The organism is Methanocella arvoryzae MRE50, from assembly GCF_000063445.1.
Classification (GTDB): Archaea; Halobacteriota; Methanocellia; order Methanocellales; family Methanocellaceae; genus Methanocella_A; species Methanocella_A arvoryzae.
In genome coordinates this window covers 2,850,038-3,079,823 of sequence record NC_009464.1, presented here as the reverse complement: position 1 = coordinate 3,079,823, position 229,786 = coordinate 2,850,038, and the positions used below count along the sequence as shown (strand labels likewise).

General features: G+C 53.5%; 235 protein-coding genes, 4 tRNA genes, 3 rRNA genes and 1 pseudogene (2 of these 243 cut by a window edge). 131 read left to right on the top strand and 112 right to left on the bottom strand.

Going from position 1 to position 229,786, the window contains the following annotated elements:
* The 3 genes in view from RCI_RS15105 to RCI_RS15095 are tightly spaced (at most 6 nt apart) and all read left to right on the top strand, a layout consistent with a single transcriptional unit that may run on beyond the window.
* On the top strand, positions 1–185 hold the end of the coding sequence (locus RCI_RS15105) for a methanogenesis marker 15 protein (RefSeq protein ID WP_012037311.1). Its footprint begins 1,072 nt before the window's first position; 185 of the gene's 1,257 nt are visible here — the last part of the coding sequence; the start codon falls outside the window, past its left edge; it ends in the stop codon at positions 183–185.
* The gene (locus tag RCI_RS15100) at positions 175–786 is read left to right on the top strand and encodes a methanogenesis marker 17 protein (RefSeq protein ID WP_231844868.1); all 612 of its coding nucleotides are present in this window, start codon (positions 175–177) and stop codon (positions 784–786) included. The genes RCI_RS15105 and RCI_RS15100 overlap by 11 nt, the downstream gene beginning before the upstream one ends.
* Positions 787–792: 6 nt before the next feature.
* A complete protein-coding gene (locus RCI_RS15095; RefSeq protein ID WP_012037309.1) occupies positions 793–1,713 on the top strand; it encodes a methanogenesis marker 7 protein in 921 nt (306 codons plus the stop codon).
* A gap of 597 nt (positions 1,714–2,310) precedes the next feature.
* Here RCI_RS15095 and RCI_RS15090 read toward each other — a convergent pair.
* Complete coding sequence (locus RCI_RS15090; RefSeq protein WP_012037308.1) at positions 2,311–2,955, bottom strand: hypothetical protein; 645 nt, start codon at positions 2,953–2,955, stop codon at positions 2,311–2,313.
* A gap of 59 nt (positions 2,956–3,014) precedes the next feature.
* Positions 3,015–3,389: a hypothetical protein gene (locus tag RCI_RS15085; RefSeq protein ID WP_012037307.1), complete on the bottom strand. Its 375-nt coding sequence runs from the start codon at positions 3,387–3,389 to the stop codon at positions 3,015–3,017.
* Between the two features lie 110 nt (positions 3,390–3,499).
* On the opposite strand from RCI_RS15085, the gene RCI_RS15080 reads away from it, so the two are divergent.
* Positions 3,500–3,991, top strand: coding sequence for a carboxymuconolactone decarboxylase family protein (locus tag RCI_RS15080; protein WP_012037306.1), 492 nt, complete (start codon positions 3,500–3,502; stop codon positions 3,989–3,991).
* On the opposite strand, the gene RCI_RS15075 is transcribed toward RCI_RS15080, so the two are convergent.
* Together RCI_RS15075 and mmp10 are read right to left on the bottom strand one after the other, a co-directional pair.
* Entirely contained in the window at positions 3,992–4,591 is a 600-nt protein-coding gene (locus RCI_RS15075) for an alpha/beta hydrolase (protein WP_012037305.1), read from the bottom strand.
* Positions 4,592–5,054: 463 nt separating this feature from the next.
* A complete protein-coding gene (gene mmp10 / locus RCI_RS15070; RefSeq protein WP_012037304.1) occupies positions 5,055–6,341 on the bottom strand; it encodes a methyl coenzyme M reductase-arginine methyltransferase Mmp10 in 1,287 nt (428 codons plus the stop codon).
* A 980-nt stretch (positions 6,342–7,321) separates the two neighbouring features.
* Between mmp10 and RCI_RS15065 the strand changes: the two genes are divergently transcribed.
* Positions 7,322–7,630 carry a hypothetical protein gene (locus tag RCI_RS15065; RefSeq protein ID WP_012037303.1) on the top strand — a complete coding sequence of 103 codons (309 nt, stop codon included), beginning with the start codon at positions 7,322–7,324 and terminating at the stop codon, positions 7,628–7,630.
* A gap of 470 nt (positions 7,631–8,100) precedes the next feature.
* Here the strand turns inward: RCI_RS15065 and RCI_RS16810 are convergent, their stop codons facing one another.
* From RCI_RS16810 to RCI_RS15050, 4 genes are all read right to left on the bottom strand, one after another.
* Positions 8,101–8,322 carry a hypothetical protein gene (locus RCI_RS16810; RefSeq protein WP_148266661.1) on the bottom strand — a complete coding sequence of 74 codons (222 nt, stop codon included), beginning with the start codon at positions 8,320–8,322 and terminating at the stop codon, positions 8,101–8,103.
* A gap of 257 nt (positions 8,323–8,579) precedes the next feature.
* Positions 8,580–8,714 (bottom strand): hypothetical protein, encoded by a 135-nt coding sequence (locus tag RCI_RS17565; protein ID WP_269446483.1) that lies wholly within the window; start codon positions 8,712–8,714, stop codon positions 8,580–8,582.
* Between the two features lie 541 nt (positions 8,715–9,255).
* Positions 9,256–9,669: a type IV pilin gene (locus RCI_RS15055; protein WP_148266660.1), complete on the bottom strand. Its 414-nt coding sequence runs from the start codon at positions 9,667–9,669 to the stop codon at positions 9,256–9,258.
* Between the two features lie 522 nt (positions 9,670–10,191).
* On the bottom strand, positions 10,192–10,683 hold the full coding sequence (locus RCI_RS15050; protein WP_012037301.1) for a type IV pilin: 492 nt from the start codon (positions 10,681–10,683) through the stop codon (positions 10,192–10,194).
* Positions 10,684–11,431: 748 nt separating this feature from the next.
* Between RCI_RS15050 and RCI_RS15045 the strand changes: the two genes are divergently transcribed.
* Complete coding sequence (locus tag RCI_RS15045; protein ID WP_012037300.1) at positions 11,432–12,463, top strand: beta-ribofuranosylaminobenzene 5'-phosphate synthase; 1,032 nt, start codon at positions 11,432–11,434, stop codon at positions 12,461–12,463.
* A gap of 1 nt (position 12,464) precedes the next feature.
* On the opposite strand, the gene RCI_RS15040 is transcribed toward RCI_RS15045, so the two are convergent.
* The gene (locus tag RCI_RS15040; RefSeq protein WP_012037299.1) at positions 12,465–14,087 is read right to left on the bottom strand and encodes a glycosyltransferase family 39 protein; all 1,623 of its coding nucleotides are present in this window, start codon (positions 14,085–14,087) and stop codon (positions 12,465–12,467) included.
* A gap of 128 nt (positions 14,088–14,215) precedes the next feature.
* Positions 14,216–14,722, bottom strand: coding sequence for a winged helix-turn-helix transcriptional regulator (locus RCI_RS15035; RefSeq protein ID WP_012037298.1), 507 nt, complete (start codon positions 14,720–14,722; stop codon positions 14,216–14,218).
* Positions 14,723–15,301: 579 nt separating this feature from the next.
* On the opposite strand from RCI_RS15035, the gene RCI_RS15030 reads away from it, so the two are divergent.
* A complete protein-coding gene (locus RCI_RS15030; protein WP_148266659.1) occupies positions 15,302–15,556 on the top strand; it encodes a hypothetical protein in 255 nt (84 codons plus the stop codon).
* A gap of 4 nt (positions 15,557–15,560) precedes the next feature.
* Entirely contained in the window at positions 15,561–15,818 is a 258-nt protein-coding gene (locus RCI_RS15025) for a hypothetical protein (protein WP_012037296.1), read from the top strand.
* A 16-nt stretch (positions 15,819–15,834) separates the two neighbouring features.
* On the opposite strand, the gene RCI_RS15020 is transcribed toward RCI_RS15025, so the two are convergent.
* The 3 genes from RCI_RS15020 to RCI_RS15010 all read right to left on the bottom strand — a co-directional run bounded on the left by RCI_RS15020 (position 15,835) and on the right by RCI_RS15010 (position 19,994).
* Entirely contained in the window at positions 15,835–17,913 is a 2,079-nt protein-coding gene (locus RCI_RS15020) for a winged helix-turn-helix transcriptional regulator (protein WP_012037295.1), read from the bottom strand.
* A 168-nt stretch (positions 17,914–18,081) separates the two neighbouring features.
* Positions 18,082–19,038 carry a methenyltetrahydromethanopterin cyclohydrolase gene (gene mch / locus RCI_RS15015; protein WP_012037294.1) on the bottom strand — a complete coding sequence of 319 codons (957 nt, stop codon included), beginning with the start codon at positions 19,036–19,038 and terminating at the stop codon, positions 18,082–18,084.
* A 158-nt stretch (positions 19,039–19,196) separates the two neighbouring features.
* Complete coding sequence (locus RCI_RS15010; protein WP_148266658.1) at positions 19,197–19,994, bottom strand: hypothetical protein; 798 nt, start codon at positions 19,992–19,994, stop codon at positions 19,197–19,199.
* A 226-nt stretch (positions 19,995–20,220) separates the two neighbouring features.
* On the opposite strand from RCI_RS15010, the gene mptA reads away from it, so the two are divergent.
* The 4 genes from mptA (at position 20,221) to RCI_RS14990 (ending at position 23,333) form a co-directional block, all read left to right on the top strand.
* On the top strand, positions 20,221–21,159 hold the full coding sequence (gene mptA / locus RCI_RS15005) for a GTP cyclohydrolase MptA (protein WP_012037292.1): 939 nt from the start codon (positions 20,221–20,223) through the stop codon (positions 21,157–21,159).
* Between the two features lie 152 nt (positions 21,160–21,311).
* A complete protein-coding gene (locus RCI_RS15000) occupies positions 21,312–21,953 on the top strand; it encodes a hypothetical protein (RefSeq protein ID WP_012037291.1) in 642 nt (213 codons plus the stop codon).
* A 32-nt stretch (positions 21,954–21,985) separates the two neighbouring features.
* The gene (locus RCI_RS17120) at positions 21,986–22,129 is read left to right on the top strand and encodes a hypothetical protein (protein WP_158308936.1); all 144 of its coding nucleotides are present in this window, start codon (positions 21,986–21,988) and stop codon (positions 22,127–22,129) included.
* Positions 22,130–22,214: 85 nt separating this feature from the next.
* Positions 22,215–23,333 (top strand): TIGR04084 family radical SAM/SPASM domain-containing protein, encoded by a 1,119-nt coding sequence (locus tag RCI_RS14990; protein WP_012037290.1) that lies wholly within the window; start codon positions 22,215–22,217, stop codon positions 23,331–23,333.
* 35 nt (positions 23,334–23,368) lie between these two features.
* On the opposite strand, the gene RCI_RS14985 is transcribed toward RCI_RS14990, so the two are convergent.
* Positions 23,369–23,767 carry a hypothetical protein gene (locus RCI_RS14985; protein ID WP_158308935.1) on the bottom strand — a complete coding sequence of 133 codons (399 nt, stop codon included), beginning with the start codon at positions 23,765–23,767 and terminating at the stop codon, positions 23,369–23,371.
* Positions 23,768–23,954: 187 nt separating this feature from the next.
* The gene (locus tag RCI_RS14980) at positions 23,955–24,788 is read right to left on the bottom strand and encodes a methanogenesis marker 8 protein (protein WP_012037288.1); all 834 of its coding nucleotides are present in this window, start codon (positions 24,786–24,788) and stop codon (positions 23,955–23,957) included.
* A gap of 174 nt (positions 24,789–24,962) precedes the next feature.
* Here RCI_RS14980 and RCI_RS14975 point away from each other — a divergent pair, with 174 nt between their 5' ends.
* On the top strand, positions 24,963–25,193 hold the full coding sequence (locus tag RCI_RS14975; protein WP_012037287.1) for a ferredoxin: 231 nt from the start codon (positions 24,963–24,965) through the stop codon (positions 25,191–25,193).
* A 372-nt stretch (positions 25,194–25,565) separates the two neighbouring features.
* On the opposite strand, the gene fhcD is transcribed toward RCI_RS14975, so the two are convergent.
* A complete protein-coding gene (gene fhcD / locus RCI_RS14970; protein ID WP_012037286.1) occupies positions 25,566–26,480 on the bottom strand; it encodes a formylmethanofuran--tetrahydromethanopterin N-formyltransferase in 915 nt (304 codons plus the stop codon).
* 223 nt (positions 26,481–26,703) lie between these two features.
* Here fhcD and RCI_RS14965 point away from each other — a divergent pair, with 223 nt between their 5' ends.
* The gene (locus tag RCI_RS14965) at positions 26,704–27,252 is read left to right on the top strand and encodes a hypothetical protein (protein WP_048198766.1); all 549 of its coding nucleotides are present in this window, start codon (positions 26,704–26,706) and stop codon (positions 27,250–27,252) included.
* 47 nt (positions 27,253–27,299) lie between these two features.
* Here the strand turns inward: RCI_RS14965 and RCI_RS17115 are convergent, their stop codons facing one another.
* Together RCI_RS17115 and RCI_RS14960 are read right to left on the bottom strand one after the other, a co-directional pair.
* The gene (locus RCI_RS17115) at positions 27,300–27,443 is read right to left on the bottom strand and encodes a hypothetical protein (RefSeq protein WP_158308934.1); all 144 of its coding nucleotides are present in this window, start codon (positions 27,441–27,443) and stop codon (positions 27,300–27,302) included.
* Between the two features lie 423 nt (positions 27,444–27,866).
* Positions 27,867–28,217 (bottom strand): hypothetical protein, encoded by a 351-nt coding sequence (locus RCI_RS14960; protein WP_048198764.1) that lies wholly within the window; start codon positions 28,215–28,217, stop codon positions 27,867–27,869.
* Between the two features lie 253 nt (positions 28,218–28,470).
* Here RCI_RS14960 and RCI_RS14955 point away from each other — a divergent pair, with 253 nt between their 5' ends.
* The 5 genes from RCI_RS14955 to RCI_RS14935 all read left to right on the top strand — a co-directional run bounded on the left by RCI_RS14955 (position 28,471) and on the right by RCI_RS14935 (position 32,845).
* The gene (locus RCI_RS14955; RefSeq protein ID WP_048199459.1) at positions 28,471–29,394 is read left to right on the top strand and encodes an ABC transporter ATP-binding protein; all 924 of its coding nucleotides are present in this window, start codon (positions 28,471–28,473) and stop codon (positions 29,392–29,394) included.
* Entirely contained in the window at positions 29,391–30,194 is an 804-nt protein-coding gene (locus RCI_RS14950) for an ABC transporter permease subunit (RefSeq protein WP_012037282.1), read from the top strand. The genes RCI_RS14955 and RCI_RS14950 overlap by 4 nt, the downstream gene beginning before the upstream one ends.
* Before the next feature lie 134 nt (positions 30,195–30,328).
* Positions 30,329–31,030 carry a class I SAM-dependent methyltransferase gene (locus tag RCI_RS16465; protein ID WP_158308933.1) on the top strand — a complete coding sequence of 234 codons (702 nt, stop codon included), beginning with the start codon at positions 30,329–30,331 and terminating at the stop codon, positions 31,028–31,030.
* A 104-nt stretch (positions 31,031–31,134) separates the two neighbouring features.
* Positions 31,135–32,067 carry an ABC transporter ATP-binding protein gene (locus tag RCI_RS14940; protein ID WP_148266656.1) on the top strand — a complete coding sequence of 311 codons (933 nt, stop codon included), beginning with the start codon at positions 31,135–31,137 and terminating at the stop codon, positions 32,065–32,067.
* Entirely contained in the window at positions 32,057–32,845 is a 789-nt protein-coding gene (locus RCI_RS14935; protein ID WP_148266655.1) for an ABC transporter permease subunit, read from the top strand. Before RCI_RS14940 ends, RCI_RS14935 begins: the two co-directional genes overlap by 11 nt.
* On the opposite strand, the gene RCI_RS14930 is transcribed toward RCI_RS14935, so the two are convergent.
* Complete coding sequence (locus tag RCI_RS14930; protein ID WP_012037279.1) at positions 32,842–33,834, bottom strand: (Fe-S)-binding protein; 993 nt, start codon at positions 33,832–33,834, stop codon at positions 32,842–32,844. The genes RCI_RS14935 and RCI_RS14930 overlap by 4 nt on opposite strands.
* Positions 33,831–34,826, bottom strand: coding sequence for an FAD-dependent oxidoreductase (locus RCI_RS14925; protein ID WP_012037278.1), 996 nt, complete (start codon positions 34,824–34,826; stop codon positions 33,831–33,833). The genes RCI_RS14930 and RCI_RS14925 overlap by 4 nt, the downstream gene beginning before the upstream one ends.
* 208 nt (positions 34,827–35,034) lie before the next feature.
* Between RCI_RS14925 and RCI_RS14920 the strand changes: the two genes are divergently transcribed.
* The 3 genes from RCI_RS14920 (at position 35,035) to RCI_RS14910 (ending at position 36,496) form a co-directional block, all read left to right on the top strand.
* Complete coding sequence (locus tag RCI_RS14920; protein ID WP_048198762.1) at positions 35,035–35,217, top strand: hypothetical protein; 183 nt, start codon at positions 35,035–35,037, stop codon at positions 35,215–35,217.
* 3 nt (positions 35,218–35,220) lie between these two features.
* Positions 35,221–36,066, top strand: a complete 846-nt coding sequence (locus tag RCI_RS14915; protein ID WP_012037277.1) for a UV damage endonuclease UvsE — start codon at positions 35,221–35,223, stop codon at positions 36,064–36,066.
* A 70-nt stretch (positions 36,067–36,136) separates the two neighbouring features.
* Positions 36,137–36,496, top strand: coding sequence for a hypothetical protein (locus tag RCI_RS14910; protein WP_048198760.1), 360 nt, complete (start codon positions 36,137–36,139; stop codon positions 36,494–36,496).
* A 55-nt stretch (positions 36,497–36,551) separates the two neighbouring features.
* Here RCI_RS14910 and RCI_RS14905 read toward each other — a convergent pair whose 3' ends face one another.
* Entirely contained in the window at positions 36,552–37,664 is a 1,113-nt protein-coding gene (locus RCI_RS14905) for a pyridoxal phosphate-dependent aminotransferase (RefSeq protein ID WP_012037275.1), read from the bottom strand.
* A 107-nt stretch (positions 37,665–37,771) separates the two neighbouring features.
* On the opposite strand from RCI_RS14905, the gene RCI_RS17415 reads away from it, so the two are divergent.
* From RCI_RS17415 to serS, 3 genes are all read left to right on the top strand, one after another.
* Positions 37,772–38,095 carry a DUF362 domain-containing protein gene (locus RCI_RS17415; protein WP_012037274.1) on the top strand — a complete coding sequence of 108 codons (324 nt, stop codon included), beginning with the start codon at positions 37,772–37,774 and terminating at the stop codon, positions 38,093–38,095.
* Positions 38,095–38,700: a DUF362 domain-containing protein gene (locus RCI_RS14895; protein ID WP_048198759.1), complete on the top strand. Its 606-nt coding sequence runs from the start codon at positions 38,095–38,097 to the stop codon at positions 38,698–38,700. Before RCI_RS17415 ends, RCI_RS14895 begins: the two co-directional genes overlap by 1 nt.
* A 75-nt stretch (positions 38,701–38,775) precedes the next feature.
* Positions 38,776–40,053, top strand: coding sequence for a serine--tRNA ligase (gene serS, locus RCI_RS14890; protein WP_012037272.1), 1,278 nt, complete (start codon positions 38,776–38,778; stop codon positions 40,051–40,053).
* A gap of 49 nt (positions 40,054–40,102) precedes the next feature.
* Here serS and RCI_RS14885 read toward each other — a convergent pair whose 3' ends face one another.
* The gene (locus RCI_RS14885; RefSeq protein WP_048198756.1) at positions 40,103–40,564 is read right to left on the bottom strand and encodes a flavodoxin domain-containing protein; all 462 of its coding nucleotides are present in this window, start codon (positions 40,562–40,564) and stop codon (positions 40,103–40,105) included.
* Between the two features lie 382 nt (positions 40,565–40,946).
* Here RCI_RS14885 and RCI_RS14880 point away from each other — a divergent pair, with 382 nt between their 5' ends.
* The 3 genes from RCI_RS14880 (at position 40,947) to RCI_RS14870 (ending at position 42,632) form a co-directional block, all read left to right on the top strand.
* Positions 40,947–41,471 (top strand): thioredoxin family protein, encoded by a 525-nt coding sequence (locus RCI_RS14880; protein ID WP_012037270.1) that lies wholly within the window; start codon positions 40,947–40,949, stop codon positions 41,469–41,471.
* Entirely contained in the window at positions 41,472–42,146 is a 675-nt protein-coding gene (locus tag RCI_RS14875) for a cytochrome c biogenesis CcdA family protein (RefSeq protein WP_012037269.1), read from the top strand. It abuts the gene before it with no gap.
* Positions 42,147–42,437: 291 nt separating this feature from the next.
* On the top strand, positions 42,438–42,632 hold the full coding sequence (locus RCI_RS14870) for a hypothetical protein (RefSeq protein ID WP_048198754.1): 195 nt from the start codon (positions 42,438–42,440) through the stop codon (positions 42,630–42,632).
* Positions 42,633–43,203: 571 nt separating this feature from the next.
* On the opposite strand, the gene RCI_RS14865 is transcribed toward RCI_RS14870, so the two are convergent.
* The 4 genes from RCI_RS14865 to RCI_RS14855 all read right to left on the bottom strand — a co-directional run bounded on the left by RCI_RS14865 (position 43,204) and on the right by RCI_RS14855 (position 45,867).
* The gene (locus tag RCI_RS14865; RefSeq protein WP_048198752.1) at positions 43,204–43,794 is read right to left on the bottom strand and encodes a hypothetical protein; all 591 of its coding nucleotides are present in this window, start codon (positions 43,792–43,794) and stop codon (positions 43,204–43,206) included.
* 128 nt (positions 43,795–43,922) lie between these two features.
* Positions 43,923–45,338 (bottom strand): amidophosphoribosyltransferase, encoded by a 1,416-nt coding sequence (gene purF, locus RCI_RS14860; protein WP_012037267.1) that lies wholly within the window; start codon positions 45,336–45,338, stop codon positions 43,923–43,925.
* Positions 45,339–45,420: 82 nt separating this feature from the next.
* Positions 45,421–45,600, bottom strand: a complete 180-nt coding sequence (locus RCI_RS16460) for a 50S ribosomal protein L37e (protein WP_081477364.1) — start codon at positions 45,598–45,600, stop codon at positions 45,421–45,423.
* Positions 45,601–45,648: 48 nt separating this feature from the next.
* On the bottom strand, positions 45,649–45,867 hold the full coding sequence (locus tag RCI_RS14855; protein ID WP_012037266.1) for an LSm family protein: 219 nt from the start codon (positions 45,865–45,867) through the stop codon (positions 45,649–45,651).
* A gap of 219 nt (positions 45,868–46,086) precedes the next feature.
* On the opposite strand from RCI_RS14855, the gene RCI_RS14850 reads away from it, so the two are divergent.
* The 3 genes from RCI_RS14850 (at position 46,087) to RCI_RS14840 (ending at position 47,647) form a co-directional block, all read left to right on the top strand.
* A complete protein-coding gene (locus RCI_RS14850; protein ID WP_012037265.1) occupies positions 46,087–46,575 on the top strand; it encodes an RNA-binding protein in 489 nt (162 codons plus the stop codon).
* An 84-nt stretch (positions 46,576–46,659) separates the two neighbouring features.
* Positions 46,660–47,034, top strand: a complete 375-nt coding sequence (locus RCI_RS14845) for a cell division protein SepF (protein ID WP_012037264.1) — start codon at positions 46,660–46,662, stop codon at positions 47,032–47,034.
* A 16-nt stretch (positions 47,035–47,050) separates the two neighbouring features.
* Entirely contained in the window at positions 47,051–47,647 is a 597-nt protein-coding gene (locus tag RCI_RS14840; RefSeq protein ID WP_012037263.1) for a ZPR1 zinc finger domain-containing protein, read from the top strand.
* Between the two features lie 66 nt (positions 47,648–47,713).
* Here RCI_RS14840 and cobT read toward each other — a convergent pair whose 3' ends face one another.
* The 4 genes from cobT to RCI_RS14820 form a co-directional block, all read right to left on the bottom strand.
* On the bottom strand, positions 47,714–48,778 hold the full coding sequence (cobT, locus tag RCI_RS14835) for a nicotinate mononucleotide-dependent phosphoribosyltransferase CobT (RefSeq protein WP_012037262.1): 1,065 nt from the start codon (positions 48,776–48,778) through the stop codon (positions 47,714–47,716).
* A 126-nt stretch (positions 48,779–48,904) separates the two neighbouring features.
* Complete coding sequence (locus tag RCI_RS14830; RefSeq protein ID WP_012037261.1) at positions 48,905–49,963, bottom strand: site-2 protease family protein; 1,059 nt, start codon at positions 49,961–49,963, stop codon at positions 48,905–48,907.
* Positions 49,960–50,358, bottom strand: coding sequence for a DUF126 domain-containing protein (locus RCI_RS14825; RefSeq protein WP_012037260.1), 399 nt, complete (start codon positions 50,356–50,358; stop codon positions 49,960–49,962). The genes RCI_RS14830 and RCI_RS14825 overlap by 4 nt, the downstream gene beginning before the upstream one ends.
* 2 nt (positions 50,359–50,360) lie before the next feature.
* Positions 50,361–51,590, bottom strand: coding sequence for an aconitase X (locus tag RCI_RS14820; protein WP_012037259.1), 1,230 nt, complete (start codon positions 51,588–51,590; stop codon positions 50,361–50,363).
* 213 nt (positions 51,591–51,803) lie between these two features.
* On the opposite strand from RCI_RS14820, the gene RCI_RS14815 reads away from it, so the two are divergent.
* The 3 genes from RCI_RS14815 (at position 51,804) to RCI_RS14805 (ending at position 54,706) form a co-directional block, all read left to right on the top strand.
* Positions 51,804–52,355 (top strand): hypothetical protein, encoded by a 552-nt coding sequence (locus tag RCI_RS14815; protein WP_048198750.1) that lies wholly within the window; start codon positions 51,804–51,806, stop codon positions 52,353–52,355.
* A 161-nt stretch (positions 52,356–52,516) separates the two neighbouring features.
* Positions 52,517–54,127 carry a thermosome subunit alpha gene (thsA, locus tag RCI_RS14810; protein WP_012037257.1) on the top strand — a complete coding sequence of 537 codons (1,611 nt, stop codon included), beginning with the start codon at positions 52,517–52,519 and terminating at the stop codon, positions 54,125–54,127.
* Positions 54,128–54,229: 102 nt separating this feature from the next.
* Positions 54,230–54,706, top strand: a complete 477-nt coding sequence (locus tag RCI_RS14805) for a hypothetical protein (protein ID WP_148266654.1) — start codon at positions 54,230–54,232, stop codon at positions 54,704–54,706.
* A 32-nt stretch (positions 54,707–54,738) separates the two neighbouring features.
* Here the strand turns inward: RCI_RS14805 and RCI_RS14800 are convergent, their stop codons facing one another.
* On the bottom strand, positions 54,739–55,239 hold the full coding sequence (locus tag RCI_RS14800; protein WP_012037255.1) for a hypothetical protein: 501 nt from the start codon (positions 55,237–55,239) through the stop codon (positions 54,739–54,741).
* 372 nt (positions 55,240–55,611) lie between these two features.
* On the opposite strand from RCI_RS14800, the gene RCI_RS14795 reads away from it, so the two are divergent.
* Together RCI_RS14795 and RCI_RS14790 are read left to right on the top strand one after the other, a co-directional pair.
* Entirely contained in the window at positions 55,612–56,766 is a 1,155-nt protein-coding gene (locus RCI_RS14795; RefSeq protein ID WP_048199451.1) for a CBS domain-containing protein, read from the top strand.
* Between the two features lie 25 nt (positions 56,767–56,791).
* The gene (locus RCI_RS14790) at positions 56,792–57,196 is read left to right on the top strand and encodes a hypothetical protein (RefSeq protein WP_012037253.1); all 405 of its coding nucleotides are present in this window, start codon (positions 56,792–56,794) and stop codon (positions 57,194–57,196) included.
* Between the two features lie 259 nt (positions 57,197–57,455).
* Here RCI_RS14790 and RCI_RS14785 read toward each other — a convergent pair whose 3' ends face one another.
* Positions 57,456–58,238 (bottom strand): hypothetical protein, encoded by a 783-nt coding sequence (locus tag RCI_RS14785; protein WP_048198748.1) that lies wholly within the window; start codon positions 58,236–58,238, stop codon positions 57,456–57,458.
* 125 nt (positions 58,239–58,363) lie between these two features.
* On the opposite strand from RCI_RS14785, the gene RCI_RS14780 reads away from it, so the two are divergent.
* The gene (locus tag RCI_RS14780) at positions 58,364–59,521 is read left to right on the top strand and encodes a sugar phosphate isomerase (RefSeq protein ID WP_012037251.1); all 1,158 of its coding nucleotides are present in this window, start codon (positions 58,364–58,366) and stop codon (positions 59,519–59,521) included.
* Between the two features lie 24 nt (positions 59,522–59,545).
* Here RCI_RS14780 and RCI_RS14775 read toward each other — a convergent pair whose 3' ends face one another.
* Positions 59,546–60,334: an NAD(P)H-dependent oxidoreductase gene (locus RCI_RS14775; protein WP_012037250.1), complete on the bottom strand. Its 789-nt coding sequence runs from the start codon at positions 60,332–60,334 to the stop codon at positions 59,546–59,548.
* 184 nt (positions 60,335–60,518) lie between these two features.
* On the opposite strand from RCI_RS14775, the gene RCI_RS17285 reads away from it, so the two are divergent.
* Together RCI_RS17285 and RCI_RS14765 are read left to right on the top strand one after the other, a co-directional pair.
* Positions 60,519–60,920, top strand: a complete 402-nt coding sequence (locus RCI_RS17285) for a hypothetical protein (RefSeq protein WP_197535229.1) — start codon at positions 60,519–60,521, stop codon at positions 60,918–60,920.
* 229 nt (positions 60,921–61,149) lie between these two features.
* On the top strand, positions 61,150–63,552 hold the full coding sequence (locus RCI_RS14765; RefSeq protein WP_052310007.1) for a beta-glucosidase: 2,403 nt from the start codon (positions 61,150–61,152) through the stop codon (positions 63,550–63,552).
* A 288-nt stretch (positions 63,553–63,840) separates the two neighbouring features.
* Here the strand turns inward: RCI_RS14765 and RCI_RS14760 are convergent, their stop codons facing one another.
* Together RCI_RS14760 and RCI_RS14755 are read right to left on the bottom strand one after the other, a co-directional pair.
* Entirely contained in the window at positions 63,841–65,646 is a 1,806-nt protein-coding gene (locus tag RCI_RS14760) for a TIM barrel protein (RefSeq protein ID WP_012037247.1), read from the bottom strand.
* A gap of 145 nt (positions 65,647–65,791) precedes the next feature.
* The gene (locus RCI_RS14755; protein ID WP_012037246.1) at positions 65,792–66,880 is read right to left on the bottom strand and encodes a carboxypeptidase regulatory-like domain-containing protein; all 1,089 of its coding nucleotides are present in this window, start codon (positions 66,878–66,880) and stop codon (positions 65,792–65,794) included.
* Between the two features lie 138 nt (positions 66,881–67,018).
* On the opposite strand from RCI_RS14755, the gene RCI_RS14750 reads away from it, so the two are divergent.
* The 4 genes from RCI_RS14750 to RCI_RS14735 all read left to right on the top strand — a co-directional run bounded on the left by RCI_RS14750 (position 67,019) and on the right by RCI_RS14735 (position 70,034).
* Positions 67,019–67,429 carry a hypothetical protein gene (locus RCI_RS14750; protein WP_048199450.1) on the top strand — a complete coding sequence of 137 codons (411 nt, stop codon included), beginning with the start codon at positions 67,019–67,021 and terminating at the stop codon, positions 67,427–67,429.
* Positions 67,430–67,547: 118 nt separating this feature from the next.
* Positions 67,548–68,546, top strand: a complete 999-nt coding sequence (locus tag RCI_RS14745; protein ID WP_048198742.1) for a single-stranded DNA-binding protein — start codon at positions 67,548–67,550, stop codon at positions 68,544–68,546.
* On the top strand, positions 68,543–69,379 hold the full coding sequence (locus RCI_RS14740) for an RPA family protein (RefSeq protein WP_012037243.1): 837 nt from the start codon (positions 68,543–68,545) through the stop codon (positions 69,377–69,379). The genes RCI_RS14745 and RCI_RS14740 overlap by 4 nt, the downstream gene beginning before the upstream one ends.
* A gap of 97 nt (positions 69,380–69,476) precedes the next feature.
* Positions 69,477–70,034: a hypothetical protein gene (locus tag RCI_RS14735; RefSeq protein WP_012037242.1), complete on the top strand. Its 558-nt coding sequence runs from the start codon at positions 69,477–69,479 to the stop codon at positions 70,032–70,034.
* 6 nt (positions 70,035–70,040) lie between these two features.
* Here the strand turns inward: RCI_RS14735 and RCI_RS14730 are convergent, their stop codons facing one another.
* On the bottom strand, positions 70,041–70,559 hold the full coding sequence (locus tag RCI_RS14730; RefSeq protein ID WP_012037241.1) for a protease inhibitor I42 family protein: 519 nt from the start codon (positions 70,557–70,559) through the stop codon (positions 70,041–70,043).
* Between the two features lie 154 nt (positions 70,560–70,713).
* Here RCI_RS14730 and RCI_RS14725 point away from each other — a divergent pair, with 154 nt between their 5' ends.
* The 7 genes and pseudogenes from RCI_RS14725 to RCI_RS14695 form a co-directional block, all read left to right on the top strand.
* Positions 70,714–71,391 (top strand): METTL5 family protein, encoded by a 678-nt coding sequence (locus RCI_RS14725; RefSeq protein WP_012037240.1) that lies wholly within the window; start codon positions 70,714–70,716, stop codon positions 71,389–71,391.
* Positions 71,384–71,947, top strand: a complete 564-nt coding sequence (locus RCI_RS14720; protein ID WP_012037239.1) for an exosome complex RNA-binding protein Csl4 — start codon at positions 71,384–71,386, stop codon at positions 71,945–71,947. Before RCI_RS14725 ends, RCI_RS14720 begins: the two co-directional genes overlap by 8 nt.
* Before the next feature lie 9 nt (positions 71,948–71,956).
* On the top strand, positions 71,957–72,238 hold the full coding sequence (locus RCI_RS14715; RefSeq protein WP_012037238.1) for a DNA-directed RNA polymerase subunit L: 282 nt from the start codon (positions 71,957–71,959) through the stop codon (positions 72,236–72,238).
* A gap of 91 nt (positions 72,239–72,329) precedes the next feature.
* A complete protein-coding gene (locus tag RCI_RS14710; RefSeq protein WP_012037237.1) occupies positions 72,330–72,866 on the top strand; it encodes a tRNA (cytidine(56)-2'-O)-methyltransferase in 537 nt (178 codons plus the stop codon).
* Positions 72,838–73,932: an ATP-grasp domain-containing protein gene (locus RCI_RS14705; protein WP_048198740.1), complete on the top strand. Its 1,095-nt coding sequence runs from the start codon at positions 72,838–72,840 to the stop codon at positions 73,930–73,932. The genes RCI_RS14710 and RCI_RS14705 overlap by 29 nt, the downstream gene beginning before the upstream one ends.
* Before the next feature lie 106 nt (positions 73,933–74,038).
* A complete protein-coding gene (locus RCI_RS14700; protein WP_012037235.1) occupies positions 74,039–74,554 on the top strand; it encodes a transcription factor in 516 nt (171 codons plus the stop codon).
* Positions 74,554–75,027, top strand: a pseudogene (locus tag RCI_RS14695) (HDIG domain-containing metalloprotein); the annotation flags it as partial. The gene RCI_RS14700 and the pseudogene RCI_RS14695, both read left to right, overlap by 1 nt.
* A gap of 228 nt (positions 75,028–75,255) precedes the next feature.
* Here the strand turns inward: RCI_RS14695 and RCI_RS14690 are convergent.
* The 4 genes from RCI_RS14690 to arcS form a co-directional block, all read right to left on the bottom strand.
* Positions 75,256–75,561: a hypothetical protein gene (locus tag RCI_RS14690; protein WP_012037233.1), complete on the bottom strand. Its 306-nt coding sequence runs from the start codon at positions 75,559–75,561 to the stop codon at positions 75,256–75,258.
* A gap of 129 nt (positions 75,562–75,690) precedes the next feature.
* Positions 75,691–76,194: an amino acid-binding protein gene (locus tag RCI_RS14685; protein WP_012037232.1), complete on the bottom strand. Its 504-nt coding sequence runs from the start codon at positions 76,192–76,194 to the stop codon at positions 75,691–75,693.
* A gap of 97 nt (positions 76,195–76,291) precedes the next feature.
* A complete protein-coding gene (locus tag RCI_RS14680; protein WP_012037231.1) occupies positions 76,292–77,308 on the bottom strand; it encodes an archaeosine biosynthesis radical SAM protein RaSEA in 1,017 nt (338 codons plus the stop codon).
* Positions 77,305–79,074, bottom strand: coding sequence for an archaeosine synthase subunit alpha (gene arcS / locus RCI_RS14675; RefSeq protein WP_012037230.1), 1,770 nt, complete (start codon positions 79,072–79,074; stop codon positions 77,305–77,307). The genes RCI_RS14680 and arcS overlap by 4 nt, the downstream gene beginning before the upstream one ends.
* A 155-nt stretch (positions 79,075–79,229) precedes the next feature.
* Here arcS and RCI_RS14670 point away from each other — a divergent pair, with 155 nt between their 5' ends.
* Both RCI_RS14670 and RCI_RS14665 read left to right on the top strand, forming a co-directional pair.
* Entirely contained in the window at positions 79,230–79,400 is a 171-nt protein-coding gene (locus RCI_RS14670; RefSeq protein WP_048198736.1) for a hypothetical protein, read from the top strand.
* 279 nt (positions 79,401–79,679) lie between these two features.
* Positions 79,680–80,657 carry a carboxypeptidase regulatory-like domain-containing protein gene (locus RCI_RS14665; RefSeq protein WP_048198734.1) on the top strand — a complete coding sequence of 326 codons (978 nt, stop codon included), beginning with the start codon at positions 79,680–79,682 and terminating at the stop codon, positions 80,655–80,657.
* A gap of 119 nt (positions 80,658–80,776) precedes the next feature.
* On the opposite strand, the gene rrf is transcribed toward RCI_RS14665, so the two are convergent.
* The 4 genes from rrf to pyk all read right to left on the bottom strand — a co-directional run bounded on the left by rrf (position 80,777) and on the right by pyk (position 88,233).
* Positions 80,777–80,898, bottom strand: a 5S ribosomal RNA gene (gene rrf, locus RCI_RS14660).
* Positions 80,899–81,056: 158 nt separating this feature from the next.
* Positions 81,057–83,985 (bottom strand): 23S ribosomal RNA (locus RCI_RS14655).
* Between the two features lie 339 nt (positions 83,986–84,324).
* Positions 84,325–85,799 (bottom strand): 16S ribosomal RNA (locus RCI_RS14650).
* The 16S, 23S and 5S rRNA genes sit together here, the layout of an rRNA operon.
* A gap of 682 nt (positions 85,800–86,481) precedes the next feature.
* Entirely contained in the window at positions 86,482–88,233 is a 1,752-nt protein-coding gene (pyk, locus tag RCI_RS14645) for a pyruvate kinase (protein ID WP_012037227.1), read from the bottom strand.
* Between the two features lie 167 nt (positions 88,234–88,400).
* Here pyk and RCI_RS14640 point away from each other — a divergent pair, with 167 nt between their 5' ends.
* The 4 genes from RCI_RS14640 (at position 88,401) to RCI_RS16805 (ending at position 91,199) form a co-directional block, all read left to right on the top strand.
* The gene (locus tag RCI_RS14640) at positions 88,401–89,339 is read left to right on the top strand and encodes an NAD-dependent epimerase/dehydratase family protein (protein WP_012037226.1); all 939 of its coding nucleotides are present in this window, start codon (positions 88,401–88,403) and stop codon (positions 89,337–89,339) included.
* Positions 89,336–90,115, top strand: coding sequence for a serine protein kinase RIO (locus RCI_RS14635; protein ID WP_012037225.1), 780 nt, complete (start codon positions 89,336–89,338; stop codon positions 90,113–90,115). The genes RCI_RS14640 and RCI_RS14635 overlap by 4 nt, the downstream gene beginning before the upstream one ends.
* Before the next feature lie 4 nt (positions 90,116–90,119).
* Complete coding sequence (locus RCI_RS14630) at positions 90,120–90,665, top strand: KH domain-containing protein (RefSeq protein WP_012037224.1); 546 nt, start codon at positions 90,120–90,122, stop codon at positions 90,663–90,665.
* Positions 90,666–91,004: 339 nt separating this feature from the next.
* The gene (locus RCI_RS16805; RefSeq protein ID WP_148266652.1) at positions 91,005–91,199 is read left to right on the top strand and encodes a hypothetical protein; all 195 of its coding nucleotides are present in this window, start codon (positions 91,005–91,007) and stop codon (positions 91,197–91,199) included.
* A gap of 64 nt (positions 91,200–91,263) precedes the next feature.
* Here the strand turns inward: RCI_RS16805 and RCI_RS14625 are convergent, their stop codons facing one another.
* Genes RCI_RS14625 through priS form a run of 7 tightly spaced genes read right to left on the bottom strand, consistent with a single transcriptional unit; the run spans position 91,264 to position 95,334 of the window.
* On the bottom strand, positions 91,264–92,028 hold the full coding sequence (locus tag RCI_RS14625) for a proteasome assembly chaperone family protein (RefSeq protein WP_012037222.1): 765 nt from the start codon (positions 92,026–92,028) through the stop codon (positions 91,264–91,266).
* 24 nt (positions 92,029–92,052) lie between these two features.
* A complete protein-coding gene (locus RCI_RS16450; protein WP_231844995.1) occupies positions 92,053–92,193 on the bottom strand; it encodes an RNA-protein complex protein Nop10 in 141 nt (46 codons plus the stop codon).
* Positions 92,194–92,201: 8 nt separating this feature from the next.
* Positions 92,202–93,005, bottom strand: a complete 804-nt coding sequence (locus RCI_RS14620; protein ID WP_012037221.1) for a translation initiation factor IF-2 subunit alpha — start codon at positions 93,003–93,005, stop codon at positions 92,202–92,204.
* Between the two features lie 12 nt (positions 93,006–93,017).
* Entirely contained in the window at positions 93,018–93,194 is a 177-nt protein-coding gene (locus RCI_RS14615) for a 30S ribosomal protein S27e (protein WP_012037220.1), read from the bottom strand.
* A gap of 4 nt (positions 93,195–93,198) precedes the next feature.
* On the bottom strand, positions 93,199–93,480 hold the full coding sequence (locus RCI_RS14610; protein WP_012037219.1) for a 50S ribosomal protein L44e: 282 nt from the start codon (positions 93,478–93,480) through the stop codon (positions 93,199–93,201).
* 32 nt (positions 93,481–93,512) lie between these two features.
* Positions 93,513–94,142 carry a hypothetical protein gene (locus tag RCI_RS14605; RefSeq protein ID WP_048198732.1) on the bottom strand — a complete coding sequence of 210 codons (630 nt, stop codon included), beginning with the start codon at positions 94,140–94,142 and terminating at the stop codon, positions 93,513–93,515.
* Positions 94,132–95,334 carry a DNA primase catalytic subunit PriS gene (gene priS, locus RCI_RS14600; protein ID WP_012037217.1) on the bottom strand — a complete coding sequence of 401 codons (1,203 nt, stop codon included), beginning with the start codon at positions 95,332–95,334 and terminating at the stop codon, positions 94,132–94,134. The genes RCI_RS14605 and priS overlap by 11 nt, the downstream gene beginning before the upstream one ends.
* A 173-nt stretch (positions 95,335–95,507) precedes the next feature.
* On the opposite strand from priS, the gene RCI_RS14595 reads away from it, so the two are divergent.
* Together RCI_RS14595 and RCI_RS14590 are read left to right on the top strand one after the other, a co-directional pair.
* Complete coding sequence (locus tag RCI_RS14595; protein ID WP_012037216.1) at positions 95,508–96,113, top strand: hypothetical protein; 606 nt, start codon at positions 95,508–95,510, stop codon at positions 96,111–96,113.
* 285 nt (positions 96,114–96,398) lie between these two features.
* On the top strand, positions 96,399–96,899 hold the full coding sequence (locus tag RCI_RS14590; RefSeq protein ID WP_012037214.1) for a DUF6789 family protein: 501 nt from the start codon (positions 96,399–96,401) through the stop codon (positions 96,897–96,899).
* Positions 96,900–96,915: 16 nt separating this feature from the next.
* Here RCI_RS14590 and RCI_RS14585 read toward each other — a convergent pair whose 3' ends face one another.
* Together RCI_RS14585 and RCI_RS14580 are read right to left on the bottom strand one after the other, a co-directional pair.
* Positions 96,916–99,360 carry a valine--tRNA ligase gene (locus tag RCI_RS14585; RefSeq protein ID WP_012037213.1) on the bottom strand — a complete coding sequence of 815 codons (2,445 nt, stop codon included), beginning with the start codon at positions 99,358–99,360 and terminating at the stop codon, positions 96,916–96,918.
* 130 nt (positions 99,361–99,490) lie between these two features.
* Positions 99,491–100,285, bottom strand: coding sequence for a TrmB family transcriptional regulator (locus tag RCI_RS14580; protein ID WP_012037212.1), 795 nt, complete (start codon positions 100,283–100,285; stop codon positions 99,491–99,493).
* Positions 100,286–100,492: 207 nt separating this feature from the next.
* On the opposite strand from RCI_RS14580, the gene RCI_RS14575 reads away from it, so the two are divergent.
* The 4 genes from RCI_RS14575 (at position 100,493) to RCI_RS14560 (ending at position 104,854) form a co-directional block, all read left to right on the top strand.
* Positions 100,493–102,013, top strand: coding sequence for an MFS transporter (locus RCI_RS14575; protein ID WP_012037211.1), 1,521 nt, complete (start codon positions 100,493–100,495; stop codon positions 102,011–102,013).
* Positions 102,014–102,270: 257 nt separating this feature from the next.
* Positions 102,271–102,507: a hypothetical protein gene (locus RCI_RS14570; protein ID WP_148266651.1), complete on the top strand. Its 237-nt coding sequence runs from the start codon at positions 102,271–102,273 to the stop codon at positions 102,505–102,507.
* 121 nt (positions 102,508–102,628) lie between these two features.
* Entirely contained in the window at positions 102,629–104,347 is a 1,719-nt protein-coding gene (locus RCI_RS14565) for a glutamate--tRNA ligase (protein ID WP_012037209.1), read from the top strand.
* A 99-nt stretch (positions 104,348–104,446) separates the two neighbouring features.
* Positions 104,447–104,854, top strand: coding sequence for a CpXC domain-containing protein (locus tag RCI_RS14560; protein WP_012037208.1), 408 nt, complete (start codon positions 104,447–104,449; stop codon positions 104,852–104,854).
* A gap of 3 nt (positions 104,855–104,857) precedes the next feature.
* Here the strand turns inward: RCI_RS14560 and RCI_RS14555 are convergent, their stop codons facing one another.
* The gene (locus tag RCI_RS14555; RefSeq protein ID WP_012037207.1) at positions 104,858–106,129 is read right to left on the bottom strand and encodes a tetratricopeptide repeat protein; all 1,272 of its coding nucleotides are present in this window, start codon (positions 106,127–106,129) and stop codon (positions 104,858–104,860) included.
* 269 nt (positions 106,130–106,398) lie between these two features.
* Here RCI_RS14555 and RCI_RS14550 point away from each other — a divergent pair, with 269 nt between their 5' ends.
* Positions 106,399–109,626, top strand: coding sequence for an ATP-dependent helicase (locus RCI_RS14550; RefSeq protein ID WP_012037206.1), 3,228 nt, complete (start codon positions 106,399–106,401; stop codon positions 109,624–109,626).
* Positions 109,627–109,821: 195 nt separating this feature from the next.
* Here RCI_RS14550 and RCI_RS14545 read toward each other — a convergent pair whose 3' ends face one another.
* The 6 genes from RCI_RS14545 to RCI_RS14520 form a co-directional block, all read right to left on the bottom strand.
* Positions 109,822–110,259, bottom strand: coding sequence for a GxxExxY protein (locus tag RCI_RS14545; RefSeq protein WP_012037205.1), 438 nt, complete (start codon positions 110,257–110,259; stop codon positions 109,822–109,824).
* A 322-nt stretch (positions 110,260–110,581) separates the two neighbouring features.
* Positions 110,582–111,166: a fasciclin domain-containing protein gene (locus tag RCI_RS14540; RefSeq protein WP_012037204.1), complete on the bottom strand. Its 585-nt coding sequence runs from the start codon at positions 111,164–111,166 to the stop codon at positions 110,582–110,584.
* 379 nt (positions 111,167–111,545) lie between these two features.
* Complete coding sequence (locus tag RCI_RS14535; RefSeq protein ID WP_012037203.1) at positions 111,546–112,106, bottom strand: fasciclin domain-containing protein; 561 nt, start codon at positions 112,104–112,106, stop codon at positions 111,546–111,548.
* Between the two features lie 576 nt (positions 112,107–112,682).
* Entirely contained in the window at positions 112,683–113,072 is a 390-nt protein-coding gene (locus RCI_RS14530; protein WP_158308932.1) for a fasciclin domain-containing protein, read from the bottom strand.
* A gap of 27 nt (positions 113,073–113,099) precedes the next feature.
* Positions 113,100–114,398 (bottom strand): type II restriction enzyme, encoded by a 1,299-nt coding sequence (locus RCI_RS14525; RefSeq protein WP_048198722.1) that lies wholly within the window; start codon positions 114,396–114,398, stop codon positions 113,100–113,102.
* Between the two features lie 70 nt (positions 114,399–114,468).
* The gene (locus RCI_RS14520) at positions 114,469–115,407 is read right to left on the bottom strand and encodes a DNA adenine methylase (protein ID WP_048198721.1); all 939 of its coding nucleotides are present in this window, start codon (positions 115,405–115,407) and stop codon (positions 114,469–114,471) included.
* A gap of 224 nt (positions 115,408–115,631) precedes the next feature.
* Between RCI_RS14520 and RCI_RS14515 the strand changes: the two genes are divergently transcribed.
* The 5 genes from RCI_RS14515 to RCI_RS14495 all read left to right on the top strand — a co-directional run bounded on the left by RCI_RS14515 (position 115,632) and on the right by RCI_RS14495 (position 120,556).
* Positions 115,632–116,021, top strand: coding sequence for a hypothetical protein (locus tag RCI_RS14515; RefSeq protein WP_158308931.1), 390 nt, complete (start codon positions 115,632–115,634; stop codon positions 116,019–116,021).
* Positions 116,022–116,264: 243 nt separating this feature from the next.
* Positions 116,265–117,740 (top strand): sensor histidine kinase, encoded by a 1,476-nt coding sequence (locus tag RCI_RS14510; RefSeq protein WP_052310004.1) that lies wholly within the window; start codon positions 116,265–116,267, stop codon positions 117,738–117,740.
* Positions 117,741–118,010: 270 nt separating this feature from the next.
* Positions 118,011–118,358 (top strand): PadR family transcriptional regulator, encoded by a 348-nt coding sequence (locus RCI_RS14505; RefSeq protein WP_012037197.1) that lies wholly within the window; start codon positions 118,011–118,013, stop codon positions 118,356–118,358.
* Positions 118,345–119,361, top strand: coding sequence for an ABC transporter ATP-binding protein (locus RCI_RS14500; RefSeq protein ID WP_012037196.1), 1,017 nt, complete (start codon positions 118,345–118,347; stop codon positions 119,359–119,361). The genes RCI_RS14505 and RCI_RS14500 overlap by 14 nt, the downstream gene beginning before the upstream one ends.
* A gap of 4 nt (positions 119,362–119,365) precedes the next feature.
* Positions 119,366–120,556: an ABC transporter permease gene (locus RCI_RS14495; protein WP_012037195.1), complete on the top strand. Its 1,191-nt coding sequence runs from the start codon at positions 119,366–119,368 to the stop codon at positions 120,554–120,556.
* A 377-nt stretch (positions 120,557–120,933) separates the two neighbouring features.
* On the opposite strand, the gene RCI_RS14490 is transcribed toward RCI_RS14495, so the two are convergent.
* Together RCI_RS14490 and RCI_RS14485 are read right to left on the bottom strand one after the other, a co-directional pair.
* Entirely contained in the window at positions 120,934–121,632 is a 699-nt protein-coding gene (locus RCI_RS14490; protein WP_012037194.1) for a metallophosphoesterase family protein, read from the bottom strand.
* A 41-nt stretch (positions 121,633–121,673) separates the two neighbouring features.
* Positions 121,674–122,447, bottom strand: coding sequence for a cytochrome c biogenesis protein (locus RCI_RS14485; protein WP_012037193.1), 774 nt, complete (start codon positions 122,445–122,447; stop codon positions 121,674–121,676).
* 91 nt (positions 122,448–122,538) lie between these two features.
* Between RCI_RS14485 and RCI_RS14480 the strand changes: the two genes are divergently transcribed.
* From RCI_RS14480 to RCI_RS14455, 6 genes are all read left to right on the top strand, one after another.
* On the top strand, positions 122,539–123,579 hold the full coding sequence (locus tag RCI_RS14480; RefSeq protein ID WP_148266649.1) for an ECF transporter S component: 1,041 nt from the start codon (positions 122,539–122,541) through the stop codon (positions 123,577–123,579).
* Between the two features lie 5 nt (positions 123,580–123,584).
* Entirely contained in the window at positions 123,585–125,105 is a 1,521-nt protein-coding gene (locus tag RCI_RS14475; protein ID WP_012037191.1) for an ABC transporter ATP-binding protein, read from the top strand.
* A complete protein-coding gene (locus RCI_RS14470; protein ID WP_012037190.1) occupies positions 125,102–125,914 on the top strand; it encodes an energy-coupling factor transporter transmembrane component T family protein in 813 nt (270 codons plus the stop codon). The genes RCI_RS14475 and RCI_RS14470 overlap by 4 nt, the downstream gene beginning before the upstream one ends.
* A gap of 120 nt (positions 125,915–126,034) precedes the next feature.
* A complete protein-coding gene (locus RCI_RS14465) occupies positions 126,035–126,931 on the top strand; it encodes a hypothetical protein (protein WP_012037189.1) in 897 nt (298 codons plus the stop codon).
* Positions 126,932–126,941: 10 nt separating this feature from the next.
* Positions 126,942–127,799 (top strand): hypothetical protein, encoded by an 858-nt coding sequence (locus RCI_RS14460; RefSeq protein WP_148266648.1) that lies wholly within the window; start codon positions 126,942–126,944, stop codon positions 127,797–127,799.
* Positions 127,800–128,915 carry an alkaline phosphatase family protein gene (locus tag RCI_RS14455; protein WP_012037187.1) on the top strand — a complete coding sequence of 372 codons (1,116 nt, stop codon included), beginning with the start codon at positions 127,800–127,802 and terminating at the stop codon, positions 128,913–128,915.
* Positions 128,916–128,929: 14 nt separating this feature from the next.
* On the opposite strand, the gene RCI_RS14450 is transcribed toward RCI_RS14455, so the two are convergent.
* Complete coding sequence (locus RCI_RS14450; protein ID WP_012037186.1) at positions 128,930–129,616, bottom strand: phosphotransferase; 687 nt, start codon at positions 129,614–129,616, stop codon at positions 128,930–128,932.
* A 4-nt stretch (positions 129,617–129,620) separates the two neighbouring features.
* Positions 129,621–131,075 carry a (Fe-S)-binding protein gene (locus RCI_RS14445; protein ID WP_012037185.1) on the bottom strand — a complete coding sequence of 485 codons (1,455 nt, stop codon included), beginning with the start codon at positions 131,073–131,075 and terminating at the stop codon, positions 129,621–129,623.
* 127 nt (positions 131,076–131,202) lie between these two features.
* Here RCI_RS14445 and RCI_RS14440 point away from each other — a divergent pair, with 127 nt between their 5' ends.
* Entirely contained in the window at positions 131,203–132,105 is a 903-nt protein-coding gene (locus RCI_RS14440; protein WP_012037184.1) for a substrate-binding domain-containing protein, read from the top strand.
* 23 nt (positions 132,106–132,128) lie between these two features.
* On the opposite strand, the gene RCI_RS14435 is transcribed toward RCI_RS14440, so the two are convergent.
* Positions 132,129–132,860 (bottom strand): PAS domain-containing protein, encoded by a 732-nt coding sequence (locus tag RCI_RS14435; protein ID WP_012037183.1) that lies wholly within the window; start codon positions 132,858–132,860, stop codon positions 132,129–132,131.
* Between the two features lie 164 nt (positions 132,861–133,024).
* Between RCI_RS14435 and RCI_RS14430 the strand changes: the two genes are divergently transcribed.
* Positions 133,025–133,783: a TatD family hydrolase gene (locus RCI_RS14430; protein ID WP_012037182.1), complete on the top strand. Its 759-nt coding sequence runs from the start codon at positions 133,025–133,027 to the stop codon at positions 133,781–133,783.
* Between the two features lie 15 nt (positions 133,784–133,798).
* On the opposite strand, the gene RCI_RS14425 is transcribed toward RCI_RS14430, so the two are convergent.
* Entirely contained in the window at positions 133,799–134,434 is a 636-nt protein-coding gene (locus RCI_RS14425) for a thymidylate synthase (RefSeq protein ID WP_048198717.1), read from the bottom strand.
* 155 nt (positions 134,435–134,589) lie between these two features.
* On the opposite strand from RCI_RS14425, the gene RCI_RS14420 reads away from it, so the two are divergent.
* On the top strand, positions 134,590–135,384 hold the full coding sequence (locus RCI_RS14420) for an alpha/beta fold hydrolase (protein WP_012037180.1): 795 nt from the start codon (positions 134,590–134,592) through the stop codon (positions 135,382–135,384).
* Between the two features lie 641 nt (positions 135,385–136,025).
* Here the strand turns inward: RCI_RS14420 and RCI_RS14415 are convergent.
* From RCI_RS14415 to RCI_RS14390, 5 genes are all read right to left on the bottom strand, one after another.
* A complete protein-coding gene (locus tag RCI_RS14415; RefSeq protein WP_012037179.1) occupies positions 136,026–137,498 on the bottom strand; it encodes a sensor histidine kinase in 1,473 nt (490 codons plus the stop codon).
* 9 nt (positions 137,499–137,507) lie between these two features.
* A complete protein-coding gene (locus tag RCI_RS17280) occupies positions 137,508–137,852 on the bottom strand; it encodes a hypothetical protein (protein WP_048198715.1) in 345 nt (114 codons plus the stop codon).
* Between the two features lie 168 nt (positions 137,853–138,020).
* Positions 138,021–138,458 carry a universal stress protein gene (locus tag RCI_RS14400; protein WP_012037178.1) on the bottom strand — a complete coding sequence of 146 codons (438 nt, stop codon included), beginning with the start codon at positions 138,456–138,458 and terminating at the stop codon, positions 138,021–138,023.
* A gap of 38 nt (positions 138,459–138,496) precedes the next feature.
* Positions 138,497–139,597 carry a sodium:calcium antiporter gene (locus RCI_RS14395; protein ID WP_012037177.1) on the bottom strand — a complete coding sequence of 367 codons (1,101 nt, stop codon included), beginning with the start codon at positions 139,595–139,597 and terminating at the stop codon, positions 138,497–138,499.
* 122 nt (positions 139,598–139,719) lie between these two features.
* Positions 139,720–140,787 (bottom strand): hypothetical protein, encoded by a 1,068-nt coding sequence (locus RCI_RS14390; protein ID WP_012037176.1) that lies wholly within the window; start codon positions 140,785–140,787, stop codon positions 139,720–139,722.
* Between the two features lie 326 nt (positions 140,788–141,113).
* On the opposite strand from RCI_RS14390, the gene RCI_RS14385 reads away from it, so the two are divergent.
* Both RCI_RS14385 and RCI_RS17560 read left to right on the top strand, forming a co-directional pair.
* Positions 141,114–142,607 carry a DEAD/DEAH box helicase gene (locus tag RCI_RS14385; protein WP_012037175.1) on the top strand — a complete coding sequence of 498 codons (1,494 nt, stop codon included), beginning with the start codon at positions 141,114–141,116 and terminating at the stop codon, positions 142,605–142,607.
* A 91-nt stretch (positions 142,608–142,698) separates the two neighbouring features.
* A complete protein-coding gene (locus tag RCI_RS17560; protein ID WP_269446482.1) occupies positions 142,699–142,833 on the top strand; it encodes a hypothetical protein in 135 nt (44 codons plus the stop codon).
* Positions 142,834–142,904: 71 nt separating this feature from the next.
* Here the strand turns inward: RCI_RS17560 and msrB are convergent, their stop codons facing one another.
* Both msrB and RCI_RS17555 read right to left on the bottom strand, forming a co-directional pair.
* On the bottom strand, positions 142,905–143,351 hold the full coding sequence (gene msrB / locus RCI_RS14380) for a peptide-methionine (R)-S-oxide reductase MsrB (protein WP_012037174.1): 447 nt from the start codon (positions 143,349–143,351) through the stop codon (positions 142,905–142,907).
* Positions 143,352–143,527: 176 nt separating this feature from the next.
* Positions 143,528–143,659, bottom strand: a complete 132-nt coding sequence (locus tag RCI_RS17555) for a hypothetical protein (protein ID WP_269446481.1) — start codon at positions 143,657–143,659, stop codon at positions 143,528–143,530.
* A 192-nt stretch (positions 143,660–143,851) separates the two neighbouring features.
* Here RCI_RS17555 and RCI_RS14375 point away from each other — a divergent pair, with 192 nt between their 5' ends.
* The 3 genes from RCI_RS14375 to RCI_RS14365 all read left to right on the top strand — a co-directional run bounded on the left by RCI_RS14375 (position 143,852) and on the right by RCI_RS14365 (position 145,902).
* Complete coding sequence (locus tag RCI_RS14375) at positions 143,852–144,331, top strand: pyridoxamine 5'-phosphate oxidase family protein (protein ID WP_012037173.1); 480 nt, start codon at positions 143,852–143,854, stop codon at positions 144,329–144,331.
* Positions 144,332–144,678: 347 nt separating this feature from the next.
* Positions 144,679–145,017 (top strand): translation initiation factor eIF-1A, encoded by a 339-nt coding sequence (gene eif1A / locus RCI_RS14370; protein ID WP_012037172.1) that lies wholly within the window; start codon positions 144,679–144,681, stop codon positions 145,015–145,017.
* Positions 145,018–145,320: 303 nt separating this feature from the next.
* Positions 145,321–145,902: a hemerythrin domain-containing protein gene (locus tag RCI_RS14365; RefSeq protein WP_012037171.1), complete on the top strand. Its 582-nt coding sequence runs from the start codon at positions 145,321–145,323 to the stop codon at positions 145,900–145,902.
* 18 nt (positions 145,903–145,920) lie between these two features.
* Here the strand turns inward: RCI_RS14365 and RCI_RS14360 are convergent, their stop codons facing one another.
* Positions 145,921–147,219 carry an MBL fold metallo-hydrolase gene (locus RCI_RS14360; protein WP_012037170.1) on the bottom strand — a complete coding sequence of 433 codons (1,299 nt, stop codon included), beginning with the start codon at positions 147,217–147,219 and terminating at the stop codon, positions 145,921–145,923.
* Positions 147,220–147,488: 269 nt separating this feature from the next.
* On the opposite strand from RCI_RS14360, the gene RCI_RS14355 reads away from it, so the two are divergent.
* The 15 genes from RCI_RS14355 (at position 147,489) to RCI_RS14280 (ending at position 163,578) form a co-directional block, all read left to right on the top strand.
* Positions 147,489–147,562: transfer RNA gene (locus RCI_RS14355), tRNA-Lys, on the top strand.
* Between the two features lie 120 nt (positions 147,563–147,682).
* Positions 147,683–147,922 (top strand): DNA-directed RNA polymerase subunit H, encoded by a 240-nt coding sequence (locus RCI_RS14350; protein ID WP_012034503.1) that lies wholly within the window; start codon positions 147,683–147,685, stop codon positions 147,920–147,922.
* 13 nt (positions 147,923–147,935) lie between these two features.
* A complete protein-coding gene (locus RCI_RS14345) occupies positions 147,936–149,486 on the top strand; it encodes a DNA-directed RNA polymerase subunit B'' (RefSeq protein ID WP_012037169.1) in 1,551 nt (516 codons plus the stop codon).
* A complete protein-coding gene (gene rpoB / locus RCI_RS14340) occupies positions 149,479–151,296 on the top strand; it encodes a DNA-directed RNA polymerase subunit B (RefSeq protein ID WP_012037168.1) in 1,818 nt (605 codons plus the stop codon). Before RCI_RS14345 ends, rpoB begins: the two co-directional genes overlap by 8 nt.
* A gap of 12 nt (positions 151,297–151,308) precedes the next feature.
* On the top strand, positions 151,309–153,942 hold the full coding sequence (locus RCI_RS14335; protein ID WP_012037167.1) for a DNA-directed RNA polymerase subunit A': 2,634 nt from the start codon (positions 151,309–151,311) through the stop codon (positions 153,940–153,942).
* Positions 153,939–155,093, top strand: coding sequence for a DNA-directed RNA polymerase subunit A'' (gene rpoA2 / locus RCI_RS14330; RefSeq protein ID WP_012037166.1), 1,155 nt, complete (start codon positions 153,939–153,941; stop codon positions 155,091–155,093). The genes RCI_RS14335 and rpoA2 overlap by 4 nt, the downstream gene beginning before the upstream one ends.
* 4 nt (positions 155,094–155,097) lie before the next feature.
* Positions 155,098–155,403 carry a 50S ribosomal protein L30e gene (locus RCI_RS14325; RefSeq protein ID WP_012037165.1) on the top strand — a complete coding sequence of 102 codons (306 nt, stop codon included), beginning with the start codon at positions 155,098–155,100 and terminating at the stop codon, positions 155,401–155,403.
* Positions 155,396–155,836 carry a NusA-like transcription termination signal-binding factor gene (locus tag RCI_RS14320; RefSeq protein WP_012037164.1) on the top strand — a complete coding sequence of 147 codons (441 nt, stop codon included), beginning with the start codon at positions 155,396–155,398 and terminating at the stop codon, positions 155,834–155,836. Before RCI_RS14325 ends, RCI_RS14320 begins: the two co-directional genes overlap by 8 nt.
* A 20-nt stretch (positions 155,837–155,856) precedes the next feature.
* Positions 155,857–156,285 (top strand): 30S ribosomal protein S12, encoded by a 429-nt coding sequence (locus RCI_RS14315; RefSeq protein WP_012037163.1) that lies wholly within the window; start codon positions 155,857–155,859, stop codon positions 156,283–156,285.
* Between the two features lie 4 nt (positions 156,286–156,289).
* On the top strand, positions 156,290–156,910 hold the full coding sequence (locus RCI_RS14310; RefSeq protein ID WP_012037162.1) for a 30S ribosomal protein S7: 621 nt from the start codon (positions 156,290–156,292) through the stop codon (positions 156,908–156,910).
* Between the two features lie 35 nt (positions 156,911–156,945).
* Positions 156,946–159,144, top strand: coding sequence for an elongation factor EF-2 (locus RCI_RS14305; protein ID WP_012037161.1), 2,199 nt, complete (start codon positions 156,946–156,948; stop codon positions 159,142–159,144).
* 115 nt (positions 159,145–159,259) lie between these two features.
* Positions 159,260–160,540, top strand: a complete 1,281-nt coding sequence (gene tuf / locus RCI_RS14300) for a translation elongation factor EF-1 subunit alpha (RefSeq protein WP_012037160.1) — start codon at positions 159,260–159,262, stop codon at positions 160,538–160,540.
* A 93-nt stretch (positions 160,541–160,633) separates the two neighbouring features.
* On the top strand, positions 160,634–160,948 hold the full coding sequence (gene rpsJ, locus RCI_RS14295; protein WP_012037159.1) for a 30S ribosomal protein S10: 315 nt from the start codon (positions 160,634–160,636) through the stop codon (positions 160,946–160,948).
* Positions 160,949–161,305: 357 nt separating this feature from the next.
* On the top strand, positions 161,306–162,412 hold the full coding sequence (locus RCI_RS14285; RefSeq protein WP_012037158.1) for a PQQ-dependent sugar dehydrogenase: 1,107 nt from the start codon (positions 161,306–161,308) through the stop codon (positions 162,410–162,412).
* A gap of 47 nt (positions 162,413–162,459) precedes the next feature.
* Positions 162,460–163,578 carry a PQQ-dependent sugar dehydrogenase gene (locus tag RCI_RS14280; protein WP_012037157.1) on the top strand — a complete coding sequence of 373 codons (1,119 nt, stop codon included), beginning with the start codon at positions 162,460–162,462 and terminating at the stop codon, positions 163,576–163,578.
* A gap of 216 nt (positions 163,579–163,794) precedes the next feature.
* Here the strand turns inward: RCI_RS14280 and RCI_RS14275 are convergent, their stop codons facing one another.
* Positions 163,795–164,667, bottom strand: coding sequence for a hypothetical protein (locus RCI_RS14275; RefSeq protein WP_012037156.1), 873 nt, complete (start codon positions 164,665–164,667; stop codon positions 163,795–163,797).
* 164 nt (positions 164,668–164,831) lie between these two features.
* On the bottom strand, positions 164,832–165,515 hold the full coding sequence (locus RCI_RS14270; protein ID WP_048198711.1) for a DUF4013 domain-containing protein: 684 nt from the start codon (positions 165,513–165,515) through the stop codon (positions 164,832–164,834).
* 119 nt (positions 165,516–165,634) lie between these two features.
* On the opposite strand from RCI_RS14270, the gene RCI_RS17550 reads away from it, so the two are divergent.
* The 3 genes from RCI_RS17550 to RCI_RS14260 all read left to right on the top strand — a co-directional run bounded on the left by RCI_RS17550 (position 165,635) and on the right by RCI_RS14260 (position 169,001).
* Entirely contained in the window at positions 165,635–165,763 is a 129-nt protein-coding gene (locus tag RCI_RS17550; RefSeq protein ID WP_269446480.1) for a hypothetical protein, read from the top strand.
* 320 nt (positions 165,764–166,083) lie between these two features.
* On the top strand, positions 166,084–166,674 hold the full coding sequence (locus tag RCI_RS14265) for a DUF2284 domain-containing protein (RefSeq protein ID WP_012037154.1): 591 nt from the start codon (positions 166,084–166,086) through the stop codon (positions 166,672–166,674).
* Positions 166,675–166,928: 254 nt separating this feature from the next.
* Positions 166,929–169,001 carry a DUF835 domain-containing protein gene (locus RCI_RS14260; RefSeq protein WP_012037153.1) on the top strand — a complete coding sequence of 691 codons (2,073 nt, stop codon included), beginning with the start codon at positions 166,929–166,931 and terminating at the stop codon, positions 168,999–169,001.
* Between the two features lie 126 nt (positions 169,002–169,127).
* On the opposite strand, the gene thrC is transcribed toward RCI_RS14260, so the two are convergent.
* Positions 169,128–170,333 (bottom strand): threonine synthase, encoded by a 1,206-nt coding sequence (gene thrC, locus RCI_RS14255; protein WP_012037152.1) that lies wholly within the window; start codon positions 170,331–170,333, stop codon positions 169,128–169,130.
* Between the two features lie 250 nt (positions 170,334–170,583).
* Between thrC and RCI_RS14250 the strand changes: the two genes are divergently transcribed.
* From RCI_RS14250 to RCI_RS14220, 7 genes are all read left to right on the top strand, one after another.
* Positions 170,584–172,239: an ABC transporter substrate-binding protein gene (locus RCI_RS14250; RefSeq protein WP_048198709.1), complete on the top strand. Its 1,656-nt coding sequence runs from the start codon at positions 170,584–170,586 to the stop codon at positions 172,237–172,239.
* A gap of 83 nt (positions 172,240–172,322) precedes the next feature.
* Entirely contained in the window at positions 172,323–173,336 is a 1,014-nt protein-coding gene (locus RCI_RS14245) for an ABC transporter permease (RefSeq protein WP_012037150.1), read from the top strand.
* A 5-nt stretch (positions 173,337–173,341) separates the two neighbouring features.
* Positions 173,342–174,268: an ABC transporter permease gene (locus tag RCI_RS14240; RefSeq protein ID WP_012037149.1), complete on the top strand. Its 927-nt coding sequence runs from the start codon at positions 173,342–173,344 to the stop codon at positions 174,266–174,268.
* 12 nt (positions 174,269–174,280) lie between these two features.
* The gene (locus tag RCI_RS14235) at positions 174,281–175,267 is read left to right on the top strand and encodes an ABC transporter ATP-binding protein (protein ID WP_012037148.1); all 987 of its coding nucleotides are present in this window, start codon (positions 174,281–174,283) and stop codon (positions 175,265–175,267) included.
* Complete coding sequence (locus RCI_RS14230; protein ID WP_012037147.1) at positions 175,267–176,241, top strand: ABC transporter ATP-binding protein; 975 nt, start codon at positions 175,267–175,269, stop codon at positions 176,239–176,241. The genes RCI_RS14235 and RCI_RS14230 overlap by 1 nt, the downstream gene beginning before the upstream one ends.
* A gap of 169 nt (positions 176,242–176,410) precedes the next feature.
* Complete coding sequence (locus RCI_RS14225) at positions 176,411–176,842, top strand: Sec-independent protein translocase subunit TatA/TatB (protein ID WP_012037146.1); 432 nt, start codon at positions 176,411–176,413, stop codon at positions 176,840–176,842.
* 25 nt (positions 176,843–176,867) lie between these two features.
* Positions 176,868–177,248, top strand: a complete 381-nt coding sequence (locus RCI_RS14220) for a PqqD family protein (protein ID WP_012037145.1) — start codon at positions 176,868–176,870, stop codon at positions 177,246–177,248.
* A 488-nt stretch (positions 177,249–177,736) separates the two neighbouring features.
* Here RCI_RS14220 and RCI_RS14215 read toward each other — a convergent pair whose 3' ends face one another.
* From RCI_RS14215 to RCI_RS14205, 3 genes are read right to left on the bottom strand one after another with little or no spacing between them, the layout of a single operon-like run.
* Positions 177,737–178,399 carry a fibrillarin-like rRNA/tRNA 2'-O-methyltransferase gene (locus tag RCI_RS14215; protein WP_012037144.1) on the bottom strand — a complete coding sequence of 221 codons (663 nt, stop codon included), beginning with the start codon at positions 178,397–178,399 and terminating at the stop codon, positions 177,737–177,739.
* Complete coding sequence (locus RCI_RS14210) at positions 178,396–179,289, bottom strand: NOP5/NOP56 family protein (protein WP_012037143.1); 894 nt, start codon at positions 179,287–179,289, stop codon at positions 178,396–178,398. Before RCI_RS14210 ends, RCI_RS14215 begins: the two co-directional genes overlap by 4 nt.
* A gap of 2 nt (positions 179,290–179,291) precedes the next feature.
* On the bottom strand, positions 179,292–180,233 hold the full coding sequence (locus RCI_RS14205; RefSeq protein WP_012037142.1) for a beta-ribofuranosylaminobenzene 5'-phosphate synthase: 942 nt from the start codon (positions 180,231–180,233) through the stop codon (positions 179,292–179,294).
* A gap of 179 nt (positions 180,234–180,412) precedes the next feature.
* Between RCI_RS14205 and RCI_RS16795 the strand changes: the two genes are divergently transcribed.
* From RCI_RS16795 to RCI_RS14165, 8 genes are all read left to right on the top strand, one after another.
* Complete coding sequence (locus tag RCI_RS16795) at positions 180,413–180,679, top strand: hypothetical protein (protein WP_148266647.1); 267 nt, start codon at positions 180,413–180,415, stop codon at positions 180,677–180,679.
* Positions 180,680–180,746: 67 nt separating this feature from the next.
* Positions 180,747–182,831 carry an Eco57I restriction-modification methylase domain-containing protein gene (locus tag RCI_RS14195; protein ID WP_158308930.1) on the top strand — a complete coding sequence of 695 codons (2,085 nt, stop codon included), beginning with the start codon at positions 180,747–180,749 and terminating at the stop codon, positions 182,829–182,831.
* A 77-nt stretch (positions 182,832–182,908) separates the two neighbouring features.
* Positions 182,909–183,814: a dihydroorotate dehydrogenase gene (locus RCI_RS14190; protein ID WP_012037140.1), complete on the top strand. Its 906-nt coding sequence runs from the start codon at positions 182,909–182,911 to the stop codon at positions 183,812–183,814.
* Complete coding sequence (locus RCI_RS14185) at positions 183,811–184,587, top strand: dihydroorotate dehydrogenase electron transfer subunit (RefSeq protein WP_012037139.1); 777 nt, start codon at positions 183,811–183,813, stop codon at positions 184,585–184,587. Before RCI_RS14190 ends, RCI_RS14185 begins: the two co-directional genes overlap by 4 nt.
* Complete coding sequence (locus tag RCI_RS14180; protein ID WP_012037138.1) at positions 184,584–185,312, top strand: fumarylacetoacetate hydrolase family protein; 729 nt, start codon at positions 184,584–184,586, stop codon at positions 185,310–185,312. The genes RCI_RS14185 and RCI_RS14180 overlap by 4 nt, the downstream gene beginning before the upstream one ends.
* A 245-nt stretch (positions 185,313–185,557) precedes the next feature.
* A complete protein-coding gene (locus RCI_RS16015) occupies positions 185,558–187,486 on the top strand; it encodes a PAS domain-containing sensor histidine kinase (RefSeq protein ID WP_012037137.1) in 1,929 nt (642 codons plus the stop codon).
* Complete coding sequence (locus tag RCI_RS14170) at positions 187,476–188,438, top strand: UbiA family prenyltransferase (protein ID WP_012037136.1); 963 nt, start codon at positions 187,476–187,478, stop codon at positions 188,436–188,438. The genes RCI_RS16015 and RCI_RS14170 overlap by 11 nt, the downstream gene beginning before the upstream one ends.
* A 19-nt stretch (positions 188,439–188,457) precedes the next feature.
* The gene (locus RCI_RS14165) at positions 188,458–189,312 is read left to right on the top strand and encodes a carotenoid biosynthesis protein (RefSeq protein ID WP_012037135.1); all 855 of its coding nucleotides are present in this window, start codon (positions 188,458–188,460) and stop codon (positions 189,310–189,312) included.
* Positions 189,313–189,385: 73 nt separating this feature from the next.
* On the opposite strand, the gene RCI_RS14160 is transcribed toward RCI_RS14165, so the two are convergent.
* From RCI_RS14160 to RCI_RS14055, 21 genes are all read right to left on the bottom strand, one after another.
* Positions 189,386–190,723 (bottom strand): RNase J family beta-CASP ribonuclease, encoded by a 1,338-nt coding sequence (locus RCI_RS14160; protein ID WP_012037134.1) that lies wholly within the window; start codon positions 190,721–190,723, stop codon positions 189,386–189,388.
* Between the two features lie 66 nt (positions 190,724–190,789).
* Positions 190,790–191,863, bottom strand: a complete 1,074-nt coding sequence (fni, locus tag RCI_RS14155) for a type 2 isopentenyl-diphosphate Delta-isomerase (protein WP_012037133.1) — start codon at positions 191,861–191,863, stop codon at positions 190,790–190,792.
* A 3-nt stretch (positions 191,864–191,866) separates the two neighbouring features.
* A complete protein-coding gene (locus RCI_RS14150) occupies positions 191,867–192,634 on the bottom strand; it encodes an isopentenyl phosphate kinase (RefSeq protein ID WP_012037132.1) in 768 nt (255 codons plus the stop codon).
* Positions 192,631–193,530, bottom strand: a complete 900-nt coding sequence (locus tag RCI_RS14145) for a mevalonate kinase (protein ID WP_012037131.1) — start codon at positions 193,528–193,530, stop codon at positions 192,631–192,633. The genes RCI_RS14150 and RCI_RS14145 overlap by 4 nt, the downstream gene beginning before the upstream one ends.
* A 7-nt stretch (positions 193,531–193,537) precedes the next feature.
* Entirely contained in the window at positions 193,538–194,332 is a 795-nt protein-coding gene (locus RCI_RS14140) for an MEMO1 family protein (protein WP_012037130.1), read from the bottom strand.
* A gap of 23 nt (positions 194,333–194,355) precedes the next feature.
* Entirely contained in the window at positions 194,356–194,979 is a 624-nt protein-coding gene (rpsB, locus tag RCI_RS14135; protein ID WP_012037129.1) for a 30S ribosomal protein S2, read from the bottom strand.
* 115 nt (positions 194,980–195,094) lie between these two features.
* Positions 195,095–196,309 (bottom strand): phosphopyruvate hydratase, encoded by a 1,215-nt coding sequence (gene eno / locus RCI_RS14130; protein ID WP_012037128.1) that lies wholly within the window; start codon positions 196,307–196,309, stop codon positions 195,095–195,097.
* 67 nt (positions 196,310–196,376) lie between these two features.
* Positions 196,377–196,586: a DNA-directed RNA polymerase subunit K gene (locus RCI_RS14125; protein ID WP_048199415.1), complete on the bottom strand. Its 210-nt coding sequence runs from the start codon at positions 196,584–196,586 to the stop codon at positions 196,377–196,379.
* 226 nt (positions 196,587–196,812) lie between these two features.
* Positions 196,813–196,890 (bottom strand) — tRNA-Pro (locus RCI_RS14120).
* Positions 196,891–196,903: 13 nt separating this feature from the next.
* Complete coding sequence (locus RCI_RS14115) at positions 196,904–197,119, bottom strand: DNA-directed RNA polymerase subunit N (RefSeq protein WP_012037126.1); 216 nt, start codon at positions 197,117–197,119, stop codon at positions 196,904–196,906.
* 93 nt (positions 197,120–197,212) lie between these two features.
* On the bottom strand, positions 197,213–197,623 hold the full coding sequence (locus RCI_RS14110) for a 30S ribosomal protein S9 (protein WP_012037125.1): 411 nt from the start codon (positions 197,621–197,623) through the stop codon (positions 197,213–197,215).
* 10 nt (positions 197,624–197,633) lie between these two features.
* On the bottom strand, positions 197,634–198,053 hold the full coding sequence (locus RCI_RS14105; protein ID WP_012037124.1) for a 50S ribosomal protein L13: 420 nt from the start codon (positions 198,051–198,053) through the stop codon (positions 197,634–197,636).
* A 12-nt stretch (positions 198,054–198,065) separates the two neighbouring features.
* Positions 198,066–198,428, bottom strand: a complete 363-nt coding sequence (locus RCI_RS14100; protein WP_012037123.1) for a 50S ribosomal protein L18e — start codon at positions 198,426–198,428, stop codon at positions 198,066–198,068.
* A gap of 288 nt (positions 198,429–198,716) precedes the next feature.
* Positions 198,717–199,523, bottom strand: a complete 807-nt coding sequence (locus RCI_RS14095) for a mechanosensitive ion channel family protein (protein ID WP_012037122.1) — start codon at positions 199,521–199,523, stop codon at positions 198,717–198,719.
* 23 nt (positions 199,524–199,546) lie between these two features.
* Positions 199,547–200,206, bottom strand: a complete 660-nt coding sequence (locus RCI_RS14090) for a hypothetical protein (RefSeq protein ID WP_197535227.1) — start codon at positions 200,204–200,206, stop codon at positions 199,547–199,549.
* Positions 200,207–200,517: 311 nt separating this feature from the next.
* The gene (locus RCI_RS14085; RefSeq protein WP_012037120.1) at positions 200,518–201,270 is read right to left on the bottom strand and encodes a hypothetical protein; all 753 of its coding nucleotides are present in this window, start codon (positions 201,268–201,270) and stop codon (positions 200,518–200,520) included.
* Between the two features lie 415 nt (positions 201,271–201,685).
* Positions 201,686–202,147 carry a hypothetical protein gene (locus RCI_RS14080; protein ID WP_048198704.1) on the bottom strand — a complete coding sequence of 154 codons (462 nt, stop codon included), beginning with the start codon at positions 202,145–202,147 and terminating at the stop codon, positions 201,686–201,688.
* 866 nt (positions 202,148–203,013) lie between these two features.
* Complete coding sequence (locus tag RCI_RS14070; protein ID WP_052309998.1) at positions 203,014–203,793, bottom strand: hypothetical protein; 780 nt, start codon at positions 203,791–203,793, stop codon at positions 203,014–203,016.
* 290 nt (positions 203,794–204,083) lie between these two features.
* On the bottom strand, positions 204,084–204,461 hold the full coding sequence (locus RCI_RS14065) for a hypothetical protein (RefSeq protein ID WP_048198702.1): 378 nt from the start codon (positions 204,459–204,461) through the stop codon (positions 204,084–204,086).
* A 236-nt stretch (positions 204,462–204,697) separates the two neighbouring features.
* Positions 204,698–205,093, bottom strand: coding sequence for a hypothetical protein (locus tag RCI_RS14060; RefSeq protein WP_012037116.1), 396 nt, complete (start codon positions 205,091–205,093; stop codon positions 204,698–204,700).
* Positions 205,094–205,417: 324 nt separating this feature from the next.
* Positions 205,418–205,813 (bottom strand): hypothetical protein, encoded by a 396-nt coding sequence (locus RCI_RS14055; protein ID WP_012037115.1) that lies wholly within the window; start codon positions 205,811–205,813, stop codon positions 205,418–205,420.
* Positions 205,814–206,161: 348 nt separating this feature from the next.
* Between RCI_RS14055 and RCI_RS14050 the strand changes: the two genes are divergently transcribed.
* A complete protein-coding gene (locus tag RCI_RS14050) occupies positions 206,162–206,467 on the top strand; it encodes a hypothetical protein (protein WP_012037114.1) in 306 nt (101 codons plus the stop codon).
* Positions 206,468–206,518: 51 nt separating this feature from the next.
* On the opposite strand, the gene RCI_RS14045 is transcribed toward RCI_RS14050, so the two are convergent.
* Positions 206,519–206,947 carry a 30S ribosomal protein S6e gene (locus tag RCI_RS14045; RefSeq protein WP_012037113.1) on the bottom strand — a complete coding sequence of 143 codons (429 nt, stop codon included), beginning with the start codon at positions 206,945–206,947 and terminating at the stop codon, positions 206,519–206,521.
* Between the two features lie 346 nt (positions 206,948–207,293).
* On the opposite strand from RCI_RS14045, the gene RCI_RS14040 reads away from it, so the two are divergent.
* Both RCI_RS14040 and RCI_RS14035 read left to right on the top strand, forming a co-directional pair.
* A complete protein-coding gene (locus RCI_RS14040) occupies positions 207,294–208,613 on the top strand; it encodes a Glu/Leu/Phe/Val family dehydrogenase (RefSeq protein WP_012037112.1) in 1,320 nt (439 codons plus the stop codon).
* Positions 208,614–208,868: 255 nt separating this feature from the next.
* Entirely contained in the window at positions 208,869–210,107 is a 1,239-nt protein-coding gene (locus RCI_RS14035; protein WP_052309997.1) for a Glu/Leu/Phe/Val family dehydrogenase, read from the top strand.
* Here RCI_RS14035 and RCI_RS14030 read toward each other — a convergent pair.
* Positions 210,096–210,401, bottom strand: a complete 306-nt coding sequence (locus RCI_RS14030) for a SemiSWEET family sugar transporter (RefSeq protein WP_012037110.1) — start codon at positions 210,399–210,401, stop codon at positions 210,096–210,098. The genes RCI_RS14035 and RCI_RS14030 overlap by 12 nt on opposite strands.
* A 57-nt stretch (positions 210,402–210,458) precedes the next feature.
* The gene (locus tag RCI_RS14025; RefSeq protein ID WP_012037109.1) at positions 210,459–211,313 is read right to left on the bottom strand and encodes a metallophosphoesterase; all 855 of its coding nucleotides are present in this window, start codon (positions 211,311–211,313) and stop codon (positions 210,459–210,461) included.
* A gap of 439 nt (positions 211,314–211,752) precedes the next feature.
* Between RCI_RS14025 and RCI_RS14020 the strand changes: the two genes are divergently transcribed.
* Entirely contained in the window at positions 211,753–212,703 is a 951-nt protein-coding gene (locus tag RCI_RS14020; RefSeq protein ID WP_012037108.1) for a methanogenesis marker 12 protein, read from the top strand.
* Between the two features lie 3 nt (positions 212,704–212,706).
* Here the strand turns inward: RCI_RS14020 and pdxT are convergent, their stop codons facing one another.
* The 3 genes from pdxT to RCI_RS14005 all read right to left on the bottom strand — a co-directional run bounded on the left by pdxT (position 212,707) and on the right by RCI_RS14005 (position 215,318).
* Complete coding sequence (gene pdxT / locus RCI_RS14015) at positions 212,707–213,303, bottom strand: pyridoxal 5'-phosphate synthase glutaminase subunit PdxT (protein ID WP_012037107.1); 597 nt, start codon at positions 213,301–213,303, stop codon at positions 212,707–212,709.
* A 498-nt stretch (positions 213,304–213,801) separates the two neighbouring features.
* The gene (locus RCI_RS14010) at positions 213,802–214,812 is read right to left on the bottom strand and encodes a homoserine dehydrogenase (RefSeq protein ID WP_012037106.1); all 1,011 of its coding nucleotides are present in this window, start codon (positions 214,810–214,812) and stop codon (positions 213,802–213,804) included.
* Between the two features lie 5 nt (positions 214,813–214,817).
* Positions 214,818–215,318 (bottom strand): amino acid-binding protein, encoded by a 501-nt coding sequence (locus tag RCI_RS14005; protein ID WP_012037105.1) that lies wholly within the window; start codon positions 215,316–215,318, stop codon positions 214,818–214,820.
* Between the two features lie 65 nt (positions 215,319–215,383).
* Between RCI_RS14005 and RCI_RS14000 the strand changes: the two genes are divergently transcribed.
* Positions 215,384–215,899: a nitroreductase family protein gene (locus tag RCI_RS14000; RefSeq protein ID WP_012037104.1), complete on the top strand. Its 516-nt coding sequence runs from the start codon at positions 215,384–215,386 to the stop codon at positions 215,897–215,899.
* A 254-nt stretch (positions 215,900–216,153) separates the two neighbouring features.
* Here the strand turns inward: RCI_RS14000 and cyaB are convergent, their stop codons facing one another.
* The gene (gene cyaB, locus RCI_RS13995; protein ID WP_012037103.1) at positions 216,154–216,684 is read right to left on the bottom strand and encodes a class IV adenylate cyclase; all 531 of its coding nucleotides are present in this window, start codon (positions 216,682–216,684) and stop codon (positions 216,154–216,156) included.
* 77 nt (positions 216,685–216,761) lie between these two features.
* On the opposite strand from cyaB, the gene RCI_RS13990 reads away from it, so the two are divergent.
* From RCI_RS13990 to RCI_RS13980, 3 genes are all read left to right on the top strand, one after another.
* Positions 216,762–217,388: a hypothetical protein gene (locus RCI_RS13990; protein ID WP_048198697.1), complete on the top strand. Its 627-nt coding sequence runs from the start codon at positions 216,762–216,764 to the stop codon at positions 217,386–217,388.
* A gap of 439 nt (positions 217,389–217,827) precedes the next feature.
* Positions 217,828–218,529, top strand: a complete 702-nt coding sequence (locus RCI_RS13985; protein WP_012037101.1) for a peptidylprolyl isomerase — start codon at positions 217,828–217,830, stop codon at positions 218,527–218,529.
* Between the two features lie 469 nt (positions 218,530–218,998).
* Entirely contained in the window at positions 218,999–219,685 is a 687-nt protein-coding gene (locus tag RCI_RS13980) for an FKBP-type peptidyl-prolyl cis-trans isomerase (RefSeq protein ID WP_012037100.1), read from the top strand.
* A 61-nt stretch (positions 219,686–219,746) separates the two neighbouring features.
* On the opposite strand, the gene RCI_RS13975 is transcribed toward RCI_RS13980, so the two are convergent.
* From RCI_RS13975 to RCI_RS13960, 4 genes are all read right to left on the bottom strand, one after another.
* Positions 219,747–220,193: a UPF0179 family protein gene (locus RCI_RS13975; protein ID WP_012037099.1), complete on the bottom strand. Its 447-nt coding sequence runs from the start codon at positions 220,191–220,193 to the stop codon at positions 219,747–219,749.
* A gap of 176 nt (positions 220,194–220,369) precedes the next feature.
* Positions 220,370–222,730 (bottom strand): hydrogenase iron-sulfur subunit, encoded by a 2,361-nt coding sequence (locus RCI_RS13970; RefSeq protein ID WP_012037098.1) that lies wholly within the window; start codon positions 222,728–222,730, stop codon positions 220,370–220,372.
* The gene (locus tag RCI_RS13965; RefSeq protein WP_012037097.1) at positions 222,727–223,632 is read right to left on the bottom strand and encodes a CoB--CoM heterodisulfide reductase iron-sulfur subunit B family protein; all 906 of its coding nucleotides are present in this window, start codon (positions 223,630–223,632) and stop codon (positions 222,727–222,729) included. Before RCI_RS13965 ends, RCI_RS13970 begins: the two co-directional genes overlap by 4 nt.
* On the bottom strand, positions 223,619–224,116 hold the full coding sequence (locus tag RCI_RS13960; RefSeq protein WP_231844994.1) for a 4Fe-4S dicluster domain-containing protein: 498 nt from the start codon (positions 224,114–224,116) through the stop codon (positions 223,619–223,621). The genes RCI_RS13965 and RCI_RS13960 overlap by 14 nt, the downstream gene beginning before the upstream one ends.
* 264 nt (positions 224,117–224,380) lie before the next feature.
* Between RCI_RS13960 and RCI_RS13955 the strand changes: the two genes are divergently transcribed.
* The 8 genes from RCI_RS13955 to RCI_RS13920 all read left to right on the top strand — a co-directional run.
* Positions 224,381–225,634 carry a cysteate synthase gene (locus RCI_RS13955; RefSeq protein WP_012037095.1) on the top strand — a complete coding sequence of 418 codons (1,254 nt, stop codon included), beginning with the start codon at positions 224,381–224,383 and terminating at the stop codon, positions 225,632–225,634.
* Positions 225,631–226,764, top strand: coding sequence for a sulfopyruvate decarboxylase subunit beta (gene comE / locus RCI_RS13950; protein ID WP_231844860.1), 1,134 nt, complete (start codon positions 225,631–225,633; stop codon positions 226,762–226,764). The genes RCI_RS13955 and comE overlap by 4 nt, the downstream gene beginning before the upstream one ends.
* Positions 226,765–227,616: 852 nt before the next feature.
* A tRNA-Tyr gene (locus RCI_RS13945) sits at positions 227,617–227,711 on the top strand.
* Positions 227,712–227,816: 105 nt separating this feature from the next.
* Positions 227,817–227,889: transfer RNA gene (locus RCI_RS13940), tRNA-Asp, on the top strand.
* A 229-nt stretch (positions 227,890–228,118) separates the two neighbouring features.
* Complete coding sequence (locus RCI_RS13935; protein ID WP_048198695.1) at positions 228,119–228,322, top strand: hypothetical protein; 204 nt, start codon at positions 228,119–228,121, stop codon at positions 228,320–228,322.
* A gap of 54 nt (positions 228,323–228,376) precedes the next feature.
* A complete protein-coding gene (locus tag RCI_RS13930) occupies positions 228,377–229,093 on the top strand; it encodes an HAD family hydrolase (protein ID WP_012037092.1) in 717 nt (238 codons plus the stop codon).
* A 61-nt stretch (positions 229,094–229,154) separates the two neighbouring features.
* On the top strand, positions 229,155–229,682 hold the full coding sequence (locus RCI_RS17545; protein ID WP_012037091.1) for a DnaJ domain-containing protein: 528 nt from the start codon (positions 229,155–229,157) through the stop codon (positions 229,680–229,682).
* Positions 229,666–229,786, top strand: the 5' end (the start) of a protein-coding gene (locus RCI_RS13920; RefSeq protein ID WP_048198692.1) for a carboxypeptidase-like regulatory domain-containing protein. It continues 518 nt past the right edge of the window; the window shows 121 of its 639 coding nt (coding positions 1–121); it begins with the start codon at positions 229,666–229,668; the stop codon falls past the right edge of the window. Before RCI_RS17545 ends, RCI_RS13920 begins: the two co-directional genes overlap by 17 nt.

The window sequence follows — 229,786 nt, the reverse complement described above, 5'->3', positions numbered from 1 at the left end:
TAAAGAAGCCGGTGATCATGGTGGGAGGATCTTCGCTTAACATCGGCCTCGTCAAGGCAATGGGCGACCTGCTGAAGATGGACGTCATCGTCCCGCCTTACTCCCAGCACATCGGCGCGGTAGGCGCCGCCCTCCTCGTCTCCGGGCTAAGGGGAGGGAGTGAGGAGGCGCAGGATGAACACTGACATAATGGAGCCTCTCGAAGTCTTCAAAGTCGAATGCCTTGACGAGGAAGGCGCTCAGAAGTACGAGGGCGTCATCAGGGACGTGCTCACAGACCTGAACTTAGTACGGGCAATCGGCCGCCTGCGAGTCTACATAGATCCTAAAGAGCCTGTCTTCATCATTGTAGGCATATTCAGGCAGGGCCTGCCGACCATCACCCTCGGAGACGTAGCCGACATCAACAGCGTCAACGAAGGCATCATGGTATCGGTCAGGGAAGAACAGTATGCTTCCACGGCTGTCGGAAAGCTCTACCTCAAGTACGGCCGCGACCGGATCATCCCCACCGACAGAACGTCGGTCATCGTCCCCGTAGACGGCGACTACGCCCGCCAGCACGACGAGATCTCCTCCATCGTGGTCTACGACCCCAAGGACGAGCTCAAGAAAGCCGTGATCGACGCGCTGATCAGGATAGCGCCGGAGGGATTCAGGGTGCGCAAACATTACATTTCAGAACATATGCTCGCCTTCATCGCCTCCGAAGACCCGATAAAGCCCGAGTGGATGAACGTCTGCCACCGCATAAGAGAAGAGATCAAACATGATAAGGAGGACTGACCGGGCATGGAACCACTGATCTTCCAGGGTGGCATATATAAGCACGAGCAGATGATCGAGCTGGTCGAAGACCTCGGCGGCTACATCCTGCAGAAAAACGTGCTCCAGCTGGACGTCATCGTAGTCATGCTGGTGCCTAACGCAGACCTGCCGCTGATCGAGGCCAAGGCAAAAGAACTGCTGGGCAAGCTCACCAAAGCACCTCTCGCCGGCGCCGAGATAGCCGTGGTCACGCCAACGCTGGCTTACCAGCACTTGCCCCACTTAGCCTGCGACATTGCGGAATATCTCCGCAGGGCGGGCTCCAAGACAAACATGATAGGCCTGGCCAGAGGCGTGGGCAAGCGCGTGGCACAGCTCAAGGCGACTGAAATCGACCTGATCAACGAGCATGACTGCGCAGTCTTCACGTACGGCAATTTCCGGGAGTGCATCAAGGAGAAGACCAAACTCTTCCGGGACATCGAAGTACCGATCGTGGTGACCGGAGGCCCGAATATGGACGTAGTCGAGGTACCGGGATGCGTCGCCTACATCGGAGGCCTCGGCAGAGTGATGCACAGGACCAGGCAGAAAGACGAGCTGGCGATCCTGGACAGGCTGGTGGATGCCACTGGCAAAGTCCTGGACGAGCGCAGGGCAGAACTGGATAAGGACCCCCTCAGCGTCAGCCCGCCAAGGGTGATGCACGAGATTGAAAAGCAGATCCCGGACATTCCGGAGTCGCTGGCCCCGACGCCGATCACGCTGCAGCTCAACGGCTGCCGCATCAAGGTACCCTACGACGAGTACGCAGAGCGCATCCTCAACGTCAAATTCGACGAGGGAATCTACATGCGCGAGGTAGCGAAACTCTACCGCTCGAGGATGAAGGATTACATCATCCTGAGAATTCTGCCAAAGTCAGAGACCGGGTTCGTTATATAAGAAGATTGAAGGCCACGAGCGCTGTGGCCTGTTCTTCTATTTATTGTCGCTCCTGGAACTTTCTGGACATGTGTCTGTGCCCAGATGTTAGCCTTTTAAAAGTCAGCGCATGCAGGCGTCCTGGAAGACGATCTAGAAGACGAATGCTTCGCTGTGCATTCTCTAATTGCTCTTATGTGGTGAGATTGCAAGACGAACGCTGCGCTGTGCCAATCCACACAGATGCCACAGATTCTGACTGATTCCACAGATTCCCTCTGCTGAATCCACAGATTACTACACGATATCACAGAAGGAATACTATAATAATAATCGATCACCGATGGCAATCGCAAGACAATCGATCAGAATATTTTTAGTTATCTGTGAAATCAATCGTAATCTGTGCTATCAATTAGAAATCTGTGGATTCTGTTTCAATCCGTGAAATCTGTGAGGTTTTGCACAGCGCAGCGTTCGTTTTGCTTTCTCGAGGAGCCTGTACTATCAAGTGAGGCACAGCACAGCGTTTGACAACGTTCATACGAGGATATGCTATAGTATACGCACGACGACTTGATCGGACAACAGTTGAAAAACCGAGTAAAGATATAATAGTTATCTTCTGCGGAATCCACCGCGGTTGATAACCATTCCTGCCGCCGCCAGGCCTCCTGCCATAGCGAAGGGAATGAAGGGCAGGCACCCGTCGAAGCCCCGGTTGCCTGCATCAGTCGTGGGAGTGCCTGCAGCAGTGGGCGTTATCTGTAAGGAGGGTGTCGGAGTTGCCGTAACCCTGGGAATCTGGTAAACAGTCTCGTAGAAGCCCTGACGGATGATGAACTGGGTGATCTCGGCATTCTTAGGCACCGGCACTTCGATAAACATGGGGTCTGTGATAGTATGAGGCAGGACAGATTCACCAGTGTACTCATCATTATCGTTCTGGTACTGATTGCCATTGCTATCCACAAAGATGACCTTGATGAAGGCCTTGACCTGCGAATCACCGGTATTCTCATAGCTGTAGAACAGGCGTACCCACTTGAGGTTCTGGGAATTCTCCGGCGGGAAGACGTTGCTGAGTGGCTTGTCAGTCGTGTTGATCACGAGCAGGTGGATGATAACCGGCCGTTGCTTGTCCTTGTATAAAAATTCCTCTGTCTGTGGCAAAGGTATGTTTTGATCTGCAGTGGCAGCCGGAGCTGTCAGAGCCAGGAAGACGAACACCGCGATGAGAATCGAGGTAGTACGGCCGAGCATAGATTAAACATCCTGATATAAGGATTTATACTTTTTGAAATAGTCCTGTAAGCACCACCCTATTTTGCGAAAAGCAGGACTAAAGTAAGTGAGTATGCGAAGAGCAGCGCTCCAAGAAAAATAAGCAGCCACCCCGGGTTGTGTAACTCAACGTTATGGGCATCAGCCTTACTCTCGCCGGCTCTTATGGGAAAGAGGACCTTAGTAGACACAACCACCCGATCGTCCCGGCCTGCGAGATGGAAGAACTCTATTGAGGCGCCGATCAGGAGTATGATGCCGCTCTCGATGAATAACAGGTTCGAAAGGGCTACGATTAGGTTTCCTCCCCCGGTCAGGATGATGTAGAGGCCTGCCAGCAGGAGGCTGGCGACGACGATGATGAGGGAGTAGATGAACATCGAGATAAAGGGCATTAGCCGCTGTAGCGTCATCGGTAGGAATGTGTCAGTCCGGACACAAAAGCATTCCGCCCGTGTGTTCCGGTTACTATAAATACTCCTGGACGGATAACTACACTATCATTTTCATAGCAGGGATAAGGGTGAAGTTCGAAAACACGCTAAAGGGAATCTTCGGAAAAGAGCCTGACGACGCAGTACAGGAACTGCTCAAGAACATCGAGGACGACTATGGTGAAGTCCCGTTCATCCTCAAGGCGATGAGCGACAGGCCGAACGTGCTGCTCCCCAAGATCATCTACGACGATGCAGTGCTCCGCAATCCAGAGCACCTCGACGAGACGACGGTAGAGCTTATAACTATTGGTGTTGCAACCGCCCTGAAGTGCGACCACTGCCTGAAGATGCACCTGAGAGTCGCCAGGCGAAAAGGCATCCCTGAAGAGAAAGTGTTCGAAACCATCCTTCTGGCCAGCGCGCTGTCAAATACCGCAGCCCTCGCCCAGGCGATGAGGGTGTTCGAGGCGGACAAGGAAGAGCACCGGGATACCGAGGCGTTCAAGGACGAATGCCCGGGCTGCATCGTCTACGAGAACAACCACAAAAATCTGAACGGGAACGATAAGACGGACTGATCATAGATTCTCCAGGAACCAGTTACGGATCAGATCATACATTTCTTTTCTATTCTGGCTGATCCCGTGATCGGCATTCTCGAACAGCACCAGCTTTTTCGGCTCGCCAGCCCTCCGGGCAATATCGACCGAGCACCGGTAGGTCAAAGTCTTATCGCCGGTGCCGTGAATGAGCAGGACAGGCCTTGGGGCAATGTCTGCCACGCCGTCAGTCCCATATGACTGGCTGGCTACGGTCACCACAGTTCTAACCCGCTGATCTAATGCTGCGGCAGAGATGACCACCGCACCCCCGAAAGACCATCCGATAAGCCCGATCTTGTCGATGTGCAGTTCCTGGTCCATGTACTCGATACAGGCCAGGAGGTCAGAGATGCACTCATCCAGCGCAGAATCATACCGGCAGTTTATCAACAACGAAGAGATGCCCGATTTTTGAAGGTCCTCAGCCAGCGGGTGATAGATGTCAGACGGGCCATGAGTGCCGCCGCCCACCCCATGCATGTAGATGACGCCTTTGTCCGAACCGCCCTCGTAGAACTCACATCGAACGTAACCGTCCCGGTTCTTAACCTCGAACTGGAGGGGAGAGATCTGCATCGATCATGGTTCGGATGAGGGATAATATATGGTATACTGATGTTTATGGTGAAAAGAAAATTCGCAATCTGTTGTTTCTGTGTCGGTGAACGTACAAGAACGCTATGATGCGCCGGACGTAATTGCACAGGCTCCACGAGACAGCAAATCGAACGCTGCGCTGTGCTAATCCTCACAGATGCCACAGATTACGTTTGATTCCACAGATTCCTCTGCTGAATCCACAGATTACCACTCGATATCACAGAAGGAATACGCTAATATTAGTCGATCAACGATAGCAATCATAAGATAATCGACAGAATAATTTTTGGTTACCTGTGAAATCCGTCGCCATCCGTGGTATCCAATAGGAATCTGTGGAATCTGTTTCAATCTGTGAAATCAGTGAGGTTTGGCACAGCGCAGCGTTCGTCTTGCTATCTCACCACACATGAGTCATCAGGAAGTTCGCATAATATTCTTAGCTTTTAACCTGCTTTCGCCGCTGGACAGGTTTTGGCTTAGCGACTTTTTTCACCGGCTCCAGCCCGTAGACGTTGATCATCTGGATCAGCTCGGTGAACGCCTCGATTTCGATCTCCAGAACCTCTTTCCTCGACATGCCAATAGTCATCTCTCCGTCAGCAGTCAGCCGGTCCGGGCCTCTGCGGACGAAGCGCTCGACGCCATCGGCGGAAAGTACTTCCTCGGCTTCCTTATCCCAGACGAAAGAGCGGCCTGGCAGGATCACGGTATCTTTGACCTTCCTCAGATCGACGCCCTTGAGGTCATCTATAGTGAGAAGGCAGGCGATATCTTTCTTCGCTGCCACTACGTTGACGGTGCCTCCCAGCTGTGCAAAGATACTGGCGAGCATAGGGGCGGCTACTGTGCCGGTGATGAGCGTCGCCTCCTTTGTGACCGGGGGGAGTTTCTTCAACAGCTTAGGATAGTGCGCGATGGCGAAGGGGGAGCCGATCAGGGGATCGCCGAGCGGCGTGCCGGTCACTCTGAATTTGTACCTTGAGGCGATGTCGTGGACGAGATCTTCGAACTCCTCGATGGTGTGGGGCTTCACGCCTTTGATCAGGGGGCCGTTCTTCAGGATCAGGCCCTGTTCCTCGGAGTTGGCGAAACGCATCAGGATGACACCCCTGACGCCCCACTTTTGCAGCAGATCACAGGTCTTGATCAAGTCCTCGCCGTCGTTCACCCCGGGAATAAGAACGGAGGCGGCATAGACGTCGCACGCTTTACAGAACCGGCGCAGCGCCTCGAGCGACTCTTTCGGCTGCTTATCGTTCATGTACTCCCTGCGCTTTTTCGGGTCGGCCGAGAAGACGGTGAACGTGACCTCTGTCACCCCGTTCTCTATGAAGAAGTCCGCATCGTCGGCTCCCTCGAAACCTTTGCCGCTGGTGTAGCCCAGGTGGATGGGAATCCCGAACTGCCCTAAGTACTTGACAAGTTCTTTCAGCTCCGGATAGCAACTCACGTCGCCGCCGCCGCTGATCGTGATCTTATCCACACATCCCCGGTTGAACATGAGCGCCTGCTGGACCTCCGCGACCACCATCATCAAAGGCTTGAATCCCGGGTACTGCTCTTTCACGCCCCGGGTACAGTAGTCGCAGCCCTTCTGGAAAGGCATACAATACTTACACCCAAAGGCAGGCACGTCCTTCACGAGCTTGAAATAGCAGTACTTACAGAAGCCCCGGCAATCCTTCCCCGGGCTCCCGCCCACGTCCGCGAGAACCTCAACCATGATGAGGAGAAATATAGTGGGGGAGGGTATTAACAGTTTTCGTTATACGGAAAGAGCGGGAGCGATTATAGTCCTGTGAAAAATTAGTAGTTGGCCCTGTATAGGTCGAAAATACCGCCAGGCACTTGCCTCATGAAAAATGGAATATTCAGGTAGAGGCTATGAAAAATTAATAGTTGGCTCCGTATAGGTCGAAAACACCGCCAAGCCCGCCAAGGAGCCAAGCCCGCCAAGAGCTAATTTTTCATGGAACGCCAAGGACATTTTCGATCGGAAATTGTAAGTTGGCACTGTATAGGTCGAAAATGCCGCCAAGCCCGCCAAGGAGCCAGGCACGCCAAGAGCTAATTTTGATGGGACCCCATTGAACTAGACACGCCAATGGCTTTTTCGATCGGAACCACGTCGATCACTAAAAATATAGCTTGGCGAGCTTGGCCTCTTGGCGAGCCTGGCGGCTTTACAAGCGGAGAAACTGAGAACTGCCAGGGTTTCATCACTTATGCCTGATCAAAGCTCCGATCATCACCTGACTCTTAGCTAATAAAAAAACGAGGCCTCCTGGTGCCGAGTTATTTCCATTATTCTTATCTTCTACTTGAAAACACAACTTTTCGCGAGTTATTCTTAACTTTTAGGACGGTCAGCTACAATTACACGAAGTACGTAAAGTAAGAAAAGTACGCAAAATATTCAAATTAATACTATATTAAGATCTCTTTCCAGCATGCCGTTTTTGCTGTACTTTGAGAACTTCGCGTACTTCGTGTAAATGGTACGGGCACTCATACAAAACGTATCAATAAGGACAATAAACGCACAAACTGTTTGTTTGTAGTACAACAGTAGAGCCGCCGCTGATCGTGCAAGGAGAATGGCCAGTCCCCCCTAAATTTATTCGATGATTGCAGCTTGCCCTCCAGTTCAACCCGTGTTTTCTTGTACTCCCGTATTAAAATTCGCCAATCATAGATGGTATCATGGAGGACGTAAAAACAGACCATATGCTGCACGCGAGCCTCTCGGGCTTTTACCAGTACCTGAAGGTCATGTACAGGTTCCCGGAAGAGCAGGTGAGAGGTATCATAGCGTGCAACGGCATGATCCTGCGGCGGATCAACAACCTGACCATGAGCTTATCAGACATCGACAGAATCCGGGTCTACATGAGAGGCTTAGGGCTTACAGGGGATACTATCAACCTGTACGTCAGATCCTTTGTCTTCTACGTCACGTATTTAGAGCAGGCGAACCGGGTGAAGGCGGAGGAGAAATCTCCGCTGACATAGTTATGGGTCAATAATTACAGGGTATGAAAAGGGTAATTATTAGATAATGGAGTTAAAAATTTTTCTGATCTCTGCTTCGCTTGAACCCTCATTAATCAGAGAGTTGTGACAGCCCCATAACTAATGGCACATCTTTTTTTCACTATTGTGGAAATGTATATAGGCTATGATAGCAATCGACTATCGACTAATAAAATGCCACTTCAGATCGTACTCTCTGCTGATGCTGAGAAAGAACTATACAAGATGGATGGGTCAATAAGGAAGATATTCATCCATCGTATTGCTCAGATAGCAGAGAAGCAGCCACCACCTACTAAGTTCTTGCACTTAAATGATCGGATATGGTGCGTTGATGAGATCGGCAGTGAGAAACGCTTACCATACTATATTGAAAATGGTAAGCTATACATACCGCATTGTTTCGACAATCATAAAGACTATGATAAATGGTGGAAGGAAAAGATGAATTAAGAAAACTTTTCTTCAAACTCAGATAATGAATAGGTATTAGTTTCAATTTTGCCACTTTTCATATCTTCTACGTCTTTATTGATAGCATTAATCACGCCAGCACGTTCATCTTCACTTTCAGGTGTGCGCTCAACCCATGCCTGATTAGCATCTTTAGGTTTAGTTACAATTGATGTAAAGGAAGAGATATAATGCCCTATTGCAGCCCATGACATCATACAGCGCACACTCTATTGTAATTTTATGTAAGATTCTGTACGTAAATAGTTTCTGCAATAAAATATCTTGTCAAGTACCATTTATGGAACAGCCCCCACCCAAACTGGGTAATCAGTGTTTGCAGTATAGAACACTATAACGATCACTTCAACCCCGGAGTCGACCTGGAATTACTGGATCGTGCGGGGCTGGTGGCCGGAATATGAGATTGGCGAAACACCGGCCAAATATGTAACAGTACAAGCCTGGACCTCGCTCACGAAGATGGTGATGCATCCGTGCCAAGCGCGCCCTGCCGAAGCGTTTCTGAGTTCATGCTGCTGCCCATGTTTTCGAGGAAGATAAAACCCGTGCCCGTGCCGGTGCCGGCAGCGATGTGATCGACGGTCATGCAAAATAATTGCCAGAATGCACCGACGCCCTGCAGGCAGGAGAGGATAGATATGGCCGATAAATGGCTGTGCGTTAAAATTATGATTTAGAGTTATGTAAACTGACGTGTCTGACGCACAGGTTGATAGATTGGAGGGCTTGCAGGGCTTGACTGAATATTTGGTCAGTGCTGTTGACAATTAATATAATAAATATTATAGTATATAAAGGTTGCTTATTAGTCGGTTGCTAAAATATTAAGTGAGTAGTTGGACGGGGTAGAAGGGTTCTAAAGTATAGTAGTTAGAATGAGATGAATAAAGCAGGTGCCTTAAGCCGACATCGACCCATGACCGGCTTAAGGCAACTACATTTGTTGTTTTCTTACCACTTCTCAGGATTGCTACTGCAAGTCCTGTTTTTAGAGTATGTGGTTGGGGGTAATGAAGGTTCTGTATTGTTGTTGTAATTGCAGAAATGAAAAGGGAGTTCGAAAGAGAATCTGGAAAATGAGGAATAGAGGATCTATAGAAAAAGATAAAAAAGTTAGAGAAGCGGGCTTATACGTCCGCTTCGCCGATTACCTGGGTCTTGCCGTCAGCAAAGGTAGCCGTGACGATAACGTGCGTTGGGGTCGGTGCGCTTGTACCATCAATTGTGTACGATCCACCAACATCCTTTAACTCAGTGGTAGCATCAGTCGGGCCGACCACAGTAGAACCGGAAGGCTGGTAGCTGACAGTAACCGACTGCATCTGACCTACATCCGGTCCACCGACGTTAGTAATCAGTACGTCACCAGAAGTAGTCTTCTTGATGGTGATGCCTACAGTGTAGGGCTTGCTGACACCGTTCGACATGCTGAACACGAAGGCAGCAATAACTGCTGCGAGGATGACCGTAATGGCGACCATCAGGATAACGCCGATAACGGCCGATACGCCTTCATCATTCTTTGCGAATTTCTTAACCATATATATCTCCACCATTGGTCTCCGGCCTGATAGCCAGAGTGACCATTTCTTATGCGAAATCGCATTTTGCGCCGGTTACAGGTTTCGTCAATACTTTGCCCGTTTTTCAACAGGCATTTACTCACCCTTTGTTTGACGATCCTGCACAAGCGCATATTGCCCATATTAATGGGTATAAATTGGATTGGTTCCAACTTATTCCATGCGACTTTGCCTACTTGCTTATTTAGCTTCTGTCTATAAATAACTTTCCTATACGGCCTCTGTTTGGAAAATAGATTTTAAATTCACAAGTTTTACAAAATTTAAGCTTGAAATAAACACAATTTTCTTATTGAATAAAATCTTTTTGAGTATTTACTGACAGGTCGAAAAATTATTCCAGATAGACCTGGTGAGTAAAATATAGAAGTTTAATTACAAAAGTAGAAGTTAAACTTGGTTTCGATAGATATTGTGAGATGATGGCTAATAACTTAAACAAGAGTTAATTAAAAAAATAGAAAAAAGTAATCAGACGGATTATACGTCTGCTTCGCCTATTACCTGCTGTTTACCGTCCTTGAAGTAGCCGGTTACAATAACGTGAGTCGGAGTTGTCGGCGGCACCTTATTAGGTGAACCTACGCCTTCAGCAGGAATAGTAAAGGATCCACCAACAGTCTTTAGTGCATCAAATTTTTCGATGTAATCAAATAAAGTGTCTGTATCAGGACCATCAGCTGGTACTTCACCATTATAAGCATTGATTGCTGCACCATTTACAGGCTGATAAGTAACATACACATGTTCAAGCTGTCCAACATCCGGGCCTCCCGAGTTGACAATCGATACAGCACCGCTTGTAGTCTTCTTGATGGTGATACCAACCGTGTAGGGCTTGCTGACACCGTTCGACATGCTGAACACGAAGGCAGCAATAACTGCTGCAAGGATGACCGTAATGGCAACCATTAAGATGACGCCAATAACGGCCGATACACCTTCATCATTCTTTGAGTATTTCCTAACCATATATATCTCCACCTGATCTCCGGCCGGATGGTCGGAGTCATATGTAATGTAACATCCTTAGAAGTGTGTACAAATTGTTGATTAGGAAAAGCAGTTTCTGCATCCCATTACCTGACTGGTAACAGTTTGCACTATTGCGATCCCCCCACTTCAACGCAATATTCCACACTTAAGGCCCGGAAATATAATTAATTACATTCCCGAGTATTACAGTAAAATGTACTATAAGAGTTTGGATATATAAAGCTTTCTTAATAAGGGTCTGTTTTAAAAATCATTGTACATTTAGGCCTATTTCATTACGAGAATGCCAAATTTTGATTTCGTTTACCATTACTGGAATAATGTTCCATTTGAAAAGCCTGAAGTGCGAAATTTTGTTCAACTTAATATAGTCAGGAAGTCGTATCATTTAGTGAAGCCTAAAAGTGTAATAGCAGTCAGCATTGAATCGTAAACTGATTTACCCTCAATCGCTTATACTATCCATAATTTGCCGTTTTACGAATGAAAAACTGATTCCATATAGATCCCACCGCGCTTATTCTCCGAAAACTCTAAGCCTAATGATAATATTATATGATATGTTTACGCGTCTGGAAAAAGATGCGCAAAACGGATAGCCGGTTACCTCGGCAGCTCCTTAATTATTTTTGGGAGAATCTTGCCGTTTCGACAAACGTCGATAACTAACTATAAATGTAATTAACGACAAATAATTGCCACTTAAATGCAGGTTGACTGACCCATGAGAATGAAGATTACGACGCCTTCACGTCTGCATTTCGGTCTGATCGATTTTAACGGCGCTCTTGGCCGTATCGATGGCGGTGCTGGTGTTGCCATTAGCAGTCCTCGGAACGTGTTAGAGGTTCGGGACTCGGACGCTTTTAAGGTTAACTCTTCTGAACCTGAACTGATCGAGGGCATTGCCAGGAAAATTTGTGATAACCTGGGGAAGCCCCTGCCGAATTTTGAAGTCACCGTTGAAGAAGAGATCCACAAGCATGCTGGCTTCGGTTCGAAAACGCAGATCAGCCTGGCGCTGGCGTATGCGATCTGCCAGGAGTATGGCATCACCTATGCCAGCATCGAAGAGCTTGCAAGGTTAGTCAACAGAGGCGGCACCTCGGGCATAGGCGTCAGGGCTTTCGATCGTGGAGGTTTCATTCTCGACTGCGGCCACAGCTATGGCCCGGGCAAGGAGAAGACATCCTGTTTACCTTCGTCTGCATCGAATGCTAAGCTCGCACCCCTCGTAATGAGGTGCGACGTGCCGGATCACTGGCGGTTCGTGCTGGTGACGCCGCTGTACGATGAGGGATCTCATGGCAAGTCAGAAGTTGACATATTCAAATCATCGTTCCCCATTAAGGCTGCTCAGGTAGACCGTATCTGCAGGATTGTTTTAATGCAGATGGTGCCCGGCATCCTCGAGAAGGACATCGAAACTTTTGGAAAGGCGATTAACGGCATCCAGTCGATCGGCTTCAAGAATATAGAGGTCAAGATCAAGTCGCCGCTGGTGCCGAATATGCTGACCATTATGGACAGCGCCGGCTCATATGGCAGCGGCATGAGCTCTTTTGGGCCGACAGTGTTCGGCCTCACGGACAACGACAGGAAAGCAGAAGAGATCCAGAAGACAGTCTGCGACTACTTAAGCGACCTGGATATCGAGTGCCAGAGCTGGATTAGTGAGCCTAATAATAATGGCGTTTTGATCAGCGGTCATGGACATAACCGCGCAGTATTGAAGAACACTGCTATGATTCAATAAATTAACTTGTGCCACCTGTTAGATTAGCAGTATTGCTTGAGACAGAATGATCATTGGTCACATCGGTCATATTCATTTCATTAGACACAGTAGTTACAGTGCTATTATTAAGCAACGACTGCTCGATACTATCTTTGAGCGGTTTCTGTGAATATTTTAGATTGTTCATATGAGGTATTACTGATACCAGGATAGAAACTATTATCAATAGCACCATCAGCAGGGTAATGAACTTTTTATTTGTCAAAGCTAAATAGAACATCCCGAAGGACATAATGGACAATAGTCCAAGAGAATATGGCAGTAAACCTATTGCTTTCAGGTTATAGTAAAAGCCGGAAGATGGGTTATTTATTATCTGATCATACGAAAACATGTTATTTGGCGTACTATTCGTAATCAGGAAAAATAGAGTGACTATTGCCGAAAACGCTACATAGACTCCCAGATATTTCTTGAAATCGCTTACTTTAACATTGCAAATGTAGATCAAGCCCAGTAAGATGACTGGGGGTACTACTGGTTCGAGGTATCGTCCGATTGTCGTGAAGTAAGCGGAGCCAGATGACCGCAGGCTGATAGCAATTATTGTGACACCTATGATGGAGAACAGGATCATCTGGAAGATGAAGATTTCACTGACTTTGAAGCCTTCACCGAGACGGAGCTTTGTATTAAGCTCTGTGAAAAAGAAGAATATCAATATTGCGAACAGCATGAACGAAGCGAGCAGGAGGTAGTCGATATGATTGAGGAATGTCTGCACTAAGCGAAGATACTCTTCTAAATTGCTCACAGCATATACAGCCCGGTTAGTAATTCCCACAGTATTATATGTAGAGCCAATACCCGGTTTCACGCTCTGGCCAGTTAATATTGCATTTATTTTGCCTGCATTAGACAGGAAGAAATGCCATGCAGCATAAGATATGATGAAACTTGCGATCAATGCCGCTTTACTTTTTAGTACATTGATAATGCCCTTTTTCCAATTAATCAGGAGATAAAGTACAATCGTCCCGATAAAAGCCATCTCGGCCATTTGCGCGATCGATTTGGTCATTTCAAGAATAACGATTGAAGCGCCTGCCGCGATTTGCCATTTCAGAAGGTTAGTTTCAAATGCTTCGATGATAGCCAGGATGGAAAAGAGAACTAAAGGCAGATACAGATTCTCCTGCATCAGCGTAAAGGAAAAATAGTTCAGAGCGAGGCAGGTGGATATAGCTACAGCCCCAAGAATTGAGTATAAAGGCTCAACATATTTCTTTAGTATTAGATAAGCTGGAAAAATGATCGTCGAAGAAAAAATGCACCCAATAATCAACATTATGTCGTAGGCTACTAAAGGATTATCAGATAGTATATACCCTATCGATTGAAATGCGATGTAAAGAGGGGGCTGCTGGCCGATACCAGGATATAATTTCCCGCTCGCCAGGATTTTTGCTTCTTTATCATATACATGTTCATCAGAGATGAAAGGCGCGTAAAAATCTAGCGAGATGAAAGATTTAACAACCACGAGAATTATGAAAATACCAATGATGATTAGCAATCCATTTTTTTGCAGATCAATACCATAAAAGGCATTATTACTTATCTTTTCAGGTACGTTTCCCATGGCTGGTCGTAGATGTTACGTAAGCTTAAGATTTATAATTAATTGTTAGCGGAGAGTAATAGAATAATGAGATAGTATATACGAGTAGTTATTCGAGTAGTTAAGAAGTAGAAAATCTGATCCATATCCTAAATATTGGACAGGATCAACTGTTTATAAGCATCAGCGATTTTATACGCCGCCTTCTCCCCCTTGGCGCTCGTCTTAACCACGATCCCTCGCACGGCCAGCATGCGCATACACCGGCTTACTACGCCCTCCTGCACCCCAAGCGAGGCAGCTATTTCGACACTCTGGATCCCGGGCTGTGCCATAACCATATTAAGTATTTCTTTTACGTGAGACCGTCGCAGCATAGAGATGATCATCATTTCCGCATAGGAATAGGTGTCTGAGTTCTTGAAGTACCGGACGTACTTGGTGCCGTCGTTAAAGGAGGATATGCAGTGGTGCAGGGAAAGGATGAACAGGTGATATCTGACGGTGCCTATGTTCATATTGAGGCTTCGCTTGATGTCGGACAGCGTCAGGCCGGGCTGGTCTTCGATCAGCTTCATGATCCTGTTCCTGTTTCCACCCCGGTCCAGGATCGTCAGAGTCCCTACCCCCAGAAGAGACAGACCCCTTCGTAACACGATTGCTCACCAATCGTAAAACATGCGACGGTTAATATATAGTTTCTGTCATAATCTGTTAATTATAGACCTATTTTAGAGTTATTCCTGAAAATTTTAGGTCGATCCGGCACCGTTTACACGGAGTATAGTCTTACGAAAAATGGGGTATATCGGACATGGTTATAGGGCCGCCAGGCACGCCAAGGACTTTTTGATCAGGATCACTACAAATAGCTAAATATGGCCTGTCGAGCCTGGCACCCTGGCGTTCCATGAAAGATAGCTCTTGGCGAGCCTGGCACCTTGGCGTGCCTGGCGGTATTTTCAACATATACAGGACCAACTTTCTTTTTTAATACCCCTACTTGAAAATACCCTTTTCATTCACGCATCGTTCTTAAAACTATTTTGACAGTTTCTGTGTATGGGAGTTCGCCTTTTGAACGCCTGCGAATGCAGGCGTTCTGTAAGGCGATCTGCAAACGAACGCTGCACTCTGTCGGAGATACAGATTGCCAGATATGGAGGCACAGGAATAGCGAGAATGATACATAAAAATTAAATAGTTATTAAGTATTAATTATGTATGGCGAAAATATGGCCCTGACAGTAAATCTAGGCACTCCCTATGAGGCTATCATAGAAAACCTCATAAGAAAGGGTTATGCAGGAACCCAGGCGGAAGCGATTAGACATGCCCTCGCGTTCTACGAGCGATACATTGAGGAAGAGGAAGTCAGGCTAGTGAATAAGGGTATCGAGGACGCTATGGCAAGGATAGAGAGCGGCCAGGCGAAAACGTCTTCCCTGGAAGAGGTAAGGAAGAGACAGGCCAGGAAACGCTGCCCGTGATACCGTGGAAATCAGGCTATTTGAAGAGGCGGAAGAAGACCTGGATCGGATGGATAATGCCATCTATGACCTGTTTAACAAGCACATCGATAAGATAGCGCAGATGCCGCCTCGCAGGCACCTTAAGTTCGGACTGCCCTTCAACGTAGAGGAAGTGGGGCAGGGCAGAATTATATTTCAATATAACAGTGATACACTATACATTATAAGGTGTTTTACGTCTCACAAAGAGTATGAGAAATGGTATAAGTCGTTTAAATGATATCAACGCTATTGCTTTAAGCCATCTCCCTATAAGCCATGTGATCCGGGGCATACTCCGCCGCTCTGAGGTATGAATTGAGCGTCGGACGGTATCGTTCGTTAATCGTATATATTGGCCTCCCATCCTTCAGGGGATTTTTCATAATCACTCCGCCGTCCTGAAGCTCTCGAAGATACTTGCTTACTGCACTCTGCGGCATGTCCAGCTCTTGCGCGATCTCGATGTTGCTGGAGCATCGCCCTTCGGCGATCAATGCCAGCAGCCTCCTCATCGGCTCCCTCCGGACCAAGGCGATAGCCCGTTTTTCATCTTCCGAATAACTGTGGGAATTTTTAAAGTAGCGGACGAACTTGGTGGCGTCGGTATGCTCCGATATCTTGTGGTTTAGCTTGAGGACCAGCAGGTGGTAGCGTACGGTTCCGAGATTCATGCCCAGTTTCCTTGCCAGGTCGTGCTGGGTCAGGCCGGGCGTTTCATAAATAAGCTTAAGCAGGGCGTTCCTGTTGCTATTACTGTCGAGCTTCGTCCGGGCCCGGGTGACTGTGCCGGCCGCTAAAAAGCGCAATATTAGATACACGGTTGCTGCGATCAAGCCTGCCGACACGTTGACTGTAGCCGCAGAGAATCCTCCGTCGCGGGTTTCATAGTAAACGGTACCGTTTTGCTCGGTCATTTTAATGACGTAGGAATCGGTCTGTTTTTTCCACAGCAGGTTACCTTCCCGGTCGTAAGCGTATAAGCCTCCTGCGTACGTACATTTCGATTCGCCATAGACCACGGGAGTCTCGTAGTTGAAAGCCCAGAAGTTCACGTAGACGATTTGATCTCCTGCCAGTATTTGCTGGTACGTCAGGTTTTTAACTCCGGGATAGTCTGGCGCCGGAGAATATGTCTCAATTTCGTCGACCGACAGGTTTGCGGTAAAATCGGGTTCGAACTGGTACCAGGGGAAGATCATACTGGCCGATTTACCGTCGAGAGTCACAGTTCTCCCGTGCCCGGGCGAGATTTCCTGGTCCCATAAGCGCCCTCCTTCGATGACATCATAGGCACTGAGTGTCAGAGTACTAAGATCGTCGAGGCCGGCATCCGGAGTGCGCCCGGGAGTCATCTCGTAGAGTGTCCCATTCGAGAGCAGGCTGTTGAAATAGTAGCTGGATGAGAGGTCTCTGACAGCCAATTCGTTACCATTGGGGGTGAGGGCTCTGATCTTGTAATAGTAATCACGATCGGATGGGTAAGCTTGTCCGAGGTAGATGCGATCGGCAGAGTCGAAACCCATCAGGAACGTGGAGACCCCGTAAGATTTTGTCCACGCCAGGTTGCCAGCGCTATCCAGGGCTGCGACGCCGTTGTTCAGGAATACGTAAACCATGCTATTACGACTGTTGATCGAGTAGATTGAAGTACTATACACAGTGCCCATGCCAAGCTCTGAAAGATTCCTGTTCCAGGCAATCCTGCCATCGGAAGTATATGCTTGAAGAATCCAGCCCCCGTCCGGATACTGATACTGGATAGCGTAAATATCGCCCGATTCTGCAACGGCCTGGGGATAAAAGATACTGCCGACTTTCCAGAGAGTGGTGCCGTCCTGGTCAATGGCAGTTATGTCGTGAGTATTATAGAGATAGATGGTATGATTTGCCGCGTATAGCTGGGCGTTGTATAGAGTATAGCAAGGCTTGCTCCAGAGCAGTTGACCTTCACTGGAGATTGCGACGATTTCACCTTCACCCTGCCAGAGCACGAGATCTTTGGGCCTTATTAAAAAGTAGGTGCAGTCGCCGATTGTTGCTGCCTGGTAGATGCTGACGTCGGAAAAGTCAGCCAGGCCACCTTCGGGCTCGGGGAGCCGGAGATTCCATTTTAACTCCCCATTCGCCCCTATGGCGTACATCAGGTTGCCGTCGATGGTGATGAACGTGTCATTGTTCCCGACGTACATGGTATCGGTTCTCTGTAAGGAGGTGTTAAGTGACCATTCGCTGGCTTTAATCTCGTTTTCCGAGAGCACCGTCATGCCCAGGGTTACGGAGAGAAAGAGCAGGAGTGCAATGATTATTACGCTGAAGACTTTGTCTCGCTTCATTTCATCGCCAGACGATTAATCTGCGGAAGCTTAGATATAGATTCTCTCAGAATCGTATAATTTTAGTGCCGATTTTACAAACTGGTGTGAGCCATGGGCTCATGCATAAAAAGCCTTTTTTGCTTAAAAAAGGAGAAGTATGCCCGTTCCGGGCACACCAGGTCGCCCTCAGAGCTTCTTAAAGCCAAAGGATTCCATGCAGACGTCGGCGTTGATCTTGCCGGCGATGTAGGTCTCGCCAGTGGAGATGTCGTTGACGACGACTTCGGCCGGGGCGAAGATGCCGGGGTCGAGCTTGTAGAAGTCGAACTTGGCTTCCTTGAACACGGTGTAGAACGGCTTGCCGTAGTCCTTCGAGGTGGAGGACGGAATCTTGGGGACGAAGTCCTTGATGTTGCCGCCGTCTACGGTCAGAGTGACGCTGCCGTGGTAGATCGAGGCATCGTTGGTGGTGCCCATGGCGACTGCCGCGTCCTTCTTGACGGGCGGAATGGGTGCGCTGCCGAAGGCGCTGACGATGTGCCTGGTGTCGAAGCCGAGCTCTGCGAGCTTGTAGATGGCCATCTCGACGACCCTGCCGGCGATCTGGACGGAGCCTACGGGGCTGTTGGTCGGTGCGACGAGCGCGACGACGTCAGAGGAGTCTACGCCGCATTCGCTGGCAATGTAGTCCATGACTTTCTCGTTGGGCAGCTTGTCAGCTTCGAGGGCGATGACTGCGAAGTCGTAGTCGTCCTCGTACTCGATGACTTCATAGGTGTGCTTGGGCTTGAGCGCAAGTGCCCTTGCGGGACCGGAGCCCATGGCGAAGTAGCCGTCCTGGGAGATCCTCCAGCCGGCCTTCTGGGCTGCCAGACAGGCGATGGCCGGGAAGTCCGTGGACACCTCGATGAACGGGTAGAAGACTTCGTGCTTGAGCTTCTTGTGAGTCAGGCTGGTCTGGGCCAGGCCTCCCATGCATACCTGGGTAAACAGCAGTCCTGCTTCATAACCAGCTTTCGCCTTCACGCCGCAGTCGATGACGACGGAATCGTTAGCGAGGGTGTGAGGCTCGATCCTGTAATCCTCCGCAAAGTCGAGCATCTCCTCTACGATAGAGTAAGAAATCTCGTTGATGCTAATCAAGAAATATCACCTAAAGGTTTATGGCTGGCCTATGATTTTAATGTTTTCCCTTAGGGGTTAAACGCTTGCTGCCAGGGTATGTCCGGCTTATATAAAAGTCAGGCAGGGATGACCGTCTGGCCTGGCTGCCCTGCCCGTGATTCTGGTTCAGTGCCTGTTCAGCCCCAGCTTGTCAGCACTTTTGTGAAAGTGCTTTCCTTATCGGCTATGACTCTTTTCAGCACTATACCATTGCTGGCCACATAAGCGGTGTTGGTGGAATCCCCCAGATCCCATGTAAACATCTTGCATCCGACGGACTGGTTGTTCGTATAGACTGCGCTGGATGAGACGTCCGCCCCGGGGAACGGGCCGGAGTCCGGGTCCGTCACTTCGATTTCGCCGAACGCTTCTGCTATGTCGAGGGTCTCGTCAAGCGGCAGCGACGCTGATCCGGTGCGGTCGCTTGCGGTACCGCTGATCATATAACCATCCTCACCAAAGTGGTAAGTAAAAATAGTGGGGTCATTCTCTCCCCCGGTAAAAGTCTGCGTGATTATCGTTTTTCCCCTGCCGTCCCCGGACTTTTCGATCCTGAGCCCGCTTGTTTTAGTGCCTTTTGAGTCCTCCACCGTCGTCACGTACTCGTAGAAGTGAAGGGTTGACTGGTCAAACAGTGGTTTAGGAGTTACCGTGACGCCCGGTTTATCAACAGGATCTTTATAGCCGGACCCCTGCGGTACCTGCGGCTGGCGGTTGCCGGTCAAACTCTGGATCAGGCCGCTGACAAAGTCCATCAGGCCCTGAAAGAAACCGGATATTGATGCCGAACGGTAATTGCTGCCGTCCACAGATTGGAGCATAGCGCCGGAGCTGTCCTGCGGTCCTATGGGGATTGCTTCAGCAGATGCGTGGCCGGACAATAGTGCGATCGCCAGTATAGTCAGTATTAGTATTACAAGTCCATGTTTCATCATAACCCCTCCACCCTTGCCCCACACCTGAAGATCATGCCCTGCAGGGTTGATGGTATAATACTTAATCGTTATTGGTGCCGGATATAAAAATCTGGCGGGCAGGGGCTGGCTCTTAGATTTTTCCGCAGAGCAGGCAACACAGTCCGATCGGTGCACAGTCGCATTTGCATGTCAGGCGGAAACTTATTAATGAGATAAAAGGATATGTTTACAGCTTCATGCAGAGATGATCATCATGATTTTACCGGATGTACAGGCCACCAAGTCTGAGGTGGCGATCAACCTGTCCCGCGTGGGCGTCACGAACGTGAAAAAGCTCGTGAAGGTAGCCCGGCCAGACAAGAGGCCCATTATTCTCATCTCCACTTTTAATATGTACGTGGATCTCCCGTCCGAGAGGCGGGGCGCGAACCTTTCCAGGAACTTCGAGGTCATCGACGAAGTGCTGGAAGACATGGTGAAGTCCCCGGTGTACGAGATCGAGGACCTGTGCGGCGAAGTGGCCAGGCGGCTGCTGAACCGCCACGAGTATGCGACTCGCTCCGAAGTCCACATGGACAGCGAGCTTATTGTCAAGCGGAAGACTCCTCAGACCGAAATGCAGTCGCAGAAGGTGGTCAAGGTCTTCGCAAAGGCGATCGCAGAGAGGGGGGAGGCCATCAAGGTTCGCAGAGTCATCGGATCAGAAGTGATCGGCATCACCGCGTGTCCATGCGCCCAGGAGATCATGAGAGTCTCGGCGGAAAACGAGCTGCAGAACCTCGGCGTCCCGCAGGAGAAGATCGACGCGTTCCTGAATAAGATACCCATGGCCACGCACAACCAGCGGGGCAGAGGGATTGTCTCGATCGAGACTGCCGGTGAGTATGAAGTGCCTCTGAACACCCTGATTAACATCATCGAACAGTCCATGAGCACTATGAGCTTCGAGTTGCTCAAGAGAGGGGATGAGTATGAGGTCGTCCGCAACGCCCACGCGAACCCTAAGTTCGTCGAGGACTGCGTGAGGGACATGGCCCGGCGGGTGGTCACCGAGTTCAAGGACCTGCCCGACGATGCGGTGGTCAAGATCAAGCAGATCAACGAGGAAAGTATCCACCAGCACAACGCGTTCGCAGAGCTCTCTACCACAATGGGCAAGCTCCGCACCGAGATCGGGCAATAAGTGCGAAGGCTGGCGCCTCATAATATGTAACTGGGAGCAACATGCTCCCGCATCTTATTTTTATGAATTCACAGAACCCGGCTCTCTTTTACATATTTTACTTTACTGATGATTAGATAAAGCTAAAATATCTGCAGTATCAAGTATCGACCATGCGAACTCTGACTGTGGCTCTAAGTAGAGCGCTGGTAGTGGCAGTGCTCCTGATTATCGTTTCGGCTCCGCTGGCAGCGGCAGATGAGGCGGTCATACCGATCAACAAGGATCAGCGTATTTCGGATAACATTAAAGCTCATCTTGTTCAGGTAGTAGTGAAAGGCGCTCCGATCAGTAATGAATACTGGGTAGAGGGCGACCCGGGAGACTATCTCTGGCCAACACTGTATTACTACTATGAAAATACTGGTACGGAAGCGGAAACCGGCCGCATAACTATCAGGTTTACTGATGACAGGGGAGATGAATACAAGGTCTCTGATGCCGGCACTTTCGATAAGATCAGCCCGGGCGGTAAAAGCGGCGAACGGACCCTGAACGTCGGCATTCCCAAAGACAGGAAAGTCGTGCGTATGACGGTGATCAAGGGCTTTGACGAGTACCCGTACGATCTGACTTATGCGACGGCCACCAGCGCACCTACTGCCGCTCCGACTGGTACTACCACCCCCACTCAGCCTGCAGGCACCAGTACACCGACCCAGTTCTGCATGGGCTCGTGGGCTCTGCCACTCCTCATCGGCGGCGTGGTAATTCTGGGAACCGGCCTGCGCTTTAACCGGCATAACCGAAAGTGATAGTTATATCACTTTCCCTTTTTGAGGCAGCGATGGCGTCCGATCCAGTATACGTGCTGCTACTGGCAGTGGTACTTTTTATCGTATTTATGACAATCGCCGTCATCCTGACTTACTTTGCCCTGAAGTTTCTGGCGGACTATAACGCGACGTTGAAAAAATTGCAGCGACGCTGAGCTTATCAGGCAGCCAGATCGGCCCCCGGCCCGATATACTTAAATACCCGCATGGCTAATTCGGTATCCTGTCACCGGTGGGACTATGAACTATTTCGTCACGCTGACCACGGGCTGCGATCTCGAATGCAGGTACTGCTACGGGGAGTGCTGCGACGATTTCGACGACTACGACGACGGGCTCGACTACGACTATTTCCTGCCCCGGACGATCTCGTACCCCACCGAGGTTCTGAAGCAGTTTATTGCGCAGGACCCGGACAGAACGGTCATCTTCTACGGCGGCGAGCCGTTGCTGGAATTGCCGAAGATGCTGGAGCTCATGGATGAGCTGCCGGCACGGCGCTTTTTGCTCCACACTAACGGCACCATGCTGGATAAGGTGCCTGCAGAGTACCTGAAGCGGCTGCATACGATCTCGATCTCTATCGACGGGGACCGGGAGACGACCGACTACTATCGAGGCAGCGGCGTCTACGATAAAATCACCGCCAACGCAAAAATTGCCCGGGATAAGGGCTTTACTGGCGAGATCATCGCACGGATGACGGTCATGGAGGACACGGACATTTACAGGCAGGTGATGCACCTGCTGAAAAACCCGGAATTTTCCTTCCCGAGCGTCCACTGGCAGCTCAATGCGCTGTTCTGGAGAAACGACCTGAAGAAGAGACACTTCGCGCAGTGGGCCAGAGACAGCTATAATCCCGGCATTACACGTTTAGTCCGGGAATGGCTCCGGGTCATGAGAGATGAAGGCCGGGTGCTGAAGATGTACCCCTTTGTGGGAATCATGGAATCTCTGCTCCTGGGCGAGCACACGCACCTCCGGTGCGGGGCTGGCTGGGCAGAGTATAACGTGCAGACTGACGGCCATCTGTCCCCGTGCCCGGTGATGTCCGGGATGAAGGATTTCTACGCCGGCCACATAGCCGAAGGCCACGACAGCATCAGGGAGATACAGATCGGCGGCAGGTGCGCCAAATGCGACATCAGAGGCATTTGCGGCGGCAGGTGCCTGTATGCTAACGTCACTATGAAGTGGGGCGACGACGGCTTCGACGAGGTCTGCGGCACGATCAGGCACCTGATCGGCGAGATGCAGCAAGCGTTGCCTGAAGTGAGGCGGCTCATCGCAGAAGGACGCGTCCAGATGAGCGACTTTGAGCACATGCGCTACAATAGCTGCGAGATCATACCTTAGCACAGGTAGCCAGTACGTTTTGTTTACGGTGCGTATCAACACAGGGATGGATCGCCCATGAAGGCGAACGGGCTGTTGAGGCACCCGTACAATGGCCCGGTCACTACCAGATTAGTCGGACCGTGGAACGGGAAGGAGTAGCCGTAGTTCAGGAACATGGCGTACTCAGGGTCTCCGTAGATGACGGCTGGTTCAGGTATGCCGTAGGGATAGTTTGCAGGATTTTCATAGATAGCCCCCGAAGGCAGGCCGTAGTTGTGTCCTACGTAGTATGGCGTTCCGGTGCCGTAGGCCATTGTATATGGGTATTCATAGCCCCAGGTCGTCGAAGCCGGGCACTCTCTGAGCTGAGCAATCTTCACTGCTTCCGGGCCTCGCTGAGCGGGGTCGCAGGGGTCGTATTCGGCTGCTACCGGGCAGATTGATATAAGCATGGCTAACACTAACAGTAAGGGTATCAGGATCCACCTCATCTTACCTCTCCCAGTTCAAGTCTGGCCTGCAGAGATATATCGGCGAGTAATCATTTCCACGAGGTTTATCCAGTAGTAGAGTGTGAAAAACGGCCTGGATAAAGACACCGGCAGCAACGTTGCTGCCGGCCTGCCTACAAAATAGTCGTTAAAGCAGCTTATCCGGCTGCGGTGCGTCGGGCTTGTGTTCTGCTTTCTTTCCGGTGGCCCTGAGGCGGGCTTCGATGATCTGCCGGCCCCTGGCGGTGATGCCGAAAATGGGTACAGAGTCACCTACATAGTAGACCTGTTTGCCGTGGCCGATGCCGCGGATATGCTTAGAAGCGCATCCTGTCGCGATGTCAGCGTAGTTGAAGACTTCGACAGCCTCATCCTCGGACATGCCAGAGGTGTGGACTACGAAGGTATACAGGTTTACGCCGGGATTGGCTTTTTCCAGTTCCTTTATCTTCTTCGCCTGGGAGCCTTTGGCGACTGATACAGCGATGTTCTTGTAGCCCATGGCGATGGCTTTCTTCGCGCCTTCGATCTGGTCGATCTTTGCCGTCTCCGGCTCCAGCACCCGGTCTTTGCCGATCCGCTGGATCAGCTCCGGGATGGGAGTGGTGCTGACCAGGCCGGAAACCCGGCCGCCGATGCCCTGCACCATGTCAGGCTCGTCTAACACGACCGTGCCGCAGCCTTCGCACACGATCACGGCAGCGTCCATCATGCCATTAGCCATGGCAGTGCTGATCATCTCCGAGACACCGAAGGACAGGTAGTCTCTCATCCGCAGCTTCCGGTCTGCTTTGCACATGCCGAAATCGTCGATCCGGAACTGCATGTTCTTCCGGATCTCCTCTTTGGTCAACTCTTTGATGCCCCGGAACTTGTCGAAAATCGGGCAGTACTTGAGCTCCGGCTCGCCCACTTCCACGACCTTTCCATCCCTGATAACGACGCGGGCCCTGCCCAGCGCCTCCATGACGTGCTCGTCCATTTGCGTACCTCGTTTTAATTACATTTACCTGTTCTTTTCCATATTATATACTTTGATGCTGATATAAGTCTGGCAGGCCTGATAGCCGCTGGCGCATGCCTGCGACACTGTGAGCATCATAAAAACAGGCCAGATTTTAAATACGCATCTCGCGAAATTTCAGGAGGGATAATCATGGTAATTCCAGTCATAGACAAGGAACTCTGCATTTCATGCGGCAACTGCGTCGATATCTGCCCGGACGTGTTCAACTGGGACGTGGACGACAAAGCTGAGGTCATCGACCCCAACGGTTGCGGAACTAAATGTCCCGACTGCCAGGAAGCGGCCGACTCCTGCCCGACCAACGCCATCACCATCAAGGAAAGCGGCGGCGCAGAGGCGAGCGAAGCAGCTGGCCAGTAACGCCACTTTTTTCCACTTGAGCTCTGCGAAATATTTCTCACCGCAGAGACGCACAGCGAACGGTCAACCACAGAGGCACAGAGAAACACAGAGACCTATTCGATAAGTGGAAGACGAGACCATATTTGTCTATTAATCTGAGGGTCGATCTATGCGTCGAGTCTATGGATCTGACATTACAGAACAATTGCGATAATTACTATGTAGATACGATAGCACTATTTATAGAAAAATCTCTGTGAACCTCTGTGCATCTCTGTGCCTCTGTGTTAAAACAGTAACCCTGTGAGCCTCTGTGGTAAATAATTGCCATTTGCGTTTTACTATCGCTTATAAAAAGAGAAGGGCCGGGGATTTCCCCGGCATTTTAGCTTACTGGAGCAGCTTGGTGAGCTCGAACTTGTAGGGCCCGAGTTTGCCGCCGTAGTTGCCTGCGGAGATCTTGACGACGCCCGGGATGGTGCAGGCCGCCTTGATGCCCACGGTCATGGCCTTGGCCACGGTTGCCTCGTCGATGCCGTCGATGACGATCTCGTAAGCAGCGTTGACGTTGGCCGGCATCTGGGTGTCCTCGACCTTGCTCTTCAGGGTCGGGGCCATCCTGTGGTTGGTGGATGCCTTCATGAACTTGCTGTACTTGAGGGAGCCGACCTTGCTGCCGGAGGCGACGATGCCGCCGGGGAACGGCAGGATGCAGCCCTCGACCTGGTTGATCGCGTCGACTGCCGCCTGGGCAGCCATCAGTGCAGAGCCCTGAGTTTCAGCCATAATGAAGAAGTTGCCGCCTGCGACACCCTTCTGGACGCCGTACTCCTCTTCGCAGATGAAGTCGCCTTCCATGATGGGGATGGCGTAGACGTTCCTGCCGCCGACGACCTGCTTGGACTCAAAGCCGTCGCCGAAGAAGTGCAGCTTGACGTCGACCTTCTTTTCGAGGGTCTTGTCTTCCATGCGCTCGAAGGGCAGCCAGTTGAAGATTGCGGTGGTCGGAGCGGTCAGGACACATTCGCCGAGCCTCTCGACGAGCTGTTCCTTGACGTGGTCCTTCTTTGGGTGGCAGATCATGATGACATAGCCTGGCCTGCCGTCCGGGGTTTTCGTGGACGGGACAAAGCAGTCGATGCCTGCCTCGGCGGGGCAGCCGATGACGGACGTGCCGAAGCCGGTTGCCTCAGTTGCGGCGATCCTCGCGTAGTACTCGGTAGCCGCGGTAATCAGTACTCTCGATACCTGGATGGGGAACGCCTCTGCGTAGGTGTCCTCGATCTCGACGTTGTTGATCTTCATTCGGTAATCCTCCCGGTTAAAAACTTATAGAGTAATAGCTTTTAGGTTATATCTATCTTTCCATAAATGAAAAAAGGAGTACCGTAGGCAGGAACCTCTGGCCGGAGCAGACCCGTGGCCAGCTCATCAGGTCGATTTTACTGCAGGAGCCACCACCTGCCGTGATTATGCGTACATACCCATTAGTACAGGAAGAAGGAAGCTAGCTGGCATGAGATGGGGGTTGTCAGAAATAGTCCGTACATGCTTCATCGTTCTGTTGTTAACCTGCACGCTGCTGCCGGCGATCGTGTGCCTTTGCACCTGCGGGGCTGACGCCAGGGCAGATTTTTCTACCTGGGCCAACAGGAGTTCGAGGCTCGTCGCGCCGGCTGACTACAATACTGACGGTACATGCGCGGGCCAGATTTGCAGCTGGAAGGGCGTACAGGGGATAGGGAACACAGGGATCGGAGATGGCAATGTCTCTGCTATCACGAATAATACTACGGAAGATGAAACACTTTACCCTGACTACGTTCTCCAGGGTGTGATCACTATAGACGGTGCGCAGTACCCTGGCCAGGCCCCGGAGAGCACAGCCAGTAACTCTACTTCCGGCCTGAAGATCGGCGGAGAGCCGGGAATATTCACTTATGGCAGCCCGTACCCGGGCATCCTGAACGAGTATCCGGTAGAGGCGGCTGCGGTTTACGGAAAGCTGACGGGGCTCAGGATGCCGGATGGCAGAAGTGTGAGTATCGGCATAAAATCGATCGGGTACGAGTACTAAAGTAAGCCGTACCCGTAAAATTTTTCTTAATTAGATCAGATCATTGGTCAGCTGGGGGTAACGTCCCTGAACCAGTGGACGTACATTTTTGCTTCAGGGTACCACTGGCCATTGTGGGTCGCCTTCCACTTCGAGATGAAATCGGCTGATGTGGGCTGGCCGTCTATCGTGTGGCAATATCGGGTGATCATGTCCAGAGATCTTTCGCTTACATCGATAAGCTCATAGGCCCTGCCATTTATGAAAAATCTATCCCCGGCCTTGCCGCACGGGTGATCTTTGATTACGCAGGTTCTTTGATTACGCAGGTTTTACCTTTGCCAAGCACTTCGGTAACCTCCTCCGGCGTGAGCTGCAGACTGATTGTGCCCATCCTGGTCATCCCTCTATGTGGAGGTTTGCAGATGCCGGGTATTTGAGGATTACCCGCAGATATTCTTAAAAAGGAAGGTATTACCGGGCATTACGCAGATATATTGCCGTCCGGAACAATTTTGTACGCACTATAATAAGGGTGGCGGAAAAAATGACCGGGGCACAACATCTGCCGGGCCGGTAAGGCCGGCAGAGGCCACCACCATCTGAATGGCCTTGCGCGAGACCGTCAGATTGCTTTACGCAGTCGAAACGTAGTCGTTAAAGAAGTACGACCGGTCCAGTACCATGGTTTCTGTGCTGGCCTGGGAGATGGCCGGGCTCACCGCAAACAGACCGCGCCCGGAGCCCGCATCGGCAGGTGCGAGCGAGATAGACAGGCTTTTTATGCCCGTATATGCCTGCGTACTCGTGTTGAATGCGTTGATTATGTAAGAGCCCTGGGAGAATGGGGCTGCCAGAGTGAACCCGGGCCCGACAACGTAGGGAATCCCAATGTTGATCGGAACGGCGATCTCCGCGCTCGCCGCCTGCGTGATGCAGGCCAGCGCCAGCGCTAACACGATATTAATGATCACTACCCTCATCATTAACGAACCTCTTAACCCGTAGTAGTGATTTACCTGCAGGTTGATAAGCATTATTATAAATTTGGCTGGTTTGCCGTTTTTATGAATATTTATGAAACAGTATATTTATAGATAATGGCGGCAGAAATTTTCTGGCCGGCCCGGATTCTGCGGTGCGTTTGTTCTCGAGCCGGCTTGCATACGGCGGTTGTAAGCCACAAAACGTATTAGTCAGCAGCGCTAAATATGCGATATTCTATTGCCGGTGATCGGTGTGATTGAGACCAAAGATTTATCACGCTCCTTTGGCAGCGTGACAGTTGTAGACCATTTGAATATGTCGATCCCTTCGGGAGAGGTGTTCGGATTTCTGGGGCCGAACGGCGCCGGTAAGACCACCACGGTGAGGATGCTCGCCTGCCTCATAAAGCCTAGCGGCGGAACGGCCACCGTCGACGGCCTGGACGTGACAGACGAGAAAGACGCCATGCAGGTGCGCAGCCGGGTGGGCTTGCTGACCGAGACGCCGGGCCTGTATGATACGCTGAGCGCTTATAAAAACCTGAGATTTTATGGCAGGCTGTATGACGTCCCGGAGCAGAGGCTGAACGATCGGATCGAGTATTACCTGAAGCTGCTGGGGCTGTGGGAAAAGAGGGACCAGGCAGTGGGCGGCTACTCCAAGGGCATGAGGCAGAAGATCGCCATCGCCCGGTGCCTGCTGCACGACCCGAAGGTGCTCTTCCTCGACGAGCCGACGTCCGGCTTAGATCCTGAAGCGTCGCACCTGGTCAGGGACTTCATCTCCGAGCTGAAGAAGGAAGGCAGAACGATCTTCCTGTGTACTCATAACCTGGACGAGGCAGACAGGCTCTGCGACAGGATCGGCATTTTCAGGGGACACCTGCTGAGCGTGGACTCGCCGTCCCGCCTCAAGGATAAGCTGTACGGCAGGCAGGTCGTGGTGAAGCTGAAAGAGGTTACTCCGACCCTGGTGAATACCGTGAAGGCCCAGAACTATGTAGGAGGAGTTGAAGTGAACGGCAAAGAGCTGCTGGTCAGGGTGAACTCGCCCGAGTCAGATAATCCTGCGCTGGTGCGGGCCCTGGTCGCGGCAGGAGCGGACATACAGTTCGTGTCCGAGGCTAGCAGGTCACTGGAAGATGTGTACTTCAACATCATGGGGGTGAAGCAGTGAACAAGATATGGCTCATCATAGAGAAGGAATTCGAAGAGATCATGAAAAACAAGATTATCCTGTTCTCCATACTCTTCATGCCCTTCATCTTCTCAGTATTCATACCCTCGGCAATGCTCGTCCCGATGATCATATCCCCGGAGGAGTTTAACCAGTCGCTGAACGCCAGCGGCACCGGATCGCTGAACTTTGACGGCGGTATCTCGGCAATAACCACCCAGGAAGGCATGATCTCGTTCATGGTCAGGGCGACCTTGCCATTCTTCATGATGCTGCCGGCCATGCTGCCGACCATCATCTCCTCATACAGTATCATAGGAGAGAAGAAAAACCGCACGCTGGAGCCTCTGCTCGCAGCGCCGGTGTCGGTACAGGACATCATGATCGGCAAAGCCATATCTGCCTTGCTGCCGGCGCTCGCCGCAACCTGGATTGCCGCAGTCATTTACTCAGCCGTAGTCTGGTTCCTCACCAGGGACATCGTTCATGAGGTTCTGGTGCCCGACATGATATGGCTGATAGGCCTGTTTATACTGGCACCTATGCTGGCCTTCCTGGGCGTGATGATCACGGTCATCATATCGTCGAGAGTCAGCGACCCGAGGACCGCACAGCAGGTCAGCGTCGTTCTGGTGCTGCCGCTGGTAGGCCTTTTCATAGCACAACTGGCAGGGTTCTTCATGCTTGACGAAAGGACGATCCTGATCGCCTGCCTCGTAGTATTCATCGCAGACCTGGCAGTAATCCGGATAGGCAGCAAACTTTTCGACAGGGAAGAGATTCTGACCCGGTGGAGATGAGGCCTCATCACAGATAAAGCCCATCTTAGATGGGTCCCATCACACCGGCAGGCACCCATCTCGTGGCATTACTTTTTTTATTCTCAGTACGATGGTGAATTGCGTGCCAGTACGGTGGCCGCAGGAGAATCTCAGTGGATGACGGGAACGGACGGCGATCTTTCGACTATCTCGCGTTTTACAATCACTTCCGTAGCCCTCCGGAGATTCTGAAGCAACACCAGTCGGTGTTCGTTGACTGCTTCAGGGGATGCAGTAATGTCCTCGACATCGGGTGCGGCAGAGGAGAATTTTTAGAATTGCTGCGCGAGGCGGGGATACCGGCCGCTGGCATTGATACTGATCCGGATATGGTGAAGCTGTGCCGTTCCCGTGGCCTTCAGGTAGATGAGGCTGATGGAGTAGCATACCTGGAACAACACGAAGGTATTGACGGCATTTTCATGGATCAGGTCGTCGAACATCTCGAGCCGCGGTACCTGACCCGGCTAATCCAGCTTTGCCACTACAGGCTGCCGGCAGGTGGCCGGATTGTAGTGAAGACGATAAACCCGCTGTCGCTTGCCACCTTTACTGACTTTTACCTGGACATGACTCACACGAATGCAATTCATCCTGAAGCACTGAAGTTTATCCTGAGACACGCCGGCTTCTCTGAAATCGACATCCGGTACCTTGCCAGGACTCCGTGTAGCAAAAGGTTGAAAAAGATCAATGCCGGAGAAGAGGTCTGCATAAAGTTTCCGGAGTTCGCCGTAGCCTACAATCATAATGTCGATATTCTTAACGATCTGCTCTTCGGCGCCGAGGACTATGCGATAGTGGCCAGAAAATAAGGCTGATGAGACGCAACGGACAATATATTACAGGGATTGGCCGGCATACATACTTTTATTTGTTAATATTTATATATTTGGTGATAGCTTATCATCTTGTGGTTATGGTGATTGAGACCTCGTCGCTCGGCAGACAGTTCGGAAAGTTTACCGCGGTGGAGGACATCTCGATCAGCGTCGGAAAGGGAGAGGTATTCGGATTTTTAGGGCCTAACGGTGCAGGCAAGACTACGACTGTGAGGATGCTCACCTGCCTCATCAGCCCGACAAGCGGTAGCGCTTCAGTCTGTGGCTTTGACATAAAAGATAAGAAATCCGCTGCATCAATCAGGAGGAAAACGGGTATACTGACTGAAAGCCCGGGCTTCTACGAAACTCTTACAGTCCGGAAAAACCTCCGATTTTTCGCCGATCTGTACCATGTAGACGGTAAGAAAGCGAACGAGACGATCGAGCAGTACCTGCGGCTCTTCGGCCTGTACGATAAAAGGGACCAGGTAGTCGGCGGCTTCTCAAAAGGCATGCGCCAGAAGCTGGCGCTGATCCGGTGCCTGATGCACGAGCCCGAAGTCCTGTTCCTGGACGAGCCTACGGCCGGCCTGGACCCGGAATCCGCCCGGGTAGTGAGAGACGCGATCCTGAGCCTGAAAAAGGAAGGCAGGACGATATTTCTCTGCACCCATAACCTGGACGAGGCGGAGCGGCTTTGCGATAAGGTAGCGATTATTAACCGCCGGATACTCTACGCCGGCAGCCCCGGATCGCTCAAGGACAGCGTATATGGGCGGAAGCTGGTAGTCCGGCTGGAGGCAGTCAGCCCGTCGGTTTACAAAGCAGTGTCCCACATGCCCGTGGTGGAAGCCATCGAGAAAAAAGACGACAGGATCATACTGCAGGTGGACGATCCGGAGCGACATAGCCCTGACATTGTCGACGCGATAATCCGTGCCGGAGGCAGGATACGCTCGGTAGGCGAGCTGAGGCACTCCATGGAAGACGTCTACATCAAACTGATCGGTGATCGCTGTGAACTTTGACGTGGCCACGATCGTCCTGAAAGAGCTGGAAGAGCTGCGAAAGAACAGGTATATCCTCTCTACCATGGCTAGCTTTCCCCTGATCTTTTCGATCGCAATTCCCCTGATCTATCTCTTGACCATCCCCATGAATCTCACTAAAAGCGATGTAGCGATGCTCTTCGGCCATGTGCCGGATTTCGAAGCCCTCTCGCCAAGGCAGATTGTCGTCTACTTTCTGGTACAGAGCAACCTGCCTTTCTATTTACTGATGCCGGGGCTGATGCCCACGTTGATCTCCTCGTACAGCATGGTGGGGGAGAAAAAGAATGGCACACTTGAGCCTCTGCTGGCTACACCCGTGTCATCGCAGGACATACTGTTCGGCAAAACGATGGCCGCAGTCATACCGGCAGTATTGATCACGTGGATCTCGTTCCTGATATACGCGATCTTAATCGATGCGGCCACTTTTAATTCATTCGGGTACATCCTGCTACCAAATGGAATCTGGCTCGTAGCAGTATTCATCACTGCGCCCCTGCTCGCCATCCTGTCAGTCTATGCCACAGTCCTAGTATCCTCCCGCATGACAGACGTCCGGGCTTCCCAGCAGGTCAGCGCCGTAATAGTTGTTCCTATCATGGCCGTGTTCGTCCTCCAGCTCTTCGGCATGATTACTCTTGATACGCTCACGCTCGTGGTAGTCAGCATAGGACTACTAATCGTAGACGTAGTCCTGATACGGGCGGGGACAGCGCTGTTCAAGCGGGAAGAGATTCTGACAAAATGGGGCTAAAATTCATGCTGGCTGAAACCCAGCGCTCTGGCCAGCACCACGGACAGGTCCTCGATCCCGGGCACATCCTCTGACAGATGCACTTTGCACTGGGGGCATGCAGTAATCACGATATCCGGCGCCATCGCACGGATGTCATCGACTTTCCTCGCTTTCAATTGCCTGGACAATGCCAGATCGTTCCGCCTGACTCCACCGCCGGCGCCGCAGCACCGGTCGGCCTCAGGCATGCGTCGGTAGTCATACATGGCGGAGAGAATCTGCTCTGCGATGATCATTGTATATGGAGATACATTCCGGTAAAGGTGGCAGGGGAACTGCATAGTGGCTACCCGATCGGACTTATCGACATCGGTGTACAGCCGGTGCCGATCGTAGAGATCCAGATAGTGGAGGACTTCAAACTCGTCCTGATACTCCATCAAGGTGGACGTGCACCCGGGGCAGGACGTGATGACGGTTTCCACCCCGAGTGATCTCAGCATCCCCAGGTTTTTCTCCAGCATCTTCCGGGCGAGGTCGAACCTGCCAATGCGATTGAGCGGCGAGCCGCAACAAACCTCGGGTATGCGGGTAAACTCGATGCCCAGGTAGTCCAGAGTATACTCCACTGACGCAGCAATGCCGCCCATCCGGTGGTTGGTCAGGCACCCCGCGAAGTAGGCCACTTTACAGCTCTTCACATCCACGTTACATGGCGACGTCGGAACAATAGAGGTCCCATACGCGGATAAGTTGGCCAGCGTCTCCGCGTAGCCCTGCGTAGTCATAGACTGGCGCATCCGCTCGATAGCCTTGGTGATGGGAACGCTGCGCGGGCAGGATGCCACGCACCTGTTACAGGTCGTGCAGTTGACGATCTCCTCCGGCAGGGCTCCAGACCGGTCGAGGTCCAGCGATCGCAGCGAGCTTAGCCTCGACGGGCATACGGCTTCGCAGATGCCGCACTTTACGCACATCTCCCCGTTCATTGGGACTCTGTCGCTCATAAAGCCCCCGCGTAATAGCCTGTCCGTAACGCTTCATACAGGCCGTACCCGACCGAGACGGCCCCGGCAGCCCGAACGTCCTTGCACGTGGCGGATACGCCTGGCTTTTGCCCTATCCCCCGGTACATAATGGGGTGATCAGCCAGAAACCTGAAGTCGAAGTCTGAGCTCACATCGCCCACCACATGCCCGGTGAGAGGCTCGATAACCCGGTCGCCATCTACCTTTAGCCCGGTCAGCGGTCCGCCGGTTGCCAGAATTAGCTTTGAGGCGCTGACGGTAAACTCCCGCTTACCTTTTGTGCCCATACGTCCTCTAATGGCTCCTTTGATGCGGTCTACCCGGGACATATCCAGCACTGTAATCGCCTTACGGCTGCCTGCCAGCTTCCTGAGAGCCCCCAATAGCCGCATGCCGTGGATTGACGGAGCAGTCACGTACTCGAACACCCGGGTACCCGAGTTATTCTCTACAGAACTGCGGACCTCGCTGGCCCTGGTGATCCCGAGCACTGGCGGCAGCAGAATAGCAGAAGCCTCCACGTTTTTTAGCGCAGCCGAAAGCAGATCAACTGCTGTATCGTCAGTGTCGAGTATCCGGGCGATCTCTGTACAGGAGCGCCCCCTGAACCGGGGAATATCAAGTGCCATCCCCTGTGCAGGTGTTGTGCCGTCGAGGGAGACAGGGACAGGCTGCTCCTCCCCGAAATCCATGCTCTCCTGGATCATCCCGGCCTTAGCTGCCATAAGGTCGGTCAGACAGCGGCCTTCCGTATACCTGCAATCCGAGGCTTTCATCGTACTCAGGAACCACTGATCAACATCCGGGTCGCGACACGGGGATGAAAGGACACCGCCGGAGATGGCGGTGGCTCCCATGCCCGCCGATGCTACGATTGTTGTGCCGGTCAGGCGAAGTGCGGCTACCAGCCCTGCCAGACCGGCGCCAATCACGAGATTGTCGCAATCCAGCCTGAGAATCTCTGAAGACATGCTACCAATAGTATATTCGATAAAGGATGGCAGTGGTTTTCAAGTTTGTGGTAAAGCAGCCTTAGAGAAGGTGCCTGGAAACAGTTCAAGAAAGTTCTCTGCCTCTATCACCCGAACACAGCCCGGCTGACGCCCATCCCCTTACTTCCGTATTATCGGCAGCCAAGAATTATTCTCACGCATGCCAGAATGCTTATTACGTGAGATTATGGCAACCGAGAAAGATCCCGGCAGGGTAGAAGGAGGCAGAAAGGCGGCGCGCACGGCCAAGGAGCGGTACGGCAGCGATTTCCACAGGGAAATCGGTGCTCGTGGAGGCCGTAGCACTTCGGCCCGCCACGGCACGGAGTTCTTCGAGGACATCGGCCGGAAAGGCGGCAAGAGCGGATAGCCGGTGAGAATCGGCTTCGCCGCCATACCTTTTGATAAGCGCCTGCTGCCGGTGACAAGCAAGAAGAGCGCTGCCGAGACAGTAGAGCGCCTTAAGGCAGTGGCAGGATATATCCACCGCATGGGGATCGACTTCTACCGGATACCGGCAAACGTATCGCCCATGGAGAGCCTGGAGTCGATCGATGAGGCCCGGGACGAGATCAAAGCGCTTGGGGACCTGTTCAGGAAACTTAATATCAGGACGTGCTTCCATGTCACCTATTACTGCATCCTGAACAGCCCTGACAGGACGGTGGTAGAAAAGTCGATCGATGAGCTCCGGTGCCTGCAGCTTTTCGACCGATACGCGGGCGGAGGCAATCACATAGAGCTTCATGCAGGAGGATCCTATGGAGAGCGGGAGGCCGCAGTACAGAGGTTTATAACTGTGGTGACTTCGCTGGATGAGGATATTTTTAAGATGCTCCGCCTGGAGAACGAGGAGCACCCGGGCAAGATAGGGACGGTTGCTGAGCTAAGGCAGATCAACAGGGAAACTGGTATACCGCTGCTCTTTGACATCGCCCACTACCGGGTCAATCCGCTGGAGAAAAAACTTCCCGCCCGGGAGGTTGCCGACAGCTTTCTGGATACCTGGCGGGCTGCCACGACGTTTCCGACCCTTCACTATTCAACCACGCTTCCGACCAGGGGCACTCACCTGCCAGTCGATCCTGCCGACTTCTGGGTTTTCGTGCAATCGCTGGAAGGCCTTGAGTTCGACGTGATGCTGGAGACGAAAGAGAAGGAGAAAGACGTGCTCAGGGTGAAAGCGTGGAAGAAGGAGCACGCTGCCGTTGTACAGTAAACCCGTTCGCACTATCGCAGCCCTTCAATTTTTATACTTACCATCATTAAAGGCCAAATGGGGATGGAACATGAAATGTAAGAAATTTGCATTGATCGCTGTAGGCCTCGCTGTACTGGGACTAATAATCTCTCCCGTTGCGCTGGCCTATCCGGATGCGCTGAAAGGATCGGCTGAAGGGGAGAAGGCCCAGATGGCAACCCCCACGATGAAAGCATCGCCGACGCCCAAGAAGATTACACCTACGCCAGTCATGAAGATGCAGGTTAGTATGTCGAACGAGACGCCCGCAGCAAACGAGACGGCACCGGCAAGGCACAGCTATATTCAGGGAGTCCCCAAGTCGGACCTCGGCGAGCCGCTGGGCATAGGCACGCAAAATGTTACGGCACTGGTAGAGAGGGGCTATAAGAAGAAACCAACTAGCTAAACTATCAGGGCTGCCGCAGAGATGGTGAAGGGGCTAAAGCCCCGTTCACCAGATTTTACTGGAAAACCGTCCTCATTATCGAGACCGCTTTCTCGAGGTTGGGCATCGAAGTCGCATAGCATAGCCTCAGATAGCCTTTTCCATGCTGGCCGAACGCCGTGCCCGGCGTGCTGATTACGCCCTTGCGGATCAGCCCGGCAGAAATGCCGGCTTCGTCGCCGACTTTAGGGAAAGCGTAGAAAGCGCCCAGAGGTTTCACGCAGTCGACGCCCATGGCGTGGAGTTCCCTGACCAGGTAGTCCCGCCTCCTCTTGAATTCGTCCCTCATCACGCTGACAGACTCCTGGGGACCGGTGATTGCCGCCAGGGCAGCCTTCTGGGAGATCGAGCAGGCACAGGCGACCACGTTCTGGTGAACTTTCAGCATCTGCTCCGTGTATTCAGGCCTCGCTGCAGTGTAGCCGATTCTCCAGCCGGTCATCGCGTAGGTCTTGGACGTAGCGTTTATAGTGATGACGTTGTCCGAAAACTGCCCGGGGCTGACGTGCACGCCGTCGTAGATGAAGTGCTCGTAGACTTCGTCCGAAAGCAGTGTGATGTCGTGGTCTTCGGCAATTTCCGCGATCGCCTTTACCTCAGCCTTCGACTGAATCATGCCCGTGGGGTTGGAAGGCGAGTTGAGAACGATGACCCTGGTCTTTTTAGTGATGTACTCTTTCAGCTTCTCCGGGTCGTATTTCAGCGACTCTCCCAGCGGCACTCCCACAGGCTTTGCGTCCGCCAGCTTTGTCAGCGTAGCGTAGGATACGAAACCCGGGTCGGGCACGAGGACTTCGTCGCCAGAGCCGCACAGCGCCTGTAAAGCGATATGGATGGCCTCGCTGGCTCCGGCGGTGATCATGATCTCGCCCGCGTCATAGTCCAGGCCATTTTCTCTCTTGAACTTGGCTGCCAGCGCTTCCCGCAGCTCTGGTATGCCCATGTTGTGAGTGTAGCCGGTGAAGCCTTCGTTGATCGCCTGGATGGCGGCTGCTTTGATGTGCTGCGGCGTGTCGAAGTCAGGCTGGCCCAGGCCCAGGTTGATAGCCCCCGGCCCTGCGCCCTCGAACATCTTGCGTATGCCGGAGATGTTGATCTCCGTGACTCTCTTGTCGAAGTGGATGGCCATGCGTAGAATGCCTCGCTTTATTAATGTACGAGTAGCCCGCAAAGCGTGAAAAATGTTTCGCAGATAAATGCTTTAATGAAGCCTGACTCTTATTTCTTCAGAGTAATATGGCCTGCGAAGTCTCGGTGATCAAATGCGAGGAGTACGATGAGGTAAAGGTCAGAGCCGCCATCGAAGAGAGCCTCAGGCCGCTCGGCGGCCTGGAGAGCGTGGTCAAGAAGGGCGACAGAGTGCTCCTCAAGCTCAACCTCCTGTCATCGAAAATGCCGGAAGAGGCCACGACCACGCATCCGGCGATAGTAAAAGCCGTAGTTCGGATGGTGCAGGAACTCGGCGGCATTCCGGTGCTCGGAGACTCCCCCGGAGGCAGGAATACGCCCGGCTCGATTAGGGCGCTGATGAAGACTACCGGCATGCAGGCCGGGATGTGATGCTGTTTGCCGAGCTGCTGCTGGACTTGCACGAGATGCGCAGGCCTGATCTGGTGATCATGGATGCAATAGTGGGTATGGAAGGCCGAGGGCCTTCCGCTGGCAACCCGCGGCGGATAGGCCTGGTGCTGGCGAGCAAGAGCTGTACTGCGCTGGATTTCGTGGCCACGCACATCGTGGGCATGGATCCGCTGGCCGTGCCGACGGTGAAGCGGGCCGCTGACAGGAACCTGGGGCCGAAGAGCCTGTCCGAGATCAAGGTACACGGTGAAGGCCTTGATTCAGTAATGGTAAAAGACTTCAAGCTGGCGGCGACAATGGACCTGTCGAGAGTGCCGGCACCGCTGCTGAACCTGGCCAGCGGGATGGTGGCGACCAGGCCAGTTATAGAGGTGCAGAGGTGCAGGAAATGCGGAGTATGCGTACGGGACTGCCCGCCGAAGGCGATGTTCTTTTCCCCGAGGCGCCTGCCGGAAATCGACTATAAAAAGTGTATCAGGTGCTACTGCTGCCAGGAGCTCTGCCCTGAGAGCGCCGTTTCGGTCAAAGTGCCGGTGCTGAGGAAGGTCATTGGCAGGCTTCTGGGCCGCCCGGAGCAACATTAGACGTAAAAGCCATATGCCTTGACAGTGTTTTATTATTAAGCGGCCTCGCCGCTAGTCAGATGGAAGGAAGGTATAATGCTGGACATCAGGTTCGTGAGAGAGAGCCCCGACGTGGTCAGGGCAGATCTCCGCAAGCGTAACGATCTCGAGAAGCTCGCGTGGGTGGACGACCTCCTCGCGAAGGATTCCCAGGCCCGGGCAATGCAGGTCAAAGTAGACGAACTGCGCAGGCGCCGCAACGAAATATCAAGGGAGATCAACGAGGCCCGGAAGGCTGGCAAGGATACCTCCGCCCTGATGGCCGAAGCCAGGGACATTCCCAGGCAGATCAAGGAAGCGGAAACCGAGATGGAAGAGAGCCGGAACAAGGTGCACTACTACCTGATGCGCCTGCCGAATATTCTGGACGACTCGGTCCCCGTCGGCAAAGATGACACGGAAAACGTGGAGGTCAAGCGCTGGGGCGAGCCCGTGCAGAAGGACTTCGAGATCAAGAACCACGGGCTGCTGGCAGTCGAGCACGGCTGGGCCGACTTTGAGCGGGCAGCCAAGGTAGCCGGAGCGGGCTTCTATTTCCTCAAGGGCAACATGGTGCTGCTGGACATGGCTCTGCAGCGGTTCGCGATGGACCTGCTGGTCAAGAGAGGCTTCACCCCGGTCACCCCGCCGTACATGATGAACCGCAAGTCCTACGAAGGGGTCACAGATTTAGCCGACTTCGAGAAGGTCATGTACAAGATCGAGGGCGACGACATGTACCTGATCGCCACAAGCGAGCACCCCATCGGAGCAATGTACCAGGGAGAGATATTTGAGGAGAAGGACCTGCCATTGAGGCTAGCCGGCATATCGCCCTGCTTCCGCAGGGAGATCGGCGCCCACGGCCTCGACACCAAAGGCCTGTTCAGGGTCCACCAGTTCCACAAGATCGAGCAGTTCGTCTTCTGCAAGCCGGAAGACTCGTGGAAGATTCACGAAGAGATCCTCGCCAACGCTGAGGCAGTCTTCCAGCAGCTGGGCCTGCCCTACCACGTAGTCAACATCTGCACCGGCGACATCGGCACCGTAGCGGCCAAGAAGTACGACATAGAGGTCTGGATGCCGAGGGAGAACACGTACAAGGAAGTCGTCTCCTGCTCCAACTGCACCGCGTACCAGGCGACGAGGCTGAACATCAAGGTAAGGGATCCGAAGGACTTCGAGAGCAAGCGGTACGTCCACACCCTCAACTCCACGGCCATCGCGACGTCAAGGGCTATGAGAGCGATACTGGAGAACAACCAGCAGAAAGACGGATCAGTCCTCATACCAGAGGTACTCAGGCCCTACATGAACGGGCTGGAGTACCTGTAAGCAGAAGTTATAAGGCGGCGATAACCGCCACACTATTTTTTTATTAGCCTTAAGCTGTTCCGACCACTTTGGGCCTTCGAACTGGTGCACCCGCGATCTCCCGGCCGTAGTCGTAGCAGATCTCCCGGTTGAGCTTGCGCCAGGGCCCGGTGGCTGCGTCGAACGATGTCATGGAGACGACGTGGCCTTTGCATATGCTCCGCATTTCGTCGAGGTATCGCCTGACCATGAAGTTTCTGAGGCCGAAGACGCCGGCGAAGCACACGACGAAGAGGGCGATGTTCTTGTTCGTCAGGTCGTCCCGGGTGAGAAAGTTGATGATGCTACCCATAGGCTGTTCACCGTAGATCGGCGAGCCAGTAACTATCAGATCGTAATCCAGGTTGTCAACTTCCCTGACGCTTTTGATGTCTACGGAAGCGCCCTGGGATATCGCCCCATCCCGGATCCAGCCGATGATCTCCCATGTGGACCCGCCTTTCGTGTCATAAACGATCAGGATACGTTTCATCCTGCGACCCAACTCCAGATTAAAATCACTCGGACTTATTTTTATTACTTCTATTTATCAACTTTCTGTGAAAATACGTTTAATACAGGCCTCAAATTGTAAAATAGACAGTAATGGCATGTAGTAAGGTGTTTATAGCCAGAGTAGCGAGGTCTTTGCGTAATACGGCCAGTGATAGCTGCCCTGGTGGAATATCCTCACTGTCCGATCGTTACCCGGCCTGAATAGAACGTGCCGGCAGGAAGCGTCCTGCATGCCTGCTCCGACCAGTTATGGGTATAGTATGCCGTTTTATCCAGTTCACTTTTGATGAGGTCAATCTAAAATATATTCACTGGATTGATTACAAAAAGATTATAAATTATAAGGCTACATCGGTCTGATGACAGCAAATCGTAGAACAACAGTACTGATCGTATCAGCCGTCGTTTTCACGATGCTTCTGGGTGGCATTGCCTTTGCACAGCAAGCGGCACCTGCCCCTCAGGCCATGGAAACAACAACCCCCGGGACTTCCGGCATAGCCGTAAAATCCGGCCCGGTCACCATGGCAGACATCGATAACGCGCTGGCGTCAGGCCCTGTGTTCATTGAGTTCGAATCGAAGACGTGCACCTACTGTAAAGAGCAGAGGCCGATCTCCGACGCGCTGGCTGCTGATTATCAGGGCAAAGTGACGTTCTTCTTCGCAGACGTCGCTGAGAGCAGGGATCTGGCGAAGTATTTCCAGGTCTCCGGCGTGCCCCAGATCAACGTCATCGCGCAGAAGGCTGACGGAGGATATACCTACGTCGGCAAGGACGGCAGCACTTCGAGTAGTATTGCGGGCTCAAAGTTCCTCGGGCTGACGCAGAGCGACACGTTGAAGACGGCTCTCGATGCGGCGGTGCGCATGAGAGGGCAATAAGTGGAAACTGTATTATTTGGTACCGCAGTGCTGGCCGGCGTGGCGAGCATTATGTCGCCGTGTGTCTTGCCTCTGCTCCCCGGAGTCATGGCGTACTCCACGGAGAAGAGCAAGCTCACGCCGCTGGCCATAGTTTTTGGGCTGGCCATATCGTTTACGGCGATGGGCGTAGCTTCGGCGATGATTGGATCTATTCTGTTCACCTACATGGATTATATCAAGATTGTCTCGGGAGCCATGATCGTGATCATGGGGCTCTACCTGCTATCTATGACAGTAGAGCATGCCCTTCTTAGCCTTTGGCAGCGCCTGCCGCTGTCGAGAACCCAGCTGCCAAGTGCGGAGGAAGGCGGCCTGTTGGGCGGCATGCTCCTCGGTGTCAGCCTGGGCATCGTCTGGATACCGTGTATCGGCCCGATCCTGGCCTCGATCCTCCTCATCGTAGCCCAGGAAGGCACCATTGCGTACGGAGCTTTCCTGCTGATGGCGTACTCTCTCGGGCTGGCCATCCCCATGCTAGTAGTAGCGTATTCCTCGAACTTCATCGGGGATAAGATCAGGTCCGTATCGCACCACACGAGGCTCGTGCGCCGTGTCGCAGGCGTGATACTCGTAGCAGTCGGCCTCTACTATATAGCGAACGTGTTCGGCTTCAGCCTTGGCCTTGGCTTCTGAGGTCGCCTGAGGGCGGCAGAGTTGAATGACGACCGGCGTGCATGAGACAGACAGTACGCCGGACACATAATTTTAAATTTTACACCTCACCCGCAAGGTAATGTATGTCCATCAAGCCCCTGTGATACGATTGGATAATTATAAACCCGTAACAAAAAGAATAAATACCATTCCAAATTAATTAAAGATTAGGCTATAACGACCAGATAATTAAAAAGCTTCAGCTAATAGAAGCTTTAGCAGAATGTGGGATAATAAAAAAGAGATGTGAGTCAATCTGGGGTATAAGAGATGGCATATGAAAGCGTAATCCTCTTCATTAGTTTCGGCTGGTTTATCAGCGTCAGCGTGATCTTTCTGATGTACGTGAGAATGAAGCAGTTGTCCGAAGAGCTGAAGATTCTAAAGTACACGATTGAGATATCGGACGATGAGATGAGCGGGCTGGAGCGGGGTATTGCAGACTTTAAAAAGAGCAATATCTAAGCCACATCTTTTTTCAAATTTGTAACAATAACCATATAAAGCGGTAACTATAACACTCCTATACGGACATATGTCCGGGCAGGGAGATGCCTAAAAGCAAATGTACCATGCCCAGCATCCGAATTTGGCATGGCTCCGGCCTGCGAGCTAAAACCTGGCACCACGGCACTGGTCTAAAGTCCGGTCGACACGGCAGACCTTAAACTCCGTCCCTTCTGCGGATAAGGTATAAACTCCGCGCTCCCCGGCCGAGCCAAAACGCCGCGGTGAGGGAGATCACCGAAAAATCAGCAAAGTCAGTGCAGGACTCTAAAAGCCACCGTGGGGAGACACGTAATAAGCAAACGCAGGCACACCGGCGTCTAAAACGGATCAACCAGGGAGATGGTATAAAGCAAAGTCCGGGCTATGGACTCTAAATCCGGTCAACGTTGAGGCAAGGCAGGGCAATCCGCATCCGGAACGAGATTGCCCTCCCCCGAACCGGAGCCGCCTGATGGCGGCCAGAGTATTTCTGATTGAGTTAAGGGCCTTCGGCCGTGGCTATAGATGCCGAAAGAAAAAAGAAGGCTTATGCCTGAACTTTTACCTTATCAATTCTCTCAGCAATAAAGTCTGCATAAGTCGGGACTTCCTGCAGTACTTCAGTCTTGCTGCTCCTGTACGCGTGAAGGCCTTTCTGCCTCTCGATGGCCAGCCGGTCCTCTACGATTTTAGCCACGAACTGGTCCCAGAGTTCCCGGAAGTCGTTGATGCAGTAGAGCATGAAGTTTTCGAAGTCCTGCTCCTTCTTGATGAAATCGATCTCTTCCGGCCGCTCTTCTATGGCTTCGAAGAACAGGGAGACGAATGCGTTGTACTGGTCGTCGCTGCGGAAGGAGATCTTTTTTACCTGAGTGATGCCGCCGACCTTCTTCTTGAGGTCCAGCTGCTTTTTAGCCTTGAGCTCGGAGGCGACGCTGGCAATGACATCCATCATCAGAGGCTTTCCGATCTCCTTGAGCTTGTAGGCAAGCAGCTCGTGCATCAGTGTGGACTCGGTAAAAGCGTTCACGTCTTCCTTAATGAACTTCTGCACGATATACTCGGCGATGTGATCATAGATGAGGTTAGTCTGCTGCTCTTCAGTATTTTCTTCGCTCTTTTTAGTTGCCCTGGGCATGTGAAAGCCTCCCGTATGTACCTGTCGATCGGAAAGTGTCCGGTCGTAATGCAAGCATAATATGTGCGCTACAACTTAAAGATGTTGTGACAGCCGCTATGTTTAGAAGAAGTTAAGCGCCTCTGCTTTTAGTCGCACGCGAAGTTATTCAGCTTCGTCTGCTTCGACTCGCATCGCTCCCCCGGGATTTCCAGCGGATAGATGCCGGTGAGGCAGCCTGTGCAGAGGTCCTCTTTGTCGATGCCTATCGCCTTTACCAGCCCATCTAGCGAGATGTAGTAGAGCGAGTCAGCCCCGATCATGAATTCCACGCCCTTGATGGACTTGTGGGCGGCGATGAGCTCTTCCCGGGTGGCCATGTCGATGCCCAGGTAGCAGGGTGAGATGATCGGCGGGCTGCCGATCCGGGCGTGGACAGACTTGGCTCCGGCCCGCCTGATGAGATCGATGATCCGCCGGGAAGTGGTGCCTCTGACGATGCTGTCGTCGATGAGGATGACGTCCTTGCCGGCGACGTTTTCCCGGACGGTGTTGAGCTTCAGCCTGACGGCAGTCTCACGCAGGTCCTGATTGGGCATGATGAAGGTCCTGCCCACATACCTGTTCTTTATCAGGCCTTCGGTGTAGTGGACGCCGGAGGTATTGGAGTAGCCGATAGCTGAGGTGATCCCCGAGTCGGGTACTGGCGATACTACGTCAGCCTTCGTGGGGCATTCTCTGGCGAGCTCTTCACCGATGCGGTGCCGCACCCGGTAGACGAGCTTGCCGTCGATGATCGAGTCCGGCCTCGCGAAGTAGACGAACTCAAACATGCAGTGGGCGTGGTTTTTGCACTTGAACAGCTTGTGGCTCTCGATCTTGTCGCTGAGGACGACCATTTCGCCGGGCGCCACATCCCTCAGCAGCTCGCCGCTGAGCGTGTCGATGGCGGCGCTCTCGGATGCGATGATGTACCCGCTGTCGAGCCTGCCGATGCAAAGGGGCTTGAAGCCCAGCGGGTCTCTGACACCTATGATCTTGTCGCCTGCCAGGATGACGAGAGAATACGACCCGACAAGCTTGCGCATGGTTTCCCGGACCGCCTCAACGAGATCGTTGCGCATCAGGTTCTTGACAAGCAGGTGGGAGATGACTTCGGTGTCCGAGTCTGAAATGAAGACACGGCCGTCTGCTTCCAGCTCTTTCTTGAGCTCCCTGTAGTTAACCAGATTGCCATTGTGGGCCAGCGCGATCGTGCCGTTCTTGTAAGAGACGATGAAAGGCTGGCAGTTTTCCACCCGCGAGCTGCCGGTCGTCGAGTAGCGTACGTGGCCGATGCCTGAATAGCCGGCGAGCCTCTGTAAGCGATCCCGGTTAAAATAGTCTGTGACCAGGCCCATGCCTTTGTCATTGAGGACAGCGTTGCCGTTGTACACGGCAATGCCTGACGATTCCTGTCCCCGGTGCTGCAGTGCTTGTAAGGCGTAGTAGATGTATATGGCGGCGGAATCCCTGTTCTTCTCTTTGTCGAACCAGACTCCTACGACGCCACACTTATCCTTCACAGCCAATGCACCTTGAACCTGCACCTTGCGTTTTTAATCGTACTGAACTTAGATTGTTCAAATAGTTTGCAGTCGAGAAAGATTACCAGGTCTTTCTTGTCAGATGGCTGTGCCAGCTCCACTTGTTGAGCTTGGCGGACCTGCCAAATCCGCAAGAAGCGCAAACACTCTTGCTGAAGTTGAAGGAGACCTTGCCGCAGCGTCTGCAGATTGAGTGCACCCGCTTGGAGCGCTTTCCCTGTGATGGAGTACCCTTAGACATTATAATTCACCTTTTTCGGCCATAATACTGTATTCTAGTTTATCAATGTTACGGTGAGACGTATACGACCGTATCGCCCCTCACGATGATCGTGCCGAGCTTCCTGGACGCTTCGTTCTCCTTAAGTTCCTCTGCGTTATCGAGAACTAAGTTCATATGCATATCGTAGCCCTGGAGCTCGCCTCTGAACTCACGGCCTCCTTTCAGCCGTACGATCACAGGAGAATTGAGAGCCTCGTTCAGGACATCAAGGGGTCTCTGACTCATAAAATACCTCCGTTAAATACAAAGCAAATGAATGATGTTGATTAAATCTCGCGTGGCATATTTATACTTATCGCCAAGCTATGTCAGCTGGATGCCTCTATCGTCCAGATTAAGCACAGATTCCCCACAGCCTCCAGCCGATCACCACTACAACATATTTATACCGGAATGCATATAGACGACTGATCAATTCTCAAAAGCAACAATGGGGAGAAGTCTTTGAGGATCAAGGCCAGACATCATTTAAGAGAGGATGCCATTAAAAAAATCCTTGACAACCTTCGGGTGACCTTCGGAGAGGGAGTAGACGCAGTTTTCGCGGGCAAGACCTGGGAAATCGCTGAGACGGACGAGGAGCAGGACTTTATCATGATCAACGGTGAGCCGCTGCTCTTTTCGGTCGATGGCGATGCCTTCCCGACAGTCCGGGGAGCCCTCAGGCTCAAGCCGACGAGAAAACGAGTCATCGTAGATATGGGTGCTGTCAAGTTCGTGGCTAAAGGGGCTGATATCATGAGCCCGGGCATCCTGGATGCTGACTTGAGCATACGCAAGGGCGATCTCGTCATCATTGCAGACGAGGTCCATAAAAAGGCGCTGGCAATCGGCAGAGCGCTGGTTAACGCAGATCAGATGATGGGTAACAGGGGCAAAGCGATCAAATCCATCCATTACGTGGGTGACCGCATCTGGAACCTGGAACTGTAAATAATTAAGTAATGACCGATAAGCTATTATTTAAGGTGCTAATAATAATATCAGAAAACAGGTAAATAACAGGGATGGATAAACATGGTAGGCAAAGGCTTTTTAGGTAAAGTGCTGGGCTCGAGGGCGACAGAGGAAAACGAAGAGTACACGGAGATCGATTTCAGCAGCGTCGAGAAAGAAGTCGGATCCGGCCCCGCAGAAACGTACGTCAGGGTCGCCGAGCTTTCCAGCCTCTCGCAGATCCCCGAACTGAAGAGGGAGATTTACAATGGCAACATCGTCATTGTCAACATATTCCCGATCAAGGGCGACAGCCTCACCAGGGACAGGGCACTGAAAGACCTCAAGCAGGTAGCAGCCGATGTCAGGGGCGACATTGCCGGGATTGACGAGAACCACATCGTAGTCACTCCGATGTCGATCAAGGTCGACAGGACAAAGTTTACTGTCAAGTAAATCTATCAGGTACACGATGAGTGAGATTAGAGAAGACAACTTCGACGAAATAGCCGCTGCCACGGCCAAAGTCTGCTGTCCTGTCTGCCGCAGCGACCTGGAGATGCGCTCGCACCAGGATAATATCCCTTATTTTGGCGACGTACTGTCGGTAAGCAGCGTCTGCACCTGCGGCTTTAAGTACGCGGAAACACTTATCCTGACCCAGCGCGACCCGCTACGCCATACGATAAAGGTATGCTCTGAAGACCACATGTGCAACAGAGTCATCCGGTCGACGTCCGGCACCGTGCGCATCCCGGAATGGGGCATCGACATCGAGCCCGGGCCGGCATCAGAGGCTTACATATCCAACGTCGAAGGCGTGCTGGACAGGATCGAAACGGTCGTCAACATGGCCCGGAAATGGGCGGAGTTGCCAGAGGAAGTCGAGAAAGCGGACCAGCTTCTGAAGACGATCGGCGAGGCTAAGAGCGGCAACAGCGAGTTCACCCTGATAATAGAGGACCCGCTGGGCAACAGCGCCATCATCGGCGATGAAGTCAAAGTCGAGCCGCTGACGCCCGAGTACGCGGAATCCCTTCATACGGGCATGTTCGTGATACAAAAATAAGCATCATAAAAATAGTCCGCCGAGGCACATCAAACTCATATGCCTCGCGGTATGCCTTTTTCCGTTTTACTGTCCGACCATCTTAGAGTAGATGAACTCTACCGTATCCTCGATCTGTTCTTTCGTGACGCCCTTGAGCATCGCTGCCACCGAGATGCCGCCGGCGCCTACGCCTTCTTTTACGTGGCCTTTCTCGTACGCCAGCAGCCCTTCGAACTTAGACCGGGCGAAGGAAAGGTCGGCAGTCATGACGGGAATATCCACATTGCCCTGTTTCAGGATGCCGAACAGGTTTGCGCTGCTGTCCTTAGCCACCCAGCCGGTAGTGGCGAGGGCGATGTTAAAGCCTTTCAGGTCCACGATCCTGGACAGGAGTACGGCCACTGCGGCCATCTGAGTGCCGCCGGCGAGGATGATGGGCACATTCTTAGCGCCCAGAATCAGCCCGATGGCACCGGCCATCATGGGATCTCCGACGCTCTCGATCGCCCTGATCGGGTCGACCGGCTGGGTGATGCCTGCCTTCTTCAGGCCTTCCAGGACCACGGAGCTCTTCAGTGATTGTGGATTGACCTGCAGGCTGCTGCTGGTAAAGCCGTCCATCGTATGGCCCATTGCCAGCAGTACGCCCAGCGCAGTAGTGGTTCCTGCCGCAATCGACTCGCCGATCACCAGATATTCGGACTCAGAGGCGATCTGGGCTCCGACTTTCTTGGCAGTTTCGATGATCTCCTTAACGTTACTCAGCGCATGACCCGTGCGGATATCTTTACCCGGGACACTGCCGACCCGGTAGTGAGGCACAATCGGTGAAATGGACATGCCCGTATCGACGTAGTACCTCCGGAAATCGGATAAGGTAACTACCGCCCTGGTGATCAGGCCCGGCGTGGGAATGGCTTCAGGCGTCAGGGGTATGTCCCCGAGCGTCAAAATCCTGCCCGTTTCCACCAGTTCAGCGTCCAGAGGCGGAGTATACGGCGTCAGCTCAGGGCTGATACCGGCGGCAGTAATGCCGGGGATAAAGGCTGTGTCAGTGTTGCCCATCAGCAGCACGAACGAGCCCCGGCCCTTGATCTTCTCAGCGAACTTCTCAGCACCATTATAGTATGATATCCCGTCAACAACCATGTATATCTCCTCGGTGCCCTACAAGTAAGCGCTTCAAGGTAAATAAATATTGTCATAAGTCAAGTTTGCTTGAATTATTGCAGGATAACGGTAAAATGCCCGGAAACTCTGGCCGTATAGCGGCCATCACATCGTGATCGGGAACGGCGTAAAGCAGAGGAGCGCGAGCACGAAAGCCGCTGCAGCCAGTATGTACCGGGGCACGCCGATAGTCTGCGTATCGTCAGTCGGCTTCGGATGGGAGCCCGCGCTCATGAGGGCGCTGAGGAAGCCCCAGAGTATCCAGATTTCTCCGGGCTGTTGCAGGATGAATGTGCCGTACAGGCCGAAGGCCATGATGATGATCGGCATGACACGTGAGATCAGGTTCGCCCGCTCTCCGAACACTGCCCGGGAGACGTGGCCGCCGTCCAGCTGCCCCACAGGGATCATGTTAAGCACGGTGACCAGCAGCCCCACCCAGCCTGCGAAAGCGATAGGGTTAACAGAGGTCAGGGTCTCCCCGGGGTGGACCACCCACGCCAGAAAGTCGAACAGCAGAGGAGTGTTGATCTGCATGTACGTGCCGCTGGTGGTGTCGATTTCAGGGGCGGGGAGCATTAAGCCTATGACGATGATGACGACCGACACGGCCAGCCCGACCAGAGGCCCGGCGATGCCTACGTCGAACAGCGCCTTTCTGTTCGGCACGGGCCCTTTTTGCCTGATGATGGCCCCCATAGTGCCGATGGGCGAGAACGGGAAAGGTATGAAGTATGGAAGGGTAGCGTCGATACCATATTTCCTCGACACGATGTAGTGGCCTAATTCGTGCGAGCCAAGGGCTACCATGATCGCTATGGCAAACGGCAGGCCCTTATAAACGTCAAGAGGGTCTGTGATCGGGTTGACGCCGTACATCATAGACCCGGTCAGCATAGTGGTCAGGAACGTGGCGACGGCCAGCGCTACGTTAATCCACGCGGATTCCTTTTTCGCCGGGGCGATGGTGAGCACGTACTCGCCAAGGCGATGTTCTACCCAGACGGACTTGCCTTTAGCCCTGAAGTGATCGTATACCTTGCCATAGAAGACGTTTGAGTCGACTAAGGGCTCTCCGTAGAGGTGTACGTAAGGCTCGTTCTCATGGGTCTCGTAGACCTGGAAGACCTGGCTTACTACAGCCAGATCGTCTTTTTCTATCATGACAGCTCGATGATTCCCGCGGTGCCGTCTACTGTGACAGTATCACCGTCTTTGATCGTCTCTACCGGGTTCTGCTCCAGGCGATCCACCATAGGAATCCCGGAGATGATGGCTCCGACTGCGACGATGGGCTCGGCCTTGATGTTGATCATCGCTGCCGGGGCGACGCCGTTCTTCATGAGCTGGTAGATGACGTAAGAGCCCACTGTCGAGCCCTTGCCCCCGGGGAAGATGAGGACGGTGCCTTTTACGTTCTTCCCGTACAGGGCGTGGCCTTTCTCGATGACAGTGCCGGTCCCGGGGTCGACGCCCCCCAGGAAGGAGATGGCATCTTTAGATACCAGCGCAGGCCCGGTCGCCCGGCCGCCGCAAATTCTGTGGCCCTTGATCTGCATGCTCAGTCACCCCTGCAGGCGACTTCGATGCATTCCTCAGTCGTGCCCATAACCGCATCGACTCCGCACATGGCGGGCGTGTACTTCAGGGCTTTGCCGGAGTTGACCATCATGCACTTGAACTGGTTTGCGGCAGGAGAGACCACCATACAGGTATCGTACAAGACCTTGATACCGCTGCTCCGAAGCTGCTGGATGAGTTCGGGGTTCTTCTCCCCGAGCGACCGGCCGGTGCAGACCCATACCTCTTTTTTGACCTTGCGGCCGTGCAGCAGGCTCAGGATTTCCTCCAGCTCCTCTCTGGAGGCGTGGGGGCAGCCGAGGGCAATGATGTCAGGGCTCGCCTTCTGCCGGGCAGTCTCCCGGATCTCGGCGATATCCACCTCAATCCGCTCCCGGGGCAGGAAGAACCTTTCGGGCACCTGCCAGTCATCCTCGCTCTCGAGCCTCTGTGGCTCCCGGTCCATTTTATCGGGGGGCAGCACATATTGCTCCGGGCTGACGTGGAGCACGTGGAACAGTGCGACTGCCCCTGAAGCAGCCAGCGCTGCTCCGAGGTGCTTCAGCTCGTCTTCCGTGGGTGTGGACTTCAGCTTGAAGATGGGTATGCCGTCCCCGATTTGCCTGCCTGCCAGGTAGCCCAGCGCGCCGTATTCAGCGCCATGGATGGGCTCATCGACCTTGACGGTCACGGTAGGATAACGGTTTTCCGTAATGTGCAGGCCATAGTAAGGGGTCTTCCCGATAAGCGCGGCAGCCAGCGCCGACGGGCCGCCTTCCCGGTTGGTCCTGGCGCCGAGGACCGAGTTAGCGAAACAGACGGCCGAAGATTCCGACCACGCGAGGTGATCCCCGAACCGGGGCCTGTTAAGGTAGTAAGGCGTACAGGTGCACTCCGGCCTGATGCCCAGCTTCTCGTACGCCCGGATGATCTCCTCCTGCTTTTTGGCGAAATGAGGGTCTATGCCCATCTCGACAAAAGCTTCCCGATCCATGCCCATGGGGTTGAGGACAGCGGGTATCCTGACCTTGCCTTCAAGGTCCTGTATCCACTCCAGCCCGGCGTCACCGATCGTCTTGTACGACACACCCGCGATCTGCGCGCTCTTGACTTGTATGAGCTTCTTAGCGTCGTAGATGTCTCCCAGCGCTACTAGAATTTCCATCATCTTCTGCAGCGTAGGGCCTTGCTCACCGTTATAAATATTTTCTTCTTCTCTGGTCAGGTACATGATCATCTCTTCCGCTGAAAAATCCTAAAAATAATCGTATGCTCGTCGCGTAAATCGTGCCCATGCATAAATAAACTTTCTGATGTTCCGGAAGATCGGCTCTCGATCCTGCCTAAGACAGGCTGTGTGTCGCATAACGAAGAACAAAAATACAGATACAGTCATCGCAGCTAAAGGTATTTACGAAACCAACAGGTATTGTAAAAATTGGATATGGCCGACATTCTCAAAGGCGCAAAGACGATCGTAACTCTAATAATAATTTTTACGCTGATCGTTGCCATTGCCACAATCTTCGACCTCCCGGGCTACCTGGCAACGGATACGGAACAGCTGTCCGCCGATAATGCCACCAGTAAAGCCCTGATAGTGTACGATCCCGGCATCATGGGAATGGGCTTGAGGACTGCCTACTGGATGGGCGAGGACCTGAGAACAAGGGGTTATGACGTAAACCTTTCCGGCATAAGAAGCGGCGACATAGAAAATGCGACCGGGTATGAAGTGGTCATCGTTATCGGGCCCACATACTTTGGCGGTCCTACGGGGCCGATCTCTGCATATCTAAAGCAGGTTCAGACGAAGCCCGGAGCCAGAGTCGGAGTTTATGCAGTCAGCGGCCTGCTGGGAGATGATGCCAGCCGGGAGATGAGAAAAGTGCTGGAAGACCGCTCGGTCATAGTAAAATCTGCCGGCAGCGTTAGTGCCTGGGACAGGGGTGCCGAAGAGAAAAGCTACGCCTTCATCTTTAGCATGATGGAGTGAAAGTGCCAGAGCAACCTTAAGGATTCGATTGTCTTGTTATCGGATGTGAGTCCATGCCGCAAGTAAGGCACTCCACATCAGCCCATCTTATAGCAAATTATATATAGAACCACAATCACATAAAACCTACAATTCTATTCATTATTGGAGGAGATTTTCTCATGGCACAACAAACAGGACAATCCTATGTCATGCGTGAGGGCAGCCAGGTCACCCGTGGCTTCGAAGCCCAGACTTACAACATCATGGCAGCCATGGCCGTTGCCGGCGCGGTTATCTCGACGCTCGGGCCGAGGGGCATGGACAAGATGCTGGTCGACAGTACCGGCGACATCTCAGTGTCCAACGACGGCGCGACGATCCTGAGAAAGATGGACATCGAGCACCCCGCGGCCAAGATGATCGTGGAAGTGGCGAAGACCCAGGACGCAGAAGTGGGAGACGGTACGACTACCGCAGTAGTGCTGGCCGGAGAGTTGCTCAGGCAGGCAGGCGTCCTCACCGAGAAGAGCGTACACCAGTCATCCATCATCAAGGGCTACCTGATGGCCGCCGAAAAGGCGCTGGAGATCGTCAAGGACATGGGAGTAGAGGTCACTGAGAAGGACACGGCCATGCTGAAGAAGATCGCCGGCACAGCCATGACGGGCAAAGACACTGAGAATGCAAAGGACTTCCTGAGCGACCTCGTGGTCAAGTCAGTGGCAGTCACCATGCAGAAAGATGCCGCTGGCAAGTACTACGTGGAGAGGGAGAACCTGGTCTTCGAGAAGAAGAAGGGCGGCGACGTGACCGACTCTAAGATCATCGAAGGCGTCCTCATCGACAAGGGCAAGGTCAACTTCCAGATGCCGTCCCGGCTGGAGAACGTCAAGGTGCTCGCCATGGACATCGGCATAGAGGCCAAAGACACCCAGTTCGACGCAGAGTTCAAGATCAAGGTGCCCGGCCAGTTCAAGCAGTTCGCCGACATGGAGGACCGCCAGATCAAGGAACAGGTCGACAAGATTGCGAAGCTCGGCGTCAAGGCAGTCTTTACCACCAAGGCTATCGACGACCTCGCCCAGCACTACATGGCCAAGTACGGCATCATCGGCCTCCGCAGGCTCAAGACCTCGGACGTCAGGCGTGTAGCCAAGGCGACCGGCGGCAGCCTGGTCACTAACCTCGACGGGATCACCCCCGCAGACATCGGCACCGCAGGGCTCATCGAAGAGATCACCGTCGGCGACGACGAGATGGTCCTGGTCAGCAAGTGCAAGGACAAGAAGGTCACCTCCGTCATCCTGAGGGGAGTCTCGGAGCACATCCTGGACGAGTACGAGAGAGGCATCGACGATGCGCTGCACGCAGTGCAGAACTCTATCAAGGATGGAAAGATCGTGCCCGGCGGAGCGGCAGTCGAGGCAGAGATAAGCCTTCGCCTGAAGCAGTATGCCATGACAGTCAAGGGCAAAGAACAGCTGGCCATCGATGCTTTTGCCAGCGCGATGGAAGTCATCCCGAAGGCGCTGGCCACCAACGCAGGCCTGAGCCCGATAGACATGATGATCGCCCTGAAGAGCAAGCACGGTGCAAAAGATGGCAAGAACTTCGGCCTGAACGTCTACAAGGGCAAGCCGATGGATATGCTGAAGGAAGGCGTCGTAGAGCCGATGAAGCTCAAGACTCAGGCTATCCAGAGCGCCACCGAAGCCGCCATCATGATCCTCAGGATCGACGACATCCTCGCTGCTGCCCAGACGAAGAATCCGGCCCCGGGCAGAAGGTAAGAGTAAACATCTTTCGTCAGGGGCACAGCCCCTGCAACCATTTTTCGTTTTTATAGCAACCAAAAAAATATTAAGTCGTGAGCGATTATATACTAATGCCTTATGTTTACGATACAAAAGATAATGTGCTTAGTTTTATCGATCCTGATCTTAACTGTAGTCACCGGCGGGTGCATAGGTACCACGCCAGTAGAGCCTACACCGACACCTCAGCCCACGCCGAACGTGGCCATCCTGAAGCCCGAAACGGTTGTCGTGAATTTCTGGAGCGCCATCGACAGCGGCAGATACGCCGACGCATACCAGTTAGCGTACTACGAGCAGAACGTCTCCCAGGAAGAGTGGGTTCGCGACAGGACCGCCACATACGGGGTTAATGGGAGCTACATTGATATCTACGAGTTCAATGTAACCGAAACATTCCCGCTGAAGCCGGGCACTTTCGAGGGCAACTTTTCAGCCGTGCAGGTAGTGCTCGTGGATACGGAACTGTCATACAAAGGCAATAGCAGAACAGGCACAGTCCAGTTCCCCGTGGTAAAAACAGAGAGCGGGTGGAAGATCTACGGCGACTATTAAAGCCGGCCTTCCGTCCCCGAAATTCTACCCGTTCATGGAATATCTATAGTATAGTCCACGAACTGCGTCGTAGTCCTGTTGCCGTCTACGAACTCGATGGTGATGTAGCTGTTATTGTAGAAGATTTTGCTGACCTTCGGGCTGCCAGGATCGACGTAAACAGTGTGATCGACGTTGAGCGTCCTGTTGGACAGGATGAACTCCTGGTACCGCTGGTTCTGGTCTTCGAGCTCCTTGATTCTGCCGGAGGTCTGGTTCAGGAGGTCGGCGATCATGCTTTGATGGGTATTATAGGTCGTCTGGTTTGCGATGATCAGCTCGTTGTTGCTCTTTTTCAGGCTCTCGTTCTGGACGACCAGCGCAGCTATGACGATGACACACACAATGCATACGCCAATGAGGAGGATGATCAGCTTGGAGACCACGTCGTTGTACCGGCGGATCTTCTCGTCCTTGCGGCGATCCTGGCTCTCCTTCAGCTTTCGCAGCCAGTTATGCATGTGCTCAGAGCTCTGGTTTGAACTTTCGTCCATGAGAACCTACCGTTAATTACTGTACGCTTCTGCCGTATATATTTTCTCGACCAGGCCTGTCCTTATACCACAATTAATTATATGTCAACATATTAATATTTAGCACGATAAAATAATAAATAACATGCAAGTAATACTGATAAGCTTAAGAGCCGGCCCAAAACTAGAAACTATTGCCCGGCAACTCTGCCAGGCAGCAGAGTTTGAAGCCATGCCACCCAGATCGATACCAGGAGAAAGTATTGGAACTTTAAAGTTATTTTGCAGATAGTAGAAATACTTTCTCCCCGTCGGCCGACTCCGAAATGGTTATCAGTATTCAGGTGTATACAGTATAATTTGAGGCCTAAAATGACCTCAAGGGGTAAGAAAATGAACGTCTCAGAGATTACATCAGATCGGTTCGAGAGCGTCGACATCAAGGCAACATTGCAGGAAGTGCTGCCCCTGTTCAGGAAGCCGCACAAGCCGGCTGTACTCGTCTTCAACGGCAAGGAGTACGCGGGCATGCTGACCGAGAAGTCGATCGTAAGCTCCATCAGGAACTTAAAGACGGGAATTAACGGTATGGTCAGGAAGACACCGAAGATTACCCCGAACACCACTATTTACGAAGCCGCCAGGCTCATGGTTGAGAACCAGCTCCGCCAGCTGCCGGTCTTCGACAGGGCAAAGGTGATAGGCGTAGTATCCTCAGAGAGCCTTATCCAGAGGGCTGCAGAGACAGAGTTTGGCAGCAAAGCAGTCTCGACAATTATGAGCGGTGACGTAATATCCCTCGACGCAGACGACCGTGTCGGCAAGCTGATCAACGTGCTCAGAGAAGAAGGGATCTCGAGAGTGCCAGTCATGTCCATGGGAAAGCTGGTAGGCATCGCCACCATGCACGACCTCCTGCAGCTGATCGTTCCCAACAAGTCGGAGCACGGCGAAGGAAGCCTGGGCACCAGACACACTCCGCTTCGTGAGATCAAGCTAAGGGACATAATGACAGAAAGTGTCGTCACCGTAAAGCCGGATGCACCCATCAGCTCAGCAGCCGAGCTAATGATCAGAAGGGACATCCAGGGCCTGATAGTGTACGATGGCACGAAAGTCAACGGCATCATGACCAACACAGACATCCTCATGGCGCTGGCAGCGGTCGAGAAGAACGAAGTCGACCCCACCGCAGGCTTTACCATGCAGATGACGCACGGCAACCTGGTCGACTACGACCCGGCATACGTGACCACTTCAGTCCAGAACTTCATCAAAAAGTTCGAGAAGTTCCTGGTCGGAGGTAACGTCAACGTATACTTCAAGCAGCACAAGGAGACCTTCAGAGGCACTCCGCTAATTCTGTGCAGGGTCAGGCTCAAGACCGACCACAACTTCTACAGCGCCAGAGGCGAAGGCTGGGGTGCAGACGGCGCCTTCCACATCGCCATGAGCGCTCTGGAGCGCCAGGTGCTCAACGACAAGGAGATCAGAGAAGACAAGCGCTACGAAACTTCGGACATCGTAGAGAAACTTGATATTCTCTAAAGGTGATCTGGCTCAGGATATAAAGATGCATGACCTTGAGGATGCCACCTGGCAGGAATTCGAGGAATATATCCGGGATATCCTGAGCTACCACGACTTCGAGATCCAGTTCCGCAAAGTCTTCAAACACGAGGGGCGGGGCCACCAGATCGACGTCGTGGGAGTCCGAAAAGACCTGTGCCTGTGCATCGACGGCAAAAAGTACGGCCGCGGCAGACACAGGGCTTCTTCTTTAAAAGCCCAGGCGGCGAAGCATTACGAGAGATGCCTCGTCCACGAGGAAAAGTACGGCATCAAATCCATACCCCTGATAGTCTCATGGCTCGACGACAACATGGTCGTCGAAAACGGGTGCATCTTCGTGCCGATCCACATGCTCAACGATTTCTTATTAAATTTAGACGCGGTGCTCGAAGAACTGTCATTCTAAAAGAACTATAGGGCCTATTAAGTGACGGCTCACCACAGAGGCACAGAGAAACACAGAGACGCACAGAGGCTTACATTATAAATGGTTATCAGTATATTATTCAACATAAAAATCTCTGTGCGCCTCTGTGCCTCCGTGGTAACCAGTACTCTGTGAACCTCTGTGCCTCTGTGCCTCCGTGGTAAACCGTTCTCCCTGCGTCTCTGTAATTATTTATTCTTGAGCGGTCAGAGTAAAAAATGAGGTAGAGCCTCAGCTCTTAATGCACCAGCATAACCATGATCTTGAAGGGCGCCAGCCCGCCCACGCGGAGCATGCTGAGGTTGGATTCCCGGGGCAGGCCTGCGGCGACGCGGAGGAAGATGCGCCGGGCCAGGACGTCGCCGGTGGCGGCGTCTATGAAGACGAAGCCGGACTTCACCTGGGGGCTGTCGATCTTGCTCATGGTCATGGCGTAGACTGACTCGGCCTCGGAGAGGTGGGTCGCTGCGAAACCGGCGGTGCCGGCGGAGGTGATTTCCCGGAACGGGGATACCGGCAGGTCGCCGGAGTCGATGGCAGCGGTCAGGAAGGTCAGCGTATGTGCTGCGAAGTTGAAAGCGATGTGGAGCGCCCGCTCTTCGTCGCCGTCGCCCCGCTTCTCCAGCACCCATGCTGCGTCGACGATGGCCATGCCGCCGAAGCCGGGCGCCACATCCGCCTCTGCCAGGCTGCTGCCAGTTTTATTAATGGCGAACCCGTAGACGTACGCGCCTTCAGTCGAAGCCCTGGAGGCCACGTCCCGGGCGTATGCCAGGGAGTCGCCCTCCGACGGGTCGAAGACGACGAAGACGACCTCAAAAGAGCCGATATCCGCTTTTAATTTCTCGCCAGGCCTGGCGAGGACTTGCTGATCGGCGGCCGACATCTCAAGCGATCCCGAATTGTCATCGATGGCGACTAACTTAGCTCTGGCCTGAGACTGGCGCAGCAGGCTCAGCAGGAAGCAGCCGGTAGTGCCGCATCCGACGATCGCCGAGTATAAAGGTGCAGTTGAATCCATGGTAATCACTATATGAAAGTAAGTTTGTGATCTTATCGCTCTTCGGGCGCAAATACATGTCGACAGGTAAGCCGGCTGTCAGTCCTGATCAGCTTTTTATATAAATTAATACATAGATAAATGTAATGATTGGTACTTCGACGTTTTACGAGTCAGTCGAAATCCAGCGACAGTTTATCCAGCAGCTGAAAGAGATAGACCAGGATAAGGTTTCCGAGCTGGTCAGCCTTCTCACCGGCTTTTTCCTGGACGGCCCGGATACCAAGCTCATCTACGGCATCGCCGAAGGCCGTAGTGCGCTCGCCCTGTACGACTTTCTCCAGCAGTCGTCGAAATACGAAAACATCACACCCCTGACGCTGGACGATCCCATCAGGCGGTACATCGACCCGGAAAAGAACAACCTGATCATAGCGGCGACAGGCTCCGGGGAGACTAAAAGCGTCATCAGGTACCTGGAGGACGCTTTTCGCATGGAAGTCCCAGTCGTGCTGATCACCTCGAACGTGAAGTCCAGAGCATACGAGATGGTTTCGAAATATGACAACGGCTACCCGTTTATCATAGAGCCGCTGAAGGGCCTCGACAGAAAAAGCCTCGCGGCCCTGGGCTCTGAGTTCGAGCTGAAGCTGGTCGTCTTCCTCAACGCGCTGGTGCCGGAGCTCTACCATCACGACAGGGGGGATATCCAGCGCTATTACAAGCAGATCGATCACTTCGCCAGCAACGCCGCGCTGCTGAAGAACATTGAGGCCGGCCATCTCGGGGACTGGATAGAGCGGCTCCTGAACCGCAGGGGGAACTACATCGTCGATGGCGTGGGCCGATCGGGCTTCGTGGCAAAAGCGTTCGGCATGCGGCTGACTCACCTGGGCAGAAATGTCTTCATGAGAGACGGGCCCACCACCCCCGCTTTCCTGAGAGGGGATGCGTACATACCCATCAGCGGCAGCGGCAATACCAGGGAGATCATCGAAGGCGTGGTCAAAGCCAAGCTGCACGGCGCCGACGTCTTCCCGATCATGATCAACATCGATTCCAGGCTCTCCAGCCTCATGGATTCATGGGGCTATTCCAAGAACGCCATGTACATACCTGTTTCGCTGGAGGATATCAGCCTCTACTGGGAGCAGGACATGAGCAAGATCATGGCCACCAAGTCAGTCCAGACCCGACCCTCCATATCAGAAATAAACAGCTACGTGTTCACCAACGCAATTGTCGCCCAGGCCATGGAAATGCTCGGCGTCAGCGAGCAGTATCTTAAGCGTATCCATGTCTAAGCGCGGGCAAAGATATATGGATATTCACTCACAGCTCGGCCTGATCTCCATTTTACTCCCGATGTCCAGCCGGGATACCTCGATCACGTTATGGGCCACGTTCCTGACGAACTCCGTCGTCTTTTCATCTCCCCGGAAGTACTCGTGATCAGTTTCAGGCAGATACTGCCTGCCGTGCGTGGAGTAGGCAATACCATATGGCGCCAGGACGAAGCCCAGGTTCTGGAAAACCGTAAAGATGTCGAACGCTGTTTTGTAAGCCCCGTCCTCGTGGCCGTTGACCACGATACCGACAGTACGCCCGGCGAGCGGGATGGAGCCGTCGACCAGGTACATGTTTTCGATGCAGGTGAGCCGGTCCAGGAACTGCTTGAGCGTGACGGACATCCCGTTCCAGTTGATGGGGCTCACGACAACGACGGCTTTTGCTGACAGGATCAGATTATGCAGCCGGTGCATGTCGTCGAAGGCGTTACAACAGGGTAGCCTGCACTTATCCTCCTTCATGCTGTAGCAGCACCAGCAGGGCTCTATCTTGTAGTCGGCGAGATGGATCACCCGGTAAGAGACGCCCTTCTCTTTTGCCGCTTCTGCCACCAGGGAAGCGAAGTAAGCGGAGTTGTGCGCCCGGTGCTTCGAGCCGTTGATGATGAGCAGGTCGGACTGGCCATCGAGCCTGTCTTTCGGGTGCTGGCCTTTGACGTAAAATTCTTCAGATGATGAGCCGCATGACGGGCAAGGGTCAGGAGCGTCGGTGGTCTCGATCTCGTAGCCGCAGACATTACACTTCCAGTGAGGCATAGTATTGATCACTCTACTACGAAGTAAACCGGATACTGTATAACCATTTTGGCACTTCTGCGGTTGCCAGACAGGGCATATTTCAAACTTATAATGTCAAAGTGATAATAAGAAATATTTATACCATACCGATTAATAGTATACCAGTCTACAGGCTGGCAGCAGGCTGACAGCCCAAGTATTGAGGCGGTATTTAATGGCAGAAATAAAAAATCCACTTATAGCCGCGGTACTATCGTTTATTGTGCCGGGGTGGGGACAGGTATACAACGGGCAGGGGTACCTCAAGGGACTCATGTTCATGATCGGCGAACTGATAGGCTTACTATTCTTCATCGTGCCCGGCCTGATCGTCTGGGTATACGGTATTTACAGTGCCTATAAAGTGGCCGACAACATCAATAAGGGGCTCATGCCCGCGGGCAAGGAAGTAACCATAGTCAACCACGTCATCTACCTGGCCATTTTCCTCGTCGTCTTGTTCGCCTTTGCCATGGTACTGGCGATCATCGCGTCGATAGTCGTAGCGTTTTTCACGATTGGCTCTACGACAGTAACGACTGGGCCTGAAATAGTCCCGTCTGAAATCTTCCCGTAATAAAAGTGTTAAGGGCGGACATCGTCCGCCGCTTTTAATTTCTACCTGCGCCTGACGTAGTGTCGCATGGCGCGTATCGGCTTACAGGGCAGTCGCAGGCGAGAAAATATATAATGTCGCTCACCAACTTTTTTGCTACGAGTCGCCTGGCGATCGCTGGGGGGCAGAAGAAATACTATCGCAGGGGGGAGCAGAGCTGAAAGAATTTATAAAAAACATTATTGCCAGCATGACGCTCGAGGAAAAAGCGTCGCTGTGCTCTGGTCTGGACATGTTCCGCCTGAAAGGTATCGCCCGGCTCGGCATACCCTCAATCCTGCTGAGCGACGGCCCTCATGGCTTGCGAAAGCCGGTTTTTGATCCGGATCACTTAGGGATAGGGCAGAGTATTCCGTCGACCTGTTTTCCCACTGCTTCGGCGATGGCGAGCTCGTGGGACCGGAACCTGCTATACGAGATCGGGTATGCGCTGGGAGAGGAGTGCCTGCACGAGGACGTGGCGGTCATTCTGGGGCCGGGCGCCAACATCAAGAGGTCTCCGCTCTGCGGCAGGAACTTCGAGTACTTCTCCGAAGACCCGTATTTGACCGGGGAGCTGGCTGCCAGTATGATAGAGGGCATCCAGGCTACTGGCGTGGGCGCTTCACTGAAGCATTTTGCAGTCAATAACCAGGAATACCGGCGCATGACGATCGATGCGATTGTCGATGAGCGGACGCTGCGGGAGATATACCTCGCCGGGTTCGAGATGGCCGTAAAGCAGTCCAGGCCACGGACAGTCATGTGCTCGTACAATAAAGTCAACGGAGTCTACGCCAGCGAGCACGAACGGCTGCTGACGGATATCCTCCGGAAAGAATGGGGCTATGAAGGCCTCGTGATGACTGACTGGGGAGCCTGCGACGACCGGGTCGCAGGCCTCAAAGCCGGGCAGGACCTGGAGATGCCGTCGAGCTTCGGGGTCAACGACGCCAAGATCGTCAAAGCCGTGAGGGATGGTACGCTGAGCGAGGCGGTGCTGGACGAGGCGGTGGAGCGGGTGCTGGAGCTCGTCTACGATGCGGTAGAAAACCGGCTGCCGGACTACTGCTACGAGAAGAGAACGCACCACGTGATGGCCCGCCAGGCAGCGGCGGAGTCCATGGTGCTGCTCAAAAACGACGGGATACTTCCCTTGAAAAAGGGAATGAAGATCGCCGTCATCGGAGCCTTCGCCATTCATCCCAGGTACCAGGGTAACGGCAGCTCCCAGGTTAATCCCTGCAGGCTGGAAAAGGCTTACTGCGAACTCTGCACTTATACGTCGGAGATCACCTTCGCCAGGGGCTATGATCTACGATCGGACGTGCCCGACGAGAGACTTATAACCGAAGCCTGTAATATCGCCCGCGGCGCCGAAGTGGCGATCATATTCGCCGGGCTGCCGGACAGCTACGAGACAGAGGGCATGGACCGGGAACACATGAGGATGCCGGAAAGCCACAATGAGCTGATACGCAGGGTCGCTGAAGCTAATCCCGGCACGGTCGTAGTCCTGGCGAACGGCGCCCCGGTCGAGATGCCCTGGCTGGGCAATGTTAAGGCGGTCCTGGAAGGTTATCTGGGCGGAGAGGCAGCCGGAGGCGCCGCAGCTGACCTACTGTTCGGGATGGTCAACCCTTCCGGCAAGCTGGCGGAAACGTTCGCCCTGCAACTTGATGACTATCCCTCGGCAAACTATTTCCCCTCCGGCCCCCGGACCGTGGAATACAGGGAAGGCTTGTACGTGGGATACAGGTACTTTGACACCGCGAAGAAGGCAGTGCTGTTCCCCTTCGGCCACGGGCTGAGCTACACGTCTTTCGAATATTCAGACATGGAAGTCAGCGCCAGCCAGATAAAAGACGATGAAGAGCTGAAAGTAGGCGTGCTGGTGAAAAATACCGGGGATGTGGCAGGAGCAGAAGTTATCCAGCTCTACGTCCGGGACGTGGAGTCCACCATCTTCAGGCCCGAAAAAGAGCTGAAGGGCTTCGATAAAGTCTTCCTGCAGCCCGGGGAGATGACAAGAGTGGAGTTCACGCTGGACAGGCGATCATTTGCCTACTACAACGTGGAGACCGCCGACTGGCACGTGGAGAGCGGGGATTTCGAGATCCTGATCGGCTCCTCAAGTGCAGACATAAGAGCGAGAGAGACCATATGGGTCGAGTCGACCAGGCCTGGCGTCTCAGTTCCGGACCTGAGGAGCACGGCTGGCATATACTACAACCTGCCCCCAGGCAATCTGGTCGTCGACGACGAGTCCTTCAAGGCTATTTACGGTGAAACTCTTCCATCCAACATTGTGCTGGAAGGAGAGCCTTATACGATCAACTCCACTCTTGGCGAAGTAAAGGAGACATTCTTCGGGCGGATATTCTTCGAACTCGTCCACAACAGCGCCCGCAACACCCTGCCCGAAGCGGAGGACGGTGAGATGCAGAAGATCATGACCGAGAAGATGCTCGAAGACCTGCCCCTCCGCAACGTCCTCACCTTCAGCGAGGGCAAGATCAACGAGCAGATGCTGGAAGGTTTACTTTTACTGATCAACCGCAAGCCAGCCCAGGGGCTGGTGCGGCTGAGTACGGCATTACTGAAAATCGGCTGACTGCAAAGCCAAGAGAGTCCGCTGCAACTATTCACCACAGAGGCACAGAGACTCACAGAGGTTCACAGAGCGACTGGTTACCACAGAGGCACAGAGATACACAGAGACGCACAGAGGCTTACCTATTAAGGGATTATTATCACCATATTTATCGAAAAATCTCTGTGAGTCTCTGTGCCCTCTGTGCCTCTGTGGTGAACCGTTCTCTGTGAGTCTCTGTGCAGCTCTGTGACCTCTGTGGTGAGTAATCGGCACAAGCCCAGGGTGTCGGGTAGTGATATGATAGATTCATAGTAAGTTCTTTGCAATAGCGAACTCGCTGCTCACAACGCCCTGCAGCTCTTTAACAATGCGCAGCGATTCCTTGAGCCCGTCCCGGTCTTTTTTCGACAGCAGGTAAGGCTGGACGTACTCGTTGCTGACGATGCCCTTTTTGATATTGTGGACGTAGCCGAGCATCATCACTCTCGTCAGCTGATCGTAGGCGAACATGAAACGCTTGAACTGGGTGGCGTCGATGACGCCGAGGTCTTCGAGTTTCCACAGGCGGTCGGATACGTTGGTGCGGGTGATGGCGTGGCGTGCGGCGAGGGCTTTGACGGACGCGCTGAAGATGCGGAAGCCGTACTTTTTAATGTTGAACGCGTCTTCGGCGTCACCGAAGTACTCGATCTTGAGGGAGTCGCCCTCCAGGCCGACGTCCGCCTTTACTGCCGATATGGCCAGCTCGAGGGAGTAATATGGATCCATGTGGAGCTTGTTATGAAGTGTCTTCATGAACCGGTGAGAGAGCGGCCTGTCACCGTAGATGTACCGGGAGTCCATGATCACGGATCGCTCGTAGCTGTTGTCCAGGCGGGAGATCAGCTCGGCGATCGTGCCTCTCCACTTGGGATTGCTGGCCATCATGTTGCCCCTGCACCGGTCGAAGCCGCCGGCAGCCAGTTGCTCTACCAGGGCTTCGGAGAACTTTTTAAAGTATTCCCTGCCGGCCTCGTCTACGTCGTCGTCCAGGACGAGGATGGTGTCCTGGTCGGACTCTACGGACATCTCGCTCCGGCCGAAGCTGCCTGTGGCCAGTAAGGCATACTTAAACCTGGGGTAGCCGGCTTTGTCTGCCATAGAAGCCTGCACGATCTCCGCCATCCGGCAGACCATGGCATCCCGGCAGGAAGAGACGATGTGGTTGATCGTGCTGCCGGTACCGCCGGTCTGCAGTGCGCTTTCGGATAGCTCGATCATGTCGCTGTTGATGTGGAGCAGGTCCTTAGAGGTCTTCGCCTCCCGGATACGGGCGAGCAGCAGGTTCAGGCGATAGTAGGGCCCGGTTTCCGCCGACAGGCTTTGCAGGTATTTCACGCTTCTGAGGCCTTCCTCGAAGGTCCGCTGCTCCAGTACCAACGGGCAGTCCCAGGCGTTGACCGTCTCGTAAACCCGGTTCCAGTTGACTTTGCCTTCGCCGATCGGCAGGTGCTCGTCAGTGTACCCGAAGTTGTCGTGGGCGTGGACTTCGAGGATGTACTCCTTTCGGGAGAGGTAGTCTTCGATGTTGCCGGTAAGCTGCGCGTGGCCCACGTCGAAGGTGATCCCGAGGTTGCCCCGGTCGACGCCCTTGAGGATCGCTTCCATTTCCCGGAATGTCTTGCCCACCATGTGACGTTCGTTCATCGCATTTTCGACGCCGACCATGATGTCGTTCTGCCCGGCCCGATCGCAGATCTTCGCGAGGCTCAGGATGTTGTTCTCTATTGCCCGGTCCAGGCTGCCGCTGCCGAACTGGGCGTAGCCGGTGTGAAGGGTGACGATGTCGATATAGTCGGACAGGTCGTCGATGATGCTGACGAGCAAATCAGTGCTGCTCTCCCGGACGTACTGGTAGATGCTCGCGATGTTGAGGTTCTTGTACGGCAGGTGAGCGGTCAGGTAGAGGTTGGTCGTGGCCGACACCTCGTCGATCATGTTGAGCGTCTGCTCGTCCAGCGATTCCCTCTCGGGGAAAAAAAGTTCCACGCAGGTGAAGCCGTGACCCTCCATAGACTGTATAGAGCGCACGTCGCTCTCGGACTGTAGCTTATGAGAAAAGGACAGCTTCAAGGGAAAAGGTCACCCGTTAGACTTAGTAATATGATGTGACGGACATAAATCTTTTTGCATCAAACGCCCGGGTCCGTCAGCGGTTATAGTATGTATGCCTGGTATGTATGCTTGAGCCCGGCAATAAGAAAATGGGAGAAGGCGCTTACAGCCTTCTCAGACCGTACCACTTGCCGCAGATGAGCAGCCCGCCGAGCACTAACGCTATGATCAGGGCTGTTGGCTTGAGGTCCTCCGGCGGCACCGGCTGATCTGCAACCAGTATCAGCGGGGAGTAGTCGAGGTAGTTGCGGGACGGGTTGACCTTGATGCTGGCGGGCAACGATTTCATGGTGCCGTTGTCGCCCTTATGGACAGCATACACAGTATATTCGCCGACCGGGACCTGGGATACGAATGCCGTGCCCTTTCCCGAGCGGTAGGTTTCGATGGTCAGGTGGCGGTCTTCGCCGGAAAGGTAGACTTCGCCGCTCACAGTCTTACCCGTACTGTCAGTGATAATGCCCCATACGTACCCGGTTTCAGACTCCGGGTAGTCGTATAAAGTCGTATCGGGGGCGTTGATTTTGACGAGTCCCGTGTCGGTCGGATACCATAGCACGTTTTGCAGATTAGTGTGGTAAACCTTTCCGTCTGCCCGGTAAAACACCTGGACTTTGCAGCCGGGTGATGCAGCCGAAGCGTTGTCAAAGCGGAAGTTACCGTTTTCATCGGTAGTGGTCACGCCGATTTCCTTGTAGATGCCATCGTAGAGGTGGACCTCTGCGCCGGGGAGCGGCTTTCCGTTAACGTCGACGGCGCGGCCTTCGACGGTGAAAATCTGTACAGGCCGGGTGCTCTCGGGCAGCGGGGGATAGCTGGCCAGACTGGTTTCCTCGGCGCTGATCTTCACGCCGGCAGGCGTACTGGCATACCAGGTGGCAGGCGTTTTGGTGAGATTATACATCTTCCCGTCCTGGACGTAGGATACTATCACCTTGACGTAGCCGGTACCTCGATCGTCAGCGTTGCTGAAGAGGAAATTGCCGTCGCTATCGCTGATCGTGCGGGCGATCTCCAGGTAAGAGGCATCCACCAGCGACACGGTCGCGTTGGGCAAAGGTGCTCCCGTAGCGTCCGTAACCTGTCCGCTGACAGATTTGATGTTCTGAGATTCCGCCAGCGATGGGCTGGCGAGCATGGCGATGATAGTGAGCACTATAATCGAGCATACGAATAATACCCTGGCCCTCATGAAATCACAAGATTATAAAAAACTTCAGTATATATAGACCTTCTCTCACAATCAGTTAATCATAGCCAGCTAATCGACCCGTATGGGCATATACAGGAAGGTATTTATCGGCACACCCTGTTATCATAATTGACCGCCATGGAAGAGAAGTACGATCCGGATACTATCGCAAAAATCGAGCTGATCAACAGGAAAGTAGACGAGATCAACCAGCGGCGCATGAACATTCATACTACGCGGGTGGAGGATGAGCTGGACTGCGAGGAGCTCGAGGCATATATTAAAAGCCTGAACCTGACCGAAGAGCAGCGCAGGATCATCGACCAACATAACAGGAACTCGAATAAGCCCGCCATGAGCAAGGGTATGCTTTACTTTATTATCATGGCAGCAGGAGTGATCCTGCAGTTCTATGTGGGCTATGAAATTTACAACCTCACTTCAAAAGGCACGCTGGAAACGCTGGAGATGGCATACCTGGCCCTCCTGATCGGCTTCTTCGCATTCAACGGCTTTCAGTTGCTCCGGTACCTGCGGATCGTGCGCTGATGCGGACCGTGAGACGGTCCGGGCGAGACGGATATTGTCGGGATAACGATAAATATTTAATTATGGTCCGACAACTTTTCCTAAACTGCTACACCTTAATGTGGCACAGGTGAACCGCATGGATGATGCTATCGCGCCCATCGCAGAGGAGCTAAGCCGGGCGCTTGGAGTAGACCGGGAAACCCTTCAGCGTGAGCTCACGCTCCTTATAATAGAGTACAAAGTCCCCCCGGAGGAGGCTAAGCGGTCGCTGCTCAAGAAGCACAGGCGATCGATCATAGCTGGCAAGGCCAGGCGCGAGGCAGAGGAGACTATCGCACCTTCCGCACTGCGGCAGGTACCGGAAGAACCGCCTAAGCCCCTCAAAGACCTGCGAGTGGGGGATGCCGGCATCACCATCATCGCTAACGTCATCGACCCGGAGTACAGGGAGATCTCCACGCCGAGAGGCCCGGCGACAGTGATCAGCGGCATGCTGGAAGACAGCACTGCCAGACTACACTTTACCGCCTGGGTAGACATCCCGGACATTTTCAACGTCAGGGCCATCGTGGCCAGGGACGTCTACGTCAAGAGCTTCCACGGCATGCCGGGCGTCAACATCAACGAAAAGACCGTGCTGGAAGCCTACGATGGATTAGTCCCGCCATACAGGAGAACCTGCCGCACGCTGAAGGATTTATCCAGCACTGACGGCGCGTCCGATGTCGAAACTGAAGGTGACGTCCTGTCTCTTCGACCCGGCTCAGGGCTCATCGAGCGGTGCCCGACCTGCAGCAGAGTCATGCAGAAAGGCCAGTGCAGAGCCCACGGCAGGATGGAAGGCGTGCCCGACCTGCGAATCAAAGCCGTCATCGATGACGGTACAGGCTCGATGATCTGTGTCCTGGACCGGAAGCTCACGGAAAGCCTGATCGGGATGAGCCTGGAAGAACTGAGGAGTATGCCTGACAGGGCAGCGGGGCTCATCAACACCGGAATCATCGGAAAGCCGCTGGTAGTCAGAGGTAACGTCACCAGTGGAGACTTCGGAAAGATCTTCGTTGCGACAGAAGCCGAATGGCCGGCGGATAACGTGCCGGAGATGGCAAAACAACTGCTGGGGGAGATCAGGTGACAGACAGGGAAACGGCCCGCAGGGTCTTCGCCAGGGAGTTCAACGATGCCAGCCTCCAGTATGGCGAGCACACCGACAGGGCTCCCAATTTCGTCATCACGCCGACGGGCGCCATGTGTAACAGAGTCTTCGCGGTGGGCGTCCTGACTGAAGTGGAGAACATAGGCTCCGCAGGGCAGGTGCTTTACAGAGCGAGGCTGGCCGACCCGACCGGAGCGTTCACCATCTATGCAGGCCAGTACCAGCAGGAAATTGCGACATTCCTCTCTGAAATTGAGACACCGGCATACGTTGCCGTGGCTGGCAAAGCGAGGGTCTTCAGCCCTGAGCCGGGCGCCCACTACACGTCAATCAGGCCTGAGGATGTCAACCTCGTCGACAGCAGCGTCCGGGACAGGTGGACCTATCATACAGCTAAACTGACGCTGGACCGCATCGCAGTCATGGAAAAAGCCCTGGCCAGCGGGCTCCGGGGCGAAGAGCTGGCCTGGCACCTGATCCGCCAGACAGAGGAAGGCTCGGGCGTGTCTAAAGCTATAGACCACTACGGGATGACTAAAAATTCTCTGGAAGCCTACAAGCAGATGGTCACCGACGCCCTTTCTAAGCTGATCGAGCCGGAGCCGGCCGCTACGGAAGATGCGAGCCTGGAAGACATCATTCTACAAATGATAGCCAGGCTGGATGCCGGCGAGGGTGTAAGCTACGAGATACTGCTCGCAGAGATGGAAAATACCGGCATCGACGAGGCAACAATAGAACAGGCGATCGGCGATCTCATGAGCAAAGGCCAGTGCTACGAGCCGAAGATCGGATCGCTGAAGCTTGCCTGACAGCAGCCGAGATTTATCCGCATGCCCTTCAGACTTTTAAAAGCACGACAAAGCTCTTATCTATGTAGCCTTTAACTAGCCTACGGTAAAGGGAGGAATGGTTGTGCCGGTCAAGAAGCACCATTCGACTAAGCATCAGAAAAAAACTTCAGCCCAGACGGTACTCCAGTTCCAGGAACCGGCAATGTCCGATGGCTCAGGTTCTGAGTCACTCGCACACTACGAATTCAAGCTGGAGCCCATCGTGGACAAGAAGACTTATGACAGTTTCCTGAAAGCTATAGCCCTGAGGATCTACTCCGAGTTCGAGAGAACCCTGAAGGGCGAAGGCATCGACAGGCCAGAGCTGAGCCTTGTAGGGCTGGACCTGAAAAAGGCGGCCACCCCGGTAGAGATCAGGATGGCGGAATATGTGGCGCTGAACGCCCGGCTCATCGTGGACAGGGCGTTCGTCGATATCCAGGGCTATGCTCATACATACATGCCCAGGGCATTCCGGGAGATGGAGGCTGACAAGAGCAGCGAAGGGGATATCGTACCCTACGTAGAGTTAAAAATACAGCGGGACCTGGTGATGGAGATCAGGACAATCGCCATGCTCCACATACCGGACGCCGAGCGCTTCAGCTACGTCAGCAAGCTGAAAGAGCTGTAAGTAAGTTCAGTTCACCATCTGCATCGCCCGCGGGAACTTTGTCAGCATAGAGAGCCGGAACATCTGAGGTAGACGCCACCACCCATCTTCGTCTGACTTCAGCCCGCCACCCCCGGTTACCCGGACTTTTAGGTCGAAAGTCTTCTCAGGCGCGGCATTCGTTTCCCACGGCCGCCGGTATACGGCGTTGATATGCTGCGGCCCGATTCCCCTGGCCCGGATGTCCCAGATATGGATACCCCCGGCCCCAACACGCCTTGAGCCGGTATCATCTGCTATATACCGGTCGCTCACGAGGTACAGCCCGTCTGATAGAGAAAGGTCCCAGGAGTAGCCCGTAGTCGGGTTCTCCGGCAGGATCACCCTTAACGCTTCACCTTTTTTAAGAGAGACGGTGGTACCGTCATCGTCGATCCCGTAAGTCCGGTCAGGCAACAGCGCACCGGAGGCAGTCGCTGCCACCACAGCCGCAAAACACAGTCCCGCCACCACCAGAAACATCGTCGAATACCTCATGACAGACATGTAGATTAGTGGAGCGTTAACCGTTCGCGCAATTTGACACGCCGGCGGACGCCCGTTGCCATTAAAATTGCATCAGATACTCTGCATGTGCTCGTAAATGTATTACCGTCAGGAAAATAAAAATACTTACAAGCTTCTTTTTAGCATGGAAGCCATGAAGAAGAGAAAGCTAGAAATGCTCCTGGAGCAGGTGCGAGGGTTCGACCGCCCGGACGTGACGAAGGAGCAGTATGCTACCCCTGCGGTGGTAGCTGCCGACCTTCTGTACTTCGCTTTTATGAACGGCGATCTGGACGGGAGCGTCATCGACCTCGGCTGCGGGACAGGTATACTGGCCATCGGGGCGAGACTACTGAAGGACGACGCCGGGATGGACTCCACGCAAAAGGTTATAGGCATTGACAGTGATATTAGGGCGTTGGAAGTCGCGAAAGCGAATGCAGAATCGCTCGGGACGGACGTGGACTGGGTCCACTGTGACGTCAGGGATGTCAATAATATCCCTGAAATCGCCGTCGTCTTGAACGCAGGCAGCCGTTTTGACACGGTGGTCATGAATCCGCCGTTCGGGGCGCAGGAAAAAGGAAACGACAGGCCCTTTCTGGATAAAGCCCTGGAGATAGGGCGCGTGGTTTACTCGATACACAACGCAGGTTCTGCCAGTTTTATCGAGAGCTACGTCGAGGGCAGAGGAGCCGTGACGAATGTAGTCGAGCTCAAGTTTCCCATGCGACACACCTATAGCTTCCATAAAAAGGAACTGGCGCTCATTGACGTTGAGCTGTACAGGATCGAAGCAGCAGTAGAGAAAGGAGAGAATATCGTTGACTGAGAATGATTTTGTCGTGCCCGGCGATCTGGTAGGCACCTCTGAAGAATACCTGCCAGGCAGCGGAACGTACGAGGAGAACGGAAATATATACGCCGACATCACCGGGAAAATTGCCATCAACAAGAAAGAGAGAGCGGTCTACATAGAACCGGCAGTCCACGCGCCGCCAGTACCCAGGGAAGGCGACATCGTGATCGGCCGGGTAACCGACATCAAGGGTTCGGTAGCCCTCGTGGAGCTTTCGAGGATCAAGGGACACCTGGACCGGGAAATCGCCGGCAACACCTCCGCCGCCATCCACATATCGAACGTGAAGGACTCTTATGTTCAGGATCTGGCCCAGGAGTTCGGGTACCAGGACATCGTCAAGGCCAGGGTTATCGACACCAAGAATATGCGGCTGTCCACGGTGGACAAGAGCCTCGGCGTGCTAACTTCAATGTGCTCCAGGTGCAGGGTTCCGCTCAAGTTCGACAACGGCAAGCTGAAGTGCCCCCACTGCGAGAGGCGGGAAACCAGGAAACTGTCGTCCGACTACGGCAAAGGCATCATATAAGGTGATCATATGGAGATTAAGATTCTCAACAAGACTGACACGGAAATCCAGGTAGAGATCAAGGGCGAATCCCACACGATGATGAACGCCCTCAAGTCCTGTCTGCTCGAAGACAAGGCAGTAAAAGTCGCCACCTACGACATCGAGTTCCCCGGCATCAGCGACCCGGTGCTGTACGTCAGGACAGACAAGAGCGAAGACCCGATCGACGCCATCAAAGTAGCCGCCAAAAAGCTGGCTGACGAGTGCGACGATTTCCTGAAGATATTTGGGAAGAAAGCTAAGGCGTGAGGTTTAAGGCCTTCGGCCTGTGCTTGTGCGCGGTAGCAGAACAAAATCTGTGTACCGCCAAACAAAACTTTCTTTTTATCAGGTGCAAAAAATGCAGGATATTGTTATTCTACGGCTCGGCCACAGACCCGAACGTGATGCCAGAGTCACCACCCACGTCGGCCTCACTGCCCGCGCTCTCGGCGCAAAAGGTATGCTGCTGACGACAGACGATAAGTCTGTGGCAGAGAGCATTCAGAGAGTTGCTGCAGCATGGGGCGGCGACTTCTGGGTCAGGGCCGGCGTCAGCTACAGGTCTGAGATCAGGCAGTGGAAAGAAAAGGGCGGCTTTGTGGTCCACCTGACCATGTACGGGATCAACCTGCCCGGCTGCCTGGAACAGATACAGGAGCAGTTTAAAGGCAGGGGCGTCATGATCATCGTCGGCGCCGAGAAGGTGCCTGGCGATATATACGGCCTGGCGGACTATAACGTGGCGGTCGGCAACCAGCCTCACTCGGAAATTGCCGCTCTCGCCCTGTTCATGGATAAGCTGCAGGAAGGCAAGTCGCTCATGCATGAGTTTAAGGGCGGAGAACTAAAGATAATACCTAGTGAACATGGCAAGAGTGTCGTCAAAAACAGGTAAGCTCAACGTGGGCTCAGTCCTCGTCGTAGGGTACAATTCCCGCGTAGCGGCATGCTCTGCGAGGCGTGCAGGATACAAAGTGTACTCACTGGGCCATTACGACGACCTGGATCTGCTCCGCTGCGTAGAGAGCAGCATCAGGTTTGAAGATCATCCCTCCAGCATCCGCCCCTTTTTAAAGAAGCTGGACGTAGACTACGTCGTCCTCGGGGCAGGCTTTGAAGATGCTGACGTGCCGGCGTCGATGGTTCTGGGTAACGACCCAAAGATAGCACACAACGTCTGCAATAAGTTGTGGCTGGCCAGGAAAATCGAAGAGCTCGGCATTCCCCAGCCTGCAATTTACACCAGGGAGAATGTCAGGTACCCCTGTATAGCCAAGCCCATAGTCGGAGGCGGTGGGCATAAGAACTTCAAGGTGTACGACGAGTCGATGCTTCCGCCGGAAGACGAGTATTTCCTGCAGGAACTGGTCACCGGCACGCCGCTGAGCGTCTGCGCGCTCTCCACCGGCAGTGAAGCGATGCCGGTATCGGTGAACGAGATTCTGGTGGGCAAGAAATGGCTCGGGGTGGAGCCAGGCTACACGTACTGCGGCAATGTGACGCCTTATATCACAAGGTTCAAGGATGAGATGTTCGACATCGCCAGGAAGCTGATCCCGGCCCTCGGCCTGGTCGGCACCAACGGCATAGACTTCATCGTAAATAAGGACGGCCCTAAAGTGCTGGAGGTCAACCCCCGATTCCAGGGCAGCCTCGACGCGGTAGAGATGGCCACCGGAGAAAACCACTTTCAGGCGCACGTGGATGCCATCAACGGCAAGCTCAGGCCGTTCAAAATTAAGCAATACGGCTACAGGGCGATCTTGTTCGCAGGCAGGACCACCAGGGTAGTGCAGGACCTGTCCAGCCCAGAGACAGCCGATATCCCGCCTGTCGGGACAGTGATCGAGAAGGGAAACGCGCTGATCTCTATAAATGCCACAGGGCAGACAAGGGGAGAAGCTTCAGCAGTGGTCAGGGGAACGATCCGCCGCATCAGAAAAGGCTTGCAGAGCGTTTGATCTGCCTTGATACTGAGATACCGCAAGTAAATTTTATATCTGTATATCGGGATTATACTTATAGTAAAACTACCATCTTTCTAACTATCTTATTTAAGGTGAAATTGTGTCAGCTCTGGATAACAAGGCAGTGAGAGGCTACATCCAAAAGCTCGTCGGCGACGAGGGCATGGCAGTGGTCGAAAAAATGATCGAGAAAGTTCCTGACCAGGAGGTCACGGATGAGCAGGTAGCCCAGATAAGCGGTATCAACCTGAACCTGGTGCGTAAAACTCTGTACATCCTCTACGAAAACCACCTCGCCATGTACCGCAGGGAAAGGGACAAAGACAGCGGCTGGCTGACCTACCTATGGAAGCTGGACCTCGACAACTCGGTGCACATGCTCAGGAATGAGGCCCGTAAACTTATAAAAAAGCTGGAGAGACGACTCGAGTTCGAGAGCAACGAGTTCTACATCTGCCAGGAAGAGGCGCCTCACAGGATTCTCTTTGACTACGCCATGGAAACCAACTTCGTGTGCCCTGTCGACGAGACCCCGCTGATGCATTACGATAATACGGCTGAAAAGCAGGCGCTGCGGAACCGGATCGATGACCTGAAAAAGAGCTTAGCGCAGTGATGAAACCTGAAGAAGCTTTAGCCCTTTTAAAAAAGTATGGCACCAGCGACAGCGTGATCGAGCACGTCAAAGCGGTCAGGGATTATGCCATGGAGCTGGCTGCACAGCACGACTGCGACCGTGAACTGGTCGAAGCCGGCGCCCTTTTACACGATATCGGCCGATCCCGTACCCATAGTATAGATCATGCGATCATCGGTGCGGCCATCCTGAGACAGGAAGGCGTCGACGAGAGGATTATCCGTATCACAGAGAGGCATATAGGTGCAGGCCTTACCGATGAGGATGCGGTAAATCTCGGACTGCCGCCTGGAGACTACCTGCCAAAGACGATGGAGGAAAAAATCGTCTGCCAGGCCGATAACCTCATGGGAAGCAAAGACCGCATATCCATACACGAGGCGATAGCCACTGCAGAGGAAAAATGGTCGCCAGACGGCGTCAAAAGGCTCATTCAGCTGCAGTTCGAGGTATTCAAGCCAGTAGAAGTATCGATAAACAGCCGGGCGTGCGACAAAAAACAAATTGAAGAAGCGATAGGCAGCCTGGATGTCCTGTACAAAAAGAAGGTCGAAATAGGCACCTGTAAAATCTTACTGTACGGCAGCGATGCTGAAAAGGCTGCCGGCAACTTGAAAAAGATGGCTTAACGCCGTTAGGCCGACAAGGCTAAGGTATGCTGCCTTAAAAATGTAGCCAGGTCAGCACTTTTTCGGGTCTTTCCTGAGGTCTGAAACCCAGCCTTCCGTCATCGCATTATTGTAAGTCACCGTAACAAGATAAGACGCGTCTTCCATGTCAAAGACGATGTCCTGCGTCTTGCGGTCGCCTTCGTTCTGGATGGGCACGATCCTTTTAATGCTGTCATTGCCAGCAATCCTCTTTATCCGGTCCACTATAATGTCGCGAACTTCAAACCTGCTCTGCCCCGGCGGCATTTCCTGCGAGGAGGTTTCAGGCTTGAGCTGCACGTTGATTTTCTCGATCTCTTTAAGTCTTGCGGGCATACGTATCCTGAATATTGTTGACCAGCAGTGGGATAAAAGTTCACAGCAGGAATATCGTGAAGAAAGTGAATCCTCCGCCGATATGGTTGAGGTTAAACTACCCTGATGTGCGACGATTCACTTAAAGGCCTACTGGATAGTGACACTTCTGATGCCTTTCAGCTTCTTGAGATCGCTGACCATCTCGCCCGGGATCGGATCGCCGGTGATGATCGTCATGGCGGGGTCGTCGGAGAAAAAAGGATCGTCAGTGACCGCCTGCCGTATGCTCAGATTATATCGGGCCACGACATTGGTGACTGCGTTGATGATGCCCACGTTCTGAGCGTTGTCGACCCGGATGATGATTACGCCGAGCCCCAGCAGTGGAGCCACATCTTTGAGCGATGCAATAGACCTGATGTTCTGGAAGACACGCCGCAGCGTATCGTCCTTCAGGATCATCTCAGTCGTGGCATCGACAACCCGCCGATCGACGCCTGCATCTTTAGCGATCTGAGTATGGGGGATCTCGACCTTGCCCGAAACAACGTGGCCTTCAGAGTTTACCTGAAAGCCGCGCTCCAGCAGCAGACGGATAACCTTCTCCTGAGAGGGCATACCCTTGAACTTATCGACGATTTCGCTCCACATACCACTCAATAATTACAGCGCATAGGTAATAAGTATAATGATAGAAAGAGAGTTGCGTGCGCTGTGTTGATGCACAGCGCACCGTACGCGTTTATCTTCAATACACCAGAGGCGACCCGAACGTCCAGTCTTCCAGCTCCAGCGTCTTCTGCCACAAGGACTTGCAGTCGCAGTTCAGCTGGTTCAGCACGGATATGTCCTGGGTCAGGGAATACTTCCTGAGGGCGTCCGCAAACTCGTAGTCGCACTTGCCGCAGTTGTGCGGCCCCCGGTTCTGGCCGGCCGCCAGAGGATCCGAGGTAATCACTGAGCCAGTCTTGCCATGTACCCTCTTGAGCACTTCTACAATACTCCACAGCCAGGGTGGCCTGTAGGCTTTGCGGTAGAACAATTCGTCTACCAGCGTGCCACGCTGGACGTTGCAGAGGTTGATCGATATGGTCTCAGCATATTTCGACGCGTCCATGACTGACTGCACCATATCCTCGAGCGCATCCTTTTCAGTCAGGAAAGGCGGCTTCATCATAAGGTAAGCCTTCGTGGTCAGACCATGCGCTTTTGCCACTTCGGCAGCCCTGACGAAATCCTTGAACAGGAAACCTTTGTTGATGCTGTTCAGCCGGATGTTGTCGTTCGACGTCTCCAGGCCGGTGGCGATCTCCAGCCGATCGACGTGCATTTTAGCGGCTGAGACGATCTTATCGGTCACGAATTCCGGCCTCGTCTCGACAATGACCTTATCTGCGTACAGGTTGAGCTCAGAGAGGATTTTATCACGGACAGGCTCAGGTACCTCTCCAGGGTCAAAAAAGCTGCCAGACGTGAATATTTTTACAATACCATGGTCTATCCGGCGGGAGACGGACTCGAACTGAGCCAGGAGATCTTCCGGGGTCGGCGGCCGGGCGGCCGCATCTGCGATATAGCCGCACATGGTGCAGCCACCCCTGAGGCCCCAGTAGCAGCCCCGGGTCTGGAAGATGATGGTGTGAGATTTAGTCGGCATGCCGTCCAGCAGGTCTTCGCCGGTCCAGTAAGCGGCGACCTCGGTCGGGGACTTCTCGTTGATCTTCTGCCTTTTCCGCTGCTCTTTCATGATGTCGCTTAGCGTCATTTTACCGGCTCCACGTGTTTTAGTTCTACTGCCATGCCGCGACTGGCTTCCACCATTTCCCGGCCGCTCATCTTCGCCCTACCCACGCCGATAGCCTTCTTACCGATGATGAAGACGTCGTCCCCCGGCCGTATCTGCGGATCTGCGTTGACGACTCCTGGCGCCAGGATACTGCCTCTGGGCATGAAATCCGTAATCTCGACGAAGTACTGGTCAGTCAGTTTCATGCGCCTGGCCCCCTCGAGCGTCAGTGTCAGCGAGCCATACGCCGGATTAATCGTACAAAGCTGCTCTCTGCCGTCGAACAGGGTCATTCTCGGGAACTTGCCCTTCACAATGCCTTTCTGAGGCACGAGCAGGTCACCCCGACCTTTTCCGAACTCGTAGTCGGCCATCTTCCGGAACATGTCCAGCAGGTACTGCTCGAAGTTCCTGGGCTGCGGAGCAAGCTCGTCAACCACGAGCTTCACCTGGTCGACCAGCGCCCTCAGAGACTCGTCGCTGCTGACCTTGCCAGTACTGGTGAAGATCATTTCCCGGTCAGCCTGAGCGCAGACCTCTACATACGGGCCCTCTACGTGAGCGATCACCCGCTCGAAGCGATTGTTATCGATGAAATCCCGGAGACAGCCGGATACCCAGTGCCTTTCTTCCAGGTCCCATACTCCTGTGACCGCCACATCGTAATGGGCTGCAGGATACACCAGCTCCAGCTCTCGGGGCACTACTCCCATCGGGGAAGTCAGGATTATCTCCCGGACGTACCTGCGGTATTTGCCGAGTGCATTGATAATGGCCATATGGGATTGAGAGGTCGAATAGGGCTTTCGAGCTGAACAGGGAATGATGATCAAAATCTTTCCGTCGGAGCTGAACCGCTGCCTGAGCCGGTCCGCAAACCGCCGGACTTCGACTCTGTTCTGGGATTCGGCAGAGCACGCCAAGAGTTCGGAAGATCGGTAAGTGGGCGTGCGGGACTCGAGATAAGTATACTCTGCATCGGCCAGCCGCAGCAGGGCGGTCAGCCAGGGTTTTGAGCGGCACTGCTTCTCTACGTACTCTCGCAGCATGCCGTTCCTGATGTGGATTTTAACCCGGCTAATCTCTTCCCGAAGCTTTGCCCGGTTATGTGCTGCCAGTAACTCTGGATCTGATTTCTGGCCGCCCGTCATTTTTGTGCATGCATCGCAGGTACATGGCAACTCCGCAAGATCTTTGACCGGATATTCACCATCCTGTGTCAGGTATAAGCCCTGATACGCCTTGATGGTGGTCAGCACATCATCAACGATGTCTGCGCTCAGGTAAATTAAAAGTGATACGTTCTCAGGCGTAGCCAGCGCAGGCACATATAGCGCAGTATCTGGCTTTGAATTATTTCGGATCTGGATGAAACTGTGTAAAAGAGCGCGTGAATCCCCCTCGATCGAGCGTACTCCCGATATGACATACATATCTGCCCCAGAAACCACTTTATCCGGGTGTGCAAGGGTTGCAGATGGTGTATCAGAGGCTATGTCAGCGGGCTGATAAAGCCTGACAAGATCCTCATTTACTTTAGGTGTCAGGCCTACATAGGGTTGAACAGTAAACTGTTCTACAGTACCTGTAACGGGACTGTGAAGCCATTTGTTGCCACCGTTTACTACGAGATCTTCCCCTGTGGCAGGGCTTAGCAGGTAAGGTGTTTCCAGTCCACCTCTTACCAGTAGTTTGCCAATACGGGCAGGGCCGTCTCTTGCGGTGACTTCGAAAAATCTGGTCAATTTATATCTCCCTGTTTCAACCTTCAATAGGGTTACAACGAATATAACTTTTTGGAAAGTGCCTGCAGCATTAGTTGATAAACAAGCGCATTTTCGCTATTTCCATGGGTAACATACATTTAAATATTTTTATAATAATCGTTTGTGAATTTCATATGGCACAGAAGGGAAGCAAAGGCGAAATGACCGTCAAGGAAGCCGGTAAAAAGGGTGGCGAAACCACCAAGCAGCGCTACGGTGAAGGCTACTATGAAAGCATCGGCAAGAAAGGCGGCCAGAAGGTTAGAGAGCTTATAAAGAGGGGTAAGGAAGCTTCTGAGAAGTAAGCTTCTTATCCCAATTTACTACTTCTTTTTAAATTCGACTCCCGGATCTGAAATATACAATGCCCGGCGAGTATACTTTGACTGCAGATGTAGCTGTTGCCCCCATGAGAGCTGATATCATGCTAACTCATGTACTAAATAGACCCGAGGATTGGACTGAATTGCAATATACAATTGAGACTTTATGAGATAAATTATATATATAGAGTATTAACTGATTACTTTGCAGGCGTTATCAAATCCTCGATACGGCCGTCCGTCGAAAAAGAGGAGATTCCGATGAGAAATAAAATTTTCAAAGCCTTTGCCATATTATGTTGTATTACTTATTCAATTATCGGTCTGACATCGCTATCAGTTTTGGCCCAATCCGAGATTGTGACTGACCAGCCAGAAAAACCAGTTCCCGCATTTCTATCGGAAGGTCCGGTACCCTCTGAGTACATCACTGGTTACGTGTTTGATGAGGACGGTAAACCGGTTCCCGAAGCCAACGTCTCTTTATGGCAGAACGGCCAGCTCTGGACGCCAGGGAAACATCAGTTAGCCGGCGTTGAAAACCCACAGGCAAGCCTGCCCAGTTATAGTATCATAAGCGGCGTTCCAAAAGAAGGTAGCTTCCTTTTTGGGTTCACAGCGCCTGGAGAGTATACTCTGACTGCCGAAAAAGATGGCTACAAAGGTGAGCCGGTGAGCGTTCATGTCGGTGAAGAAACCCTTAGCGCAAATCGACTTGAAGCAATAGACAATCCAGTAATGGTGAATATTACCCTTACCGGCTATCACATGCCTACTTTGAGTAGTGATCAGCAATCGTACACCGGTGCGATTGCTGGAACTATAAAGACAGCGAGGGGATATGATGTCACAGGTGTTAATGTGTCTTTGCTACAGGATGGAGTAATGGTTGACAGGCCGGATAACCCGCAATCATCATTCCATAGGAACCTTTCAGGAAAAAGGATCGATTATCTGTTTCATCATCTGGCACCTGGACGATATACTGTAAAAGCTGAATATTTTGCGGGCGCCGATTTTAATGATACGGTTACTTTAGACATGGATACGAAAGTAATGAGAGCAGACATTGTTTTATCTAAAGCGTATATGAGTCCGTTAGAGGCGCCAGCGGTTATTTTTACGCCGATAGTGGGTGAATTTGACGCTGCTGAACCGGTATCCACTCCAGCTACCTCATGGCTTATTGTGATGTTATTAATCGTATTAGTGGCAACTTGGTTGGATCATAAAAGGTAGAAGAAAAATTATTTTTATTATATATGGCCTTTAGTATAGCATGCAACAGTATGTGATAGCTGATGCTATGAAATTATAACAATAGTAATAATAAGATAGTTTGTGTTTGATTGTTGGTGGGTTGGCAGCGTATTATGGTTCCCAGGGACTCGCGTACCTTAGTACAGCATATTACGTGACCAGGCTTAACTTCCGGGTTCGGAATGGGACCGGGTGTAACACTGGTGCTATGGCCGCCAAAACCCACAAACAATTACAATGATTTATGAGTTAAGGATTCGGTTGGTTGAACTGTCTGTGTAAAGCTTGTTTCGCTCTGGATTTCGCTTTGGAATGAGAACCCCGACTATAACAAGTTGTTAGTTATAGTTAGTGTTTAGGACCCGGTACTCGTTGTTGTTTTTTGGCGGGTTGGACTTTTAGTGGTTGCAGGCTGAGCACCTCGTTACCTTGGTGTGTACACCTCAACTCTATCTAACTCATCTTTTATGAGTGTCCGTGTGAAAGTCTCTTTTCAGGGTGTTTTTCGGGCTTAGATGCTTTCAGCCCTTACAACTTAGCGTGTGGCTGCCCAGCGATGCCCTGTCGGACAACTGGTAGACTAGTGACGCCGTTGCCTTGTTCCTCTCGTACTAAAAGCAACTTCCCCTCAGACTTTCTTGCACCCCTAACAGATAGTAACCGACCTGTCTCACGACGGTCTAAACCCAGCTCACGATCTCCTTTAATAGGCGAACAACCTCACCCTTGGCAGCTGCTGCACTGCCAGGATGGAAAGAACCGACATCGAGGTAGCAAGCCGCCGGGTCGATATGTACTCTTGCCGGCGACGACTCTGTTATCCCCGGGGTAGCTTTTCTGACATCAATAGCCCTCACTTAGAAGGCGTAGTGGTTCGTTAGGTCCGACTTTCGTCTCTGCCAACCTCATTATGCGGTTGCCAGTCAAGCCAACTTATGCCCTTACACTCTCGGTCGAGTTTCTGACTCGATTGAGTTGACCTTAGAGCGCCCTCGATATTTTTTCGCGGGCGTGCCGCCCCAGCCAAACTGCCCACCTATCGGGGTCCTCATCTCTGAGTTAGGGTCGTAGTCCAAGAAGGGTAGTGTCTCATGAGCCCCTCCACCAAAACTAGCGTCTTGGTTTCGACGGGTCCTACCTACGCTGCACATCCAGGGCCACAACCCAGCGACAGGTTGCAGTAAAGCTCCACGGGGTCTTCACTTCCCATTAGGGGTCCCTAGACTCTGCACTAGGATGTAAAGTTCACCGGCGCGTGGCCAGGGACAGTAGAGCGCTCGTTGATCCATTCATGCAAGCCGCCAATTAAGCGGCAAGGTACTACGCTACCTTAAGAGGGTTATAGTTACCCCCGCCGTTGACAGGCCCTTCTTCCCCTTGAACGAGGTTTTCAGGTACCTGCACTGGGCAGGATTCACTGATCGTACTAGACTTTACAGTTTGGCGATCAGCTATGTTGTTATTAGACAGTCAGCGCTCCCTCGTCACTGCGACCTGCCATCTTCATGGCAGGCACCCCTTATCCCGAAGTTACGGGGCTAATTTGCCGAATTCCCTTGGCCACGGTAAACCGACACGCCTTAGTCTACTAAACTAGGGGCACCTGTGTCGGATCTCGGTACGGTTCTTGCATTCCCTTTTCATGGGCTCCAGGGTGGCATTTCTTACGTCATCACATGTTACCCCGCTTCTCACCATTACGGTTCTCCACGAGGCTATTAGCTTGAACAGGCAGACGAGCCTGCAAATGTTAACCTGAAGCGTTGGTTTCACTATGCAAGAGTACAGGAATATTAACCTGTTTCCCTTTTGACACATTCCGGTTAAGATGTATCTTAGGACCGACTAACCCTCGGCTGACGATCATTGCCGAGGAAACCTGGCCCTTTCGGCGGCAAGGATTCTCACCTTGCTAAGCTGCTACTAATGCCAAGATTTTCGTTTCCAGGTGGTCCACAAGACTTTACAGCCTTGCTTCTACCCACCCGGAACGCCTCCATACGCGATTACCTCTCGGTACGCCTGGGTCTCGGTTGTAGGCTTGAGCCCCGTCCATTTTCGGGGCCCCAAACCTCGACTGGTAAGCTGTTACGCTATTTTTAAAGGGTAGCTGCTTCTAAGCTCACCTCCCAGTTGTCTAGGGCTTGGGACGCCCTTCAGTGTTTACACTTAGCCTACAATTAGGGACCTTAACCCAGGTCTGGGTTGTCTCCCTTACGGACTAGAAGCTTACCCCCCAGCCCGGACTGCCCACAGTCTACAGCGAAAGCCGCTTTGGAGTTTGACAAAAGGACGAGCAGTTTCCCGCCCGGCTCCCTTAATCAGTGCTCTACTCGGCCTCCGGCCTCGTGTGAGGTCATACTACGATATGTTTCTGGAGGAACCAGCTGTTTCCAAGTTCGATTGGACTTTCACCCCTAGGCGTAGGTCACGGGAATGATTTGCACGTCAAAACCCCTAACGATCCTCCACGTAACTTTCGTTACGCTTCAATCTGCCCACGTCTAGATCACCTGGTTTCGGGTCGTACCCTAATGACTCCACGCACTTGTATACGTCGCCTCTCATTGCTTGCAGGCTTGTTGGTTTCCCTACGACTCCCCCACTACTGGGTTAGCCTCGCCATTCGAGTACACTCCTTGGCCCGTTCTTCAAAACGTACGACAAAACATTGGCAACCACTCTCGTACAACAACCTCGCGGTTGCTTCCTTCAAGTGGAAGATCCTTTAATGCCTTGTCCCTCCATCGCCGTCTCGTTTCAGGCTCTTTTAACCTCCCTTCTCAGGGTGCTTTTCAGCTTTCGATCACTCTACTATTGCGCTATCGGTCTCAAGATATTTTTAGCCTTGGAGGTAAGTGTCCCCCAATATTCCCGCGAGATTTCCGACCCACGGTACTCAAGCACACGCTACAACCACCAGATAGCGACTACGGGACTATCACCCTCTACGGTACCCCGTTCCAGGGGACTTAATCTTATATCTGGCCGATTTAAAAAGCGGGCTTAAAACACCACATCTCCCTTCCTCTTACAAGGAGGGATTCAGTTTAGGCTGTGCTGTGTTCACTCGCCGTTACTAACAGCATCACAAAGTTTGTTTTCTCTTCCTGCCCCTACGCAGATGTTTCAACTCAGGGCGTTCCCAACCCTTATCGGGTCAACACAAAAAGTGTTAGGAGTTCCTATTAGGAGATCCACGGATCAACGGTTCCTTGCGCCTCCCCATGGCTTATCGCAGCTTGGCACGTCCTTCATCGGTTCTTGAGCCCAGCCATTCACTAGACGGCATAGCAACGCCAAAAGACAATCGGAATTACCGAATCTTATCTCTTTGCAGTAACTAAACTATGCTAACATTAATTGCTATTATCGGAACATATTCACATTCCAATACAGCGTCCAGAGCAAAAATTCCTTTACACAGCATCATCGATCGCAAACTGGAAAGAAGACCAATACTTTTTAGATCCCTTATTTGCGAACATCAACCCTTCCCACATAAACAGTGTCTACGTGGTGCACCGATCATCTGTGATTATTAGATGAATGTAATATCGTGATTGGTTGTTTATCGACTCCCCGACTGGTGACTAGATTCTGAACCCCTTTTTGGGTTTTTCGTGTCCTGGGGACACGATTCGTTAGGAGGTGATCCAGCCGCAGATTCCCCTACGGCTACCTTGTTACGACTTAACCCCCCTTACAGAGCATGAATTCGAGCCTCTCAATGAAAGAGGCCCTCATTCAAACCCCACTCGGGTGGTTTGACGGGCGGTGTGTGCAAGGAGCAGGGACGTATTCACCGCACTGTTTTGAAATGCGATTACTACGGATTCCATCTTCATGAGGGCGAGTTACAGCCCTCAATCCGGACTAAGAACTGGTTTAAGAGATTGACCTCACCTTTCGGTGTCGTTACCCATTGTCCAGTCCATTGTAGCCCGCGTGTAGCCCGGGATATTCGGGGCATACTGACCTACCGTCGACCACTCCTTCCTCTGACTTAGCGCCAGCGGTCTCCACCGTGTACTCACCATCTATTTCTAGAAGTGTTAGCAACAGTGGATATGGGTCTCGCTCGTTGCCTGACTTAACAGGACGCCTCACGGTACGAACTGACGGCGGCCATGCACCTCCTCTCAGCTAGTCCGGCAAGGTCTTCAGCCTGGCCTTCATACAACTGTCGATCCCGGTAAGCTGTCCGGCGTTGAGTCCAATTAAACCGCAGGCTCCACCCGTTGTGGTGCTCCCCCGCCAATTCCTTTAAGTTTCAACCTTGCGGTCGTACTTCCCAAGTGGCTCGCTTCACGGCTTCCCTACGGCACCACAACAATTCACGATTGTTGTGACACCTAGCGAGCATCGTTTACGGCTAGGACTACCCGGGTATCTAATCCGGTTCGTGCCCCTAGCTTTCGTCCCTCACCGTCGGACCTGTTCTGGTAAGACGCCTTCGCCACCGGTGGTCCCCAAAGGATTACAGGATTTCACTCCTACCCCCTGAGTACCTCTTACCTCTCCCAGTCCCAAGCAATGTAGTATCTCCTGGCCGCCCAACGGTTAAGCCGCTGGATTTCCCAAAAGACTTGCAAAGCCGGCTACGGACCCTTTAGACTCAATAATATCGGCCACCACTCGAGCCGCCGGTATTACCGCGGCGGCTGGCACCGGTCTTGCCCGGCCCTTGCTAACCACCGTTTTTTAGACGATGGGACAGCCCACCAAAATGATGAGCACTCGATGTTCCCCTATCGCAGTTGCCTGCATTGTAGAGTTTTCGCGCCTGCTGCGCCCCGTAGGGCCTGGATTCGTGTCTCAGAATCCATCTCCGGGCTCTTGCTCCCACAACCCGTACGGATTACAGGCTTGACGGTACGTTACACCGGCAACAACCTAATCCGCCGCAGACCCATCCAAAGGCCCCGGAAGTTTCAACCACAAAACCTTCCAGTATTTGTGACCTATCCGGTATTATCCCCAGTTTCCCGGGGTTATCCCGAACCTTTGGGCAGGTTGTCCACGTGTTACTGAGCAGTACGCCGAGGCCATGACGCCTCTCGACTCGCATGGCTTAATCGAACACCGATAGCAGTGACCTCTGGCAGGATCAACCAGAATTAAGCACACAAAGCTCATTTGTATTAATCCCACTCAAGAGAAGTCTAACAGTCTTAGTTCAAGGAATCAGATGCGGTACACCAACACACAGTTTACCATGTGCATGTACACACACTAACTTATGTACTAATTCAATATACTTCAATTGGTGAAATGACAAAACCCAAATCACCAATCAAGGAAATATCGAACAACCAACCAACATCAAAGCCACGACCACACCACAAAGGTGCGCCCCTCAGCTCCTCACTAATGTATTAATGTTATACGTTTTCCCGCATTGTGCGGGAACATACATACACCACATTGCTATTTATAGTTTTTCATCCGACCATTTGTCGTATGAAAAACTGACATATGTACCATGATATACGACTATATCATGTCATTTTTACTCGCACTTAAGCACTGTTTTACAGCACGTTTCGTGCGGAACATCATAATGCCACACTTAGTATTTATAGCTTTTTGTTCATTCGCCATATGAACGAGTGATGGCATCTCAAACCATGATATATGGAATATCATGGGAATCTGACATACTATCGCACATCAACCGGCTGTTATCCAGCAGGTTTCGTGTGGAACTTCTCAATACAATGCATGGTATAAATAAATTGCGGCAGAGTCAGAAACAGGAAAAAGAGAGGCTGGTGGTGCACCGGCCGCCCCAAAAAGAAGGTTATTCGCCCGGCAGATTGATGGATCCCTCGTAGACCATGCCTCGCACTGAGTCAACAGTAATAGTGCTGCCATCCTGAATAATTCTCGTAGCGTTCTTTATGCCCACTACAACGGGGATATTGAGCTCTCTGCCTATAATAGCACTGTAGGACGTCAATCCGGTTTCCTCCGAGATTATCGCACGCGCCGGCTTCACGTCGTCTATGTGATCGACATCGACCTCTTTGATCACCAGAATATCGCCGCTACGGATATTTGTGAACTCGGAGGGAGACTTAATCACCCTGGCCACGCCTTTCACGATGTCCTTGCCCACGCCTATGCCTCTGGCAAGCTCTTTTGCCACAACGTGGATTTTCATGATGTTAGTGCCGCCAGGAATGCCGGTCATCACGCCAGCCGTTATCACGACCAGGTCCCCGTTCTTGACGTAGCCCTTTTGCAGGCAGGCGTCCACAGAGTCCTGAATCAGCTCGTCGAGGTTCCCCGGGCTGCCGATCAGTAAGGGTAAGACCGCCCACGAAAGCGTGAGACGGTTTACCACCTTCGGATCGTTGGTCACTGCAAGAATGGGCAGCTGCGGCCGGTATTTGGAGACTTTCCTGGCGGAATAGCCGGTCTGAGTTGCGGTGATGATCGCCTGCGCTTTGAGTACTCTGGCGGACTCAGTCGTGCTCTGGGCGACCGCATCCGTCATTGATAGAGAGGGCTTTGGGGCTTTTGCAGCTATCGCATGCTTGTAATAAGTAGACTCTTCCGTATACTTCGCGATTCTGGCCATGGTCTCTACGGCTTTGACAGGATATTCGCCGAAGGCGGTCTCTCCGGACAGCATCAGGGCGTCTGTGCCGTCGAAAACTGCGTTGGCCACGTCCGTAGCCTCTGCCCGGGTAGGTATCGGGTTCCTGATCATAGAGTCCAGCATCTGGGTGGCCGTAATAACCGGGATCCCTCGGGCAATGCATTTCGAGATGATCATTTTCTGTACGATTGGCACCTCGGCCATGGGAATCTCGATCCCCAGATCGCCGCGGGCAACCATCACGCCGTCGACAACGTCTATGATGCCGTCGATGTTCTTGACCGCCTCGTGCTTCTCGATCTTCGAAATAATGGGGATATCGGAGTCATTGTCTTCGATCTTTTTCCTCAGATCGAGGACGTCCTGAGGCTTTCGAACGAAAGACATGGCGATCATATCGACTTCATGCTCGATGCCGAACTCGAGATCTCTTACGTCTTTTTCGGTGATCGAAGGAATCCTGATCGTGCTCTGGGGCAGGTTGATGCCTTTTTTGGATTTCAGCTCTCCGCCCCTGACTACTTTTGTCCGTATATCCGTCTCGGTGACAGCGTCCACCTTTAGCTCGATCAGCCCGTCGTCGAGGAGCAGCGTCTGGCCCGTGCTCACCGACTGGGGAAGCTCTTTGAAGGGGACGTTGACTTCCTGGCTGTCTCCAGGCACGTCTCTGGTGGTCAGGGTAAAAGTTCCTCCCGGCTTCAGGTTTGCCGGCTGCTGCAGGGTGCCGACCCGGATCTTCGGGCCCTGGAGGTCCATCAGTATGCCGATCGGCTTGCCTATCGCCTCTGAAACCATGCGAATGTTATTGATAGTCTGAACAGTATGCTCGTGATCTGCATGAGACATGTTCAGCCTGGCTACGTTCATTCCGGCTACGGCCAGCTTTTCCAGCATGTCCTGGCTATCGCACGCAGGGCCGATAGTACAAACGATCTTGGTCTTCCTCATAACACCGTATCCTGATATAGAGCATTTTTCTTATATGAATATAAAATGCCCGGCATTTAATTTTTCCTGACCGGGGAGATTACAGAAAGACTTGCGCCGGTAGTGGTCCGGGACAGGCTATACCATACCATAACTTATTATTACTTGTCGCGGGCTATTGATAGATCATGAAGTGCATTGTCACCGGCGGTGCCGGTTTTATTGGAAGCCACCTCACAGATCGCCTTCTGGAGGAAGGCCACGAGGTCACCGTCGTGGATAACCTGTCCGGGGGACAGTTCCGGTTTATCGAGCATCACGTGACCAATCCTGAGTTTTCGTTCGTCAACGAAGACCTGGCTAGGGATGGCCTGATCAGTAGTGCCTTTGAGGGCGCAGACATGGTTTATCACCTCGCCGCCAATCCAGACGTGCGCTCCGGGGTGACTGATACCAGAACACCGCTGACTCAGAACACCATCGCCACTTTCAACGTCCTGGAATCGATGAGGGCCGCAGGGGTCAGAAAGATTGCTTTTACATCTACATCGACGGTGTATGGCGAGGCCGAAGTGATACCGACGCCGGAAAACTACGGCCCACTCATGCCGATATCGCTGTATGGCGCATCGAAGCTCGCGTGCGAGGCGATGATCAGCGCATATTGTCACACGTTTGACATGCAGTCCTGGATTTACAGGTTCGCCAACATCATCGGCAGCAGAGGTACCCATGGCGTCATCTTCGACTTCATCGGCAGGCTACGCAAAGATCCGTCTAAGCTGACCATCCTTGGCAACGGCCGGCAGTCCAAGTCCTACCTTCACATCAGCGACTGCGTGGACGGAATGCTCTTTGCGGTGAGAAACTCCAATGCCCCGGTGAACATATTCAACATAGGCTCGGATGACCGGTTCGACGTCACCGGCATCGCCAGAGCGGTCGCATCCGAGATGGGGCTGGAGAACGTGGAATTCGAGTATACCGGAGGAGACCGGGGCTGGAAGGGGGACGTGCCCTTCATGACCCTCTCGATCGCGAAGCTGAAGGCTCTAGGCTGGAAGCCTGTCCACAACTCTGAAGAGAGCGTGAGACTCTGTGTAAGAGAGCTACTACGCGAGGTATGACTTTGGAGCGCCCGAGCAAGAAAGAGAAGCGGATCGACGAGAAGATCGACGAGTATCGCATCAAGATCAAGGATTCGGAGGACCTCAAGCTCCGCGGTGAAGTCTTCGATACCGCCACCCTTAAAGCCCTGTACACTTTTGCCAACAAAGGCATTATAAAGGCGATGGGGGGCGTCGTGTCCACCGGCAAGGAGGGAAACGTCTTCCACGCGATCGGGGCTGAGGACCGGGAAATAGCGATCAAGATTTACCGCATAGCCACCAGCGATTTCCGGAAGATGGAGGACTACATGCTGGGCGATCCGAGGTTTGCCAACATCAAGCATACCCAGAAAGGCATTATCTTCGCCTGGACTCAGAAAGAGTTCAGGAACCTCCAGCGGGCGGCGGAAGCCGGGGTAAGAGTCCCTGCCCCTATAGAGGCGGACAGGAACATCCTGATCATGGAGTTCATAGGGAAGGACGGCATACCTGCCCCCCGGCTGAGAGATGTGCAACTCGCCGAGCCGGAACATATTTATCGAACGATAGTCAGTTATATGGTAGCGCTTTATCAAGAAGCAAAGCTGGTCCATTCAGACCTGAGCGAGTTCAACATACTCTTATATGAAGATGAACCAGTAATAATTGATATGGGACAATCCGTGTTGCTTGATCACCCGATGTCTCGTGAGTTCCTGCAGCGCGATGTGAAAAATATCGTACGGTATTTTAAGAAGCTTGGAGTTAAGTGCGACGAGGATAGCCTCCTGACTGAGATAACGACGAAGAAGTGATATCATGCAAGAACACATCAAAGTCCCCCAGGACCGGATCGGTGCGATCATAGGCGTAGATGGTAAGATCAAAGAGCTACTGGAGAAGAAGTCCGGCGCCCAGATAAGCGTGGACAGCGAGTCGGGAACAGTAGTCATCGATTCGAAGGAAGGCGATCCGTTCAAGGCGCTGAAGGCCAGCGATGCGATTAAGGCGATAGCCAGAGGCTTCAGCCCGGAAAAGGCCCTGAAGCTCCTGGATTCGGAAGACCTGATCCTCGATATGATGGACCTGTCCAAGATCACCGATACACCCTCCGACCTGACCAGGATCAAAGGCAGGATCATCGGCAGGGGCGGCAAGACGAGGGAGATCATCGAGTCCATGACCGGGGCCAAAATATCGGTCTACGGGAAAACGATCAGCATCATCGGGGACGCTGAGCAGATCATGACAGTCCGGACAGCGCTGGACATGCTGATCGACGGAGCACCTCATGGAGCGGTTTACGGCTACCTCGAGCGCCGCCGGAGAGAGATCAAGCAGTCGCAGTTCGAATCGATACAATAAGATCAAAAAAGATTTTTCTTTATCCCCGGATGGCCACCACTTACGGTGGCCATGCTGCCCTATCGATATTATTTAGGTTTCTTGCCGCAGCCACAGGTGTCGCACATCCATTTCACCTCCATCTCTGGCAATATTAGCTGGTCATTATATACTAAGAAATAGATATATTATCGAAGTACCCTTAATTTTTCCAGTGATTATAACGGATTATAGCGATAAATATGCCGAAAATAACGGCATTTCTCTGAAATAGCATATATATTTGTAATTACTCTGCGCGCCCAAGCAAAAACCATATGACAGAGAAGCGATAAAGTCGTATTGAATAGGGGTGTCAACATGGAAATCAGTATTGAAATGGTGCTGTTTTTAGTGGCAATCGTATGGTTCTTACTGGTGACGTTCATCTTTCTGACCGTCGTCAAGGTCAGCCTTGAGAAAGATGAGGTCGATAAGCTGAAAGAAAAAGTTGACCGCTCCCAACAGAAGCTTAGCGAGATTCATCAGAGATTAGGCAGCATCGAACAGAAGTAAAGCGGTGCCTGTATATCCTGTACCTTTAAAAACATTCGCTGCAGGCAACTGCCTGGCAGAATATTTACCCGATATACTTTTCTTCCGCAGGATAGTCCTTCGGTATCTGGGACTGCTCCATTTCTTTGATCTTGGTGATGATCTTCTCGATCTCCTGCGCCCGGGCTTCGAGTTCTTTCGTGTCGATCTCGATGTTCAGCGCCTTGCACAGTACTGCCAGGACGACCTGGGCACTTTTAGGGTCTACGAGGTAGCCGGAGGTTTCCCCCATGAAGCAGACACATTCCATGCCCCTCAGCTCGCCCAGTCCGAGGATCAGCCCGGAAGCGCCGATAATGCCGCCCGAGAGCTCACCCTCGTTGAAGATGGCCCCGTATGATTTGATCTCCTCGATGATTTCGGGCTTATTGGTCGCATAAAGCACATGGGGTGTCTCGATCAGCTTACCCGTGCCGTAGCCACCCATGGTATAGATCCGGCGGACTTTGTACCGCTCAGCGATGTCAAGGTATATGCCTGCCAGCTCGTAGTGGCCTTCATTGGTCACACTCTGATGATCGCCGACCAGGAAGATCATGTCGGGAGTCTGTCCATTACCTTTGTAGAAGTAAAGCTCGTTGCTGACCAGCTTGATTGTGCCATCCGGGTTCACGTTGACCTGAGGAGGCAGACATGGGGAGAATATCTCCATGAACTTTTCGGCCTTCAGCTCAATGATCAGCTGATCGGCCACAAGCTTGCCCACAAGCCCTATGCCGGGCAGGCCCACAATCATTACAGGGCTTTCGGTTTCGATCTCGCGATATTCTACAACGGTAGTCTCGATCATAAGAGTTCCTCGCTAAAAAAGATGTTAATATTTCGCTCCTCTGCGGCGGTATTTTCCGTAGGGATCGAGTGGAGAAAAACGGGCGGGCACCGGGTTGACGGCTTTGCCGCTGCACTCGCAAGTATCCTTAAGGGTATACCTGCCACAGCGCTCGCATTTTTTCATCCTGGTCTTCATGAGATAGACTTGGCCTCTTCCATGTGCCGGTGGAACTCGCCTTCGCCCTCGTGCTTCTTCACGTAGTCGATAGCTGCCCTGGCCGCCGTGTTCAGGACCTTTTCAGCCTTCTTGTAATCGGGCGCTATCACGTGAATGCGGTACCTGGGCGCTCCGACGTAGGTGACATCAACCGTGACCCCTTCCCCGGCGTCGATTGAGCCGGCGGCTTTCAGGGCCTTCTTGATGATCTCGACCCCGTTGGAAGTCGGACAGAGCAGGTCGACGTAGCCTGCGATGTCGACAGACGGAACTTTGACGTTCTCGTGTGCGATGCGGTTGATCGCGTCGGCGATATTCTGCGGGATGCCGGCCTTGATAAGTCCCTGCGGACCGTCGTGCACAACTTCTTCGAAGACTGCGTAGAGGTTGCCGAACTCATCCCGGATAGTGTCTTCCAGGTCCTCCAGTTCCTTCGGCTGGAGCTTCGTTTCCTCAGCCACGAACTGCAGCCACTTGAGGGCTTTCTGGTCGTTCTTCCAGAGCTGGATCGTTTCCCGGCGCTGGTGCTCATTGACGTCTTTGAACGAAAGATCGATGTGCCCCCGCTTGGGGTTGACATCGAGGACTTTGCATACGATCTTCTGGCCTTCCCGGACGTGGTCACGAATGTACTTGACCCAGCCGGACGCCACTTCGGAGATGTGGATGAGCCCTTCCTTGTTATCGTACTCGTCCAGCGCGACGAAAGCGCCAAAGTCCACTACTTTCGTCACTGTGCAGACTACCAGTTCACCGGGGTTGGGCCATCCTTTTACCATAGCTCTAAAACCTCATTCCAGTACTTCGAGGATCTGGGACTTGACGATTGCCTTGCCGCCCCTGGGCTCTGCAAGGGTCCGCCCGCATACTGTGCAGTCCACTTTGCTGCTGGCGCTGCCGAAGATGATCTGCTCGTTAGAGCAGTCGTTACACTTGACTTTTAAGAATCTTGATCTGGGTGCGTCCATGGTATTATTCCTCCACTAGATCGAACTTCTGCGCTTTGAAGCATGCCCTCTGGTGAGCCTTCTTGCACTTCAGGCACCTGTACCTGAGGTTCACGCGCTTGGTGGGCTTGTCGCCGCCGGGCACCTTGGAGAACTTACCACGGTTACCGATACCGAACGAACGCCTCTTCTGCCTTTCGATCCTGGTGAGCATGGATGCGCGGCCTTTCTTGACACGCTCCACCTCGTGCTCCTGGTGAGTCTTACAGAAAGGACAGTAGGTCCTCATTTTCTTTGGCATCTTCATAATAATCACACCTTTGCTTATACTGTTTATCCCTATCCTTGCTGGTTTTGAAGTGGTATTGCTATGTTTTTGTTACATAACACCAGGGCGTTCGCCTTTGGAAGGACGACCACGTCTTCGCCCGATAACTGGTACTGTCTCCCGTCGACGCCCACAAACCGAGGTACGTCCCGGAGCACTTTTACCATCATGACTTCTTCGCCTACATCTTTATTCAAGGATAAAGAACTTTCGATAGGCTGTTCCTTTGTGGTTGCCCCACCTAATATATTTTTCGCAACGTTTCTTGTCGAGCGGACTTCCAGCGCAGGCATCAGGATCTCTTCCCGCCCGCGCTCAAGGGCTTTGACCAGCGCGTCAAAAACGTTTTTCTCCGCCCTGGTGAGGCCATCCAGGTTTATCTTGGTGCCTGCTGCACAGATGGCTGCATACTGAGTGATCTTACTCATTCGCCTGTCGAAGATACCCTCGACCAGGATGCGGGCGTTCTTGATCTCGTCGTCGATCATAGCCAGCTCTTTGTAGTCAGAGGCTTCCTGGCGGGCTTCTTCCATGTTCTTCACATAGCTTGCCGCCTGATCGTAGAACGACTCGTCCAGCTCCTGCAGACGGTCACTTTCGCGCTCGAGCGCCAGCCGGTTCGCCAGGTCTTCAAGGTTCATAATCCGCACTCCCGCGGCACATCAGGAACATGGCGACGTTCTCCGGCAGCCGGCCTACGCCTTCCGAGACACGGTAGATCTTACCCTTCATCTCAACTACAGCCGGGCGGGTCACGAGCACCCGGACCGGGTCGTCGCTAAAGATAATGGCATCCTCCAAAGGATTAAAGCTTTCTAGCTGAGCCCGTGTGAGGGGCGTCACCCTGAAAGATGACCCGCCGTGTATGGAGCCGGGCAGACGTATAAGCCTTTTGATATCTGCCGTGACCGGCTCGTCAGTCTTGCCGGCCAGAGATACTTTGAACTGGTCGATCGTGCCGGCCAGAATGCTGCGGAAAAACCCTTCCAGGTTACCGGACAGCTCGATCAGGCCCTTCTCCCGGATTTTCTGCAGGCTGGCCGGATCCCGGGCTACGTGTAGAATTCTCTTCACGTCTTTCGATTCGAGGCTAAAAGCCCTCAAGGCCTCCTTAGCGTCCTTGTCGGGCAGCCTGCCGATCTGATCCAGCTTTTCCACGATGTGCCTGGCCACCCTCCTGTCCCACCCTCCTGGTACGCTGTCGAAGCCCCTGATAAGCCATACGCCCGCGACCGAGGTAGTGCCGGTATCGATCCGCTGATTGGTCCGGATAAACATTCTGTCCGGCTCCAGGCCGGTGCCCAGCAGGTAGTCGACGATCTCTCGCCGCTCCGGGCTCTTGAGAGTCCGCACCCGCTCGTCCCGGACGTGCACGTGGTAGCCACGGCCCCCGGAGAAGACGATGTCCATGTCCTTCTCCCTGAACCCGAGGTCGTCGATGAGGAACTCGTCGATCAGCCGGATGATCTCTACCTTGACGTTATCCAGCATCTCCCCGTAGGTCATGTTTTTGACCCCCGGGAGATGGTCTGCGTCAAGATCAAAGATGAGGTCGGCGCCCAGCCAGTCTTTCTCCTGCATGGTGGGAGCCTGAGGATGCCTGTAGTAGGCGGCAGAATGATATGCATGGGCAGGAGGCATGCTCCGCAGGTAGTCGGCCAGCTCACCCTCTGAATTGAAAGCCTTGTGGCGCCTCATGGCTACGCCGACCGTCTCTTCGTGAAAGATGAAGCCCCACTCCCGCTGCGCCAGCCCCGGCGGTACAAAGACCTTGCTGCGGCTGTAGTAATCCCTGAACCGCTCCCGCAGAAAAGCCCTTGTCTGGTCATTCATAGCACAGGACTATAAGCTGTCAGGCATAAAATCTTTACTCAGGACACCCTGCCGGTGGAAAATATACCCGACCGATTGTGAATATGTGACATTTCCAGCATAGGCACCGAAAAGTTATTTAGCGATAATGCAAAAGTAGGTTACAAAAGCATGAATATCATAGGGTGATATATTTGGCAGTAAATAAAATGGCATTAACGGTAGGGCTTCTTATAACAGCTCTCTTCATTATTCCTGCTTCCGCCATGGCAGCAGGAGGTACTATAAGCGGAAAAGTAGATTTCCCGGCTGCATCCAGCTTCCCGGAAAACGTGACTGAGACGACGACAAACCTGACCGTTTCTGACCTCACGATCTACGCCGTGAACATTCAGACTGGCTTTGCAAACGTGACCAACCCGAACCCGGACGGCACTTACCAGATACCTGTAACAGACGATGGCCTGTACCAGATCTACGTTAAGCCCGACGCCATCGCAGACACGAGCAGAGGCCCTGACTTCCCCCAGATCGTCCAGTACCCCAACAGGGAAGGCACAAGGGTATATGTAGTGAACATGCAGGGCAAGGACATCACCAACGCTGACATCAAAGGCTACGCCCCTGGCTACTACCAGCCTCCGAACGACCTGACCTTAACTTCCGACGTGCCTGCGGCGACCGACGTGACCATCCCACAGACAAGCCCGACGGCAGCTCCGACTCCCGGTTTTGTCTCCCTGATAGCCCTTGCGGGCATGATCATCGCAGCCGCGGCGATCCTTCAGAGAAAGAACTAAACGGGACACATGTCCCACCTTTTTTAATTTGTTTGCCGGAACAGCCATCATGCCGGCGCAGCCATGGTCGGCAATACATAAGGTTACTTTCGGGCAATCAGGCACCAGGTTCTCAAAAGGTACCTTCTTTTTGCTTTTTGACATTTTGCCATAGTAGAATCTTGTTATTAATGCGGACAAACATTATGAAATGGAAATATAGAGATTTTTTAGCCATAAAAAAGCAAATTAAGCAAAAATTTGTGTTATTAGTCCTATAAACGGAATCGATAAAGGAGGTATCTAATGGCAGCTAGAGATATTGGAGACGGTGCGATCGCAGGCATCATCACCGGCATAATCATCGGTGTAATCACGATCCTGCTGGCGCTTATTGGGCTTGCGTCGCTGATGTCTTATGTAGACATCAATGCAGTCTTCGGAGGAGTTCTACCCGCCGCTGGAGGCATGGCTGCCTCGGTGACGGCCATGATCACGTTCCTGCTCTTCACGGCAATCGTCGGACTGATCCTGGGAGCTATCTTCGGAGCGATCTACGAGAACATTCCGACCACCAGTGCAGTAACAAAGGGCATTATATTCTTCCTGGTGCTCTGGGTCATCTTCGGACTTCTGCTCCCCATCGTAGTGGGCATAGGTACGGCGGTAACCGCTGGCGCCACTGCAGCGGGTATCATCTCGTCGCTGATCGCAGCGGTCATCTGGGGCGCACTGCTGGGCCTCATGTTCGTCTGGGTATCCAGGAGAACGACAGCACCGGGTAAGGCACCGGTTACGAGGCCCTGAAAGGGCCTCGGACTATTTATTTCTCGACCTTGAGCTTCAGGTCTTTTCCAGCAATCGTGGCGACAGCATCCGCCTTTTCTATCTGCGTGTAGCTGATCTCCCCGATCTTCATCGTGTCCTTCAGCACAGACTCGACTCGGGCGATACCGTCCGCGTCGCCGCCGATCGTCAGCCGCGACAGGGGTGCATTCTGGGCCATGTTGTTGGCGTTCTTGAACTGGCGCAGGGCGGAAATGATAATGGTAGCCGCTTCGCCGAGCTTCAGCGCCTCCTGGTCGTCCCACCAGGCCTCGGCCTTCGGCCAGCCCGAGACGTGCAGGCTTTCCGGTCCGTGAGACTCACGGAACAGGCACTGGTAGATCTCCTCAGTAACGTGAGGAGTGAAGGGGCCGAGCATCTTCAGCGAGTCGAGAAGGACCGTGTACAGAGTGTATAGCGCAGCATCCCTGCTCGCGGCCCTTGCTTCGTCTTTACTATACAGGCGGTCCTTGACCATCTCGAGGTAGTTATCGCAGAAGTCTCCCCAGAAGAACTGCTCGACAGCCACCTTAGCCTTGCTGTACTCATACCGCTCGAAGCTTTCGGTGCTCTCCCGGATGACGTTGTTCAGCTTTGAGAGTATCCAGTGGTCGATCAGCTCAAGCTGGGCCTTAGCTTCAGGCTTGAAGCCCTGCAGGTGCATTGCGCAGAACCTCGACGCGTTCCACAGCTTGTTCAGGAACTTCTGGCCGTAGACGATTTCTTTTTCTTTAAAGGGCATGTCGTCGCCAAGCTTCGCAGAAGCCGCCCACCACCGGAGAGCGTCTGCGCTGTACTTGGCTATGACCGGCAGCGGCTCGATGACGTTTCCCTTGGACTTGTGCATGGCCTTGCCGTTCGCGTCGAGGCCGTGGCCGGAGATCATCACGTTCTGCCATGGCAGGGTCCCCGTGTGCAGGTAGCTTTTGATGACCGTGTAGAACAGCCACGTCCGGATGATGTCGTGGGCCTGAGGGCGCAGGCTCATCGGGTAGATCTGGTCGATGTAAGAGTTCGGCTCGCCCCAGTTAGAATTGATCAGCGGGGTGATCGAGGAGGTTGCCCACGTATCCATGACATCCTTCTCGGGCTCGAACTCGGTGGAGCCGCACTTCGGACAGGGCTTCAGGGGCCTGTCGACCAGCGGGTCGACGGGTAACTGAGAGTCCTCTGCAACGACCGCTTCGCCGCACTTCGCACAGTACCAGACAGGGAAGGGCACGCCGAAGTACCTCTGCCGGGAGATGCACCAGTCCCATTTCAGGCCCTGTATCCAGGTGTCGTACCTGACTTTCATGTGCTCGGGGTACCAGTTGAGCTTCGAACCCTGGGCGAGCAGTTCATCCTTCAGGTCGAGAATGCGGATGAACCACTGCGGAGTGACGTAGTACTCCACAGGAGTGCCGCACCGCTCGTGGACGTTCATCACGTGGGAGATCGGCTTCTGCTCCAGCAGCAGGCCGGCCTCTTTGAGGTCTTCGAGGATCGCCTTGCGGCACTGGGTGAGAGTCATGCCCTCGTACTTGCCGGCGTTCTTGTTCATCCGGCCGTCCGGGCCGATAGACAGCTTGAGTGGCAGGTTATACTCCCGCCACCAGTCGATATCGGTCTTGTCGCCGAAGGTGCAGACCATGACCAGGCCGGTACCGAACCCGATCTCGACCTTGCGGTCGGCGATGATGGGCACTTCGACGCCAAAGATCGGGGTCCTGCCCTTGCGGCCGATCAGCTTCTTGTACCGCTCATCGTCCGGGTTGACGATCAGGGCGACGCATGAGGAAATGAGCTCCGGCCTGGAAGTGGCGATAAGCAGGTCCTCGCCGGTGTCGACCGCGGTGAACCTGATCGTGTTCAGGAAGGACTGCTTTTCCTCCGAGTCCTCGACGTCAGCCTGTGCGAGTGAAGTCTGGCAGAGCGGGCACCAGATGGCGGGCTCGTTCCGCCGCTCGACCCGGCCAGTCCGGTAGATGTCCAAAAATGACCGCTGGGAAATCCGCTGGCAGCGCTTGTTAATGGTAGAGTAGAGAAGGCTCCAGTCGACGGAAATACCTAAAGTAGTCCAGATGTTCCGGTAGCTCTTGCCGCCGATCTCGGTCTCCTGCAGGCAGAGCTTGACGAACTCTTCCCTGCCGATATCCTTGATGTTGACCTTGTACTTCTTTTCCACGTACCGCTCCGTGGGCAGGCCGTTGTCGTCAAAGCCCATGGGGTAGAACACGTTACAGCCCTTCATGCGCTGGTACCGGGCGACGAACTCCGCCTGGGAGTAGGAGAACACGTGTCCCATGTGGATGTAGCCTGACAGTGTCGGCGGGGGCGTGTCGATCGAAAAGACAGGCTTCTTGCTGTCGGGATCGAATTTAAAGACTTTATTGTCTTCCCAGAACTTCTGTATGCGTGGCTCAATCTCCTTAGGGTCGTACTTCTTCGCTAGCTCGGTCATGTAACACGCCTCGGGCGCCTCTTTGTGAATATTGAATGTAAATCGGCCCGATTTAATATCGGTACGATCTTAAATCGGCTGATGCAAGCCGGAATTTGTATGGAGAATACTCGCTTTGACTATAAAAAGATTACTTACCTGCGAGCAGCCCGCTCTTCCCCCAGGCCACTTTGAAAAAGAGTGAGGCCATGCGGACGATCGACGGGTTCGCCGATGTAATGCCAGTAATCTGCCGGCCTTCCGAAGGCAGGACATATATGAACTCCCTGTCGTCTACGATGAACATGATAGCGTTACCCGTGAGCATACTATGGATCTCCTCCAGCTCCGGGTCCCTTTCAAACAGCCTGCTACCGTGGTTTCGCATTACGTGACGCACCTGAGCGTCCGCCAGGCCGAAAGTTACAGCAGGATTCTCTTCACCCAGCACGATGAGGTCGACCTTCACATCTTTTCCCCGGAGATGCTCAAGGATAGGATGATCACCGGCAGGCACGATGCCCCGGACGACGGTTTCGGCGGATGATAGCAGTACCTCCATCTTGTTAGAGATGTTGCGGTCGCCAAACAGCGTCCACATGACAGCGGTCTCGTCCCCCTCCGCGTGGCTTCGCTCCAGCGCCAGCAAAGCTTCCCGGGCTGCGGCTTCTGCTTCCTTATGGGAATCCATCAGGCGCCTGAGCACCAGTTCGTACGGAGCCGCTTTGTAGACGGCAGGCTTGGCGCTGACTGTCAGGACGAAGCCCCGGGCGGTGAGGCTCTTCAGGCTTTCGTAGACATTCGGCTTGGACGCCCCGAGGTACTCGTAGACCTGCCTGGCATCGGCCTGGCCCAGCGCCACTAGAGTGGAGTAAACCCGGGCCTCGTAGTCGGTAAGCCCCAGAGTGCGCAGCGATTCCACAAGTCGGCCTGAGATCGGTTCCACCAGCTACACCTTCTAACATAGTATCTGCCGGCACATCTTATAAATATATGGCGTTTTCGGCTGGCCGCCATGGTTTTCAGATAAAGTTGTTCTAATCACTACAACTCACTGGAAAACTTTTAATATATGACTCTCCCATAGAGCAGGCGACATGTTATGCCAGGCAGCTCCACAGAGTTGCCGCTCAACCCATAAAGAGGTATTTCGATGGGACAGACAAGTGAAAAACCAGGATTATCGCCAGTATACGTCCTCGCAGTGTTAGCGATCGGAGTATTCATAGCGCAGCTCGACGCGACCATCTTTGTTCCGGCGCTGAACACTGTGGTCTCTGAATTTAATACCAGCTACGAATGGGTAGTCTGGTCAGTCACCATCTACATGCTGGCATTTACCGTGACGATGCCGCTGGCAGGCAAGATCGCAGACCTGTACGGCAGAAAAAGGCTCTACATCCTGGGTGTGGCCCTGTTTTGCATAGGCTCGCTGGCTTGCGGCCTGGCATGGGACATACCCTCGCTGCTCGTTTTCAGAGTTATACAGGCCATCGGGGGCGGCATGATCCTGCCCGCAGCGCTGTCAGAGATCGGCGCGGTAGTGCCGGAAAAGAGCAGAGGCATGGCCATGGGCATCATGATGGCGATTAACGCCGTGGCAGCGATCATCGGGCCGAACCTCGGAGGGTTCCTCGTCGAGCACTTCGGGTGGCGGTACGTATTCTACATCAACCCGCCCATCGGCATCCTTGCCATCCTGCTGGCCCTCCGGTTCACCGAGACGTACGGCCACGAGAAGCACTCGATCGATTTCCCGGGAGCAGCCATGCTGGGAGGCTTCCTGCTCACGCTGATGCTGGGAGTCATACGCCTGAGCTCACTGCCGCTGAGCGACATCACGGTATTTCCGCTGTTCGTCATCGCTGCCATACTGCTGATATCGCTCGTGCTTTTCGAGAGGAAGGCGAAGGAGCCCATCCTGAGTATCCCCCTGCTGGCCAGGCCCGAGGTGCTGGCGGTGAACTTTGCAGCGCTCGCGTTCGGGTTCTGCTTCTTCTCCATCGTCCTGTACGTGCCATCGTACTCCCAGATGGTCCTCGGCCTGGGAATCCAGGATAGCGGCTCTATACTAACCCCGCTAACAGTGTCAGTCCTGGTGATGGCCATCTTAGGAGGCAGGCTGGCGGACAAAATAGGTATCAGGTTTGTCCTGCTCGCCGGTGCCATAGTCACCTGCGGCGCCCTTTTTGCGATGGCCTACGCGCTGTCGGGCACGCTGGTACTGGCAATAATTCTGCTGATCATGGGCATAGGAGTGGGCTTTAGCATGGGCTCCTTCCAGAGCCTGACGCTGGCCCTGGTACCCCCCAATATGAAAGGCAGCGCCAGCGGCATCGTGAACACCTTCATGAATATGGGCGGCATCATCGGACCGACGATCGGCAGCTACTACATCTCGGGCGGAACTAAAAAGCTGGAAGCGCTAATGGCGTCCATGTCAACCCACGCGGGCTCAGGCATGAGCTCCGGCATGCCGGCAGGCGGGACCGGAAGCCCCGATATGGAGTCCATGATGGCACAAGCGCTACAGGATATAATGGGCCCGGCGTTCCAGGACATCTTCGTGTTATCGGCCATAGTGTCTGTCGGAGTCGTCATCCTGATCGGGTACGTAGTGGTCAGAGGCTACTTTTCGGCCAGGACAGAAATGCAGGAAACGGAAACAGCATAGGCAGCCAGTTTTAGGGCTGCCCCATTTTTTAAGGCTCAAAGGTTCGCCAGGATAATTCAGTGGTTGAATTATAGAAGCGGCCGAAAATCCTGCATTTCATCACAATATAGGCACAGGATAAGCTTATTTTTACATTTTAACCATAAAATAACTCGCATTAACAATTTTGAGCTCGTACACACAATATTTTGTTTAAATCGCTGGCAATATTGAACACTATATTGGGAGATTTAGTGATCAGAGGAGGTATAGCATACATGTTTAAGAAACTTGTAGTTGCAGGTGCAACAGCATTTTTGACACTGGCTCTCCCGGCCACCGCATGGTTCGGAAGAGGATTCGGGTTCGGATTCCCGTTCTTCAGAGGGTTCGGGTTCGGATTCCCGTTCTTCGGAGGCTTCGGGTTCCCGTTCTTCGGCAGCTCGTTCAGCAGCTCGCTGGCATTCAGCTCGATGTTCAGCGGCTTCGGCGGCTTCGGCGGACTCTGGTGGTAAGCGGTCAGGCGACGGGGAAACCCCCGTTTTTTCTTTTAGCTCCGGTTTCGGTATTCAGAGCAAATCATAAGTAGGAAGTTCGTTATAGTGTATGCCAGTACTGTCATCGGAGCATTATTTCATGGAAACAAAAGACATCGAGATTCTCATCCAAAAGTTCGCGCTCCAGAACGCGTACAAGCACGGCTCTGTCCCCCAGGCAGGAGCCGTCACCGGCAAGCTGCTGGGCACGCACCCCGAGCTTCGGCCGCATGCGAAGGAGCTTATGCCAATCGTGCAAAAAGTCCTCGCCGACATCGGGCAGATGTCGCAGGACGAGATCAAGGCGAAATTGTCAGAGATCGCCCCCGAGCTCATCGAGGAGCTCAGCGTGAAGAAGGAGGTCAGGAGAGGCCTGCCGCCGCTCGACACATCGATGCTTAAGCCGGGCCAGAAAGTGACCCTGAGAATAGCACCTAATCCTAACGGCCCCCCGTCTTTAGGCAACGCCCGCGGCATCATCGTCAACCACGAGTACGCCCGCATGTACGACGGCGTCTTCATCATGCGGTTCGACGACACCGACCCGTCGATCAAGAAGCCGATGATCGAAGCGTACACCTGGTACGTGGAGCACGCAAAGTGGCTCGGCTGCCCGCCCGACAAGGTAGTCGCGGCTTCTGACAGGCTGCCCCTGTACTACGAGCAGGCAGAGAAGCTGATCGACCTCGGCAAAGCATACGTTTGCACCTGTGACAACGAGGTTTTCCATGACCTCAAGGAAGCCGGAAAGCCATGTCCGCACCGGGAAACTCCTCCGGCCGAGAACATGGAGAAGTGGAAGAAGATGCTCGCTGGCGGCTACGGAGGCAAAGAAGCGGTACTGCGTATTAAGACCGATATCGCCCACAAGGATCCCGCAATGAGGGACTGGGTCGCCTTCCGCATCGTCACCGAGCCCCACCCGAAGACTGGCACAAAATACATGGTCTGGCCCATGCTGGACTTCGAGTCTGCGATGGAAGACCACTTTTTAGGCGTTACTCACATCATCAGGGGCAAAGACCTGATGAAGACCGCAGACAAGCAGAAGTACATCTACAGGTACCTCGGCTGGGAGTACCCCCACGTCAGCCACTGGGGCAGAGTCAGGCTCCTCGGCTTCGGCAAGTTCTCCACCAGCGTGATGAAAAAGGGCATTGAGGCCGGCGAATACAGGGGCTGGGACGATCCGCAGCTACCCACGGTAGTGGCCCTGAAGAGAAGAGGCATCGAGCCGGAAGCCATCCGCAACGTCATGATCAACATGGGCGTCACAGAGACCGATATAGAGTTCAGCATGGACACCCTGTACGCAGAGAACAGGAAGATCGTAGACCCGAAGGCCAACAGGTACTTCTTCGTCCCGGACCCCGTCGTGCTCAAGGTCAACGGCGCCCCGTTCACCACTGCAAAAGCACCCCTCCACCCCCAGGACCACAAGCGGGGCTTCAGGGAGATGTGCGTGGCGGAGAACCCCGAGATCCTGATCCCCAAATCCGACGCGGATAACGCCAGGCCGGGAGACATCCTGAGACTCAAGGACCTGTATAACGTAAGAATCACAGGGAGCGACCCGCTTACGGGAGACTATATCGGCAACGATCTCTCAGTCTTAAAACAGGGCGCCAAAATCGTCCAGTGGGTGACGAGAGAGGGCGGGGTGCCAACAAGGGTCATCGGCCCCGACGGCGAATTCCACGGTATCGCAGAGTGCGATATCAGGAACGAGCTGAACAACGTCGTCCAGTTCGAGCGCTTCGCGTTCGTGAGAATCGATACGATCAACGGCGTAGTATTAGCTTACTACACCCACCCGTAAAAAGACAGGACTTAGCATTACCGGCCATGCCAGACCTGATCTATAGTGCAGCCCGATCAACTCTAGCCCGAACAAGCCCATCGGCAGGATTACGATAAGATGTCGAAAAGCGATAAGATCACTATGGAATGTCCTGAATGCAAGGCAGCCCAGGAAATGATCGTATGGCAGGAGATCAACATAGGGACCGACCCCGAGCTGAAGGAGGCCTTATTCAACTGGCAGATCAACATCTTCACCTGCAACGCCTGCGGCCTGAAAGCCCAACTGCCTGCGGCCCTGCTCTACCACGACCCGGGCAGGCGGTTCTGCGTTCAGTATTACCCCGCGGACATCCTCGGCAACGAGGAATTCTACACGCTGTTCGACTCGAAAGGGGAGCTAATAGATAAAACGGGTCTGAGCGGTTGCGAGGAGTATGGACGCGAGCCGCACAAGGTCTTTGATATGGCTGAAATGCTTCGCTATATAGTGTTCAGGGAAGTAGCTTTCGAGAAAAGATCGTAGAGGCTACTTTCGCTTTTTACCACCCTTGATCTCCAGTAATCTTGCCCGGACAGATTTGACGCGTTTGTCTCCGCTGGCAGAGAAGCGTATAAAACTCTCGTAAGCAGTAGCAGCTTTTACAGGATCTCCACAGCGGTCGTGAATAGTGCCGAGATGGAAGAATGCTTCTGGCTCCGAGGGAGAGAGCCGGACCGCCTCGGCAAGCTCGGCCAGCGCGTCTGAACACTGGCCGGACTGGTATAGAGCAACGGCAAGATTTACATGACCAGAATAGCTGTCCGGCGCGAGTCGCAAGGCTTCCCGGAATGCGAGTGTGGCACCATAGGTATCACCGGTAAGCAGCAATAGCATACCATAGTCAGCGTGGAGTTCAGGCAGCTTCGGACTGGCACAGATCGCCAGCCGGTACTCCGGGATTGCCCGCTCGTACATACCTTTGTCCACATAAGCCAGAGCGAGGTTATTATGGGCGCGGTAATCCCCGGGGTAAAGGTCGATCGCGTGCCGGTACTCCTGAATAGCCTGGTCAATTAGCCCTTTGTAGTGGTAGACGGTGCCTTTGCCATTTATAGCGTCAAGGCAGCGGGGCCTCAGGCCAAGCACCACATCATATTCAGCGAGGGCTGCATCGTACATCTGCCCGCGGAGATATGCGCGTGCAAGGCAGAGGTGCGCTTCGATGTTGCCGGGATTTAGCTCCACAGCCTTTTTCAGCCAGGCCATAGCTTCCGCATAAGATCCAGTCTCACAGCAGGCCATGCCCAGCCGAACGTATGCCTCGACATTCCCCGGATCGACAGCAATTGCCCGGCTAAGCTCTACAATGGACTCCCGGTACAGGCCTTTCTCCGCGAGGGCGGATCCGATACCACAGCAGGCCATCGACTCGTTCATGCCCAGCTGCTTCGAGGCGGTGAACAGGTTTAGCGCCTGGTCGGGATTCCCTGTGGCCAGCACAGCTTTCCCGAGATAGTAATGGGCCTCTGCATACCCGGGCTGTAAGGTTATCGCCTTTTCCAGGGCCTGAATCGCATCTCCCGACTGCCCCATGCCAGCCAGCGCCGCTCCGAGAAGACAGTACGCTTCCGCATAGTCCGGATTCAGGCGAACCGCCTCCCGGCACAGGGATATGACATCATACAGTGCTGGCAGATCATCGAGACGTGCGCTGTTCATGATAGAGAGGGCACGCTGATAGTGCTCGGCCGGAGTATCTGGAAACTTTTTCGCCTCATTGACGAGTCCCCTCTGCAGAACAGCGTTTCGGTTGAGCATATAATCCTGACCATATAAATTCAATCAGACAAGAGATTATGAGTGAGTAGTAATCGCCCATATAAGTATATCATGATTTTTATTTCAACTTTAGAATTAGTAAATCCAGTTTTGTGATTGGCCATCAGGAATAAGCGCCTGCATGCAGGCAGCAGGTATAGTGGCATAACTCTCTGGCCATTACTTTCCAGGCACATACCACACAATATTATATCCAGTAAGAGGTCATACCAAAACCAGTAGCACAGACAATACGGCGTGGCCTTAACATGGATTTCTTCAGCTGGTTCGAATCTACTACGGGAAAGCCCCTGAACGATCGTCAGAAAGATGCAGTCAGGTGCGATACCGGAGCGGTGCTCGTTTCTGCGGGGGCGGGCACGGGCAAGACGACGATGATCACGGCGAAGGCAGCTTATCTCATCAAGGAGAAGAGCCTGAAGCCGGAAAGGCTGCTGATGCTTACGTTTTCCAGAGATGCGGCAGCCCACATGAAGGAAGAGATCGAGAAGGTGGTGCCCGAAGCCAGGGACGCGACGGCCAACACGTTCCACGCCTTCTGCCTGGACATCCTCGTCGCAGGGGAAAGCGACACTGGCATAGACGAGCGGTACAGGCTGCTCGACGAGAAAGACGGGGGCTTTATACTCTGCAAAGAAGCGGGTGTGCCCCCAAGGCTTGCCAGCCACTACATTACCAGCATCCAGCGGGCTAAAGACATGGGCCTCACCTGGGCAGACTACGAAGGCTACCTCGGGCAACTCGAAGCCAGCATGCGAGAGATCTGCCCTGAAGAGGACATCGAGAGCGCTGCAGGCGCGGCGACAGTCAGGTTGCGGACGGAGCAGTTCAAGGATAAACAGGCGAGAGAAGAAAAGAAGAAGATCACCGAGTTCCTGGAACTTTTCGAGGAATACAAAGGATATCTGAAGTTCCTCGAAGCGTGGAAGAAGTACGAGCAGATCAAGGCACAAAAGCTGCTGCTGGACTATGCGGACATGATCAGGCTGACGATCGACTACGCCAGAGCCAGAGGCCACGAAGTACTGGCAGACAAGTTCGACTACGTCATCGTGGACGAATTTCAGGACACGAACCGCCAGCAGTACGAGCTGCTTAAAATTCTGGCAGGGGATGGCAAAGGCATCACCGTAGTCGGCGACGTGAACCAGTCGATCTACGGATTCAGAGGCGCCTACCCGGAGAACATCGACACCTTCAAAGAGGAGTACCGCCCGGCCACATTCGACCTGACTGAGAACTACAGGTCGACGGACAGTATCCTGCGCACCGCATACAGGCTGATCAGGAACAACTACCAGAAGGCAGATGACGCCAGGCTCCTGCAGGCCTTCGATCACAGGGAAGGCACCCGGGTCATGCTCCTTAAAACCCTGAACCAGAACGAGCAGGCCCGCCGCATCGTGGAGGAGATCGACCGACTGCTGGCGGAAGGCGTGGCCCCCGAGGAGATCGCGGTACTCTTCCGCTCGTACTCCTCGCTGCGGCCCATAGAGGCGGCGCTAAAGCAGCGGGCCATACCCTACCAGGTCTCGACCACCACGGGCTTCCTGAAGCGCCCGGAAATCCGGACGGCGTTAGCCTATTTATACGTGCTCGCCAGCCTCGAGATGCCCCGGCACGGGGCGGATCAGCTCTGGTATAAGCTGCTCCAGTACCGGTACGGGGTATCGATCCGAGACGTACACCTGCTTTCGGCCGCCGCAAAGCGGGACAGCATCCAGGGCGTGCTCACCGGCAGCCTGCCGAGAGGGCTGTCCGAAGAAGGCCGGGTGAAGATCCGCCACCTCGTCGACAGGATAATGGAACTCCGGGCTTCGACCAACAAGGAACTGCCCGATCTGCTGCTCGACATCTACGAGCTGTCCGGCCTTTCAAGAGAGTTCACCCACGACAACAGCAGCGAGAGCAAGACATCGCTCCTGAACCTCAAAGCCCTGCACGACATAGTCACCGGTTTTCAGGACCTTTATGGAACTGATTTGCAGGGGTTCATCGAGTACGTGGAGCTACTCGACGAGATCGGCGACGACGGGGAGCTGCCCCGGCAAGAAAAGGCAGGTGGCGTGGTGCTCAAGACCTGCCACGGCGCCAAAGGCCTCGAATACAGCCACGTCTTTGTCGTAGATCTGGCTAAGGATAAGTTCCCCCTGTCCAGAGGAGGCAGAGAGCCGCTGGTGCCCGATCAGCTAAACGATCGATACGCAGACGTGTTCAGCCTGCCGGAAGCCGAGATCGAGGAGGCGCTGAAAAAGAGAAAGCAGGACTTCAAGCTCAAAGAAGAGCGCAGGCTCGCCTACGTCGCCTTCACCCGGGCGAAAGACCGGCTCTACCTCTGCTACCCCGCCAGCTACGGCGAGAGCGAAAGACCGCCGTCCATGTTTATTGCAGAAGCCTGCTACAATAGCGGCGAACTGCACCCGGACATGGAACTTGTCGAGGACGCGGAGGAAAAGGCAGCAGTAGCCACCAGGGACAGCGATCTCGACCGGAAGAAGAACGAGATCAAGCGCCAGATTCTCTCCACCATCGACTCCGAGCCCGACCTGGCACTGTACAACTTATTGTTATACCAGCACCTCTGCGGCCGCCCCATCGCGATCAACTGCCCCCAGGCGGCGATGGCCGGAGAAGAGGCGGCAGTGATCCGTGCAGAACTCGACGCAGGCATCCCCCGGGGCATGCAGTTCGACCCGAAAGAGGTCAGGCTGTCCTACTCGGGACTCAAGACTTACGAAGAGTGCCCGAAGAAGTACGAGCTACAGTACCTGCTGAACATACCATCCAGGACAAAAGACAGCGAAGGCGAAAGCCCCCTGAGCTTCGGCAACTACATCCACAAAACCCTCGAGCTTGCGGTAAAACAGCAGATCTCGACCAGAGAGGAACTGGATGCGATCGCTGAAAAAACCTCGCTGCTGCCCGACTTTGCCGGCGTGGACAAAGACAAGGCGAAGAGGATTTTCGACGTCTTCTGGGCCAGGAACAAAGACACCATCAGGCGCAGCGTCGGAGTCGAGCAGTTCTTCAACTTCACCATGGACGGTTTCCAGTTCACCGGAAAGATCGACAGAGTCGATCAGCTGAGCGAAAACGGCGACGCAGAGATCATCGACTACAAAACCGGCCGGGAGCCCGGCACCGAAGACCGGGAGCGGCAGATCACCATGTACATGCTGGCGCTCCAGAGAGACCCGGCGCTGCGGGAAAAAAGGCTGACACCAAAGCGGGCGACTTTAGAGCTGCTGGAGGAAGAAAAGCCCCGGACCTTCGAGCTATGCGACGACGGCACCATGAAGAGCGTGGGAAGCAACTGCAAAGCTATCGAGATCGAGAAGGTCAGACAGTGGTTCGTACAGATGGCGAATAACATTGCTTACGACTACGAACACGGGTTCGAAGTAATTGAGGAGTGCGGACAGGTCGGATATACCGGGAATTGCCCGTATAAGATGTATTGCCCGAGATGGGGATAAGATCGAAAGTTAGCCCTGTGTGAGTCGAAAATACCGCCAAGCGCTCGCCCTATGAAAATGGAATATTCAGGTGAAGGCTATGAAAAATTAAAAGTTGGCCCTGTATAGGTCGAAAATACCGCCAAGAGCGCCAAGGAGCCAAGCCCGCCAAGAGCCAATTTTTCATGGAACGCCAAGGGCTTTGTGATCAGAGTATCAGGGTTCCTGTCTTCCGGGAGATGTTGTCTGCTCACTGGGTTTTGATAATATTTCCCTATTGATTCCTTTTCTGATGAGTTCAGTGTTAAAGTTTATCAGATACCCTAATCGACTGTTAAATAATTTCATATATGTTCGTATTTGTTTATAGTGTACAACCGATAGTTTTTCAACAGTTTTTATTTCAATTATTATCTCGTTCTCAACAAGTAAATCAAGTCGATATGCATTTTCAATAACAAGATCATCCAGTATGATAGGTAGATATACCTCAGATTTTACTTCCAGCCCAGCTTTTGATATTTCCCTCATTAGCGCTATCTGGTAGAAGTGCTCAAGAAGGCCTGGTCCCCACCGTTCATGAACTTTGTATGCAGCATTTACTATGACTTTGCCCATCTCGTCCAAATATTTTGGAGGCTCTTCGTATCTCATCGTAAATACACCTGCCATTAACTATAATACAATTTTCTGTAAATAAGTATTCTTCTCAAATATCTCTTGGCGAGCTTGGCCCCTTGGCGAGCTTGGCGGCATTTTAAAGCGTACCTAAAAAGCTACAAGGTTCTTACCCTATGACGGGATAATTACCTGACCCAGTATTGCATAAGAAATAATTTCTGCAAAAGATGGATCATCTGAACTCGAGTAGGGGCACGAGACGAGGCCAAGTATTATTTAAAACAAAGCGCAACGTTCGGATTGCCATCACGGGCAGCCCAAAAAAGGAAGGGGTATAACTATACCCCCATTGTTTTTATTTGCTCATCATAGGCATGCTCATCATCGACGAGGGCACTGAGTCGATCATGTAGATCATGCCGTTGGTGGTCTGGACTGCCTTCGTGATCTTCGCGCCGTCCAGGGTCATCTGGCCGCCCACGTTCTTGACGGTCATAGTCTTGCCGTTCATCATGGTCAGCGTCTTGCCGTCGGTCATTTCAGAGGGCATGACAGACTTGTCCATAATGAAGCCCTTCATGACATTCGTGGCCATGGATTTGTCAGTCGTCATCTGGCCGATCTTACTCAGGTCTGAGCCAGAGCCCATTTTCTTCATGGCAGAATCGCCGGGAACGAAGAGCGTGTGGCTGCCGCTCGACATCATGGTATCCATGCCGGCAGCTTTCATCATCGTTGCCGCCATGCTGGCTTCCTTCATGTCCGACATCGTGGCCATCATGTCCTTGTTCGACGACTGCATCGGTATCATGCTCTTCTGCTGAGCAGTCTGCTGCATGCCCTGCTGCATTCCAGTCCTCTGCGCTACTGCCGGGGCAGCGAAGGCCAGCAGAATTGCTACAAGAGCCAGGATAGCTACGATTTTTCTGGTTTTAAGCATCCTATCACCGAGGAGAGGACGTGCTGAGTTCTGTTCAAAATTGCCAGTGATATAAAGTCGAGATTGTCGGCGGCCAGCGCGAAATTAACAGGTTTATTGTTCCGTGATGCCCCTGAAAAATCTTCGGGAGGTCGGGGAGTAACCCGGAGGCCGGGGAGGATTTTCGAGCTGGGAGGTCAGTGAGGGTGGGGAGGTCTGAGAGGAGGCCCGGGAGTGTGGAAAGGTCTGAGAGGGTTATTTAATAGTGATGATCTCTGCCTTTCGGGTGCTCCCGGAAATTGTCGCTTACCCTTCTGCGTTTTCTGTGGGGGAATTTTCTATGGAATATGCCGGATATCTTGAAGTGTTACCTAAAAAGAAGGGGATAAAAAATCCCTGATTACCGGCTCATGAATCCCATGGTCACCATCGACGGCGGCACGGAGTCGATTATGTAGATCATGCCGTTGGTGGTCTTAATCGCCTTCGTGATCTTCGCGCCGTCCACCGAGAGCTGGCCGTCCACGTTCCGGATAGTCACCTTGTTGCCGCTCACCATGCTCAGCGTCTTGCCGTCAGTCATATCGGACGGCTTCACCTCGCCAAGTGACATGAAGCCCTGCATCGCCCTGCCAGCCACAACACGGTCGGACATCACCTTATTAAGCCTGTCCTGATCCATACCCATTTTACTCAAGGCAGCGTCAGTAGGGATGAACAGCGTGTGAAGTGAGCCTGCCCACTTCATTTCCTTCTCCGAAGACTTCAGCATAGAAGCAGCCATGCTCACGTCGGGCATGCCGGACAGAGTATCTATCACATTTTTGCCTGATGTCTCCATTTGCATCTTGCTCTGCTGCGTAGTCTGCATAGCGGCTCCCTGCGCGGCCGCCGGTGCCGATAAGGCTGCCAGGATTGCGGCAAGCGCCAGTATAACTACTATTTTTCGAATTCCAACCATCCATATCACCGAAAAGAGGTTGACTTTACTATGGTTAAAAATTCTTAACGGATTAAAGCCGAGTTTGCCCAGAGTAGCGGGATTAAAACAATCCGGAGGAACTTGAAGCCCCTATGATGTGGTGCTTGTGGTTGCCCATATGCCGAATGCTCTGCCCTTGCTATGGCTCTCGTGGGTAGCACTAAGACTCATGGATGAAAAGTGTATTTTTTAGTAGGGGTATGAAAAATTTAACGTTTGCCCTGCTATGGTTGAAAATACCGCCAAGCACTCGCCTTATGAAAAATGAGATATTCAGGTAGGGGCTATGAAAAATTGAAAGTTGGCCCTGAGTAGGTCGAAAACACCGCCAAGCCCGCCAAGAAGCCAAGCCCGCCAAGAGCTAATTTTTCATGGAACGCCAAGGTGCCAAGCCCGCCAAGCTATATACACTTATTCGTGTTATTTCTGATCGAAAAGCCCTTGGCGTGCCCGGCTCCTTGAAGTTCCATGAAAATGTGTATCTTGGCGAGCTTGGCCTCTTGGCGAGCTTGGCGGTATTCTCGACATATATAGGGCCAACTTCCAATTCTCTTATCATTGGCCTGGTATGGAGTCGATCACGTAGATCATGCCGTTGGTAGCCTGTATAGCCCGGGTGATCCTGGCCCCGTCAAGCATCAGTGTGCCATCTTTGCTGCTGGCGGAAAGCGTCTTGCCGTTCAGCATGGTAATCGTCTTACCACGGGCCATGTCGGCGGGCATGACCATGCTATCAGTGATAAAGCCCTGCATAGTTTGGTTAGCGGTATGCATGTAGTTCGTCAGAGCGCTTATCTGCTCACGATCAGCGTCCATCTCTCGAATAACCGTTTCGCCTGGGGCGAAAACAGTGTGAGTTCCCCGGCTTAACACCCGGTCTATACTGCCGGTTACCATCATTGACTTGGCTGTGTCCGTTTCATTCATGCCCATGAGTACAGTCATGATGTCACTCTGGGGCTGATTTATCATTCATATGAATTCTACATTTTCACTTATCCACCTTAACCAGCTCAGAACCGTGGAAGATCGCCTTCTTGCAGTGTTATCATTGATATCGTAATACTTTTTTATCACACTGGCAATAAAATCAGGGCTGACATCCTCGATCTTGATCTTATTATCATACGCATGGCGCATGATCTCATGGAAAGTAGGCCTCTTTGCCATTTGCTGCAATAAGGTCCGATTACGGTTTCTTCGGTTTTCAGAGTTTGAGATACCCTGACCCTCCCGGGTTGTAACAAACTCGGTAGAGTTAGGTTTCCTCTTTAATAGTCCGAGATAGATCGCTGCATTAGCATAATAGTCGCCCTGCCGCTCCTCGAAATCGAAAAATTCGGCAATAGCGCGTTTAGTGGTCAGTCCAGCCTTGTTGTTTGTTACGATATCGATCACCTTATCGAGATCATTGGCCTGAGGATAAGGTACATCGTCCGGCTCGTCTCCGACGGGCGACTCGACGAGCATCTTGAAATCCACTGATAATTTTTTCCCTTCGTTGATAGTATAACATTTGCTTTTTATGAGCTTCAGATTGCCGTACTGGCCATCATCGCTGAATGCAAACTCGAAAAAGTAGAAAAGCCCGTTCGTGTATATGAATAAGATCGGAACTATTTCCTTTGAAGTTTTCAGCGACCAGTCGCGGTAAGGATAGTATAGTTGTCGAATATTAAAATCAGCAACTCTACCCATTTTTGCTTCTAAGATGTAAATACGGTCTGGACTTTCAAAACCCGCATCAACTTCGATCTGGACACCTGAAACCTCGACCGGGTGATTCCGGGGAGGGATTGTAAAGCCGAAATTTTCTGAACGTAGTCTCCCACGTATTGTAAGATACAGTTCATCTTCGCCTGTGAATCGCCTGATCAACGATACGAGATATGCGAAGTCGATTGCCTGAGATTCAGAGGAAATCTCGCTTAGGCTCAGGCTCTGGAACATACTTAAATCGCGGGCCGGTGAATATTCTTCAGTCGCTGTCTCATTGTAGAGCTTATCGAGCTGGAAAAAGGATCGGGAGTCTATGTCTTTAAAAATAAGGTACAGATCATTCCTGATCGACAGAATCGATAGACCGTATTTTTCAAATATATCTGGCCTTGATCTGCTATTGTCGATCTTTGCCAGCAGTCTCGGTTCTCTGTTATCGCTGAGCTTTTTCAGCTCATCGGGAGATATCGTGAAATATCCGTCTTTCTCGATCATTTCAAGATAGCCTCCGCGCTGGAAGATCTTGTCCCAGGATTCATCATTTAAAGACATACGACTACTCCTGAATTGATTGCAATTAATAATCTTGCTACTAATTTAAAATCGTTTTTATTATCGGGACTCAGTAGTTTGTGATGATTAACTCGTAAATATGGCCTCTCTTCTTTGCATCACAATTAATCATACGGCTGGCCAGTGCTCGATCAATACGATAGCCAGCGTACAGCTGCTCAAAGAAGTCATCAGACGGATTCTCGTTTTTAGGATCTGAATTGCTGAGCATGAGGAATGCCTTTTTCTCATCCATTTCGCGGAAATATTTTGCCAGCCGGCGCTGATCATCATCGTCGAACCCATCTTTTGCATAGCTCGTAAAGCTTGACGTAGTGCTAATAGGCCTGTAGGGGGGATCGAGATAAACCAGTGTACCGGCTTCTATGTGAGCTGCAGATTTTATGAAATCACCCAGCTCTATTCGGGTATTTTTGAGGGCATGGCTGACCGCTAAAATGTTTTCAGCACCGCAAATAGACGGATTTTTATAGCGGCCAAAAGGCACGTTAAACCCGCCTTTGCTGTTTTGCCTGAAAAGGCCGTTATAGCAGGTCTTGTTTAAAAAGATCATATACGCTACCCGGTCAACCCAGGCGGCCGAGTATTTTTTATAATTGAAAGTTTCAGCCTGAGAATTATATGAGCTGCGAATCGAGTAGAACATCTCTTGCCTTTGCTGCTCTGCCTTTGACAGGTATTCATCCTCAAGCTCTTTAAGTCGGGAAATCAGTTTTTGCGGGCTCTTCTGTATGGTTTTATACCCCAGGACCAGCTCTGGATTAATATCGTAAAGAAATGCTTCTTTTACCTCGAATCTGCCCTTCAGGTAAAAGAACATCGCGCCTCCGCCGACAAATGGCTCTATATAGCGATCGATGACACCTTTCTCTATAATATTAGCAGGCAGCCTTTTGCCGAGCTCATCTAGTAACTGCGTCTTGCCGCCAGCCCATTTTAAGAAAGGCTTCGCACTGGCAAGCTGTTGGTTCGCAAGAGTCACCTGCATGCGTGTAGTCAATTACTTTTTAACTACATTAAGCTTCCCGTTATCCGGTTTGAAAGTTTTCTCGCTACGTCACCCCTCCCCAGCTTCGGCTATCGAACCTGCCATAGTTACAACCGTACCCTAATACTATCCGCCCAATTCCTCCACCACTTTTTAGTCCGCGCCAGCAATATCTGACAGTTAAAGGGGGATGGATGGTGAAAACTGTCTACAAATTAGGTATTTTGTTAGCAACAGCGCTTTTAGCAATATCAGCGCTTGGCCTGCCGGCCGCCCATGCGCAGCTTACAGCAACGTCGTTCGGCTTCCCGCAGATCTTCCACAACGCTGAAGTCACCTCGTTCAACCGGGACATCCTGAGCCAGATCGAGAACGAAGCTATAAACATCGACTTCGGTGCCGCCGGCCTCTACGGCCTCGGGGCTTTCCCGACGATCTCCCAGGTCTCGGAAAGGTCCATGTACGCCGAAAGCACCAGCTTCTACCACAGCGAAGAGACGGACGCCATCGGCTACCCGTACGTCAACGTCGGGACAGCCTATGCGGGCGGACTGCCCTTCGCAGGACTACCTTTTGCAGGACTGCCCTTCGGCGGGTATGGAGGATGGTGCTGACCACACCGACCGCTGACCGCTGACCGCTGACCGCTGTCAGAACGAGAGTAAAAACTTTTCCTTTTTTAGCCCGTAAAGTAAGAGCTTTCAGCGTATTCAGCATATTCAATTTATTAGCTCCTATCTATGCATAAACAAAATATAAAAACAAATGATGCCATACATTCTATATCACCGGTGATCGAAGTGCCAGATGGAAGTGGAAATCAGGGTCCGGGAAGGCTTGCTGCAGGTGCGCCTGGAATGCAGGGCACAGCTTCAAGGCCGGCGGACGCCAGGGAAGAAAATCAGCCGGATATGCTGTCGATGATGAGGAATGCTCTGGACAGCCTGGGCGAGGCTGTGCTGATAACGGACAGTGACGGCCGTATTCAGTGGGCCAGCAAGGCGTTTTATGCTCAGTACCTGCCCGGCTCCGGGAGCATTGTCGGTCAGGACCGTATAGCGATCCTGGATGCGCAGGCGAGGCACTTCAAGGATCCCCGGCTTTTCAAGGAGAACCTTACCGCGATGATTGCGTCGCCGTCAGATAAGGGAGAGGCTGAATGGGAGCTCGCTGACAGGCACATGATCATCCACCTGAGGGCGTACCCGATCTACGACGAGGCGGGAAAGGTGCTCGGCAGAGTGGAGACGTACAGGGAGGAAGAGCCCGGGACGATCGCCTGCCTGTCTGACCGGGAGGTCATCGACTCGGTGCCCACGGGCATCATCGGCGTGGACGAGCACCTCAACGTCGTATACTATAACCGCTCGGGAGCTGAATTCGTCTACTCCCGGCTCGGCTTCGATCCCCGGGAGCTGAAGAGCATCGAGGTGCTGGGGCAGGACCATCCGCTGGTCAGAGCCGTGATCGAGTCCCTGTCAGGCCGCAGGATGGCCGTAGCGGCGGGCTACCAGGCGTCGCCGGAGACAGAGGCGTATTACGATATGACAGTGACACCGCTGGCCTCCCACAGGCACGTCAGCGGCGCCGTAGTGACCATTACAGACGTGACAGGCCGGCAAAAGGCGTTGGCAGAAGTCCAGCAGGCCCGCAAGTACGACGACTTTTTCATCAACCTGATGAGCCACGACATCAGGAACTTCAACCAGGTCTCTATGGGTTATTTAGAGATGCTGGAGCTGTCGGAGAACCTGAACGAGGAAGAGCGGCAGTACCTGGCCAAGGCGCTGACAGGCGTCGTCGGCAGTAACCGCCTGATCGAAAACGTGCGGACGGCCCGCACAGTCATCGAGAGCGGCCACGAGAACATCGTTCCGACCGACCTGCGCAAGGTGCTGCAGGAGGACATCGATCACACGATCAAGGCTCATCCCGGCCAGACTGTCCAGATCAACGCCCGCCTGCCGGCGGAGGGCAAGGTCATGGCCAACCAGTACATTCACGAAATATTCCGCCACATCCTGGAGAACGCCGTCAAGTACGATCAGCACCCGCAGAAGGTGATCGACATCGATGTCGCAGAGCCCGCCGACACCAGGGAAGCCCCGGCTTACTGGACCATACGCATCACCGACCGAGGCAGGGGAATACCGGAAGACCGGCGCCGCGCCATATTCGAGCGCATCGGCCAGACCACCAAGGGCTCTGGCATCGGCATGTCCATGGTCAACATGATCGTCAACAAGCTCGGCGGAAGAATATGGGTCGAAGACCGGGTGCCGGGAGATTATACACAGGGCAGCGTATTCGTCGTGCAGCTGCAGAGAGCGTAAACCAGAAGGATAGTGAGCGCGAATCTCACCGTTCTGGCATGAGAGCGTTAAGGCTCGATACACGATTACTGCGCAGTGGCCGAGACGGAGGTTTCTCTTAAATACAGCATTTTATGCTTGAGTCCCCAACCTCAACGACCTCCCCAGAATACTGCTCCACGATATCCAGGCACCCCTTTTCCATCGACAGTAACCATTAACTTTATATTCTATATCGGTATTCGATATATCGCAAGGTATATCGGAACTCGATATATCGGAGATTGATACATGCACGATGATGTATTGAACAATGAAATGCGCAAGGGGTTCCTGAAGGTTATGCTCCTGCACATAGTTCAAGAGCGGCCATCCCATGGCTATGAGATCATTCAAGAGATAGGAAAGAAGACTCACGGTGGCTGGGCTCCCAGCCCGGGATCTGTTTATCCGGCCCTGGATTTCCTGGAGAAGAGGGGCTACATTCAGTGTGAGGAAGTAGATCGTAAGAAGGTCTATTCGATCACTGAAAAGGGCGTGGGCGCCCTGGATCAGATACACGCGAGGAGACAGCAGTGGATACAGGAGTTGAACGCTTTCTTCGGCGACGTCCTGGAGGAAAATCATGACGGGCAATAACGCGATCGAAGTGAAGGGCCTGACCAAGAAGTTCGGCGATTTCACCGCGGTCGACAACATTTCATTCAACGTTAATGAGAGAGAAATTTTCGGCTTTCTCGGGCCTAACGGCGCCGGGAAGAGCACGACAATCAGGATGCTATGCACGCTGGCCAGGCCGACGTCTGGCGATGCTTTAGTGAACGGCTACGATCTGGTTAAGGAGGCGGTCAAGGTCAGGGAGAGCATCGGCCTGGTCTCGGAGAAGATGATCATGTACGAGCAGCTCACCGCCGCCGAGAATTTGCGCTTTTTCGGCAACCTGTACGCCATGCCGAAGCAGAAGATAGAGGCCAGGATCGACGAGCTGCTGAAGCTGGTCAACATGACCGAGTGGAAGAACACCCAGATCAAGAAGTACTCCACTGGCATGCGCCAGCGCATTAACGTTGTTCGGGCGCTGCTCACGGAGCCGAAGATAATATTCATGGACGAGCCCACCCTCGGCCTCGACCCCCAGACCACGCTATCCATCCGGGAGCTCATCCGGGACATCAACAGGAACGGTACCACGGTAATTCTCACCACTCACGCCATGGTCGAAGCGGAGGCGCTCAGCAACCGGATAGCCATTATCGATCACGGGAAGATTATCGCTCTCGATACCCCGCACGAGCTGAAGAAGCTGGTGAAGGGCAACGATCTGACCATGTTCAACGCGAGGATATCCAACCTGACGCCAGTCATGATCGAGAAGATCAAGGCTCTGGACTGTGTCGCAGCCATCGCCCAGCCGGATGCCTACGATCTCAAGATTAGCGCCAGAGGCAGCGACGGTCTTGACAGGATCATCGACACTATCAGGGCTAACGGCGGTAACATTGCCGCCTTTAATACGACCGAGCCTACGCTCGAGGACGTGTTCCTGTCCGTGACCGGCAAGGAGATGCGGGACCAGGCGAACGAAAAAGCGACCGCCAGGCACCGTCACGGCCCGCGTGCACCTAAGGCGAGGGTGAGGTGAGATCATGGCCATCATCAAAGCGTTACAGGACAGCTACCGCATCGCGGTCAAAGACCTCCTGGAGTTCGCCCGCAACAGGATAGGGCTCTTGTTCCTGTTCCTGATGCCGTTCTTCATGCTGATCATGACCGGCTTCATATTCCCGACCGGCGACTCATACACGAACATACCTGTGGCGGTTGTCGATCTGGACGACAGCCAGGCCAGCCGGATGTTCATGGCTCAGCTACATGCCATGAACAATAAATCTGGCTCCATGGTATTGACTGAAGTCGCCTCTGAAGCAGATGCCAGGACCATGATCACCCGGGGCCAGGTATACGGCGCCATTATTGTGCCGCAAGGGTTTGCCGAGAATCAGACATTGGGGAAGCAGGCTGAGATCCTGATCGTGTCGGACAACAGCATTCCCCAGATCTCGATGGTCATGCAGGGCCTGGGTGCGCAGGTCATCAGCATGCTTGGCTCCATGAAGGCGACCATGTCTGTCCAGACAATGAACGCCCAGACCAACATGACCGCCGAAGAGGCCGCCGCAGTCATCGCCCCGTATAAGGCAAACGTGCAGGGCACGGTCGGAGGCAGCCTCACCTACTTCGACTTCATCGCCCCCGGCCTGCTGATGATGATTGTTATGATGGGCGCCATGACAGGTATCCCGAGGGCGATCTCCCATGAGAAGGAGATCGGCACCTTCGACGGCATCCTCGCCGCCCCGGTCAACGACATCTCCATCATCGTAGGCAAGACCATCGCCCAGACGGTGAGAGGGTTTATCCAGGGCATCATCGTGCTGGTCATCGCCATGCTGATCTTCGGCGTGCACATTCAGCTGACCAGCATCCCCCTCGCGTTCGGGCTGCTCTTGCTCGGCATTTTCAGCTTCATCGGGCTCGGCATCCTGCTGACCTCTATCGCCAACAACGAGGAGACGGCAATGATCCTCATGACGGTGCTGCAGTTCCCCATGATGTTCCTGACAGGCGTGTTCTTCCCCATTCAGCAGATGCCGTGGTTCATGCAGGCCCTCTCGAACCTCCTGCCGCTGACCTACGCCGTCACCGCCATGCGCAAAGTGATGATCCTGAACGCGAGCGTGATGGACGTCCTGCCCGAAATCGCCATCCTGGTCGTCTTCGGCGCCATCATGCTGGCGATTGCGATACCAGTGTTCAGAAGATCGATGACGAGGTAGGGCTTCAGCCTGCCTCACCCTCTTTTTTTCAGTGAGACAACAATACGAACGCTGCGCTGTGCCAATCCTCACAGATGCCACAGATTATGATTGATTCCACAGATTCCTCTGCAGAATCCACAGATTACTACTCGATATCACAGAAGGAATACTCTTATAATATTAGATCACCGATAGCAATCACAAGATAGTCAATCAGGAAATTTTTTATTTATCTGGGAAATCGATCAGAATCATCAGATTCTGCGTCATCTGTGCAATCGGTCGTGATCTGTGGATTCTGTTTCAATCCGTGGAATCTGTGAGGTTTTGCACAGCGCAGCGTTCGTGTACGTTCACGAGTACAGAGATAGCATGGCATAAGGCACCAGAGCAATCTATTTTACAGCCAGTTTAACCGGGAACGCATACCCGTGCGGCGAGTACATGGACCCTTTGAAGCCCGCGCACTTCAGGTCCCTGCGCTTGATCGGCCCGAGGGGGAAGAAAGTGTAGGTGACCGCCCTGTTGGTGATTTCCACTTCGAAGTACCCGCCCATCATAGGCTCTGCCCCGTTGGAGTCGTCCCGGTAGAGGAAGCCGGTGTTAAGGTAGTTGCCGGAGACGATGCCCGTGTGGGTGTGGCCGACGATGTGGAGGAGGGCGTCTTTGCAGACAACGGACCTGCGCTTGAAGCCGCCTTCGTAGACGACGTTGCTGTGCTGGATCAGGATCGTGTTTTTATCCGACAGCTCCGGCGTGGTCGTGATTGGCAGCCTGGGGCCGAGGTAGTATTTCTTGCCTTCTTCGATCATCATGCCCTTGTAGTGGGTTAACGACAGGCGCTTTTTGCCCCGGCCGAGATAGTCCCGGTTACCGGGGACATACATGACGTTGCCGAACTCGGCAGTCAGCAACTGCAGGATGGTATCCAGGGCTTCCTGGGATTCCTGCTGGTCGCGGGTGACCGAGAAGTTGGTCAGGTCTCCTGCGACGACTACGGCGTCGTAACGGGCGCGACGGGCTCTGACGTCTTTGATCAGGCGTTTTACTGCGGCTACGTTGCCGTGGATGTCTGAAAAACAGAGGAGACGCATCGTTAATCACTGCATCGCCCATCATATATATTTTTTATTCCCTATGCATAGCTATGGAGTCCGGGGATAATGTACGAGACGCCGAGGTAGGTGAAGATGACACACCCGAAACCGATGAGGGAAACGTATGCGGCCTCTTCGCCCTTCATGCCGGCCCGTCTTAGCACGAGGTAGGCCCCGTAGACAATGGCCGTGATCAGCGACCAGGTTTCTTTGGGATCCCATGACCAGTACGATCCCCACGCGGCTTTTGCCCATAACGAGCCCATGATTATGGCTATTACCAGCAAGAGCAGTCCGACGGTAATACAGGTTATCGAAAGCCTGTCAAGCCGGGCGGTTTTGGCAGACTCGGAGGGGCGTTTCACCATGTAGTAAAGGTATGCGGCTGATGCTGCAGCTGAGCATGCGAACAATCCGTAGGAAACAATGGCGATAGGAACGTGGACAAGCAGCCACTCGCTTTGCAATGAGACCGGCAGAGTACCGGGAGCTTCCCACGACGCCGCGGAGAATGCGGCGAGCGTAGCGGCCACAATAACGAGGAAATAGCTCATTGGCCGGGGCATATCCTTTAGTATGGATATTACAGCCGCCACGCTGACAATTAGCGCCAGCAGTGCAGCCGACTCGGATAGCGATGCCCAGGGAACTCGTCCCGTAGCAATAAGTCGGAAGAGAAGGGCGAGGAGGATTGCAGCGCAGCCGGATGAAGCGATCCAGGGAACGAGCCGATCGAGGTGAAATCGGATAGCGATTATTGTTGCTACGAATATTGCCGCCCCTGCGGCCAGCACCCACTGCTCTGCAATCATGTCAGCCCCTCAAAACCTTTATATTAAGCGTTATTGGTATAGGTATTTGCATAAAAAGATATTGTTAACTATAATCGATTGCGTGATACCGATGGAAAAGAAGAACAGGTATTATTATTCTACCCGTGATCTGCTGGTGATCGCCGTGCTGGCGGCCCTCGGCGGAGTCATGTCTACCTATGTCGGCTACCTGGGCAACCTGGTCAACCACATCATGGGAGTACCTTATGGCGCAGGCCAGATTGTCGGAGGCCTGCACATCCTGTGGATGGTGCTGATCATCGCCATAACGGGTAAAAAGGGCGCCGGAGCGATGGGAGGGCTCATCAAGGGCTTCGTGGAGTTCATCAGCGGCAGCAGGCTGGGTGTATTTGTCATAATCCTGTCACTCGTGGAAGGCATCTTCACCGAGCTGGGCTACTGGCCTTTCCGCAAGTACAAAGGGCTGGCGTACATGATTGCTGGCGGCCTGGGATCGTTCGCTAACGTGCTCACGTTCCAGATCGCTTACCAGGCGTATGACAATATCTTCCTGTTCGGGGCAGTCAGCCTGCTTTCGATCATCTCGGGCGTGGTCTTCGCCGGGTTCTTCACCGGGGGTATCATGGATAACCTCAGGGATGCCGGCATTATCAGGCGAGCGGAGGAAAAGAAGGAGAAAAAAGCCTGGACGTTCAGCCTGCCCAAGGCTTTTGCCCTGATCTGCCTGCTGCTCATCGCCTTCTCGGCAATCTACTACTTCGCGCTGGTGCAGATGAGGGATGACCCGATGACGGTGATGGTGACTGGCAGCATAGCCTATGACAAAGACTACCACGTGCCCTCGCTGGTAAGCCACTACATCACCATCAATGCCAAGCTCGACGGCCAGTACAAGCATTTCCCGGCACAGGACTACACAGGCCTGCCAGTCAGCTACCTGCTTGAGGATGCCCGGGTCAAGGATACTGCGACTAAAATAGATATAGTGGGCTCTGACGGCTACTACCAGACCTTCAACCTGTCGGACGTCGCCAATAATGATAGCCTGATCCTGACCGTGCAGTCGGACCCCGAGAGGATCTGGCTGGTGGCGAAAGGCTATGCCGGTGGCATGTGGGTAGACAAGGTCAAAGCGATCAGGGTGTACTGAGCCTTATGGCAGACTTACCTCAGCAGGCTTCAGTGATCAGGCTTAAAAATCTGAAGTTCTGGTTCCCCGAATCGGACAGCCCGGTGATCGACGATGTCAGCCTCGACATAAGACATGGTGAAGTCGTCGTCATTACCGGCCCCTCCGGCTGCGGTAAGTCAACTCTCGCCCTGGCCATCGGCGGTTTTATACCCCACGTGATAGATGGCCGAATGGAAGGCCTGGCAGAGGTATGCGGGAAAAATACCAGAGATGTGCCCCTGGCAGAGATGGCGACTATGGTCGGCCTCGTGCAGCAGGATCCGGAAGCCCAGCTATGCACCCTGACAGTTGAAGACGAAGTGGCGTTTGGCCCGGAGAACCTCGGACTGCCTCCGGAGGAGGTCAGGCGCAGGACGGAGACATCGCTGGCCATGGCAGAAGCGTCTCACCTGAGGAACAATTGCATATTCGAGCTATCCGGAGGGGAAAAGCAAAGGGTAGCCATTGCTTCAATGCTGGCCATGAGCCCGGGCGTCCTCATCCTCGACGAGCCTACTTCCAGCCTCGATCCGGAGGCGACCACAGACATTTTTCACGCTATACGGAGGCTGAAAGAGCGGGAGAACATGACCATCCTTGTGATCGAGCATAAGCTGGACCGGGTGGCAGGCCTCGCTGATCGAATGATCGTCATGGAGCGGGGGAAGGTGATCTTTGACGGCGAACCGGAGGCCACTGCCCGCAGGTACATCGATCGCATCAGGGCTGGTACGCCGGCGCAGGCTTCTGGTAAACGTGTCGACGCCACTGACAGGCAGGAGGAGACAATCCGGGTCGAAGGCTTACATTTCGGGTACGATGGCCGTGAAGTGCTCCGGGGCGTCGATTTCGCCGCCCGCCGCGGGGAGATCGTAGGCATCATGGGCCGAAACGGCTCTGGCAAGACGACTTTTCTCGGGCATATCACCGGCATCAACAAGCCGGGAAAGGGCACTGTCAAGGTGATGGGCAGGGATACGAGACGGCTGAAGGTGACCGAGATTTCCCGTTATGCAGGCTTCGTGTTCCAGAACCCGAATCACCAGATCTTCGAGCGCACGGTGAGGGCTGAAGCAGGCTTTGCCTGCAGGAATTTCGGCTACCCGGCAGAAAAAGAGCGCATCGCGGTAAATGCAGTTCTCGACAGATACGATCTCTCCCGCTACTCGGACAGACATCCGCTGAAGCTGAGTTTTGGCGAGAAGCGACGGCTGAACCTGTCTTCGGTGCTGCCCTATGATCCGCAGGTGCTGATCCTGGACGAGCCGCTGGTTGGCCAGGATCTGGTTAACGCAGCCCGGATGACGAAGGACCTGCGCGAGCTCAGCGCCGAGGGTAAGACAGTCATCTTCGTCACCCATGACGCAGACGTTGCATACCAGTGCTGCGATCGGATAGTGTTTTTCAACGAGGGGCAGATCATCGTGAATGACCGCCCTGGTGAGGCTTTCAGGGCGCTTTCGAAACTGGGTTTCACAGACTACCTCCCGGGAGGCTTCGCGTGAAGATCAGGTACGTTGCTGGCAAGTCGATCATCCACAGGCTTAACCCCCTGACCAAGCTGGCGGTGCTGGCTGTGTTCAGCTTTGCCACATTTATGTTCGACAGCATAGCCATGCAGTTTGCGAGCCTTCTACTGCTAATGATAATTGCCGCCATGACCCGCTCGGCTGCCCCATTCTCCGTGCTGATCTCGAAGTTCATGCTGTCATTCATAGCATTGTTATTCATCATCCAGGTGCTGTTCAACCCCGGTGGAACAGTTTACTTTTCGGTGCCGCTCTGTCTAATCAACATAGATGTGACAGAGATGGGCATTACCATCGGGCTGGTGGTGGCCCTGCGGTTCGCCAGCATTATCTTTGCCAGCGCCATCTTTGTCCTGACCACGGACCCGGGAGAGCTGGCCTATTCGCTGATCCGGGCGGGAGTGCCCTACCGGTTCGGGTTCATGCTGGTGACGGCTCTCAGGTTTATCCCGGTGTTCGAGTCGGAGGCAGGCACTGTACGCCAGGCTCAGCTGACCAGAGGGCTGGACATAGAAGGCGGAGGGCTGGGAGCCGTCTTCAGATCGGCAAAGTATACGCTGCAGCCGCTCATCGTTTCGGCGCTGGGGAAAGTGGATGTGCTTGCGATCTCCATGGAAGGCCGGGCCTTCGGGTGCAGGCCTCATCGCACGTTTATCCGGACAAGCCACTTCAGAGCTGTAGATTTAGCGATCATACTGCTCAGCGTCGGCGTTTTTCTACTTCTGTTGATCAACCGGTTTACTGGTTTCTTGCCGTTACCCGATATCGATATATACAACAATTAGTCAGGTTAGTCAACCACTTGTAATTTACATGTTACGTATAATAGTTACAATACCTTTAATTATCACTTATTGTAATACTGATTAGGCACTTAAATCAGAACGGTTTGAGGGTGTTTACTTATGATAAGTTATAGAGTATCGACGATTGTAACGGTTGTATTAGTACTAGTTGCAGCCGCAGCCCTGTCTGGCTGCACCTCGTCCGGCACCGCGGACAATGCAGGCGGCCTGAAATCCGGGCTGCCCGACACGATGGACTTCAGCATTGAGATCACCGGAGGCACGACCTCTCCGGTCACCGTAACCTATGAAGACATGAAAGCGATGGAATTCAAAGAGCTTCTCGGCATATACACGGTTAACTCGGTAGGCACCGAATCGATCGGCGACTACATCGGCGTGCCGCTGCCGTCCATCGTAGCTAAGGCAGGCCTGCCTGAAGGCGAGATTTCCTACAAGATCGCCGCGTCAGACGGGTATAACCTGGTCTACACCTCCGAGCAGCTGGAGAAGTCGATCGTAGCGTTCAAGAAGAACGGTACGGTCATGAAGCCCAACATCAATGACAAGAACTCCATCATCATCGTCGTCCCCAACGAGACCAACAACATGTGGATGAAGATGCCCGCCAAGATCGAGATCATCAAGGGTTCGGCAGCAGAGCCGGCACTCTCAGTTACCGGCCTGACGGACAACAAGCTGTACCTCTCGCTGGACGACCTCAGGGCCCTGCCGCAGGTCAGCTCGTCCTACGTGGACAAGAAGAGCAATGAAACTGTAGCCATTTCCGGCCCGTCGCTGAATGCCCTGCTGGACAGCGCAGCCATCCAGAGCGGCGCCCTCGAGGCAGTCTTCACCGGAAAGGACGGCTACAACAAGAGCATCAGCTTAGCAGACATCCGGGCAGACCCGAACGCGCTGATCACGATCGGTGAAGATGGCAGCCTGAAGAACTACGTGGCGGACCAGCCTTCCGGCACCAGAGTCAGCGACCTTGTTACGATTAAGATCGTGTGAGTGAATGCCGATGGAGAAGGTTTATAAATTTCTCATAGCAGGCCTGGTAGTAGGCCTGCTGGTTGCGGCCATCGGGACTTACGCGGTCACCACGGCTATGCAACAGCCTGAGTCGGACTGCGGCGACTGCCATGAAGGACATGGCAGCGTCGTGGCTCCGGATGTCAACGTCAATGGCACGATTATGCTCACCGGCGATACACATGCTGATGAGTTCGTGCCAGTGGCCGACATCTTCAAACTGAAGCAGAGAGAAGTCAAGACGCTGGTAGCCCAGGACGGAGAAGGAATACCATCCACGGGCACGCCGGTCATGGATTTCCTCAAGGCCCACAGCGTGACGGAATTCGACTACCTGGTGATGTATGCAGACGATTTCGTGCTGATACTAAACAGGTCGGAGATCACCGAAGACACAGTATTTGTGCCGATGGAGTACTCTGTCCGCGTCCTGAGCAGTAACATGCCCATTGCAGCGTGGCTTAAAAATATTAAAACAATAGTCGTAGTTGGCGACGGGGGAGACTCCGTGAAGCTGAACGATAAGAAGATCACGTTCGGGCAGATGCTCGACAATGGCGTAGAGACCATGCCGGTGAGCAAGAAAACAATCGGCTACACGTATCAGGATACTAACTATCAGTACGAGACTGGATATGTAGTCACCGGTATCAGCCTGAAGAGCCTCCTGCTGAAAGAAGGGTACACGGACTTCACTACGGTCACTATAGATGGCGAAGAGATAAGCAGAGACCAGGTTCTCAAGGGCACCCACTTCCTGACAAGGGACGGTGGCAAGATTAAGCTCGCTTCGCAGATCAAGAACAGACAGAACTGGCCTGATGTGGAGACCATCGTGGTGGCATAGATGAAAAATGGAATGGCAGTGACGGCGTTTGCCGTCATGTCAATTTTTATCGTAGCTGCAGTTTCAGGCTGTACAGCCAGCGCCAAAGACTGGTCCATGACCCTGCAGGGTGACCCCTCGATGGCGATCAACCAGTCGGTATACGCCAGCCTGAAGAATTGTAACGAGACGATCGACGAGGTAAACGGCATACCTCTGGAAATCTTCCTGTACTATTACGGGCTGTACCCGGTGACTGCCGTAACGATCGACGAACGCCAGTATGACTGGAGACAGGAAGCCTATGCGTACGATTACGACATGCCCTTCCTGGTGCTGCCTGACGGCAGGATCTACGATGGCAGGGAAACGTATGCGGCAAGCAGAATCAATGTGACTACTTCACATAAGCCTGCACACTCGTCGCTGGAGATACCGGCCTCGATCATGTATTCGCTGACAGGAGAAGGCAGCGAAGGGCTGATCAACGGCAGTGCCAGCCAGATCATACTATACTATGTCGATGCGTTGGGCTACGAGAGATACCAGAAAGCGAAAGCAAACGGCACGATAAACAACATTACGGCGCTGGGAGATCCGATTGAGGCGACCTGCGTATACCCGTCGATCTCACGGGTGAACAGCAGAGCCCTGGTCACCGGTAAGCCGTCCAACCTCACGAAAGGGGACTTTAGAATCGGCATACCTGACGCAGACACGATCCTCGATCGCCTCCAGGCACAGGGTAAGTCTGCTGTCTGGATAGACGGAGTCAGCTCTCCGGTTTTCCTGGGGGACGACATTGTTTACCGGCCCGACACCAACCATAACTCCCGTGAAACCGACGAGATTACGGCAGAGGCAATCCGCCAGTACCTGTCCGGCACCAACATGATATTCGTCCACTTCAAGGACACGGACAAGAAAGCCCACGCTTTCGGCCCGGAGTCCGAACAGGCAGTGGCCGCTTTGATAGACGCGGATAGCGCCATCGGCTGCATCAACTCTGTGCTCTGCCCCGGGACAGTGGTAGTTGTCTACGCCGACCACGGCGTGCACGACATCAGATCAGGCGGAAATCATGGCACATTGCTCCCGGAGGACATGATAGTGCCGATAGTAGTCTATAGAGTATAGTCTACAGGGTATCGTCATCTTGAGAAGGGCCTGAGCACGATCAGGTCCTTCGCTTTTTTCAGCAGGAGTTCCCTCTGGCCCTGGCGGAAGCCGGCGGCCTCGATGAGAGACTTGGCTATGCTGTCCTCGATGTCGTTCAGCTTGATGCCCGACTCGTCCTCGTACCTTTCGATGAAGGAGCGGGCCAGCCTGATCTTTTCGTCGGTGAACATGGGATTGGTATCTAATAAAAAGGAGATTGCCTCGCCTACGTCTTCTTCAGGATTGCCCGGCCGGGACAGCTCAAAGTCGATGCCGTAGATGCGGTCGGCCACGATGAAGTTCTTGAAGATGGCGTCCGACTTGAGCAGTACCTTGCCGTCGTCGTCGATGAAAATCCGGTGGAACCGGGCCAGCCAGGAGGCTACGCCCAGCACAAGATCATTGCGGCATCCTGATTCGACCAGGTCGTTGACAGTCCTGCCCACCACGTACTCCATCAGGATCGCCCGGTCCCGCATCTCATACGGCTTTGGCACAGGGATGCCTACATCATAGGCCTGGCTGAGGACGCGGAACTCGTTGGCACAGCGATCGCTGGTGAACAGTTTCAGGATCATCCGCTTCCCCTCGATATCGACGAGGTATACGTGGTTCTTTTTGCTAGGGAACTTCCGGATGACGGAGAGATCGCCGAACGGGTGCCAGGGCATTTCATCCATCGGGTCACTCCTCCTTCGCAGTCTGTGCCTCATCCGCCGCATGCACCGCATGCGCTGCCATCAGCATATATAGGTCCTGAACGCGGTCCGGGTTTGCGCGCTTAAAGTTCAGATAGCATAGCGGACAGTAGGTGATGACAGTCTTGCCACTGTTTTCCTGCAGCTTCATAGCCCGGGAGGTGGAGAGCATCCGGTCCCACGAGATGAGCCCGCCGCCTGCCCCACAGCAGCCGCCGGTGCTCTCGTCGCCAGCGCCCATCAGGATGCCGCGGACTACTTCTCCCCTGCCTTTCGCGTGACAGGGCTCGTGCAGTATGACGTTCTCAACTGTGACTTTCTTATCCTTCAGCAGGTCGACTGCCAGTAAGATTTCGGGATTAAATCCGTCCCTGCCCCGGTAGAGAGTCCTGAACGACTCGTAGCAGCCCGGGCATACGGTGATGATCCGGCGAATGCCTTCCTGCCTGAAGCGGGCTATGTTTTTATCGACCGCCTCGTATGCAGCCTTCAGGTCACCCAGATTATAGAGCGTGTAGCCACAGCAGGTCTCGTCGGGCAGGCTGTGGTACTGAATCCCTCTCTGGTCAAGGAGAGTCCTTGCCGCTTCCAGTATTTCAGGAGTCCGGAACCTGGCTGTACATCCCATGAACAGGAGTGTGTCACACTTTTGAGTGTCGCACTTCGTGCCGATCATCGTCCCTCCGTCGGCGATGACACCATAAGGGTTACCGGTCGCCTGGACAGCGCTACGAATATTGCTCAGGTGAGATGGAACAATACCCTTGCCAACGGCGATCTTCCGGGCCTGCCGGTTAAACCAGGCGAGCCCGCACTTGTTGCACAGCGTACATCGATATGTCCGGCGTATGGCTTCCTTGTCCAGCTTTCCGGTCACCAGCAGCCTGATCAGCCTGTTGATCGAGCGGTGCGGAGACTGCCAGACGTCCAGCGTAGCCTCCAGCGACGGGCACCGGCACCGCCAGGCCACCAGGAACGGGCAGACCATAAAGCCCGCAAGCGATACGAGGCCCGCGCCGGCCAGCAGGCCGGTACTGATCGGAACTGCCGGGCAGAGCGTGTGGCCTCCGATCAGGTTGGTATACTGTCCGGTATACGGCACGAGAGTCAGGATCGCCATACCGAAAGAGGCCGAGGAGGCGATGACGCGGTATTCTTTTCCCCAGCGCTCGAACCTGAACCGGAAAGTGGTGAGAAAGATAATCAGGCCTGCTGTCGCCAGTATGAGCGTGCTGAACGGCGCGAACGAGCAAAGCGAGTTATATCCGAGATAGTTTTGCCTGAATAGCATGTGATCGGCCGGCGCTTGCGCCTCATGGCAGGAATGGCAGGCCGGGCTGCCTCCTGTGAGCCACGTATCGGGAACAAGAGTCAGGGCGGCGACAGCCAGCAGCATTACAGAAATAAAAAGGGCCAGCTTTCTCCCTGAGTTCGTCGACATAAATTAGTATTTTGGTTCAGATTCTATTAAAAGTTTACTATCAGGTCGATGCTATGGTGATGTTAACTATTTACGCTTACGAAAGGTTTATTGGTCAATCATTTATATACATGGACGAGAGGTTGTTATGTTTTCTAACAAGCGCATGGCAGTATTATTTATTGCCGTAGTAGCTATCGCAATGATAGTAACCATATCCGGCTGCACTACTCCCACCCCAACTCCGGGAGCCACTGCAACGCCGATTGCATCGCCGACAGCTGTCCCGCAGACTATCAAGCTCGCAACCACGACGAGCGTGTACGACACGGGCCTCCTCGACTATGTCCTCGCTCCCTTCGAGCAGGAGAACAACGTCGAGATTCAGATCCTGTCCAGGGGTTCCGGTGAAGCCTTAAAGCTCGGTGAGACCGGCGACGTCGACTTCCTGATCGTCCACAGCCCGGCCGCAGAGCAGAAGTTCATGGATGCCGGCCATGGCTGGAACAGGACTCAGTTTGCCCACAACTTCTTCGTGATCGTGGGCCCGGAGAACGATCCGGCAGGCATCAAGGGCGCCAGTGCCACTGAGGCCTTCAAGAAGATCTATGAAAGCCAGTCCACATTCGTCTCGAGAGGCGACAACTCCGGCACCGCAAACAAAGAGAGCGAACTCTGGAACAAGACCGGCCTGGAAAAGCCGTCCGACGCCAGCATGACCTGGTACAAGTCGACCGGCATGGGCATGGCGGACACGCTGCGCATGGCCGATCAGCTGCAGGGCTACACGCTCAGCGACAAGGGCACTTACCTGAAGAACCAGAAGAATCTGTCGCTGGTAATCCTGATGGAGGACGACCCCGACATGATCAACAAGTACAGCATCATCGCGGTCAACCAGACGGAGCACCCCCACGTGAACTATGCCATGGTAAGCAAGCTCATCGACTACTTCCAGAGCCAGGAAACCCAGCTGATGATCGACAACTATGGTGTAGATCAGTATGGCCAGCGGCTGTTCTACGCAGACCTGCTGAACCAGACTCCCTGAAGCGGCAATGCCGCTTCCCTTTTTTATTGAGAATTACCCGTGTCTGCCTGCCGGCCAGACTCACAAAAAGCTGGAGCGTCACGGCTTATCCTGTAAGCGCCAAGAGTAAGATCGCTGCTGCGCTGAAGCGCTTTATACGCATGATCCAGCATTCCTCGAAGCTCATTCTCCGGCCGGACCTGCTCCATCGCCAGTTCCAGGTAGCCCATTGCGACCTGATTATGGTTCAGAATTGCGTGCATGGTTCCGTTTGAGCATGTGCATCCACGATTACGGTAGGCAGTACATGACTCCGGGGATTTCGATTTCTGCCTGCAGTGCCCGATACAGACGGCACCGAGCAGGGCTCCTTGATCATCCCGTATGGCACTGATATCCCAGGTCACCGGCACTGTATGGCCAGCGCTGGTAAGCAATGGGAGGTAGATGTTGGTCAGATCGCCATACAAGCCTATATCTTTTAGCAGTAAAGATTCCGCCTGATCTCGCAGCGCTGTGCTGAACAGCGTGGATACCGCATCCCTCCCGATGATCGAGCCGGGCGTAAAGCCAGTGACATCGGCGGCGTTTCTGTTAAACAGGCGCACGGTCCCCCGATTATCGACAACCACTGTCAGAAAGGGTTGCGGCTCTGAGATACTATCAAAGAAATCTGAGAAGTCCATGGTATTCGAGAACTCGGCAGAGAGCGTAGAAAAAACTTCGCCTGATGGCTGTTTTACCGTACCGGGGAGACTCGGGTATTGCTGGGTCATAGGTATAACCGCTTGCTTAGCTATTAACTACTTTATAATATATTAAGTGTATATATAATTAACTATCCAGGAAGTAATCAGGATAGGAGCAAGCACCAGATGCTTACATAGTGTTATATGAGTATAAACTAACAGTCAGTGCATGTAATTCTGGGTGAGAGGACATGATTGACACCCACGTACACTTAGATACCAGACCTTACGAGGACTTCGAGCTCATGGCCATCGCCGGTATCACGGATGTGATCACGCTTGCCCATGACCCGATGAGGATGAGCTCCAGCATCGTATTCAGAGACCACTTCGATCGCCTGGAGGAGGAAAAGAAGAGAGCGGGCAAACAGGGCATACGGGTCCATACAGCCCTGGGCTTTCACCCCCGGACCAGGCCTGCCGACCTGGAGGCATGCGAAAACCTGCTGGAAGAGTACTTGAAAAAAGGCTGCGCCATAGCCATAGGAGAAACTGGTCTCGAAACCAGAGACCCCTTTGAAGTCCGCCTCTTCCAGATGCAGATCGAGCTGGCGATGAAGCATAGCCTCCCGATCATCGCTCACAGCCCAAGAAGCAGTAAAGCCCAGATCACCAGAGAGATCATCAATGTCCTGTCTACATTCTCCCTCGATACGGACAAAATTGTGATCGATCACGCAGATGCGGACACGGTCAGGCTGATCGTGGATCGAGGCTATAATGCAGGGCTCACCGTACAGCCGGGCAAGCTCTCCCCTGCCGCTGCCGCAGAGATTGTAAAAAAGCACGACGTCAGCAGGCTGATCATAAATACAGATATGTCATCCAGCCCCACCGACGTGCTTGGCGTGCCCAGAACAGCCCACGTCATGCGGCTGGCTGGAGTAGATTCCGTGGCGATAGATGCGGTCTGCGAGAAGAATGCCAGGCGAGTGTTCGGAATTGGATAAGGGGCTGAGTCGCTTTTATTTCAGCACTGCCTCTACAGCCTGGAAGTCGTCCTCGTAGATGTGGACGTTGTCCCCGAAGCACCGGAGCTTGCCTAAAGTGAAGCCCGAGGGCCCGGTCAGCTCGTCCTTTACCAGTTCCTGGAAGGCCATCAGATTGGCTTCAAAGGCTTTGAACATGTCCCAGGACCGGTAGTGGATATGGACATCCAGCGTATCGTTCTGGTAAGGGTATACCCAGATGCGCTGGAAACATGGCTGATCCTCCTTTTTCGCACAGTCGACGCGGGGTATCCAGGTGATCGCCTGCACCCGCTTTGAGTCGTAGCGCTTGTTCTTGAGCTGTTCGGCCATCCATTTCAGCTGATCGAAGCCTTCGTAGTTAACCATGCGGTCGATGTAGGTATACTCAAAGCCATGCTTGCCTGCGGACTCGCGCTTGAACTGCTCAACGTAATACTTGACGCGCATCGGGCTGCAGAAAGGGTCTTTCGGGTGCCACTTCTGCACGGGATTAGCGATCTCCAGCAGCATACCGTTGACCATCCTGGCCTTAACCCCGTATTCAGTGTTAACGAGCTGTCCTTCCCGGTAGATCTTGCCGATTGCCCATTCCCATGCTTTAGCAATGCTGTCAAATTCGCCTGCGATCATAGCTTGAGCCCCACTCAATCCTGCTGTGTTAGCATATCAGATAGCCCCTGCTTCACTTTAATAATTTCTATCTGCGAGCCGGCCCTGAAGAGATGACATGAAAGAAATTTAAAGAATACCGCATATATGGAGTCAGGAGTTATGGTGAAGTAATAATGGCCTTATACATACATGAATCTGGCACTGCAAATGCCCCCTCTATCGTCTTTTTACACGGCGGCGGGATGAGCGGCTGGATGTGGGATAAGATACTGAGGCTGATGCAGGATTATCACTGCATTGTTCCCGACTTGCCGGACCATGGCAGGAGTAGAAGCGAAGGCCCGTTTTACCACGAGAGGGCGGCCGCTCTGATCTCGGAGGTCATCAAGGCCCGGGCACACGGAGGAAAAGCCCACGTCGTCGGCATCTCTCTGGGAGCCCAGGTATTGCTGGAGCTGCTGGCCAGGTCCCCCGAAGTTGTCGATCACGCGGTAGTGAACAGCCCGGAGCTCAGGCCTGTGCCCGGATCTGGCCTGATGCTGCACCCTCTGCTGTTCGATCCCACGATAAAGCTGACCGTTCCTCTGGCCAGGAACAGGTCGTTTGCCCGGGCCCAGGCGAAGTCATACCATCTTCCAGAGGACATGTTCGAGACATACTTCGAAGATACGAGGCAGACCAGAGGCGAAGTGCTGGCCCGGATACTGAGGGCGAACATGACCTACAAGCTGCCGGCAGCTTTGAAAGACATTCATGTGCCCGTGCTGGCCCTGGCCGGCGAAAAGGAGTACGGCATGATGAAGGCGTCGGCCAGGGACATCGCTGCCACCATGCCGATTGCGACCGCGTATGTGGTAAAGGGCGTCGGACATACGTTCAGCTTCGAGAAGCCAGAGCTGTACGCAGATCTCGTACGGAACTGGATCAACGATCGGCCCTTACCGGAGAAAGTGCTGGTGAGGCTCTGATCTCTTCTCTTTTTAAGTTATTACTGGAACTTTCGGGCATTTGTCCCGATCAAATAGTTTGGCATATAGCCCTTGCAGGTTCTCATATGAACGCTGACGAACGCTGCGCTGTACCCCACCAGATTGCTCAGATAACGTGAGACATCAAAACCAACGCTGCGCTGTGCCAGTCCTCACAGATGCCACAGATTACGATTGATTCCACAGATTTCTCTGCTGAATCCACAGATTACTACTCGATATCACAGATGGAATACGCTAATACTATTCGATCACCTATAGCAATCATAAGACAGTCGATCAGAATATTTTTTATTTATCTGTGAAATCCGTCGTAATCTGTGCAATCCGATAGAAATCTGTGGAATCTGTCGTAATCCGTGAAATCTGTGAGGAATAGCACAGCGCAGCGTTCGACTTGCAGTCTCACCACACAGGAGCAACCAGAGAACGGAATACTTTCACCATGCTCTTGGTTATCTTATATAAGCCCTTGATGACAAGTAGGTATCAGTAACAGAAACCCTCGTACTACACACGCCCTACTCGGTTCTGGGCCAGGTTGTAGTACAGTCCCCAACCTATACTTCAGTTGTGGCCGGGACCTGCCCATCCCACCCTATTTTCCCGGCCATTCCCTCTTATGTTCTGCTAAAAGCGATCGTGAACTTTGTGCCCTTGTGCCGTTCGAGAGATATGCTGCCGTCGAGCTGTTCGACCAGCAGGTTCACAAGCTGCAACCCGAGGGACTCCGAGGTGTGGAAATCGTAGTTTGCCGGCAGCCCGACCCCGTTATCGGCGATCTCCAGCACGACTTTGCTATCCGCTTCGGAAATACGGATCTGGATCTCGCCTGCCCGGCCCTCCGGGAAGGCGTGCTTCAGGCTGTTGGAGATGAGCTCGTTGACGATCAGGCCGCAGGGTACCGCTACGTCGACGCTCATCAGTATGGGCTGGATATCCGTGTTAAGGACAATGTTATCCCGGCCAAGAGCATACGAGTAGAACAGGTTTTTCATGAGGCTGTCAATGTAAGACGAAAAGTCGATCCTGGCCAGATCGCTGGACTGGTAAAGCTTTTCATGCACCAGCGCCATAGCCTGGACCCGGTTCTGGCCTTCTTTGAACAGTTCGGCGTCATCTGGGTCGGTGACGTACCTGGACTGGATGTTCAGCAGGCTCGAGACTACCTGCAGGTTGTTCTTCACCCGATGGTGGATCTCTTTGAGCATGACTTCTTTTTCCAGGAGGGAGGCCTTGATCTTTTCCTCTGCTTCCCTCCTCTCGGTCACGTCCCGGACGATGGCCATGATGTAGTCGCCGTCGAGGATTCTCACGCATTTCAGGTTGAACTCGGCCCAGAAGATCCGGCCGTCTCTGGTCCGGGTCTTCTGGACGGACAGCTTTGGGCCGGAAAGTCTGATTTCGCTGAAATGTCGGAGGATATCCTCCCGGGTGTATTTGTCGCCCGCGTAAAGGCGCAGGAAGTCTGTGTGCATTGCCTCTTCCCGGGTTAGCCCGAAAAGGCTGCAGGCAGTGCTGTTGACGTCGATGGTGTTCCCTGTATCGAGCTCCAGGATGAGGATGCCGTCGCTGGCCCCGTCGAAGATTTCCCGGTACTTCTCTTCAGATTGGCGCAGCTGGTCTTCGATCTGCTGGCGATCGGTGATGTCTCTGGCCACGGCCACGGCGAAGGCCTTGCCGTTGAAGTCGACGGTCCTGATGGCTATCTCGCAGGGTATCCGGGTGCCGTCCTTGCATAGCATCGATGTCACGATGTTCATTCGTTCGGTCTGGCCTGTGAAGAGCGGCAGGATGAGCGCCCTGGTATCGGGATCGATCAGGTTAGCCGGTTCCATAGTGATGAACTCGTTCCGGCTATAGCCGAGCTGTCGGCAGGCAGAGCCGCTCACGTCGGCAAACCGCCCGCTTTCCATGTTGATGAGGAAGATCGCGTCGTTGCTCTCGTCCAGCAGTGCACGGAACTGCTCCAGGTCTGCCAGCCGGCGCTGTAGCTCCGGATAGTAGCTCTTTCGGAAAGAGCGCTCCCCCAGTCCAATGATCTTATCGCGAAGAGAGTGGTAGCCTTCGTCTGTATAGGGTTCAGAGGGCATTTCTATAAATCACCCGGAGATCATCGAGGCTGAGGCGGCGAGGGTTCGTGACCATGCACGGATCGACAATGGCTTTAGCCGACAGGAGCCGGAGGTCCCTTCGCTTACGCCGACGCTGCCGGGGCTTCGATCGAGACCGACGGACCGCAGTAATGCCTGCAGGCCGGCCTCCTCAAGACTTTCGATTACCCGGCCGGTGAGACTGTATCTAATGCAGTTTTTATAGGTCGCGAGCAGGACCTTGCTGCCGCCGAAGTTTTTAGCATAGCGGCCTGCCAGCCTCATTGCCCCGGCGCTGAAGATGAACTCGGGAGCAACGAATTTTCGCAAGTCCTGTATGCTGTTTTTTGACATTTATTTCCACCGTATATAACTAGCTATACAGTTGATGGTTTATCAACTCTCTCTACAGTGATTGTAAGTATTCGCGCGTGAAAAATAGTGCTGGCGCCCCTTCTGCCCCGTCAGCATGAGCGCCATTGTGCGGATAGAAATCTGTTACCTGCGAACTGCCGGAACCGGCTATCGATGCCTGACCAGCAGGACGGGACAGGGGGCGTGCCTCATCACTTTTTCAGAGGTGCTGCCTATGAGCACCCGCTCGATGGCAGAAGTGCCGATCGAGCCGATGACGATGCAGCTCGCGCATATCTCTCTGGAGACACGCACGATCGTATCAGCGGGCTGGCCTTTGAGGATGAACTCTTCGCATTCGACACCATATTTCTCGCAGATCTGGCGAATCCGGCCAGTGGCTTCATTTCCTGCCTGCCGGAGTTCGGTCATACCCTCCGCATAATGGATCCCGGATCTGAAGGCGAGGTCGACGTTGACCACGTTGAGGATGTAGATCTTTGCTCCAAGCGATCGGGCAAGGTAGGCTGCATGTTCCGCCGCTTTACAGGAATAGTCCGAGCCGTCGGTCGGCACCAGCAGTTTTGTGTATTTCAGCTCTTCCATGATGATAGCTCCACGTTTACAGCATTATCGGCCTCTGCTCAGATTAGCAGCAGGACCAGCCCGATGAACACCAGATATAGCAGGCCGCCGATCATCAGGCCGGACATTTTGATCTCCTTATGACTCGACTCTATATAGAGGATGATCGCGGACAGCAGCGCGATGGCGATCGCCGCACCCTGCAACAGGCCGACCTTGTCTGCGGTGTTAAGGTGCCAGCCGGTCAGCAGTATGCCTATCGTGACCGGGATGCAGCTCTGGAAGACCATGGCCCCGGTAATGTTGCCTATGGCAAAGGTATCTTTCTTTTCCCTGATCCAGAGCAGGCTGTTGAACTTTTCCGGCAGCTCCGTGGCGATGGGGGCGATGATCAGCGCCAGGATGAGGGGATTGATGCCCAGGAAGGCAGCGATATCCTTGATCTGGCCTACGAACATGTTGGCACCTACGATGATGAGGCCCAGCGAGGCCAGCACCTGCAAAATGATGAGCAGGGTGGACGGCTCTGCCTCTGTCAGTGTCTTTTTCAGGTCGGCGACGTTCACGTCCGTGGGACACTCCACGGGCTTGCCCGACTTGCCGGTGCACCTCCGGATGACGTTGTCCAGGTAGAGTGCTTTCATGTCCTCATCGCTTTCGCCCACAGTTTCCCCGGTCTTCATAGTGTATAAAACGTAGACGAGGTACAGGGGTACTAGACCCAGGCCCAGAATCCACTTGAAAAGATCAAACTGTGGCGGGACGAGCGCAGCGATTGCGGCCAGTCCGTATGCGAGCAGGAAAAATTTCAGGTCGCGGCGGATTAGCGTTCCGTTTACATGCAGCGTCTTAGTGCCCCGCCTGCGCTGGAACATCAGGACGGAGAGGCCGCAGACGAACAGGGCAAGGGTCGCCAGCATGAAGGGTGCGCCGAGGATAGCGCCTACACCAATCTCTTCTCCGGCATGGCCCCCGATGGTCAGGATGGCGATCAGCGGCACTATAGTCTCGGGCAGCGCGGTGCCGACGGCAGCGAGGACGCTGCCCACAGCACCTTCTGATAACTTGAAGCGCCGCCCTGTCCACTCGACGCCGTTAGTAAAGAGCTCGCATCCGATCAGGATGACTACGAAGCTCAGGAAGAATATGATTAGATCCATAGGATATCTATCCTTAACAATCTCCGGAGCGATAAATAGTTTTTGAGGTGGTTAGGCCCTGATCCGCTGGTCTGCCACGGATTCCGGGTATTGCGATGACGATAGTAGCGCGCATGCCGGTTTCATGCACAGGTTGCCGAAGTAGCTGACGGCCTGCCTGCGGCAGATTCCAGGCTGATGGACTCCATGATCTTCCAGGCACCTGCGAGGCCTGAGTCTTCGATCCGGTCCTCACTGTTAGATAGCAGGTATTCCCCAAGATCGCTCGCCCAGGCCTGTTCGAAGCCGGAAGGCAACCGTACGCAGATCTGCTGGATGGGATCATAGTATTCCCCCGAGGCGCTGGTACCACAGAGGCTGTCCGCTATCCACCGGTAGCCGGATTCTTTAAGCCTGCCGGCCTGTAAACCGCCTGCACCCGGAATCGCCGCTTCATCGATCTCCCTGCCGAGTTGTCGCAAGCTGTACGGCTTGTTCATCTGGTGGTCTTTCAGGAAAATGCCGATCCGGTTAGCTTTCTCCACCCACAGGGGGTTAAACCGGAACGAGTACAGGATGGTCTGCAAAAGGCCTTTCAGTCCGTCAAGCCTGCCGGGCTCGGCCCTGATTGAGACGAGGTTATCTGCCATCCAGAAGATACACTCGATAAAAGCGCTGCCGACAGGGATTTTGAATATGAACGTAGTCACAGTACAATAGAGAGCCTCCTCATACCGTTTACCCTGGCTCCGGTATCTGACCCTGATTCCCGCCCCCGACGAGGAAGCTGAGCCGCCGCTGGACCTCAAAGTAGTTTCGAACCCTAGCGTGCTCTCCATACGGACAGGCTGGATATCCCGGATTATGGCGAGATCGTCAAGCCCAGGCCTGAGAGCCGGCAGCATGATCTGGTGGAGAAACTCGGAGGAGTCGAGCAAGGGGCAGAGAGTTGCGCCCAGATACCTGGTGCCTGCAGGATGAGTAAGCAGGATTTGAGGCAGGCTGGTCCAGACGAACGCCTGGCCTGGAAGAAACTGCATCTCTACCCCGTCACCGGCTATCTTGAAGCCGCTGGTCGAAGGCATCATAGTATCGTCGACCGACCACCTGATGCCTCCCTCGAAATCCCACCCGGCCGGTGCGAGCAGGCTGAAGGCTTCCAGCCCCGTACACGCTTTGTCGAGGCAGCTCACAGTCTTAAAGCGCAGCAAATGTCAGTCCCCCTGTTAGTCGGCTGCAAGTTCCAATATTGCTGAAACCCTGCACTTGATAATATTAAGGCTGATTATAAGCGAGATCCTGTGTGCTGGAGACTGGCGAGAGCCGGGAGGGCAGAGACCGCCAGGGAGCCGGCACAGGATAACTATTTATACGTTTCACCCGGGCCACTTATCATGAATGATCCGGTAAAACTGCCCCCGTCTAAAAGCAAAGTGCAGGAGACACCGGAACTGCGACGAGTGCAGAATGTATCACGCCGCTTAAGATCAGTTGCCGTACTGCGATCGGCCGCAGCCGGAGAAGGGAGTTTTACCAGATGGTCAAGTTTACGGAGTTAAACCTCACCCCCAGCATCGTTAGAGCAGTCCATGAAATGGGCTTCGAAGAAGCCACCCCCATTCAGGAGCAGGCGATACCCCTGGCCATGGAAGGAAAAGACCTGATAGGTCAGGCCCGCACAGGCACGGGTAAGACGGCTGCGTTCGGCATTCCGATGGTGGAGGCCATCAGGCCGACCTCGAAAGGCGTACAGGGCCTGGTAGTGGTGCCGACGAGAGAACTGGCAGTACAGGTGGCAGAAGAGCTGACCCGGATAGGCAAGGTCAGAGGCATTCGCTCTGTCGCCATCTATGGCGGCCAGGACTTCAGGTCGCAGGTTAAAGCCCTGGAGGAACTGCCACACATCGTCGTGGGTACCCCGGGCCGCCTGCTGGAGCACATGAGGCGGGAGTATGTCAGGACCAGCGATATCCGGATCGCTGTCCTCGACGAAGCCGATAAGATGCTCGACATGGGGTTCATCGACGAGGCCGAAAAAATTCTCAAAAAGCTGCCCGAAAGGCGCCAGACGCTGCTGTTTTCAGCCACGCTGTCGCCCCCGGTGCAGATGCTTGCCCGGAAGTACCTGAAAGACCCTGAACTGATCGAATTTGAGGAAGAGGGCATCACTGTGCCCACCACAGTGCAGTACTACATCGAGATGCCAGAGAAGCAAAAGTTTGAGGCGCTCACGCGCCTGCTCGACCAGGAAAAGCCGGAGCTGGCCATCGTGTTCGTCGCGACCCGGATCAGGGTAGGGGAACTGGCTAAAGCCCTCGTGGAGCGGGGTTATCACGCGCTGGGCCTCCACGGGGATTTGCTCCAGTACCAGCGGGAGAACACACTGGACAAGTTCAAGGCCGGCGAAGTCAGCATTCTGGTCGCGACCGACGTCGCTGCAAGAGGGCTGGATATCCAGGGCGTCACCCACGTCTATAACTTCGACATACCCCGGGATCCGGATAGCTACGTGCACAGGATCGGCCGCACGGGCAGGGCCGGGAACGCGGGCACCGCTACTACTTTTGTCACGCCGAAGGATAAGACGGCCTTAGAGGCCATCGAACAGGCGATCGATCACCAGATCACAAGTAAGCCCGCCCCCGGCGGCGCTGAGTCTACTGAGAAGAACATAGAGGCGGTGATTGAGAAGATCCGGGGGGAGATAGAGATCAGGGACCTGTCGTTTTACCGGGACTACGCTGAGAGCCTGCTCAATTCAGGTGACCCGGCAACGATACTGGCCGCAGCCCTGAGAATTCTGAGCAAGGCGGAAGAAAAGCCCCAGATAAGGCTGACGGAGATCCCCGAGCCGGTCGCCCCTGACAGAAAGGCAGAGAAAGGCCATGGCAAGGGAACAGGACACCCAAAGAAGGGGAGCTATAGTAAAGGCTATGGCCATAAAGACGAAGGCGACCGTAAGAAGGCCGGCGCTCAGAAGCCTAAAGGCAGCGCATTTAAACAGTTCGCGAAGAAGGGCGGGAAAAAGTAGCCCGGCTGTGGCCTAACGCCGGCTGCTGTACGTGTCTCGATTTACTAACGTATTTCGTCCCGGCACCCGATATTCTAGTGAGCTTGACACTATGCCAGAAAAGAAGCCGGAGAAAAAAGAAGAGGAAAAGAAGAAGAAGCGCCAGCGGAAAAAGGAACACCGCAACGTCGAGCCGGCGGAGGAGCCGGTGAAAGGGCCGATGGGCGAGGATATCTACCAGGCGTAAGTTATTGCCGAATCGCCGGGCGCCGTATCGGGAGAGACGTACCTGCCCGCCCCGGGGCAGATACAGCATGCCTATTTTTCGAAAAGTTTCCTGTACTTGCCGTACCCCTCTTTTTCCAGATCCTCTTTGGGGATGAACCGCAGGGCCGCCGAGTTGATGCAGTAGCGCATGCCTGTCGGCGCCGGGCCGTCGTTGAAGAGATGGCCGAGATGGGAGTCAGCTTCTTTGCTGCGGACCTCCGTCCGAATCATGCCGTGGCTGGTGTCCTGCTTTTCTTCGACTTTGCCTTCATCGATGGTCCGGGAGAAGCTGGGCCACCCGCAGCTTGAGTCGAACTTGTCCTTAGAGCTGAACAGGGGCTCTCCAGAGACGATATCGACGTAGATGCCTTCCCGGTGGTCATCCCAGAACTCGTTGCGGAACGGCGGCTCTGTGCCGCTCTCCTGAGTGACTTCGTATTGCAGCGGCGTCAGTTTCTTCTTCAGCTCTTCTTTAGAGGGCTTCTTAAACTGAGTCATCAACTTCACATCCAGAGCGTATAGAAGAATCAAATCATATGGCATGATAAGCTTTTATGCCGGGCAATTCTCGGCGTAGCTTATCATTTCGACGATAAGCCGGCCACGGGCCGCTATCGGGGAGAGCAGCCGGGCAAAGAGAGATTAGCAGCCCTGACAAAGGCTGTTAAAAAGACTCAGGCCTTCAGCTCTGCGGGCAAGCCCGAGCTTTTGCAGGCGCAGGTGAAGCAGAGCACGACCAGCTCGCCTTCGATCATGGCATAGAAAGGAAGGCTCGCGTTCCTGTTGCATTTTGAACATTTTTCCATCTTTTTTCACCGGAAACTAAATTTAGTATATTTAAATAGATATACTTATTGGTCTGTAGCTATACGATTATATATTTATCGCTTAGATCATGTAAGCCATATACCCGTACAAGGGAGAGATCACTTTTTCCGTCGGCGGAGTTTTTCATTTCAGGCCACTTATAAAAATTCAGAGCTACCGGAGGAGATGTCGTGAACATCCTGAAAATACCACCGATGCCCAGGGAGGAATACGATCAGCTGATCAAAGAGCAGTTCATCGCCCGCATTGCCTTTAAGGGCGATGGCAACACATACATCGCCCCGTTCATGTACGTGTTCGACGGGAGGCACATGTACTTTTTATCTACCAGATATGGCAAGAAGGTCGAGTACTTCAAGAAAAGTCCCGCTGTTTCCGTGGAAGTCGAAGAGTACGCCCCGGACATGTCCCGCTACAGGTTTGTCACCCTCACCGGCCGGCTGGAGGAGGTAAAAAAGGCAGACGAAGCCCGGGCCGCCCGCAGGAGATTCCTGGACATGTTAAGCAATCGGAAGATATCCCGCAATGCGCTTGCGGCTCTCGGACACCACCCGGACGAGCCTTTTGACTCAATCCTGTCAGACAGCGGGACTGCCGTGTGGAAGCTGGTCGACGTCGAAGAGATTGTAGGGCTAAAAAACATCAGCTAGAAATCCAGGCGAGCCCGTAACGGGTAAAGCCGCAGATGACCCTGCTTTTCCGGCATTGCACACATTTAAATAGTAGAACAGTATTTAAATATATTGTAACATAAATTATTTGTTGCATTATATTGAGCTGATGAGAATTTAACGGCCGGAGACATTTCGGGCCGAGTGAGATGCACGGCAGGTAATCCTCGAGAAATATAAAAGGAGCCGGTCGCCGTCTGTTTTGGTCATCCGGTCAGACCGGAATACAGGTTTCACTCATCATAAATAGCGTGTACTATCGGCCGTATTCAGGCGGGTGTGGTGCATGGAACAGCCAGAGAACATAAAATAGGAGATGTGATGTTTTGAACAGAAACAGTCAGAAGCGAGTTAAGAAAACACAGGCCGCAGGCATGGGTGGAGAAGTTGTACGCGTCAGGACCCCGAGGAAAGACCTGGGAGAGATTTTAGGAACAGTTACCGGAATGCTGGGCGGCAGCAGAGTGACGGTAGCCTGTATGGACAGCATTACCCGCATGTGCCGCATCAGGGGAAAGATGAAAAAGCGGACGTGGGTCAGGGAAGGAGACACAGTCATAGTCGTGCCCTGGGAAATCCAGGACGACAAGGGCGACGTGGTCTGGAGATACACAGGTCCGCAGACAGACTGGCTCACCAGGAAAGGCTACTTTAATAACGGTTAGCCAGATTATCGACTCGCCCGTCAATGATCCGTTTATACCAGTATTGCTGGTAATGGCCGATGCGGGCGTACAAGTATCAGGCGGGTACGAGTACCCGGCGGCCGTCAAGGCCGGGATATCCATAGTGCCAGTTTCGCGTCCGCGAAACTGACAATAATCTGCCCGTTTTATACGATTCGATTCTTACATCTTTTGATAAAGGTTATCATCCCGGGCGCCGATTATGAAAGGCACGCGCGGCAGCTATTGCGGTGCATCCCGCGAGCGATCGGATGAGCGGACGAAAGATTACAGGTCGGTTCCATGTTACCCATCGGGCAGTTGATGATTGAGCACAGGCTGATCGAAAGGATGATCAGCCTCATGAAAGACGAGATGGACTGGATAGGGGAAACCCACGCGGTGGACCCCGTGTTTCTCGAGACTGCAGTGTACTTCATGAGGCAGTATACGGACATCTGCCACCACGGCAAAGAAGAGGACATATACTTCTCCGCCCTGGAGAAAAAGCCGATTACCCCGGAGCTTCGGAAGACTCTGGAAGACCTGATCGAAGAGCACGCCTTCGCCCGCCGGACAGTGGACGAGATAGAGGCAGCCAAAAACAGTTTTGTGAAGGGAGACAAGGAAGCGGTAGCCCAGATCATCGCAGCCCTGAACATCATCACGATCTTTTATCCGCAGCACATAGACAAGGAAGATCACCACTTTTTCTACCCGAGCATGGAGTACTTCTCGAAAGAAGAGAAGGATCAGATGCTCCGCGAGTTCTCAGCCTTCGACACCAGGCTGTACCACGACGAGCACAAGCGCATCGTCGAAGAGCTCGAACGCAGGAAGGCAGAGCAAAAAAAGAGCGGCCCACCATCCGGGGCCAGAGCTTAAACCGTTAGTCAGAGGTACTTATATTAGGTACTCGTCCCCGATCTTCGGGGCATAGGCGTTGACGTCGTACTCCTGTCTGATCCAGGCGGCGAACTCTTCGGTCCGGTCGCCGTGGACGCAGAAGACGTCTGTGGTGCCTCTGTCGACCATGTGCTTGACGATGGCCTTGAGCTCTGATTCACCGCTGTGGGCGCTGAAGCTGTACTGCTCGAGCTGGCAGCGGAGCTTCACGATCTCGCCGTCGAGATCCATGGTGCCAGTGTTCAGGGCGGTGCGGCCGTTGGTGTTCTCCACCTGGTAGCCGGTGAGGATGACCTTGTTCTTAGGGTTGTCGTAGATCTTCTTGAGGTAAGTCAGCACGGGGCCGCCGTTGAGCATGCCTGCGGTGGTGACCACGACGCATGGCTCGTCCATGAGGGATTTTCGCATGCTTCCCTTCACAGTGGTAGAGTAGCCGTAGGCAGACCTGAGCCTGCCGGGGTCCCGGAGGTACTCGGGCTCCTTGAGGAAGATGTCGGTGACTTCTCTGCCCATGCCGTCGACGTATGACGGGATGCGGTGCTCCTTGAGGATGAGGAGGATCTCCTGGGTCCTGCCGATGGCGAAGCTCGGGATGACGACGTTGCCGCCAATATCAAGGGTGTACCGGATGGACTCGATGAACTTTTCCTCCAGCTTCTGCCGGTCCGGGTGGTCCTTGCCGAAGTAGGTGCTCTCGATCATTAGTGCGTCTGCCTCGGGGTAGTGGATCTTAGAGCCGCGGAGCAGCCGGGTATCGGTGTTCTTGATGTCCCCGGTGTAGAGCAGCGACTGCTTCCCGTTTTCCACGTAGACGAGAGAGCTGCCGGGAATGTGGCCGGCGTCAAACAGGGTGATAGTATGATTGTCATGTTCATACGCGTCAAGGTACTCCATTTCCCGGGTCAGGCGCAAAAGCTGGCGCATGTCCGCAGGATCGAAAGGCACGAGGGCGTGGGATGACTCCGCTATCTCCATTGTATCCTCGGCGAGAAGCCTTGTCAGCTGCTTGGTGGGAGGCGTCGCGATGACCTTAGGCTCCAGGTCCATCAGGTTTGGGACTACGCCGCAGTGATCGAGGTGACCGTGAGACACGACGACAACCTCGGGACGGACGTCGCCCTGAGGGTATTCGGGCGGGTCGCTGGGCTTGATGCCATAGTCCAGCAAGATTTTATCGTCGATGAGAAATGCGGACCTGCCGACTTCCCGGCCCGCTCCGTGAATACTGATCTGTATGCTAATTACCTCCGTGTAAAAGGAAAAGAAGCCTGGGTGCCAGGCGATAGTCCAAAGCACAAACTCTTTTCCGCGTAGATATTTAACTATTTCTGTCACCTCATAATATAAATACGAGATAATTACGATACGGTGATAGCTGTGAAAATAGCTAAATCCATAGTTCGCATATCATTTTTAGACATGGAAAACTATAAATCCTAGATGCGCTATTCATAGTGCCGTCAAATAATAAGTTCTATAACTGTATGGTGAGTGCCGCGATACATCCCATCTGTGTCGCAAATTTGACAAAAACAAAAAACAGCCAACGTTGCATCATCCGGAGAGGGCTCATAGCTCAGTTAGGTAGAGCGCCTGGCTTTTAACCAGGCGGCCTGGGGTTCAAATCCCCATGAGCCCGCTCACCCTATATTATAGAACTATTTTGCGCGTTCCCAGATGGATACAGCACACCCTCGGGGGATGCGGCTGCATCCCCCGGGATGCCAAATCGCCATACAGTTTTAAGGAGGAAGGCAGGTTGACTAAAAAATTTAACGTACTGGAGCACGAGCTTGTGCCCGAACACATCCTTTTGAGTGAAGAGGAAGCGGCCGAAGTATTGAAAAAGTACAACATTTCTAAAGGTCAGTTGCCGAAGATTAAGACCTCCGACGTAGTCGTCAAGCAGATCGGTGCGCAGCCGGGCGACGTCATCAAGATCATCAGAAAGAGCCTGACTGCAGGCAAGGCAGTGGCATACAGGCTCGTTATCGAGTAAGAGGGAATCCACCGTGTTAGACCGAACTGTACTAAGTAAAGCGTATTTTACCCGTAAAAAAATTGCGCAGCATCATATTGACTCTTTTAACGTTTTTCTGGAACAGGGCCTGCAGAAAGTCATTGACGAGCAGGGATACATCGAGACGGACATCGAGGACATCGAGCACAACATCGAGCCGGTAAAGGTCAAGCTGGGTAAGATCCGCGTGGGCAACCCGGTGGTCAGGGAAGCTGACGGTTCCGTAGAGCCGCTCTACCCGACCGAGGCCAGGCTGAGAAACATCACCTACGCAGCCGAGATCTTCCTCGAGATGGCTATCGTCCGCGGCGAGATCGAGGGTGACTTTATAGAGGTCAACATCGGCCAGATGCCGATCATGATCGGCAGCAACAAGTGCAACCTCGCCCGGGTTACGCCGGACGAGTGGGTGAAGCACGGCGAAGACCCGGTCGACCCCGGCGGATACTTCATCGTCAACGGTACCGAGCGTGTCATCATGACCCTTGAAGACCTCGCCCCCAACAAGATCATGGTCGAGTACGACGACCGCTACGGCGACCAGATCGAGGTGGCCAAGGTGTTCTCCCAGCGCAGGGGCTACAGGGCTCTCGTGATCGTGGAGAGGGGCCGCAAGTCGATCCTGGAGGTCTCCTTCCCGTCTATCTCGGGCCGCCTGAACCTCGTCATGCTGATGAGGGCGCTGGGCCTGGAGACTGACCAGGAGATCGTCAACGCGGTCTCGGACGACCCGGAGATCCAGAAGTTCATGCTGGAGAACCTGGATGAGGCAGAGGCCGACACTTCGGAATCGGCAATGGAGAAGATCGGCAAGCGCGTCGCAGCCGGCCAGGCGAAGGACTACCAGAGGAAGAGGGCGTTCTACGTCATCGACAGGTACCTTCTACCCCACCTGAACCCCGAGAACTTCGAGCGTCTCGGACCGGATGACCCGAAGCTGGCAGAGTCCCGGATCACCAAGGCTTACTTCCTGGGCAGGATGGCCGAAGCCTGCTGTGAGCTGGCTCTGAGGAGAAGGGCTCCGGATGACAAGGACCACTACTCTAACAAGAGGCTCAAGCTCGCCGGCGACCTGATGGAAGACCTGTTCAGGGTCTCTTTCAACAGGCTTACCAGAGACATCAAGTACCAGCTCGAGAGGGCCAACATGCGTAACAGAGAGCTGTACATGATCACGGCAGTCAGGGCAGACGTCCTGACCGAGAGGCTCATCCACCCGCTGGCCACGGGCAACTGGGTCGGCGGCAGGACCGGCGTGTCCCAGCTTCTGGACAGGATCGACTACATGGCCATGCTGTCCCACTTACGCCGCGTCATATCCCCGCTGTCCAGGGCTCAGCCGCACTTCGAGGCTCGTGACCTTCACGCTACCCAGTGGGGCAGAATCTGCCCCTCGGAGACCCCTGAAGGACCGAACTGCGGTCTGGTGAAGAACTTTGCCATGTCGGTGGAACTCTCGACGGGCGTAGAGGACGAGGAATCGATCAAGAAAATCATGCTTGAAGCTGGCGTTCAGCCCTTAAGGAGGGGTACAGTTGAATAAGGCGAGAGTATTCGTCAACGGCGCGCTCGTCGGCATGCACGACAACCCGACAGAGCTCGTCGAGAGCATCAGGGAGAAGAGAAGGCAGGGCCTCGTCTCCAATCAGATCAATATCGCCCACCACAAGCTCACCAACGAAGTCATCATCAACACCGACATGGGCAGGGCTCGCAGGCCTCTGATCATCGTCAAAGATGGTAAGCCCATGATCACGGCAGAAGAAACCGATCAGCTCAGGCGAGGGGAGATCACGTTCGACGATCTCGTCAAGAGGGGCCTGATCGAGTACATCGATGCGGAGGAAGAAGAAAATACCTTCATCGCCATCGACGAGTCCCAGCTCACCCCTGAGCACACTCACCTGGAGCTGAACCCGTCGCTGATCCTGGGCATCGCCGCAGGCATGATCCCGTACCCGGAGCACAACGCGTCTCCGAGAGTAACGATGGGCGCAGGCATGATCAAGCAGTGCCTGGGCATGAGCACCGCTAACCAGAAGCTCAGGCCGGACACCAGAGGCCACTTCCTGCACTACCCGCAGAGGGCCATTGTCAACACCCAGACAGCAGAGGCTGTCAACTTCAACGAGAGGCCCGCAGGCCAGAACTTCGTCGTAGCAGTCCTGTCCTTCGAAGGCTACAACATTGAAGATGCGCTGGTCTTCAACCGCGGCTCCATCGAGAGGGGCCTCGGCCGTTCTCACTTCTTCAGGACCACTGAGGGTGAGGAGCGCAGGTACCCCGGCGGCCAGGAAGACACCTTCGAGGTGCCCGACGCCGAGGTAAGGGGCGCCAGAGAAGCGGAGTTCTACTCGCAGCTCGACGAGGACGGGCTAGTGAACCCGGAGACGGTAGTCGGCCCGAACGACGTATTGATAGGCAAGACCAGCCCCCCGAGATTCCTGGAAGAGCCTACCGACCTGGGCGGCATCACCCCGCTCAAGAGGCGCGAGACCTCGGTCACCATGCGCAGCAACGAAAAGGGTATCGTGGACACAGTCATTCTCACGGCGACCCAGAACGGCAGCAGGCTGGCCAAAGTGCGCACCAGGGACCAGAGGATACCCGAACTGGGCGACAAGTTCGCTTCCAGGCACGGGCAAAAAGGCGTCATCGGCCTGATTGCTCAGCAGGAAGACATGCCTTTCGCAGAGAACGGCCTTGTACCCGACCTTATCATCAACCCCCACGCAATCCCGTCCCGTATGACCATCGGCCACGTGCTGGAAATGATCGGCGGCAAGATGGGCAGCCTCGAAGGCAGGTTCGTAGACGGCACCCCCTTCAACAACGAGGACGAACTGAACATGAGGGCGACCTTGAAGAAGTTCGGCTTTTCCCACTCGGGCAAGGAAGTCTTCTACAGCGGCACCACGGGCGAGAGGATCGTCGCTGACGTGTTCGTGGGCGTCATCCTGTACCAGAAGCTGTACCACATGGTCAGCTCGAAGATGCACGCCAGGTCCAGAGGCCCCGTACAGGTGCTGACGAGGCAGCCGACCGAAGGCCGTGCCAGAGAAGGCGGTCTGAGGTTCGGTGAAATGGAACGTGATGTCATGATCGGCCACGGCGCAGCCATGGCCCTCAAAGAGCGTCTCCTGGATGAGTCCGACAAGGTGTTCGAGTACGTCTGCAACAACTGCGGCATGGTCGCCACAGAGGACAAGAAGCGGAAAGTTATCTACTGCCCGAACTGCGGTGCGGACACCAACATTTACAAGATCGAGATGAGCTACGCGTTTAAGCTGCTCTTAGACGAGATGAAGGCGCTCGGTATCGCCCCGAGACTGGAGCTCGAGGATGCAGTGTAAGGAGGAAAAAAGATGACCAGCCCCAAGAGAATCAAGAAGATACGCTTCGGCCTGCTCTCCCCGGCAGAGATCAGGAAGATGAGCGTTACCAAGATCATAACTGCCGACACATACGATGATGACGGCTACCCAATCGACATGGGCCTCATGGACCCCAGGCTTGGCGTCATTGATCCGGGCTTACGCTGCAGAACCTGCGGCGGCCGCCCTGGCGAGTGCCCGGGCCACTTCGGCCACATCGAGCTGGCAGCCCCCGTCATTCACGTCGGCTTCGCCCGGCTCCTCAGGAAAGTCCTCAGGACGACCTGCAGGAAGTGCGGCAGGCTCCTCATGGACGAGAAGACCAAGGCCGAGTACCTCCGGCAGATCCAGACTGCCCAGCGGCTGGGCCAGCCCATCGACGAGATCGTCAAGAACGTCTTCAAGGATGCCAAGGGCACCACCTGCCCGTACTGCGGCGAAGAGCAGAAGGAGATCAAGTTCGAGAAGCCGACCGGCTATATCGAGGACGGCCACAAGCTGATGCCGACCGACGTCCGGGACAGGCTCGAGATGATCCCCGACGAGGATATAGAAGTCTTCGGCATGGACCCCAGGAACGCGAGGCCAGAGTGGATGGTACTGACAGTACTGCCCGTTCCGCCCGTCACCGTTCGTCCGTCCATCACTCTCGAGTCCGGCCAGAGGTCCGAAGATGACCTGACCCACAAGCTCGTAGACATCATCAGGATCAACCAGCGGTTCCAGGAGAACCGCGACGCGGGCGCTCCCCAGCTGATCATCGAAGACCTGTGGGAACTGCTCCAGTACCATGTGACCACTTACATGGACAACGCAGTCTCCGGCGTACCTCCTGCAAGGCACAGGTCCGGCAGGCCGCTCAAGACGCTGTCCCAGCGTCTCAAGGGCAAGGAAGGCCGTTTCAGAGGAAGCTTATCCGGTAAGCGTGTCAACTTCAGCGCCCGTACCGTCATCTCCCCGGACCCGAACCTCAGCATTAACGAGGTCGGCGTCCCGCTGCGCATCGCTAAGGAGATGACCGTGCCCGTAACGGTTACCCCGTTCAACATCGAAGTAGTCAGGGAATACGTCAGGCGTGGCTCCGAGAACCACCCGGGCGCCAACTACGTCAAGCGTGCCGACGGCCGCAGGCTCAAGATCACTGACAAGAACTGCGAGGAGCTGGCCGACCAGATCGAGGTCGGCTGGAAGGTCGACCGGCAGCTGAAAGACGGCGACATCGTGCTGTTCAACCGTCAGCCTTCGCTGCACCGGATGAGTATCATGTCTCACTTCGTGCGGGTCATGCCCCACAAGACGTTCAGGCTGAACCCGGCGGTCTGCGCACCGTATAACGCGGACTTCGACGGTGACGAAATGAACCTGCACGTCCCGCAGACCATGGAGGCGCTTGCGGAAGCCCGGATCCTTATGCTGGTCCAGGAGAACATTCTGTCCCCGAGGTTCGGCGGCCCCATCATCGGCGGCCTGCACGACCACGTGTCGGGCATCTACCTCCTGACCAAGGGCTACAGGCTATACACGGAGACCGACGCTCTGGAGATCCTGAGCAAGGTGAACGTGCACGAGCTGCCCGAGCCTTACAAAGTGGAGAACGGTATCAGGTACTACTCCGGCAAGCAGATCTTCAGCCAGATCCTGCCCAAAGGCCTGGACATGACATACAAGGCCAAGATTTGCGAGAACTGCGAGGAATGCAAGGGAGAGCTTTGCGAGAAGGACGCATTCGTCCGGATCTCCGACGGCGAGCTGAAGACAGGCACTATCGATGAAAAGGCAATCGGCGCATTCAGCGGTAAGATCCTTGACAGAATTATCAAGACCTACGACGAGCACACTGCATCTAATTTCCTGGACAACGTGACCAGGCTGGCCATCAGGGCTATCACGGCTAGAGGCTTCTCGTACGGCATCAGCGATACGGACATACCGGCGGAGTCCACAGCGCAGATCACCGAAATCCTGCTCAACTCCGGAAAACAGGTCAGGAAGCTTATCGAGGCTCACGACCACGGCGAGCTCGAGCCGCTGCCGGGCCGCACACTGGAAGAAACGCTGGAAATGCGTATCATGCAGGAGCTGGCCAAGGCGAGAGACGGCGCAGGTGGCATAGCAGGCAAGTTCCTGGGCAGCCAGGAGGACAACTCTGCCGTCATCATGGCAAGATCGGGCGCGAGAGGCAACTTCCTGAACCTGACCCAGATGGCGGGTTGCGTAGGCCAGCAGTCGGTTCGTGGTGAGCGTATCATGAGAGGCTACACCGACCGTACGCTGCCCCACTTCAAGGCCGGGGACAGAGGCGCAGATGCGAGAGGCTTCGTAGAGTCCTCGTACAAGAAAGGCCTGAACCCGACCGAGTTCTTCTTCCACGCGATGGGTGGCCGTGAAGGTCTCGTCGACACTGCAGTCCGTACTTCTCAGTCCGGTTACCTGCAGAGGAGGCTCGTCAACGCACTCCAGGACCTCGAAGTGAAACACGATGGCACGGTCAGGGAAACCAGAGGTGTCGTGGTCCAGTTCCTGTATGGAGAGGACGGCGTGGACCCGATGAAGAGCGACTACGGCGAGGGAGTCAACATCCCGAGCATCGTCGACAGCGTCCTGAACGGCGGTGATTCGAAGTGAGCAACTTATCCGAAAACACGATTCACGCAGAGATCGACAAGCTCGAACTGCCCTACAAGATGGCCGAGGACCTCAAGGCACGCCTGAAGGGAGTCAAGGTCACCCGCAAGCAGCTTGACAAGATCATAGAGAAAGTCGAACTGGCGTACAAGAATGCCAGAGTTCAGAACTGCGAAGCGGTCGGCATGATCGCCGCCCAGAGCATAGGCGAGCCCGGCACCCAGATGACGATGCGTACTTTCCACTACGCAGGTGTGGCTGAAATCAACGTCACGCTGGGCCTGCCCAGAATCATCGAAATCGTGGACGCCCGCAGGGAGCCGTCCACCCCCATGATGACGATCCACATGACCCCGGACATCGCGGGCAACAGGGATGCAGTCAAGAAACTCGGCTGGGAGCTGGAAGAGACCAACGTATCCGATATGGGCGTGGTCTCGACCAACCTGTCCGACATGAGCATAATCATCGACATCAACGAAAAGCAGCTCTTCCAGCGTGGCATGACTATGCAGGAAGTCGCAGACAGGATCAAGGAAGAGATCGACTACGAGCCCAGGATTCAGGATAACACGCTCGTGATCAATCCCGATGAGCCCTCATACCGCGACTTACTTCAGCTGGTCGAGAAAATCAAGTCGATACCTTTAAAAGGTATCAAAGGCATCAGTCGTGTCGTTATTCGAAAGGAAGAACAAGAGTATGTAATATATACTCAGGGTTCTGTATTAAAGAAAGTAATCCAGTTCGACGGGGTCGACCCCGCCCGGACAGGGACGAATAACATCAACGAGATTGCCGAAGTGCTGGGCATCGAGGCCGCCAGGAACGCGATTATCAAGGAAACGCTTGATACGCTGTCCGAGCAGGGCCTTACCGTCGACATCAGACATATCATGCTCGTAGCAGACATGATGACGATCGACGGAGAAGTCAAGCAGATCGGCAGACACGGCATATCCGGCGAGAAGGCCAGCGTGCTTTCCAGGGCCGCTTTCGAGGTAACGGTCAACCACCTCCTCGACGCAGCCGTAGCGGGAGAAGTCGATGAACTTACCGGTGTCACGGAAAACGTCATTGTAGGACAGCCAATACAGCTAGGCACCGGTGATGTAGAACTATTAGCTGTAAGTACGACGAGAAAGAAGTGAGAATATGGAAATAGATCTCGACAAGTCACTGAGAAGCGTCGTAAGGACTGGCAAGGTCCTCATAGGGACCAAGCAGGCCGTCAAAGCAAGCCAGCGCGGAGTAGCGAAACTTGTCATTGTGGCCACCAACTGTCCCGGCGACGTGAAGAAACAGATCAAGGAAGCGAACATCCCGATGTACGAGTTTCCGGGCATGAGCGTAGACCTGGGACCCATCTGTGGTAAGCCCTATGTAGTCTCTGCTGTCACGGTTCTCGAGCCGGGCGACTCTGATATCATGGCGTTAGCCAGAGGTGTAAAGAGTGCCTGATGTTACCTTCAACACCGAGACGATGCAATACATCGCGCTTTTCGAGTCTACGACTGGAGCGCACGCCAAGGACTGTCTACTCGTAGAAGACGACAGCAAGATTGTGTTCGTCGTTAAGACGGGAGACATGGGCCTTGCTATCGGTAAAAATGGTAACAACATCAACAGGGTCAAGAAACAGATTGGTAGGCTCATCGAAGTCATAGAGTACTCTGAAGACCCCAAAGAGTTCATCCGCAACCTGTTCCAGCCGGCGGCGGTAAAGAACGTAACGATATCTACCAGAGGGGACCGCAGCATTGCCATCGTAGACATAGCCACCAAGGATAAGGGGCTGGCGATCGGCAAGAACGGCAGAAACATCAACAAGGTGAAACTGCTGGCGCAGAGGCATCATAAGCTGGACGATGTAGTCATCAACAACCAGAAGTAAGCAGATCAGGAGACATATTCATGGGAATAGGGAAATTTGCATGCCGCAAACTCGTGCATGACAGAAAACTATACAGGTGGAGTGACAGGGATTACGCCCGCCGTGTACTGCGGTTAGACGAGAAGGCTGACCCCCTGGAGGGCGCGCCTCAGGCAAAGGGCATCGTCCTCGAGAAGGTGGGCGTAGAAGCCAAGCAGCCGAACTCCGCCATCCGTAAGTGCATCAGAATTCAGCTCATCAAGAATGGCAGACAGATCACCGCATTCTGTCCTGGCGACGGTGCCATCAACTTCATCGACGAGCACGACGAAGTGACCATCGAAGGCATCGGCGGCAGAATGGGTGGATCGTACGGTGACATTCCGGGCGTCCGTTTCAGGGTATTCAAGGTAAACGACGTATCGCTTGAGGAAATGGTGGCCGGCAAGAGAGACAAGCCCCTGAGGTGAGAGCATGGCAGAAGAAACTATTGAGACAACTACGACTAACAGCGTAGAGAACAGCTACCACAACAACCTGCTGCTCTTCGGGAAGTACGACATGAGCGAGGTCCAGATCAAGGACCCGAGCATCAAGAGGTACATCAACCTCAAGCCCATCGTAGTACCCCACACCGGTGGCAAGTCCGCTTTCCGCCAGTTCAAGAAGGCAGATATGCCCATCGTCGAGCGCCTCATCAACAAGCTGATGCGCAACGAGTTCAACACCGGCGAAAAGACCAAGTGTTACGGCATCGTCCGCGACTCGTTTGAGATCATCGCCACCAGGACCAAGCAGAACCCTGTACAGGTGCTCGTAGACGCTATCGAGAACGCAGGCCCCCGGGAAGAGACGGTCAGGCTCAAGTACGGCGGTATCAACGTACCCAAGTCTGTAGACACTGCCCCGATGAGGAGAGTTGACCAGGCGCTTATGTTCATATGCGCAGGTGCGGAAAAGGCATCGTTCAAGTCTAAGAAATCCATCGAGAGCGCGCTCGCAGACGAGCTGATCGCCGCATCCAAGGGCGACGTGAAGAGCTACTCGGTCGGCAAGAAGGACGAGAAGGAGAGAGTTGCGAAGGCAGCCAGGTAAGGCTTCGCCTTCATTTTTATTATTGAGGATACACAATGGCGACTAGAGGAAAGAAGATGGTCGAGAGGGTCAAGGACCTGATGGACAAGCCGGAGAGAATCCGGAACATCGGCATCTGCGCCCACATCGACCACGGCAAGACAACATTATCTGACAACCTGCTCGGAGGATCCGGCATGATTTCCATGGACCTCGCTGGTAAGCAGCTATTCATGGACTTCGACGAGGAAGAGCAGGCCAGAGGCATCACGATCAACGCAGCCAACGTCTCGATGGTACACGAGGTCAACGGGGAAGAGTATCTCATCAACCTCATCGACACTCCGGGCCACGTCGACTTCGGCGGCGACGTCACGAGAGCCATGAGAGCAGTCGACGGCGCAGTCGTCGTAGTAGACGCGGTCGAAGGCACCATGCCCCAGACGGAAACTGTCCTGCGTCAGGCGCTCCGTGAGAATGTCAGGCCCATCCTGTTCATCAACAAGGTAGACAGGCTGATCAACGAGCTCAAGATCGAGAAGAAAGAGATGCCCGTCAGGCTCGGCAAGGTCATCGACCACGTCAACAAGCTGATCAGGAACATGTCCCCCGAAAACTACGAGAAGCAGAACCTGAAGCTTGACGCAGCCAAGGGCAACGTCTGCTTCGGCTCCGCGCTGTACAAGTGGGCAGTCTCCGTGCCGTCTATGAAGAACACTGGCATCGGCTTCAACGAGGTCTACGACTACTGCCAGGCGGGCAACATGAAAGAACTGTCCCAGAAGTCCCCGCTCCACGCGGTTCTGCTCGACGCTGTCGTGCACTACCTGCCGACTCCGCTCGAAGCCCAGAAGCACCGTATCCCGGTCATATGGAAGGGCGACAAGGACTCCAAGGTCGGCAAGAACCTCATGTCCTGCAACCCGAATGAAGAGATCGTCTTCATGGTAACGAAGATCCTGACTGACCCCCACGCAGGCGAAGTTGCAGTCGGCAGACTGTTCGCAGGCACGCTCCAGAGAGGCCAGGAACTGTACATCTCCGGCACCGCAGCCACCGACAGGGTCCAGTCTGTAGCCATCACCATGGGCGCAGAGAGGATGGAAGTCGAGAGGATCCCCGCCGGCAACATCGCAGCCGTCACGGGTCTCAGGAACGCCATCGTAGGCTCCACTGGCTCCACCGTTCGCGACATGACCCCGTTCGAGGCTATCAAGCACGTATCCGAGCCGGTCATGACCGTGGCCGTCGAGGCCAAGAACATGAAGGACCTGCCGAAGCTGGTCGAAGCCCTCAGGCAGGTAGCCAAGGAAGACCCGACCGTCAAGGTAGACATCAACGAAGAGACTGGCGAACACCTGATCTCCGGCATGGGCGAGCTTCACCTCGAAGTCGTCACCAAGTCGAGGATCACCAGGGACAGAGGCATCGAAGTCATCACCTCGCCACCCATTGTGGTATACCGTGAGACCATCGGCCAGTTCGCAGGGCCTATCGAAGGTAAGTCCCCGAACAAGCACAACAGGTTCTATATTACTGTAGAGCCCATGCCCCAGCCCATCTTCGACGCCATCAAGAACGGCGACTTCTCCATGAATATGCAGGAAATGGACAGGCGTAAGGTTCTCGAAAGCCTCGGTATGGACAAGGACGTCGCCAAGGGCGTCACCCACGTCTACGGTACCAACATGCTCATCGACATGACCAAGGGTATCCAGTACCTGAAGGAAACCATGGAACTGATCATCGAGGGTATGGAAGAGGCGCTGAAGAACGGTCCGCTCGCCAGAGAGCCGGCTCAGGGCATCCTGATCAAGCTCATGGATGTCAAGCTCCATGAAGACGCGGTCCACAGAGGCCCCGCTCAGGTTATCCCCGCGATGAGATCTGCTGTCCAGGGCGCAGTACTGTCCGCACAGCCGACTCTGCTCGAGCCGGTCCAGAAGGTCTTCGTCAGCGTCCCACAGGTCCACATGGGCTCCGCAGTCCGTGAGATCCAGGGCAGGCGTGGCACGATCCTGGACATGAAGTCGGAAGGCGACCTCTCGATTATCGAGGGCAGCGCTCCGGTTGCAGAGCTGTTCGGTTTCGCGGGAGACATCCGCGGCGCTACCGAAGGCAGGGCAATGTGGAACACCGAATTCCTCGGATTCTTCCCGCTCCCGCAGAACCTGCAGAACCAGATCGTGATCGACATCCGCAAGAGAAAGGGCCTCAAGGCAGAGTTACCAAAGCCGTCTGACTTCCTCGAATGAGGAAATCAGCACTTTCTCGAGTGAGGAGATAACGGAAAGAGACGAAAGGTATAAAAACAACAAATGCCTTTACGATTGCAAGTAAACTTGACGTTCAGTATTTGGAGGATATAATATGGCAGCAACCAAGCCACACATAAACTTAGCAGTCATCGGACACATTGACCACGGCAAGTCCACCCTTGTCGGCAGGTTATTGTTCGAGACCGGTGCCGTACCGGCACACATTATTGAGCAGTACAAGAAGGAAGCTGAGTCCAAGGGTAAGGGAACCTTCGAGTTCGCATGGGTCATGGACTCTCTCAAGGAAGAGAGGGAGAGAGGTATCACCATCGATATCGCACACCGCAGGTTCGACACCGAGAAGTACTACTTCACCGTCGTGGACTGCCCGGGCCACAGGGACTTCGTTAAGAACATGATCACTGGCGCATCCCAGGCAGACGCCGCAATCCTCGTCTGCGCAGCACCGGATGGTGTCATGCAGCAGACCAAGGAGCACATCTTCCTGTCCAAGACCCTCGGCATCAACCAGCTCATCATCGCAGTCAACAAGATGGACGCGATCAACTACGACCAGAAGAGGTACAACGAGGTCAAGGAAGAAGTCAGCAAGATCCTCAGGATGATCGGCTTCAAGCCCGACCAAATCCCCTTCATCCCGACCTCGGCGTTCAAGGGCACCAACATTGCCAAGCACGCTGAAGAGACCCCGTGGTACACCGGAGTCACCATCCTCGAGGCGCTCAACGCCCTCAAGGAGCCCGAGAAGCCCACCCAGCTCCCGCTGCGTGTGCCCATCCAGGACGTCTACACCATCTCCGGTATCGGCTTAGTGCCCGTCGGCCGTGTCGAGACCGGCATCATGAAGAAGGGTGACAAGGTCATCTTCAGGCCCGGCATCGACGGTGTCGGCCACGCTGGTGAAGTTAAGTCCATCGAGATGCACCACGAGGAAATCCCCCAGGCGCTCCCCGGTGACAACATCGGCTTCAACGTCAGGGGCATTGAGAAGAACCTGATTCGCCGTGGCGACGTTTGCGGCCACGTCGACAAGCAGCCGACCGTTGCCGTCGAATTCAAGGCACAGGTCGTCGTGCTCCAGCACCCCTCGGCCATCACCGCAGGCTACACCCCGGTGTTCCACTGCCACACCGCCCAGGTCGCCTGCACTCTGACCCAGATCCTCGCCACCCTGGACCCCAAGACCGGTGGTGTCAAGGAGCAGAACCCGCCCTTCATCAAGACTGGTGACGCGGCAATCGTCCTGATCAGGCCGACCAGGCCTCTCGTCATCGAGAAGGTCAAGGAAATCCCGCAGCTGGGCAGGTTCGCTATCCGTGACATGGGCCAGACCGTAGCTGCTGGCGTAGTCATGGACATTACCCCGAAATAAGTGACTGCAGGGGAGGGCAAACTTTATTGCCTGGGGCGTCTTATTGCCCCGGGCAATCATTGCCCGACTCCATCTTAAACACAGGTGACAATCATGGCTAACCAAAAAGCAAGGATTAGACTGTCCGGCACCAGCCCCACCAAGCTGGATGACGTCTGCGGCCAGGTCAAGAAGATCGCCGAGAAGACTGGCGTCAGCATTTCCGGCCCGGTACCACTGCCGACTCGCAGGCTCGTAGTTCCGTCGAGGAAGAGCCCCAGCGGCGAAGGCAGCGCAACCTGGGAACACTGGGAGATGCGCGTCCACAAGAGGCTCATCGACATCGACGCAGACGAGCGCGCCCTCAGGCAGCTCATGCGCATTCAGGTGCCCAAGGACATTAACATCGAAATCGTCCTCAAGGACTGAAACAGACTGAGAGAAGTATCCTTCACAAAGAAAGGATATTTCATCACCTCCATTATGACCCCTTTTCGAAGGGGCTTCCCTATAAAAGGGTCAATCTCACAGGGGTTAACATTTAACCCCATCCTACTTGTTTTTAGAATTATATTGGCTTACGTAACTAGCTTAAGCATGTAACTCGCCGCTATTTTGCGTATAACAGCGCAAAGCGATATGCCGGCATACACAAACTCTGAGATAAAGGTATTACAAGTTACGCCTTCCGGAGTGTGGCTTCGGGTGAGACGAAATAGCTGTGATAAGTTCGTCAGGATCATTCTTCCGCTCTTCTTAGTAGCCGCTCTGGTTGCCATTATATACATGTACGCGGATGCCAGCGTTTCCAAAAAGTCGATAGCAATTGCTGACAAGAGCCCGCCCATCGACCAGATCCGGCTGCCTCCAGGCTTCTCTATCGAAATTTACGCCGAAAATGTAACTGGCGCCCGGCAGATGGCCCTCAGCCCGAACGGCACGCTATATGTCGGCACCAGGCAGGCAGGTAAAGTGTATGCTATACCTGATGCGAACAGGGATGGCATTGCTGATGATGTGATCACCATTATATCCGGGCTGAAACAGCCGGCTGGCGTAGAGTTCAGAAATAGCTCGCTCTACGTGGCCGAAGTAGAGCGGGTTCTACGGTACGACGAGATCGACGGCAGGCTGGATAACGTCCCGGCGCCTGTAGTAGTAATTTCAGGGTTCCCCGAGACACCGGAGCACGCCTGGAAACACATCAGGTTCGGGCCGGACGGCCTGCTCTACATACCAGTCGGTGCGCCTGTCGACGTTATCGACACTCCTGAAAATCCCATGTACTCGTCGATCATGAGAATGAATCCCGACGGCACAGGCCTCGAGGTCTTCGCCAGCGGAGTCCGCAATACCCTGGGGCTGGACTGGGACCCTGTAACCGGCTACCTCTGGTTTACCGAGAATGGCCATAACAGCCTGAATGACACCGGCCCGATGGACGAAGTAAACTGTGCCCCGGCAGCCGGTATGCACTTCGGGTACCCGTACGTCCACGGCCCGGGTTTCGTCGATCCCGTCTATGGAGGGGAGTATAACTTATCGCTGGTGACTCCGCCGGAGTTAGATCTGCCGCCACACGTAGCTCCGCTGGGGCTCAGGTTCTACACCGGCACCATGTTCCCCGCAGAGTACCAAAACCAGATCCTTATCGCAGAACACGGCTCTCTCGACCAGTTCAAGCCTGCCGGCTACCGCATAGAACTGGTCACACTGAACGAAAGAAGGAAGGCCATCGGCCGCACTGTCTTTGCGGAAGGCTGGCTCCAGGGCGATAAAGCCTGGGGAAGGCCGGTAGACCTGCTGGTCATGCCCGACGGTTCGCTGCTGGTATCGGACGACAGGGCGGGAGTCATTTACCGGATAACATATAATCAACATGGAGGCGCATAACCTTGGGAAAACCGGGCAGCGGGAAAATTGTCAGCATATCGGCTATTGTGCTGATAGTAGTACTGGCGTTGCTGCTGGCAGGCTTTCTGCTGGTTGCGGGCTGTCTGAACAATGGGCAGGCAACGGTAGATATAGGTTCCCGGCTCAGTCAGATCCAGCTACCTCCTGGCTTCGCCATCGAAGTCTACGCAGACGATGTCCCCAATGCCAGACAGATGGCTCTCGGGGCCAACGGAACGGTATATGTCGGCACCCGCACCGAAGGAAAAGTGTATGCAATCCAGGATACCGACAGGGATGGACATGCAGATAAAGTCTATACGATCGCAGAAGGCCTGCACATGCCCAATGGTGTCGCATACAGAAATGGCTCGCTGTACCTGGCGGAGGTAAGCCGGATTCTCCGGTTTGATGACATAGACTCGAAGCTGGACAGCCCGCCGGAGCCAGTCGTCGTTTACGACGCTTACCCGGGCGACGAATGGCACGGGTGGAAATACATTGCCTTCGGGCCGGACAGTAAGCTTTACGTACCAGTAGGTGCTCCATGCAATATCTGCGACCCTGCCGAACCCTATGCGGCGATGACCCGGATGAACCCCGACGGCACTGGCTTCGAGATATATGCCAGAGGCATCCGGAACACAGTGGGCTTCGACTGGGATGATAACGGCACGCTGTGGTTCACTGATAACGGCCGGGACTGGATGGGCAACACAGTTCCCCCTGACGAGCTGAACTCAGCTCCCCGAAAGGGCATGCATTTCGGGTACCCCTACGTCCACGGCACGAGCATTATGGACCCGGAATATGGTAAAGGGCACAACGCCTCAGAATACACTCTCCCGGTGCTGGAACTGGATGCCCATACTGCAGCCCTTGGCATGAAGTTCTACAGAGGAGACATGTTCCCGGCAGAGTATAAGGGCAATATCTTCATCGCCGAACATGGCTCCTGGAACCGGGACACGCCTGTCGGCTACAGGATCACTCTGGTGAGCTTCGAGGATGGAAAAGCCGCCGACTGGACCGTCTTCGCAGAAGGCTGGCTCCAGGGCGATAAAGCATGGGGCAGACCAGTAGACGTACTCGTCATGCCGGACGGGTCGATGCTCGTATCCGACGATGCGGCCGGAGCAATCTACCGCATCACGTATGAGAAGTAGAAGATTCACCACAGAGGCACATAGAGCGACGGGTTCACCACAGAGGCACAGAGACGCACAGAGATTGATATTTAGACAGCCGGATAACTACAACACAACTTATGATATCAGTCTCTGTGAACCTCTGTGGATCTCTGTGCCTCTGTGGTAAAACAGCCATTCCTATGCGGTAATACAGGTCGCTGAGTTCTCCACGTCATCGTGGTTCGATTACCCTTAATACTCGTATGGGGACTTGTGAGAGATCCCGAGAACTCTGCCGTTGCGCCCATCTATAAGGACGTCGAAGCTGTCGATCAGGCTGCCGTCTTCTTTGACGTCGAAGGTGACTGTGGGGTAAGCTTCAATGTACCGGTCAGGGTAGCCTCTTTCAATGCAGGTGACGGTCACACTCCGGATAACATAGGGACGATCCCTGATGAGCTTTTTCACTGAATCGTTACCTGCGGCAATGGATCTTATGACCATTTCCTCTGTTTCGCTCAGGTTCTGGCCATGTACATAGCCAGTGTCGAGAATGGTGACGTTTTCGTAGAACCGGTCGACGCTGTGGCCGGGGATACGCTCGCCCACGCCCCGCTCAGTGGAATAGTAAGTGGCCCCTGTAGTGTTAACGCCGGCTCGAGGTATGAAGCCGACGTAGGCAACCCTGTTGCCGTCTAAGTAGGTGACAACGTTAATGCCTGCCTGGCTTTCGTTGCCTACCGCGATGATTACGGCGGGGAGAGAACGGACTACGTCGTATCCCGGAGCCTTTTCATGAACTGGCATCATCAGAACGTCTGCCACTTTGACCGGTACGTCTGAGATATCCCTCCAGCCTACGCTGATGCACCGCTTTTGGACATAAGGATTGCCGATGGCGATGTTTCCAAGGGCGTATGCTTCCTCGATCGAGAACTGGTGAGGAGATACGTAGGCAGGCGTAGGCGCAGGCGAGGATGTAGTCGTAGGCTGAGGCGTAAGTACGGCTGACGGCGTAGCGGTCGCAGTCGGGCTTGCAGGCTGCAGCTTCTGGACACAGTTAGCTGATCCTGCCGCCAGCAGCGTAATCAGTATAAGCGTGAGGAGACGTACTGGTATTTTCATGAAAGGTCATCCGTACATGCAGATGTTCATCTGTACATGCGGATAAACCTTTTCTGACGATCGCTCAACAAAAATGGCATGGCTGAATGGGAGATGGACAGACGGATAGGGAGGTCATCGATCCGCCTGCCGCACATGGTTGATAGTCTGGCGCTTAGAAAAGCTCAGGCGGTAGCCGCCGGAGTTGCCGGCTGGCTGCCTGCCGGGGAATATATCCTGCCCTGGTAGAACCTGGCATAGATGTACGCGCTTGCCACATAGGTAGCAAACATGACCCAGGGGATGGTGATGATCAGCGCCGAAGGAATGGAGATAACAACTCCAGTGATGAACACCGCCACCAGTGCGAGGACGTAGCCGATCGGGTTTGCGGCGATAATCTTCAGCCCGTTTACCGGATTGATAGCCCTGGCCAGGTCCCCGGAGACTGCGTACTCCATCCAGGAGAGGTAAATCAGCAAGCCTATGACTATTTCGATGAGGATGACCGGCACTGCCATGACTACCCCCAGGATAAGGAGGAGGTTGCTCTCAAGCATGCCCCCAACGAGGAAGAAGGGCATGATAAGAACGTACAGAATGCCGCTGATCAGCCCGTAGACAAGCGAAATTGCGATTGCCATGATGCCGTCCTTAAGCATCGTGCCCCAGTCGTCCCACCCCGGAAGCGTATTGTCCCCTATCACCAGGTTCCGGAAGCACCGGATCGTATAGCCGAGCATGAACGGGATGCCGACCAGGAACAGGCATAGAAAGCCCATGATACCGCCCACTAAGAGCGCGCCTATGTCAGAAATACTGTATTTTATCGAATTGATCATCGTGTCGATGAAACCTTCATTTTCCATTGTAGTTGCACCTTTTGCTATTGATATACCTATTCTACATAGGTACATAGTGTAATTACATACATATAAAGCTTTTGCATATACTGTGCAGATGCAATAGACAGTCAGGCACCGTTTACATGAAGTACGCAAGGTACACGAAGTACGCGAAGTTTTACGATAAGATCATATTACAGCATGCCGTTATTATCGAGCTTGAGTATATTGCCTACTTTGAGTACTTTGAGTACTTTGCGTACTTCGTGTAAATGGTACGGGCACTTGTACAAAACGATTCAGTAAGGACTCGCTTTTGAAAAGTGGGTTTTCAAGTTGGGGATACGTAAAATAGAACTGGCTCGGCCCCGGGAGGCCTCGGTTTTAAATCGCAATCAACACGGTTCGACCCTTCGGTCGCTTCGGCGCAGCGGCGCAAGGGCGCAAAGGTTTTCCGATTGGACTTTGCATCGTTGCGCCGCTGCGCCTCTGCGAACTAAATACTAGGCGGTCCGCCCAAAATTCGACACGAAAAACGCCCTCCACCCATATTTTCGACAATCTAAAAATAGAGAGCCATAGAACTCTTTTTGTGTTATACGGGACGTTGAGCGACGACTTTGATCAGGGGCTGAAAAGCCTGGCGCAGGAACTGGGACTATCGGACATCACCCGGATCTCCACGATTGACGTGCCAGTGGAGGAATGGGTGTTGCTGAAGTGCCAGTACGGCTGTCCCAATTACGGCAGGCGGCTGGTATGTCCGCCGTACAGTCCGGAGCCTGCCCGCACCAGGGCCATACTGGGCGAATATACGACGGCATTTCTGCTTCGCTACGACGTGCCGGGCCATAGCCGGGAAGCGGACATGCAGATTACCCAGGACGGCATTACGGCTGCATGGGATGCGTTCCTGCGGCTGGAGCGCTACGCGTTTCTGAACGGGCGGAACAAGGCGTTTGTTTTTGGTTTGAACCACTGTCCCGCCTGCGAAGTTTGCTCAGTGGAGAGCGGCCGCACTGCCTGCAAGCACCCCCAGATCGCCAGGCCATCGCTTGAGGCCTGCGGCATCAACGTCCGGGGGCTGGTCGAAGCCGCAGGCTGGGAAGGGCGCCTGAAGGGCCAGAAAGCGCTCAGCGGAGACGACACAGTATCGATGATATCGATGCTGCTGATCGAATAATCTTGCTACACGTACCATAGCCTCATGGAAAACCAGGAGAAGTTACCGTTCTATATTACTGATTTTGCATATCTTATAAAGAGATACAGAATTACTAATTGAGTATTAAGTAGATTATATTTAATATGCAATCCATATAACCCATATTAAAAGCGATTACTCAAAAACACGCTACAAGATAACCAGTTAATCGCATTACTGGCCAGGGGGATAGATGGCGTATTTTTAAGTGCGCTTATAAGCCTGGTGTCGATATGGATTGGAAGAGTTACAGGATTGAAGGATGGAAGGAGGCGGCAATTTATGTACTCCTGTCACTTACATTCGTATTACTGATCCTGTTAACGCTCTATACAGGGTTTAACAGCATATATACACAGCTCTTCATCCTCCCTGTAACGCTGGCCAGTTTGTGGAACGACAAAAAGGGAATACTTCTAGCTTTGCTCTACGGACTGACCGGGATCACTGTTAGCTGGCATACCAGCGGGTCTGTAACGCTACCAGACCTGTACCAGGGGGCTATGTATGTGATGGTCGCGGCAGCCGTCGGCTTGTTCTCGGAGAAGAGAAACAGGCTGGCAGTGGCATCACTGAAGACCTCTGTAGACCATTACGCCTCACAGCTGGAGAGCTTCCCGGGGCTGATATGGCGATCGGACAGCGAAGGTCGAGGCGTGGCTTTCAATGAGAACTGGCTGGCCTTTACCGGCAGAAGCCACGATCAGGAGATCGGAGACGGCTGGCAGCAAAGCATACATGGGGCTGACATAGGTCGCCGGCAGCAGACGTTTCTGGGAGCCCGAGAAACAGGTAGAGGGTTTGAGTGTACTTACAGGTTGCGCAGGGCAGACGGCGAATACCGGTGGGCGCTGGAGGTCTGCCGGCCATACCCGGGCCCCGATGGCCACTTTTCCGGGTACATCAGCTTCGTCTATGACATTACAGATCGCCGGATAGCTGCGGAGGAGCTGGAGGCTAAAAACCGCGAGCTCCAGATGATGTGCTCGATATTGTCCATCACCAGCCAGTATAAAGACATACAGGAGATGTTTGCCACAGTACTGAGGCAGACGAATAGCCTGGTCTCTGCGAGCGCGAGCGCAATATTTATTGATGAGACAGAGAGGCCGGGGATTGCCGTTCTCGCCGCATATGATAATGAAGCGGCACCCCAGGCACGCTTCAGGCAGGAAGCCCCTTCTCACGCCCTGCACGAGGGTGGAGAACTGGTCACAGTGGATGTAAATCCAGGCGACTGGCTGGAACCGGGCTCTGGCGATGGGAAGCTTATTCTGGTGCCGCTGGAGTCGATGGCCCGTAAAGTCGGCATCATGGCTCTCTTTTATCCGGACGGACAGGCGTCCTCTGCCGGGGGCAAATGGGATCGGAGCCATGCCCCACTGCTTGTCAGCATCGGCTCGCACCTCGGCACAGCCATCGATTGCGCCGCACAGTATCGCAGGCTGGTGAATGAGAACGCACGGCTGGCGGAGATCATCGAAGAAGCCCCCGATGCGATCCTGACTACTGATGCCGCCGGCTGCATAGGAACCTTCAACAGGCAGGCGGGCATTCTCCTGAAGTACTCCCGGGGGGAGATCAAAGGTAAGCATATATCTTCAATCCTGCCGCCGGGGGCCAGTATCGTGATCAAGCCCGGCTTTAGCTATGTCAGAGAGTTCAGGGCCGGCGACGATACCATAGTGAAGCTAAACATTGCCGCAGCCCTGCTTCCGAGCCCCAGGCTCGACGAAAGTATGATCATCACCCTCAAGGACCTGACCACCGTCTCCGGGCTGAAAATCGTGCCCGTGTGCTGTAACAAATATAGCCCGGACAATGATCAGGAATACCATTTTAAAAGAGGAGTAGTATACCTTATCAAGAGGCAAGAGATCGACTACCACATGGATATATTTGCTGATCAGGTGAGACAAGGCGTCCGTAGCCTGTGTATATCCCGCCAGTCCCCGAAAATGATCCGGGAACAGTACGGGCTGGAGAACACGCCGGTCATCTGGCTGTGCAATAGCAATGCTGTCGAAGACGTAAACGCAGTCATGGCAAGAGAGATCAACAACCTTACCAGGCACATATCCGAGTTTACCGACAGCGGCAGCAATGGAATAATAATGCTGGACGGCATGGAATACCTTATGGCCAGAAATGGCTTCGACGCAATGCTGAAATTTGCCCAGTTCCTGAACGACAGGATCATGGTCAGCGATTGCAGCGCCATGTTCTGCATTGATACACATACGCTGGACAAAAGACAGCTACACCTGCTGCTGACAGAAATGACAGAGTTCAGGGAAAATAGCTGATCCCGGGAAATTATAACTCATAACGATTATCAAATGGGGGAAAATAGCCGGGGGAACTTAATGAAAAGTTCCCCGCGACATATTCTAAAAAGTCACAGTGCGCTTCGACTGCGTGCGTATGGGGGCTTACCAGCCCATAACCTTCTTGATAGCCTCTTTGGTCGCGTCCACTTCGAGCGGCTTGTCGCACATCTTGATGACCGTCTCGGGGTCCTTGAGGAGGTGCCCGGTGGTCACGCATACGACCCGCTCGTCGCTGGCGATGACGCCCATTTTGCGCAGCTTGATGAGGCCGGCGACCGAGGCAGCGGATGCCGGCTCTACGCCGATGCCTTCTTTCACGGCGAGCAGCTTCTGGGCGGCCAGGATTTCGTCGTCGGTGACAGTTTCGGCTGTGCCGCCGGAAGTGCGGATGGCGTTTAGGGCCTTGACGGCGTTCACGGGGTCGCCGATCCTGATGGCAGTTGCGACGGTCTCGGGATGTGCCTCGGGAACGATGTCCTTAGCGCCAGTCTTGATAGCTTTTACAATGGGAGCGCTGCCCTCGGCCTGGATGGCAGTCATCTTGGGTATGCGGTCGATGATGCCGAGCTTCTTCATCTCGTTCAGGCCTTTGTAGATCGCTGTGATGTTGCCTGCATTGCCCACCGGGAGGATGATCCGGTCGGGGACTTCCCAGTTGAAGTAGTCAACGATTTCGAAGCCGATGGTCTTCTGGCCTTCCAGCCGGTACGGGTTGATCGAGTTGAGCAGATAGATGCCGTACTCGATACACATCTCCCGCACGAGGCGGAGGGCATCGTCGAAGTTACCCTTGATGCTGATGACTTTAGAGCCGTGCATCAAGGCCTGGGCTACTTTGCCCAGCGCCACTTTGCCCTGGGGAAGCAGGACGATGACGGGAATGCCTGCCCTGGCGCCGTAGACGGCCAGCGAGGCAGAGGTGTTGCCGGTAGAAGCGCATGCGACGCTCTTCATGCCCAGCTCCAGCGCCTTGGAGACGCCGACGGTCATGCCGCGGTCCTTGAACGAGCCGCTCGGATTCATGCCCTCGTGCTTGACGTGGGCATCCTTCATGCCGATGTCTTTGCCGATGTTCTTGATGTTGTATACTGGAGTGCCGCCCTCTTTCAACGTGACCGGCTCTCCGGCGACCGGCAGCAGCGCTTTGTATTTCCAGACAGATAGAGGACCTTTCAGGTCGTCCCGTGTGAGCTTGATCTGAGAATAGTCATACACGACGTCAAGCAGACCGTCGCACTTCGGACAGGTGTAAATGATTTCGTCCCGCGGGTACCTGGCTCCGCAACGAATACATTCAAGATGATACATGGAGTTCTCCGGACAATACAATATTGCCCAGCGCATTAAAGTTTTTGCTTGAAAGGCAGGCGTATGACATTAAGATTTTTTCGGTCGTATATTAAAAAATAGCCAATATCAAGCCTTATAAGCCTTATATATATAAAATTATGCGATAAAACCGATAGTAATAAGTAACATGAAGTTAGATAAGGTAGTTTAGTTGCCGTTAGCCACAACGTGGTATACTGGCATTGTTATTACTAGAGAGGTGAAATTTATGGATAAGCAATTTGGGAGGAAGTTTACAATTCTCCTTGTCTTACTTGTAGCTATTGTAGCTATTGTAGTTGCAGGGTGTACTACTCCAACCCCCACACCAGAGACTAGCCCGATGACGATCGTTTCGATGGTAGCAGGCGAGCCGGAGTCTCTGGACCCCGCATATGACTATGAGTCTGCGGGCGGAGAAATTATACAGAACGTTTATGAAACACTTGTCTACTACGAGGGCGATGACGTAACCAAGCCCGTCGGTGTTCTTGCCAAGTCCTGGGAGATGTCCGAGGACGGCCTGACCTACACCTTCTATCTGAAGGAGAACGTCACATTCCACGATGGCACTGCCTTCAACGCATCCGCTGTCAAGTACAGCTTCGACAGAGGCGTCATCATGAACCTCGACCCGTGGCAGAGCTGCATTTCCCCGCTCCTTGCCGGCGGCCTGGACTACATGAACTCGAACCAGACTGAAGCAGACCAGAAGGCTTACCTGGACCTGGACTCCGTCCACGTCGTTAACGAGACCACTGTCCAGTTCAAGCTCGCTAAGCCCTACGGTGCATTCGTGCCTGTGCTGTCTTTCTACGCAGCCTCGATCATCAGCCCGACCTACGACCAGGCCCACGGCGGATACAAGGCCAATGAGGAAAGCGAATGGATGACTTCCCACATGTGCGGTACCGGACCGTACGTCCTGACTTCCTGGGACCGCAAGGACAAGATCGTCCTTGACAAGTTCGACAACTACCACGGCACCCCGGCTGCAAACGACAGGGTTATCATCCGCTATGTGGACGACTGGAACACCAGGTTCCTCGCGATCAAGAACGGTGAAGCAGACCTGATCTACGCTCCGACCACCTACGCCGACGACATCAAGAAAGAGCCCAACCTCGTACTCGAGACCGGTCGCGGCACCCTGTCTGTAACCTACATTGGCTTCAACCAGAAGGAGAAGGTCTTCCAGGACCAGAGAGTCAGGCAGGCTTTCATTGAGTCCTTCGATGCAGAAAGCTACCTGAAAGATGTCTGCCTCGGCTACGGCAAGAGAGTAAACGGACCGATCCCCGAGGGTCTGCCAGGCTTTAACCCGGACATACCCTACCAGAAGTTCGATCCTGAGCACGCAAAGGCTCTGTTACAGGAAGCCGGCTTCAGCAAGAGCAACCCGACAACCATCGTTCTGAACTACAACGAAGGTAACGACAACCGCAAGCAGGCATGCCTGATGCTCAAGGACCAGATCGAGAAGTACGACCTCGGCATCACCATCGATGTCCAGGAGCTCGACTGGCCGACCTACACTGCAAAGAACAGAGCAGGTGAGCTGCCCATCTTCTACCTGGGCTGGCTGGCAGACTACCCGTCCGCGGACAACTTCATCGGACCGTTCTGCTACTCTGAAGGCTACTATGCAGACAAAGTCTCTTACAAGAACGAGACCATAGACGCCATCTATCAGGAGGCGCTGTACGAGACCGACCCGGCCAAGCAGGCGGCAATGTACACCGAGATCACGAACGGTGTCAACAACGACGCTGCTTACATCTGGTCGACTCAGGCAGTAGAGTTTGAAGTGCACACGAAGCAGCTCAAGGGCTACCAGTGGAACCCCATGGACAGCCACCTGCGCTACTTCACAATGTATAAATAAGATGAACGAAAAGTGGCTGTTAGAGCATGTAACAGCCACTTTAGCATTTTTAGAGGTGGAATTAATCGAGAAAACGTGATGTTATGAAGTTGAGAGACTACGTTATTAGACGGCTTCTACTATTGATACCCGTCCTTATAGGAATCACATTTATTACGTTTACTCTGTCACACATGATAGGAGATCCGGCTGCAGCGTGGGTGACTGATAAAACTACCGAGCAGAGACGTGCGATCATCATTCAGCAGCACCACCTGGATGAACCGCTGCCGATCCAGTACTTATATTACATCAATGATCTCGTACACCTGGATCTGGGCAATTCAGCATCCGAGGGAGGGAGGTCTGTAGCAGAATGCCTGGCACAATACTTCCCGGCAACGCTGGAACTGACTGTAGCAAGCATGATCCTGTGCCTGGCGATCGGTATTCCGCTGGGAATTATCTCTGCTATTAAAAAAGATAAATTACCGGATCACGCGGTAAGGCTCTTCAGCCTCATGGGCGTATCAGTGCCTATTTTCTGGTTCGGCCTGATCTTGCAATACATATTCTATCTCCAGCTTGATCTGCTGCCGCTTGGCGGCAGGCTGCCGTTAACCATGTCAGCACCGCCCCACGTTACAGGATTATACCTTATCGACAGCCTCCTTGCAGGGCAGATCAACACCTTCTGGGTTGCGCTGGTACACTTGCTGATGCCCGCGTTTTGTCTCTCCTTCACGTACCTGGCAATCATATCCAGAATGATGAGGTCCAGCATGCTCGAAACTATGACCCAGGACTTTATCAGGACAGCGAGAGCGAAGGGGCTCTCGGAAAAAGCCGTCATCTTCAAGCACGCTCTGAGAAATGCGCTGACACCCACCACTACAGTAGCAGGCCTGGCTTTCGGAGGCCTCCTGTCAGGAGCAGTGCTCACTGAAACAATTTTCATGTGGCCCGGTATAGGCAGATACTCTGTCAGGGCGATATCGTCGACGGACTTTGCCTCGATCATGGGGTTCACGTTACTCGTGGTCGTCATCTACGTGTTCACTAACCTGATCGTCGACATATTGTATGCATATCTTGACCCGAGGGTCAAGTTCGGGTGATCACTATGGCAGTCGAAACACAGGATGTAATCACAGGCCAGAAGAAGAAAGGCTCGATCATCAAGAACTGGTCCGAGAAAAACGAGTCCAGAATCAAGGAGATTAAACACTCCATCCGGCTGTTCACAAAAAGCCCTCTGGCAATGCTGGGCTTAGTGATCATCGTCATGTTCCTGCTGGTGGCAATTTTCGCCCCCTATATCGCCCCCTATGGCGCGGAAGAGCGGAACTGGAAAGAACTGAAGCAGCCTCCAAGTGAAAAACACATATTCGGGACTGACGATACGGGAGGAGATATATTCAGCCGTATCATTTACGGCAGCAGAACCTCGCTGTACATTGGATTCTCAGTCGTATCAGTCGCCATCATATTAGGTACGCTGGTAGGTGCTATTTCAGGCTACTACGGTGGAAAAATCGACGAGCTGATGATGAGGGTCACAGATATATTCCTCGCATTCCCCAGCCTCGTGCTGGCAATGGTCATCTGCGCGTCCCTGGGCAGAAGCATCGAGAACGTCATGCTTGCGATGACGATAGTCTGGTGGCCGGCATATGCTCGCCTTGTTAGAGGACAGGCACTATCGATCAGAGAGCGTAAATACATAGAAGCAGCCCGGGCCATCGGAGCCAGCGACTTCAGGATCATAACAAAGCACCTGGCGCCCAACAGCTTTTCGCCCATCATCGTACAGGCAACCATGGACCTCGGTAATGTCATCCTGGTCGCCGCAGGCCTGAGTTTCATCGGGTTCGGCGCAAAGCCAGGCCAGGCAGAGTGGGGAAGAATGATCTCGGAGGGTGCAGCATATATGCTGAATCAGCCCTGGATGGCCACCTTCCCTGGGCTCGCTATCCTGATCGTTTGTCTGGGCTTCAACCTGTTCGGCGATGGCTTGAGAGATATCCTCGACCCGAGGCAGAGAAGGTAGGAGGCTTGAACTATGTCAGAAGTCTTAATCAGTATTAAAGGCCTGAAGACTAACTTCTACACATATACAGGTGTCGTCAAGGCACTGGACGGCATCAACCTCGACATCTACAAAGGTGAGACTCTGGGCCTTGTGGGCGAGACAGGCTGCGGAAAATCAGTAACGGCACTTTCCCTGATCCGGCTCATCCAGAACCCGGGAAAGATCGACGAAGGTAGCATTCTCTTCAACGGCAAAGACCTCATAAAACTTTCTGAAAAAGAAATGCGATCTATCAGAGGCAATAAGATATCGATGATCTTCCAGGAGCCGATGACCTCGTTCAACCCGGTCTTTACCATAGGCAGCCAGATCGCAGAGGTCCTTATCCTCCACCAGAAGCTGGATCAGAAGGCAGCGTGGAAGAAGGCTGTCGAAATGCTGGCTTTCACGGGCATACCTGCCCCTGAAAGGGTAGCGAACAGCCACCCGCATGAGCTTTCCGGAGGTATGCTCCAGAGAGCGATGATTTCGATGGCGCTTGCCTGCAACCCGGCGCTGCTTATAGCCGACGAGCCGACGACGGCGCTGGACGTGACCATCCAGGCCCAGATCCTCGAGCTGATGAAGGATCTAAAGCAGAGGATAGGCACATCCATTCTGCTGATCACCCACGATCTGGGCGTTGTATCAGATGTTTGTGACAGAGTGGGCGTCATGTACGCTGGAACGATCGTCGAGCTGGCAGATGTCAATAGCATCTTCTTTAAGCCTGCACACCCATACACAACGGGCTTAATCGGCTCTATCCCCAAGATCAACCTGACCTCAAGACAGAAGCTGGATACGATCCCCGGTTCCGTGCCCAACCTGATACAGCCGCCCACCGGCTGCAGGTTCCACCCGAGGTGCAGCAAGTGCATGGACATCTGTAAGAAAGAAAAGCCTCTGCTGAAAAACATCGGCGAAAACCACTATGTGGCCTGCCACCTGTATGACAGCACGCCGGAGCTGAGATGATGTCTGAAAAACTGATAGAGATCAAAGACCTGAAGGTCTACTTCCCGATTCAAGGCGGAATCTTCTCGAGGACCGTCGAAAATGTCAAAGCGGTCGACGGAGTGAGCTTCTATATCAAGAAGGGAGAGACGCTCGGCCTGGTGGGCGAGAGCGGGTGCGGCAAGACGACAGTGGGGCGCAGTATTCTGATGCTCACCCCGCCCACGAGTGGCGAAGTGCTGTTTGAGGGCACCGACCTGATCTGCTGCAACAGGGCAGATCTCCGGAAGCTCAGGCAGAACATGCAGATCGTGTTCCAGGACCCCAACTCATCTCTTAACCCCCGGATGCTCGTAAAGGACATTGTCGCGGAGCCCCTCATCATCAACGGCATGAAAAAGGGTGAAGAACTGGACAGAAAAGTAGCCCAGTTACTCGAAACAGTAGGCCTGAATCCGACTCATGCAAACAGGTATCCCCACGAGTTCAGCGGAGGCCAGCGGCAGAGGATAGGCATCGCCAGGGCACTGGCACTTAACCCGAAATTCATAGTACTTGACGAGCCGACATCGTCCCTGGACGTGTCAGTCCAGTCGCAGATCCTTAACAAGCTCGAGGAACTCCAGAGAGATCTGGGCCTGACTTACCTGTTCATATCCCACAACCTGATCGTGGTCAAGTACCTGAGCGACAGGGTTGCGGTCATGTACCTGGGCAAAATTGTCGAGTCTGCAAAAACGGACGACCTGTTCGCAGAGCCGATGCACCCCTATACCCAGGCACTATTATCGGCTATACCGGTGCCAGATCCTTCAATAAAGACTAAGAGGATCATCCTCGAGGGAGACGTCCCGACGCCGATCAACCCGCCCAAAGGCTGCCGGTTCCACACCAGGTGCAGGCACAGGATGGACATCTGCGACAAGGTCGAGCCCGAGTTCAAGGACATCGGCGGCGAGCACTTCGTAGCCTGTCACCTTATAGACAAAAAATAGACTAAAAATTTTTAAAAACTCTTTTTTCTTTTATAGCAGTCTCAGGTTACCGTAGGCTTCTTCCAGATCTGGATTAACAGATTGACATTAAGGGCTTCCGTGTACTCTACGATCAGCCCTATGATCAAACTATTTATAATCAGCAAACCCAGTATACTCTGGCACCCACATGGTCGGCTTTGACTCTCTGATCCTGATAGGCATCGTAGCCCTCTTACTTTTCGGCCCGGATAAGCTACCGCAATACCTGCGGGAGCTTGGCAAGATCTACGCAGAGATTAAAAAAGCCCAGCGCGAGTTCGAAAGGGAGCTGAATCAGCAGCAGAATGCCCTGGTATCTAAACCCGTTAGAAGGCCACCCTCCGACAAGGTGCTGGACATCGCCCGGAAAATGGGCATACAGACAGAGAATAAGACAGAGGATCAGCTACTTTCAGAGATAGCAGCAGCAGTTAACTCACGTGAGACTGCTGAAGCAGTTCAAACACATGAGGCTGCTGAAGCAGTCCACTCACTTGAAACTGCTGCAACTGCGACCCCGCAGCACGCTTTGCCGGCGGAGAACTCTGTCTGCCCGCAGGGCGATAAGAAAGATATTTAGCCGATAAGCGCTTCTGTTTGACTATATGGCAGGATTCGTGGCTATCAAGGGAAACGGCGCAAAGATCCCTTACAAAAAGTACATGCAGTCCAGGCCGGTCCGCAACGATAAAGTTGACTGGGAAAGGCTCAACTCGGATGTCATCAAGCTGTATCTGCCCTATAAAAAGACTGCCGTGATGAAAATCCTCGGCCGGTTCATTGACATACCCGACGAACGCAGCTTCCGGTTCAACCCCATGGGCTCCATGGTCTGGGAACTCTGCGACGGCAAGAACACCGTAGAAGAGATCAAGGAGATTGTCGTCAAGCGCACCAAGAGCAGCGAAAAAGACGTTGAGAAGAGGCTGCTGAAGTTCATCAACAGGCTCATCAAGAATGAGCTTATCACCCTCGACACTTCTTAAAATAACTTTTTTAATAATTGCGAACGCTGCGCTGTGCTATTCCTGATTGCGTACATGTGGTGAGGACAGCATACCGATCGCTGCGCTGTGCCAAACCACACAGATTCCACGGATGATGCAGAATCTGATGATTCTGCCAGATTCCACAGATTTCTAATGGATAGCTCAGATGACGCAGAATCTGATGATTCTGACCGATTTCATATAAAAAATATTCTGATCGACTGCTCTTATGATTGCTATTGATAATCGAATAATAATACGTATTCTATCTGTGATATCGTGTAGTATCTGTGGATTCAGCAGAGAAATCTGTGGAATCAATCGTAATCTGTGGCATCTGTGTGGATTAGCACAGCGCAGCGTTCGACAACGTTCACGGGCACACAGAGACAATTGTTTACGAGTATCCTGGTAATAATGGCCGGCACAGCGCAGCGTTCGTTTTGCAGTCTCAGGAGAGCCTGTGCAATCAATTCTGGTAGTTTTTAGTATCGGCACAGGACTGCCAGATGGTCCTTGTGCAGAGGCTCGAGCGAGACTGTCTCTAAAACTTTGAACTTAGAGGATAGCGTGTCGATCTCCCGCTGGAAGATTGCCTTCGGGTCTTCGGTGATGCTGATGCTCCGGGCTTTGATGGCTATAACGATATGGCCGCCTTTCTGCAGATATTTTTCGGCATTGGCTACCGCAATGGCCGCCTGATCTGGCTGGGCGACGTCCTGGTAGAGGAAATCTACACGATCGATGAACGGCGGGTATTTTTCTGGGTACCGGGCGTCTGCTATGATGGGGATAACATTCGTGCGGGGCTCGATGGCGGTGAGCAGGTCTCTGGCAGGCCTGGCGGCGAACTCGACCGCGAAGACGACTCCGTCGGAGACTATGTCCGATACGTGGGTCACGGTGGTGCCGCTGGCGGCGCCTAAATAGAGCACCCGGGAAGTACGCCGGAGAGGAATTTTCATGTTCTTGATGATCATTGAGGAGAGCTTGCTCGTCACCGGACTCCAAAGCCGGTAAAAGTTGCCTTCGAATTCCTCAGCGTCCTGCCTGAAAGAGGTACGGGTTGCCAGGAGTTCCTCTTCGCCGGCGATCAGGTAAAAGGTGTTGTCAATGCCAGCTGACCGGATTCCAGTGATCTCATTCATGCTTTCGGCCTCCTCTGTCCGCCCCTCAGCCGCGTTGCCCGTGCCCGGACATCGGAGCCGAGATCTAAGCGCTCCCCAGAATATGCGTCGACTCTCGCTGCAATTGTGGCACGGCCGGCGATCATGCGGGACATCTTACCCCTGAGTCTCTTAGGGGCGCCGCTGATCATCGGGTGTCGGTAGATGAAGCCATGCTTCGGAGACGGAGTCCCTTCCCGGATGTGCTTGAAGAGCGCTTCACCGGCGCCCATCACCTGGATGGAGCCTGCAGGCAGCTTTGCCAGCCTCTCGAGGCCGCCGGCCCGGGCGATCAGCCGGGCGCCAAGCAGGGGGCCAAGCACGTCCGACAGGTTGGGCGCTACCTCGTCCATGCACGCCATGATATACTGCTCGAGGCTTTTTCGCTCGTCGAACAGGGCTTGCGCGACTTTTGCAAATCCCTGCATCGCAGCTATATCCCCGGCCGTCAGCGGAGCTCCCGGAGGTACCTCGCCCGGGGCGAGACTAAGAATCGAGGTGATAATCTCCTGCGGCCTGGCTTTCCTGTCAGGGTAATGAATACCATACCACTCGGTCAGCCGCTCCGATACTTCGTTATAGGCGTCGTGGATCGTATCGAGGGCTTTAATCGACTGGACAATGTCAGCATCCCTGGCGGAGAGCAGGGCCTGAATTCGGCTTCGGGCGACCAGCATGGCCGTATCGTGCATCAGCCGGAGGTATTCGGCCGGAGAGCTGCATAACCCGGCATCTATGGCGATTCTTTCAAAATCAGGGCTCCCAGTGGGCCTGGTGCTTTCGGCGCGGCTCGCGTAAGCGGCCAGCTCTTCGGGCGTCGTACCTGCGATCTTCCACCCGTCTCCGGCCTCCTCACCGAACCATACATTCATGCTCAGACCTCAGTTATCTCCGCGCCGAGATTTCTGGCCCGGGTCTTGATCACCGTGCAGTTCTTAACGAGGCGTTTTGCCTCGGCCTCGACTTTGGAAGGCTGATCCGTGATCGCGTAAATCGTTGGCCCGAAGGAGCTCATGCCGACACCCGGGGCACCGGTGGACTTGATAGCCTCAATCAGGTCTCTCGATCCTGGCTGAAGGTCAACCTCGCACTTCTTAAAGCCAAGCTCCTGAATAGTGTTTACTGCCTTGCCAAACGTCTCCATGTCACGTTCTACCAGGGCGGGCAGCATCTGCATGAGGATGACGTGACTCAGTCGTTCTACATCATGCAGGGGTACTGGACAAAGTTTCGCGAACATGTCCTTCTCATAGACATCATAGGCACCCCGGGCAGGCGGAATTACCAGCACGATATCCCAGTCCTCGGGGAAGTCGCGCTGCAGAATAAGAGGCGCAGGAGGTACGCCTTTTGAAAAAGAGCTTGGCAGGAAGGCATTTTTAGCGTCCATACGGTGGCCCCCGTCAAGGATAAACCCGCCATGCTCAAATGAAGCGATGCCGATGCCGGACGTCCCGCCCCTGCCGATCTTTGCGGCCACATCACGAGGCGTCAAACCGAGCCCATAAATTGTAGACATTGCCATACCCGCCGCAAGCGCTGCCTGCGTGCCTGATCCGAGCCCGATGTGGTTCCAGTAGGATTTTTTTATCCTGATGTCGATGCCCCTGCCAGGCAAAATTGTCTCACATGCCTTCCGCATTCGTTCATTCAGCTCGGGATCACCGCTGACCTCCACCGTATCTGCCGGCTTTGCCTCCAGCAGGATGCACGGATCTTCCAGCGTGAGTCCAATCCCGCCGTCCACCCGGCCCAGAGAGCCGTTCATATCGATGAGCGTCATATGAATGCGGGAAGGTGTCCTGATTCTCAGCATGCTCCTCCAGATTGTATCGAATGAATCAATTAACCCTGCCATATAGCATAACTGTATCGCTTTTTAGGCCGGGTGATCTCCAATCCAGCTTGTATGCAATGCTTGTTTTCACCGTAGCCGGGCAAGAAGCGGCATGATTTTTTCGTGTTCTACCCGAAAATATTAAGCGTGATATATCCATGCCAAGGGGAACTTTTGCCAGGCCGTTCAACATGACGCGCAGCTTCAGAGACATAGAGTTTGCGCATCCGCACAGGAAAAGCCAGACCAAGAGGTGTCCTGCCCGGAATAAGGAGTTTGACAAATATGCCGTTATCGAGCTGATGGAATCACATGACATAGGTGAAATAGAGTACTACTGCCCCTACTGCGACGCGCTCGTGATCAGAGAGTATGTCAGCCCCGACAGGCGTAAAACGGATATCATTGATCCAGCACATACTTGATCAGGCAACGCTGACAGATATCCAAACCTTTAACATTTTACATCGCCATATCCCGTTAGATCAACCCATGGCACGGCACAGGCTTACCAGCAGCCTCACGGATCGATACTTACAGCTAATCGAGACGATGGCGGCTGAATCATTCGGCGGCGATACGGCGGCTGCAAGAGCACTTGCGGATAGTGCGCTGGTATCCGGCTTGCTGATAGAAGCCGGCGTTGCCGGATCCGACGACCATGTGGACATCCCTGCTACTTACGGCAGAGACATCTCAGGCATCATTCGATCGATGGCAGATCCGGCGGACGATCTGGATATCCTGCTCGATTCGTCATGGAAACGGTACAGGAGCGTAAGCTCCAGAGATAACGGGGTCGTGTACACGCCGGCCGGGGTCGCCCGGTTCATCTGCCGGAAAACGATCGGGCAATGGCTGCTGCGGCAGGTGAACAGGCAGTTCGGCAGGTCTTACGTTACACAGGATGAAATGATCGAGGCCTGCTCTCCCGACGAGGCCTGGAAAGCCAGGGAGATACTTAACAGAGCCCGAATCCTCGACAGTTCCTGCGGCACGGGCGTCTTTCTCCAGGCGGCGGCAGAAGAAATGACGAGGCTTAAAGCTACTTTTGATCCCGACAGGCATGAAAGCGATATTGGGCAAATATTCCAGCATACGCTGGAGAATAATATCAGCGGCACGGACATCGACGAAAATGCCCTGAAGATAGCCAGAGCAAGGCTGATGTTGTCGCTGCGCAAAGCCGGGCATCTGAAAGGGAAAGGCATCCGGCTACAGATAGAAAAGAGAAACGCCTTGCTGCCAGGTCCTGAGCCGCCACGAACAGAGCAGTACGATATTATTGTAGGTAATCCCCCGTACATGCGAATCAAGAGCATGTACCGCGGCGAGACCGATGGCCTGCAGCGGAAAAAAACGCTTGCGTCTGAGATAATGAAAAGCGGGCTGTACCGGCTGCAGGACGGTAATCTCAACCTGTACAAACTATTCATCGAGCGTAACCTGTCCCTGCTCAAAGCCGACGGCAGCATGGGCCTCATCATACCGTCGCCATTCCTGAACGAGGCATCTTCGGCCGGTTTAAGGCGCCATATCTTCGATACCTGCACAGTAGAAGAGATCGTGGAGATACCGGAAAAGGTCAGAGCCTTCGGAGTGGTAAACCAGGCAACTGCGATATTAGTGTTACACAAGGGAGAACCGGGCACAAAGTTTAACCTCAGGCTGGGAGCCAGTGCGGAGTCCCTGGAGGGGGGATCTATCTCCGTCGATCTGAAAGAGCTGAAAGCGATAACAGCCGGTCGCATGGAAGTCCCGTTACTGACAGCCCCGGCGATCGAGTGGGGGATGCTGAAGCACCTGATGAACGTGCCGCCATTCAAAGGTGACAGCCACTTTCCGGAAGTAGGCAGCATATGCGTCGGCCAGCTAGATGAAACGCTGGACAAAGAGTTCTTATCAGAGACGCCTACCGGCGATATCTTTGTCAAAGGCATCCACCTGCATGAGTATAGCGTCGATTTGTCTGAGGCAGGGTCCAGCCCAAGATGGGTCGATAAAAAAGCGTTCCTTGAAAAGCGGCCGTCAGCAGCCAGAGTCATCGAGTCTGCCCGCATCATCGGCCGCAACACGATAAACAAGTCGTGTAAGCGTCGCCTGAAGTTCGCCCTGCTACCCCCCGGATACGTCTGCGGCAACTCGATCAAGCAGATCGTTATCACAGACCCGCAAATCCGGCCGCTCTACCTGCTTGGCATTCTCAACTCGTCGGTGCTGAACTGGTATTTCGAGGTCTTTTGCTCACAGAATAACGTGCGGAATTATAGTATAGAAGCAATGCCGATTCCGAGAGCGCCCGGGCCTGCTCAGGAGGCAGTCGCGTGTGTTGCCCGAAGCATAATGGAGACAGAGGGCGAGACGAGGGAATACCTGGACAAAAAGCTCATGGATGCCCTGATATATGAACTGTATTTCATGGACACACGCATGCTATCCTCGGCGGTGCTGGCGGCCATCGACGAGCGCTCCGGCCCCGGGGCATTTATGCATGAAGGGATACAGCGCATCGTAGAAATGATTGAGGGGCGGGAAGGGTTTAAAATTGTCCGGCAGGCTACGTACAGGCTCAAGTGATGCCGAGTTGTATAAGCTCTGAGCCGAAGGCTCAATAAAATCTATATGCTCCTTCCACCTTTTTAAAACTGGATACTATGAAGATCACTTGTAACGCCGGCGGCCTCACGCTGAAGAATCCGACGATTCTGGCAGCAGGAGTGCTCGGAACTACCGGGGCTTCTCTGAAGAGGATCGCATCCATGGGAGCAGGTGCTGTTGTCACAAAATCAATCGGAACCGAGCCCAAGCCCGGCCACCACAACCCCTCCATGATCCGCCTCGAAGAAGGCTATATTAATGCCATGGGGCTGCCGAACCCGTCCTTCGGGGAATTCAGGCAGGAACTGGAGATCGCGAGAGAGTCGGGAGTGCCTGTAATTGCCAGCATTTTTGGGGCTACCCCGGAAGAGTTCACCGCTGTTGCGAACGGCCTGCCCGGGGCTGACGCGTACGAGCTCAACGTCAGCTGCCCTCACGCCAAAGGCTACGGGATGCAGTGCGGGACAGACCCGGAACTTGTGAGGTCGATTACAAAAGCAGTTAAAGCAGCAGTCAAAGTACCCGTTTGGGTGAAGCTCACCCCGAATGTCACGGACATCAGGCCGATCGGCCTTGCCGCCCAGGAAGGCGGAGCCGACGCAGTAGTGGCGATTAATACACTGAAGGCTATGGCGATAGACATCAACACAGGCTGGCCAATTCTCGGCAACCGTTCAGGAGGCCTGTCAGGCCCGGCAGTCAAGCCGGTCGCAATCAAGTGCGTATACGATCTATACGAGGTGCTGGACATACCGGTGATAGGAGTCGGAGGAGTATCCAACTGGGCCGATGCGATCGAATTCATGATGGCCGGCGCATGCGCAGTCGAAATCGGCTCTGCAGTTTATGAAGACATAGGCACGTTCGCATCTGTCTCTATGGGTATTTCGAACTACCTGGACAGAAAGAACATGAAACTCGATGAGATTATAGGACTGGCACACAGGGTGGTTAAGCAATGAGGCCGATCAGCGCGACAATCAAGGAGATCATCGACGAGACGCCGACGATTAAGACGTTCAGGCTTGACGTGGACGACTGGCTGCATGGAAAGCCCGGCCAGTACGTGATGGTCTGGATACGAGGCGTCGACGAAGTGCCCATGACGCTATCCTACGATAATGCGATTACAGTGCAAAAGGTCGGCGAGGCGACGGAAGCTCTGTTCAAGCTGAAGGCAGGCGACTCCGTCGGCATCCGTGGCCCGTATGGCAACGGATGGGAGATCGTCGGCGACGACATCCTGCTCATATCAGGAGGAGTAGGTTCTGCGCCGCTGGCCCCGCTGGGCGAAAAGGCTAGAAGGATTGGCGTTAACGTGACCACGCTGGCAGGATACAGGACAAAAGAGGAAGTCCACTTCGAAGACAGGTACAGAGCAGCGGGAGAGCTCGTGGTGGCGACGGACGACGGCACCTACGGTAAAAAAGGCTACGTCACCGACCTCCTGAAATCTGTAGACTTAAAAAAGTTCACCCAGATATACTGCTGCGGCCCGGAGAAGATGATGTACAGGGTATTGTGTGCTCTTGATGAAGCCGGCGTAGCCGGTTTGTCTCAGTTCAGTCTGCAAAGGTATATCAAGTGCGGCATCGGAGTATGCGGCAGCTGCTGCATGGATCCGGATGGCCTCAGAGTATGCAGAGACGGGCCTGTGTTCGACGGCGAAACCCTGCTGCGCTCGGAAATGGGTAAATATGCAAGAGATGCAAGCGGCAGGAGGCAACAGATATGACAATAATCGGCAAGTTCAGGCATAATCACCATGAGTTCACCGGAGAGGTGATAAATGGTAAAGTCCACTCCCACGTGGCTGGTAGAGAGTATGATATGGATAAAGTCACCGTGCTACCGCCCTGCAACCCTACGAAGATCGTCTGCGTCGGGCTCAACTACAAAGACCATGCGGAGGAGATGAAAGAGGCACTGCCAGATGAGCCCAAACTGTTCCTGAAACCGCCTTCCAGCGTCGTCGGCCACGGAGGAAACATCGTCTACCCGAAGCAGAGCGCCAGAATAGACTATGAGGCAGAACTGGCCTTCGTGATCGGCAAGCGTGCCAAAAACGTTCCGGCGGAAGATGCTAAAGAGTACATACTCGGATACACGTGCTTCAACGACGTCACAGCCAGAGACCTGCAGAAAAAGGATGGCCAGTGGACCCGGGGCAAGGGTTTCGATACGTTCTCCCCGGTCGGGCCGTTCATCGTTACGGATGTGGATCCGATAGGGCTCTCGATCAAGTCGAAGCTCAACGGGGAGGTAAAGCAGAGCTCTAACACCAGTAACCTGATCTTCCATCCTTACCAGCTCCTGGAGTTTATCTCTGGAGTTATGACCCTGGAACACGGAGATATAATTGCAACGGGAACTCCGTCGGGGATCGGGCCGATGAAGAAGGGTGACGTTATTGAGATTGAGATTGAGAAGATCGGTACGTTGCAAAATAAATTAATTTAAAATTTCTAACTTAATTTTAATTTTTAAATTACTTCATTATAATTCTGGGTACAACCCTATAGATCATTATAATATATTGTAAAACTTATGAAACAAACACTAATAATTGCTAATTTCGAATTATATCAGCTGTAATGGAGAAAATTATTCGGAAGATGGCAAAATCTTTTTTTACTAGTAGTAATAAAAAGTAGTCATCTATTGTATTGAGGATTGTTGGGTAAGCAGATATCTGGGGATAGTGGATGAGCCTGAGGAAGGATAAGTTAAACTTTAATATTTTAAAAGTTAAGGGCTTTAACCTAACGTTTATAATACTTATAGCGATCCAGCTAATTATACTGATATTCACAACAGTACTGTTTATTTACTCGATAGTATCGGCCAACCTGAAAATACTTAGTGTAATAGGTTTTGTAGGACTACTACTAATATGCTTACCTGTCGCCACATATCTTTACCTGACAACCCTGAACATTACAATTAAGAGAATCTTTTTAGGCCTTAATTTGATGATCCTCTTTAACTCGATAGCTGGCATTTTTTGGTTCCTCTTACCAGCCCTTATCCATGCAGACTTTTTGATTCCGTTCGCAATGCTGATGATGGTACTAGGATACCTTCCGATTGCCTACATCATGCTAGATACGTTCATCAACCAAAAATCTAAGCTGGCAGGAGTAATTAAGCTACTGATTTTCTATGTCAATGGCATATTCATACTTTCCAGCCTGTATTTGATACTCACACACATGCCCAGCTATGCTGGCAATAATTATAGTGTTGTAATATATACGGCTGCAGTTATCGGAGATGTACTCATCGTCTCACTGTCGACAGTCCTGTTCCTGATTAATATCCCAACTCAGCACAGGTATATTTATTCAATAATATTCATTTTTTATTCGATAAGTTTCATTGGGGACACATGTGAGCTAATCAAATTTATGAACTTATACAGCCTGCCAGACGTCTCTGAAATAGTTTATGGCTTCATGTTCTTATTCTTGATAGGTGCCCTTATCGCGTACTTGCTGAGTAATGTTAAATTTACCACTATTGAAGAAGTAAATAAAAAACTTCAGGACACGACTTTGGTAGTTGAAGACCTGATCACGCAGTCCCCTGACCCCATATGCATGTGCGATCCGGCTGGCAACGTCCTCAAAACCAACAGCGAGTTTACGAAAATTATGAACATCGCATGTGGAGATGAAAAATCGATCAATATTTTCAACTATAATTTCAATACAGAACCGGACATTAAAGAGATGCTTCGAGAAGCCAGGACAGGCAAAACAGTTGTACTAGAAAGCGTGAACATACCACAGGGCGAAAAAAACAGATATTTATCACTAAAGCTCTACCCGACGTATTCGTCGGATAGAAATATCACCAGCTACATACTCATGGGTGTAGATATAACAGAGAGGAGAAACGCTTATGAACTGCTGGAAGCCAAAGTCAACGAAAGAACCTCAGAGCTTTCGATCCTGAACAACGCCTTGCAAAAAGAGATAGCGGAACACAGGATCGATGAAGAGAAGATAAAGGCATCCCTTAAAGAAAAAGAAGTACTTTTAAAAGAGATCCATCACAGGGTTAAAAATAATATGCAAGTGATTTCTAGTATGCTGGAACTTCAAACTGCATACATAAATGATAGACATCTCATAGACATAATCCGGGATTGCCAGAACAGGATCAAGTCGATGGCTTTAATTCATGAAAAACTTTACCAGTCGAATAATCTCGCCTATGTTAACTTTTCTGTGTATATATCCAGCTTGATTAGTAACTTATTGGGCTCGTACAGAAATCAGCGAGACCATATAAAAATTGTTACAGATATAGAGGATATCTCCTTTAACATCGATATGGCCATTCCGATCGGCTTATTGTTAAATGAGCTGATAACAAACTCCTTGAAACATGCTTTTGAGGAAGACACTCAAGGCGAAATATTCATAAGCATAAAAGATCAAGGGTCGGGCCAGTTTAAGATTACCGTTAAAGATAACGGAAAAGGACTGCCAGAAAATTTCGATATTAATAGTTTGAAAACATTGGGGTTAAATCTTGTAAACATACTGGTTGATCAAATCAACGGATCACTAGAGATAGTAAATGAAAATGGAACTCAGTTTGTAATCCTGTTTCCCTATGACAGATAAGCATTGTAGTCCGGTTGCTCTCATAAGTTTGATAAGATCGATAAAACTTTGGGTAAAAATGTTGGCATTATCAAGTATAATATCACGCATAATATCACGCTTTAAAAATGAAGTGATTTATGGAGGGCATATTACTGCTCTTATCGGACCATCACTGGTATTGATTTCAATAATAATTCTAGAGCTACCTCTGAATTATTATAGCCTTATGGTAGCCTACCTGATACCGCTACTGGTATATTCCTACAACTATCAAAAAGAGCTCGATATAGATGAGATGACGAACTCAGATAAAACACATTATTTATACGAACGAAATCGAGTATTTCCTCTGCTGTTCTACACATATTTAATTCTTACAGTAGTGCTTTCTATAATGATTAATAGCCTATCGTTTCTACTATTCCTGGCAATAATTTTTACCGGAGGAATACTTTATACAGTGATATTCAAGCGATTGGCTTCAATAGTACCAGCTTTTAAAAACATATTTTCGACCGCAGTCTGGGCATATTCAGGCACATTTTTCAACATATTTCTCTATTCCTTAACGCTCGACGCGATGTTTTTGTTCTTATTTATATTCATATACATAAAAATATTAATTAACAACATATTCTTTGACATTAAAGACATAGCTACAGATAAAAATGAAGGTTTAATGACCATACCAATCCTGCTAGGGAAGAAAAATACATATTACTTCTTAACATTCCTTAATCTGGCCGCTCTTATCCTATTGATCTATTCTGTATATACCAATGTGGTTCCCTTGTATACCCTTTCCCTGGGAATATTTTTCCCCTACACCCAGTACTATTTAATTAAAGGAAATACCACGGCAGGTAAAGACCTTTTAAATTATACCTACATCATGTCTGATGCAGAGTTTATATTCTGGCCAATAGCACTGTTTATGGGTAAAATTATTATGAATGTCATGATATTCTAATATCAAGTTGGGATGAGCAATGTTTGGGGTAAAGAAGAATTATGAAGAAAATTTTAGTCTGCTATTGTACGCGTCGATAATCATATTAACAATCGTTACGGTATTATTGATAATATTTAATTATATCAAGATCATAGATGAAATGCAACCAGTCATAATGACGATTATGATACTGGCCATTGTAGCATTGCATGGAATTAAGCGCTACGGCTTGAAAAGTATGGTAATCTTTTTCTTTATAGCATGGATTGTGAGCCACTTTTTCGAAGCACTGAGTATTATAACGGGCTTTCCATTTAGCTATTATAACTATGTGAACATGGAAGGACCTAGACTTTTTGACGTACCAGTCACAATAATGTTTGCATACTTTTCCATAGGATACCTGTCCTGGATGTTAGCACACGTAATTACGGGACAATATAGTAAGAAACTTGAAGGGAAAAATATATTTATAGTACCGATTATTGCGACATTTATAATGGTTATGTGGGACCTTACTATGGACCCAATAGCATCTACAGTCCACCAATTGTGGATATGGACAAACCCCGGGCCATATTTCGGTGTACCAATAATGAACTTCTTTGGGTGGTTCCTAGTTGTATTCATATTCTTCCAGATATATTCTATCTACCTTTCAAAGTATGATATAATTGAAACATTAAACACGACAATATTTACTCGAAAACCATACTGGGCCGCTGTAGCAATTCTTTACCTAATTCAGGCTACCTATGGGATAATTAACCTCAGAACTCCACCGGGTACCCAAGATATCTTTTTATCAATGGGGTTGATTGCAGTATTTACGACGCTGTTCGTAACGATAATCTCGTTGATAATTATTTCCAATAATAGAGAGTTTACGTAAACTAATTTTGGAATTTTATATATATGTCTCTACAGTTAAGACACAACGATTAAATAAAAAACTTTGAGCCTCATCAGAGGCTCAGTTCCTGCCCATTTCTCAGTATATGCACGGTCTGCCCAAACTCGTACCCCGTGTCCTCCGCCATCTCGGCGTAGGCGCTGTGCATCTCCAGAGTACCGTGAGCAGGAATCACGTGTTCAGGCTTGACCATCCTCAAGAGTTCCCAGTGGTCTTCCTTGTATGCGTGCCCTGAGACGTGGACGTTATCGTAGATCCTGGCGCCCTTCATCTTGAGCTTGGTTTCCAGCGAGTAGCGGTTTGCCATGTTGAGCTGGTTAGGTATTACGTTAGCTGAGAAGATGATCTTATCTCCGGATTCGAGCTTGTAGTCCAGCTCTCCGCTGGCGATCCGGCCGAGGATTGCTCCGGGCTCTCCCTGGTGGCCAGTGATGATGGGAAGATATTTTTCCTTCCCGTCGTCCATCATGCGCTTGACTTCTTTTACGATGGATTTCCGGTAGCCGAAGATGCGGAGATTGTCCGGCTTCTTCACGTATCCCATCTTAAGAGCCGTGCCGTAGTACCGCTCCATGCTGTTGCCGAGGAGTACTGGTATGCGGTTCATTTTTTCGGCTGCTTCGATGATGGACTTAAGCCGGGCAATGTGGGATGAGAACGTCGTTACCAGCACGCCGCTCTCCGTTTCCTCGGTGCCCAGGAGGGCGTCCCAGACCAGGTCTCGGGCGACTTTCTCCGAGGGAGTCTTGCCAGATCTGTTCACGTTGGTACTCTCCGTGATCATCGCAAGGACGCCTTCTTTGCCGATCTGCTTAAGCCTCTTGAAGTCGGGCGCTTCACCGATGACGGGTGTCCTGTCGATCTTGAAGTCGCATGCGTACAGAATCACGCCGCTGGGAGTATGGACTGCGACGAAGGCGCAGTCGATGATGCTATGCTGCACCCTGATGAGCTCGATTGAGATATTCTTTGAGAGCTCCATAATTTGTCCGCATGGGAGATCGTTGACCTTGTTAGCTACGTCGAACTTGCGCTCGGACTCGATTTCCTGTCTGATTAATTCAGCCGTAAACGGGGTGCCGATAATCGGGCACTTGTACCGGTGGGCCAGCTTGGGCACTGCCCCGATGTGATCGAGGTGGCCGTGAGAGCAGACGATGCCGATCACATTGCCATCGACATTGTTCATGATCTTGTCGTCGGGAATGGCTCCCATCTGGATGAGGTCCAGGGAGTGCATCTTCTCGATCTCGGTTTCCTCGTGGATCTGGATCCGGTCCAGCCGGACACCCATGTCCATGACGACGATATCTTTTCCGACTCTTATGGCAGTCATGTTGCGGCCTACTTCCTCGTAGCCGCCGACCGCTATGATTCCTACATCTTTCATTATTATTACATCCTGTAGTTAACTCTGGGAATAACAGGCCCCTTCTCTCAGTGCATTATAGGCCCGTTATCTCTGGGCATAGCTTGCCCATTTGAAGCCCCTTGCCTCCAGGTACTCACGGGTGTGGCCTGTGATGACTGCCGGGGCTCTCTTTAGCGCTTCTATCGATTGTGCTCCTGTGAGGAACATCGTCGCCCGAAGCTCTTCAATGTATACTTCGAGCACTTCCTGGACCTTGTCAGGACTGTCTCTCGCTGCGGACACAAGCGGCAAGGCGATACCTGCCAGAGATGCGCCGAGAGCGATGGATTTTGCTACCGTGATACCATCCCGGATCCCGCCGGTGGCGATGATAGGCAGCCCAACGTCAGCCTCGATAATGCTTACTGCCGTGGGAATGCCCCAGTCCCAGAACTTGTTGCCAAGGTGTTCGCCGATCCGGTCTTTCTCCATCCGGGCCCGGTACACTTCGACGCCCGCCCAGCTCGTGCCTCCTCTGCCACCTACGTCCAGCGCAGACACTCCCGCTTTGCGGAGTGTATATGCGTCTATGTGGCTGATGCCTGCACCAGTCTCCTTCACGATGACAGGTACCGACAGGCTTGAGGCGACTTCAGCGATCTTTTCCAGGCACCCTTTTGCATTCAGGTCGCCTTCGGGCTGGATAGCTTCCTGCAGGAAATTCAAGTGGATAGCCAGAGCGTCGGCGTCAATCATCTTCACTGCGCGCTCGATTTTTTCCAGGTCGTAGTGGAGGATCTGCGGGGCGCCGATGTTGCCATAGATGAAGGCATTCGGTGCCGCATCCCTGACGACGCGGTAGGATTCTTCCTGGGCGGGGTCTTCAAGGGCAGCGCGCTGGCTGCCTACGCCGATGCCGATTCCAAGCGCTTCTGCAGCTTTTGCGAGATTGGCGTTCACCACAGTAGTTTCCGGGTGTCCTCCGGTCATTGAAGCGATCATGATTGGAGCGCTAAACTTGTGTCCGAGGAACCTGGTCTCAGTGGAGACAGCAGACTTGTCAAGCTCCGGCAGACACCGGTGGATCAGCTCCACGTCGTCGAACCCGCTGCCGTGAGATTCCACTTTTTCATTGACGCAGATGTCAAGGTGCTCTATCTTTCTTTTTGAGGTTCCCATGATTTAGTCTCCGTGAATCAGCGTGCCTTTGCACGTCCCTCGTAAAAACTCTGACACATTGCCCGGCTTCTCCGCGTTAAAGACCAGCGACGGTATGCCTGAGGTGGCCAGATCCATCAGCTCTGTTATTTTACCGTACATACCTCCGGTGACGTCGACGCCTCCGGAACCCGACAGAGCTTCTTTCACAATATCGATGTTCGAGGGAGATATATCGTCTATAATCTTAAAGTCCTTTGCATAGACCCCGTCGACGTTGGTGCCAATGCCCACTTTTTTGGCATTGAGAGATTTTGCCAGAGCGGCAATAATCTGGTCGCCGGAGAGGATATCGACGCCCCTCGTGCGGTCTAAAGCAACGTCTCCGTGGAGGACCGGGACTATGCCCCGGGCAAGCATCTCGATGATCGGTTCAGTGCATATGTGATCTATACGGCCGTCCCGGAGCACGCAGACGGAGAGCGGGTGGACAGGTAGCGCGTATACGCCGTGGTTATAGAGCTGATCGATGATCATCCCGTTCAAGGTCTTGACCGCGTGGTGTGTCGGCCACATGCCCCGGATACTGGTCTCGTTGAGGCCGGCCTTGAGCCCGAACTCTTTAGCCTGATGGTGGCCGAACGAGCCTGCACCGTGGATGAGTACAAGCCGGGAGTTCAGGCCCTGGCTGATCTCCTCAGCAATCCGAGAGATGTGCTCCACCCGGGCGGTAGAGCTCCTGTTCTTGTCCGTGAGGACGCTGCCGCCGATTTTGAGCACTATAACGCTCATTCCTTTCGCACTCCTTCAGCCGTGGGCTTCGTGATAAAGCTGTCTCCGCACGACTTGCCGATCGCCGTAGCGATCTCTTTACACCGATCGGGCTCGCAGAGAGCTACCATGCAGCCTCCGCCACCGGCACCGGTGATCTTCGCACCATACGCGCCACACGACCGGGCAGCATTCACCTGGAGCGAGAGCTCGGGAATGCTTACACCGATAGCATCGAGCAAACCCTGATTAACGTTCATCAGCTCGCCGATGGAAACGTAGTCGTTTTTGGCGACCAGTTCCTCGCCCCGGGTTGACATATTGCCGATGCAATCCATGATACCGTCGATAATCTCGGGATAGCGCTCTTTGAGCGTCCTGACACGGGAGACCATGCGAGATGTGGACTTGGATATGCCCGTATAGCCTACGACTACGCCACACGTGATGGGCGGCAATTTTTTCTTGTCCGGCACGATGACCGTTCCACCCATTGTCGATACAAAGGTATCTGTCGGGCTGGCGGCCCCCTGGACTTCCAGCTCAGTCTGATGACCCATCGCAGCGATCTCGTCAAGGCTCAGGTTTGTCTGGTACTCGTCATTCAAAGCCGCAATTGTGGCGATCGTGACTGCTGCAGAGGAACCAAGGCCCGATGCGACAGGTATCTTAGATGAAACACTGATGTTGATCCCATCGACGGCAGCGCACTGCTGGAACTTTTTCAAAGCCACTCTGATATACGGGTTTTTATCAGGCTCATCCTTGAAGGCGGACTGGATACGGATCCCCTGTCGGGAGGAGGTAATCTCGACCGTCGTCCGAAGGTCGATAGCGCATGCTATCGCCCGCTTTCCGTAGACGACTGCATGCTCGCCGAACAAAAAGACCTTACCGGGGGCAGAATACTTGACCATAACACCCTTAAACTATTATCATTCCCGCGTAGCCGACTACCTGGCTATCGCCTGTAACGTCGCCACTGGTTGCGTATCGGACCAGTTGGGCCTTACTGGCACCACGAGCGCCGCAGACCATCATCGTGGTCGCTATAGGCCCGTAGCCGCAGGCAGTTGCATTTAAGCGGTACAGATCATCATAGAAGGTAGGGACGTCGAGCTTTTCAATGTCCTTGATCAAGGTCATGTCCTTCTTTTTAGCCACCGATATGTGCTCGTAGTGGGTAAAGTCGCTGGATGCCACAAGGACTACCTGCCCGTCATATTTTTCCAGCGCGGTGATTAGTTCTGTGGCTACTTCCCTGACTGAATCGTAGTCCTGCATGCCGAGACATATCGGTACGATTCTGAAATCCTTGAAGAAGTACTGCAGGAAAGGTATCTGCACTTCGATGGAATGCTCGCTCTGGTGTGCGATTTCATCACGATCGATAATACCATCCAGCAGCCTGACGAAATCCTGATCAACCTCTACTTTGCCGAGGGGAGTTTCCCACGGCTGGGTTGAAACGGCAACAGGGGATCCTACGCCGTAGTGGCTGGGACCCAGCAACACAAAAGTAGGAGCGCCCTCGATGGACGAGTAGACGTCAGCTGCCACACCACCCGAGTAGACGTAGCCGGCATGAGGCACGACGATGCCGCAGGCTTTGATCTTGTCCCGGGGTTCCGAAGTACCGGGGGCGAGCCTCGCGATGAGGCTGCGCACCTCCGTTTCGGAGCCGGGGTAGAACTGTCCTGCAACAGCCGGCCTTCTCATAATGATCTATGCGATCTCCGGGTTTAAATCTCCGACTCGAAATCGTTGACGGTGTAGCTGAAGCCCTGTTCGTTCCTTTCCCTGGAGACTTCCCGGGCGAGCAGCCAGTAGACCAGCGCCAGTGCCTTGCGGCCCTTGTTGTTGGTCGGGATGACTAAGTCGATGTTCGAGGTCATGTTGTTGGTGTCGCACATGGCTACGACTGGCACGCCGATGCTGATAGCCTCGGTAACTGCCTGTGCGTCGCCGATCGGGTCGGTAACGACTACTACGTCGGGCTCTGCGAAGAACATGTATACCGGGTTGGTCAGGGTGCCGGGGATGAACCTGCCGACGATGTGCCTGGCGCCGATGGCCCTGGCGAACATCTCAGCGGGATGCTGACCATACTGCCTGGCGCATACGACTAAAACGTTGGCCGGGTCATACCTGGACAGGAACTTGGCAGCGGCGCGGATGCGCTCGTCGGTGCTCTGGACGTCGAGGACGTACAGGCCGTCGCTCCTGACCCTGTATATGAACTTCTTCATGTCCTCAGTCTTTTGCTGCGTACCGATGTGTACACCTGCAGCAAGGTACTCATCCATCGGTATCAATGACTGGTAATTCTCATCTCTAATCTCTCTGACATTTTCTGTTTCTGCCATTTTTTGACAACTCCTTTATTAGTATTATCATTGTTTATGATAGTAAAACGGAAAGTCCCGGGCGGGACTTTCACGGTAAGCCTGTCGACTTTTTTACCACTTTACTACTAAAGCCTTATAAGGGGCTTTCAGTCATTCTGTCGTTTCCTATTTCCTCTCCGATGCGGATCAGCTCGTTTAATTTTGCGATCCTTTCTCCGCCTACTACGCCGGTCTTGATCAGCTCGCAGCCGAAAGCGACTGCAAGGTGAGCGATCGTATTGTCGGTGGTCTCTCCGCTTCTGTGGGACATGACTGTGGAATAACCGTACTGCCTGCCCAGCCGGATGGCATTATAGGTATCGGTCACCGTGCCGATCTGATTCGGCTTGATGAGGATTGCATTACCGGACAGGTTCTCGATGCCCTTCTCGATGCGGGACACGTTTGTCACGAACAGGTCGTCGCCACAGATAAGGCACCTGTCGCCGACCATTTCGGTGAGCCTCGCAAAGCCTTCGTAGTCGTTCTCCTGTAAAGCATCTTCTACGTAGTACAGGTTGTACTCGTCAATAAGGCCTGCAATATAGTCTATCTGTTGCTCGGTCGTGCGCTTCGTGTCCTTGTAGACGTAGTTGTTGCCGTCCCAGAGTTCTGTAGCGGCTACGTCAAGTCCGAACCGGATCTCAAACCCAAGCTCGCCCGAGACTTCGTCTACTGCCTTACTAACGATCTCGAAAGCCTTCGAGTCCTTGATCTGGGGTGCCCAGCCGCCTTCATCGCCTTTGTGGCAGATGATGCCCGCTTCGGTCAGCAGCTTCTTCACCCGCTTGTGGACAAGTGTATTGGCATAGACCGCCTGGTCGATGTTTGGCGCTCCGATCGGCGTGACAAGGAATTCCTGGATGTCCGTCGCCCCTTTTGCATGTGCGCCTCCGCCGAGCACATTACCCAGAGGGTAAGGCATCGTCGGGAATGCTCCGCCGAGGTAGCGGTACAGCGGCATTTTGAACGAGGCTGCGGCTGCTTTGGCAGTAGCCATGGAGAGCGCTACAGACAGGTTGCCGCCAATGTTGCTGAAGTTATCCGTGCCGTCAATTTCGTGGAGCAGTCTGTCGATTTCCTCCTGGTCGGCCGCGTATTCTCCGATCAGCTGGTCGATGACTTCTGACTCGAGCTTGGCGATCGCATCGTCTACCGGGATAGCGACAGCCTCATAAGAACCAGTAGAAGCCCCGGCAGGCGCTGCAGCCACACCATAGTTGCCGTCATCCGTGTAGACTTCGACTTCGATAGTAGGGTTGCCCCTGCTGTCGAAGATTTTCCTTGCCAGAATTTCGTCGATGATCAAATTTCATACCTCCCATTAAAATAATATTCCTAGAATATTATACACATGCACGGAATAGAAAAAGGTATCAGGACGACGTAGCGACCTCACGCCTTGCCGACTTATTGATTTTCCGGACTGTGATTGGCACAAGACCCTGTTCCAGCTCTAAAAGAGCAACTTCTATCGGCTCGACAGTCTTCGGGTTCTTCGCGAGGACTGGAGCACCCATGGATATTTGCAGCGCTCTGGCGCCGATGATCCTGGCACGCTCATAGCGTGTATAACGATCTTTAATTTCTTTACTGGTTGATTTGAGTTCCAATAAGACACCCCCTGGTGAATAATGGTGCACAGTGAAACTTAGTTTGCACTAAAAAACAGTGTACACTAAAAATGTGATCTGATGTATGTGTACAATAAACATTAGACATACGATGATTAAATCTGCCCTGGATTTGCCCCGGGAATCCCCCCGAGTGGTTCAGACACAATGCTTTACAGGCATTGCGTATAAAGATGGTTGGTGGGATCGCTGAGATTTGAACTCAGGTTTCCGCGTCCCGAACGCGAAAGGATGGACCAGGCTACCCCACGATCCCAACGCATCTTTATTTACTGGTACGGTGCCAGCACATCGACGAGCTCAACGTGCGAAAGCAGCATGCGTCTGCAGCAATACCGCTCTACGCCCAGATCGTCGAGGATGTCGCCGACCTTCAGTACTTCGCCGTGCTGCAGGTTCATTTTTCTCTCCTCAACGCGGGCCTTGTATTCTTCCCACACTTCGGAGATGACCTTGCCACAGGTGAAACATCTGACGGGTATCATTTGATGATTGTCTCCATAGTATATTGGGGGTTATCCCCCAATAATTATACTGAGAGTTCTCCCAGTATTTCCCCCGGGGTTTCCCCCAGGAGCTTAACGGTACGACTTCTGGAACTTGGCTCTTGCGCCAGATCCGCCGTAGTTCTTCGGCAGCTTCTGCCTGACGTCGTTGACAAGCAGGTTCCTGTCGTGCGCGAGGAATGCGTCGCGAAGTGCGACATCGTTGGTCCAGTTGACGAGGCCCCTTGCGATGGCGCAACGAGCAGCCTCTGCCTGGCCCATGTAGCCTCCGCCGCGTATCTCGACGTTGATATCGAGGGACTTGGCAATCTCGGAGCCTGCGATGATCAGAGGCTCGGAGATCTTGAGCCGGACGAGCTCGTTCTCCAGTGCATCTAAGGGGACCTTGTTGATCCTGATGACACCGGTGCCCTTCCGGACCGTGGCGCGGGCGATTGCGGTCTTGCGCTTGCCGCTCGTGGTTAAAACTTTCTTCTCGGCCATGTGATCACCTTTAGAACTTTGCTCCCAGCAGCTTGGATACCTCGCCGAGCGGCATGTACTTGAATGAGCTCAGGCGGTTGTAGCTTGCCTGTTCCAGGGTTACGGCGGGCTGGCCTGCGAACTCCGACGGAGTTCCGATGTAGACCTGCAGCCTTGCCATTGCATCCTTGCCACGCTGCGTCTTGTACGGCAGCATGCCCCTGACGGTCCTTCTGAGGATCTGATCAGGGCGCTTGGGGAAGTACGGGCCCTTTTCGGTCGTGCCACGCACGTAGGTCTGCCGGTACTCTGTGATGTTGTTGAGCCTGGAACCGGATAAGATCGCCTTTTCGGCGTTGATGATAATGATCTCATCGCCCTCGAGTAGTTTCCTGGCAACCAGACTGGCTAGCCTGCCGACGATAAGTCCATCTGCATTGATTAAAACCATGTCTTTGCCTCCTTACTTGAGTATGCGGACTCCCTTGCCCGTGGGATTCGTCTTCATGAGCTGCTCGATGGTCATGCACTTGCCTTTCGCTTCGTCGATGAGGACCTCTGCGGTCAGGCTGAAGTTCAGTGCAGCCACAGTCACGGGGTGATTCAGGTTACCAGTGCCCAGGACCTTGCCGGGGACAATGATAGTCTCGTTCTCCTTAGTGTACCTGTTGATCTTGCTAAGGTTGATCTCCGCATAGTGTCTTGCCGGCTTCTCCATCCTCTCTGCAATGTCCCTCCAGATACCTACGTTCTGTTCCCGGGACTTCGCCTTGAGGTCGGCGATAAGCTGTAACACTCTCGGGTTGGATTTCTTGATGCGCTTCATTGGTAGTTCCTCCGTAAGGCCTGCCGGTTAAGAACCGTCGGCCCGACTCACACGATTGCCGTGTTCGGACGTAAGTCCATTCGCCAGATAAGACAGAGCTTATCCTACGGTATTAGTCATCGTTGTGACGATGCGAATCTCTTAATGCCATTCGAGCATATGAAGTTTTCGGTGCTTAAAAGATTTCTATGCCGTTCACTACGTATAAAATATATACGAACAGATGTTTCTCGTAATACTACTTCTCTTTAACGCACATTTATTCTGCCGCGCAAGCGTATCTTCCGCTCATATACCAGCTTTATCACTTGTGGGCAGGAACTGCCCGATGATGTCGACGATCCGGGACCGGGCACCGTCGGAGACCCTGGGGTCCGATATCCAGAAATGGAGCTCGTAGTCCACGTTGTCCTTACTGATGCCCATCTTGTAGAGGGTTTCGCCCTTTCCTGAGGAAAAGCCGGGTATGGACGACGCCTCTGACCGGAGCCTGTCGATTAACCCGGACATATCGACGTTCCGGGGCATGGTAAAAGGTAGTTTTACCAGGTACTGCCGGGTCCGGGTATAATTCGTGATGGGCGTGGTCAGGTACGTGGAGTTTGGTATCGTGATCACCAGCCCATTCAGGCCCCTCATTGTCGTCGACCTGAAGCTGATGCCCTCCACGACACCGGTATTTTCCCCGACCTTAATCACGTCGTCTATCTCGAACGGCTTCTCGATGTATACGATTGTGCCGCCCAGCAGATTTGATATGACGAGTTGCGACCCCAGGACGATCACGGCGCTGATCAGCCCCAGGCTCACGATAAGCGAGTACAGATGGATGTCGAAGACTGCCAGGATATTGACGATGGCGAGTATGAGAGTCCCATAGGTAACTACAGTATTAAGAAACCGTAGCAGCTTAGGCGGCAGCTTATAGTCCCGGGCAATCTGGGCCAGGGCGATCTTCAGGAAGTTGATGACTACTAACGCTATGATGAGGATGGCAATGGCCAGCAGGATCTTGTTCCAGTTACTGTAGAAGAACTCGACGAGATTGAGAGCTGCCTGAGTAGTTGCGTCCGCCGGGCTTGTGGACTGGAACATCAGTGGTCTCCCCGCCCCCCATACTATGCGGTGCCAAAATAAAACGGCATTCCAAGCCCGCCGTTGGCCATGCTGGTGCTGCCAAACACACCCACGCTGCCATAGCCGAGCCCCAGCCCTAGCGGGGAATAGAATCCTCCCAGATCCAGGGTATCGCTCTCAGTGGTGAGCTGGAACTTGATGCTTTCGGCGTACTTGATGCTCGCCCTGTTGCTGGACACCGTCGGGGAGCTGAGACCCATAGAGCCCACGCCTATGCCGGGAAAGGCGATGAACGCATTATCAAGATCGGCTTCGTATGCCATGTCTTTGGCGAATGCAGCAGTAGCCGCGTCGTGGCTCGCCGTCGGGTAGCCGAAATTCACGCCCAGCGAGATCCCGTTATAATAAGGGCTTACGAAGCCGTTTACTGAAGTGGGATCAGCTCCAGACGATATCGAGCTGGATATGATACCATATCGGGACATGACGTCAGAAACATCGAGACCGTCGTTAGTATAAGTATAACTCTCGCCAGGGATGCCTGCTGCGCCGGTACCCCCGACGCCCATGGTCATCGGAAACCCGTACATATTCACGTTAGCGAAACTGCTCGCGGAGGCCTGAGGAAACGTGGCCGTCAGCAAGAGCAGAGCACAGACAACGAATGACGTATACCTGAGCATGCAACACCCGTCCAACATCAAGAGAAGGTATGCACCGTCGAATAAATATATTATCAGCCGAAGTAACGATAACAAGCGTCAGAATTAGAAAAAAAGGCATAAATAACCAAACTAACTATAAATAGCCCGTTTTACGGTTTTTTACTGATGGAATAATACACAGGCGTCAAGACAGCACATTTAGTAGCCCATGCCAATCATTAGAAACCGTTGTAAAAAGGAGGGTAAAAGATTCCCCAAAAGGAAGACTGAAACGAACTGGAGAGAGTCTCCAGCCCGTCAATCATCCGTTGACTGATTCCCAACCTATGCGTATATTTTCTGCTGGCTTAAGTGGTTGATGCCGGAGCTGCCGTCGTGGTTGCAGGCATGCTGGTAGCCATGGACGGGGCAGTGGCCAGCGGGCGGTTCATACCCAGGCCGAACTGGCTGGTGCCCAGGCCGGTGCCCAGGCTGGTTCCGAGGCCGAATCCGCTGAGACCGCCTGCACCGAGGCCGTAGCCGAGTCCAGTGCCCAGGCCGGCAGTACCGATGCCTGCACCGATACCGGGAGCGCAGGGGTTAGCTGCGGCAGCCGGTGCACAGGGTGCTGCAGCAGGGATAGCTGCTCCACAGGCACTGCCGAGCGGAACGGTGGTCACCTGCGGGATCATCGAGGTCACGGGCACTGTGGTCGGAACGGGTACAGTGCACGGGACAGTGGTCGAGGTAACTGCCGGAGTAACTACCGGGACAGGGATAGTCTCAGGGACTATAACTGCCTTGGGAACAGTCACAGGCGCGAAGCTCGTGACAGGGACCGTAATGGGTACCTGCTGAGGAACGGTAGCCGGGACTGTTACCGGGATCTGGGACGTGACAGGAATGTTGCAGTAGATCTGTGCAATGCAATCCTGCGGGGGCCCGTATGCCACTGGTGCACCGCAGGGTCCGCATGCTCCTCCCAGACCGATAGGTGCTCCTAATCCTGCTCCAATACCACAAGCGCCGCCGAGCCCGAACTGAGCAAAAGCGGGTGTCGTAACCAGCAATGCAGCGAGAGCTACAATTGCTGCTACTGTAATTTTACTTGCCATTTTCATAACTACACCTCCGAAACTGCAATGTTATGTCTAACTATACAAAATAAATATATTATTATTTAAAAATACGAAATGTAACCGTTCTGAAGTATTTTAACGCATTCTGGGTAATATTTAGAGCTAATTGTTAAAATAAAAGACAATAATAAGCAACGAGTTACAATAAGACCGAAAATAGGCTTGATTTGCAATACAGAGGTCAAATACACGGCGGGTATCGGAGTGAATGGCTATTCTATCCCACAGGCGATACGAAAACTATAGAAAAATGGATGAAAAAGACGTGGCGCTGCAATAGGGGCGAAACGCAGGCATATCTACAATACTATAGAAATAGAGCAGTGTCAACGGCAAGCTCATATAATATATTATCGAGTGCTCTGAGCAGAAAAATAAAAAAATACGTATGGCAGGCCTAAAATACCGGGAAGCCAGTAAAAGGCAGGGCCACCTGCGTATTCTCGAAGTGGTTATTGTTGGCTATGACGTTGTTGAACTTCGTGCTGGTAAGGCTCTGCTCTGCCAGTGGCACACCGAATGCCGAGCCATCGAAAGCCGCGCCATGCGTTTCATCCATACTCAGGCCGAGGACATACCCGACATCGCCTGCAGTAACAGCCCCGACGCCACCATAGCCATAGGGGTAGCCCGCCATAGAGGCGAGATCGTAGTTTACTCCCCAGGTGACTCCGAGGTCCATGTCGGCAATGCCAAGGGCTGTGCCGGCAGCGCCCACGCGCTTGCCAATGTTAAAATTAATAGTATCGCCGATTTGCTTGTTCAAGGTGATCCCGGTGCCGATGAACGCCCCTGCAGGCACGGCGCATGCAGCAAGAGCTACAGCCAGCAGCAAGATCATTACGCCCGTCTTATCCATAACTACCCTCCTCAATAGTATGTACGAATTTATTAAATCATAATAAATATATTTGTAGCTTATCGAGCGAATAAAGCCGCCTGCGGCGGCAATATTAGTATATGATAAAGAGAGACAGGCCATACTTCTGCACCGGACCAGCGATTGCTGCTCAGGATACGCAGCGTATTAAAAGACGACGTGACGGACAGTGATCTGCGGATAATGATCTGCGAGTAGCGACCCCATGAGAAACGAGCGATAATACAATAGAACTCGACTTCCCATTTCCAGAGCACTTCGTTTAAGGAAATGGGAAGTAAGCGCCGTTAAGCGCTTACCATCCAATCTTCCCTCATCTTCTCGTGTGACATAGGTCTGAGTTGCTAGGTGGTCGGCTTACCACCACCAGCCGCCCCAGGCCGGCCAGCCCCAGCTCAGGCCCCAAGTGGGCCACCATGTGCCGAGACCCCAGCCGCCCCAGCCCCAGCCACCCCAGCCCCAGCCGCCCCACCAGGCGGCAGCGGGCAGAGCGAATACCAGAGCGGCCAGCACGAGAAGAACGAATATGGCTAACTTTTTCATCTCCACATCATTCCCTCCTGCAAAATGAATCTTCGTAAGTGGTAATAAATAATTTAGGATAGGAAATTATCGAAAATCGTGCTTATTCCAGAATGATTCCATAAAATGCGAGATATGAGGCCATTTTGAAAGGAAAAGAGGCATTATATCCAATTGATGACAATTTTAAACGATAATTTCCGGATATTGTCCGGTAAAAGATTTTTCCGTCAGTACAGCAATCTGGCTAAAAAAGTCTTCGAGGGATCACTTGATCCCCGACCCGGAGGGCCGGGACTTGAGTGACCCCTGAATACTCCTGCTCAGCACAGGGTCGGGGCCGGGATCAGCGAAGCGGCGATGCCACCGAGCGTGAACGGGAACCCGAAGCCATGAGCCCCGAAGAACAGCGGAGCACTCTTGACGCAGCCACCGAGACCGAACATCCACGGAGTCACACCAAAGCCAGGCCCGACACAGCCACCCGGAGAGCCCAGGATAAAGGGCAGACCCTGACAGACTGCCGCTGCAGGCAGGCACGCGGGAATCGCGGGTACAGGTGGTGCACATACCGGCGGAATCAGCGAAGCGGCGATGCCACCGAGCGTGAACGGGAACCCGAAGCCATGAGCCCCGAAGAACAGCGGAGCACTCTTGACGCAGCCACCGAGACCGAACATCCACGGAGTCACACCAAAGCCAGGCCCGACACAGCCACCCGGAGAGCCCAGGATAAAGGGCAGACCCTGGAAGCAAGCGCCACCAAGGAAGCACGGGCTGAAGAACGACCCGGCTCCGAAGCACGGGCTAAACTGGCCCCAGTTCAGGCCGAACGGACCAAAGCCGGCACCAAGTACCCAGTTGAACGGGAACGCACCTATTCCAAACCGGGAGAAGCCCCAGTTGAACGGGAATCCGAAGCCGCCGAACGCACCGAATCCAGCCGCTGTGGCGGTACTGGCAACGGAGGAGGTCAGCGACGACGCTGCGGTTGTCGCAGCGGTAGCGGATCCAATACCGATCTGAGCAGATGCCGGCATGTTGAACGCGATGAGGACAACAGCCAGCATCGATAATACGGCAAATTTCTTTATCGAACTCATACAATCCCCCCTACTTGACATTGATTAAGTAAAGGAAACGATAATAAATATATTATTATGTGTTATAACGAAATCGAACCGCTTTCAAATCTATTATAACAGCCTCAGGACGAAATAGCCAGATATGTCATGCCGGGTAACACGTGACAGGAACGACACATTGCCCGGAGCAGAGGTGTAGCACTGAGGTGTAACAGAGGCACATATGAAAAATAAGTAAAAGGAGAGGTGTACGCTGCCGGATCGCAGCGCATGCCGGCCTGCCGTGGCCAGACTACAGCGCACCCCACTTACAGGAATCCCATAGACGGTACCGGAGAGCCGCCGATGCTCAGGTACGGGTATGCGAAGGCCATGAATTGCTTTTCCTGCATGAACTTGTTGCTCATCAGGAAATCATCCCTGGCCCCGGACTGGGTGATAGTCGGGAAAGCAGACCCGAAGAGGCTGCCGGTGTCGCAGAAAGAGCCTCCGGACGTCGGGAAGGAAACTGCTGCAGACTGACTTTCCGAGGACTCGGCAAGGTTGTTTTCAAAGGCGGTCAGCGTGTGATCCTGCACCAGCGTTGGGAAGCCCCAGGACATCGGGACAAGAGACGCACTTGCCGGAATGGATATGAGAATGGCGGCCAGCGCCAGCAAAACTACGGTAAAGAGTTTTCTAACCATTATACTACCCTCCTCAATGATTGTTTCTATGTTATATGGGCTTGAATTAATATATTGGTCCATAATAAAACGAATATTCTCATAGTGAGGCAGGTTAAATACGCCTATAGAATCGGCCAGTCAGGACCTGTCGAAACCATGATATGTCAAAGTCAAGAACAGCCGAAGTCAGGGCCTGTCTATAAGCAGAAATAAAAATTTAAAGGAAGGAGGCGTGTAGCCCCCCTTCAAACTATTTAGAAGCCGAAGCCGAAGCCCGGGATTGCAACGCCGCCGACACCGACGAACGGATAGGAGAATGCAGCGTTCTCAGTGGTCTGCGCAAAGTCGCAGTGAGTCAGCACCTGGGTCTGAGCTACAGTCTGAGCGATCGTCGGGAAACCAAGCGTGAAGCCAGGAGTTACAGGGCATCCGTCGAGCAGGGGCGTGCCAGTGTTAGCGAACGAAAGGGCGAAAGCCTCAGTGTCCGTAGCAGCTGCCGTATCCCTGTTAAATGCCGTTGTAGTACCGCTCTGCACAATCGTCGGGAAACCAAAAGCAGTTCCGACCAGGTTCGCACCGGCAGGCACAATCAGAGATGCGACGACCACTGCCAGTACAAAGAGTATTCCGTACTTAATCACCTTACTCATATACTACCCTCCTCAATTATTAAAAGTAGATTGGCAATCGTCAATTAATATATTGTCAAATATAAAAACGAATCTTACAGGTTTCAAGGCGATAAAAGGCAGGTAGAGCCCGGCATAGGAATATATATGGTCGGAGTACAGGTGCGATGGATGAGAGAGAGGAAAAGATGCCTGATATACAATAGCGTTGTCAAGGGCAGGGCATATCACCGGGAAGGACCCAGGGTGAGTATTACCCGGTTTCGTTTCTTAAGAGAAGCAAGGCAGGAGAAGTAATGTTAAAAAATTGAAAAGTAGGAGGCGTGTAGCCCCCAGTCATCTGGTTTAGAAGCCGAAGCCGAAGCCCGGGATTGCAACGCCGCCGACACCGACGAACGGATAGGAGAATGCAGCGTTCTCAGTGGTCTGCGCAAAGTCGCAGTGAGTCAGCACCTGGGTCTGAGCTACAGTCTGAGCGATCGTCGGGAAACCAAGCGTGAAGCCAGGAGTTACAGGGCATCCGTCGAGCAGGGGCGTGCCAGTGTTAGCGAACGAAAGGGCGAAAGCCTCAGTGTCCGTAGCAGCTGCCGTATCCCTGTTAAATGCCGTTGTAGTACCGCTCTGCACAATCGTCGGGAAACCAAAAGCAGTTCCGACCAGGTTCGCACCGGCAGGCACAATCAGAGATGCGACGACAACTGCCAGTACAAAGAGTATTCCGTATTTCAGTATGTTACTCATTTACTACCCTCCTCAATAAGCAAATCAATGTTATTGATATATAATTAAATATATTATCAGTGTTTGCGGTGAATAATTCCTGCAAATGATCGCTAATAAGCAGCAACAGATACCGCTCAAATTGATCTCGTTCGAAACATAAATCACAGAGTTCCGGAAAGATTACACGATACGGATACACCGGCACAATTGTGAAAAAAACCACACTCCCCTCGTCCGACATCAGTACATATTCAGCGGATATTTGAAACTGCCCGGGATACCGGGCAGTCCATTTATTCAAATTAGAGACAGAGGTTAGATAACAGGCAAAGTGAAAACCATCAGTGTTATCAGAGGTGGGTTCGGATGAAGCTAAGCGACGAGGAGCTTGTCAGGCTTGTACTGGATGACGAAGATTTTAAAAACGCCGCCAGTATCAACGAAGTCAAAGGAGTTGTCCGCAGGGTTCTCAGAAAACGGCTGATCGATATGCACATAAACGATAGTTCAGAGGTCAGCGTGCGCCAGTGCATGGTCAACAGGCACCTCGAATGGATCACGCTTAAGATTCTGCTGGACGTCGACGGCATACTGGTGATACCAGACCATCTGGACGACCTGGAATACTTCAAAATGGCGCGGGAACAGAAGTACCAGAATAATTCAGGCTGAGTAACAGAGACAATAAAAGTAGAAAGATGGAGCCATCGCTCCAGATCCAGCTTATTTCTTAGCAGGAGCCCTGCCGCCGGCAGCGCCTTCCTTCTTTTCCTTCTTCGGGGCCAGCTCGTCGAGAGGCTTCTCGCCGTAAGCCGCCACAGTGGCGTTGACCTGCACAATCTCAGCGCTGATCTCGTCGCCGCGGAGCAGTTTTCTCCTCCTCATGCCGTTTTCTGTCGGGTGGTAGCCGATGCCGCCCGAAACGAGCACCCTTCTGCGGACCTGGCCGGGGATATCGCCCCTCATAGGAATGCCATCCTTGTCAGAGCCGCCGGTGATGATCAGCTTGTATCCGGGAAGGCCGGCGGTCTCGCCGTCGATCTCGGAACCGATAGGCTTGCCGATGAACTTGTTGACCCTGGGGCCGGTGACATCCACGTTGTAGGCCTTGCCGGTCTTGGGGTCGGAAACTACTAGCTTGAAATCTGCCATCTTATATCTCCTTCTTCTTTCTTAGATACAAATAAAGTATTTATAAGTTTTACTTGTGACCACACAATCGTAATCCGCCTATGAACCTATCAGAGTTCGCCCGAATTCCTGGAATCCGGATATCCTGCGGACGAGAGTCGGCATGAAATTCAGGCGTCCGGCGTATATAAATATTGCGGTAAAGCGCCCGCAACGACTTATATCAACAAGTATATGGGTGGTACAAGATAACTATCCCGCAAGCAATAGTAATTATATATTATATTTAGGCTACCTGTGCAAAAATTACCGGCTGGTAGTAAAGCTTATATATAAGAAAAAAGAAGCCGGTTACAAGTGAAGCTATATGAAAGACAACGATATGCTAGCTAGTACCCTTGTCCTCATCGACAGGTCCTGCGATCTCGCAAAGATCGAAGACAGGCATCGCATGATTTTGAAGAGCATCTATCGCAAGCTTACGGTCGATATCCCCATTGTGCTCGACGACGGCAGCACTGTGGTCTTCCGCGGGTATCGCTCCCAGCACAACAATGCCCGTGGCCCGGTCAAAGGCGGCATCCGCGTCGCCCCCGACGTCACAGAGAACGAGGTTACGGCTCTATCCATGCTGATGTCACTGAAGTGCGCCGTGCTTGGCCTGCCCTACGGCGGCGCTAAGGGCGGCATCATCGCCGACCCGAAAAAGCTTTCGAAGGCCGAGATGGAACGCCTGTGCCGTGGCTATGTCCGCGCTATCTCCCCGATCATCGGCTCGTCCAAAGACATACCGGCCCCGGACATGAACACTACCCCGGAAACCATGGGCTGGATGCTCGACGAGTACGAGAAGATCGTCGGCCACCACGATCCAGCGGTGTTCACGGGCAAGCCGCTGATACTTGGCGGCAGCAAGGGAAGGAATACCGCAGTAGCATGGGGAGGCATCTTCATCATGGAAGAAGTCGAGCGCATGCTGAACGCGCACTACACGACCTACGCCATCCAGGGCTTCGGCAACGTAGGCGGCAACCTGGCTGAAATCCTGCACCACCAGCACAAGAAGGTAGTGGCGGTCAGCGACTCTCGGGGCGCAATCTTCAACGCCAACGGCCTGGACATCGACGCCGTGATCCGCCACAAGGAGAAGACCGGATCGGTAGCCAACTTCCCCGGCGGAGACAACATCACCAACGAGGAACTGCTGGAGCTGAATGTAGACGTCCTTGTGCCCTCCGCTAAAGAAGACCAGATCAGCGAGAGGAACGCGGACCAGATCAAGGCAAAGGTCATCCTGTGCCTGGCCAACGGCCCCATCGATCGCAAGGGCAGCGAAATGGTCGGCGCCCGTAACATTCTGGTATTACCCGACGTCCTTGCCAACGGCGGCGGAGTAGCTGTCAGCTACTTCGAATGGGTACAGGGCAGGGAAGGCTACTACTGGAGCGAGGAAGAAGTCGCCCAGCGGCTGAAGGGCCTCATGAAGAACGCCTTCAACGATGTCTACAAGACAGCCCAGGAGCTACACTGCGACATGTACACGGCAGCCTACGTCGTCGGCATCCGCAACATTGTAGCCGCAATGAAGGCCAGGTCGAGAGAAGGAGAACAGGTAGTTCCGTCGACCAGGGTGAGCAGCGCCCCGACCCCGACACCCCTGGTAAGGTCGCCGGTCACAAAGCATTAAACTATAACAGGGATCTAAAACGGCTATGAGTGGCCTGGCAAGGCAGAGTCCTGTGCCAGGCCATTAGCACTTTTATTTTTTCCAGCCTTCTCCTGACGAACTGCCGGTAATGTTTTTCTGGTGCCAGCTTTCCGGCATAGCCCCTGTCAAAAACATTTCTCCCGATAGCCGGAAGCTGAGCATCAGGATACTCTTGCCGAACTCTGCGCCCTCTGCGAGTACGGTTTATTACCATGGAATGTGAAAATTTTAGCTATGAACGACGGCGACTTCCTCTCAGACACCCTGGCCCTGATCGACCTGGCCTGCGATCTCACCGGAATCGATGACAGGCATCGCGTGCTCCTGAAAAACGTTTCGCGTCGCCTGTCGGTCGAGTACCCGGTCGTGCTGGACGATGGGAGCACGACCATAATCAACGCTTACCGGTTCCAGCACTGCAACGCCCGCGGGCCGTATAAGGGCGGTGTGCGGATAGCTCCGACAGTGTCGGAGGCAGAGGTCGCTGCGCTGGCGATGCTGATGTCATTGAAATCGGCGGTGCTGGGCCTGCCCTACGGCGGATCGAAAGGCGGGATCGTCGTCGACGCCAGAAAACTGTCGCCATGCGAGATGGAACGCCTCTGCCGGGGCTACATCCGTGCCGTCTTCCCGGTCATCGGCCCTGCCAATGACATACCGGCCCCGGACATGAATCTCTCGCAGGATGCCATAGGCTGGATGCTGGACGAGTACGAGATGCTGGCCGGACGCTATGAGCCGGCGGCTATCACCGGCAAGCCGCGGGTGATTGGCGGCAGCCATGGGCGGGCGACAGCAGTCGCCCGGGGCGGCGTATATATCATAGAGGAGGTAGAGCAGAGGCGCAACATATATTATTCGACCTACGCCATCCAGGGCTTCGGCAACGTAGGAGGCAGCCTGGCCAAAATCCTGCACGGCATGGACAGGACAGTCGTGGCGGTCAGCGACTCGAAAGGCGGCATCTTCAGCGCCAATGGCCTGGATATCCCGGCGGTCGCAAAACACAAAGCAGAAACTGGCTCCGTCGTAGATTTCCCTGGCGCCGACAACATCACCAACGAGATGCTCCTGCAACTGGGCGTAGACGTCCTGGTGCCCGCAGCCAGAGAAGACCAGATCAGCGAGAAGAACGCTGACCAAATTAAGGCGAAGATCATCCTGTGCCTGGCTAACGGGCCGATCAACCAGAAGGCCAGCGAGATACTCAGCGCCCGTAATATTCTGGTATTACCCGACGTCCTTGCCAATGGCGGCGGGGTAGCTGTCAGCTACTTCGAATGGGTGCAGGGCCGGCAAGGCTACTACTGGAGCGAGGAAGAAGTCGCCCGGCGGCTGAAGGATCTCATGAAAAACGCCTTATACGACGTATACAGGATGTCCCTGGAGCTACGTTGCGACATGTACACGGCGGCCTATGCCCTTGGCGTTAGAAACATCGTCGAGGCAATGGAAGCCCGGTCATTCGGATAGTCCCATTTCCTTGCCTTGCCCTGACGCGACTCCGCCGAAACGATCATAATAGATCTTTAAAAGTACCAGAGACAGATTACATATCGTGGCATACAGGTTCAACATAAAGACGATCAGATCGTTAATTCCATAGCCATAGATCGTGAGACAGAGCGAGCCGGTGAACAGGATAAGCGGGTAGTACAGCGATATATCCTTCGCGCTCTTCGTTTTGAACAGGCGGTAAGCCTGCGGGAAGAACGCCGACGCCAGCAGCAGGCTGCCGAAAATGCCGATTTCAGAGTACCCTACCATAAGAGAACCAACGTATCAGTGGGTAGCTTGAAGGGTATAATATCTTTTCGATGAAAGCTATGGCCGGGTCCTGCGCCGCCTGTACTTCTTCTTCCCCTTATGCTCGCGGCCGGGCGTCCTGAATTTATCCCTGGAGAACTGCCGCAGCCCCTCGATGGTGCCCATGAAGGTGCCGTCGAGCAGGTATACTTCGGATTCCTCGAGGTGGACCGCTTTCGATGTGAACAGCGGCCCGAGAAGATCGCTGTGGAAAGACTCGTTGAACGCGACGCCGCCGCACAATTCATTGAACGACGGTACGATGAATAGCTCGGGATCATGCCACTCGAACTCGTCTGCCCGGTAATTGGCTGCGACAACATCTCTGTCGAGCTTCGCCCGAATCCAGGCCTGCTTCGTGAGAGTGTGACCGACAACGTCAGTGAGCTTGATCGTAGGGTGGTTATGGGATATGACCCAGTGGCTGCACTTGAGCAAATCTTTATCCGGCCACGTGTGCCCGTGGAAGTAGGCGACACCGTCGATGATGGCACCTTTAGAGTCGTGAAGAGTGATGTCAGGGTTGCGGGGGATGAGCTTCTCGATGCCGCCGTCGTGGTTGCCCGGGATGATCTCGACCAGCGCTTTGCGGGCGATCTCGTCGAGGAAAGCCGGCACCTCGTCTTCCTCCTGGAAGGAAGTGCGCGGCACGTTGTGCTTGATATCGCCCAGTAACACGACCCGGTCAGGCTGCGCTTCCCCGATGTAGCCGTTGAGCCGGTCGATGCGCCTGGCTATCTGCGAGGGGATGTTGATGCCGCTGTAGTACAGGTCGTGCTCGATGCCGAGGTGCACGTCGGCGATGACCAGCGACGTTTCCTCGTTCTTCACGACCAGCGCGGGCGCGTCCAGTAAAGGTAAAAGATCGGGCATAAAACTGCTGGAAGAGACTGTCCCGTCTAAGTTCATATCCTTTTCCTCGGCAGGAGAGCGGAGGTATAGAATCTCCAATTCGCTATTTGGAAAAGGAAGACAAACCACGACGACTCGACACTTCGTCCTAACCACAGAGACGCACAGAGAAACGGTTCACCACAGAGACACAGAGTGCACAGAGACGCACAGAGTTTTTGGATAGATAAATCGTACTCAATCACTAATTGAATATGTCTCTGTGAATCTCTGTGCCTCCGTGGTAACCAGTACTCTGTGAACCTCTGTGCGTCTCTGTGCCTCTGTGGTAAATAGTCTATGTGTCCATGGTTATGGGTACTCTCGAGAATTATCATCAAGGACTACCGGAAAATATTTTTATGTCTCCCGGCAAACGTTATTAACTTTTAAGCGCTATACCAAGTAGAAGGTCACCATCGTGTTCATCGGCGTAGATCACGGCACTACAGGCATCCGTTTTGCAGATACAGAGGGGCGCTGGGTAGAGATATCCAGAAAAGATGCGAAGGACATGTCCCACGAGCAGATCATAACTACAGTGCTGCAGGGCCTGGGAGTGAGAAAGTCTGACGTAGAACTCATTGCCGTCAACTACTCCATGGGCGACGGCATCTCGGAGATCACCCCGATTAAAAAAGTGCAGAACAGGGGCATCATCAGCCGGGAGGGCGCCGGAGTCCACATCGGCGGCGGGACCAACGTATACGATGCGATTGAAGCGTCAGGCATCCCTGCGGTAATCGTGCCGGGCATTCACCGGGGAAACTACGGCCACCCGTGTTTCAGGGCATATTCCCACGGCGCCAGCGCAGATAAGCTGGGCATCGCCTATAACGCTCACCTGATTTCGGGTGACAGGAACTTTATCGTCTCCGACATCAGCTCCAATACGGTGACGATGGGCGTCCGGGACCTGAAAATGCTGGGCGCCATCGATGCCTGTATCTTCGCCCCGGGCGTGCACCACGGGCCGCTGGACTTGCAGGCGATACGAGACGTCGATTCCGGGCTGATGACTGCCAACGATGCCTTTTCGACGGCCGGAGTGACTAAGACGATTCCCTTCAAGTCGCTGGATGTATTGATCGGGGCCCTTGAGCATAACGAGCCTGACGCCCTCTGGGCATTCGACACTATAGCAATTTTCGCTGCTATGGAGATCGCCTCCTTTTTGCTGCTGGTGCCGGACGCAAAGGTCTTCACTGCAGGCTCGGTCGGCTCTATGGACATAGTACTTGAGAGGATCTCCGGGCTGGTAAAGAAGGATATTAAGGTGCTCGGGAAAATGTCAGCAGCGGTTGGGCTGGCCCAGATTGCCCGGGACGTTCACCGCGGTAAAAAGGACATCCTTGGAATAGGAGTCCAGTAAAAACTAATTTTTCCAGCCTGGCACCATCTCGAGGAAGTACCAGTGGAACCTCAGGTCATCTGTCAGCTCCGGGTGGAAGGCCGACACCAGCAGGTTCTGCTGCCTCGCGGCCACGATGAAATCGTCGTATTTAGCCAGCACTTTGACATTCTGGCCAGCGCTGACGATGGCCGGGGCCCGGATGAAGACCGCGTTGAAGGGCTCGTCGAAGCCGGCTATCGCCAGAGGCGCCTCGAAGGAGTCGATCTGCCTGCCGAAGGCGTTGCGGTTGACAGTAATGTCCATCAGCCCGAAAAGCTGCTGCTTCGTCTTTGTCACTTCCTCGTCGCCGCGGCTGGCCAGTAAGATAAGCCCGGCGCAGGTACCCCAGATCGGCATACCCTGCCTGGCCTTTTCGATGATCTCCTGCGCTATTCCCTCCCGCCAGGCAAGCCTGCATAACGTGGTGCTCTCCCCGCCGGGGATGACAATAGCGTCGCACGTCGGCACGATACCGGAGTGCTTGATAGTCACTACCTCACCCTTACCGCCGAGCGCACGCTTCATAGCCTCCACGTGCTCCTCTACATTGCCCTGAATAGCGATGACACCGATGCGCATAATCTTCTGCCCGCATATGATACGTGAGAGCTTTAAAACTTTTCCACGCCGGCAAATAAAAATAACGTAAAAATGCTCGGGGCCGAGACGCCTCGGTATTAGTTCGTAAAGACGAATAGCAAGCGGTCTCATAATTCATTGCGATTGCCTGTTAAAATAATACGATGCCCAAATGAACATTACCAGCCTGATTCGATGAGCATCTGTCTAATCTGTCTAATCTATACAATCTGTGTCCAGGCACAGCGCAGCGATCGTCATCACATCGCCCGCATCGGACGCCTGCAATTGCAGGCGTCCTGGCGGGCGAACATAGGTGATAAGATCCTATGGACCCTCTAATAAGGATACATATTTCCTTATTGTATAACGAATAAGATATGGGACAGCCTGAATAACGCAAGGGCGCAAGTAGATAATGAGAAAACCTTTGCGTCTTTGCGTCCTTGTGCCTTTGCGATTTAAAATCAAGGCGGCCTGTCGCCGCCTATCTATATGTTATTTTCCAACTGAAGCGATGTACAGCAGATCGCTTAAGATAGCGCTGGCCGTCTCGACTGATCCCGCGCCTTTACCGATGACGCAGATATCCCCTGCAAGCTCGGTTTCGATGAGCGCCGCGTTGAGGGTGCCCTGCACTGCGAGCGGATGCGTTTTCGGCACGAGCCTGGGGCTGACTTTGAGGATGCGCTCGTCGCCGTTGGGCTTTACTTCGCCGATGAGCTTCACTACATAGCCCTCGTCGCTGGCGAGCTTGAGAGCCTCCAGGGAGACGCTGGAGATGCCCTGGATACTGACATCGTCCAGGGTGACGTCCATGCCGAAGATGGCGTTGGCAAGGATGACCATTTTCAAGGCGGTGTCGATGCCCTCGACGTCGTAGGTCGGGTCGGCTTCTGCGTATCCCAGCTCTTTGGCCTCGGAAAGTACCATGTCATAAGGCAGCGCCTCTGCGATCATCCTGGTGAGGATGTAGTTGCAGGTGCCGTTGAAGATGCCTTTGACGCCCTTGATCTTGTTTCCTGCCAGCGGGGCCCGCATTAAGTTGAAGACGGGCATGGCTCCGCCGACGGTTGCCTCGAACAGGAAGTGGACGGATTTGGACCTGGCCAGCTCTGTGAGCATCCGGTACTTGTTGGCTACAGGACCCTTATTGGAGGTCACTACATGTTTACCCCGGCTCAGGGCTTCCGTGATATAGGACAGGCCCGGCTCGCCGGTCTTCGCGTCAGTCGGGGTGACCTCAATCAGGATGTCGTAGTCGACAGTCTTGACTACCTCAAGGCCAGTCATCGGCGTTCGCTTGAGGGTGCCGTCCCGCTTTTGCTTCAGGACTACGGCTGGATCAAGCCCGTTCATGTCGACGGCTGCGCCTTTGGAGTCGGTGACGGCGACGAGCTTGAATTCCGCGCTCTTTTCAGGGTACTGGCATTTGCTGTCGGCCAGCACCCGGAGGACGCCCTGGCCTACGCTGCCCAGTCCGATGAGGGCGATTTTGTAGGTCTTCATGATGCTCAGGCCTCCGTATCGATGGGCTCGACGACGAGCAAGTCCTTTTCTCTGGCGATGGTCCGGAGCAGATTCATAGCCCTCTTTACTTCCGCCTTGCCCGCGGCACTGATGCCGATCCGGGCAGAAGATTTCAGGTTGATGCCCGGCATGCTCATGGCCAGGTCGACAACTTCAGCGTAGCCAGTCCGGTCGATCTGGTCGATGGTGTCCCGGATGTCCGAGTGGATGATGTGGCCCACGAGAATGACGGTGCGATGCTCCAGCAGTTTGGCCTCGTCGACCCGGATGATCGCGATGTCCCGGGATTCCAGCTTGAACTTCAGGTCCTCCAGGCCCTCGGAGATGTCAAAAGTCACCTGAATGGGAATCGTGCCCCTGGGCGTCCGCTTTTCGTGGTGATGCACAACGCTGACGATGTTGCCCCCCGAATCGGATATGGGCGCCAGCGCGTTTACGAGCTGACCGGGGATGTCCTTCAGCTCCAAATCCATCGTAATTCTCATCTGTCCACCATCGCAAGTGTGATAGTATTAGTTCCCCGGCCGAATATAAGGTTATTGGTGAAATAATGGAAGTCTCAGAAGCAATCGGCATCCGTCGGTCGATAAGACGGTATAAAAAAGAGGACATACCCACGGAGTACGTGGATAAGATAATCCAGGCAGGCCAGCTGGCGCCGTCGGCCGGAAATCTGCAGGGCAGGGAGTTTGTCATAGTGAGAGACACTGCCACCAAAGAAAAGCTCAGCGAGGCGGCTCTGAAACAGCGGTTCGTCAGAGATGTTCCCGTCTGCATCGTCGTCTGCACCAACCTCCCCCGGACAAAGAGCAAATACGGCCCCAGAGCCGACCTCTACGTAGTTCAGGATACCGCCGCCTCGGTCATGAACATGATGCTCCAGGCGGTAGACCTCGGATTAGGCACCTGCTGGGTCGGCGCCTTCGAGGAAAGCAGAGTTTCGGAAATATTACAGTTACCAGGTGGTATCAGGCCTGTCGCAATAATACCAGTAGGCGTGCCCGACGAAGTGCCGGACATGCCCGAGCGCCTCGGAGCCCAGATAGTACACTATGAACGCTGGTAAGGTCGGGCGTTAAGCCGCCAAGAGGCGAAGAGTAGTCACCACAGAGGCACAGAGAAACACAGAGAACGGTTCACCACAGAGGCACAGAGAAACACAGAATATTTTAAAGATAATTGTATATTGGCCGCATGTTAAAAAATCTCTGTGGACCTCTGTGCCTCTGTGGTAACCAATTTCTCTGTGAGCCTCTGTGCGTCTCTGTGCCTCTGTGGTAACCAATCTCTGTGAGCCTCTGTGGTAAAAGCGGAAATTACCTACTGTTGTTTCTGTAGCAGCATTTCAAGGTAGGACTCTCTGATGAGATCTCCTCTAACTCCGAGTTCCCGGAGGATCGTGATGACCTCGTCTCTTTTTGCCCCGATCTCTTTCTGGTTTTCGGCTATAGCCTCGACTTCCACGAATTCTCCGAGCTCTTCGACCCGGTCGAGGCAGATCTCGGCGCCTTTGTAGTGGTAGATCTGGCGCTCCTTGATGACGTCCAGGGTTTTTTTAAAGCCGAGGGAGATGAGGATGTCTTCCATTTTATCCCGGTCCCCGACTTCGACTTCAACCTCTTTGCGGGTCTTGCTCAGGGGGTCGAGCTTTTTGCCCTTATATGTCATGTATATCCTGCTGCCCTGCTCCCGGAGCCTCAGGGCTTCGTCGGTGTCTTTGAAATCCCGGTGGGGAGCGTTATAGTAGGAGTCGATCTGCCAGACCTTTTTCTCGAAGACAGCGCCGAGCTGGCTGAGCTTGCGGGTTAATTCGGCCCGGCCTGCCGGGGCCTTGATCTCTACCTCAATCATCGGAGAATAGTGGCCGGACAAGCGATATAATCGTTACTGTGCTAGTTTTTTATGGCCAGGGAGCGTACAACAAATTTATGGCACAGCGGACGCGGGCGGTCATCGTCGACATCGATAACACAACCCTCTCCTGCGATCAGAGAAGGGCAGCCCTCTGCGCAGAGGTCGCTGGCAGGCCGGTCCTCGAAGACGACGTCCGGCAGGACCTGTACTGCGCCCGACTGTTAACCAGCGCCCAGCAGGCTTCCTATTTTGACGCTTTTCTCTCGACCAGGCTCATGTTCATGGACCAGCCATATCCATGCGCTGCCGAAACCCTGGAAGCAGTTCGGAGCAGTGGCGCCAGGATCATTTTTCTCTCGGGCAGGTTCCTCCGCCCTGTGGATAAGAGCAAGGCCACGCTACAGTTCATGCGGCAGTACGGAATATTCAAGGAAGGCGACATTGCTATCTTCAAGCCATCTATGGATGTCTTCGATTTCGACTTCAAGGCCGCCGAGATCGAGTCGCTGAAAAAGGAATACGAGATATTATGGGCGATCGACGACACGCCCCGGAGTCTCAGGATCTTCAAGCAGGAAGGCATCTACAGCATCGCGATCACCACCAGCTACCCGCCCGCCAGGTTCGACTTCGCAGACCTGATCGTCGATGGGTGGGACGAGGTGCTGGCCAGAATTCAGCGCGGTGAACTAATTGTTTAGGCTCGGCGAGAAAGCAAGATGAACGCTGCGCTGCGCTATTCCTCACAGATTCCACGGATTGAAACAGAATCCACAGAGTTCTATGGATTGCACAGATGACGATCTATTCCACAGATATCAATCAAGTTATGGACTACTATTCTCATTTGCCCGATATATGACGAAAGATATCTGTGGCATCCACGTTATCTGTGAAATCGAGTCAGAATCCGTGAAATCTGTGAGGTTTTGCACAGCGCAGCGTTCGTGTACGTTCACGCACGCCTATACATGATCCAGTCAGTCACAACACAGCGTTCCTGTATCTGTTCGCATGTCATTTGCGACACGCAATCGCGTCCAAATCTTTTCTTGACTCGCAATCCCCACGCTAAGGTTACCGTAACAGTTATCAAAGTAAAGCGTCATTATGACAGCAAGATTTCACAGGTGTATAATTATGGCTATCCAGAAAGGAGATTTCATCAAGCTGTCATTCACCGGTAAGCTCGAGAACGGCACCGTTTTCGACACGACCGATGCCAATGTCGCCAAGGAGTTCGGCCTGTACAACGATCAGGCGAGCTACGGCCCGGAAACTATCATCGTCGGCAAAGGCTACGTCGTGGCCGGGCTGGACGAGGACCTCGTCGGCAAGGACGTCGGCTATAAGGGCAGCGTCACTGTACCCCCTGAGAAGGGCTTCGGCATCAAGCGCATCGACCAGTACGAGATGATCCCCGTCAAGAAGTTCAAGGAGCCCATCAGGCCCGGCATGAGGATCACGGCAGGCGGCAGGCAGGGTGTCGTCGAGAGCATCGCGGGCGGCAGGGCGAAGGTCAACTTCAACGCACCCCTCGCAGGCGAGACTCTGGTCTACGAGTATACGATTGAGTCCCTGATTGAGAACAAGGAAGAAAAGATCGCGGCGATTATCAAGATGTTTGCGGGCAAGGAACTGGAGCACAAGGTAGAGGACAGCAAGGTCATCATCGACGTGCCCATGGAGTACGCCTACAACCAGCGCTGGACCATGGCCAAGGGCATGATCGCCTCCCAGATGTTCGATCTCGACGTCACCGAGGTCGTATTCCAGGAGACATTCAAGAAGCCGGAGCCCGCCCCCGCGGCAGCACCGGCAGCGGAAGAGAAGACAGAGTGATCTTCTCTCCCTGTTATCCTTTTTTAAGTCACATTATTGCTTACTTGGTGGGAGACAGCTAGTCGAACGCTGCGCTGTGCTATTCCTCACAGATGCCACAGATTGAAACTGATTCCACAGATTTCTAATGGATAGCACTGAAGACGACGGATTGCAGAGATAACTAAAAAATATTCTGATCAAGTGCTCTTATTATTGCTATAGATGATCGAATTATATTACGTATTCCTTCTGTGCTATCGAGTAGTAATCTGTGGATTCAGCAGAGAAATCTGTGGAATCAATCGTTATCCGTGGAATCTGTGTGGTTTAGCACAGCGCAGCGTTCGTCTTGCTTTCTCGGGAGAGCCTGTACAACCAGGTGAGGCACAGCGCAGCATTCGACAACGTTCACCGACGCAGTACAACTCTGGCCGCTGCAAGCTATATATCCAGAGAGCGAGAATAGTATCGCTACCAGGGAATACGCATGGCAATCAAAAAAGGCGATTTCATCAGGCTCTCGTTCACTGGAAAGCTCGAGGACGGCAGCGTCTTCGACACGACTGACGAGGCGCTGGCAAAGCAGCAGGGAATTTATGACGAGGAAAAGAAGTACGAACCGATGACCATCATCGTAGGCTCAGGGTTCCTGGTCGAAGGCTTAGAGGAGGACCTGATCGGGAAAGAAGCGGGGGATAGGGCCGTCGTGACCGTGCCGCCGGAGAAGGGCTACGGGGAGAGAAGCCTCGACGCCATCGAGATCGTTTCCACGAAGAAGTTCGAGGGGAAGGTCGAGCCGGGCCAGATGATAGAGTATAATGGTAAGTTAGGGTTCGTTGAAAGCGTTTCGGGGGGCCGGGTCAAGGTTGACTACAACGCTCCGCTCGCGGGCAAGAAGCTCACCTACGAGTACAAGATCGAAGAGGTCATCGAGGACCGGGAAGAGAAGATCAAGGCGCTGCTCAAAGGCTACGTAAGCGAGGACGCCGAGTTCAAGCTCAAGGAAGACACGATCAAGATCGAGGTACCCAAAGAGCTGACGATGGACGAGTCCTGGATCGTGGGCAAAGCCCTCATCGCCAGGTTCCTGGTCGGTTCTGCCGGTATGAAAAAGGTCATCTTCCGGGAAACTTTCACAGAAGACGACTTCAAAGACGACGATCAGGAAGAGTAAGAATATTAGACAAAAGCAGGGCAGCCGCTCGGACTGCTTCTGCCCCCTTATTTTTATAAGTTTAAGGCCGGAGCTCGACCTTTTTCAAGGTCAGGCCTTTTTTGCAGGGCCCTACTTCTTCGCTGAAGACTTCGCAGATGGTGTACTTTTCCCCCGTGGCAATGCCTTCCGGGTGGCAGAGGGCGAAGTTCAGGCACGACTCGTCGCATTCGGGCGCCTCGTAGGTCATCCGGGAGCCGTTGAAGGCTTTGCGGGACTCCATGACTGCGATGATCGGACAGGCCACTACTTCTACTGCCTTGACGCCGGTATCGTGGACCAGGCAGTCCAGCTCCATGCCATTCCTTAAGCCCACGATGCGGTACTTCTTATTCTTATCCAGGTTGAGGCAGATATTTTTAAGCTTGCACTTCTCACATTCGCCGGCAGGGCCACGATAGATAAACTCTGTGCCGGGAACTGCAAGCTTTGATCCGATAAGAGTGATAACGAAGTCAGGTTCAGCCATTTCCATTCTCCGCCATGATGAGCATAGTAAAATGATCAGCAGGACGTTTAGTCTATATTCAGTATTATGATAAAAATCTTCTCTCCTGCGGTAAAATGGCATACGGTGAGATATTTATGCTTGCGACAATCCGCCTGGGGAGCTATTATAGTGCTATGGGCGGAGGAAGTAGCGGGCTAAAAGCTGACACCGGTTGCCTGATCGACCCGGCCTTCCGGGGCATGTGACCCCAGGCTGGCCGAAAACTGGCTGAGCCGGGAAGCGAGGCCCCGGAAGTGGGGCAGGTAGGCCTCGTAGTAAGTGATCTGCTCCGGGCGGAAGCCGCAGGCTGCCACGGCAGCCCTTAGCTCACCCACCCGCTTCGAGACGTTAGCCCTTATGGCGCCGTTGGCCGAATTCACCGTGCCGTCGCCCAGGAACACGCCTCTGGCGCCTTTCTCGAGTGCGTATACAAGATGTTTGGCTTCAAGCCGCATGATGGACGGGACCTTGATGATACGCACCCCTTCGGGGTAAGGAATCCGGTTGACACCGGCGTTGTCTGCTGCCACGTAGCCGATGTTTTCGTCCAGGAAGGCAATGATGTCGGCGCCCGGGCCGAGGCATCCGTCGATGCGGGCGAACAGTTCCTCATCGCTGCACGACGGCATCGTGATGGCGTGTTCCGGGCAGCGGGAGATGCAGCCGCCGAGGCCGATGCAGGAGAGGGGGTCGATAGCCACTTTTCCGTTCAGGTAGGGAGCCCCGTAGGGGCACAGTTTGAGGCATATGCCACACCGTGTACACCGCTCTGGATCCACTACCGCAAACTTCGGCTCGACTGCCAGAGATCTGGCGCTCACCAGCTCTGATGCCTTTGATGCTGCTGCCCGAGCCTGGAGTATCGACTCAGTAATATCCTTGGCACCCTGGGCGGTCCCGCATACGAAGATCCCCCGGGAAGTAGTGGTGGCAGGCTCGAGCTTCGGGTGCTTCTCCCGGATGAAGAGCTCGGGCGAAAGGCCGATTCCGAGAGCGCTGGCCGCCTGGAGGGTGCCTGGAGAAGGCTCTAAAGCGCATGATAGCACGACCATGTCACTCTCAAGCTCAAGCGTGCCGCTGCCGAGCGTGTCCTCTACCCGGACCAGCAGGCCGTCGCTGTCATCGGCTCCGGCGCGGATGATCTCGCCCACCCTGCCCCGGATGAACTTCACGCCTTTCTTCTGAACTTCCCGGTAGTAGTTTTCATAAGTGCCCGGCGCTCTGATGTCAGTATAGCAGATGTAGATCTCCGTCCCCGGGAAGTGCTCCGAGACGTAATGGGCGTGTTTTAAGGCGGTCATGCAGCAGACTTTAGAGCAGTAAGGAATCGAGCCAGGCTTTTCATCTCTCGACCCCACGCACTGGACCATGACAATCCGCCTGGGGCGCTTACCAGTGGAAGGCACTTCCAGCCGGCCTTTTGTCGGGCCGTTAATGGCCAGCAGCCGGGCCAGCTCGGTCTGGGTCAGCACGTCCGGGAATTGACCGTAGCCCAGCTCATGCTTGCCGGACGGGTCCATCTCCCGGTGGCCGGTGGCCACGATGATTGCCCCGGCCCGAAGGGTTTTCTTCCTGGCCTTCCGGTTCAGGTTGATGGCTCTGGCGTCGCATTCACGCGCACATTTGCCACACCTCTTACACGCGTCCGGATCGATCGAGTAGGTGCCAGGCACTGCCTGAGCAAAAGGCTTGTAGACAGCCTTTCTGCTCGACAGGCCGGCGTTCCACTCATCAGGCACCCGCACGCTACAGGCAGCCGAGCATTTGCCGCAGGATACGCACTTGTCGGGATCGATGAAGACCGGCCCGGTTTCTATGGTAACCCTGAAATCACCCGGGTGCCCTCTAAGATCGGTCACCCTTGACTGTGTCATGATATTGATGCGGTCGTTCCTGGCTACTTCTCCCATGAGAGGGGCCAGCGAGCATAACGCACACTCCTCGGTCAGCCGATCAGGTGAGAATACTTTACCGATTTTTACCATATTGCCGCCGATTGTGGTCGCCTTCTCCGCAAGGTACACCTTTATGCCGTGCCGGGCCAGGGCCAGCGAGGCCGTGATACCCGATATGCCGCCGCCGATGACCAGCACGCTTTTACGGACTTTTATTGAGGCTTTGTCGAGCGGCTGCTTCTGCCGGACCGCGTACAGAGAGGATCTTATGATATCGATGGCCCGCCCGGTCTGGTTTTCGCCGGGCACCCAGGAGCACTGTTCTCTGATGTTTGCGATATCGACCAGATAGGGGTTGATGCCTGCCTCGGAAGCACAGGCCTGGAAGGTGCGCTCGTGCACTCCGGGAGAGCACGCCGCCACCACGATCCGGTCAAGGCCTATCGCTCTGGCTTTTTCGTGGATCAGCGCCTGTCCCGCTATCGAGCACATATAGGGGAAGTCTTCTACACAGTCCGCCCCTTCCAGCTCCATCGCCCGCTTCACGGCACCGATATCCACGGTGCCCGAAATATTGTCGCCGCAGTGACAGATGAAGACGCCTGCTTTGCCCCGTTTCACGGCTCTACCCCCATCTTCGCCAGAAGCGGCTCTACCGGCACCGCGTGCATGTCCAGGCCGATATCGGCAGGCCTCGCACCGAGGGCCAGGGCAATGAGCTCCGAGAAGTAGAGCACGGGGATGCGGCTGCCTGCAACTGATTCCTGATAGTAGTCCAGGTTAAACGTGCAGCCCGGACACTGAGTGATGATAACGTCAGGAGATGCCTCGAGGATGCTGCCGATTTTCCTCTTCAGCACCGCCCTCGGGTACTCCCGATCCAGGACAGTGTGATGGAAGCCCATGCCACAGCACAGCGATCTTTCGGAGTATTCGACGATCTCGCACCCGAGGCCGGACGCGATGTTGTCGAGCACCTCCGGCCGCTCGAAGTCGCCGGCAGACACGTCCTCGTAAAAGATTTTGGAATAGTGGCAGCCGTGGTGAGTTACTGCCCTAATGCCTGCCGTGGGCAGGATAGCCTTCGCCGCGATTTCCCCGATCCGGCTCAGGATAATTTCCGAAATGTGGCTGATGGAGACAGGGGGAACGTATTTCCTCCCGGTGCTCGCAAGAACTGCATCAGTCTGCTCTTTTAAAGCTCCATCGTGCTCAATCAGGGCCTGGCATTCCCGGAGGTTGCCGTAAGAGGTCGGGCAGGTGCAGACGATATTATTACAGGGCGATTCGGCAGCCAGCGAAAAGTTTCTGGCATTCAGGGCCAGGTTGGTCCGCAGAGGTACGATGCCGGTGTGGTACCCGAACCCGGAACATGAGGAATGCCGGGGATCGTCCACATAGGTGATGCCGAGCCGGTCCAGCACATAGCGGATAGATATCTCGATGCCGGGATAAAGTGATCCTGTCACACAGCTTTTAAACAGGTACAGGTCGTCCTGAGGGATACGCTTATTTCTGGTCATCGGTATCACTGCATCCTGTGGCGGTCAGTATGTGCCTGATCTCTTCCATCGCATCATCGGGAATCCTGCAAGCCCTGGCATCTTCTTTCTCGTAGCCCAGCCTTGCACGTTTCTCGATATTGCCTGCACAGCGACTGTACGTGGCCGGCCCGAACTCCCTCAAAAGTTTATCCGTAAGCATCTGAGGAAGAAAAGTCTCGCCACGGCTGTGCAGGTTATTAAGCAGCAGGCTTCTGACACTCTTGATCGTATCGGGCACCCTGCCCTCTGCGCCAAAGCGCTCCCGCAGCGCCAGCACAGCCTCTCCGACGCTATTGTTTCTCGGGCACCGGGCCCTGCAGGAATAGCACTGGCCGCACCTCCAGACCGCCTCAGCCAGCGAATCTCCCATGCCCAGCGCCAGCCGACTCATCACAGAACGAGGGATATAATCATCAAAAGTATAAGCGGCCGGACAGCTGGCAGTACATCTGCCGCACTGCATGCATTTCTCATAGCCGGAGCCGGAGAGCCTGGGATCAGTAGAGCATCCATTTGAGGAGCGGCTGATACCCAGGGGGATACGCGTGGCCATAATTTGAAATATCATCATGGGATATTAAAAACTTTCCCAGAAAGGGTGTAATATGACCTCTTTAGGATAATACATATATACTTATTTCCTTAGTGTATAACAACCGATACAAAAAAACGAAAACTTATATCTCATCTCCACCGAATTTGTAATTGTACAAGTGTGGTAAACTCTATGGGCGAATATACACTAGTCTGTCCTTGCTCAGGCAAAACTGTTCCAGACCACTATACATTAAACTGCGATTGCGGCTCGCTGATCAGAACTGAGTACGCGGCCAGGCAGCTGACCTTGAGAAACTTGCCAGGCATGTGGAAGTTCTACGACTGGCTGCCTGCCAGCGGCCATACCGATACCCCGGGAACAACTGTGACGTACCGGAGCGAGGGCCTGGCAAAAGAGCTCGGGATCGACCTGCACGTGGCCTTCAACGGCTACTGGCCTGAGCTTGGCGCAGACATGAAGACCTGCAGCTTCAAGGAGCTCGAGGCGCCTCCCACCATCGTCAGGGCAAAAGAGCACGGCGGTAAGGCCATGGTTTTGGCCTCCGCAGGCAATACCGCCAGAGCATTCTCGTATCTCTCGACCATCACAGGTTTCCCGCTAATCGTAGTGGTCCCGAAACAGAACATAGACCGGCTGTGGATTCCTGGCAGGGAACCGGGGGCGAGCGTTAAGCTGATCTCGGTAGGCGGAGGATGCGACTACACAGATGCCATCAATCTCTCCAACAGGATCGCTGCCTTGCCAGGCATGATGCCCGAAGGCGGAGCGAAGAACGTGGCCCGCCGGGACGGCATGGGCACGGTGATGCTGGACGCCGCGGTCACGATGAAAGGAATGCCGGACGACTACTTCCAGGCCATAGGCAGCGGCACGGGAGGCATTGCTGCATGGGAAGCATCCATGAGACTACGCGCAGACGGCAGGTTCGGATCGAAGCTGCCCCGGCTCCACCTCGCCCAGAACCTGCCCTTCGTGCCCATGCTGAACGCGTGGAAAGAAGGCCGAAGGGAGATCATCCCGGAAAGAGACATGCCAGATGCGAAGAAGTCCATCGCAGAGATGTACAGCGACGTGCTCTCCAACCGGACTCCGCCTTACGGAGTAGGAGGGGGCGTCTTCGACGCGATGAAAGCGACGGACGGGCTGATGTACGGGATCACCAGAGAGGAAGCGGTCGCTGCGAAGAAGCTCTTCGAGGCCCGGGAAGGCATCGACATCCTGCCCCCGGCTGCCGTGGCAGTCGCTGCGCTGGTGCAGGCATCCGAAAAGGGCTTGCTTGAGGGCAGAAAAGTCGTACTGAACGTCACAGGCGGCGGCCAGGAGCGGCTGATGAAGGAAGTGCCCATATACCAGGTTGAGCCGGTACTCGAAGTCCCGGGCCCGGACGTGCCCATGGAGGAGATACTGAAGGTGATAGCATGATGGAAGCGAAGGGAATGAACGTAGAGCAGGCCGTCATCGACGTGATGAAACAGTGCGGGATTGACACGGTTCTAACCCTGCCCTGCGACCGCATGAAAAACTTTTTGCCGCTGATCCCTAAAAATTTCCGGGAGATACCTCTGTCCAGGGAGGAAGGAGGAGTAGGCATTGCCGCAGGCTTGTATATGTCCGGTAAGAAACCGGCAATGGTCATCCAGAGCACAGGCATCGGCAACTCGCTGACAGCATTATCATCGCTCCACAAGACGTACGACCTCCCGCTGCCGATACTGGCCAGCTGGCGGGGCGTCTACAAGGAAAGCATCCAGGCGCAGGTGCACTTCGGCAAGTTCTTGCCCGGCGTCCTCGACAACATGGGAATACCATACCTCGTGGCTGAAAAGCCTGCAGATCTGCCCGCCGTCCGCAAGGCGATCGACCAGTCATACAAAGAGAATACGCCATACGTCATCCTATTCTCCCCGAAGATCTGGGAAGGCTCGACCGCGAAAGAGGCGGAGTCTGCCCCGCAGCCACAGGAGAGGAGTTTCGATCTCAACTGCAGCACCAGAATGCCCCGGGCAACTGAGACCAGATTTGACATGATCAAGGCAATTGTACCTTACTTACGGGGAAAGATCGTAGTCTCCAACATTGGCGTGCCCAGCAAAGAGCTATATGCAGCCCTGGACCAGCCGACCAACTTCTACATGACCGGCAGCTGGGGAGAAGTTTCGGCGATCGGCAACGGGCTCGCCATCGGGCAGCAAAAAGAGGTAGTCGTGCTCGACGGCGACGGCAGCATCCTGTTCAATCCCAACACCCTGGGCATGATCGCTCAGGAAAGCCCGGAGAACCTGACAGTGATAGCTTTCGACAACAGTGCCCACGGATCCACGGGTAATCAGCCCACGTACTCCTCTCGCATGGACTTAGAACTGCTGGCACGCGTCTACGGCATCGGCAACACGACCAAAGCGGCGACGGCTAAAGAGCTACTCAGTGCCCTGGAGAAGGCTGGCAAAGGCCCCAGGTTCATCCACGTGCCAGTACTGGCGAAGAACGCCGACGTGCCGAATATTCCGCTCTCTAACGTCGACATCAAGAAGAGGTTCATGGAGGCCATATAGAGCCATATAGTGCAGAAGATAGTCTTATGAAAATGTGTTATATTGGCTATGGTTATATGGCCGCCAAGCTCGCCAAGAGGCCAAGCTCGCCAAGAGCTAATTTTTATGGAATGCCAAGAACTTTGTGATCTGGAAAAGAAGATACCGCCAAAAAATCTTGGCGTGCTTGGCTCCTTGGCGTGCTTGGCGGTATTTTCGACTCAGACAGGGCTAACTTTCAATTTTTCATACACCCACTTGAAAATACCCTTTTCATCCATGAGTCTTTCCAAAAACTTTTTAGACATTCCCTATGCCGGGATATTCGCCTCTTGAACGCCTGCGAATGCAGGCATTCTCAAGGCGATTCCCAATAACTGATTTTTCCCTCCCCATTCCTCCAGCCTATCACCTTCCTCCTCTCAGACCTCCCGACCTCCCAGTTTGAAAAGTCTCCCGGACCTCCGGGCACTCCCCATCCTCACATTTTCCATGGTACGTGTGCGCAAGCCGGACAACAGGGAGGTTTCCGAGGCCCCGGAGATCAGAGAGAACGATCTCAGGGAGAGGTCAGAGAGGTTAGGAGATCAGAGAGGAGAACAGTGAGGGACCGGAGGCCATGGAGGATTTTAATGACGAATCTCCAAAACGACTGTGTCGGCATGCCTCTTGTAAGGCAATGCGTGTTCCTGCAAGAGCATATAAACGAACGCCCCGGTGAAGTTATCATAAAAACGGGCGAAGTACTGGATAATTTAGCTTAGAGTGGCATTACTATCCAGATACCATTTTAAACAGCCCGAAACTTTTAAGTACGTTGAAAGCTATGTGGATTTTCGCACCCGTGTGGTGCAATATGTGGAACAGGACAATCCCGTCCTAGCTCAGCCTGGTCAGAGCGGTCGGCTGTAGACCTTAATACGACTGCGGAAACCGACAGGTCCCCGATTCAAATTCGGGGGACGGGACCTTTTCCTCATTTATGTGTCCCCAAACACATGCCCACATACGGAAAACTATAAGTGCTTTCAAGCTCTTGTAGGTGCGCTAAATGCTGCGCTAAAACGCAAAATGCTCGGATAGTGTAGAGGCCTATCATGGGGCCCTGTCGAGGCTCCGACTCGGGTTCGAATCCCGATCCGAGCGCTGGTTTTAGAAGGGTGTCGGGGGAACCTTTTCCAAAAAGGTTCCCCTGACTCACAACTCCCGATCAAGTCCTGAAAGGACACTTTTATGTAATGTTTTTGAGAGGGCGCTGAGGGAACTTTCCTCCCAGAAAAATCTGCATCACCCTTATCATCGCGTTTCCGAAACAGTTCATAGAACTAAGGTCGATAATTCGAGGTAAGTTGTTATGGGATTTTCACGTAAGCATTTGAAACAGACTGAGTACCACATGAGGCCTCCGGGCCAGTATGGCGCAACCTGCGAGTGCCCGGCATGCGGCGAACTCCAGGAAGGCAATAAAAAGATCTTCACCGCCATGGTTTTCTTCGGAGTGATGGCGATCGCCAACCTCTTCATCGTCGGCTTACTACACCTGATGCTCCACGCCAGAGCGACTCTTCATGGCCAGTAGTGATCGCGCTGGTCATAGAGACATTATTAATATTTTTAACGCTAAGTACTATCGATGGCCAGAACCTGCCGAATTGATACAGACAGATATAAAGCGGTACTTTTTGACCTGGACGGCGTGATCACTGACACAATGAGCCTGCATTACGAGGCGTACCGCAGGGCTTTTGAAAAGTATGGCATAGCTGTGAGCCAGCTGGATATTTACCTCCTCGAGGGCATGCCTTCGATGGATGTGGGCCGGGAGATCGTCAGGCTCAAAGGCTCGAATCTACAGGAAGAGCAGATCAGGAAGCTGGTCGAAGAGAAGCGTGAGATATACAGGTCTCTCACGGTAGAGCATGCTTTACCCTACCCTGCGGTGCCCGAAACCCTGAGGATGCTCCGGGAGCAGGGGATCAAACTGGCGCTCATCACCGGCAGCAATCTGGTCTCAGTCAGGAAAACCCTGAGTAAGGCGGGGCTGGAGAACGCTTTCGACACGATCGTGACCGGGGACGATACGCCACGGGGCAAGCCCTTCCCTGAACCGTACCTGAAGGGCATGGAAAAGCTTGGCGTACCCGGAGAGAACTGCGTGGTGGTCGAAAATGCGCCCCTGGGCATCAAATCGGCAAAAGCGGCGGGCGCAGGCTACGTGATCGCCGTAACCACCACACTTCCGCCGGAATATCTGAAAGAAGCAGACGACATCATGCAGTCGTTTGCCGAGATCGAGGACTGCCTGGCCCGCAGGCTGGCGGCGTCTAAGGAAAACGCGCAGGACCAGTAGAGGGCGACCGCATGGCGAGCCCGGAAAGGATTATAACTATAAACTATAGTTATTGATAGATGTGGACTTCGAGAAAGACTATTATGCCATCCTTGGCCTGGATAGCACGGCCTCAACAGAAGAGATAAAGAAGGCATACAGAGTACTGGCGAAGAAGTATCACCCCGACGTCAACAAGTCGCCAAACGCCACAGAGATATTCAACGCGGTCACCGAGGCTTACGAAGTACTGTCAGATCCAAAAGCGCGAGAGACGTACGATGCGGAAAAGCACCCGCACACGAAGGAGGCCCGCAGAGAGAGGGCTGCCGCGGCCGACGGGGGAAGCTACGAACGACCCCCGGCCAACGGTAAAAAGACTCTGATCTTCCTGCTCTCGCTGATCGTGCCCGGGCTGGCTCATCTGGGCTCGGGCGAGAAAAAGCTGGGCGGATGGCTGCTGGTCAGCTATTTCGTCTGCTGGGCGCTGGCCCTCCTGTACGGGCTTGAAATCGGCATCCTGGCGCTGCTTGTCTGGGGTTTCGCAGTCCTCGACGCCTTCAGCATCCTGAAGAGAGGGGAAGGTGCAGACAATGCCCCTGAGAGGTAAAGGGCTGTGGGCTGTCGCCATCCTTACGATCCTTCTTTCCGTTCTGCTACTATCAGCTCTTTCCGCTGCTGCCGTCGCAAAAGCTACGGCTACGCCGAAGTCGG

Coding starts and splice junctions, on each gene's coding strand:
- RCI_RS14815 (WP_048198750.1), top strand. CDS start 51,804: ATGGCCGACATTCTCAAAGGCGCAAAGACGATCGTAACTCTAATAATA.
- RCI_RS14820 (WP_012037259.1), bottom strand. CDS start 51,590: ATGTACCTGACCAGAGAAGAAGAAAATATTTATAACGGTGAGCAAGGC.
- RCI_RS14055 (WP_012037115.1), bottom strand. CDS start 205,813: ATGAGTAACATACTGAAATACGGAATACTCTTTGTACTGGCAGTTGTC.
- RCI_RS14830 (WP_012037261.1), bottom strand. CDS start 49,963: ATGATAGAAAAAGACGATCTGGCTGTAGTAAGCCAGGTCTTCCAGGTC.
- RCI_RS14030 (WP_012037110.1), bottom strand. CDS start 210,401: ATGGTAGGGTACTCTGAAATCGGCATTTTCGGCAGCCTGCTGCTGGCG.
- cobT (WP_012037262.1), bottom strand. CDS start 48,778: ATGGTTGTTGACGGGATATCATACTATAATGGTGCTGAGAAGTTCGCT.
- RCI_RS14490 (WP_012037194.1), bottom strand. CDS start 121,632: ATGCGTCTCCTCTGTTTTTCAGACATCCACGGCAACGTAGCCGCAGTA.
- RCI_RS14100 (WP_012037123.1), bottom strand. CDS start 198,428: ATGAAGCGCATCAAGAAATCCAACCCGAGAGTGTTACAGCTTATCGCC.
- RCI_RS14065 (WP_048198702.1), bottom strand. CDS start 204,461: ATGGTTAGAAAACTCTTTACCGTAGTTTTGCTGGCGCTGGCCGCCATT.
- RCI_RS14625 (WP_012037222.1), bottom strand. CDS start 92,028: ATGATCGAGACTACCGTTGTAGAATATCGCGAGATCGAAACCGAAAGC.
- RCI_RS14665 (WP_048198734.1), top strand. CDS start 79,680: ATGAGAAATAAAATTTTCAAAGCCTTTGCCATATTATGTTGTATTACT.
- RCI_RS14705 (WP_048198740.1), top strand. CDS start 72,838: ATGGCAAGAGTGTCGTCAAAAACAGGTAAGCTCAACGTGGGCTCAGTC.
- RCI_RS17565 (WP_269446483.1), bottom strand. CDS start 8,714: ATGACCGTCGATCACATCGCTGCCGGCACCGGCACGGGCACGGGTTTT.
- RCI_RS14105 (WP_012037124.1), bottom strand. CDS start 198,053: ATGGTTTTAATCAATGCAGATGGACTTATCGTCGGCAGGCTAGCCAGT.
- RCI_RS15095 (WP_012037309.1), top strand. CDS start 793: ATGGAACCACTGATCTTCCAGGGTGGCATATATAAGCACGAGCAGATG.
- RCI_RS14460 (WP_148266648.1), top strand. CDS start 126,942: ATGGAGAAGGTTTATAAATTTCTCATAGCAGGCCTGGTAGTAGGCCTG.
- RCI_RS14005 (WP_012037105.1), bottom strand. CDS start 215,318: ATGAGAATTACGATGGATTTGGAGCTGAAGGACATCCCCGGTCAGCTC.
- RCI_RS13960 (WP_231844994.1), bottom strand. CDS start 224,116: ATGCAGTGCGGCAGATGTACTGCCAGCTGTCCGGCCGCTTATACTTTT.
- RCI_RS14210 (WP_012037143.1), bottom strand. CDS start 179,289: ATGAATGTATGGTTCGGTGAGGAGGCCGGAGACGGGTGGAAGATCGCA.
- RCI_RS14435 (WP_012037183.1), bottom strand. CDS start 132,860: ATGACCCAGCAATACCCGAGTCTCCCCGGTACGGTAAAACAGCCATCA.
- RCI_RS14565 (WP_012037209.1), top strand. CDS start 102,629: ATGGAAACAAAAGACATCGAGATTCTCATCCAAAAGTTCGCGCTCCAG.
- RCI_RS14430 (WP_012037182.1), top strand. CDS start 133,025: ATGATTGACACCCACGTACACTTAGATACCAGACCTTACGAGGACTTC.
- RCI_RS13930 (WP_012037092.1), top strand. CDS start 228,377: ATGGCCAGAACCTGCCGAATTGATACAGACAGATATAAAGCGGTACTT.
- RCI_RS14220 (WP_012037145.1), top strand. CDS start 176,868: ATGGCAGGATTCGTGGCTATCAAGGGAAACGGCGCAAAGATCCCTTAC.
- RCI_RS14845 (WP_012037264.1), top strand. CDS start 46,660: ATGGTAGGCAAAGGCTTTTTAGGTAAAGTGCTGGGCTCGAGGGCGACA.
- RCI_RS17115 (WP_158308934.1), bottom strand. CDS start 27,443: ATGATCACCCGATATTGCCACACGATAGACGGCCAGCCCACATCAGCC.
- RCI_RS14615 (WP_012037220.1), bottom strand. CDS start 93,194: ATGGACGCACCCAGATCAAGATTCTTAAAAGTCAAGTGTAACGACTGC.
- RCI_RS14215 (WP_012037144.1), bottom strand. CDS start 178,399: ATGAATGAGATCACTGGAATCCGGTCAGCTGGCATTGACAACACCTTT.
- RCI_RS13955 (WP_012037095.1), top strand. CDS start 224,381: ATGGGCGAATATACACTAGTCTGTCCTTGCTCAGGCAAAACTGTTCCA.
- RCI_RS14315 (WP_012037163.1), top strand. CDS start 155,857: ATGGGAATAGGGAAATTTGCATGCCGCAAACTCGTGCATGACAGAAAA.
- RCI_RS15010 (WP_148266658.1), bottom strand. CDS start 19,994: ATGATGAAACATGGACTTGTAATACTAATACTGACTATACTGGCGATC.
- RCI_RS14335 (WP_012037167.1), top strand. CDS start 151,309: ATGACCAGCCCCAAGAGAATCAAGAAGATACGCTTCGGCCTGCTCTCC.
- RCI_RS15085 (WP_012037307.1), bottom strand. CDS start 3,389: ATGACGCTACAGCGGCTAATGCCCTTTATCTCGATGTTCATCTACTCC.
- RCI_RS14885 (WP_048198756.1), bottom strand. CDS start 40,564: ATGAAACGTATCCTGATCGTTTATGACACGAAAGGCGGGTCCACATGG.
- cyaB (WP_012037103.1), bottom strand. CDS start 216,684: ATGATTGAGGTAGAGATCAAGGCCCCGGCAGGCCGGGCCGAATTAACC.
- RCI_RS14260 (WP_012037153.1), top strand. CDS start 166,929: ATGGATTGGAAGAGTTACAGGATTGAAGGATGGAAGGAGGCGGCAATT.
- RCI_RS14235 (WP_012037148.1), top strand. CDS start 174,281: ATGTCAGAAGTCTTAATCAGTATTAAAGGCCTGAAGACTAACTTCTAC.
- RCI_RS14170 (WP_012037136.1), top strand. CDS start 187,476: ATGACAGATAAGCATTGTAGTCCGGTTGCTCTCATAAGTTTGATAAGA.
- RCI_RS14150 (WP_012037132.1), bottom strand. CDS start 192,634: ATGAGCGTTATAGTGCTCAAAATCGGCGGCAGCGTCCTCACGGACAAG.
- RCI_RS17550 (WP_269446480.1), top strand. CDS start 165,635: ATGAAGTACGCAAGGTACACGAAGTACGCGAAGTTTTACGATAAGATC.
- RCI_RS14765 (WP_052310007.1), top strand. CDS start 61,150: ATGACGCTCGAGGAAAAAGCGTCGCTGTGCTCTGGTCTGGACATGTTC.
- RCI_RS14590 (WP_012037214.1), top strand. CDS start 96,399: ATGGCAGCTAGAGATATTGGAGACGGTGCGATCGCAGGCATCATCACC.
- RCI_RS15040 (WP_012037299.1), bottom strand. CDS start 14,087: ATGGGAAACGTACCTGAAAAGATAAGTAATAATGCCTTTTATGGTATT.
- RCI_RS14085 (WP_012037120.1), bottom strand. CDS start 201,270: ATGAAAATGGCAAGTAAAATTACAGTAGCAGCAATTGTAGCTCTCGCT.
- RCI_RS14225 (WP_012037146.1), top strand. CDS start 176,411: ATGGTCGGCTTTGACTCTCTGATCCTGATAGGCATCGTAGCCCTCTTA.
- RCI_RS14855 (WP_012037266.1), bottom strand. CDS start 45,867: ATGAGTCAGAGACCCCTTGATGTCCTGAACGAGGCTCTCAATTCTCCT.
- serS (WP_012037272.1), top strand. CDS start 38,776: ATGCTGGACATCAGGTTCGTGAGAGAGAGCCCCGACGTGGTCAGGGCA.
- RCI_RS14755 (WP_012037246.1), bottom strand. CDS start 66,880: ATGAGGGCCAGGGTATTATTCGTATGCTCGATTATAGTGCTCACTATC.
- RCI_RS14605 (WP_048198732.1), bottom strand. CDS start 94,142: ATGAACCTTGAAGACCTGGCGAACCGGCTGGCGCTCGAGCGCGAAAGT.
- RCI_RS14550 (WP_012037206.1), top strand. CDS start 106,399: ATGGATTTCTTCAGCTGGTTCGAATCTACTACGGGAAAGCCCCTGAAC.
- RCI_RS14420 (WP_012037180.1), top strand. CDS start 134,590: ATGGCCTTATACATACATGAATCTGGCACTGCAAATGCCCCCTCTATC.
- RCI_RS14190 (WP_012037140.1), top strand. CDS start 182,909: ATGAAGATCACTTGTAACGCCGGCGGCCTCACGCTGAAGAATCCGACG.
- RCI_RS16015 (WP_012037137.1), top strand. CDS start 185,558: ATGAGCCTGAGGAAGGATAAGTTAAACTTTAATATTTTAAAAGTTAAG.
- RCI_RS14475 (WP_012037191.1), top strand. CDS start 123,585: ATGGCAGACTTACCTCAGCAGGCTTCAGTGATCAGGCTTAAAAATCTG.
- RCI_RS14520 (WP_048198721.1), bottom strand. CDS start 115,407: ATGCAGGTGACTCTTGCGAACCAACAGCTTGCCAGTGCGAAGCCTTTC.
- RCI_RS14500 (WP_012037196.1), top strand. CDS start 118,345: ATGACGGGCAATAACGCGATCGAAGTGAAGGGCCTGACCAAGAAGTTC.
- RCI_RS14485 (WP_012037193.1), bottom strand. CDS start 122,447: ATGATTGCAGAGCAGTGGGTGCTGGCCGCAGGGGCGGCAATATTCGTA.
- RCI_RS13980 (WP_012037100.1), top strand. CDS start 218,999: ATGGCAATCAAAAAAGGCGATTTCATCAGGCTCTCGTTCACTGGAAAG.
- RCI_RS14630 (WP_012037224.1), top strand. CDS start 90,120: ATGCAAGAACACATCAAAGTCCCCCAGGACCGGATCGGTGCGATCATA.
- RCI_RS17280 (WP_048198715.1), bottom strand. CDS start 137,852: ATGTCAAAAAACAGCATACAGGACTTGCGAAAATTCGTTGCTCCCGAG.
- RCI_RS14975 (WP_012037287.1), top strand. CDS start 24,963: ATGGTAATTCCAGTCATAGACAAGGAACTCTGCATTTCATGCGGCAAC.
- RCI_RS14040 (WP_012037112.1), top strand. CDS start 207,294: ATGAAAGACAACGATATGCTAGCTAGTACCCTTGTCCTCATCGACAGG.
- RCI_RS14415 (WP_012037179.1), bottom strand. CDS start 137,498: ATGCCCTCTGAACCCTATACAGACGAAGGCTACCACTCTCTTCGCGAT.
- RCI_RS14050 (WP_012037114.1), top strand. CDS start 206,162: ATGAAGCTAAGCGACGAGGAGCTTGTCAGGCTTGTACTGGATGACGAA.
- RCI_RS14785 (WP_048198748.1), bottom strand. CDS start 58,238: ATGGATTCAACTGCACCTTTATACTCGGCGATCGTCGGATGCGGCACT.
- RCI_RS14555 (WP_012037207.1), bottom strand. CDS start 106,129: ATGCTCAACCGAAACGCTGTTCTGCAGAGGGGACTCGTCAATGAGGCG.
- RCI_RS14070 (WP_052309998.1), bottom strand. CDS start 203,793: ATGAGTTCGATAAAGAAATTTGCCGTATTATCGATGCTGGCTGTTGTC.
- RCI_RS14035 (WP_052309997.1), top strand. CDS start 208,869: ATGAACGACGGCGACTTCCTCTCAGACACCCTGGCCCTGATCGACCTG.
- RCI_RS14570 (WP_148266651.1), top strand. CDS start 102,271: ATGTTTAAGAAACTTGTAGTTGCAGGTGCAACAGCATTTTTGACACTG.
- RCI_RS14465 (WP_012037189.1), top strand. CDS start 126,035: ATGATAAGTTATAGAGTATCGACGATTGTAACGGTTGTATTAGTACTA.
- RCI_RS14045 (WP_012037113.1), bottom strand. CDS start 206,947: ATGGCAGATTTCAAGCTAGTAGTTTCCGACCCCAAGACCGGCAAGGCC.
- RCI_RS13985 (WP_012037101.1), top strand. CDS start 217,828: ATGGCTATCCAGAAAGGAGATTTCATCAAGCTGTCATTCACCGGTAAG.
- pdxT (WP_012037107.1), bottom strand. CDS start 213,303: ATGCGCATCGGTGTCATCGCTATTCAGGGCAATGTAGAGGAGCACGTG.
- RCI_RS14800 (WP_012037255.1), bottom strand. CDS start 55,239: ATGGACGAAAGTTCAAACCAGAGCTCTGAGCACATGCATAACTGGCTG.
- RCI_RS14790 (WP_012037253.1), top strand. CDS start 56,792: ATGCATGACCTTGAGGATGCCACCTGGCAGGAATTCGAGGAATATATC.
- RCI_RS15100 (WP_231844868.1), top strand. CDS start 175: ATGAACACTGACATAATGGAGCCTCTCGAAGTCTTCAAAGTCGAATGC.
- RCI_RS14530 (WP_158308932.1), bottom strand. CDS start 113,072: ATGACTGTACTCATGGGCATGAATGAAACGGACACAGCCAAGTCAATG.
- RCI_RS14270 (WP_048198711.1), bottom strand. CDS start 165,515: ATGGAAAATGAAGGTTTCATCGACACGATGATCAATTCGATAAAATAC.
- RCI_RS17560 (WP_269446482.1), top strand. CDS start 142,699: ATGCCAGAAAAGAAGCCGGAGAAAAAAGAAGAGGAAAAGAAGAAGAAG.
- RCI_RS14160 (WP_012037134.1), bottom strand. CDS start 190,723: ATGAAAGATGTAGGAATCATAGCGGTCGGCGGCTACGAGGAAGTAGGC.
- RCI_RS14745 (WP_048198742.1), top strand. CDS start 67,548: ATGGATGATGCTATCGCGCCCATCGCAGAGGAGCTAAGCCGGGCGCTT.
- RCI_RS14090 (WP_197535227.1), bottom strand. CDS start 200,206: ATGTTGGACGGGTGTTGCATGCTCAGGTATACGTCATTCGTTGTCTGT.
- RCI_RS17555 (WP_269446481.1), bottom strand. CDS start 143,659: ATGGAAAAATGTTCAAAATGCAACAGGAACGCGAGCCTTCCTTTCTAT.
- RCI_RS14535 (WP_012037203.1), bottom strand. CDS start 112,106: ATGGTTGGAATTCGAAAAATAGTAGTTATACTGGCGCTTGCCGCAATC.
- RCI_RS14165 (WP_012037135.1), top strand. CDS start 188,458: ATGTTTGGGGTAAAGAAGAATTATGAAGAAAATTTTAGTCTGCTATTG.
- RCI_RS15030 (WP_148266659.1), top strand. CDS start 15,302: ATGGCCCTGACAGTAAATCTAGGCACTCCCTATGAGGCTATCATAGAA.
- RCI_RS15055 (WP_148266660.1), bottom strand. CDS start 9,669: ATGGTTAAGAAATTCGCAAAGAATGATGAAGGCGTATCGGCCGTTATC.
- RCI_RS14540 (WP_012037204.1), bottom strand. CDS start 111,166: ATGCTTAAAACCAGAAAAATCGTAGCTATCCTGGCTCTTGTAGCAATT.
- RCI_RS14980 (WP_012037288.1), bottom strand. CDS start 24,788: ATGGACGAGCACGTCATGGAGGCGCTGGGCAGGGCCCGCGTCGTTATC.
- RCI_RS14545 (WP_012037205.1), bottom strand. CDS start 110,259: ATGAGATACGAAGAGCCTCCAAAATATTTGGACGAGATGGGCAAAGTC.
- msrB (WP_012037174.1), bottom strand. CDS start 143,351: ATGACTCAGTTTAAGAAGCCCTCTAAAGAAGAGCTGAAGAAGAAACTG.
- thsA (WP_012037257.1), top strand. CDS start 52,517: ATGGCACAACAAACAGGACAATCCTATGTCATGCGTGAGGGCAGCCAG.
- RCI_RS14025 (WP_012037109.1), bottom strand. CDS start 211,313: ATGCCCGATCTTTTACCTTTACTGGACGCGCCCGCGCTGGTCGTGAAG.
- RCI_RS14870 (WP_048198754.1), top strand. CDS start 42,438: ATGGCATATGAAAGCGTAATCCTCTTCATTAGTTTCGGCTGGTTTATC.
- RCI_RS14450 (WP_012037186.1), bottom strand. CDS start 129,616: ATGGATGAAATGCCCTGGCACCCGTTCGGCGATCTCTCCGTCATCCGG.
- RCI_RS13965 (WP_012037097.1), bottom strand. CDS start 223,632: ATGACCAGAAATAAGCGTATCCCTCAGGACGACCTGTACCTGTTTAAA.
- RCI_RS14505 (WP_012037197.1), top strand. CDS start 118,011: ATGCACGATGATGTATTGAACAATGAAATGCGCAAGGGGTTCCTGAAG.
- RCI_RS16795 (WP_148266647.1), top strand. CDS start 180,413: ATGCCAAGGGGAACTTTTGCCAGGCCGTTCAACATGACGCGCAGCTTC.
- RCI_RS15000 (WP_012037291.1), top strand. CDS start 21,312: ATGCGAACTCTGACTGTGGCTCTAAGTAGAGCGCTGGTAGTGGCAGTG.
- RCI_RS16460 (WP_081477364.1), bottom strand. CDS start 45,600: ATGTCTAAGGGTACTCCATCACAGGGAAAGCGCTCCAAGCGGGTGCAC.
- RCI_RS14425 (WP_048198717.1), bottom strand. CDS start 134,434: ATGATCGCAGGCGAATTTGACAGCATTGCTAAAGCATGGGAATGGGCA.
- RCI_RS14730 (WP_012037241.1), bottom strand. CDS start 70,559: ATGTCTGTCATGAGGTATTCGACGATGTTTCTGGTGGTGGCGGGACTG.
- RCI_RS14685 (WP_012037232.1), bottom strand. CDS start 76,194: ATGTGGAGCGAAATCGTCGATAAGTTCAAGGGTATGCCCTCTCAGGAG.
- RCI_RS14710 (WP_012037237.1), top strand. CDS start 72,330: ATGCAGGATATTGTTATTCTACGGCTCGGCCACAGACCCGAACGTGAT.
- RCI_RS14585 (WP_012037213.1), bottom strand. CDS start 99,360: ATGACCGAGCTAGCGAAGAAGTACGACCCTAAGGAGATTGAGCCACGC.
- thrC (WP_012037152.1), bottom strand. CDS start 170,333: ATGTATCATCTTGAATGTATTCGTTGCGGAGCCAGGTACCCGCGGGAC.
- RCI_RS13990 (WP_048198697.1), top strand. CDS start 216,762: ATGGCACAGCGGACGCGGGCGGTCATCGTCGACATCGATAACACAACC.
- RCI_RS14510 (WP_052310004.1), top strand. CDS start 116,265: ATGCAGGGCACAGCTTCAAGGCCGGCGGACGCCAGGGAAGAAAATCAG.
- RCI_RS14960 (WP_048198764.1), bottom strand. CDS start 28,217: ATGATGAGGGTAGTGATCATTAATATCGTGTTAGCGCTGGCGCTGGCC.
- RCI_RS14480 (WP_148266649.1), top strand. CDS start 122,539: ATGGAAAAGAAGAACAGGTATTATTATTCTACCCGTGATCTGCTGGTG.
- RCI_RS14620 (WP_012037221.1), bottom strand. CDS start 93,005: ATGGTAAAAGGATGGCCCAACCCCGGTGAACTGGTAGTCTGCACAGTG.
- RCI_RS14245 (WP_012037150.1), top strand. CDS start 172,323: ATGAAGTTGAGAGACTACGTTATTAGACGGCTTCTACTATTGATACCC.
- RCI_RS14880 (WP_012037270.1), top strand. CDS start 40,947: ATGACAGCAAATCGTAGAACAACAGTACTGATCGTATCAGCCGTCGTT.
- RCI_RS14750 (WP_048199450.1), top strand. CDS start 67,019: ATGGAAGAGAAGTACGATCCGGATACTATCGCAAAAATCGAGCTGATC.
- RCI_RS14195 (WP_158308930.1), top strand. CDS start 180,747: ATGGCACGGCACAGGCTTACCAGCAGCCTCACGGATCGATACTTACAG.
- RCI_RS14455 (WP_012037187.1), top strand. CDS start 127,800: ATGAAAAATGGAATGGCAGTGACGGCGTTTGCCGTCATGTCAATTTTT.
- RCI_RS14205 (WP_012037142.1), bottom strand. CDS start 180,233: ATGCTGAGAATCAGGACACCTTCCCGCATTCATATGACGCTCATCGAT.
- RCI_RS14680 (WP_012037231.1), bottom strand. CDS start 77,308: ATGACGCTAAGCGACATCATGAAAGAGCAGCGGAAAAGGCAGAAGATC.
- mptA (WP_012037292.1), top strand. CDS start 20,221: ATGATCATCATGATTTTACCGGATGTACAGGCCACCAAGTCTGAGGTG.
- RCI_RS15075 (WP_012037305.1), bottom strand. CDS start 4,591: ATGCAGATCTCTCCCCTCCAGTTCGAGGTTAAGAACCGGGACGGTTAC.
- RCI_RS14395 (WP_012037177.1), bottom strand. CDS start 139,597: ATGGATCTAATCATATTCTTCCTGAGCTTCGTAGTCATCCTGATCGGA.
- RCI_RS14910 (WP_048198760.1), top strand. CDS start 36,137: ATGAAATGTAAGAAATTTGCATTGATCGCTGTAGGCCTCGCTGTACTG.
- tuf (WP_012037160.1), top strand. CDS start 159,260: ATGGCAGCAACCAAGCCACACATAAACTTAGCAGTCATCGGACACATT.
- RCI_RS14060 (WP_012037116.1), bottom strand. CDS start 205,093: ATGAGTAAGGTGATTAAGTACGGAATACTCTTTGTACTGGCAGTGGTC.
- RCI_RS15020 (WP_012037295.1), bottom strand. CDS start 17,913: ATGAAGCGAGACAAAGTCTTCAGCGTAATAATCATTGCACTCCTGCTC.
- RCI_RS14575 (WP_012037211.1), top strand. CDS start 100,493: ATGGGACAGACAAGTGAAAAACCAGGATTATCGCCAGTATACGTCCTC.
- RCI_RS14305 (WP_012037161.1), top strand. CDS start 156,946: ATGGCGACTAGAGGAAAGAAGATGGTCGAGAGGGTCAAGGACCTGATG.
- RCI_RS14310 (WP_012037162.1), top strand. CDS start 156,290: ATGGCAGAAGAAACTATTGAGACAACTACGACTAACAGCGTAGAGAAC.
- mmp10 (WP_012037304.1), bottom strand. CDS start 6,341: ATGGTTGAGGTTCTCGCGGACGTGGGCGGGAGCCCGGGGAAGGATTGC.
- RCI_RS14230 (WP_012037147.1), top strand. CDS start 175,267: ATGTCTGAAAAACTGATAGAGATCAAAGACCTGAAGGTCTACTTCCCG.
- RCI_RS16810 (WP_148266661.1), bottom strand. CDS start 8,322: ATGATGTCATGGGCTGCAATAGGGCATTATATCTCTTCCTTTACATCA.
- RCI_RS14780 (WP_012037251.1), top strand. CDS start 58,364: ATGATTGGTACTTCGACGTTTTACGAGTCAGTCGAAATCCAGCGACAG.
- RCI_RS14250 (WP_048198709.1), top strand. CDS start 170,584: ATGGATAAGCAATTTGGGAGGAAGTTTACAATTCTCCTTGTCTTACTT.
- fhcD (WP_012037286.1), bottom strand. CDS start 26,480: ATGAAGATCAACAACGTCGAGATCGAGGACACCTACGCAGAGGCGTTC.
- RCI_RS14325 (WP_012037165.1), top strand. CDS start 155,098: ATGGAAATAGATCTCGACAAGTCACTGAGAAGCGTCGTAAGGACTGGC.
- RCI_RS14445 (WP_012037185.1), bottom strand. CDS start 131,075: ATGTCGACGAACTCAGGGAGAAAGCTGGCCCTTTTTATTTCTGTAATG.
- RCI_RS14495 (WP_012037195.1), top strand. CDS start 119,366: ATGGCCATCATCAAAGCGTTACAGGACAGCTACCGCATCGCGGTCAAA.
- RCI_RS14010 (WP_012037106.1), bottom strand. CDS start 214,812: ATGAAGACCTACAAAATCGCCCTCATCGGACTGGGCAGCGTAGGCCAG.
- RCI_RS15065 (WP_012037303.1), top strand. CDS start 7,322: ATGGAGGACGTAAAAACAGACCATATGCTGCACGCGAGCCTCTCGGGC.
- RCI_RS17120 (WP_158308936.1), top strand. CDS start 21,986: ATGGCGTCCGATCCAGTATACGTGCTGCTACTGGCAGTGGTACTTTTT.
- comE (WP_231844860.1), top strand. CDS start 225,631: ATGATGGAAGCGAAGGGAATGAACGTAGAGCAGGCCGTCATCGACGTG.
- fni (WP_012037133.1), bottom strand. CDS start 191,863: ATGGGAACCTCAAAAAGAAAGATAGAGCACCTTGACATCTGCGTCAAT.
- RCI_RS14385 (WP_012037175.1), top strand. CDS start 141,114: ATGGTCAAGTTTACGGAGTTAAACCTCACCCCCAGCATCGTTAGAGCA.
- rpsJ (WP_012037159.1), top strand. CDS start 160,634: ATGGCTAACCAAAAAGCAAGGATTAGACTGTCCGGCACCAGCCCCACC.
- RCI_RS14905 (WP_012037275.1), bottom strand. CDS start 37,664: ATGGCCATCCACTTCGACAAGAGAGTCACGGAGATCAACATCTCCGGC.
- pyk (WP_012037227.1), bottom strand. CDS start 88,233: ATGAGGAAGACCAAGATCGTTTGTACTATCGGCCCTGCGTGCGATAGC.
- RCI_RS14840 (WP_012037263.1), top strand. CDS start 47,051: ATGAGTGAGATTAGAGAAGACAACTTCGACGAAATAGCCGCTGCCACG.
- RCI_RS14735 (WP_012037242.1), top strand. CDS start 69,477: ATGGTTGTGCCGGTCAAGAAGCACCATTCGACTAAGCATCAGAAAAAA.
- RCI_RS14635 (WP_012037225.1), top strand. CDS start 89,336: ATGACTTTGGAGCGCCCGAGCAAGAAAGAGAAGCGGATCGACGAGAAG.
- RCI_RS14110 (WP_012037125.1), bottom strand. CDS start 197,623: ATGGCCGAGAAGAAAGTTTTAACCACGAGCGGCAAGCGCAAGACCGCA.
- RCI_RS14895 (WP_048198759.1), top strand. CDS start 38,095: ATGCTGTTTGCCGAGCTGCTGCTGGACTTGCACGAGATGCGCAGGCCT.
- RCI_RS14825 (WP_012037260.1), bottom strand. CDS start 50,358: ATGCAGATCAAGGGCCACAGAATTTGCGGCGGCCGGGCGACCGGGCCT.
- RCI_RS15050 (WP_012037301.1), bottom strand. CDS start 10,683: ATGGTTAGGAAATACTCAAAGAATGATGAAGGTGTATCGGCCGTTATT.
- RCI_RS14275 (WP_012037156.1), bottom strand. CDS start 164,667: ATGAAAATACCAGTACGTCTCCTCACGCTTATACTGATTACGCTGCTG.
- RCI_RS13975 (WP_012037099.1), bottom strand. CDS start 220,193: ATGGCTGAACCTGACTTCGTTATCACTCTTATCGGATCAAAGCTTGCA.
- RCI_RS17285 (WP_197535229.1), top strand. CDS start 60,519: ATGGCAGAAATAAAAAATCCACTTATAGCCGCGGTACTATCGTTTATT.
- RCI_RS15090 (WP_012037308.1), bottom strand. CDS start 2,955: ATGCTCGGCCGTACTACCTCGATTCTCATCGCGGTGTTCGTCTTCCTG.
- RCI_RS14080 (WP_048198704.1), bottom strand. CDS start 202,147: ATGGATAAGACGGGCGTAATGATCTTGCTGCTGGCTGTAGCTCTTGCT.
- RCI_RS14000 (WP_012037104.1), top strand. CDS start 215,384: ATGGAAGTCTCAGAAGCAATCGGCATCCGTCGGTCGATAAGACGGTAT.
- RCI_RS14400 (WP_012037178.1), bottom strand. CDS start 138,458: ATGGAAGAGCTGAAATACACAAAACTGCTGGTGCCGACCGACGGCTCG.
- RCI_RS14285 (WP_012037158.1), top strand. CDS start 161,306: ATGTACGCGGATGCCAGCGTTTCCAAAAAGTCGATAGCAATTGCTGAC.
- RCI_RS15045 (WP_012037300.1), top strand. CDS start 11,432: ATGAGAATGAAGATTACGACGCCTTCACGTCTGCATTTCGGTCTGATC.
- RCI_RS14180 (WP_012037138.1), top strand. CDS start 184,584: ATGACAATAATCGGCAAGTTCAGGCATAATCACCATGAGTTCACCGGA.
- RCI_RS14925 (WP_012037278.1), bottom strand. CDS start 34,826: ATGTCTTCAGAGATTCTCAGGCTGGATTGCGACAATCTCGTGATTGGC.
- RCI_RS14440 (WP_012037184.1), top strand. CDS start 131,203: ATGTTTTCTAACAAGCGCATGGCAGTATTATTTATTGCCGTAGTAGCT.
- RCI_RS14145 (WP_012037131.1), bottom strand. CDS start 193,530: ATGGTCAAGTATTCTGCCCCCGGTAAGGTCTTTTTGTTCGGCGAGCAT.
- RCI_RS14240 (WP_012037149.1), top strand. CDS start 173,342: ATGGCAGTCGAAACACAGGATGTAATCACAGGCCAGAAGAAGAAAGGC.
- RCI_RS14990 (WP_012037290.1), top strand. CDS start 22,215: ATGAACTATTTCGTCACGCTGACCACGGGCTGCGATCTCGAATGCAGG.
- RCI_RS14185 (WP_012037139.1), top strand. CDS start 183,811: ATGAGGCCGATCAGCGCGACAATCAAGGAGATCATCGACGAGACGCCG.
- RCI_RS14670 (WP_048198736.1), top strand. CDS start 79,230: ATGGCACAGAAGGGAAGCAAAGGCGAAATGACCGTCAAGGAAGCCGGT.
- RCI_RS14725 (WP_012037240.1), top strand. CDS start 70,714: ATGAAGAAGAGAAAGCTAGAAATGCTCCTGGAGCAGGTGCGAGGGTTC.
- RCI_RS14940 (WP_148266656.1), top strand. CDS start 31,135: ATGGTGATTGAGACCTCGTCGCTCGGCAGACAGTTCGGAAAGTTTACC.
- RCI_RS14795 (WP_048199451.1), top strand. CDS start 55,612: ATGAACGTCTCAGAGATTACATCAGATCGGTTCGAGAGCGTCGACATC.
- RCI_RS14560 (WP_012037208.1), top strand. CDS start 104,447: ATGTCGAAAAGCGATAAGATCACTATGGAATGTCCTGAATGCAAGGCA.
- RCI_RS14115 (WP_012037126.1), bottom strand. CDS start 197,119: ATGATACCCGTCAGATGTTTCACCTGTGGCAAGGTCATCTCCGAAGTG.
- RCI_RS14920 (WP_048198762.1), top strand. CDS start 35,035: ATGGCAACCGAGAAAGATCCCGGCAGGGTAGAAGGAGGCAGAAAGGCG.
- RCI_RS14985 (WP_158308935.1), bottom strand. CDS start 23,767: ATGCTTATATCAATCTGCCCGGTAGCAGCCGAATACGACCCCTGCGAC.
- RCI_RS14095 (WP_012037122.1), bottom strand. CDS start 199,523: ATGTTCCAGTCCACAAGCCCGGCGGACGCAACTACTCAGGCAGCTCTC.
- RCI_RS16805 (WP_148266652.1), top strand. CDS start 91,005: ATGGAAATCAGTATTGAAATGGTGCTGTTTTTAGTGGCAATCGTATGG.
- RCI_RS14715 (WP_012037238.1), top strand. CDS start 71,957: ATGGAGATTAAGATTCTCAACAAGACTGACACGGAAATCCAGGTAGAG.
- RCI_RS17415 (WP_012037274.1), top strand. CDS start 37,772: ATGGCCTGCGAAGTCTCGGTGATCAAATGCGAGGAGTACGATGAGGTA.
- priS (WP_012037217.1), bottom strand. CDS start 95,334: ATGAATGACCAGACAAGGGCTTTTCTGCGGGAGCGGTTCAGGGATTAC.
- RCI_RS14640 (WP_012037226.1), top strand. CDS start 88,401: ATGAAGTGCATTGTCACCGGCGGTGCCGGTTTTATTGGAAGCCACCTC.
- RCI_RS14805 (WP_148266654.1), top strand. CDS start 54,230: ATGTTTACGATACAAAAGATAATGTGCTTAGTTTTATCGATCCTGATC.
- RCI_RS14610 (WP_012037219.1), bottom strand. CDS start 93,480: ATGAAGATGCCAAAGAAAATGAGGACCTACTGTCCTTTCTGTAAGACT.
- RCI_RS14690 (WP_012037233.1), bottom strand. CDS start 75,561: ATGCCCGCAAGACTTAAAGAGATCGAGAAAATCAACGTGCAGCTCAAG.
- RCI_RS14930 (WP_012037279.1), bottom strand. CDS start 33,834: ATGAGCGACAGAGTCCCAATGAACGGGGAGATGTGCGTAAAGTGCGGC.
- RCI_RS14365 (WP_012037171.1), top strand. CDS start 145,321: ATGTTACCCATCGGGCAGTTGATGATTGAGCACAGGCTGATCGAAAGG.
- RCI_RS14525 (WP_048198722.1), bottom strand. CDS start 114,398: ATGTCTTTAAATGATGAATCCTGGGACAAGATCTTCCAGCGCGGAGGC.
- RCI_RS16450 (WP_231844995.1), bottom strand. CDS start 92,193: ATGAAAAAATGCGAGCGCTGTGGCAGGTATACCCTTAAGGATACTTGC.
- RCI_RS14865 (WP_048198752.1), bottom strand. CDS start 43,794: ATGCCCAGGGCAACTAAAAAGAGCGAAGAAAATACTGAAGAGCAGCAG.
- RCI_RS14140 (WP_012037130.1), bottom strand. CDS start 194,332: ATGAGAAGGCCGGCTGTTGCAGGACAGTTCTACCCCGGCTCCGAAACG.
- rpsB (WP_012037129.1), bottom strand. CDS start 194,979: ATGGCAGAAACAGAAAATGTCAGAGAGATTAGAGATGAGAATTACCAG.